At 40.5% G+C, this 230,686-nt stretch carries 227 protein-coding genes and 1 tRNA gene (2 of these 228 only partly in view); 128 read left to right on the forward strand and 100 right to left on the reverse strand.

Annotated elements, in window-relative coordinates:
- Positions 1-1,262, forward strand: the 3' portion of a protein-coding gene (locus tag ACPPVU_RS10525) for a flavin monoamine oxidase family protein (RefSeq protein ID WP_426671662.1). Its footprint begins 43 nt before the window's first position; the window shows 1,262 of its 1,305 coding nt (coding positions 44-1,305); its start codon lies off the left edge, out of view; the stop codon is at positions 1,260-1,262.
- Positions 1,263-1,275: 13 nt separating this feature from the next.
- On the opposite strand, the gene ACPPVU_RS10530 is transcribed toward ACPPVU_RS10525, so the two are convergent.
- From ACPPVU_RS10530 to ACPPVU_RS10540, 3 genes are all read right to left on the reverse strand, one after another.
- Entirely contained in the window at positions 1,276-2,493 is a 1,218-nt protein-coding gene (locus tag ACPPVU_RS10530) for a glycosyl hydrolase family 8 (protein WP_426671663.1), read from the reverse strand.
- Positions 2,494-2,507: 14 nt separating this feature from the next.
- Positions 2,508-3,605, reverse strand: a complete 1,098-nt coding sequence (locus tag ACPPVU_RS10535; protein ID WP_426671664.1) for a DUF4249 domain-containing protein — start codon at positions 3,603-3,605, stop codon at positions 2,508-2,510.
- Positions 3,606-3,706: 101 nt separating this feature from the next.
- Positions 3,707-4,747 carry a LysR family transcriptional regulator gene (locus ACPPVU_RS10540; RefSeq protein WP_426671665.1) on the reverse strand — a complete coding sequence of 347 codons (1,041 nt, stop codon included), beginning with the start codon at positions 4,745-4,747 and terminating at the stop codon, positions 3,707-3,709.
- A gap of 89 nt (positions 4,748-4,836) precedes the next feature.
- Between ACPPVU_RS10540 and ACPPVU_RS10545 the strand changes: the two genes are divergently transcribed.
- Genes ACPPVU_RS10545 through ACPPVU_RS10555 form a run of 3 tightly spaced genes read left to right on the forward strand, consistent with a single transcriptional unit; the run spans position 4,837 to position 10,624 of the window.
- Positions 4,837-6,234, forward strand: a complete 1,398-nt coding sequence (locus ACPPVU_RS10545; protein ID WP_426671666.1) for a TolC family protein — start codon at positions 4,837-4,839, stop codon at positions 6,232-6,234.
- Positions 6,235-6,255: 21 nt separating this feature from the next.
- Positions 6,256-9,507, forward strand: coding sequence for an efflux RND transporter permease subunit (locus ACPPVU_RS10550; RefSeq protein WP_426671667.1), 3,252 nt, complete (start codon positions 6,256-6,258; stop codon positions 9,505-9,507).
- On the forward strand, positions 9,488-10,624 hold the full coding sequence (locus ACPPVU_RS10555) for an efflux RND transporter periplasmic adaptor subunit (protein ID WP_426671668.1): 1,137 nt from the start codon (positions 9,488-9,490) through the stop codon (positions 10,622-10,624). The genes ACPPVU_RS10550 and ACPPVU_RS10555 overlap by 20 nt, the downstream gene beginning before the upstream one ends.
- 162 nt (positions 10,625-10,786) lie before the next feature.
- On the opposite strand, the gene ACPPVU_RS10560 is transcribed toward ACPPVU_RS10555, so the two are convergent.
- From ACPPVU_RS10560 to pyrR, 3 genes are all read right to left on the reverse strand, one after another.
- Positions 10,787-12,214 (reverse strand): serine hydrolase domain-containing protein, encoded by a 1,428-nt coding sequence (locus tag ACPPVU_RS10560; protein WP_426671669.1) that lies wholly within the window; start codon positions 12,212-12,214, stop codon positions 10,787-10,789.
- Between the two features lie 51 nt (positions 12,215-12,265).
- Positions 12,266-13,192, reverse strand: a complete 927-nt coding sequence (locus ACPPVU_RS10565) for an aspartate carbamoyltransferase catalytic subunit (protein ID WP_426671670.1) — start codon at positions 13,190-13,192, stop codon at positions 12,266-12,268.
- Positions 13,193-13,350: 158 nt separating this feature from the next.
- Positions 13,351-13,893 (reverse strand): bifunctional pyr operon transcriptional regulator/uracil phosphoribosyltransferase PyrR, encoded by a 543-nt coding sequence (pyrR, locus tag ACPPVU_RS10570; protein ID WP_426671671.1) that lies wholly within the window; start codon positions 13,891-13,893, stop codon positions 13,351-13,353.
- Positions 13,894-14,046: 153 nt separating this feature from the next.
- Here pyrR and ACPPVU_RS10575 point away from each other — a divergent pair, with 153 nt between their 5' ends.
- Positions 14,047-15,651, forward strand: a complete 1,605-nt coding sequence (locus ACPPVU_RS10575; RefSeq protein ID WP_426671672.1) for an aminopeptidase P N-terminal domain-containing protein — start codon at positions 14,047-14,049, stop codon at positions 15,649-15,651.
- A gap of 46 nt (positions 15,652-15,697) precedes the next feature.
- Here the strand turns inward: ACPPVU_RS10575 and ACPPVU_RS10580 are convergent, their stop codons facing one another.
- Both ACPPVU_RS10580 and ACPPVU_RS10585 read right to left on the reverse strand, forming a co-directional pair.
- Positions 15,698-16,324 carry a PH domain-containing protein gene (locus ACPPVU_RS10580; RefSeq protein ID WP_426671673.1) on the reverse strand — a complete coding sequence of 209 codons (627 nt, stop codon included), beginning with the start codon at positions 16,322-16,324 and terminating at the stop codon, positions 15,698-15,700.
- 50 nt (positions 16,325-16,374) lie between these two features.
- Positions 16,375-17,361: an acyl transferase gene (locus tag ACPPVU_RS10585; RefSeq protein ID WP_426672193.1), complete on the reverse strand. Its 987-nt coding sequence runs from the start codon at positions 17,359-17,361 to the stop codon at positions 16,375-16,377.
- Between the two features lie 258 nt (positions 17,362-17,619).
- On the opposite strand from ACPPVU_RS10585, the gene ACPPVU_RS10590 reads away from it, so the two are divergent.
- Positions 17,620-18,099, forward strand: a complete 480-nt coding sequence (locus ACPPVU_RS10590) for a DUF1203 domain-containing protein (protein ID WP_426671674.1) — start codon at positions 17,620-17,622, stop codon at positions 18,097-18,099.
- Between the two features lie 71 nt (positions 18,100-18,170).
- Positions 18,171-18,848, forward strand: coding sequence for a lipid-binding SYLF domain-containing protein (locus ACPPVU_RS10595; protein ID WP_426671675.1), 678 nt, complete (start codon positions 18,171-18,173; stop codon positions 18,846-18,848).
- Positions 18,849-18,914: 66 nt separating this feature from the next.
- Here ACPPVU_RS10595 and ACPPVU_RS10600 read toward each other — a convergent pair whose 3' ends face one another.
- Both ACPPVU_RS10600 and ACPPVU_RS10605 read right to left on the reverse strand, forming a co-directional pair.
- Positions 18,915-19,253 (reverse strand): hypothetical protein, encoded by a 339-nt coding sequence (locus ACPPVU_RS10600; RefSeq protein ID WP_426671676.1) that lies wholly within the window; start codon positions 19,251-19,253, stop codon positions 18,915-18,917.
- A gap of 6 nt (positions 19,254-19,259) precedes the next feature.
- Complete coding sequence (locus ACPPVU_RS10605; protein WP_426671677.1) at positions 19,260-21,701, reverse strand: penicillin acylase family protein; 2,442 nt, start codon at positions 21,699-21,701, stop codon at positions 19,260-19,262.
- A gap of 99 nt (positions 21,702-21,800) precedes the next feature.
- Between ACPPVU_RS10605 and ACPPVU_RS10610 the strand changes: the two genes are divergently transcribed.
- Positions 21,801-22,508: a DNA alkylation repair protein gene (locus tag ACPPVU_RS10610; protein WP_426671678.1), complete on the forward strand. Its 708-nt coding sequence runs from the start codon at positions 21,801-21,803 to the stop codon at positions 22,506-22,508.
- A gap of 218 nt (positions 22,509-22,726) precedes the next feature.
- On the opposite strand, the gene ACPPVU_RS10615 is transcribed toward ACPPVU_RS10610, so the two are convergent.
- On the reverse strand, positions 22,727-23,578 hold the full coding sequence (locus ACPPVU_RS10615) for a helix-turn-helix domain-containing protein (RefSeq protein WP_426671679.1): 852 nt from the start codon (positions 23,576-23,578) through the stop codon (positions 22,727-22,729).
- 135 nt (positions 23,579-23,713) lie between these two features.
- Between ACPPVU_RS10615 and ACPPVU_RS10620 the strand changes: the two genes are divergently transcribed.
- Positions 23,714-24,691, forward strand: a complete 978-nt coding sequence (locus ACPPVU_RS10620) for a phytanoyl-CoA dioxygenase family protein (RefSeq protein WP_426671680.1) — start codon at positions 23,714-23,716, stop codon at positions 24,689-24,691.
- A gap of 85 nt (positions 24,692-24,776) precedes the next feature.
- Here the strand turns inward: ACPPVU_RS10620 and ACPPVU_RS10625 are convergent, their stop codons facing one another.
- Complete coding sequence (locus ACPPVU_RS10625) at positions 24,777-25,133, reverse strand: VOC family protein (RefSeq protein ID WP_426671681.1); 357 nt, start codon at positions 25,131-25,133, stop codon at positions 24,777-24,779.
- 79 nt (positions 25,134-25,212) lie between these two features.
- On the opposite strand from ACPPVU_RS10625, the gene ACPPVU_RS10630 reads away from it, so the two are divergent.
- Positions 25,213-25,785 (forward strand): Crp/Fnr family transcriptional regulator, encoded by a 573-nt coding sequence (locus ACPPVU_RS10630; RefSeq protein ID WP_426671682.1) that lies wholly within the window; start codon positions 25,213-25,215, stop codon positions 25,783-25,785.
- Between the two features lie 136 nt (positions 25,786-25,921).
- A complete protein-coding gene (locus ACPPVU_RS10635; RefSeq protein ID WP_426671683.1) occupies positions 25,922-26,338 on the forward strand; it encodes a hypothetical protein in 417 nt (138 codons plus the stop codon).
- An 11-nt stretch (positions 26,339-26,349) separates the two neighbouring features.
- Here ACPPVU_RS10635 and ACPPVU_RS10640 read toward each other — a convergent pair whose 3' ends face one another.
- The 3 genes from ACPPVU_RS10640 to ACPPVU_RS10650 form a co-directional block, all read right to left on the reverse strand.
- Positions 26,350-26,661, reverse strand: a complete 312-nt coding sequence (locus tag ACPPVU_RS10640) for a 2Fe-2S iron-sulfur cluster-binding protein (protein ID WP_426671684.1) — start codon at positions 26,659-26,661, stop codon at positions 26,350-26,352.
- On the reverse strand, positions 26,658-27,665 hold the full coding sequence (locus ACPPVU_RS10645; protein ID WP_426671685.1) for an NAD(P)/FAD-dependent oxidoreductase: 1,008 nt from the start codon (positions 27,663-27,665) through the stop codon (positions 26,658-26,660). The genes ACPPVU_RS10640 and ACPPVU_RS10645 overlap by 4 nt, the downstream gene beginning before the upstream one ends.
- 111 nt (positions 27,666-27,776) lie before the next feature.
- On the reverse strand, positions 27,777-28,226 hold the full coding sequence (locus ACPPVU_RS10650; protein WP_426671686.1) for a MarR family winged helix-turn-helix transcriptional regulator: 450 nt from the start codon (positions 28,224-28,226) through the stop codon (positions 27,777-27,779).
- A 229-nt stretch (positions 28,227-28,455) separates the two neighbouring features.
- On the opposite strand from ACPPVU_RS10650, the gene ACPPVU_RS10655 reads away from it, so the two are divergent.
- From ACPPVU_RS10655 to ACPPVU_RS10700, 10 genes are all read left to right on the forward strand, one after another.
- Complete coding sequence (locus tag ACPPVU_RS10655; protein ID WP_426671687.1) at positions 28,456-30,318, forward strand: glycoside hydrolase family 13 protein; 1,863 nt, start codon at positions 28,456-28,458, stop codon at positions 30,316-30,318.
- 79 nt (positions 30,319-30,397) lie between these two features.
- Complete coding sequence (gene pgmB, locus ACPPVU_RS10660; protein WP_426671688.1) at positions 30,398-31,048, forward strand: beta-phosphoglucomutase; 651 nt, start codon at positions 30,398-30,400, stop codon at positions 31,046-31,048.
- Positions 31,049-31,172: 124 nt separating this feature from the next.
- Entirely contained in the window at positions 31,173-33,482 is a 2,310-nt protein-coding gene (locus tag ACPPVU_RS10665; protein WP_426671689.1) for a glycoside hydrolase family 65 protein, read from the forward strand.
- Entirely contained in the window at positions 33,482-35,203 is a 1,722-nt protein-coding gene (locus ACPPVU_RS10670) for an alpha-amylase family protein (protein ID WP_426671690.1), read from the forward strand. Before ACPPVU_RS10665 ends, ACPPVU_RS10670 begins: the two co-directional genes overlap by 1 nt.
- A gap of 16 nt (positions 35,204-35,219) precedes the next feature.
- A complete protein-coding gene (locus ACPPVU_RS10675) occupies positions 35,220-36,593 on the forward strand; it encodes an MFS transporter (protein WP_426671691.1) in 1,374 nt (457 codons plus the stop codon).
- A 144-nt stretch (positions 36,594-36,737) separates the two neighbouring features.
- Positions 36,738-39,200 (forward strand): glycoside hydrolase family 31 protein, encoded by a 2,463-nt coding sequence (locus ACPPVU_RS10680; RefSeq protein ID WP_426671692.1) that lies wholly within the window; start codon positions 36,738-36,740, stop codon positions 39,198-39,200.
- Between the two features lie 170 nt (positions 39,201-39,370).
- Positions 39,371-41,428: a 1,4-alpha-glucan branching protein GlgB gene (glgB, locus tag ACPPVU_RS10685; RefSeq protein WP_426671693.1), complete on the forward strand. Its 2,058-nt coding sequence runs from the start codon at positions 39,371-39,373 to the stop codon at positions 41,426-41,428.
- 38 nt (positions 41,429-41,466) lie between these two features.
- Positions 41,467-41,658 (forward strand): hypothetical protein, encoded by a 192-nt coding sequence (locus ACPPVU_RS10690; RefSeq protein ID WP_426671694.1) that lies wholly within the window; start codon positions 41,467-41,469, stop codon positions 41,656-41,658.
- 17 nt (positions 41,659-41,675) lie between these two features.
- A complete protein-coding gene (locus ACPPVU_RS10695) occupies positions 41,676-41,978 on the forward strand; it encodes a hypothetical protein (RefSeq protein ID WP_426671695.1) in 303 nt (100 codons plus the stop codon).
- A 46-nt stretch (positions 41,979-42,024) separates the two neighbouring features.
- Positions 42,025-43,044 carry a proline iminopeptidase-family hydrolase gene (locus ACPPVU_RS10700; protein WP_426671696.1) on the forward strand — a complete coding sequence of 340 codons (1,020 nt, stop codon included), beginning with the start codon at positions 42,025-42,027 and terminating at the stop codon, positions 43,042-43,044.
- A 16-nt stretch (positions 43,045-43,060) separates the two neighbouring features.
- On the opposite strand, the gene ACPPVU_RS10705 is transcribed toward ACPPVU_RS10700, so the two are convergent.
- Entirely contained in the window at positions 43,061-43,405 is a 345-nt protein-coding gene (locus tag ACPPVU_RS10705) for a nuclear transport factor 2 family protein (protein ID WP_426671697.1), read from the reverse strand.
- Positions 43,406-43,674: 269 nt separating this feature from the next.
- Between ACPPVU_RS10705 and ACPPVU_RS10710 the strand changes: the two genes are divergently transcribed.
- A complete protein-coding gene (locus tag ACPPVU_RS10710; protein WP_426671698.1) occupies positions 43,675-46,086 on the forward strand; it encodes an ABC transporter permease in 2,412 nt (803 codons plus the stop codon).
- 75 nt (positions 46,087-46,161) lie between these two features.
- On the opposite strand, the gene gap is transcribed toward ACPPVU_RS10710, so the two are convergent.
- The 3 genes from gap to pfkA are packed head-to-tail and all read right to left on the reverse strand — an operon-like array spanning position 46,162 to position 49,008.
- Positions 46,162-47,157, reverse strand: coding sequence for a type I glyceraldehyde-3-phosphate dehydrogenase (gap, locus tag ACPPVU_RS10715; protein WP_426671699.1), 996 nt, complete (start codon positions 47,155-47,157; stop codon positions 46,162-46,164).
- A 6-nt stretch (positions 47,158-47,163) separates the two neighbouring features.
- Positions 47,164-48,012 (reverse strand): hypothetical protein, encoded by an 849-nt coding sequence (locus ACPPVU_RS10720; protein WP_426671700.1) that lies wholly within the window; start codon positions 48,010-48,012, stop codon positions 47,164-47,166.
- Between the two features lie 9 nt (positions 48,013-48,021).
- Entirely contained in the window at positions 48,022-49,008 is a 987-nt protein-coding gene (gene pfkA, locus ACPPVU_RS10725; protein ID WP_426671701.1) for a 6-phosphofructokinase, read from the reverse strand.
- 132 nt (positions 49,009-49,140) lie between these two features.
- Between pfkA and ACPPVU_RS10730 the strand changes: the two genes are divergently transcribed.
- Positions 49,141-49,851, forward strand: a complete 711-nt coding sequence (locus ACPPVU_RS10730; RefSeq protein ID WP_426671702.1) for an NUDIX hydrolase — start codon at positions 49,141-49,143, stop codon at positions 49,849-49,851.
- A 68-nt stretch (positions 49,852-49,919) separates the two neighbouring features.
- Here the strand turns inward: ACPPVU_RS10730 and ACPPVU_RS10735 are convergent, their stop codons facing one another.
- Entirely contained in the window at positions 49,920-50,780 is an 861-nt protein-coding gene (locus ACPPVU_RS10735) for an N-acetylglucosamine kinase (RefSeq protein ID WP_426671703.1), read from the reverse strand.
- Between the two features lie 285 nt (positions 50,781-51,065).
- Positions 51,066-52,241 (reverse strand): acyltransferase family protein, encoded by a 1,176-nt coding sequence (locus ACPPVU_RS10740; RefSeq protein ID WP_426671704.1) that lies wholly within the window; start codon positions 52,239-52,241, stop codon positions 51,066-51,068.
- Between the two features lie 162 nt (positions 52,242-52,403).
- Between ACPPVU_RS10740 and ACPPVU_RS10745 the strand changes: the two genes are divergently transcribed.
- From ACPPVU_RS10745 to bla, 6 genes are all read left to right on the forward strand, one after another.
- Positions 52,404-52,477 (forward strand) — tRNA-Arg (locus tag ACPPVU_RS10745).
- Positions 52,478-52,732: 255 nt separating this feature from the next.
- Positions 52,733-53,368, forward strand: a complete 636-nt coding sequence (locus ACPPVU_RS10750; RefSeq protein ID WP_426671705.1) for a (2Fe-2S)-binding protein — start codon at positions 52,733-52,735, stop codon at positions 53,366-53,368.
- 14 nt (positions 53,369-53,382) lie between these two features.
- Positions 53,383-54,366, forward strand: coding sequence for an FAD binding domain-containing protein (locus ACPPVU_RS10755; RefSeq protein WP_426671706.1), 984 nt, complete (start codon positions 53,383-53,385; stop codon positions 54,364-54,366).
- On the forward strand, positions 54,363-56,678 hold the full coding sequence (locus ACPPVU_RS10760) for a xanthine dehydrogenase family protein molybdopterin-binding subunit (protein WP_426671707.1): 2,316 nt from the start codon (positions 54,363-54,365) through the stop codon (positions 56,676-56,678). The genes ACPPVU_RS10755 and ACPPVU_RS10760 overlap by 4 nt, the downstream gene beginning before the upstream one ends.
- A 271-nt stretch (positions 56,679-56,949) precedes the next feature.
- Positions 56,950-58,380, forward strand: a complete 1,431-nt coding sequence (locus ACPPVU_RS10765) for a glucoamylase family protein (RefSeq protein ID WP_426671708.1) — start codon at positions 56,950-56,952, stop codon at positions 58,378-58,380.
- A gap of 79 nt (positions 58,381-58,459) precedes the next feature.
- Positions 58,460-59,302 (forward strand): subclass B3 metallo-beta-lactamase, encoded by an 843-nt coding sequence (gene bla, locus ACPPVU_RS10770; protein WP_426672194.1) that lies wholly within the window; start codon positions 58,460-58,462, stop codon positions 59,300-59,302.
- 14 nt (positions 59,303-59,316) lie between these two features.
- Here bla and ACPPVU_RS10775 read toward each other — a convergent pair whose 3' ends face one another.
- Entirely contained in the window at positions 59,317-59,505 is a 189-nt protein-coding gene (locus ACPPVU_RS10775; RefSeq protein WP_426671709.1) for a S1/P1 nuclease, read from the reverse strand.
- A gap of 310 nt (positions 59,506-59,815) precedes the next feature.
- Here ACPPVU_RS10775 and ACPPVU_RS10780 point away from each other — a divergent pair, with 310 nt between their 5' ends.
- The 3 genes from ACPPVU_RS10780 to ACPPVU_RS10790 are packed head-to-tail and all read left to right on the forward strand — an operon-like array spanning position 59,816 to position 63,086.
- Complete coding sequence (locus tag ACPPVU_RS10780; protein ID WP_426671710.1) at positions 59,816-60,667, forward strand: fumarylacetoacetate hydrolase family protein; 852 nt, start codon at positions 59,816-59,818, stop codon at positions 60,665-60,667.
- A 13-nt stretch (positions 60,668-60,680) separates the two neighbouring features.
- A complete protein-coding gene (locus tag ACPPVU_RS10785) occupies positions 60,681-61,844 on the forward strand; it encodes a glycoside hydrolase family 172 protein (RefSeq protein ID WP_426671711.1) in 1,164 nt (387 codons plus the stop codon).
- A gap of 6 nt (positions 61,845-61,850) precedes the next feature.
- Positions 61,851-63,086, forward strand: a complete 1,236-nt coding sequence (locus tag ACPPVU_RS10790) for a DUF6786 family protein (RefSeq protein WP_426671712.1) — start codon at positions 61,851-61,853, stop codon at positions 63,084-63,086.
- 203 nt (positions 63,087-63,289) lie between these two features.
- On the opposite strand, the gene ACPPVU_RS10795 is transcribed toward ACPPVU_RS10790, so the two are convergent.
- Positions 63,290-63,688: a response regulator gene (locus ACPPVU_RS10795; RefSeq protein WP_426671713.1), complete on the reverse strand. Its 399-nt coding sequence runs from the start codon at positions 63,686-63,688 to the stop codon at positions 63,290-63,292.
- Between the two features lie 152 nt (positions 63,689-63,840).
- Between ACPPVU_RS10795 and ACPPVU_RS10800 the strand changes: the two genes are divergently transcribed.
- Entirely contained in the window at positions 63,841-64,161 is a 321-nt protein-coding gene (locus ACPPVU_RS10800; RefSeq protein WP_426671714.1) for a hypothetical protein, read from the forward strand.
- On the opposite strand, the gene ACPPVU_RS10805 is transcribed toward ACPPVU_RS10800, so the two are convergent.
- On the reverse strand, positions 64,162-64,461 hold the full coding sequence (locus ACPPVU_RS10805; RefSeq protein WP_426671715.1) for a hypothetical protein: 300 nt from the start codon (positions 64,459-64,461) through the stop codon (positions 64,162-64,164). It abuts the gene before it with no gap.
- 599 nt (positions 64,462-65,060) lie between these two features.
- Between ACPPVU_RS10805 and ACPPVU_RS10810 the strand changes: the two genes are divergently transcribed.
- The 9 genes from ACPPVU_RS10810 to prmA all read left to right on the forward strand — a co-directional run bounded on the left by ACPPVU_RS10810 (position 65,061) and on the right by prmA (position 72,575).
- Complete coding sequence (locus ACPPVU_RS10810; RefSeq protein WP_426671716.1) at positions 65,061-65,339, forward strand: hypothetical protein; 279 nt, start codon at positions 65,061-65,063, stop codon at positions 65,337-65,339.
- Between the two features lie 163 nt (positions 65,340-65,502).
- Positions 65,503-66,627, forward strand: coding sequence for an acyltransferase family protein (locus ACPPVU_RS10815; protein WP_426671717.1), 1,125 nt, complete (start codon positions 65,503-65,505; stop codon positions 66,625-66,627).
- Positions 66,628-66,803: 176 nt separating this feature from the next.
- A complete protein-coding gene (locus ACPPVU_RS10820; protein WP_426671718.1) occupies positions 66,804-67,859 on the forward strand; it encodes a type III polyketide synthase in 1,056 nt (351 codons plus the stop codon).
- A gap of 140 nt (positions 67,860-67,999) precedes the next feature.
- Positions 68,000-68,491: an isoprenylcysteine carboxyl methyltransferase family protein gene (locus ACPPVU_RS10825; RefSeq protein WP_426671719.1), complete on the forward strand. Its 492-nt coding sequence runs from the start codon at positions 68,000-68,002 to the stop codon at positions 68,489-68,491.
- 257 nt (positions 68,492-68,748) lie between these two features.
- Complete coding sequence (locus ACPPVU_RS10830) at positions 68,749-68,997, forward strand: type B 50S ribosomal protein L31 (protein ID WP_426671720.1); 249 nt, start codon at positions 68,749-68,751, stop codon at positions 68,995-68,997.
- Positions 68,998-69,065: 68 nt separating this feature from the next.
- On the forward strand, positions 69,066-70,250 hold the full coding sequence (locus tag ACPPVU_RS10835) for a putative sugar nucleotidyl transferase (RefSeq protein ID WP_426671721.1): 1,185 nt from the start codon (positions 69,066-69,068) through the stop codon (positions 70,248-70,250).
- A gap of 116 nt (positions 70,251-70,366) precedes the next feature.
- Positions 70,367-71,131, forward strand: a complete 765-nt coding sequence (gene tpiA, locus ACPPVU_RS10840; RefSeq protein WP_426671722.1) for a triose-phosphate isomerase — start codon at positions 70,367-70,369, stop codon at positions 71,129-71,131.
- Between the two features lie 111 nt (positions 71,132-71,242).
- Positions 71,243-71,698, forward strand: a complete 456-nt coding sequence (locus ACPPVU_RS10845; RefSeq protein WP_426671723.1) for a hypothetical protein — start codon at positions 71,243-71,245, stop codon at positions 71,696-71,698.
- Between the two features lie 40 nt (positions 71,699-71,738).
- Positions 71,739-72,575: a 50S ribosomal protein L11 methyltransferase gene (prmA, locus tag ACPPVU_RS10850; RefSeq protein ID WP_426671724.1), complete on the forward strand. Its 837-nt coding sequence runs from the start codon at positions 71,739-71,741 to the stop codon at positions 72,573-72,575.
- Positions 72,576-72,605: 30 nt separating this feature from the next.
- On the opposite strand, the gene ACPPVU_RS10855 is transcribed toward prmA, so the two are convergent.
- Both ACPPVU_RS10855 and ACPPVU_RS10860 read right to left on the reverse strand, forming a co-directional pair.
- Positions 72,606-73,250 (reverse strand): NAD(P)-dependent oxidoreductase, encoded by a 645-nt coding sequence (locus ACPPVU_RS10855; protein WP_426671725.1) that lies wholly within the window; start codon positions 73,248-73,250, stop codon positions 72,606-72,608.
- Between the two features lie 130 nt (positions 73,251-73,380).
- On the reverse strand, positions 73,381-73,788 hold the full coding sequence (locus ACPPVU_RS10860) for an RrF2 family transcriptional regulator (protein WP_426671726.1): 408 nt from the start codon (positions 73,786-73,788) through the stop codon (positions 73,381-73,383).
- Between the two features lie 257 nt (positions 73,789-74,045).
- On the opposite strand from ACPPVU_RS10860, the gene ACPPVU_RS10865 reads away from it, so the two are divergent.
- From ACPPVU_RS10865 to ACPPVU_RS10875, 3 genes are all read left to right on the forward strand, one after another.
- Positions 74,046-74,894, forward strand: coding sequence for a universal stress protein (locus ACPPVU_RS10865; protein ID WP_426671727.1), 849 nt, complete (start codon positions 74,046-74,048; stop codon positions 74,892-74,894).
- A 102-nt stretch (positions 74,895-74,996) separates the two neighbouring features.
- On the forward strand, positions 74,997-76,352 hold the full coding sequence (locus tag ACPPVU_RS10870) for a UDP-N-acetylmuramate--L-alanine ligase (RefSeq protein WP_426671728.1): 1,356 nt from the start codon (positions 74,997-74,999) through the stop codon (positions 76,350-76,352).
- An 83-nt stretch (positions 76,353-76,435) separates the two neighbouring features.
- Positions 76,436-76,774 carry a helix-turn-helix domain-containing protein gene (locus tag ACPPVU_RS10875; protein WP_426671729.1) on the forward strand — a complete coding sequence of 113 codons (339 nt, stop codon included), beginning with the start codon at positions 76,436-76,438 and terminating at the stop codon, positions 76,772-76,774.
- A gap of 26 nt (positions 76,775-76,800) precedes the next feature.
- Here the strand turns inward: ACPPVU_RS10875 and ACPPVU_RS10880 are convergent, their stop codons facing one another.
- The 6 genes from ACPPVU_RS10880 to ACPPVU_RS10905 form a co-directional block, all read right to left on the reverse strand.
- Positions 76,801-77,919, reverse strand: coding sequence for a GNAT family N-acetyltransferase (locus ACPPVU_RS10880; RefSeq protein ID WP_426671730.1), 1,119 nt, complete (start codon positions 77,917-77,919; stop codon positions 76,801-76,803).
- A 96-nt stretch (positions 77,920-78,015) separates the two neighbouring features.
- On the reverse strand, positions 78,016-78,216 hold the full coding sequence (locus ACPPVU_RS10885; RefSeq protein WP_426671731.1) for a hypothetical protein: 201 nt from the start codon (positions 78,214-78,216) through the stop codon (positions 78,016-78,018).
- Positions 78,217-78,351: 135 nt separating this feature from the next.
- On the reverse strand, positions 78,352-78,912 hold the full coding sequence (scpB, locus tag ACPPVU_RS10890; RefSeq protein WP_426671732.1) for an SMC-Scp complex subunit ScpB: 561 nt from the start codon (positions 78,910-78,912) through the stop codon (positions 78,352-78,354).
- Positions 78,913-79,362: 450 nt separating this feature from the next.
- A complete protein-coding gene (gene mqnC / locus ACPPVU_RS10895; RefSeq protein WP_426671733.1) occupies positions 79,363-80,487 on the reverse strand; it encodes a cyclic dehypoxanthinyl futalosine synthase in 1,125 nt (374 codons plus the stop codon).
- Positions 80,488-80,573: 86 nt separating this feature from the next.
- Positions 80,574-81,287 carry a hypothetical protein gene (locus tag ACPPVU_RS10900; RefSeq protein WP_426671734.1) on the reverse strand — a complete coding sequence of 238 codons (714 nt, stop codon included), beginning with the start codon at positions 81,285-81,287 and terminating at the stop codon, positions 80,574-80,576.
- Positions 81,288-81,291: 4 nt separating this feature from the next.
- Complete coding sequence (locus ACPPVU_RS10905; protein WP_426671735.1) at positions 81,292-82,794, reverse strand: ATP-binding cassette domain-containing protein; 1,503 nt, start codon at positions 82,792-82,794, stop codon at positions 81,292-81,294.
- A 378-nt stretch (positions 82,795-83,172) separates the two neighbouring features.
- Here ACPPVU_RS10905 and ACPPVU_RS10910 point away from each other — a divergent pair, with 378 nt between their 5' ends.
- Positions 83,173-83,337: a phosphatidate cytidylyltransferase gene (locus tag ACPPVU_RS10910; RefSeq protein WP_426671736.1), complete on the forward strand. Its 165-nt coding sequence runs from the start codon at positions 83,173-83,175 to the stop codon at positions 83,335-83,337.
- 57 nt (positions 83,338-83,394) lie between these two features.
- Here the strand turns inward: ACPPVU_RS10910 and ACPPVU_RS10915 are convergent, their stop codons facing one another.
- The 4 genes from ACPPVU_RS10915 to ACPPVU_RS10930 form a co-directional block, all read right to left on the reverse strand.
- Positions 83,395-83,619, reverse strand: a complete 225-nt coding sequence (locus ACPPVU_RS10915; RefSeq protein WP_426671737.1) for a hypothetical protein — start codon at positions 83,617-83,619, stop codon at positions 83,395-83,397.
- A gap of 156 nt (positions 83,620-83,775) precedes the next feature.
- Positions 83,776-83,979, reverse strand: a complete 204-nt coding sequence (locus ACPPVU_RS10920; protein ID WP_426671738.1) for a hypothetical protein — start codon at positions 83,977-83,979, stop codon at positions 83,776-83,778.
- Between the two features lie 153 nt (positions 83,980-84,132).
- On the reverse strand, positions 84,133-84,315 hold the full coding sequence (locus tag ACPPVU_RS10925; protein ID WP_426671739.1) for a hypothetical protein: 183 nt from the start codon (positions 84,313-84,315) through the stop codon (positions 84,133-84,135).
- A gap of 127 nt (positions 84,316-84,442) precedes the next feature.
- Positions 84,443-84,646: a hypothetical protein gene (locus ACPPVU_RS10930; RefSeq protein WP_426671740.1), complete on the reverse strand. Its 204-nt coding sequence runs from the start codon at positions 84,644-84,646 to the stop codon at positions 84,443-84,445.
- 137 nt (positions 84,647-84,783) lie between these two features.
- On the opposite strand from ACPPVU_RS10930, the gene ACPPVU_RS10935 reads away from it, so the two are divergent.
- The gene (locus tag ACPPVU_RS10935; RefSeq protein ID WP_426671741.1) at positions 84,784-85,353 is read left to right on the forward strand and encodes an RNA polymerase sigma factor; all 570 of its coding nucleotides are present in this window, start codon (positions 84,784-84,786) and stop codon (positions 85,351-85,353) included.
- A 12-nt stretch (positions 85,354-85,365) separates the two neighbouring features.
- Positions 85,366-86,448, forward strand: coding sequence for a S1C family serine protease (locus ACPPVU_RS10940; RefSeq protein ID WP_426671742.1), 1,083 nt, complete (start codon positions 85,366-85,368; stop codon positions 86,446-86,448).
- 285 nt (positions 86,449-86,733) lie between these two features.
- Here ACPPVU_RS10940 and ACPPVU_RS10945 read toward each other — a convergent pair whose 3' ends face one another.
- The 4 genes from ACPPVU_RS10945 to pdxH form a co-directional block, all read right to left on the reverse strand.
- Complete coding sequence (locus ACPPVU_RS10945) at positions 86,734-87,861, reverse strand: NADH-quinone oxidoreductase subunit D (protein WP_426672195.1); 1,128 nt, start codon at positions 87,859-87,861, stop codon at positions 86,734-86,736.
- 95 nt (positions 87,862-87,956) lie between these two features.
- Positions 87,957-88,319 carry a four helix bundle protein gene (locus ACPPVU_RS10950; protein WP_426671743.1) on the reverse strand — a complete coding sequence of 121 codons (363 nt, stop codon included), beginning with the start codon at positions 88,317-88,319 and terminating at the stop codon, positions 87,957-87,959.
- A 50-nt stretch (positions 88,320-88,369) separates the two neighbouring features.
- Positions 88,370-88,867 carry an NADH-quinone oxidoreductase subunit C gene (locus ACPPVU_RS10955; RefSeq protein WP_426671744.1) on the reverse strand — a complete coding sequence of 166 codons (498 nt, stop codon included), beginning with the start codon at positions 88,865-88,867 and terminating at the stop codon, positions 88,370-88,372.
- The gene (gene pdxH / locus ACPPVU_RS10960) at positions 88,864-89,511 is read right to left on the reverse strand and encodes a pyridoxamine 5'-phosphate oxidase (RefSeq protein WP_426671745.1); all 648 of its coding nucleotides are present in this window, start codon (positions 89,509-89,511) and stop codon (positions 88,864-88,866) included. Before pdxH ends, ACPPVU_RS10955 begins: the two co-directional genes overlap by 4 nt.
- 109 nt (positions 89,512-89,620) lie before the next feature.
- On the opposite strand from pdxH, the gene ACPPVU_RS10965 reads away from it, so the two are divergent.
- Complete coding sequence (locus ACPPVU_RS10965) at positions 89,621-90,184, forward strand: YqgE/AlgH family protein (RefSeq protein ID WP_426671746.1); 564 nt, start codon at positions 89,621-89,623, stop codon at positions 90,182-90,184.
- 140 nt (positions 90,185-90,324) lie between these two features.
- Here ACPPVU_RS10965 and purE read toward each other — a convergent pair whose 3' ends face one another.
- The 4 genes from purE to ACPPVU_RS10985 form a co-directional block, all read right to left on the reverse strand.
- Positions 90,325-90,816, reverse strand: a complete 492-nt coding sequence (purE, locus tag ACPPVU_RS10970) for a 5-(carboxyamino)imidazole ribonucleotide mutase (protein WP_426671747.1) — start codon at positions 90,814-90,816, stop codon at positions 90,325-90,327.
- A 45-nt stretch (positions 90,817-90,861) separates the two neighbouring features.
- Complete coding sequence (locus ACPPVU_RS10975; RefSeq protein WP_426671748.1) at positions 90,862-91,536, reverse strand: hypothetical protein; 675 nt, start codon at positions 91,534-91,536, stop codon at positions 90,862-90,864.
- A 91-nt stretch (positions 91,537-91,627) separates the two neighbouring features.
- Positions 91,628-92,767 carry a 5-(carboxyamino)imidazole ribonucleotide synthase gene (locus tag ACPPVU_RS10980; RefSeq protein ID WP_426671749.1) on the reverse strand — a complete coding sequence of 380 codons (1,140 nt, stop codon included), beginning with the start codon at positions 92,765-92,767 and terminating at the stop codon, positions 91,628-91,630.
- A gap of 37 nt (positions 92,768-92,804) precedes the next feature.
- Positions 92,805-93,188, reverse strand: a complete 384-nt coding sequence (locus ACPPVU_RS10985; protein WP_426671750.1) for a hypothetical protein — start codon at positions 93,186-93,188, stop codon at positions 92,805-92,807.
- Between the two features lie 154 nt (positions 93,189-93,342).
- Between ACPPVU_RS10985 and ACPPVU_RS10990 the strand changes: the two genes are divergently transcribed.
- Positions 93,343-94,806 (forward strand): NADP-dependent isocitrate dehydrogenase, encoded by a 1,464-nt coding sequence (locus ACPPVU_RS10990; protein WP_426671751.1) that lies wholly within the window; start codon positions 93,343-93,345, stop codon positions 94,804-94,806.
- A 197-nt stretch (positions 94,807-95,003) separates the two neighbouring features.
- Here the strand turns inward: ACPPVU_RS10990 and ACPPVU_RS10995 are convergent, their stop codons facing one another.
- The gene (locus ACPPVU_RS10995) at positions 95,004-95,474 is read right to left on the reverse strand and encodes a hypothetical protein (protein ID WP_426671752.1); all 471 of its coding nucleotides are present in this window, start codon (positions 95,472-95,474) and stop codon (positions 95,004-95,006) included.
- 208 nt (positions 95,475-95,682) lie between these two features.
- On the opposite strand from ACPPVU_RS10995, the gene ACPPVU_RS11000 reads away from it, so the two are divergent.
- From ACPPVU_RS11000 to ACPPVU_RS11010, 3 genes are all read left to right on the forward strand, one after another.
- Entirely contained in the window at positions 95,683-96,117 is a 435-nt protein-coding gene (locus tag ACPPVU_RS11000; RefSeq protein WP_426671753.1) for a hypothetical protein, read from the forward strand.
- Positions 96,118-96,354: 237 nt separating this feature from the next.
- Entirely contained in the window at positions 96,355-96,903 is a 549-nt protein-coding gene (locus ACPPVU_RS11005; protein WP_426671754.1) for a fasciclin domain-containing protein, read from the forward strand.
- A gap of 369 nt (positions 96,904-97,272) precedes the next feature.
- Positions 97,273-97,899 carry a hypothetical protein gene (locus tag ACPPVU_RS11010; RefSeq protein ID WP_426671755.1) on the forward strand — a complete coding sequence of 209 codons (627 nt, stop codon included), beginning with the start codon at positions 97,273-97,275 and terminating at the stop codon, positions 97,897-97,899.
- A gap of 8 nt (positions 97,900-97,907) precedes the next feature.
- Here the strand turns inward: ACPPVU_RS11010 and ACPPVU_RS11015 are convergent, their stop codons facing one another.
- The 3 genes from ACPPVU_RS11015 to ACPPVU_RS11025 form a co-directional block, all read right to left on the reverse strand.
- On the reverse strand, positions 97,908-98,813 hold the full coding sequence (locus tag ACPPVU_RS11015; protein ID WP_426671756.1) for an alpha/beta hydrolase fold domain-containing protein: 906 nt from the start codon (positions 98,811-98,813) through the stop codon (positions 97,908-97,910).
- 295 nt (positions 98,814-99,108) lie between these two features.
- Entirely contained in the window at positions 99,109-99,627 is a 519-nt protein-coding gene (locus tag ACPPVU_RS11020; RefSeq protein ID WP_426671757.1) for an NADH-quinone oxidoreductase subunit B, read from the reverse strand.
- Positions 99,617-100,261 (reverse strand): NADH-quinone oxidoreductase subunit A, encoded by a 645-nt coding sequence (locus ACPPVU_RS11025; RefSeq protein ID WP_426671758.1) that lies wholly within the window; start codon positions 100,259-100,261, stop codon positions 99,617-99,619. Before ACPPVU_RS11025 ends, ACPPVU_RS11020 begins: the two co-directional genes overlap by 11 nt.
- Between ACPPVU_RS11025 and ACPPVU_RS11030 the strand changes: the two genes are divergently transcribed.
- From ACPPVU_RS11030 to ACPPVU_RS11040, 3 genes are all read left to right on the forward strand, one after another.
- Entirely contained in the window at positions 100,260-101,474 is a 1,215-nt protein-coding gene (locus tag ACPPVU_RS11030; protein WP_426671759.1) for an NAD(P)/FAD-dependent oxidoreductase, read from the forward strand. The two genes, ACPPVU_RS11025 and ACPPVU_RS11030, sit on opposite strands and share 2 nt — an antisense overlap.
- 267 nt (positions 101,475-101,741) lie before the next feature.
- Positions 101,742-102,932, forward strand: a complete 1,191-nt coding sequence (locus tag ACPPVU_RS11035; protein WP_426671760.1) for a glycosyltransferase family 87 protein — start codon at positions 101,742-101,744, stop codon at positions 102,930-102,932.
- Between the two features lie 110 nt (positions 102,933-103,042).
- Positions 103,043-103,780 (forward strand): hypothetical protein, encoded by a 738-nt coding sequence (locus ACPPVU_RS11040; RefSeq protein ID WP_426671761.1) that lies wholly within the window; start codon positions 103,043-103,045, stop codon positions 103,778-103,780.
- Positions 103,781-103,954: 174 nt separating this feature from the next.
- Here the strand turns inward: ACPPVU_RS11040 and ACPPVU_RS11045 are convergent, their stop codons facing one another.
- Positions 103,955-104,632 carry a hypothetical protein gene (locus ACPPVU_RS11045; RefSeq protein ID WP_426671762.1) on the reverse strand — a complete coding sequence of 226 codons (678 nt, stop codon included), beginning with the start codon at positions 104,630-104,632 and terminating at the stop codon, positions 103,955-103,957.
- Positions 104,633-104,674: 42 nt separating this feature from the next.
- On the opposite strand from ACPPVU_RS11045, the gene ACPPVU_RS11050 reads away from it, so the two are divergent.
- Positions 104,675-105,685 carry a threonine aldolase family protein gene (locus tag ACPPVU_RS11050; protein WP_426671763.1) on the forward strand — a complete coding sequence of 337 codons (1,011 nt, stop codon included), beginning with the start codon at positions 104,675-104,677 and terminating at the stop codon, positions 105,683-105,685.
- Positions 105,686-105,747: 62 nt separating this feature from the next.
- Here ACPPVU_RS11050 and ACPPVU_RS11055 read toward each other — a convergent pair whose 3' ends face one another.
- The 3 genes from ACPPVU_RS11055 to ACPPVU_RS11065 all read right to left on the reverse strand — a co-directional run bounded on the left by ACPPVU_RS11055 (position 105,748) and on the right by ACPPVU_RS11065 (position 108,142).
- Positions 105,748-106,773 (reverse strand): aldo/keto reductase, encoded by a 1,026-nt coding sequence (locus tag ACPPVU_RS11055; RefSeq protein ID WP_426671764.1) that lies wholly within the window; start codon positions 106,771-106,773, stop codon positions 105,748-105,750.
- A gap of 101 nt (positions 106,774-106,874) precedes the next feature.
- Entirely contained in the window at positions 106,875-107,315 is a 441-nt protein-coding gene (locus ACPPVU_RS11060) for a GNAT family N-acetyltransferase (RefSeq protein WP_426671765.1), read from the reverse strand.
- A 50-nt stretch (positions 107,316-107,365) separates the two neighbouring features.
- Positions 107,366-108,142: an NUDIX hydrolase gene (locus tag ACPPVU_RS11065; protein WP_426671766.1), complete on the reverse strand. Its 777-nt coding sequence runs from the start codon at positions 108,140-108,142 to the stop codon at positions 107,366-107,368.
- A 114-nt stretch (positions 108,143-108,256) separates the two neighbouring features.
- Between ACPPVU_RS11065 and ACPPVU_RS11070 the strand changes: the two genes are divergently transcribed.
- From ACPPVU_RS11070 to ACPPVU_RS11085, 4 genes are all read left to right on the forward strand, one after another.
- The gene (locus ACPPVU_RS11070) at positions 108,257-109,249 is read left to right on the forward strand and encodes a sugar phosphate isomerase/epimerase family protein (protein ID WP_426671767.1); all 993 of its coding nucleotides are present in this window, start codon (positions 108,257-108,259) and stop codon (positions 109,247-109,249) included.
- Positions 109,250-109,275: 26 nt separating this feature from the next.
- Positions 109,276-111,024, forward strand: a complete 1,749-nt coding sequence (locus ACPPVU_RS11075) for a GMC family oxidoreductase (protein WP_426671768.1) — start codon at positions 109,276-109,278, stop codon at positions 111,022-111,024.
- 17 nt (positions 111,025-111,041) lie between these two features.
- On the forward strand, positions 111,042-111,668 hold the full coding sequence (locus tag ACPPVU_RS11080) for a gluconate 2-dehydrogenase subunit 3 family protein (RefSeq protein ID WP_426671769.1): 627 nt from the start codon (positions 111,042-111,044) through the stop codon (positions 111,666-111,668).
- 89 nt (positions 111,669-111,757) lie between these two features.
- Positions 111,758-112,846 carry a DNA topoisomerase IB gene (locus tag ACPPVU_RS11085; protein WP_426671770.1) on the forward strand — a complete coding sequence of 363 codons (1,089 nt, stop codon included), beginning with the start codon at positions 111,758-111,760 and terminating at the stop codon, positions 112,844-112,846.
- A gap of 18 nt (positions 112,847-112,864) precedes the next feature.
- On the opposite strand, the gene ACPPVU_RS11090 is transcribed toward ACPPVU_RS11085, so the two are convergent.
- The 4 genes from ACPPVU_RS11090 to ACPPVU_RS11105 all read right to left on the reverse strand — a co-directional run bounded on the left by ACPPVU_RS11090 (position 112,865) and on the right by ACPPVU_RS11105 (position 116,818).
- Complete coding sequence (locus tag ACPPVU_RS11090; RefSeq protein ID WP_426671771.1) at positions 112,865-113,581, reverse strand: hypothetical protein; 717 nt, start codon at positions 113,579-113,581, stop codon at positions 112,865-112,867.
- A gap of 124 nt (positions 113,582-113,705) precedes the next feature.
- Positions 113,706-114,371: an STING domain-containing protein gene (locus ACPPVU_RS11095; RefSeq protein WP_426671772.1), complete on the reverse strand. Its 666-nt coding sequence runs from the start codon at positions 114,369-114,371 to the stop codon at positions 113,706-113,708.
- Between the two features lie 213 nt (positions 114,372-114,584).
- Positions 114,585-116,450, reverse strand: a complete 1,866-nt coding sequence (locus ACPPVU_RS11100; protein ID WP_426671773.1) for a TonB-dependent receptor plug domain-containing protein — start codon at positions 116,448-116,450, stop codon at positions 114,585-114,587.
- 5 nt (positions 116,451-116,455) lie between these two features.
- Entirely contained in the window at positions 116,456-116,818 is a 363-nt protein-coding gene (locus ACPPVU_RS11105) for a BlaI/MecI/CopY family transcriptional regulator (RefSeq protein ID WP_426671774.1), read from the reverse strand.
- Positions 116,819-116,956: 138 nt separating this feature from the next.
- Here ACPPVU_RS11105 and ACPPVU_RS11110 point away from each other — a divergent pair, with 138 nt between their 5' ends.
- From ACPPVU_RS11110 to ACPPVU_RS11120, 3 genes are all read left to right on the forward strand, one after another.
- Positions 116,957-117,802 carry an SDR family oxidoreductase gene (locus ACPPVU_RS11110; RefSeq protein ID WP_426671775.1) on the forward strand — a complete coding sequence of 282 codons (846 nt, stop codon included), beginning with the start codon at positions 116,957-116,959 and terminating at the stop codon, positions 117,800-117,802.
- Between the two features lie 81 nt (positions 117,803-117,883).
- On the forward strand, positions 117,884-118,366 hold the full coding sequence (locus tag ACPPVU_RS11115; RefSeq protein WP_426671776.1) for a c-type cytochrome: 483 nt from the start codon (positions 117,884-117,886) through the stop codon (positions 118,364-118,366).
- A 109-nt stretch (positions 118,367-118,475) separates the two neighbouring features.
- A complete protein-coding gene (locus tag ACPPVU_RS11120) occupies positions 118,476-118,988 on the forward strand; it encodes an N-acetyltransferase family protein (RefSeq protein ID WP_426671777.1) in 513 nt (170 codons plus the stop codon).
- A gap of 232 nt (positions 118,989-119,220) precedes the next feature.
- On the opposite strand, the gene ACPPVU_RS11125 is transcribed toward ACPPVU_RS11120, so the two are convergent.
- On the reverse strand, positions 119,221-120,411 hold the full coding sequence (locus tag ACPPVU_RS11125) for a DUF5009 domain-containing protein (protein ID WP_426671778.1): 1,191 nt from the start codon (positions 120,409-120,411) through the stop codon (positions 119,221-119,223).
- Positions 120,412-120,507: 96 nt separating this feature from the next.
- Between ACPPVU_RS11125 and ACPPVU_RS11130 the strand changes: the two genes are divergently transcribed.
- Together ACPPVU_RS11130 and accC are read left to right on the forward strand one after the other, a co-directional pair.
- Entirely contained in the window at positions 120,508-121,257 is a 750-nt protein-coding gene (locus ACPPVU_RS11130; protein WP_426671779.1) for a YdcF family protein, read from the forward strand.
- Positions 121,258-121,297: 40 nt separating this feature from the next.
- Entirely contained in the window at positions 121,298-122,788 is a 1,491-nt protein-coding gene (accC, locus tag ACPPVU_RS11135) for an acetyl-CoA carboxylase biotin carboxylase subunit (protein WP_426671780.1), read from the forward strand.
- Here the strand turns inward: accC and ACPPVU_RS11140 are convergent.
- The gene (locus tag ACPPVU_RS11140) at positions 122,785-123,273 is read right to left on the reverse strand and encodes an NUDIX domain-containing protein (RefSeq protein ID WP_426671781.1); all 489 of its coding nucleotides are present in this window, start codon (positions 123,271-123,273) and stop codon (positions 122,785-122,787) included. The two genes, accC and ACPPVU_RS11140, sit on opposite strands and share 4 nt — an antisense overlap.
- Positions 123,274-123,361: 88 nt before the next feature.
- On the opposite strand from ACPPVU_RS11140, the gene ACPPVU_RS11145 reads away from it, so the two are divergent.
- Entirely contained in the window at positions 123,362-123,859 is a 498-nt protein-coding gene (locus ACPPVU_RS11145; protein WP_426671782.1) for an SRPBCC family protein, read from the forward strand.
- Between the two features lie 115 nt (positions 123,860-123,974).
- Positions 123,975-124,586, forward strand: a complete 612-nt coding sequence (locus tag ACPPVU_RS11150) for a riboflavin synthase (protein WP_426671783.1) — start codon at positions 123,975-123,977, stop codon at positions 124,584-124,586.
- Here ACPPVU_RS11150 and ACPPVU_RS11155 read toward each other — a convergent pair.
- Positions 124,555-125,703: a tetratricopeptide repeat protein gene (locus ACPPVU_RS11155; protein WP_426671784.1), complete on the reverse strand. Its 1,149-nt coding sequence runs from the start codon at positions 125,701-125,703 to the stop codon at positions 124,555-124,557. The genes ACPPVU_RS11150 and ACPPVU_RS11155 overlap by 32 nt on opposite strands.
- 92 nt (positions 125,704-125,795) lie before the next feature.
- On the opposite strand from ACPPVU_RS11155, the gene ACPPVU_RS11160 reads away from it, so the two are divergent.
- On the forward strand, positions 125,796-126,086 hold the full coding sequence (locus ACPPVU_RS11160; protein WP_426671785.1) for a hypothetical protein: 291 nt from the start codon (positions 125,796-125,798) through the stop codon (positions 126,084-126,086).
- Positions 126,087-126,126: 40 nt separating this feature from the next.
- On the opposite strand, the gene ACPPVU_RS11165 is transcribed toward ACPPVU_RS11160, so the two are convergent.
- The 4 genes from ACPPVU_RS11165 to hscA form a co-directional block, all read right to left on the reverse strand.
- On the reverse strand, positions 126,127-127,146 hold the full coding sequence (locus ACPPVU_RS11165) for an alpha/beta hydrolase family protein (protein WP_426671786.1): 1,020 nt from the start codon (positions 127,144-127,146) through the stop codon (positions 126,127-126,129).
- Between the two features lie 67 nt (positions 127,147-127,213).
- Positions 127,214-127,804 (reverse strand): Crp/Fnr family transcriptional regulator, encoded by a 591-nt coding sequence (locus ACPPVU_RS11170; RefSeq protein WP_426671787.1) that lies wholly within the window; start codon positions 127,802-127,804, stop codon positions 127,214-127,216.
- Positions 127,805-127,850: 46 nt separating this feature from the next.
- Complete coding sequence (locus ACPPVU_RS11175; RefSeq protein WP_426671788.1) at positions 127,851-128,495, reverse strand: hypothetical protein; 645 nt, start codon at positions 128,493-128,495, stop codon at positions 127,851-127,853.
- Positions 128,496-128,536: 41 nt separating this feature from the next.
- The gene (hscA, locus tag ACPPVU_RS11180; RefSeq protein ID WP_426671789.1) at positions 128,537-130,393 is read right to left on the reverse strand and encodes a Fe-S protein assembly chaperone HscA; all 1,857 of its coding nucleotides are present in this window, start codon (positions 130,391-130,393) and stop codon (positions 128,537-128,539) included.
- Positions 130,394-130,559: 166 nt separating this feature from the next.
- On the opposite strand from hscA, the gene ACPPVU_RS11185 reads away from it, so the two are divergent.
- Positions 130,560-133,400 (forward strand): TolB family protein, encoded by a 2,841-nt coding sequence (locus ACPPVU_RS11185; protein WP_426671790.1) that lies wholly within the window; start codon positions 130,560-130,562, stop codon positions 133,398-133,400.
- Here the strand turns inward: ACPPVU_RS11185 and ACPPVU_RS11190 are convergent.
- The 4 genes from ACPPVU_RS11190 to ACPPVU_RS11205 are packed head-to-tail and all read right to left on the reverse strand — an operon-like array spanning position 133,397 to position 135,888.
- On the reverse strand, positions 133,397-134,140 hold the full coding sequence (locus ACPPVU_RS11190; protein ID WP_426671791.1) for a copper homeostasis protein CutC: 744 nt from the start codon (positions 134,138-134,140) through the stop codon (positions 133,397-133,399). The genes ACPPVU_RS11185 and ACPPVU_RS11190 overlap by 4 nt on opposite strands.
- 9 nt (positions 134,141-134,149) lie before the next feature.
- Positions 134,150-135,151, reverse strand: coding sequence for a N(4)-(beta-N-acetylglucosaminyl)-L-asparaginase (locus ACPPVU_RS11195; protein ID WP_426671792.1), 1,002 nt, complete (start codon positions 135,149-135,151; stop codon positions 134,150-134,152).
- A 43-nt stretch (positions 135,152-135,194) separates the two neighbouring features.
- The gene (locus ACPPVU_RS11200) at positions 135,195-135,611 is read right to left on the reverse strand and encodes a YciI family protein (RefSeq protein WP_426671793.1); all 417 of its coding nucleotides are present in this window, start codon (positions 135,609-135,611) and stop codon (positions 135,195-135,197) included.
- 16 nt (positions 135,612-135,627) lie between these two features.
- Positions 135,628-135,888, reverse strand: a complete 261-nt coding sequence (locus tag ACPPVU_RS11205; protein ID WP_426671794.1) for a DUF2007 domain-containing protein — start codon at positions 135,886-135,888, stop codon at positions 135,628-135,630.
- Positions 135,889-135,971: 83 nt separating this feature from the next.
- On the opposite strand from ACPPVU_RS11205, the gene ACPPVU_RS11210 reads away from it, so the two are divergent.
- The 4 genes from ACPPVU_RS11210 (at position 135,972) to ACPPVU_RS11225 (ending at position 138,411) form a co-directional block, all read left to right on the forward strand.
- Positions 135,972-136,919, forward strand: a complete 948-nt coding sequence (locus tag ACPPVU_RS11210; protein WP_426671795.1) for a helix-turn-helix transcriptional regulator — start codon at positions 135,972-135,974, stop codon at positions 136,917-136,919.
- A 65-nt stretch (positions 136,920-136,984) separates the two neighbouring features.
- Complete coding sequence (locus ACPPVU_RS11215) at positions 136,985-137,431, forward strand: EVE domain-containing protein (protein WP_426671796.1); 447 nt, start codon at positions 136,985-136,987, stop codon at positions 137,429-137,431.
- A gap of 4 nt (positions 137,432-137,435) precedes the next feature.
- The gene (locus ACPPVU_RS11220) at positions 137,436-137,870 is read left to right on the forward strand and encodes an SRPBCC family protein (protein WP_426671797.1); all 435 of its coding nucleotides are present in this window, start codon (positions 137,436-137,438) and stop codon (positions 137,868-137,870) included.
- Positions 137,871-137,940: 70 nt separating this feature from the next.
- Positions 137,941-138,411, forward strand: coding sequence for a GyrI-like domain-containing protein (locus tag ACPPVU_RS11225; RefSeq protein ID WP_426671798.1), 471 nt, complete (start codon positions 137,941-137,943; stop codon positions 138,409-138,411).
- 33 nt (positions 138,412-138,444) lie between these two features.
- Here ACPPVU_RS11225 and ACPPVU_RS11230 read toward each other — a convergent pair whose 3' ends face one another.
- Both ACPPVU_RS11230 and ACPPVU_RS11235 read right to left on the reverse strand, forming a co-directional pair.
- Positions 138,445-139,782 (reverse strand): dihydroorotase, encoded by a 1,338-nt coding sequence (locus tag ACPPVU_RS11230; RefSeq protein ID WP_426671799.1) that lies wholly within the window; start codon positions 139,780-139,782, stop codon positions 138,445-138,447.
- A 142-nt stretch (positions 139,783-139,924) separates the two neighbouring features.
- Complete coding sequence (locus ACPPVU_RS11235; protein WP_426671800.1) at positions 139,925-140,569, reverse strand: hypothetical protein; 645 nt, start codon at positions 140,567-140,569, stop codon at positions 139,925-139,927.
- Between the two features lie 150 nt (positions 140,570-140,719).
- Between ACPPVU_RS11235 and ACPPVU_RS11240 the strand changes: the two genes are divergently transcribed.
- The 7 genes from ACPPVU_RS11240 (at position 140,720) to ACPPVU_RS11270 (ending at position 148,166) form a co-directional block, all read left to right on the forward strand.
- Positions 140,720-142,069 carry a DEAD/DEAH box helicase gene (locus tag ACPPVU_RS11240; RefSeq protein WP_426671801.1) on the forward strand — a complete coding sequence of 450 codons (1,350 nt, stop codon included), beginning with the start codon at positions 140,720-140,722 and terminating at the stop codon, positions 142,067-142,069.
- 42 nt (positions 142,070-142,111) lie between these two features.
- Positions 142,112-142,447, forward strand: a complete 336-nt coding sequence (locus ACPPVU_RS11245; RefSeq protein ID WP_426671802.1) for a hypothetical protein — start codon at positions 142,112-142,114, stop codon at positions 142,445-142,447.
- 5 nt (positions 142,448-142,452) lie between these two features.
- The gene (gene gldC / locus ACPPVU_RS11250; RefSeq protein ID WP_426671803.1) at positions 142,453-142,785 is read left to right on the forward strand and encodes a gliding motility protein GldC; all 333 of its coding nucleotides are present in this window, start codon (positions 142,453-142,455) and stop codon (positions 142,783-142,785) included.
- A 4-nt stretch (positions 142,786-142,789) separates the two neighbouring features.
- Positions 142,790-143,242: a hypothetical protein gene (locus ACPPVU_RS11255; protein WP_426671804.1), complete on the forward strand. Its 453-nt coding sequence runs from the start codon at positions 142,790-142,792 to the stop codon at positions 143,240-143,242.
- 66 nt (positions 143,243-143,308) lie between these two features.
- A complete protein-coding gene (locus ACPPVU_RS11260; RefSeq protein ID WP_426671805.1) occupies positions 143,309-146,752 on the forward strand; it encodes a response regulator in 3,444 nt (1,147 codons plus the stop codon).
- Positions 146,753-146,755: 3 nt separating this feature from the next.
- A complete protein-coding gene (locus tag ACPPVU_RS11265) occupies positions 146,756-147,586 on the forward strand; it encodes a CheR family methyltransferase (RefSeq protein ID WP_426671806.1) in 831 nt (276 codons plus the stop codon).
- Positions 147,576-148,166 (forward strand): chemotaxis protein CheB, encoded by a 591-nt coding sequence (locus ACPPVU_RS11270; RefSeq protein WP_426671807.1) that lies wholly within the window; start codon positions 147,576-147,578, stop codon positions 148,164-148,166. Before ACPPVU_RS11265 ends, ACPPVU_RS11270 begins: the two co-directional genes overlap by 11 nt.
- Here ACPPVU_RS11270 and ACPPVU_RS11275 read toward each other — a convergent pair.
- A complete protein-coding gene (locus ACPPVU_RS11275; protein WP_426672196.1) occupies positions 148,163-148,582 on the reverse strand; it encodes a methylated-DNA--[protein]-cysteine S-methyltransferase in 420 nt (139 codons plus the stop codon). The genes ACPPVU_RS11270 and ACPPVU_RS11275 overlap by 4 nt on opposite strands.
- A gap of 205 nt (positions 148,583-148,787) precedes the next feature.
- Between ACPPVU_RS11275 and ACPPVU_RS11280 the strand changes: the two genes are divergently transcribed.
- The 13 genes from ACPPVU_RS11280 to ACPPVU_RS11340 all read left to right on the forward strand — a co-directional run bounded on the left by ACPPVU_RS11280 (position 148,788) and on the right by ACPPVU_RS11340 (position 160,184).
- Positions 148,788-149,471, forward strand: coding sequence for a heme exporter protein CcmB (locus tag ACPPVU_RS11280; protein WP_426671808.1), 684 nt, complete (start codon positions 148,788-148,790; stop codon positions 149,469-149,471).
- A gap of 237 nt (positions 149,472-149,708) precedes the next feature.
- Positions 149,709-150,878 (forward strand): carboxypeptidase-like regulatory domain-containing protein, encoded by a 1,170-nt coding sequence (locus tag ACPPVU_RS11285; protein WP_426671809.1) that lies wholly within the window; start codon positions 149,709-149,711, stop codon positions 150,876-150,878.
- A gap of 241 nt (positions 150,879-151,119) precedes the next feature.
- Entirely contained in the window at positions 151,120-151,794 is a 675-nt protein-coding gene (locus tag ACPPVU_RS11290; RefSeq protein ID WP_426671810.1) for a cytochrome c biogenesis protein, read from the forward strand.
- 57 nt (positions 151,795-151,851) lie between these two features.
- A complete protein-coding gene (locus ACPPVU_RS11295) occupies positions 151,852-152,061 on the forward strand; it encodes a CcmD family protein (RefSeq protein ID WP_426671811.1) in 210 nt (69 codons plus the stop codon).
- Positions 152,062-152,214: 153 nt separating this feature from the next.
- The gene (locus ACPPVU_RS11300; RefSeq protein ID WP_426671812.1) at positions 152,215-153,651 is read left to right on the forward strand and encodes a Glu/Leu/Phe/Val family dehydrogenase; all 1,437 of its coding nucleotides are present in this window, start codon (positions 152,215-152,217) and stop codon (positions 153,649-153,651) included.
- A gap of 208 nt (positions 153,652-153,859) precedes the next feature.
- On the forward strand, positions 153,860-154,270 hold the full coding sequence (locus ACPPVU_RS11305) for a cytochrome c maturation protein CcmE (protein ID WP_426671813.1): 411 nt from the start codon (positions 153,860-153,862) through the stop codon (positions 154,268-154,270).
- Positions 154,271-154,278: 8 nt separating this feature from the next.
- Positions 154,279-156,735, forward strand: a complete 2,457-nt coding sequence (gene ccsA, locus ACPPVU_RS11310; RefSeq protein WP_426671814.1) for a cytochrome c biogenesis protein CcsA — start codon at positions 154,279-154,281, stop codon at positions 156,733-156,735.
- Between the two features lie 39 nt (positions 156,736-156,774).
- Positions 156,775-157,557 carry a Rossmann-like and DUF2520 domain-containing protein gene (locus ACPPVU_RS11315; protein ID WP_426671815.1) on the forward strand — a complete coding sequence of 261 codons (783 nt, stop codon included), beginning with the start codon at positions 156,775-156,777 and terminating at the stop codon, positions 157,555-157,557.
- Positions 157,558-157,588: 31 nt separating this feature from the next.
- Positions 157,589-157,921, forward strand: a complete 333-nt coding sequence (locus tag ACPPVU_RS11320; protein WP_426671816.1) for a 2Fe-2S iron-sulfur cluster-binding protein — start codon at positions 157,589-157,591, stop codon at positions 157,919-157,921.
- 89 nt (positions 157,922-158,010) lie between these two features.
- Positions 158,011-158,253, forward strand: a complete 243-nt coding sequence (iscX, locus tag ACPPVU_RS11325; RefSeq protein WP_426671817.1) for a Fe-S cluster assembly protein IscX — start codon at positions 158,011-158,013, stop codon at positions 158,251-158,253.
- An 84-nt stretch (positions 158,254-158,337) separates the two neighbouring features.
- The gene (locus ACPPVU_RS11330) at positions 158,338-158,859 is read left to right on the forward strand and encodes a KdsC family phosphatase (protein ID WP_426671818.1); all 522 of its coding nucleotides are present in this window, start codon (positions 158,338-158,340) and stop codon (positions 158,857-158,859) included.
- An 87-nt stretch (positions 158,860-158,946) separates the two neighbouring features.
- Entirely contained in the window at positions 158,947-159,516 is a 570-nt protein-coding gene (locus tag ACPPVU_RS11335; RefSeq protein WP_426671819.1) for a Maf family nucleotide pyrophosphatase, read from the forward strand.
- A 137-nt stretch (positions 159,517-159,653) separates the two neighbouring features.
- Positions 159,654-160,184: a DUF4337 domain-containing protein gene (locus ACPPVU_RS11340; protein ID WP_426671820.1), complete on the forward strand. Its 531-nt coding sequence runs from the start codon at positions 159,654-159,656 to the stop codon at positions 160,182-160,184.
- Positions 160,185-160,292: 108 nt separating this feature from the next.
- Here the strand turns inward: ACPPVU_RS11340 and ACPPVU_RS11345 are convergent, their stop codons facing one another.
- The gene (locus tag ACPPVU_RS11345; protein WP_426671821.1) at positions 160,293-162,290 is read right to left on the reverse strand and encodes a M1 family metallopeptidase; all 1,998 of its coding nucleotides are present in this window, start codon (positions 162,288-162,290) and stop codon (positions 160,293-160,295) included.
- A 159-nt stretch (positions 162,291-162,449) separates the two neighbouring features.
- Between ACPPVU_RS11345 and ACPPVU_RS11350 the strand changes: the two genes are divergently transcribed.
- Positions 162,450-163,145 (forward strand): carboxypeptidase-like regulatory domain-containing protein, encoded by a 696-nt coding sequence (locus ACPPVU_RS11350; RefSeq protein WP_426671822.1) that lies wholly within the window; start codon positions 162,450-162,452, stop codon positions 163,143-163,145.
- A 54-nt stretch (positions 163,146-163,199) separates the two neighbouring features.
- Here ACPPVU_RS11350 and ACPPVU_RS11355 read toward each other — a convergent pair whose 3' ends face one another.
- The 3 genes from ACPPVU_RS11355 to ACPPVU_RS11365 all read right to left on the reverse strand — a co-directional run bounded on the left by ACPPVU_RS11355 (position 163,200) and on the right by ACPPVU_RS11365 (position 166,443).
- Entirely contained in the window at positions 163,200-164,126 is a 927-nt protein-coding gene (locus ACPPVU_RS11355) for an exopolyphosphatase (protein WP_426671823.1), read from the reverse strand.
- Positions 164,127-164,199: 73 nt separating this feature from the next.
- On the reverse strand, positions 164,200-165,456 hold the full coding sequence (locus ACPPVU_RS11360; RefSeq protein WP_426671824.1) for an ABC transporter permease: 1,257 nt from the start codon (positions 165,454-165,456) through the stop codon (positions 164,200-164,202).
- 81 nt (positions 165,457-165,537) lie between these two features.
- Positions 165,538-166,443, reverse strand: a complete 906-nt coding sequence (locus tag ACPPVU_RS11365) for an ABC transporter ATP-binding protein (RefSeq protein ID WP_426671825.1) — start codon at positions 166,441-166,443, stop codon at positions 165,538-165,540.
- Between the two features lie 139 nt (positions 166,444-166,582).
- Between ACPPVU_RS11365 and ACPPVU_RS11370 the strand changes: the two genes are divergently transcribed.
- Entirely contained in the window at positions 166,583-167,590 is a 1,008-nt protein-coding gene (locus ACPPVU_RS11370; RefSeq protein ID WP_426671826.1) for a nucleoside hydrolase, read from the forward strand.
- A gap of 45 nt (positions 167,591-167,635) precedes the next feature.
- Here ACPPVU_RS11370 and dnaJ read toward each other — a convergent pair whose 3' ends face one another.
- The 5 genes from dnaJ to ACPPVU_RS11395 form a co-directional block, all read right to left on the reverse strand.
- Positions 167,636-168,805: a molecular chaperone DnaJ gene (gene dnaJ / locus ACPPVU_RS11375; protein WP_426671827.1), complete on the reverse strand. Its 1,170-nt coding sequence runs from the start codon at positions 168,803-168,805 to the stop codon at positions 167,636-167,638.
- Between the two features lie 78 nt (positions 168,806-168,883).
- Entirely contained in the window at positions 168,884-169,438 is a 555-nt protein-coding gene (locus ACPPVU_RS11380) for a nucleotide exchange factor GrpE (protein WP_426671828.1), read from the reverse strand.
- 194 nt (positions 169,439-169,632) lie between these two features.
- Positions 169,633-170,316, reverse strand: coding sequence for a cell division ATP-binding protein FtsE (locus ACPPVU_RS11385; RefSeq protein ID WP_426671829.1), 684 nt, complete (start codon positions 170,314-170,316; stop codon positions 169,633-169,635).
- 1 nt (position 170,317) lies between these two features.
- Positions 170,318-170,521, reverse strand: a complete 204-nt coding sequence (locus ACPPVU_RS11390) for a fructose-6-phosphate aldolase (protein ID WP_426671830.1) — start codon at positions 170,519-170,521, stop codon at positions 170,318-170,320.
- A gap of 103 nt (positions 170,522-170,624) precedes the next feature.
- The gene (locus ACPPVU_RS11395) at positions 170,625-171,650 is read right to left on the reverse strand and encodes an acyl-CoA reductase (protein WP_426671831.1); all 1,026 of its coding nucleotides are present in this window, start codon (positions 171,648-171,650) and stop codon (positions 170,625-170,627) included.
- Between the two features lie 102 nt (positions 171,651-171,752).
- Between ACPPVU_RS11395 and ACPPVU_RS11400 the strand changes: the two genes are divergently transcribed.
- Both ACPPVU_RS11400 and ACPPVU_RS11405 read left to right on the forward strand, forming a co-directional pair.
- Entirely contained in the window at positions 171,753-172,106 is a 354-nt protein-coding gene (locus ACPPVU_RS11400; RefSeq protein WP_426671832.1) for a 4Fe-4S dicluster domain-containing protein, read from the forward strand.
- 122 nt (positions 172,107-172,228) lie between these two features.
- Positions 172,229-172,990 (forward strand): NlpC/P60 family protein, encoded by a 762-nt coding sequence (locus ACPPVU_RS11405; RefSeq protein WP_426671833.1) that lies wholly within the window; start codon positions 172,229-172,231, stop codon positions 172,988-172,990.
- Here ACPPVU_RS11405 and ACPPVU_RS11410 read toward each other — a convergent pair whose 3' ends face one another.
- The 3 genes from ACPPVU_RS11410 to ACPPVU_RS11420 all read right to left on the reverse strand — a co-directional run bounded on the left by ACPPVU_RS11410 (position 172,991) and on the right by ACPPVU_RS11420 (position 174,293).
- Positions 172,991-173,389 (reverse strand): VOC family protein, encoded by a 399-nt coding sequence (locus ACPPVU_RS11410; protein WP_426671834.1) that lies wholly within the window; start codon positions 173,387-173,389, stop codon positions 172,991-172,993.
- A gap of 122 nt (positions 173,390-173,511) precedes the next feature.
- Positions 173,512-173,943: an SRPBCC family protein gene (locus tag ACPPVU_RS11415; protein ID WP_426671835.1), complete on the reverse strand. Its 432-nt coding sequence runs from the start codon at positions 173,941-173,943 to the stop codon at positions 173,512-173,514.
- A complete protein-coding gene (locus tag ACPPVU_RS11420) occupies positions 173,940-174,293 on the reverse strand; it encodes an ArsR/SmtB family transcription factor (RefSeq protein WP_426671836.1) in 354 nt (117 codons plus the stop codon). The genes ACPPVU_RS11415 and ACPPVU_RS11420 overlap by 4 nt, the downstream gene beginning before the upstream one ends.
- Positions 174,294-174,418: 125 nt before the next feature.
- On the opposite strand from ACPPVU_RS11420, the gene ACPPVU_RS11425 reads away from it, so the two are divergent.
- Genes ACPPVU_RS11425 through ACPPVU_RS11435 form a run of 3 tightly spaced genes read left to right on the forward strand, consistent with a single transcriptional unit; the run spans position 174,419 to position 176,996 of the window.
- A complete protein-coding gene (locus ACPPVU_RS11425; protein ID WP_426671837.1) occupies positions 174,419-174,643 on the forward strand; it encodes a VF530 family DNA-binding protein in 225 nt (74 codons plus the stop codon).
- 49 nt (positions 174,644-174,692) lie between these two features.
- Positions 174,693-176,411, forward strand: a complete 1,719-nt coding sequence (locus ACPPVU_RS11430; RefSeq protein WP_426671838.1) for a GMC oxidoreductase — start codon at positions 174,693-174,695, stop codon at positions 176,409-176,411.
- Positions 176,412-176,471: 60 nt separating this feature from the next.
- Positions 176,472-176,996: a hypothetical protein gene (locus ACPPVU_RS11435; RefSeq protein WP_426671839.1), complete on the forward strand. Its 525-nt coding sequence runs from the start codon at positions 176,472-176,474 to the stop codon at positions 176,994-176,996.
- A gap of 50 nt (positions 176,997-177,046) precedes the next feature.
- Here ACPPVU_RS11435 and ACPPVU_RS11440 read toward each other — a convergent pair whose 3' ends face one another.
- Together ACPPVU_RS11440 and ACPPVU_RS11445 are read right to left on the reverse strand one after the other, a co-directional pair.
- Positions 177,047-177,271 carry a CDGSH iron-sulfur domain-containing protein gene (locus ACPPVU_RS11440; protein ID WP_426671840.1) on the reverse strand — a complete coding sequence of 75 codons (225 nt, stop codon included), beginning with the start codon at positions 177,269-177,271 and terminating at the stop codon, positions 177,047-177,049.
- 112 nt (positions 177,272-177,383) lie between these two features.
- Positions 177,384-178,730 carry a Gfo/Idh/MocA family protein gene (locus tag ACPPVU_RS11445; RefSeq protein WP_426671841.1) on the reverse strand — a complete coding sequence of 449 codons (1,347 nt, stop codon included), beginning with the start codon at positions 178,728-178,730 and terminating at the stop codon, positions 177,384-177,386.
- A gap of 237 nt (positions 178,731-178,967) precedes the next feature.
- On the opposite strand from ACPPVU_RS11445, the gene ACPPVU_RS11450 reads away from it, so the two are divergent.
- The gene (locus ACPPVU_RS11450; RefSeq protein WP_426671842.1) at positions 178,968-179,639 is read left to right on the forward strand and encodes a carbohydrate-binding family 9-like protein; all 672 of its coding nucleotides are present in this window, start codon (positions 178,968-178,970) and stop codon (positions 179,637-179,639) included.
- 68 nt (positions 179,640-179,707) lie between these two features.
- Positions 179,708-180,820 (forward strand): acyltransferase family protein, encoded by a 1,113-nt coding sequence (locus tag ACPPVU_RS11455; RefSeq protein WP_426671843.1) that lies wholly within the window; start codon positions 179,708-179,710, stop codon positions 180,818-180,820.
- A 1-nt stretch (position 180,821) separates the two neighbouring features.
- On the opposite strand, the gene ACPPVU_RS11460 is transcribed toward ACPPVU_RS11455, so the two are convergent.
- The 3 genes from ACPPVU_RS11460 to ACPPVU_RS11470 form a co-directional block, all read right to left on the reverse strand.
- Positions 180,822-181,424: a GNAT family N-acetyltransferase gene (locus ACPPVU_RS11460; RefSeq protein ID WP_426671844.1), complete on the reverse strand. Its 603-nt coding sequence runs from the start codon at positions 181,422-181,424 to the stop codon at positions 180,822-180,824.
- Between the two features lie 121 nt (positions 181,425-181,545).
- Positions 181,546-182,070 (reverse strand): hypothetical protein, encoded by a 525-nt coding sequence (locus tag ACPPVU_RS11465; protein ID WP_426671845.1) that lies wholly within the window; start codon positions 182,068-182,070, stop codon positions 181,546-181,548.
- A gap of 243 nt (positions 182,071-182,313) precedes the next feature.
- Positions 182,314-182,865, reverse strand: coding sequence for a ferritin (locus ACPPVU_RS11470; protein WP_426671846.1), 552 nt, complete (start codon positions 182,863-182,865; stop codon positions 182,314-182,316).
- A gap of 122 nt (positions 182,866-182,987) precedes the next feature.
- On the opposite strand from ACPPVU_RS11470, the gene uxaC reads away from it, so the two are divergent.
- Positions 182,988-184,391, forward strand: coding sequence for a glucuronate isomerase (gene uxaC / locus ACPPVU_RS11475; protein WP_426671847.1), 1,404 nt, complete (start codon positions 182,988-182,990; stop codon positions 184,389-184,391).
- Between the two features lie 263 nt (positions 184,392-184,654).
- On the opposite strand, the gene ACPPVU_RS11480 is transcribed toward uxaC, so the two are convergent.
- Positions 184,655-185,257, reverse strand: a complete 603-nt coding sequence (locus tag ACPPVU_RS11480) for a YhcH/YjgK/YiaL family protein (RefSeq protein ID WP_426671848.1) — start codon at positions 185,255-185,257, stop codon at positions 184,655-184,657.
- Between the two features lie 138 nt (positions 185,258-185,395).
- Here ACPPVU_RS11480 and glgX point away from each other — a divergent pair, with 138 nt between their 5' ends.
- The gene (gene glgX / locus ACPPVU_RS11485) at positions 185,396-187,549 is read left to right on the forward strand and encodes a glycogen debranching protein GlgX (protein WP_426671849.1); all 2,154 of its coding nucleotides are present in this window, start codon (positions 185,396-185,398) and stop codon (positions 187,547-187,549) included.
- Between the two features lie 9 nt (positions 187,550-187,558).
- Here the strand turns inward: glgX and ACPPVU_RS11490 are convergent, their stop codons facing one another.
- Positions 187,559-188,101 (reverse strand): M15 family metallopeptidase, encoded by a 543-nt coding sequence (locus tag ACPPVU_RS11490; protein ID WP_426671850.1) that lies wholly within the window; start codon positions 188,099-188,101, stop codon positions 187,559-187,561.
- Between the two features lie 240 nt (positions 188,102-188,341).
- On the opposite strand from ACPPVU_RS11490, the gene ACPPVU_RS11495 reads away from it, so the two are divergent.
- Complete coding sequence (locus ACPPVU_RS11495; RefSeq protein WP_426671851.1) at positions 188,342-188,521, forward strand: hypothetical protein; 180 nt, start codon at positions 188,342-188,344, stop codon at positions 188,519-188,521.
- A gap of 178 nt (positions 188,522-188,699) precedes the next feature.
- Here ACPPVU_RS11495 and ACPPVU_RS11500 read toward each other — a convergent pair whose 3' ends face one another.
- Entirely contained in the window at positions 188,700-188,942 is a 243-nt protein-coding gene (locus tag ACPPVU_RS11500; RefSeq protein ID WP_426671852.1) for a hypothetical protein, read from the reverse strand.
- Between the two features lie 146 nt (positions 188,943-189,088).
- Here ACPPVU_RS11500 and ACPPVU_RS11505 point away from each other — a divergent pair, with 146 nt between their 5' ends.
- Positions 189,089-189,397 carry a hypothetical protein gene (locus ACPPVU_RS11505; protein WP_426671853.1) on the forward strand — a complete coding sequence of 103 codons (309 nt, stop codon included), beginning with the start codon at positions 189,089-189,091 and terminating at the stop codon, positions 189,395-189,397.
- 20 nt (positions 189,398-189,417) lie between these two features.
- On the opposite strand, the gene ACPPVU_RS11510 is transcribed toward ACPPVU_RS11505, so the two are convergent.
- Entirely contained in the window at positions 189,418-191,064 is a 1,647-nt protein-coding gene (locus tag ACPPVU_RS11510; RefSeq protein WP_426671854.1) for a L,D-transpeptidase family protein, read from the reverse strand.
- Positions 191,065-191,330: 266 nt separating this feature from the next.
- Here ACPPVU_RS11510 and ACPPVU_RS11515 point away from each other — a divergent pair, with 266 nt between their 5' ends.
- Entirely contained in the window at positions 191,331-192,113 is a 783-nt protein-coding gene (locus ACPPVU_RS11515) for an RMD1 family protein (protein ID WP_426671855.1), read from the forward strand.
- Between the two features lie 34 nt (positions 192,114-192,147).
- Here the strand turns inward: ACPPVU_RS11515 and ACPPVU_RS11520 are convergent, their stop codons facing one another.
- On the reverse strand, positions 192,148-194,790 hold the full coding sequence (locus tag ACPPVU_RS11520; RefSeq protein ID WP_426671856.1) for a glycoside hydrolase family 2 protein: 2,643 nt from the start codon (positions 194,788-194,790) through the stop codon (positions 192,148-192,150).
- Between the two features lie 209 nt (positions 194,791-194,999).
- Here ACPPVU_RS11520 and ACPPVU_RS11525 point away from each other — a divergent pair, with 209 nt between their 5' ends.
- A complete protein-coding gene (locus ACPPVU_RS11525; RefSeq protein ID WP_426671857.1) occupies positions 195,000-195,872 on the forward strand; it encodes an inositol oxygenase family protein in 873 nt (290 codons plus the stop codon).
- Between the two features lie 28 nt (positions 195,873-195,900).
- Here the strand turns inward: ACPPVU_RS11525 and ACPPVU_RS11530 are convergent, their stop codons facing one another.
- Positions 195,901-196,764: an ankyrin repeat domain-containing protein gene (locus ACPPVU_RS11530; RefSeq protein WP_426671858.1), complete on the reverse strand. Its 864-nt coding sequence runs from the start codon at positions 196,762-196,764 to the stop codon at positions 195,901-195,903.
- Between the two features lie 368 nt (positions 196,765-197,132).
- Here ACPPVU_RS11530 and ACPPVU_RS11535 point away from each other — a divergent pair, with 368 nt between their 5' ends.
- On the forward strand, positions 197,133-198,500 hold the full coding sequence (locus tag ACPPVU_RS11535; protein WP_426671859.1) for an ATP-binding protein: 1,368 nt from the start codon (positions 197,133-197,135) through the stop codon (positions 198,498-198,500).
- A 484-nt stretch (positions 198,501-198,984) separates the two neighbouring features.
- Here ACPPVU_RS11535 and ACPPVU_RS11540 read toward each other — a convergent pair whose 3' ends face one another.
- Genes ACPPVU_RS11540 through ACPPVU_RS11565 form a run of 6 tightly spaced genes read right to left on the reverse strand, consistent with a single transcriptional unit; the run spans position 198,985 to position 204,257 of the window.
- The gene (locus tag ACPPVU_RS11540; protein ID WP_426671860.1) at positions 198,985-199,743 is read right to left on the reverse strand and encodes a 6-phosphogluconolactonase; all 759 of its coding nucleotides are present in this window, start codon (positions 199,741-199,743) and stop codon (positions 198,985-198,987) included.
- 2 nt (positions 199,744-199,745) lie between these two features.
- A complete protein-coding gene (locus ACPPVU_RS11545; protein ID WP_426671861.1) occupies positions 199,746-200,012 on the reverse strand; it encodes an HPr family phosphocarrier protein in 267 nt (88 codons plus the stop codon).
- On the reverse strand, positions 200,009-201,721 hold the full coding sequence (gene ptsP, locus ACPPVU_RS11550; protein WP_426671862.1) for a phosphoenolpyruvate--protein phosphotransferase: 1,713 nt from the start codon (positions 201,719-201,721) through the stop codon (positions 200,009-200,011). Before ptsP ends, ACPPVU_RS11545 begins: the two co-directional genes overlap by 4 nt.
- Before the next feature lie 4 nt (positions 201,722-201,725).
- Positions 201,726-203,303 carry a PTS system mannose/fructose/sorbose family transporter subunit IID gene (locus ACPPVU_RS11555; RefSeq protein ID WP_426671863.1) on the reverse strand — a complete coding sequence of 526 codons (1,578 nt, stop codon included), beginning with the start codon at positions 203,301-203,303 and terminating at the stop codon, positions 201,726-201,728.
- A gap of 53 nt (positions 203,304-203,356) precedes the next feature.
- Positions 203,357-203,827 (reverse strand): PTS sugar transporter subunit IIB, encoded by a 471-nt coding sequence (locus ACPPVU_RS11560; RefSeq protein WP_426671864.1) that lies wholly within the window; start codon positions 203,825-203,827, stop codon positions 203,357-203,359.
- A complete protein-coding gene (locus ACPPVU_RS11565; RefSeq protein ID WP_426671865.1) occupies positions 203,820-204,257 on the reverse strand; it encodes a PTS sugar transporter subunit IIA in 438 nt (145 codons plus the stop codon). The genes ACPPVU_RS11560 and ACPPVU_RS11565 overlap by 8 nt, the downstream gene beginning before the upstream one ends.
- A gap of 401 nt (positions 204,258-204,658) precedes the next feature.
- Here ACPPVU_RS11565 and ACPPVU_RS11570 point away from each other — a divergent pair, with 401 nt between their 5' ends.
- From ACPPVU_RS11570 to ACPPVU_RS11645, 16 genes are all read left to right on the forward strand, one after another.
- The gene (locus tag ACPPVU_RS11570) at positions 204,659-205,813 is read left to right on the forward strand and encodes a redoxin domain-containing protein (RefSeq protein WP_426671866.1); all 1,155 of its coding nucleotides are present in this window, start codon (positions 204,659-204,661) and stop codon (positions 205,811-205,813) included.
- A 5-nt stretch (positions 205,814-205,818) separates the two neighbouring features.
- A complete protein-coding gene (locus ACPPVU_RS11575) occupies positions 205,819-206,589 on the forward strand; it encodes a ThuA domain-containing protein (protein WP_426671867.1) in 771 nt (256 codons plus the stop codon).
- A 24-nt stretch (positions 206,590-206,613) separates the two neighbouring features.
- A complete protein-coding gene (locus ACPPVU_RS11580; RefSeq protein ID WP_426671868.1) occupies positions 206,614-207,372 on the forward strand; it encodes a ThuA domain-containing protein in 759 nt (252 codons plus the stop codon).
- A gap of 373 nt (positions 207,373-207,745) precedes the next feature.
- Positions 207,746-208,633 (forward strand): helix-turn-helix domain-containing protein, encoded by an 888-nt coding sequence (locus ACPPVU_RS11585; protein WP_426671869.1) that lies wholly within the window; start codon positions 207,746-207,748, stop codon positions 208,631-208,633.
- A 335-nt stretch (positions 208,634-208,968) separates the two neighbouring features.
- On the forward strand, positions 208,969-210,765 hold the full coding sequence (locus tag ACPPVU_RS11590) for an acyl-CoA dehydrogenase family protein (RefSeq protein WP_426671870.1): 1,797 nt from the start codon (positions 208,969-208,971) through the stop codon (positions 210,763-210,765).
- Positions 210,766-210,781: 16 nt separating this feature from the next.
- Complete coding sequence (locus ACPPVU_RS11595) at positions 210,782-211,243, forward strand: thioesterase family protein (RefSeq protein WP_426671871.1); 462 nt, start codon at positions 210,782-210,784, stop codon at positions 211,241-211,243.
- Between the two features lie 101 nt (positions 211,244-211,344).
- A complete protein-coding gene (locus ACPPVU_RS11600; protein ID WP_426671872.1) occupies positions 211,345-213,726 on the forward strand; it encodes a 3-hydroxyacyl-CoA dehydrogenase/enoyl-CoA hydratase family protein in 2,382 nt (793 codons plus the stop codon).
- Between the two features lie 184 nt (positions 213,727-213,910).
- Complete coding sequence (locus ACPPVU_RS11605) at positions 213,911-215,089, forward strand: acetyl-CoA C-acyltransferase (protein ID WP_426671873.1); 1,179 nt, start codon at positions 213,911-213,913, stop codon at positions 215,087-215,089.
- Positions 215,090-215,170: 81 nt separating this feature from the next.
- Positions 215,171-216,985 (forward strand): AMP-dependent synthetase/ligase, encoded by a 1,815-nt coding sequence (locus ACPPVU_RS11610; RefSeq protein WP_426671874.1) that lies wholly within the window; start codon positions 215,171-215,173, stop codon positions 216,983-216,985.
- A gap of 8 nt (positions 216,986-216,993) precedes the next feature.
- Positions 216,994-217,770, forward strand: a complete 777-nt coding sequence (locus ACPPVU_RS11615) for an enoyl-CoA hydratase/isomerase family protein (RefSeq protein ID WP_426671875.1) — start codon at positions 216,994-216,996, stop codon at positions 217,768-217,770.
- A gap of 10 nt (positions 217,771-217,780) precedes the next feature.
- Positions 217,781-218,686, forward strand: coding sequence for an SDR family oxidoreductase (locus ACPPVU_RS11620; protein ID WP_426671876.1), 906 nt, complete (start codon positions 217,781-217,783; stop codon positions 218,684-218,686).
- Between the two features lie 421 nt (positions 218,687-219,107).
- The gene (locus ACPPVU_RS11625) at positions 219,108-220,919 is read left to right on the forward strand and encodes an ATP-binding protein (RefSeq protein ID WP_426671877.1); all 1,812 of its coding nucleotides are present in this window, start codon (positions 219,108-219,110) and stop codon (positions 220,917-220,919) included.
- Positions 220,909-221,349, forward strand: a complete 441-nt coding sequence (locus tag ACPPVU_RS11630; RefSeq protein ID WP_426671878.1) for a response regulator — start codon at positions 220,909-220,911, stop codon at positions 221,347-221,349. The genes ACPPVU_RS11625 and ACPPVU_RS11630 overlap by 11 nt, the downstream gene beginning before the upstream one ends.
- A gap of 29 nt (positions 221,350-221,378) precedes the next feature.
- A complete protein-coding gene (locus ACPPVU_RS11635; protein ID WP_426671879.1) occupies positions 221,379-223,676 on the forward strand; it encodes a PAS domain S-box protein in 2,298 nt (765 codons plus the stop codon).
- A 379-nt stretch (positions 223,677-224,055) separates the two neighbouring features.
- Positions 224,056-225,873, forward strand: coding sequence for a glycoside hydrolase domain-containing protein (locus ACPPVU_RS11640; protein WP_426671880.1), 1,818 nt, complete (start codon positions 224,056-224,058; stop codon positions 225,871-225,873).
- 4 nt (positions 225,874-225,877) lie between these two features.
- Complete coding sequence (locus ACPPVU_RS11645; protein ID WP_426671881.1) at positions 225,878-227,683, forward strand: DUF5107 domain-containing protein; 1,806 nt, start codon at positions 225,878-225,880, stop codon at positions 227,681-227,683.
- A 152-nt stretch (positions 227,684-227,835) separates the two neighbouring features.
- On the opposite strand, the gene ACPPVU_RS11650 is transcribed toward ACPPVU_RS11645, so the two are convergent.
- Positions 227,836-229,827 carry an HRDC domain-containing protein gene (locus ACPPVU_RS11650; RefSeq protein ID WP_426671882.1) on the reverse strand — a complete coding sequence of 664 codons (1,992 nt, stop codon included), beginning with the start codon at positions 229,825-229,827 and terminating at the stop codon, positions 227,836-227,838.
- A gap of 118 nt (positions 229,828-229,945) precedes the next feature.
- Between ACPPVU_RS11650 and ACPPVU_RS11655 the strand changes: the two genes are divergently transcribed.
- Together ACPPVU_RS11655 and ACPPVU_RS11660 are read left to right on the forward strand one after the other, a co-directional pair.
- A complete protein-coding gene (locus tag ACPPVU_RS11655; protein ID WP_426671883.1) occupies positions 229,946-230,215 on the forward strand; it encodes a hypothetical protein in 270 nt (89 codons plus the stop codon).
- On the forward strand, positions 230,212-230,686 hold the 5' portion of the coding sequence (locus ACPPVU_RS11660) for an alpha-ketoglutarate-dependent dioxygenase AlkB family protein (protein ID WP_426671884.1). It continues 140 nt past the right edge of the window; the window shows 475 of its 615 coding nt (coding positions 1-475); its start codon is at positions 230,212-230,214; its stop codon lies beyond the right edge, outside the window. Before ACPPVU_RS11655 ends, ACPPVU_RS11660 begins: the two co-directional genes overlap by 4 nt.

Here is a 230,686-nt window from a genome sequence, read left to right on the forward strand (position 1 = left end):
GTTTAATGGCAGCTTATGAATTAACCAAAGCTGGGAAACGAGTGATTGTTCTTGAAGCGCGAAACCGTACAGGGGGCAGAATACATACGTTGGATGATACTTCCTTTTTTAAATACGCCGAATTAGGGGCCGAATTTGTACACGGCGATCTGCCTGTAACTTTGAAATTATTGAAAGAAGCAGGTATTCAAATGATCCCTGCATCAGGTGAAATGTGGCATTATAGTGATGGCAAATTTTCAAAAGATTATCAGCAGATAGATCATTGGAACTTATTGATGCAAAAGCTAAGCAAGTTGGAACAAGACACCAGTATAGGCGATTTTTTACAACGGGAATTTAGTGAAAATAAATATGATGGGTTAAGAGATTGGGTGAGCAGGTTTGTTGCAGGATATGATGGGGCTGATCCGTTTAAGGCGAGTGTATTTGCCTTGAGAAAAGAATGGCAAAGTGAAGACGATAATGCGCAACACCGTGTAAAAAATGGTTATTGTAAAATGATCAGTTACCTGGCAACTGAAAGCAAAAGAAAAGGGGCACAGTTATTTTTAAATTCAGTTGTAAAGAGAATTCATTGGGAACATGGCCATGTGGAGGTTATTACTACTGATGAAGTGAGCTATAAAGCTGGAAAAGTGATCATAGCATTGCCTTTGGGTGTTTTGCAAGCTGCTGCTTCAGAAGAGGGGGCTATTAGCATTAGTCCCTCAATTCCACAATACCAGGAAGCCATACAACAAATGGGGTTTGGAGCTATCGTTAAAATATTACTGGAGTTTAAAAAAGCTTTTTGGGAGGATGAAGAAAAAGCTAAGCTTGCGGGTGATTCTTTAAAGGAAATGAGTTTCCTGCTGTCAAAAGAAGAAATACCTACCTGGTGGACACAATATCCCACACATTCAACAGTGCTTACAGGTTGGCTTGGCGGTCCGCCAGCCGAGAAGAAAAAGAATGCAACAAATGAAGAGTTGTTTCAGCAGAGCCTCCAATCGCTATCCAATATTTTTAAACTTAGTATCGAAGAATTAAAGGGAAACTTAATAGCCTGGAATATATCAAACTGGACTGCCGACCCATTTACCCGTGGTTCATATGCTTATGATACGGTAGAAGCACCTGAAGCAAGGGGAATATTAAGTACTCCAATTAATAAAACCATCTATTTTGCCGGTGAGTATTTGTATGATGGCCCGGCAATGGGTACTGTGGAGGCGGCATTGACAAGCGGGCAGAATACTGCTAACGATTTGATTAATTAAGAAAGAGATGGGCTTAACTTACTTTCCAATAATTTCCTGACAACACAATCATATTCAGTAATTTGATACTGTTGTCATAATAATCATAATCCAGCAATTTGAAATTTACCAGGTAATCCCAAACAGCATTCAGCCATTGCTGGTTCTTTGAATCGACCATAGCTGATACGGCAAACGGGCCTATAAAGCTAAGTGCTTCAAAATAATGCGCTTTTAGATCATTACCGGCTAAAGTATATCCCGCTGAGATGTTATCCGGATTACCTTTGGTGGTTTCCCTTATCCATCGGTTTATTTTATCGTTAATGCCTTTTGCTCTGACATCACCTGTAAGCAAGTAATCAGTGGCTACACGCCAGGGAACACGACAAGCATTATAATAGTAAGAGCCATCAAAGCGCGATTCAAGATAATGTGGTGGTGACGGAGCTGGATTTTTATTTACATGACAAATAAAATCAGGTATTAGTCCGGCATCCTCACTATAAGTTTGCGCTATGTAGCTAAAGAGTGTATAACCATTACTGATTACCTTTCCCCACCTTGCATCGTTTGTTGCATTTTGAAATGCTCTGAAGTTTGCCGGCATAAAATCTGAGGATCGCATATCGTTATAATCCTTGCTATCATATTCAACCCCATCGCTTAATAATATCGAATAGGTATGTAAATTGATCTCATGCTGCATAATTACAGCGATTATATTTTTTGCCTCTTTTAGATAATTGATCCGTCCATTGCTTCCCCATTGTTTGTTTGCCAGTAACAAGGAATAGGCAATGTCCATGTCCCCGTCTGTTGCCGAGCTTTTATCAATATCTGTACAGTTTTTGTTTTGGGCCCAGGCCATCAGGTATGGATGTACACCCGGATGTGCTTTGTAATATTTATACAGGCCATCATAAGTTGATTTGGCTGATGAATCTGCGCCAGCCATTAGTACAGAAATGATCATGCCGTAACCCTGCCCTTCAGATACACATTGTTTCCCTTTTAGTTCATACCAGACATAATATTCACCAGGATGGCAGCCCGGTTTGACATAGCGTGTCTTCCATTGATTGTAAAAATTCAGTGTTAGTTGATCTAAACGTGCCTGAGTGACTTGGTTAGGTTTTATGCTACCTTTAGAATACTGCACGTGTTGCGGAAAAGGCTTAGCCGTGACCTGGGCATATGCATACATATTTGCAAAGTATAAGAAGATGACCAGCCAGTTCCATTTGCGCATATTACATTATATTTCTATTTCCAAAAAACAGGTTTAACAAGTGTGCCTCTTAATGAACAATCCACACATATAGGGTAAGCAGCCGCGCTGGGTAATGTTGTAGGTAAATATAGCGGTGGGATCGTTCCATAAAAATACGGATAATGAGTTGAATCTTTTACAGTTATTGTATCTATTGCACAGCCATAAGTGTCATAAAATGTAGTCGCATGCCATGCGGGAAGATATCGGCTGTCGATAAAAATTCTCTTTTCTGCTATGGTACCTGCCGTTATATATCCAATAACCGGCTCAGAAGGATTACTTACACATTGAATATTGCCTTGTAATTGTGATGGTTGAGCATCGAAAATACTTCCTAATTCTTGTGTGTTTTTCTTTAGATTCTGGTAGTAATCAAACTCAACCGGTGTAAGCGCAAATTGTTTAACCAGTATACTATACCTGTCCTCTAATTTCTCTGATGTGGATGGTAAAAAGGTAATGGGCGTTTGATAGATTACATCCTGAGCTAATTTGGCAGATGAATTTAAAACTATCGTGCTTGATGTATCGCTTCTCCAGCACTGGTATACAGATTCATTTGCGCCCCTGAATTTAGGCTTGCCATCTACTATTTTATAATAGGAATCATAAAAAGCATGGAAGATGTAGGTTTCATTATAATCCCAACGATAATAACGCGAGTTTGCCGTGGGGTCATGTGTATTGAGATAAATTTGTATGCCATCTTTTTGGATAACAAATCCAATACTATCAATTGGAGGTGTAATTTTAGGCGTAATAAAATCTGAAAGATAGGTTTTGCCATTGGCCGTTTTTATTCGCAAGCGGCACTCCGCAGTGGCGGGTAAGTTTAAGCCAGGTGCAGCATACTTACCCTTCCCAATCTCATTAATGATATAGCTACGGTTTTGATTATCCTCAACAGTCACTATTGCATTTAACTCGGGGTTTAGAGTAGTTTTGGCTGAAAGATTTACGGTGCGGCTTAAATTTATTATTGTAGAGTCAGGCCCGGTATTAATCTGCCCTTCTACCACCAAATAATTGTTCTTACTTGTAATAGCAGGGGGATTGTATGGCTTTTTACAAGCCAGAATCAAAATCATCAGAAATAGAATATAAGGCGGTCTATTCATAAGCTTCTCACGGCTTAGGTATAATGCAATAAAGGGTAATTTACTACAAAATATTTAAATGACCTAAATTTTTAGTACTGATAATTTTTAAAATTTTGTGCAGAATTAAAAGGCTTATTGAACCTGGTAACCGGTGCTGCAGCTTGTGGTATCCCTGTTTGTTTTTGGACGATCTGATCTTGTACCGGTTGCTGATTTTCAGTTTCATCAATACTCATGTCTGCACCAGAAAAATACAATTTTAAACATTCCAGGAAATTTAAAATAGCCGGTGTTTGTTTGCAGGTGGCTGCAAACCAAGCTCTTCGGGCTACACTGTGGTGCAGGGGTTTTGTTATGATGTTTCTGTCTTTTAAATAAGGTTCAACTATCCAGTCGGCCATAACAGTGATACCCAAACCGGCATTCACCATTTCAATAGTTGCGTCAGTATAATGTATGCGATGCAAAGTCTTCGGTTTTACCTTTTGTGCTTCTATCAATGCCTCAATAACCGGGGTGTCCTGGTAGGAGGGGTCATATAGCGGCAATATTAATTCCTCTCCATGAAAATCGGTTATCTCAATAATATCTTTTTTAGCCAGAGGATGATCTTTGCTCATTACTGCTGTTAGCTGATCCTCAAAAATAGGCTCATAACGGATACGGGTATTTACCATTTGTGTGCGTATAATGCCGATGTCCAAATCACCGTTCATCAGGTATTCAAGCGGGCGGCGGGTAGCGTCTGATAGGATCTGGATATTAATATCAGGCCAGCGTTTTTTATAATATTTAATAATACCCGGTAGCCAATGATAAGCCGTATAACATTGCATACTGATACTTAGTTTACCCGTACGTCCCATTTTATAGTTGGTGATATCCTCTTCAAGTGATTTTAACTCAGCCAGTATTTTCTCCGAACTGCGCAAAAAACGATAGCCCTGGTCAGATAAATGCAATCTTTTCCCCTGACGTTTAAATATTTCCACGTCCATCTCACGCTCCAGCTCTTTTAACTGGTGGCTTAGGGCCGACTGTGTAAGATGTAAAGTATTAGCTGCTTTAGTTAATGTACCCTCTTTTGATATAGTATCCACTAACCGGAAATGATGTAATGCGATATTCATTATTAGATATTTTAATAATTGTAACAAATTTAATTCATTATTTTCATATATAAGTTTATCTCTACTTTTGCTGTGTTAATTTTACACTTATGGTAAACATATCATTAAAACATTCCATTTTGACCATTCTGAGTGTTTTATTTGTTCTTCAGGCACTTGGCCAAAAAGTACTTACTATAAAAGAAGCGGAACAAATTGCACTCAGCAATTACGCATCTATTAAAGCAAAGGCGAGCCAGCTAAATGCCTCAAAAGCTTTCTTAACAGAAACAAAAACAGAATACCTGCCGGATGTCAATCTATCTGCCCAACAGGATTACGGAACTGTCAACGGTCAAAACGGTCCTCTTTATGGCGCCGGATTAAGCGTGGCTTCATCTGGTCCGGCACTGCCTAATCAAAACTGGAACGCGGCTTTCGGCGCGTTGTACCTTGCAAACGTTAACTGGAATTTTTTCGCGTTCGGGCGGGCAAAAGAAAAAGTTAAGGTGCAGAAAACCATAGTTTCGCTTGATGAAAACGACCTCGCCCAGGAGCAGTTTGAGCACCAGATAAGGGTAGCAACCTCTTATCTGAATTTGTTGGCCGCGCAGCAATTAGACAAAGCCGCGCAGGACAACCTCGACCGAAGTATCGACCTTCAAACGGTGGTTGTAGCCAGAGTTAAAAACGGGCTTAATCCCGGTGTGGACTCGTCTTTGGCAAATGCAGAAGTTTCTAACGCCAGGATATCCTTAACCAATGCAGAGCAAACAGTACTGGATCAAAGCAACCAACTTGCCAATTTTCTCGGCATCCCGCCACAAAATTTTTTGCTGGATAGCGTATTTGTAAGCAAAACGCCTAAGAATACAGATCAGCAGCCGACTGTTAGTCCCGATGAACACCCCTTATTAAAATTTTATCGCAACCGGATAGGTGTAAGCGACGAGCAGGCTAAATATTTAAAAACATTTAGCTATCCTACTCTTAGCTTATTTGGTGTTTACCAGGGAAGGGGTTCGGGTTTTGGCTCAGCTTATACAACTGATCCGACCACCTATAACGGTAGTTATGGAAGCGGCGTAGACCCCACAAGATACAATTATCTGTTTGGCGTGGGCTTCACATGGAATATTACAAATCCGTTTAGGGTGCATTACCAGGTAAAATCACAGAAATTTATTTCTGAGCAATTTCAAAATGAATACAACCTGGTAGAAGATCAATTGCACGATCAGCAGATATTGGCAGAGACACGTATATATAACGCACTTAAAAACTATCGTGAGGTGCCCGTGGAGGTAAGTGCGTCCAACGATGCTTATATCCAAAAATATACCTTATATAAAAATGGCCTTGCCAATATTGTCGATTTTACACAAGCATTGTTCACTTTGAACCGTGCCGAAGTAGATCAGGCCATCACATATAATAATGTTTGGCAGGCATTATTGTTTAAAGCCGCAGCTACAGGCGATTTTGGGCTATTTATAAATAATTTTTAATCTAAAACAAAAAAAAAATAGATGGGAATGATTAAAGGAGCGCTACAGAGACCAATCACCATATTGGTTATCGTAGCGGGCTTATTCTTTTTCGGGATTAATGCCGTCCGCACCATTAAAATCGATATATTTCCGGATTTAAACTTACCGGTTATCTACGTGTCTCACCCTTATGGCGGTTTTACACCCGACCAGATGGAGGCTTATTTTGGTAAGCAATACGTCAACTTGCTGTTGTTTGTGTCCGGCGTTAAAACCATCGAGACAAAAAATATACAGGGATTAACCCTTATTAAAGTTACTTTTTACGAGGGCACTAATATGGCCCAGGCCGCAGCGGAGGTGACGGCCTATACCAACAGGGCGCAGGCTGGTTTCCCGCAAGGGTCGCAGCCACCGTTTATAATGCGGTTTGATGCCTCTACACTTCCGGTAGGGCAATTAGTACTAAGTAGCCCTACGCGAAGCAATAATGAGTTGCTCGACTTTGCGTTGGTCTATGTCCGGTCAGCATTTACGACTGTACCCGGACTTGTAGCTCCTGCACCTTTTGGTGGTAACCAGCGTACGGTAGTTATCAAGGTTGATCCTGCATTGCTGAGGGCACATAATTTAACTCCTGACCAAATTGTACTGGCACTGCGTGATAATAACCAAAATACGCCTGCAGGTAACGTGAGGGTAGGGGATTATAACTATCTGACGCCGGCTAATACCACCATTAAAAAAATTCCTGAATTTGCTGATATACCGTTGGTAAAGAACGGCGTTCAGACTGTTTTTATGCATGATGTTGCCACGGTTGAGGATGCAGCTGATATTACCACTGGTTATGCATTAATTAATGGTAAGCGGTCGGTTTACCTGCCGATCACTAAATCAGCGGACGCGTCAACATGGGAGGTAGTACAAAATCTGAAAAAAGCTATTCCACGTTTCCAGGCTTTGGTGCCACCCGATGTTAAGCTGTCGTTTGTTTTTGACCAATCAATTTATGTAATTAATGCAGTAAAAAGTTTGGCCGAAGAAGGGGCGATAGGTGCGATACTGACGGGGTTGATGGTGCTGCTATTTTTGGGTGACAGGCGTGGGGCATTGATCGTGATCCTTACCATCCCAACCTGTGTGATCTCGGCTATATTTTTCTTGTCGCTGTTTCATCAAACCATTAACATCATGACGCTGAGCGGCCTTTCGCTGGCAATTGGTATTTTGGTTGACGAATCGACAGTAACGATAGAGAACATACACCAGCATTTTGATATGGGTAAACCAAAGGCACTTGCCATATGGGATGCCTGTAAGGAGATCGCTTTTCCAAAATTGTTGATCCTGTTTTGTATCCTGGCGGTATTTGCACCGGCCATCACCATGACGGGTATACCGGGAGCATTGTTCCTGCCGCTTTCCCTGGCTATCGCATTCTCCATGATCACTTCCTATATGCTGGCGCAGACTTTTGTGCCAATTATGGCCAATTGGCTGATGAAGAACGAGCATGAGAAAAAAGACTATGCAATGGATGATGAAGGCGATCCGGCGGCCGCAAAAGAGAAATCTGTTAAAGCAGCGCTGGAGCATCATGCTGATGGTAAAGTGACTGGCTTTGAAAAATTCAGGGGGTGGTATTTGGGTATTATGGACCGTGTCCTGATGCCAAATAAGAAACTGATTGTTTTGTTTTACGTGGTTACCGCGTTCGGATTTGCGGCTATACTGTTTACTATTATCGGGCGTGATGTACTGCCCAAAGTAAATTCAGGCACATTCCAGATGCGTTTGCGCGGCCCGGATGGTACCAGGCTTGAGCGTACAGAAATTACAGCCATCCAAACGCTCCACATATTGGAGAAATTGGTAGGTAAAGAAAATATAGCCATAACATCAACTGTAGTAGGTACGCACCCATCTTCTTTTTCGACTAATCCGATTTATCAGTTTATGGCCGGTCCGCAGGAGTCTGTTATGCAGGTGCAGCTTGCTGAAAGTTATAAAGTAAATCTGGATGAGTTAAAAGAACGGATCAGGGATGCAATGAAAAAAGCTATGCCTGATATTAAACTTTCTTTTGAACCGATCGAGCTGACTGACAAAATCCTGAGCCAGGGGTCGCCTACGCCTATCGAAGTAGCAGTGACCGGAAAGAACAAAAAGCAGAACGTGGATTACGCTTATAAGGTGATCAACCAGTTAAAGTCTATTCCGTACCTGCGGGATGTACAAATAGCGCAATCATTCCGCTATCCGGCAATTAATATTAACATTGACCGTGTGCGGGCGGCTGAGTTAGGCGTAAGTATCAATGATATCTCCAGGACCCTGACGGCTTCCACGTCCTCTTCACGTTTAACAGAAAAAAATAACTGGATAGATGAAAGAGTTGGTTTGAGTTACCAGGTGCAGGTGGAAGTGCCAGAGTATAAAATGACCAGTTTAAACGAGATTAGGGAAATACCGGTAGTTGCCGGCCAACCAAGACCCGTTTTAGGTGATGTGGCCGAAGTTAAAATAGATACGACTAATGGCGAGAACGATGATATCGGCGCGGTGCCAACACTGTCTGTAACCGCAAATATTAACAAAAAGGATTTGGGGACTGCTACTAGTGACGTAAACAAAGCATTAGCCGGTTTAGGTAAACCGCCACGCGGCTTAACTGTGCAGTTGCGCGGTATGACTCAAACGCTGACAGACACGTTGGATAGCTTGCAATCAGGCCTGGTAGTTGCTATATTAGTAATATTCCTGATGCTTGCAGCCAATTTCCAATCGTTTAAGGTATCGTTAGTGGTACTTTGTACTGTGCCTGCAGTATTGGGAGGTGCCCTGTTCCTGGTAAAAATTACCGGAGCCACACTCAACCTGCAATCTTACATGGGTATGATCATGTCGGTGGGTGTATCCATATCCAACGCAGTGTTACTGGTAACCAATGCCGAAGAATTGCGCAAACAAAATGGTGACGCCCTGAAATCGGCACGTGAGGCGGTCACTTTACGTATACGGCCAATATTAATGACCAGTTTGGCCATGGTTGTGGGTATGCTCCCGATGGCGTCCGGTTTGGGCGAGGGCGGCGACCAGACATCGCCATTAGGCCGTGCAGTTATTGGTGGTTTGTTTGCCTCAACATTTGCTGCATTAATTGTATTACCATTGGTTTTTGCCTGGGTACAAGGCAATACCACAACTCAATCTGTTTCATTAGACCCTGAAGATAAAGAAAGTAAATTCTATGTCCCTTTGCATCATCATGAAGAACCCAAAAAATAAATTATTTTTAGCCTTAACCCTGGTAGCCGGCATGGGCCTGTTAAGTGCTTGCGGCCCAAGTAAAAAAGAAAAAGAAGAACAAGTACAAACTGTTGATCAGGAAAATACACTGGATACACCAACAGTCGCGTTGATAACTGTTGCAAAAGGCAAATTAACCTCTAACATTACCGTTCCGGGAGAATTACAGCCCTTTCTACAGGTGGATATTTTCGCGAAGATCAATAGTTATGTGAAAACCCTTTTGGTGGATATTGGCTCACAGGTGCACCAGGGGCAATTACTGGCCACGTTAGAGGCCCCGGAGATCAATTCGCAGTTAGCACAGGCGCAATCGGTAATACAGCAGAATAAAGCAGTGTATTTTGCTGATAAAGCTACTTATGACCGTTTGTACAGCACCAGTAAAACTCCCGGTACCGTATCACAAAATGATTTGGAGCAGGCAGAAGCCAAAATGAGATCAGATTCTGCCAATGTGGAAGCGGCAAAATCAGCTTATAAAGTGGTTGCCGCTAACCTGGATTATTTGCAGATCAGGGCGCCTTTTGATGGCGTGATCACTGTTCGTAATATTAACCTGGGGACTTATGTCGGCCCATCAGGTAGTAATGGTAATCAGCCCATGTTTGTTATCGAGGATCATAAACGTTTGCGTCTTGTTATATCCGTTCCTGAAAACTTTACCGGTGGATTAAGCAACAAGAGCGAGGTTACCTTTACTGTAAAGGCTTTACAGGGCGAGAAATTTACCGCGCAAGTAAAGCGCCTGGCCGGTGCATTGGATACGAAGTTAAGATCTGAGCGTCTGGAAATTGATATTTTAAATAAAGATAATAGACTGTTACCTAATATGTATGCTGATGTAAGCGTTCCGCTTCCGGCAAGGGATAGTGCTATTATTGTACCAAAATCGTCTGTGGTAACATCCACCGAGAAAGTTTTTGTAATAAAAATAGTGAACAACCATGCTCAATGGGTGAATGTACAAAAAGGTCTCGAAGCGGGTGATAATATTGCAATTTATGGTGATTTAAAACCCGGTGAACAACTGGTTAAGGCAGCTTCGGAAGAAATAAGAGATGGTTCTACTGTAAAAACAGGAGCAGCCCGGTAATAAAGCTTCGGAAAATAATGGCGAGGGAAAAGAAGTAAGTGGTCCGTCTGGTAATCAGGGAACAAAGAAAGATTCTTCCGCTAAAAAATAAGTGAGTTAGTGATTTGAAGTTCGGAAGTCAGTGAGTAGAAATAGTCGCTGACTTCTTTTTTTATAGCCGATTTATTGGAGTTTCTTTATCAGATCAACACCTAAATTATCTGTGCTTTTTGCTGAATTGGATAAGACAATGACAGCCAACTTCTTTTCCGGATTAAATGCCAGGAAACTGCTGCTACCAAAAGTACCACCATTGTGGAAATAATAATCAACGCTGTTAACTACGATAATATGCCAGCCCAGGCCTAATTTGGTATCCTTATCAAAAGTAACCTGGTGAGCCAGTTCAAATGCTTTGGAAAGCTTGCTGTCATCAGGCGTCATATTAGCCCCGGCATAGATCAGCATATCATTTACGGTTGATTTTAGTGAGCCACAAGCTGCAAGTATATTGAAGTCCCAAGTGGGTGTTGCTTTGCCACTTTCATTATATTCGGTTACCATACGTGGTTTAAGTGCAGGCGTGAGGTGCTGCACCGTGCTTTGCATGTTTAATGGTTGACAAATAATTTCCTTTACCATCTGCTCAAACGGCTTACCGCTTGCCTGTTCTAAAATACTTCCCAAAAGTCCAACTGCCAGGTTAGAATAAGCATAAGTTTCGCCGGGCGTACCGTTCGGTTTGCAATCTTTCAGATAAGAAAACAGGTGTTGTTTATTGTAATCTTTATAAGGATCATACGGATCGCTGGAATGGTTTTCAAAATTACCCGGTAATTGTGGTAAACCGGATGTGTGATTGCTCAACATAACCAGCGTAATATTTTGCAGATTAGTATTAGCAGCAACAGAATCGGGCAGGTATTTGGTTATGGGATCGGTCAATTTTACTTTGCCCTCGTTAACATAATAGGCAAGCAGGGCAGCAGTGAAAGTTTTGGTGATAGAGCCGATCTCGAAAAGATTATCGGCATCCGGCATTGTTTTGTTCCCATCAGCAGTTTCACCATAATTATAAATGTGGGTAACACCTTTTCTCAGAATACCAATACTAAGGCCGACTGTATTTCCCTTCTGGATATAATTTCTTGCTGCCGTATCCACCCTTTTATCAGTCAGGGTTCGCAATAAATTAGACGTGCGCACAGGCTTTAGTTTATCGGCTGCTTCTTCTTTGTCCGGTTTGAAAAGGAAATAGTCTAATTTATCGTCCTTATCCAATTTTACAAGCAATTGCAATGTTCCGGCATCAAAGCTTAGCTTGTAGGTGCTTAAATTGTTATTTACAAAGCTTATTAGTGACGATTGCCTGATGGGGCCGAGCGGGAAAAGTTCATGATCTGCTACGTATTTGAATGTTATCAGGCTGAGCTGTTTTTTGAATTGTTCGCCTGCCAGATCGTAAATGGACTCCGCTTGTCGCTCATTAAAATACTTCTCTATCAGGGTATATACAGAATCGTTTTTAAGTTGCTGACGACTTTGGGCTGATGCAGAAATGGAAAACAGGCAAAACACCGCAATGATGAGTTGTTTAAAGAGGTTTTTCATCAAGAATTTTCAATCATTAAATATAACAATTGAAACAGGTAATGCTGATAATTATTGCGTTTGCCCTGCCAGTAGATACAAAACTGCCATACGGATTGCCACACCATTCTCTACCTGATCAAGTATAATGGATTGCTTGCTATCTGCTACATCGCTGGTGATTTCTACTCCACGATTAATAGGTCCTGGATGCATAATGGTGATCTCTTTATCGAGTGAGTCTAGTATTTCCTTATTTAAGCCATAAAGCATGCTGTATTCGCGAAGGGAAGGGAAGTATTTAATATCCTGACGCTCCAACTGTATACGCAGCATGTTCGCTACATCACACCAGTTGAGTGCTTTGATCAGGTTGTGTTCTACCTTTACGCCCAACGCACCGATGTATTTAGGTATAAGGGTAGTAGGGCCGCAAACCATTACTTCTGCACCTAATTGTTTAAGGCATAATATGTTAGAGAGTGCCACGCGTGAATGAAGAATATCGCCTACAATAGCTACTTTTTTGCCCTCAACATTGCCGTATCGCTCTCGGATAGAGAAAGCATCCAATAATGCTTGCGTAGGGTGCTCATGTGCACCATCACCGGCGTTTACTATCTGAGCCTTTACGTGTTTTGAAAGAAATATACCGGCACCAGCGTAAGGATGACGCATCACCACCATATCCACTTTCATGGCCAGGATGTTGTTTACTGTATCTATCAGGGTTTCGCCTTTGCTTACTGAGGATGACGAGGCTGCAAAGTTAACCACATCGGCAGAAAGCCTTTTCTCAGCTAATTCAAAAGAAAGTCGTGTACGCGTAGAGTTTTCAAAGAAAATATTAGCAATAGTCACATCACGGAGGGAAGGCACTTTTTTAATGGGACGGTTTAAAACAGATTTAAATGTATCAGCCGTCTCAAATATCAGTTCAATATCTGCACGATTCAAATCTTTGATGCCTAATAAATGCCTTGTACTAAGTCCTGCCATGTTATATTTCGGATTTCGGAATTTCGATTTTGTCTTTTTATATTACTTAAGCCATGTCATTGCGAGGTACGAAGCAACCGCAAACTATACAGGGCGGATATGTACAGTATGCGATTGCCACGCTGCCGCTCGCAATGACAACGCGGTTATTGTTTTTTTTATTTTGCATCCGAAAGCAAAACCACCTTATCTTCTCCGTCGGTTTCTTTCCAGCTTACTACCACTTTCTGTGAGGCGATAGAATCTACTTCGATACCTACATAATCTGCCGATACTGGAATGTGTCTCGAATAGCGGCGATCAACCAGTGTCAGCAATTCTATTTTTTCTGGTCGACCAAAAGCGAGCATGGCATCCATGGCGGCGCGAATGGTACGGCCTGTCCACAATACATCATCCATCATGACCACCTTTTTGCCTTCTATTATAAAATCAATTTTGGTTTGATTAGGCATCAATTGTTCACGGCGGCGAAAATCATCGCGGTAAAAAGTAATATCAAGGTCGCCTTGTTGTATGGTTTTACCAGGTAGAATTTTTCGCAGTTCTTCGGCTACACGTTTGGCAAGATAAATGCCCCGTGGTTGTATACCAATCAATACTGAATTAGAAAAATCGTCGTGGTTTTCGATCAACTGACGACATAGACGTTGTATGGTTATCTGGAATTTCTGACCGTCGAGCAGAGTAGGGTTTTGCATCTTTGGTTGGATTTGGGCAAAGGTAGGAATTTTGGTGATTAGTTAAATAGTGATTAGAGATTAGTTTTTAAAATAGGACAAATTTACCTTTTGTAATTCTCATGATGATGTAATTTATATATTCATTAACTTGCTGCCACTAATCCGTTTATCGTGAAGATTTTCCATAAAACATTATTCGTAGCAGTAATTGCCTGCATGGTTTCTCTGCAAAACTTTGCTCAAACCGTATCAGAAAGTTTACCAACAGATTACCTGACAAAGGAATTCCATGCCGGCAGGCGTGAGGCGCTTAGAAAGCTGATGCCTGCAAATTCAGTCGCCGTCATATTTGCTTACCCGGAGCGTGTATTCTCGCAGGATGTAAATTATGTCTATCATCCTAACCCGGATATGTATTATTTCTCGGGTTATAAAGAAACCAGCGCTATGCTTTTAATATTTAAGGAAACCCAGCATGGTACTGATGGTGATTACAATGAACTTTTTTTTGTACAAAAGCGTGATCCGCAACAGGAACAATGGACAGGGAAACGATTGGGTGTTGATGGCGTAAAAAGTAAATTAGGTTTTAGTAAGGTTTTTAATAGTGATGAGTTTGCTAATTATTCCATCGATCTTAAGAAATTTAGTGCTTTGCTTTATAGTGGAATACCAGCTGATCAGGGTAATATGACGCAATTATATGACGCGTTTAAACAAAAGGCTTCTGTTCCGGATGTAGATGGCGATGTTCTCAGTACATTGGGTAGGATTGTCCGGCGCGGTACACCTAAGAATATTGATCGCATCATGACTTTATTTAAGTCGCAATTTGAAGAACCCGCTTATAAGAATAACCAATTAGTTCAGATACTGGTCAACAAACCGGATTCTTCAGGCTTAGCCGATTTAAAAGCCAAATACAACGCACAATTTGGGGGACTGGTTTACTATAGTGATGACATGGATTTGCTTCGCGGGGTAAAACAGCCTGAGGAGGTTGAGCTTGTAAAAAAGGCGGTTGAAATATCCAGTATAGCCCATGCCGAAGTAATGCGCGCCATAAAACCGGGAATGTCTGAAAGGGAACTGCAAGGTATATTTGAATATGTTCACAAAAAATATGGCGCCGAGGATGAAGGTTATCCACCGATAGTAGGAGCAGGGGCTAACGGTTGTATATTACATTATGAGGAAAATAATGTTACCGGGGTGAAGAATCAATTAGTACTAATGGATGTTGGTGCGGAATATCATGGTTATTCAGCAGATGTAACACGGACTGTGCCGGCCAATGGTAAGTTTACAGAAGAGCAAAAAGCTATCTACCAATTGGTTTATGATGCACAGGAAGAAGTATTTAAACTATGCAAAGAAGGTGTGCCTTATGATAAGTTGGAAGAAAAAACACAGGAAGTATTAGCCAATGGCCTTATTAAACTAGGTATCATTAAAAAGGCAGAAGAAGTGCGAACCTATTACCCTCATGGCGTTTCTCATCATATGGGGTTGGACGTGCATGATAAAGGCGGTTATGGTATCAACCTGAAAGAAAATATGATCATTACGGTTGAGCCAGGTATTTATATCCCGGAAGGAAGTGGATGCGATAAAAAATGGTGGAATATCGGGGTAAGAATAGAGGATGATGTGGTGATCGGCAAAGAAAAATGCACCTTATTATCCATCGATGCGCCACGTAAATGGCAGGATGTTGAAAAGATGGCTGCCGAAAAAAGCTTCTTTGATGCGGCTAAATTGCCTGAATTGAAATAAGAAACCCAAGTCCCAATCCCTTGACTACAAAGGATTGGGATATTATTTAAAGATCGCTAAGTAACTCCAGTTTCTTGGCGTTATATTCTTCCTGCGAGATAAGTCCGTTATCAAACAAAGTTTTTAACTTCTTTAGTTTTTCGGTTAACTCGTCTTTTTGGGGTTCTTGAACAGATAGTGTGCTTACTACATGCTGAGGCTCGGGAGCGGTTTGATTTGCGCGGGTGTCAAAATTAAATGAACCAGATTCGGCTCGTTTTTCTTCCAGATCACGCTGGCGACGGGCTTCGCGCTCTTCTTCCTTGCGCTCCTGCGCATATTGATATAATTTGCGTGCCTGTACTTTTGGCAGGTAATCTACGCCCATTTCACCTCCATTAGTGGTAGTTACACTAAAGATCGCACCGATGATCTCTTCCTTAATCACTACGTTAACAATATCTTTCCAAACAAAATCAATAAACTTTATAGAAAGACCAAGATTTGCCGGTGTGAAAAATAATACCCTTTTGTTGGTCAAAGCCACACAATCAGATAGGATGTTAACCAATGGTTTCTTCTGTGTAGCGATGTAGATGATCTCTTCTCCGGTAGTCAACAGGTCAACCAGGCGGGTATAAACTTTTTCTACAGCTTTGGGGTCCTGCTGGTCGCTCAAAAATTTGTCAATCATAGTATTTCGTGTTGATGAGGGCAAAAATAACAATTATATGCGGGCTAAGTTTATGCGATCAATAAATTACAGCCGCGTATGTCGGAGTTGTCAAAGCGGCCCAGTACTTCAAATGAACCATCGGCATATACTTTACCAAGATCCTGCGTAGCAATAAAAGAGCATGAGTTGATATTAGCCAGATCGATCACGTTAATGCCGCCGGTTTTGTCATTATCGAGATTGCTTATTGGATCATTTGTATCACGGGTGATCACTTTCATCCAGGGCGGACAATTAAATATGCTATCGCCTTTTGAGTAAGCTTGTGATAATAACTCAGTCATCCCATATTCTGAATGAATGGCATCTACACCAAAACCTTTGCATAAAGTTTGATGCAGTTCTTCGCGTATCATTTCTTTACGGCGGCCTTTCATACCCCCGGTTTCCATTACGATGAGCTCGGGAAAGTCAATGGGGTGGTGTTCTACAAAATCAAGCAAAGCAAAAGTTACACCTATCAGAAGTGTTGGTTTTTTACTCTGTTGCTGTTTTTGGAGTTGCTGATATAAATCAGCATGATTGTACAGATAAAATCCACTATCAGGATTTTCAGATCGCTTTACCAGATCTTCCGCCATGTAGATCAGGGAAGATCCTTCTCGTTCCATATAAGCAGGCAGAAGGGCCAGTATGGTATAGTTTTTAATGTCGCCATAGAAAAGATCAAAAGCCTTACGGAAACTTTCTTCATACCAGTTTACATCAGTAACCAGGTGGCGGCTATTGATCATACCGGTAGTACCTGAACTGGTAAAGGTGACTTCTACAGGTTCAGTACTGCTAAGAATCTCATGCGATTTAAAAAAGCTGATCGGTAAAAAAGGTATTTGATCAACTTGCTTAACGGAATCGATACCAATTTTCAGGTTAGTAATAAACTCCCGGTAAATGGTACAGTTTTGCGCCTGGAAACGGAATATTTCAAGCGCCGTTTCTGCGAATTCTTTTTCGTTATTAATAGAAAATACCTGTTGCTTGCCCGGTTTTATCATTGCTGCAAAGATAGGTGAATGTGCAGATATTTCTAATGTGCGGATATGTGGATGTGCAAATATGCAGATGTGCGGATGTGCAAATATGTGGATGTGCAAATATGTGGATGTGCAAATATGCAGATATGTGGATGTGCAAATATGCAGATGTGAAGATGTGCAGATAGGTGGATGTTTTTTTATCTGGAAGATGAGCAAGTTCCGGGTTTTAATAGCTGTTTGATAACCGGAAATTTGAGTATTAAAAAATTAAAGAACATGAATAATTTTAGAATCGTACCGCTTTCAAAAAGCTATGTACAGCAGATCCGCGAAACCCGGAAAGATGATTTTAACCATGAGGTGATTGAGCAAACAGCAACAGGTCTTGGGCCATGCAGGGTATCATTAAAGCCATTTGAAAAAGATGTAGATAAACGTTTATTATTTACACATAGCCCGTTTGAAATAGACAACGCTTATAATCAGCCGGGACCAGTGTTTATCAATGCAGATGATGTTGAAGAATACTCAGATATTTATCATTTTCCAGCGGAGATAAAGGCAAATAAACAGAGTTTTCCGCTTACACTTATTGGCTACAGTACTGAGCAAATGATGGTGCTTTCGAAAATGGTTGGTGACAGGGATGTGGATGAAATGATAACCGAGATATTTGAACAAAATTCCGCGGTAGCTTATCTTCATGCACGTAACTCGCAGGCTTGCTGTTTTATATGTAAAATTGAGCGGGTTTAGATTTAAAGTTGCACTTTGAAAACAACTACCGAATTTTGAGGTTTTGTAAATAACATTTAATCCAGAACCACATGAAAACGTTAAAATTTTTACTTCTGCCCGCTCTATTGAGCTTTACGCTAATATTTACCTCGGCCACCATTGGCGATGGAGAAAAGCAAACCGAAAGGATAAATAATTCCACCGACGTTTTAAAAGACTTTAGCAAAATAAAAGAAGGCATCCCGCATGAAATGATCGCCAAATATGAAGGTATAGTGATCATCCCGGACCTGATCAACGCCGGTATAGGTATTGGTGGTAAACACGGAAAAGGGGTAGCCATGGTTAAGCTGGCTGACGGCAAATGGAGCGATCCGGTATTTGTTAGTATGACAGGTGGCAGCTTTGGTGCACAGATAGGTGTACAATCTATTGATCTGATACTGGTGTTCCGTCATAAAACTACGCTAACCAAAATTAAAAACGGTGATTTTACTATCGGTGGCGATGCTTCAGCAGCGGCAGGCCCGGTTGGCAGAAGCGCTTCGGCTAATACGGATTATAAACTGGACGCCGAAATTTATTCTTACTCACGCAGCAAGGGATTATTTGCAGGCATTAGTATTAACGGAGCAAATTTGGCAATAGATAAAAGTTCTAACAAAGATTATTATGGCGATAGTGCCACATCAAAGGATATTTTTGCAACATCTAAAAGCAATAAAGCCGCTGTGAAAACATTAAAAGGAACTTTAGCAAGCATGTAAAGATTCTTTTAGAAAAAGAAAAAGCGCCCGGCATTTCCGGACGTTTTTTCTTATGGCATAAAAGTATTATTTAGTAAAGACTTTCTTCACTAATACGCCTGATAACGCTGACATGCCGCCCACCAATCCGCCGATTAGTGCGGTGATAAATAATAGTAATAGCCACGAATGTGGTAAAGGGAACAATTGAATAACCCGCGAAGCCAGCATATTATCATTGGGTATGCTTTTTAGTAAAGCCAGTACCACCCATACAATAAATACTCCGCCAAATCCTGACCAGAATGATCGGCCTGATGTTTTGCCAAGAAATAAGGCAGCCAAAAAAGCGATCAGGGCAACTATCCACCATGGTAAAAAATAGCTTGCTATAAAGGACAGGATCAATATGATTAAGAATAGCATTGGCTGTTATTTTGATTTGTTTAATATTAATGTTGATTTTATTTTGTCAGACTTTTCATTTTCGGAACCTAAAAACAGCAGTTCGTTCAACTTGCCGTCTTTCCAGGTGTTAAACATGTCTTCGTAATAATAACTGCCCGGATTGCCGGATTCGCCGCCGGGGAAAACACCATAGCCCTTAACCTGTGGCCCCATTTGCACTACCATGCGCCATGAAGGGCCGTTCCCGCCCCTTAAAGCATCGATTACTGCGCCTGTTCCTCCGGCAAAAAACTGACCTGCGCCAAAGCCAGGCAAATTTGCCAGGTGGTTGATATGGGTATCTTTCACGTTGCCCCATTGCCACTTATCACCTGGTTTGCCATATTTATGAAGGAGATCATCAACCGCTGCAATAAAGGAATGCATCACGATATTTGCGCAGGTTTCCTTTGCCGTGGTGTGGATGTTATCAAACCACTTGGAATCAGGTTCTGTTAAAAGTAGTTTTTCAGTACGGTCAAATGAGGGGTAGTTTAGCAATACTTTATCATCTTTAAATTCGTCATCCCATGTCATGGCATTGAACTTTAACCACCATGAATTAAAGACAGATGCGCCCATCGAATTTGCATCAAAATGTTTGTCCCATTTTTTTACTATTTGCAATGCTTCCAATTGATTCTTATCCAGTTTTGAAGGATCAATGTATTTGATCAATGTCGGTAAAACATCCTGCGCTCTCATACTGTAATTATCCATCTGCATTAGTCGCATGCTGTCGATAGTTGCATTTTGCATCACTTTTAAACGGTCGTTGATGCGTTTGCCGCGATCATAAAGTTCAAATCGCCAGTTGATATAATATGGATAGGTTTGATCGGTGGATGACTGATTAGCCGAACTGACAAATCCGCGCGCAGGATTTTTAACAGTCGGGTTTTGATCGTAAGGTATCCATCCATGCCAGTCGTTTGTGGTATCGCTGCCATCCATAATGAATTTCCCCTGGTCCTTAAATTTCAGCGGGATCTTACCATTGGGAGTGATGGCAATATCTTTATCATTTGAGGCAAAAATGAAGTTTTGTGCAGGAGCAGTATAGTACGTTAACGCCTTGCGATAATCATCGTAGTTTTTCCCCCGGTTGAGCAGGTAAAAGGTCATAAACTCATCAGATTCATCATGAGCTATCCAGCGCAATGCATCGCCAACGGGTATATTTTGATTGCGGTCCTTTGGCTTTTGCGCGGCATTATCATATACCACGGGGCCATGATGGGTGTAGATCACAGTATCGTAAAGCGGTTTCTGACCACGTATATTAATGGTCTCGACACGCTTGCTTGTCTTGTTCCAGCGATTGTTATACCAATATTCGTTTTTGCTGTTATCCTTAAAACGTACCTGGTACCAATCCAGCACATCGGCATCTACATTGGTAACACCCCAACTTATCTTTTGGTTATAGCCAATCACCACACAAGGAGCACCCGGCAATGAAACTCCATAAACATTTACTGTAGGCGATGACATTTGCAATTGATACCAGATGGACGGGAAGGTCAGATTCAAGTGTGGGTCATTTGCAAGGATAGGGTAGCCGCTGGCTGATTTGTTGCCTGCTATTACCCAGTTATTACTACCTATGCCCGGCACACGTTCTTTTGGTTTGATACCGTCAGTCGTCTGTGCAATAAAATCAGCCGATGGTTTTGGAATAGGGAGTGGTTTGAAATCCCATTTAGTACCTACAGGGATGATGGGATCTTCGTGGAATGGATAGTCAGGGAAAAGATCGTTCACATCTTTGGAACCAAAGCGTTTCAGGTTATTAGTCATGGCAAACTGATCAGAGCCACCTGCCAATGTTTCGGACATTAGTTTAAGCAGATAAGCACAGTTGATAGGTTTCCATTCTTCAGGTGCATAATCCAGCAATTTAAACTCGATAGGATAATCACGCTTTTTGAGATGATGGATATAACTGTTAACACCATCTGTATAAGCTTCGATCACCATTTTGGTTACCGGGTCTTTCATCATACCGTGCAAGGTATTTTCTGCGCCGTACGTCATTCCCATTCGGCGGTGATACCTGTCAATATCCAAAGCTTTTGGACCGGCAATTTCAGCGAGCCGACCGGCTGCGCTACGCGTTTGTATATCCATTTCCCACAGACGATCGCGCGCGGTAATGTACCCTTGGGCATAGTAGAGGTCGTGGTCGTTCTCCGCAAAAATGTGAGGGATTATGTGCTCATCATAGCGTATGGTTACTTTGCCTTGTAAGCCATCCAATTGGAGGCTTTCCTCGGATGCAATATTCTTGCTCTCGGCATTTTGCCAGAAACCGGATACCGGGTTTAAAAAATTGCCAATAGGAGGTACATCACCAAATTTGGTCTGAAGTGCCCATATTAATAACAAAGTAACAGCGACGGAGAATAAGGCTTTAAATACTTTCATCAGGTTGAATTAGCCATGACCAAGATAAGTAAAAAAGGATGAATTTGACAAAGCAACTAGATCAGCCTTTTATTAAATTTACATTAAAAACCATTAACCATGACCGTACAAGAAATAATGGATGACCTGCAATCGCATGGTAGCGAGAGTATTAAGAAAATATTACTAAAGCACGGAGTAAAAGAACCCTTTTTTGGCGTGAAAATAGAATATTTAAAGCCGATACAGAAAAAGATAAAAATGGATTATCAATTGGCGAAAGACTTATATGCTACAGGCAATGCTGATGCCATGTATCTTGCCGGTTTGATCGCAGATGATGAAAAAATGACTAAAGCTGATCTGCAAAACTGGATTGAACGGGCCGTTTCCAATAATATCAGTGAGTATACAGTGCCGTGGGTGGCTACAGGGAGTAACTACGGATTTGAATTGGCCTTAGAATGGATCGAATCGCCACAAGAATATATTGCCGCAGCCGGATGGTCTACCTTAAGTAATATAGTATCGCTTAAGCCGGATAGTGAGTTGGATATATCTGCGCTAAAAGCGCTTTTATCAAGAGTAGAAAAAAATATTCATTCGGCACCAAACCGTGTACGCAATACTATGAACGGTTTTCTTATCGCTGTTGGCACATATGTAGCTCCTTTGACTGATGACGCTATTGCTACCGCAAAAAACATTGGAACAGTAACAATAGATACAAACGGAACTGCATGCAAAGTACCCTATGTAGTTGATTATATTAAGAAAGCAAGTGATAAAGGATCGATTGGTAAAAAGAAAAAGATGGTGAAATGTTGACACGATTAAGTGATTAAAGGATTATCAGGATTTAGTGTTTATATAATCACAGGATGCCAGGTGTATTAAAGCTAAGGACGATAAAACAACTGTGTAAAAGGTTCTTTTCATTATGTATCAGTGAACAAGGTGCTTTTGGGATGTTTAATATTTCCCTATCAGACAGCTATTTATACCTGATATATAAGATAAGAGTTATGATTATTTATTAAAATATATTATTGCCTTATAATCCAGCTTTTCTTGAAATCAGAGGGGTTTTTACCTGTTATTTTATTGAAGAGTTTATTAAAATACGACAGGCTCTCAAAACCAACGGCATAGCAAGTTTCGGTAATATTCTTATCCTGCATCAACAGATTCTTCGCCATATCAATACGGTATTGATTCACGAAATCGGTAAAGGTCATATTGGTTTGCCGTTTAAAGTAACGACAAAAGGCGGGAGTGGTCAGATGTACTTTTTCGGCCACTATATTCACGTCCGGCTTGCGGTTGTAATTGGCATCTATGTATTCGTAAACTGCACCCATCCTGACCTTATCTTTTAGAAAGAATTGCATGCTAATCCCGTCATCATTAAGCAAATCATATTCATTTGAATTTGCCAGGAAATGGAATATGTCCATTAATTCTATTAATTGTTTAAACGAACTGAGATTGTGCAATTGTTTCAACCGTTCAGCTACAATGGTTTTAGTCTCACCATAAAATGCGACACCCGCCCCAGCCCTTTTAAATAACTGGTGGATGACGGAAAATTCGGGAGAAAGCCCGATGGCTGAGCCAAGGAAATCCTCACGTAATTGTATAACTACCTGGTGGTATTCGCTTCGGAGGCGGTAATCAAAATTAAGGTGGGGAATACTGCTGCCTATAAAAACAAGGTCGCTTTGTGTATAGCCGGATATGTGAGAACCAACGTGCCTGATACCGGCATCTGCTTCAACGTATACTAATTCAAATTCGGGATGATAATGCCAAAGGAAAGTATTACGCAGGCGCGGTGAAAAAAGCTTGAAAGATTTCCCCGGTTCAAAATCTACCTTCTCTAATTGTATCTCATTCATTTCCTATTGGCTTATTTCTTAATATAAATATACAATTTTGGTTAATACAGAGCAAATATTGGTTATTGCAAAGAATAAATGCCTTATACTTCTGATATAACTTTGAATTGTAAACCAATAATAATAATAAGAGACATGGAAAATAAGACAATGGCTACCATGACAACAACAATGGCGCCGGATAACGCGCATAAGGAAATACCGGGCAATCCCTCAACGGCAAAATCAAGTCAGATCAAACTAAATGACCGCAGAAATGAGAAATCTCTGCGTGTATTAAGCGAAGAGGATTGGAAATTTTGGATAGACAATGGCTATGTAGTCATCAAAAATGCGGTACCTAAAGAACAGGCAAAAAAGCTGGCAGATTATTTATGGAAATATGAAGGTAAAGACCCGAATGATATAGAAAGCTGGTACAAAAAACCTAATGCAGAAATGCAGATGAAGGAACTGAACAATACTGGCATGGTGGAGATATACAATCACCAGTACTTATGGGATAACCGGCAATATCCAAAAGTGCATGCAGCATTTGCAGATGTGTGGGGAACAGAGAAATTATGGACAACCATTGATCGTGCTAATCTGAATTTCCCTCTCAGACCAGGATTTGAATACAAAGGTTTTATTCATTGGGATTATGATCCTGAAACAAAACCTCAAAATGTACAAGGTGTACTGGCACTGGCCGATCAAACCGATGAAAATATGGGTGGCTTCCAATGCATACCCGAATTATACCGCACTTATGATACCTGGAAATTGACACAGCCTGATGATCGGGATCATTACAAACCCGATACCACAGGGTTTGAAATTGTAAAAGTAAAGCTTGAAGCGGGTGACTTGCTAATATTTAATAGTCTTGAACCACATGGTATCAGACCAAATACGAGCGGCAATAAAGTGAGGATAGCTCAATATATTGCTATGATGCCTGCACAGGAAGAGGATGAAGAGTTAAGGCAATGGCGCATCAATAGCTGGCAAAGTCGCGAAGCCATGCAGGGCTATGCCTTCCCAGGCGATCCGATGGAGCGTGAAAAGAAAAATGCTGTTGCCGAACTTTCTCCATTGGGCAGGAAGTTATTGGGATTGGATAAATGGTGACACGATCAAAGGATTTTAAAAGATTTGTGGGATTAATTTGATAAAAAAATCAAAAATAATCCCGCAAATCCTTTAATCGTGTATATTATTCTTCATGCAGGCTCCATGTATTGCCATCAGGATCTTTTACCGGAGCGAATTTACCCCATGGCGTTTCGTCGATCTTTCCAACCTCAATGCCTTTTGCATTCAACGCTTTGACCTCGGCGTCCATGCTATCTACTTTAATAACAAAACCGCGGATGCTTCCCGGTGTTAGTTCTGGGAACCAGGTAACAAGCGTAATGGACATAGCTTCCTGGCCTGGTAATGCCAGCTGAACCCAATTTTGACCTGGGTTAAATGGGGCTTCTACCAGTAAATTGAAACCTAAATTAAGGTAGAATTGTTTGGCTGCTTGCTGATCGGTTACCGGGATTGAGATGATGGTTATTGCTTTCATAATGATTTTTTATGCTGAATGGCGATACTAAATTATAAATGAAAAACAGATTTAACCAAATAATACATAGTTTTAACACATGTTTGATGCCTTTATAAATTTCCTCAGGTTGTTTAAAGATATTCCGCAAGCGGATGTTGCTATTATTGAAAGCGAATTGAGTTATAAAAAAGTAAGCGAGGGTGAAGTGCTTTTAAATGAAGGTCAACTATGTAAGGAAATGTTTTTCATCTGCAGTGGAGTACTGCGTATTGTATCGCAAAATGAAAAAGGAAATAAAGTAGCCTACTTTTTTCTGAAAGAGAATCAGTTTTGCAGCATCCTGAATAGTTTTAATAATAATGTTCCGGCTGTTGAGGGGATAGAGGCCGCCTGTGATGCGGATCTTATTGTACTAAAAAAACAAAAACTGTTAAGTTTGTACGAGAAATTGCCATATCTGAAAGAGCTGATAACCGGCATCACCACACAAGCTTTACTGGATAAAATACGGATGCGTAATTCATATTTAGGGGAAGATGCCAGTTTGAGATATCGCAATTTTTTAATGCGCCAGCCGGATATTGCACTACGAGTGTCTTTAAGCGATATTGCATCCTATCTTGGCATTACCCAGCAATCCTTAAGCCGGATAAGAAAAAATATGCGCTGATTGCTGGTGGTGGCGGGGTGTTGGTATAAGTTTGAAAATGAATATTTATAAGGCATAGTGATTTTCGCTATGCCTTTGGTTTGTTTTTTTGTACTTTCGAAAAACTTCATATAATACCTTAATCACTATTTGTAAATTGGCAAGAACTGAACCTATTAATCCGGAAAGGAAAGTAAGCTTATTACTCAAAATATGGCTTTATCCAAATGTCTCTGCTTTCAAAATAGCCAAAGCTATACCGGCCGCATCAAATTGGAGAAAGAATTACCATGACAGGGGCTTTGGGTTTTTTCTGTTGCTTTGCACAGAAATGCTCATCCTGTACTATGCATTTCCTAATATGGCCATTGAAAATTGGAGATTATTTTTTATCATATTTTCTTTATTACATGGTGTTCCCGAGTTATTCCTGAGTAGGCACATAAATGAAATGGCATTTGATTACTATGCTTATTACAAGAAAGCTTTGTTATATATATATCTTGTTTTTGTATTAGTTGGAATAGTACTTTTAGGAGTTAGCTTCTATAATGAAATTGGTCATGTTAAATAACTCACTTAATTCTATCCTACAATCTTAAAAACACACCCCTCCAACTGTTTATTAACAGCAAGCTGACATGCCAAGCGGCTTTTATCATCACTTGAAGGCATAGTGTCCAGCATATCCAGCTCATTATCTTTCGGGGATGGTAATTGATCAACACCTTCAAGCACCTGCACCATGCAGGTAGCACAAAGCGCCATCCCGCCGCAAGTAGCCAGTATATCATATTCGGAAGCTTTTAATACCTCCATTAAATTCAGGTTGATGCCTTCCGGGATGGATACGGGCATTTGCTGACCATCCCGGTCTTCTACTATAAAATTGATCATTGTTGCAATTCAGTAATGCCGTAGACGGTTGTATATTTAAATGTTAGCCTCTGATCGGGATATACATATTTAAAGGCGCTTTGTGCCATTAATGCCGCTTCATGAAAACCACAAAGTATCAACTTAAGCTTGCCCGGATAAGTGTTAATATCGCCTATGGCATATATCCCTTCAATATTGGTGCTGTAATCAGTAGTATTTACTTCGATAGCTGATTTGTCTATTGCTAATCCCCAGTTTTCTATTGGTCCTAGTTTGGGGCTTAATCCAAATAGCGGTACAAAGTGTTCGGCATTAATGATAGACTGACCTTCAGGTCCAGCAAGCGTTAATGCTTCCAGGTGACCTACGCCATCCAATGAGATAACCCTGGTTTTTAGCAACAGATCAATTTTGCCGATCTTTGCCAACTCAAAAACTTTTTCTGCCGCATCAGGCGAACCACGGAAAGTATCGCCGCGGTGTACCAGTGTCACTCTTTCAGCGATATCTGCCAGGAAAATGGTCCAGTCCAGTGCTGAGTCGCCGCCTCCGGCTAAAACTACGTGCCTTCCCCTGAATTGTTCCGGGTTTCGTACGGTATAAGTAACGCCTTTGCCTTCAAATTCTATTAGCCGGTCAACCTCAGGTTTACGAGGCTCAAAACACCCAAGTCCGCCTGCAATTGCAACAACTTTGCAATTAATTTTAGTCCCCTCGTTGGTGCTGATCAGCCAGGTGCCATCAGCTAACTTTTGTAATGTTTCTACCCGTTCGCCTAAAGTAAATCCAGGGTGAAATGGGGCTATTTGTTCCATCAGGTTATCTGCCAGTTCCTGTGCATTAACCCTTGGATAGCCGGGTATGTCATAAATTGGTTTTTGAGGATATACTTCAGACAATTGCCCGCCTATTTGTGGAAGAGAGTCAATCAAATGGCAATGCATTTTTAACAGTCCGGCTTCAAAAACGGCAAATAAGCCGGCCGGTCCGGCACCAATAATGCCTATATCAGTGGTTATCATATTGTTGTTATTTATTGTTGTTTATTGTTGTTTATTGTTGATTGGGTTAGATTAGGTTGATTAAGTTGGCTGACCATTGGATAGTTTGTAATCTATTCAACTCAATCCAACTTATTCAACCCAATCAACTAATTCAAGATTTTGATAAATCTTGTTTAATATTCTTTTTAAATCTTCATAGTCGGCTTCGCTCAGGCCTTCCCATGCTTGCATTCGTATGTCGTCAACTTTTGGCGAAAGCTCACTCAATAACTGCCCGCCGGACTTTGTCAGATGGACGGTAAAACTGCGTCTGTCCGTTTTGTGAATCAAGCGTTCGGTTAATCCTTTTTTGCAGAGCAGATCTACTATACGTGTTAGGGTAGGAGTATCTTTCCCGGTTAATTCTGCCAGTTCAGTTTGCTTCAGATAGCGGTCGTTGCCCAGGTTTTTTAGTATCAGCCATTGGTCAACAGTGATATTGAAATTTTCAGATGAAAACCTTTGTTGAGCATACTGTTTTACCCTTCGGGCCGTGCGATCAAGCAGGTATGAATAGCTATCGAATTTTTTAATTGTCATACTAATAATTAGTGTAGCAAATGTATAAACTGATTTTCTTATTTTAAAATAAACTTGATACTAATATTTTAATTAGAGCCTTAAACTTCGCCTATACTCCCGGCAATTAAAACCACCCTATTAATCATTTTCACTTTTTCATACAACAAACCATTTTTGTTTTAAATTTGGAATGTGGTTACTGATAAAATCTCGATGGCCATCCAATTATTTTCCTGAACAATCCGATATGAGAAAATCTTTACTTATTACCACTTGCTGCCTGCTTATGGCATTGGGTGCATCGGCACAAATTCCTTCACTGGAGCGCGTAGAACCCATGTTTTGGTGGGTAGGGATGAGCAATCCTAATCTGCAGTTGATTATCCATGGTAAGGATATTGCCTCCCGAAATGTACAATTTACCTACCCTGGCGTAAAGCTGGTAGCAGTACATAAAGTTGAAAATCCTAACTATTTATTCCTCGATTTGCGCATTTCTCAATCCGCATCTCCGGGAACGTTCCCGATAAAGTTTGTTAAGTCGGGCGAAAAAGCGCTGACTTATCAATACACCCTTAAAAAGCGTGACCACTCAAAAGGCCGTGCACAGGGTGTAACCAATCAGGACCTGATCTACCTGATCATGCCTGACCGGTTCTCAAACGGAGATACAAAAAATGACTCTATTGCCGGGTTAAGAGAAATGTCGGTAGACCGCAGCAAAATGTTCAGCAGGCATGGTGGCGATTTGCAGGGTATCATGAATCACCTGGATTATTTGAAGGATTTAGGTGTAACGGCTATCTGGCTGACACCCGCTGTAGAAAATGACGAACCAAGTGCATCGTATCACGGATATGCGGTTACCGATCATTACAAGATCGATCCACGCTATGGTAATAATGAGTTGTACAAACAATTTGTTGAAAAATGCCACAGCATGGGTATGAAGGTGGTAATGGACCTGGTGCACAATCATGCCGGTACTGAAGGTTATACGATACAGGACATGCCGATGAAAAGCTGGGTACATCAATGGCCCACATATACCAAATCAAATTTCCGTGATGCTGCCGTCATGGACCCTCACGTATCGCCATCAGATCGTAAACAGATGCTTGATGGCTGGTTTGATCATCGTATGGCAGATATGAACGAGAATAATCCTTATGTACAGAACTTCCTTACCCAAAATCATGTTTGGTGGGTGGAATATTCAGGGGTGGACGGATTTAGATTGGATACCTATCCTTATAATGATCCGCAATATATGGCTGACTGGGCAAAAGAAGTGCGGACTGAGTTCCCACACTTATCCATATTCGGTGAAACGTTGGTGTGGTCAGCCGCTAACCAGGCTTTTTTTACGGAAGGAAACACAGTAAATCGCGGATTAGATACTCATTTACCCGGCATAACGGATGGCGTTTGGAAAGAGGCCGTTTATGAAGCGTTGAATGGGCACAAAGGCTGGACTGACGGTGTAAATCGCTTATATGCGGTTATGGCGCAGGACTTTTTATATAAGGATGCTACAAAAAATACCATCTTTTTGGATAATCATGATATGAGCCGTTTTCTGTCGGTGGTAGGCGAAGATATTACTAAATACAAATCAGGTATGGCTATGCTGATGACCATGCGTGGTGTGCCCCAGATGTATTATGGAGATGAGATATTGATGAAGAATTTCTCTAACCCGGATGGTTTAGTGCGTGAGGATTTCCCGGGCGGATGGCCGGGTGATAAAGAAAATAAATTTACTGCAGCAGGTCGGAGTAAAAAGGAAAATGACGCCTTTAATTATGTGCGTACACTGGCCAATTATCGTAAAAACACCACAGCTTTGCAAACCGGAAAAATGATGCAGTATATACCGCAGGATGGTGTTTATTTGTATTTCAGGTATGATAATCTGAAGACAGTGATGGTGGTTTATAATAGCGAGGAGAAAGATCAGAGCATAACTACTCAACGCTATACCGAACGCATAAACGGCGCGCTGAAAGCAAGAAATGTGATAACTGATGAAACTATTGACGTATCAAAATTGACCATACCTGCAAAAGCTACTTTGATTTTAGAATTGTTGCCCGATAATACACATTAATAATATTAAATAATATATATTTAAACACCGGAAAATCAGTGAGTTTGTATTAAACTGAGCGGCTTATAATAATAACAGGATGAGTACTATAAAAGCATGCATTTTTGATTTGGATGGGGTGATTGTGGATACCGCGGTTTACCATTACAAAGCATGGAAAAGGTTAGCGAACGAATTAGGGTTCGATTTTACCGAAGAAGCTAACGAAAAACTAAAAGGCGTAAGTCGCACACGCTCGCTGGAGCTGATATTGCAATGGGGCGGTGTAACTAAAACTGATGCTGAAAAAGAAGAACTGGCTACGCGCAAAAATAACTGGTATGTGGAGATGATAAGTCACATGACACCAGAGGAAATATTGCCCGGAGCTAAAGAATTTTTACAAGCCTGCATTGATGCAGGGATAAAAACGGCATTGGGCTCGGCAAGTAAAAACTCCATGACTATACTGCAAAAAACAGGCATCGCGCATTTTTTTAATGCGGTGATAGACGGTAATAAAGTAAGTAAGCCAAAACCTGACCCCGAAGTATTTTTAAAAGGAGCGGAGCAACTAAATATCCCTCCGGCAAACTGTGTTGTGTTTGAAGATGCCATAGCCGGGGTAGAGGCTGCCATAGCAGGCGGGATGAAAGTAGTGGGCATTGGTTCGCCCGAAGTATTGAGAGAAGCAAACCTTGTGGTTAAAGGTTTGGATGAAATGAGTTTAGAGAAATTAAGAAGTTTATAAGCCCCACCCAACCCTCCCCAAAGGAGAGGGCTTTAAATTAAGAAACAATGAAAATAATCCCTCCAATCAAAAAGTCTCTCCGCCATCTGGCGGAGGAGATTTAGAGGGGCAAATAATACATCACATGAAGGACTATATCAAAGTTGATGAGTGGAAAATTATAGAAGAAGGCTTCGATCCAAAATATAATACCATATCCGAGAGTATTTTTAGTTTGGGTAACGGCCGTATGGGCCAGCGTGCCAATTTTGAAGAAGCATACAGCGGCGAAACATTGCAAGGGAATTATGTTGCCGGAGTTTATTATCCCGATAAAACCCGCGTGGGCTGGTGGAAAAACGGTTATCCTGAATATTTTGCCAAAGTACTTAATGCCGCTAATTGGATAGGCATAGATGTAGTTATTGATGGCGAACAACTGGACCTGGCTAAATGCGTGGTAAGTAATTTCGGGCGTGAGTTGAATATGCAAGAAGGGTATTTGAAAAGAACCTTCCACGCGAAAACTAGTAAAGGTAAGCAAGTTGCAGTACAGGCTATCCGTTTTTGCAGCATCGCGGATGATGAGACAGGCGCAATCAGCTATACCATTACGCCATTGAATTTTAATGGATCAATTATTATCACACCATTTATAGATGGTGATGTGGTAAACAAGGATTCCAACTATGACGAGAAGTTTTGGAATGAAGTAAAGAAAGCAACCTGGGAAGATGGCGCTTTTGTGCAAATGCGCACTAAGAAGACGGGCTTTGAAGTAGCTACAGGCATGAAAGTGATAATTGAGCAAAATGGTCAACCTGTCAAACTTAACGCTCAGCCGATTGAACAAGATAAATATGTCGGCTTAAAATCCGAATTGAAAGCTGTTCAAGGTCAGGCTGTCACTATTTATAAATATGCCGCTAACCTGTCATCACAAAATTATGACGCGGCTGCATTGGAAGATAATCTGAAAAGCGCCTTGCTGCGCATTAGCGGAAAAGGATTTGAAAAAATGCTGGCCGAACAAGCCGCAGCATGGGCGAAAAAGTGGCAGCACAATGATATCCTGATAGAAGGGGATGCCTCGGCACAACAGGGTATCCGTTTTAATATCTTCCAGCTTAACCAAACTTATACTGGCGAGGACGACCGCTTGAATATCGGTCCAAAAGGATTTACCGGCGAAAAGTATGGCGGTTCAACTTATTGGGATACTGAAGCTTATTGCGTGCCTTTCTACCTGGCTACGGCTGATCAGAAAGTAACCCGTAACCTGCTGTTATATCGCTATAAACAATTGGGTAAAGCTATAGATAATGCAAAGCTGCTCGGTTTTAAAGATGGCGCAGCTTTATACCCGATGGTTACGATGGATGGTACCGAATGCCATAACGAATGGGAGATCACTTTTGAAGAGATACACCGTAACGGCGCAATTGCCTATGCGGTATTTAATTATGTACGTTATACAGGGGATGAGCAATATTTAACTGATTACGGTTTGGAAGTGCTTATCGCGATAGCACGTTTCTGGTCGCAGCGGGTTACCTGGTCTGAGGATAAGCAGCAATATGTAATGCTTGGAGTAACCGGGCCAAATGAGTACGAGAACAACGTAAATAACAACTGGTACACCAGCAAAATAGCTACCTGGTGCATGCAATATACCGTCGAGGTAATTGAAAAGGTACAGGCTGCAAATCCTGAAAAATATAAAGCGCTGGTGAATAAAATACATTTTGATAAAGAAAAGGAGACTTCAAGGTTCCATCACATTATCGAAAAAATGTATTACGGTTATGACGAGAAACGCGGGGTGTTTTTACAGCAGGACGGATACCTGGATAAAGAGCAGATACTGGTGAAAGATCTGCCCGCAAGCGATCGCCCGCTTAACCAAAAATGGAGCTGGGATAGGATATTGCGCTCATGCTATATTAAACAGGCTGATGTATTGCAGGGACTTTACTTTTTCGAGGATCAATATGATATTGACACGCTGCGACGCAATTACGATTTTTATGAACCACGCACGGTGCATGAGTCGTCGTTATCGCCTTGTGTGCATGCCATTATCGCTGCAAAATTAGGTGATGAAGCCCGTGCTTATGAGTTTTACCTACGTACCTCACGCCTCGATCTTGACGATTATAATAACGATACTGAAGATGGTTGCCACATCACGTCAATGGCAGGTACATGGATGTCTGTTATAGAGGGTTTTGGCGGTATGCGTGTACGTGATGGAAAGCTTTCATTTCAGCCATTCTTGCCTGCGAAATGGGAGTCGTTCTCGTTCCATATAGGTTTTAGGGGGGCGCTGCTGAATATTAAAGTAAGCAAGAGCGGTGTGCAGATCAAAAATACATCGGGCAACGAAGTAACAGTATTAGTTTATGGCAAGGAGCAATTGGTAAAAGCCAATAACGAATTGCTGATAGAAGCATAATGGAACCATCCCCAAACGATAATAAGCTCATTATATACCAGTTGTTGCCCCGGTTATACGGGAATACTAAACAGGTAAATAAGTTTTATGGCTCTATCGAAGAGAATGGGGTTGGTAAGTTCAATGATATCAACGATAAGGTCCTCCAGGAAATAAAAAAGATGGGCTTTACCCATGTTTGGTATACTGGTGTGATAGAGCATGCCACTATGACGGATTACTCCCAATATGGTATTAAGCCAGATGATCCGGATGTGGTGAAGGGTAGGGCGGGCTCACCTTATGCGATAAAAGATTATTATGATATTGATCCCGACCTGGCTGTTGAAGTAAATAACAGGATGGGCGAATATGAAGCCTTGATCAGCCGGACCCACCAAAATGGGTTAAAAGTGCTGATGGATTTCGTTCCAAATCATGTGGCACGAACTTATGCCTCTGATGTAAAGCCTGACAACATCCGTGATTTTGGGCAGGACGATGATAAAACTAAATCCTTCGACCCTAAAAATGATTTTTACTATTCACCAAGCCAACCGTTTGTTGTTCCGCAGGGATACAATCCGGGTGGAGATGAATTTCAAAGCCCTCTAAAGGACGGTAATTTTGATGAATTTCCCGCAAAAGCTACGGGGAATGACGTATTTAGTCCATGGCCGTCTATCAATGACTGGTTCGAAACAGTAAAGCTCAATTACGGCCTTGACTATATGGGCGGTCATCATGCCTATTTTGATCCGGTACCGCCGTTGTGGAATAAAATGTATGATATTTTACATTTCTGGAGTGAAAAAGGGATAGATGGTTTCCGTTGTGATATGGTGGAAATGGTGCCTTTTGAGTTTTGGGGCTGGCTCATTCCGAAATTAAAAGTGGCATTCCCTCAACTCATTTTTATCGGCGAAGCTTACGACAACAATAAATACCAGGACTATATTTTTAAGGGGAAATTTGATTACTTGTATGATAAAGTAGGTTTATATGATGCTATAAAACGATTAACCCGGAACGAACCTAATGCAACAACCTGGGATATTAACAGGGTTTGGAACCAGGATTGCAAGGCTATTGACTTGCATATGCTTCGTTTTATGGAAAATCATGACGAGCTGCGCATTCCATCACCAGGCTTTGCCGGTGATCCGTGGTTAGCTGTGCCGGGAATGATCATTACAGCTACGCTTAATACTGGTCCGGTTATGATCTATTTTGGGCAGGAGGTAGGCGAGCCAGCGGCTGGAGAAGAAGGATTTAGCGGTAATGACGGCCGCACCAGCATATTTGATTACTGGGGTGTTCCCGAACATCAGAAATGGCTGAACGATGGTAAACTGGATGGTGGCAAACTATCAGATGATCAAAAGAAACTGAGGGATTTTTATAGCAGGTTGCTGAATTTAGCGAGGGATAATGAAGCGCTAAGAGTTGGTGCATTTTGGGAGTTGATGATAGCTAATGAACATCAGCAAGGTTTCGATCAGCGATTATACCTGTTTCTGCGATATACGGATAAACAACGTATATTAGTGATAACCAATTTTAACCGTAGCGAACGTAAATTACAAGTTAAACTGTCTGAGGATCTGTTAGCCAAGCTTAATTTAAGCGGGGCTAAAGAATTTACAGATCTGTTAACCGGAGCAAAATACAACACTAACAATATAAATAAAGGACTTGATATAACATTACCTGCGGTGAGTGGCATGTTATTGAATTTCTAAACCAATTTCATAAATTATGACAACAATAGCATCGGCAGTTAAAAAGAAACCCAGTTTAAGTTTTTGGCAGATATTTAACATGAGTTTCGGTTTCCTCGGCATCCAGTTTGGTTTCGCCCTGCAAACCGGAAATGCTAGTCGCATATTACAGACTTTTGGAGCCGATGTTGAACATTTATCGTGGTTTTGGCTGGCCGCACCTATTACGGGTATGATCATTCAGCCAATTATTGGTCATTACAGCGATCGTACATGGACAAAGTTAGGCCGGAGAAGGCCATACTTTTTAACCGGTGCTGTATTGTCAGGGTTGGCCTTGCTGTTCATGCCGAATTCTTCCATGCTTGCTGCCCTGATACCGCCAATAGTGGTGGGTGCAGGTATGCTGATGATCATGGATGCATCGTTCAATGTGGCGATGGAACCATTCAGAGCATTGGTTGCTGATAATTTACCTGATCATCAGCATAATGCTGGTTTTTCAATGCAGACATGCCTGATAGGCGTTGGTGCTGTAATCGGTTCGTGGCTGCCTTATGTTTTTGCCGAGTGGTTCAATATCCCTAAAACTGCTGCTCCCGGTATCGTGCCTGATAATTTGTTATACTCATTTTATATAGGTGCTGCTGTGTTGATAGGCTGTATTATATGGACAGTTGTCAGCACAAAAGAATATCCACCGGCTGAATTTGCTTCCTTTCACGAAGAAGACAAAGTAGTAGAAAAACACCAAAGCGGAATAGCCGAAATATTCTCCGACCTTGCTAATATGCCAAAAACGATGAAGCAATTGGGGTTGGTACAGTTCTTCTCGTGGTTTGCTTTATTTTCTATGTGGGTATTTACTACACCCGCTGTGGTTGACCATGTCTATCATATTAAAGCAGGCGATACCTCCTCAGTAGAATATAACAATGCAGCAAACTGGGTGAATGTTTGTTTCGGGGTATATAATCTTGTTTCGGCAATCTATGCCTTGTTATTGCCCCGGATTGTAAGAAAAACAAGCCGTAAAAAAACTCATGCTTTCTCACTGGTAATGGGCGGAATAGGGCTGATCTCTATTTATTTTATCCAGAATCATTATTTACTGCTCCTGTCAATGATCGGTATAGGTTTAGCCTGGGGAAGTATACTGGCCATGCCCTATGCCATACTTTCAAGCTCTATCCCTGTTAAAAAGATAGGTGTTTATATGGGTATCTTCAACTTCTTTATCACTTTCCCTCAAATAGTAAATGGCGTAATTGGTGGCCCTATTGTTAAATATTTTTATCATAATCACGCTATTTATTCGTTGATAATGGCTGGTGTGTTTATGTTCATGGGAGCAATATCCGTATTGTATGTACAGGATGGCAGGAAGATACAGATCATCGATAAAGTGTGATTTGATATGCTGTAAGCATATTCCTGTTGTCATTTCTACAATTAATAATTGAATATTAATGCTTTATTTGTGAACTCCAATTATTATATTGCGTAAAAGGTACACAACTAAGATATTTGCAGCAGAGACGAGAATAAATTTTGAATGGAAGATAAAAATACACTAAATCCTGAAATACTACCCGAAAAGCTGGTTGAAGAAGTTGAAGAAGAGTTTCACCACATAAATAACCCGGCTGCAGGAATTAAACCCATCGTAAAAAAATACCTTGGAATACCTATTGGCGCGGAACAAAAAGGCAATAAATTCTTTTTTACAGATGGTGATGCCAGGGTAGAAGTTACAGTTGTTACAGACGAGATAATACGAGTAAGACTTGCCCCTCATAGCGTTTTTTTAGATGAATTTTCATACGCCGTACCTAAACTGGAGAAAAAAGTATCCGTATTTGGTTTACGTGAGGATGAAAATGAGTACATAGTTTCGACTAATATTGTAAACTGCCACGTACGGAAAAAAGATTTCTTCATATCTTTTTCGGATAACCAGGGGCATGAAACCAGTAGCGATGCAGTGCCCATGCACTGGGAAGAGAATGTGAAGTTTGGCGGCTATTATGTTTACTGTACCAAAGAGTGCCATTCTGAGGAGAGCTTTTTTGGTATGGGAGATAAGCCTACCGAGTTTAATTTACGCGGAAAAAGACTACAAAACTGGAACACGGATGCTTACTCATTTGCCTGGAACCAGGATCCGCTATATCGCAGCATTCCTTTTTATATCAGTTTGAACGAAGGAATAGCTCACGGGATATTCTTTGACAATACTTTTAAGGCAGATTTTGATTTCGGGGCTGAAGATCCAACCAAAACAAGTTTTTGGGCTGATGGAGGCGAATTACAATATTATTATATCCACGGTCCACATATGATGGACGTGGTAAAACGGTACCACATTTTAACTGGAACGCACCCTATGCCACCGCTTTGGGCGTTAGGTTATCATCAATGCCGATGGAGCTATTATCCTGAAGCAAAAGTAAGGATGGTTACTAAAACATTCCGTGAGCAAAAAATACCTTGCGATGGTATCTACCTCGATATAGATTATATGGATGGTTACCGCTGCTTTACCTGGAACCGTAAATATTTTCCTGATCCCAAGAAAATGATCAAGGAACTTGCTGACCAGGGATTTAAAACGGTAGTAATTATTGATCCGGGAATACGTGTAGACGATAATTATTCGGTATTTAAAGAAGGAAAAGAGAACAGATATTTTTGCCGCAGGTGTGACGATTACTTTATGGAAGGGCATGTATGGCCCGGCCGTTGCCAGTTCCCTGATTTCACTAACCCCGAGGTTAGAGAATGGTGGGGCGGTTTGTTTGACGAACTGGTGCAATTAGGCGTGGCAGGTGTGTGGAACGATATGAACGAACCTGCTGTTTTTGGTTCGGGAACATTCCCGGATGATGTGCGTCATCAGTATGACGGTCATAGGGGCTCGCATCGTAAGGCACACAATATTTATGGCATGCAGATGGTACGTGCAACCTATGAAGGTTTGCGCAAGCTGATGAAAAATAAACGTCCTTTTACTATTACAAGGGCAGGTTACTCAGGTGTACAACGTTTTTCGTCTGTTTGGACGGGTGATAATGTGGCATCATGGGAGCATTTGAAGCTGGGTAATATCCAATGCCAGCGATTGTCCATATCAGGAATATCATTCTGTGGTACAGATATAGGCGGGTTTAGCGGTGAGCCGGATGGTGAACTGTTTACTCGCTGGATACAAATGGGAACGTTCTCGCCATTTATGAGGGCACACTCAGCAGGTGATACAAAAGAACGTGAACCATGGAGCTTTGGCGAGCCTTATACTGCTATCAACCGAAAATTTATTGAACTGCGCTATCGCCTGTTGCCTTATTTATATTCGGCTTTTTGGGAGCACCATCGTTACGGTTTTCCTATCCTGAGACCAGTTATTTTGCAGGAACAAGAGGCATTAACCAATCATTTCAGGCAGGATGAATTCACCTATGGTGATAAGATATTAATATGCCCGGTATTGGAGCCAGGGCAAAAAAGTCGCCGTGTTTATCTGCCTAAAGGGAAATGGTATAACTTCTGGACCTATGAGCTGGTAGACGGAGCAAAAGAAATTGTAGTGCCAACTCCGCTGGAGATCATACCAATATTTGTAAAAGCAGGTTCAGTGATCCCTGAATACCCGGTTATGCAATATGTGGGCGAGAAAGAGATAGACGAAGTTAAACTGAATGTCTACTATACTGAAACTGAAGTAAACTCATTCCTTTTTGAAGATTATGGAGAAACCTTTGCCTATGAGCAGGATATCTATCTTGAAAAGAAATTTGTGGTTAAAGGTAAAGATAGTAAGCTGACCATACAGCAGAGCATGGAAGGTTTGTATACCCCGAGATATGAAAATTACCATTTTAATATTATTGGCCTGCCGTTTAGACCATCCCGGATAATTGCCGATAATAAGGATATCACTGATTTTATTGTCAACAAGGATAAAACGGTAGAATTAAAATTTGCAAAGAATTTTAAGCAAATAGAAATACTGAAATAATACTTAAAGGCTCCGGAAACGGGGCCTTTTTTGTTGAACAAAGAAAAATATATTGCACAATTATTTTAGTCATACTAAGACGAAACAATATTGATATATTTGATTGTTATAAACCTATGTTCATTACTGTAAATGAACTGAATTAATTGCCTTAAAGGGCTATCCATATCATGGCGAAACAAACCTCCAAAACCGGATCTGCTGCATCGGCTTCCACGCCTGTTAAATCCAAAAAAGCAGAGACTACCAGGGAAACTAAGACTGAAAAAGTTGTAACAGCAAAAAAGACGAAGGTGGAGAAACAAGAGGGGAAAAACCTTAAGCCTGTTGAGGTTTACAGCCGCTTTACTGACTTTGATATTGGTTTGTTTAAATCAGGAAAGCATTATAAGCTATACGAAAAATTCGGTTCGCATGTGATCGAATTTAATGGTGTTATAGGTACTTATTTTGCCGTTTGGGCGCCCAATGCACAATATGTATCCGTTATAGGTAATTTTAATTATTGGGACCGCGGCTCACACCAGTTATACGTCCGCTGGGATGCATCGGGTATATGGGAAGGATTTATCCCTAATGTTGGTGATGGGGAAACCTATAAATTTTATATTAAGTCATCAACAGGTGAGGACCTGGAAAAGAGCGACCCATTTGCCTTACGCTGGGAAGAGCCGCCACGCACGGCGTCAATAGTAGCTGATACTTATTATGAGTGGAAAGATGCCAAATGGATGAAGGGTCGTTACGAACATAATTCACTGGATAAGCCTTATTCGGTTTACGAAGTGCATATCGGTTCATGGGCACGCAGCCCTGAAAGCCCTGATGCATTTTACAATTATGAGCAATTAATTGATAAGCTGGTGCCCTATGTAAAAGATATGGGGTTTACTCACATTGAGTTTATGCCGATAGCTGAGCATCCGTACTACCCAAGTTGGGGATACCAGGTAAGTGGTTATTATGCAGCGTCAAGCCGTTATGGTACACCCAAGCAGTTGATGAAACTGATAGAAGCATTTCACCACGCGGAAATTGGTGTAATACTGGACTGGGTTCCATCCCATTTTCCGGGTGACATCCATGCTTTATACAAATTTGACGGTACGCATCTATATGAGCATGCGGATCCGCGCAAAGGTTTTCATCCCGACTGGAAATCTTATATTTTTAACTACGGACGTAACGAAGTTCGTGCCTTCCTGATCAGCAATGCATTATTCTGGCTTGATCGTTATCATATAGATGGACTGAGAGTAGATGCGGTAGCGTCTATGCTTTACCTGGATTATTCGCGTAACCATGGCGAATGGGAAACTAATCAGTATGGGGGCAATGAAAATTTGGAAGCCATATCATTTTTGAAAGAATTTAATGAGGCTTGTTACAGCAATTTTCCTGATACGCAGACCATTGCCGAAGAATCTACATCGTTTACAGGCGTAAGTCGCCCGGTATATACAGGTGGTTTGGGTTTTGGTATGAAATGGATGATGGGCTGGATGCACGATACGATTAAATATTTCTCAACCGACCCATTATTCAGAAAGTATCATCATAACCAGATCACGTTTAGTTTGATCTATGCGTTTACGGAAAACTTCATGCTGCCTTTCTCACATGACGAGGTGGTGTACGGCAAAGGTTCCATGCTGCGCAAAATGCCGGGTGATGAGTGGCAGCAATTTGCCAACCTGCGATTGGTATACAGCTATATGTTTACCCATCCCGGCAGTAAGTTATTGTTTATGGGGGCTGAATTTGGCCAGGGTGGAGAATGGAATTTCAGTCAATCGTTAGAATGGTATGTGCTGGAATATCCCAATCATCGCGGGATACAATCAGTAGTGAAAAAACTTAACCATCTATATAAAACAGAACCCGCTTTATACGAAAAGAGCTTTGAAAGTAGTGGTTTTGAATGGATTGACGGCGGTGATGCCGAAAATTCCATACTTATTTACGGGCGCAAGGGGCATGATGCTAAAGACGATTTGGTAATTGTCCTGAATATGACCCCAACACCTCATAATGGCTCCCGTGTAGGAGTACCTGCTGCAGGTAACTGGAAGGAGATATTTAACTCGGATGATAAAGAATACTGGGGGAGTGGAATGGCTAATACAAAAGCCGTAAAATCTGAAAAGGAATATTGGCATGGCAGAGAAAATTCCATTTTGGTGGATTTACCGCCTTTAGCTGCAGTGGTGTTTAAAAGAACTAAATAAAATATATTGCTAAAGGTTAATGTTTTAACTATTACCTAATGAGCTATAAGTTTTTTTATTTGTACCTGATTGGCGGCATTGTCTTTCTGGTAATGCTTATTTACCAGTTGATCGCCTATTATCCATCATTAAATATTTTCGGTGTAATACTTGATTTCTCTATCGTGTTAGCGCTTTTTTATATGGCTTACAAGGTACGCCGCGAAAAGGAGGATAAGGATTTGATGTAAACCCATAATTTTCAACTATGCTTTGTTTCACACAAATAATTTTTATTAAGCCCGGGCAGGAAGATCAATTTAATTTATTCGAATCCCACGTACTGCCATTACTGAAAAAATATAATGGAACTTTAATTTACAGGGTAAGGCCCGGAGATAGCAGCGTGATTGAAACCACTATTGGTAACCCTTATGAATTACACCTGGTTACTTTTCCTACCAAAGAAGATTTTCAGGGATATAGTAGTGACAAGGAAAGACTTAAATACCTGCCCCTCAAAGAAGGATCAATTGAAAAAGTATTACTAATAGAGGGTAAATTGTTATAACTGATAGCTTGTATCGGTTTCACTTTTAATTATTTAAATTAGTGTTATGAAAAAGCTCCTTTACCTTATCCCATTAGCTATCACTTGCGTGTTTTCCTGTAAACAACAAAGCAGCAGTCCTACAGTTGCCTCTTATTTTGCCCCGGTTGATTCGGGTGTGCAAGTGGCCGGGATCAAATTGGTCAGCATACAAACGCCTGCAGGCAAGTTCAGGGTGTGGACTAAGCGTATTGGAAATAACCCACGCATCAAAGTTCTGCTTTTGCATGGCGGTCCGGCTATGACGCATGAGTATATGGAATGTTTTGAAAGCTTTTTTCCAAAGGAAGGCTTTGAGATGATCGAGTATGATCAATTAGGCTCTTATTACAGTGATCAGCCAAAAGATAGCAGCTTATGGACAACTCCGCGGTTTGTAGAGGAGGTAGAGCAGGTAAGGCAAGCATTGAATTTGGATAGTAGCAATTTTTATTTGCTGGGTAATTCATGGGGTGGAATACTGGCAATGCAATATGCCTTAAAATATCAGAAGAATTTGAAGGGTTTGATCATCTGCAATATGATGGCCAGTATGCCGGAATATGAAAAATATAACGGTGCTTTAAGAAGCCAGATGCGTAAATCACTAGTTGATTCATTGCAAAACTATGAGGCAAAGGGAATGTATAAGGATACGACCTACCAGAAATTGGTGTTTAAGGAATACTATAACAAGCATTTGTGCCGTTTGCCCGAATGGCCTGATCCAGTGCTGCGCAGTTTTAAACACGTAAACGACGAAATTTATGTGATGATGCAAGGCCCAAGCGAGTTTAAAACAGGTGGCAGATTGATTAAATGGGATGTGAGCAATCAGTTAAAAAATATTACCGTGCCGACATTGGTTGAAGGCGCCAAATATGATACAATGGACCCCAATTATATGAAATGGATGAGCACTCAATTCCCGAAAGGCAGCTACCTTTATTGCCCCAACGGCAGCCATTTATCCATGTGGGATGATCAGCAGGTGTTTATGAACGGCGTGATCAGCTTTATCAAGGATGTGGATGCAGGAAAGAAATAAATTGTCTGTTAAGGCATCACTTTTTAATGAGCAAAGGCCGTGGATCAAAAACTACTTTTATCGAAGTGATCTTATTGTGCTCTACACGGTACCAACCACAAGTAAATATGGTGATACCCGACATGTTGATATCATATAACAAGCATACATCTTCGCCATCTGCAAAGGTCTTTAATATATGGTATTTAAATTTCATTCGTTCCATATCCTGGAAGTATGCGTCGGCCCCGTCACGTGAGCCCATTACACCGTCAAACTTAAGCCCTTCGTCTGTAAATTTCCTAGCAGCAGTAAAATCCTCTTCATTCAAATATTTAATAAATGACATTACTGTATTCTTTGCGTTCCCCGTGGTAGTCATTGTCATCGGTTTAGTTTTGTAAATGTGCCTTCATACTATTAAAAAACCATTTTTTACAGATATGGTTTTCTATATAACTAAATTTTTTTTAATAATTTTATATTACCCTCGTATACAACTACATGCCTATTTTATGTTCAGTAACGAACAATAGTTGTATCATATCCGAACAGGTTAGGAGTTTTGATTTTTAATTAAATTACTGATATTCAATTAATTAAAATATAGGCACATTGTTGGTAGGATGATGGGCATTAAAATCGTTGATTATGATCAAAAATTACCTGCTGGTTGCTTTCAGAAACCTCACAAAAAACAAAGGATTTTCATTCATTAATATTTTTGGGTTGGCCATTGGCATGGCGGCCTGTCTGCTCATATTACAATATGTAACGTTTGAGCTCAGTTTTGATAAGTTTCATACTAAAGGAGACAGGATATACCGAATCAATCAGGACCGGTACGATAATGGCAAATTGAGTACCCGTTGGGCTGGCGGCGCCTTTGCTCCGGGCAGCGAATTTAAGGTACAACTTCCCGAGATTGAAGATTTTGTTAAAATGGTGCCTGCAGGCCAGGTTTTGGTTAATTATAAAGACCAAAAGATAATAGTAAAAGATCAGTATGATTATTTTGTAAGCGGATCATTCTTTAATATTTTCAGTTATCCACTCATTAGCGGCGACCCGAACACTGCCCTTAAAGAACCAAATACGGTTGTTATTTCTGAAACCATAGCACAGAAGCTTTTTCATAACTCTAATCCAATGGGCCAAACATTGGTAATGAACAATGACAAGCCAATGAAAGTAACAGGGGTAATGAAGGATATGCCTGTCAATACTCACATGAAGCTGGATTTCATGCAATCCTATAGTACTATAATCAAAAACTATGCACCAGATATTGATACAAAATGGTATAATGACGGCTGCACAACTTATCTTTTGCTTCGCAATGGTGTAGATCCAAAGAAATTAGAGACCAAATTTCTCCCTATTGTAAAAAAGGCTTATGAACAATATAAGAGTGCGGGTGCAAGCGCCATCTATACCTTACAGCCTGCACAAAGCATCCACCTATATTCCAATCGCATGTTAGAACTGCAACCCAATTCTGATGGTAATTCGGTTTACCTATTGTTAGGTATTGCTATTTTCGTGATTATTATCGCCTGGATCAATTATATTAACCTGTCCACGGCCCGGGGTATAAGCAGGGCTAAAGAAGTAGGTGTTCGCAAAACATTGGGATCGGATAAAAGGCAGCTGATCATGCAATTTATGTTCGAGGCGGGGTTGCTTAATGTATTATCATTAGTGCTGGCTTTTATACTGATCGTTATATTCCTGCCCATATTTGGCAGCGTATCCGGGGTGAACATCAGCTTTGATCTGTTTGGACACGCTACTTTCTGGCTAAGTGTAATAAGTATGTTATTGGTAGGTACTTTCTTTTCAGGATTTTATCCCGCCATTGTACTTTCCTCTTTCCGGCCGGTAGAGGTAATGAAAGGCAAACTATCAGCTTCTCCCCGCGGAATAATACTACGCAAAGGGATGGTTGTTTTTCAATTTGCAATATCTATTTTCCTGCTAATTGGGTCACTGACTGTTTTTCAGCAGATACAATACATGCAAAAACAAAACCTGGGTATCAGCATCGATCAAACATTGGTAATTAAGGCGCCTCTGGCAAAAGTAGACTCATTTTACCGGACAATGAAAGCGTTTAAAGAAGAAAGCCTTAAATTGTCGGATGTAAAAAGTGTTACAGCTTCAACTGTTGTTCCAGGAGAACCTATCCCATGGAATGCCGGCGGGATTAAATTACATGGTGCCAGTGAGTCTACAGAAAAACAATATCGTGTTGTTGGGGGTGATTTTGATTATCTGACGGCCTTTGATTTCAAAGTGCTGGCAGGCAGAAAAATTGCCAAAGAATTTCCTACCGATACCGGGTCAATAGTATTGAGTAAAAAGGCATCAGAACTAATGGGTTTCAACAAGCCTGAAAGTGCGCTTAATCAACGTGTTGATTTTTGGGGGAAAGTGTATACCGTTGTTGGCGTAGTGGATAACTATCACCAGCAATCATTGCGCGATGCTTATGATGCCATTATTTTTCGCTGCATACCGGATATAAGAGGTGATATATCGGTTAAAGTAAGTTCAGCTAATGTGCAGCATACAGTTGAACAGTTAAGAGCAAATTGGAAAGCATTTTTCCCGGGCGACCAGTTCGACTACTATTTCCTGGATAATCATTTTAATGAACAATATCATGCCGATAAGCAATTTGGACAGGTGTTTGCAGCATTTACTGGGATAGGCATTTTGGTAGCATGCCTTGGCTTATTTGGACTAGTATCTTATACCATAGTGCAACGCACAAAAGAGATCGGTATACGTAAAGTATTAGGCGCTTCAGTCAACAGTATCCTGCAATTACTTTATCGCGAATTTGCTTTATTAATAGTTATTGCATTTGCAATATCTATACCGTTGGGGTGGTATGCCGTCGACAAATGGCTGCAAACTTATGCTTTCAGGATAGACATCAGTGTGCTCTTTTTTATCATTCCATTCTTTATTGTATTGATTATCGCCTTTAGCACAGTATCTTATTTAAGTCTTAAAGCGGCATTGATGAACCCGGTTAAAAGTTTGAAAACGGAATAACCTATCTCAATAGTTAATAACAAAAAAGCCCGTCTGAAGATCAGCGGGCTTTTGATTTTAGTTAGAAATATCTGATTAGAGTTTACCAATTTCCTGAACAAGATCAATCAGTTTGTTTGAATAACCCCATTCGTTATCATACCATGATACCACTTTAACAAAGTTGTTGTTAAGTGCGATACCAGCTTTAGCATCAAAAATGGATGTACGGGCATCACCTTTAAAATCTTCTGATACAACTTCGTCTTCAGTATAACCTAAAATGCCTTTCATTGAACCTTCTGAAGCTTCTTTCATCGCTTTCTTGATGTCTTCATAAGTAGCAGCGGTTTTAAGGCGAACGGTTAAATCAACTACAGATACATCAGGAACCGGAACACGGAAAGACATACCGGTTAATTTACCTTTCAACGCAGGGATAACTAATGCAACCGCTTTAGCAGCACCTGTTGATGAAGGGATAATGTTTTGGTAAGCGCCACGGCCGCCTCTCCAATCTTTGTGAGATGGTCCGTCAACTGTTTTTTGTGTAGCAGTTACGGCGTGTATAGTGCTCATCAAACCTTCTTCGATACCAAACTTGTCGTTTAATACTTTAGCAATAGGCGCTAAACAATTGGTAGTACATGACGCATTTGAAACGATAGTTTGACTAGCTTTCAATTCTTTGTGATTTACACCCATTACAAAAGTAGGGGTATCATCTTTTGCAGGTGCGCTCATTACAACTTTTTTAGCACCGGCGTCAATATGTTTTTGTGCGGTTTCCTGGGTAAGGAATAAACCGGTTGATTCGATAATGATCTCTGCGCCAACTTCGTTCCATTTTAAGTTAGCAGGGTCTTTTTCGGCAGTTACGCGAATAGTTTTACCGTTTACAACCAAATGTCCGCCTTCAACAGCAATAGTGCCTTTGAAAGGGCCGTGAGTAGAATCGTATTTTAGCATGTAAGCCATGTAATCAGGCTCAACAAGGTCATTAATACCAACAATTTCTACGTCGGGTCTATCAACTGCGGCTCTAAAAGCCAGGCGTCCAATACGGCCAAAACCGTTTATTCCTATTTTCATGATTTTTTAATTTTTATTTGAATAGTACGTTAGTAAATTATTTATGGGTTCTTTAATAATATTTCCAATGGTAAGATTTGCAGCGGCGGTTGCTTCATAAAGGTAATCCTGAAAGCCTGCAGCGACCGAACCTGCAAAATGGATTTGCGTGTCCGGATGCTGCTTATATAAAGGTAACAAATAAGTATTTATCAGCTTATCAAAGCCATTTATTATGACGTTCTTAAGATAATTGTCTTCCCTGTTTTCAATATAAAAATCAGTAAATGAGCTTAAAAATACTGCCGGTTGTTTTTGGCGATAAATCTTTTCTAATAAGGTCTTCCGGTCAAAATCGTAACGGTGCTCAAACTTCTTTTTGATGTTTGGCGGCAGCGTTTCGTTCATAAATGCTTTGAGCAATTGCCGTCCCAGCCAGTTACCAGAACCCTCATCGGCTAAAATATAACCAAGGCCGTAGTTATTCGATTTCACTTTCCGGCCATCATACCAGGCTGCGTTTGACCCGCTTCCGCAAACGCAAATAATGCCCGGTTTGTTTTTACAGCAAGCTATTGCAGCTGCATCAATATCATGATCAACGGTTACTTTTCCAAACTTAAAAAACGTGGACAGTGCATTATGCACAATTGCTTTAAGGTCATTGGAGAAGGAGCCCGCGCCGAAAAAGTAAATACGTTTTATTTCTTCGGCGTGATGAATGAGGTTGATATTTTTGTTAAGCAGTTGAATGATCTGTTTTTCGTCGTTAAAATAGGGATTTATACCCGCGGTTTTAAAGGAAGCAATCGTTCTTCCCCTGTCTGCCAGGCGCCATTCGGCATAGTTAGATCCGCTATATACAACTGCAATCATTCAATTAGTTTAGATAGATAGTATGTCAGCCATCTCCATCAGATCTTCTTCCAGCTTAAATTCGTGTTGTGTAAGTGCTTCTTCCAGGCTGGTTATTTTGATATAATTTGCCTGCAAACCTACCATCTTTTGTGTTTCGCCTTTTAGCAAAGCTTTTACAGCAGCATATCCTAAACGACTACCCAAAACCCTGTCAAATGCCGAAGGGCTTCCACCACGTTGTAAGTGCCCCAATATGGTAACCTTGATATCGTAAAATTTGATCTCGTGCTGTACCTTTCTGGCAATATCATATACACCACCGTTTTTATCACCTTCGGCAACAATTACAATGCTGGATGATTTCTTTTTGTTTTGCCCGTCTTTCAGATTGGCGATCAGGTCGTCTATTGCTGTAGCTTTTTCGGGTAATAAAATAGCTTCAGCACCACAGCAAACTCCTGCACGCAAGGCAATGGCGCCGCTATCCCTGCCCATTACTTCAATAAAGAACAAGCGGTCATGCGCATCAGCAGTATCGCGTATTTTATCAATGGCTTCAACTACCGTATTTGTCGCTGTGTCAAAACCCAACGTATAGGTTGAACCATAAAGGTCATTATCTATAGTTCCGGGTACACCCATTACTTGTATGTCAGGGTATTTTTTTGAAAACCGTAGTGCACCGGTAAAGGTTCCATCACCACCGATAACTACAAGCGCATCGATTCCCTGTTTTTTTAAATTCTGGTACGCAGTCTCCATGCCTTCATCCGTGCGGAAGGGAAGACAACGCGCTGTTTTTAGAATAGTGCCGCCTAAATTTAATATATTGCTTACCGAACGCGGCGTCATGTCATACATGTCGTTTTCGATAAGTCCCTGGTATCCTTTGCGTATTCCTACTACGTTCAACCCGTTGTATATTCCGGTACGTACAACCGCTCTTATACATGGGTTCATACCCGGGGCATCGCCCCCGGAAGTCAAAACACCCAGTTTTGAAATTTTATGCATCTTTCTTGACTGTTTTTTTTCGGTACGAATATAGTGTGTGTAAATTACACCATTGGATTTTATTTTATTTTTTTTTACCTTAGAACAATTACATCATATCTTTAGATCGTAAACCTATTAATATAAAAACTTTTGGAAGTAAAGTTACCCACATTTAATTCAGTATTCTCCATCGACTGCGTAATTTTTGGCTTTGAGGCCGGAGAATTAAAAATATTATTGATAGAGCGGAACGAAGAGCCTTTTAAAGACTGGCTTGCTTTACCCGGTTATATTGTTGAACAAGACGAAAGCATTGATGATGCTGCCGAGCGTATATTGTATGAACTTACAGGTTTGCGCGATTTGCACATGCAGCAGTTCCATACTTTTGGCGAGGTAAACCGTCACCCCCAGGGGCGTGTGATCACTGTTGCTTATTATGCGCTTATCCGCATTAACGGGCAAAAAGAGTTGCGTCCGATCACTCAATATGCGCGTAAAGCGTTCTGGCATCCGGTAAACGAACTGCCTAAACTGGCGTTTGACCACAGCGAGATTTTCCAGACAGGCTTTAACAAGATAAAACGCAGACTTAATTATCAGCCGATAGCTTTTGAATTGCTGCCCGAAAAATTTACGCTTACGCAGTTGCAATTGCTTTATGAAGCTGTGCTAAATAAGAAACTGGACAAAAGAAATTTCAGAAAGAAAATGCTGAGCTATGGCTTTTTGAAAGAGCTTGATGAAAAACAAAAAGGAGTATCGTATCGCGCCGCAAAATTATACAAGTTTGATAGGCGGAAATATGCCAAGATATTCCAAAGCGAATTGAATCTGGAGAACAAAGGCAGAATTGCCTAATCCTTAAAATATAAAGCATAAAAAAATGCGTTCTGGTATTTAGAACGCATTTTTTATATAATCAAGGTTTATAGCTGACTTGGAGCAAGGTCCAAATGGTATTTTACCAGATTATCTATAGGTGAACGGATGATGTTACCTACAACCATGCCGTTTTCGGTCACGATTTCTTCCAGAACATTTCGGAAGTTATAACCAACGGAACCTATACAATTGAAAGTGTATTTCTGATAATTAGGATAATGCGTAACCAGGTTACGGAAAAAATCTTCGAAAGAGGTACGTACCAGGTTTCTTGAATACTCAATATGCACATTGTTATCATACACAAACTTGCTGAAGCTTGCGCAGAAACGGTTAGCACGTGGCTGTGTGTAAACCTGTTCGTTCACATCATCAGGAGTTAGTTTAAAGGTATCCCAAAAAAGCTTTCTTACAGGCTCGGGCATATAACCACGCAGGTAATCCACCAATAGTTTTTTGCCAATGTAACATCCGCTGCCTTCATCACCCAGGATGTATGCGCCCGAATCGATATTGCTGACAACTTCTTTACCATTATAAATACAAGTGTTGGTGCCTGTACCTAAGATGGCTGCAAAGCCTTCGTTATTGCCTAATAAAGCCCTTGCGGCAGCAAGCAAATCGTGGCCAATATACACTCTTGCCTTAGTGAATACAGCTTTCATAGCATCGGCTACAATCTTGCGCATGTCATCGGTTGAGCAGCCCGCACCATAATAATTCACCTCGGTTATCTCACTTTTCTCCAGGTCAGTCGGAAGGTTCTCCATTAACGACTGAACAATGTAGGCTGTACTTGAAAAATAAGGGTTGTAGCCTTCTGTATTAAAATACACTTTTTTACCTTCTTCGGTAACCAAACACCAATTGGTTTTAGTGGAGCCACCGTCAGCAATTATGATCATAAATTAAGTTTATCTAAAAAATTGGTTAAAAGTATGATTTACTAATTGTAAATAAAACACTTTGTATTTTTAAAATGTAAAAAATTGATGCAAAGCAATCTAATATACAGTTTTTATATATAAAAAGCGACTATTCAGTGATAAAATTTATTAAATATTTCGACGTAATTAAGAGCTTTTTTGGAATAACGAAGCGATATTTTTGAATGAGATATAAAATTTGAATATGATGTTTATATAATGTTTGTATATTATTTAAGTAAAACCAGATTGTGATTTAATTATTTACCCCGCCGGCACCAAAGCTGTCTTATTTTGAGAAGGGTATAACTTGTCTCTTATTTTCAGCATAGGATCTTCAAGTAATTTAGTAACTATATAACCAATAATTATGCTAAAAATCAAGTAACCGGCAATGTATATTAAAAAGCCTGCTTTTGAGGTATTGAGATAGTGGTTGGCATAGATATTAACAAACGGATGCCAGAGGTAAATGGCGTAGGAACTGCGACCTATAAATGAGAGTATCGAATTACAATAAAATCTTAGCTTGCTGTTTAGCGCTAAAATGATCCATGAACCGTAGGCGAGGGGATTCGTGGCTAATAAAACTACAGATATCCAGGAATTGTCGATCCGGTGAAATAGATAATTGGGGATCAGCAGAAGTGCTACAAGTGGTGCAATTATTTTTTTGTTTTTTGAAAAAAAACCTAAGAATTGTTCCTTTTGAAAATTATATAAGTAGGATAACAAAACACCGAAAAACAAAGCATCGAGGCGGAAGTGGGTATAAAAAAAATGATAATCAAAATTGTATTCGGGGTGTGTATAATTAGCTATTAAACGCCCTAAAATGCCAGCTACAAGAAGTAAAAGGTAAGTGTTTATTATCACTTTCAGATTAAGTTGCCTTGATTTTATAAGTATTACAAACATGGCGGTTAGTAAAAAATAGAAAGCTTCTTCCACATCCAATGACCAGGTATGCGTCCAGCGGCCTCCAAAATAATTATGTAAAAAGAAAAGATCTTTTATATAATCACTAATAGGGAACCTTACGCCAAGAAAATTTTGCCAAAACGTTTCTATTAAAAAGGTGGTTGTTATGAAAAAAATAAAGCCCGGATAAATTTTAAAACCGCGCCGGATCAAAAATCTGCCAGGCTTTATACTTTGTGATTTTTTATATTCATTAAACAACAGACCCGATACCAAAAAACCACTTAATACAAAGAACAGATCCACTCCTGACCATCCTCCGATTGTCAACAACGAAAAAAATAACCTGATGTATTTAAAAATAGAGTGCTGAACAGCTGTTTTATCCGGTAAATAAACATGGCTAAAAATGACCATTAATACGGCTATACCACGCAGTACATCTAGTGCTCTATTTCTTTTTGACGATGATTTGTTTACTGAATTTTGTACCAAATTTAATGTAACACCTGATCTCATAGGGAGGAATTCAAATGGTTTTAATTCTATAAGGAAGGGAGATACATGTGTTGATTTAACATCTAATACATCAACATGTTTTAAATATGCCGTTAATTGAGCGGAATGTATTTCAATTTTGAACAGATTTTTGCATATTTGCACCGCGAAAATAACGCAGATGGTCCCATAGCTCAGCTGGATAGAGCAACAGATTTCTAATCTGTAGGTCTTAGGTTCGAATCCTAATGGGATCACTTTTGAGGCGAAAGCTCAACGCCGAAAGGTGAAGGATTTCAAAAAGCAGGTCAGAAATGGCTTGCTTTTCTTGTTATGTGCAATTTGTAATGGTGCGGCGATAACAACGGCCGATTGTTATTTTTTGTTGCAATATTTTCTCCCCCTGCCAGAAACACAAAGCCACATTTCCTTTTTCAGAATGTTTTAAAAAATCGACTGATTTTTTAAACTTTTTATTTCAGTAAATGTTACCGAAATATATTTCAATCATTATGGAAAGTAATCCAGATACTTCAAATAGGGTTGATGATGAGCCACCCTCTAATGGTACAACCCGCCGGGCGTTTTTGGCCCAGATTACCTACGCCGGTGCCGGATTTACTTTAGTCCCTTTACTTGCAAGAACTAAAGATATTTTACCGGAAGCACCACCCGCAAGTCCTGAAACAACGACAATTACTCTGACTGTGAACGGGCAAAAGCATGCACTTGATATTGACGAACGTACCACATTGCTTGATGCATTACGTGAAAATCTACAGATGCCCGGAACGAAAAAGGGCTGCGATCATGGCCAATGCGGCGCGTGTACGGTTCTGATAAACGGAAGGCGAGTCAATTCCTGCCTCCGTTTTGCTGCAATGTGCCAGGGTAATGAAATAATTACCATTGAAGGACTGGCAAAAGGGGATAGCTTGCATCCCATGCAGGAGGCTTTTATAAAGCACGATGCCTTTCAATGCGGCTATTGCACCCCCGGGCAGATATGCTCTGCTGTTGGACTGGTAAATGAAGGCCATGCGCATACGGATGCCGAAATACATGAACTGATGAGCGGGAATATTTGCAGATGTGGCGCCTATCAGAATATCGTTGCAGCTATTAAAGAAGTACAAAACATCTCTTAAACGTAGCAAAATTTATGGAACCGTTTAAACTTATCCACCCGGTTGATCTGCATACAGCCATTGCATCTTCAGGCGGTGCAAATGTAAAGTTCATTGCCGGCGGCACTAACCTCGTCGACCTGATGAAATTGGATATTGAAAAGCCATCTCAATTAATAGACATCAATTCTTTGAAGCTGGAAACAGTTGAAACGCTGCCGAATGGCGGTGTCCGGATAGGCGCCCTGGTAAAAAACAGCGACTTGGCTTACCATCCCGTCATTATCAAAAAATACCCGGTTTTATCGGAAGCATTGTTATCGGGTGCTTCGCCGCAAATAAGAAATATGGCTACCGTAGGCGGCAATCTTTTACAGCGCACCCGTTGTCCCTACTTTTACGATACTTCATTTCCCTGCAATAAACGGGTTCCGGGTTCGGGATGTTCTGCAATAAATGGTTACAATCGTATGAATGCCATTTTAGGTACCAGTACACAATGCATTGCTACACATCCATCAGATATGTGCGTTGCTATGGCAGCACTGGATGCGATAATTCACGTGGAGGGATCAGGAGGGAAACGGGAAATTCCATTCCACGAATTTCACCGGCTTCCCGGTCAGACACCACAATATGAAACAACATTAAAAGCCGGTGAGCTGATTACGGCAGTAGAACTTCCACCGATCCCTTTTGCAGCAAAATCACACTATTTAAAAGTGCGTGATCGTCATTCCTACGAATTTGCCCTGGCTTCGGCGGCTGTCGCATTAAATATCTCAAATGGAAGGATAGAAGCGGCAAGGGTGGCTTTAGGAGGAGTAGGAACTAAGCCATGGCGTTCTCTCGAAGCGGAAAAAGCGTTGACCGGGGCATCCGCCGATGAACAGACCTACCGCAAAGCGGCCGAAGCAGCATTAAATGGTGCAAAGCCGGGAAACTACAACTCTTTTAAAATAGAACTGGCAAAACGTACCCTTGTACGCGCCTTAAAAACAGTAGGAGGTATGTCATGAACGATTTACTTGGAAAACCGATAGACAGAGTTGACGGTAAGCTAAAAGTAAGCGGCGGCGCTACCTACTCAGCCGAATATTTCCCTAAAAATATGGTTTATGGGGTTTTGGTGTTAAGCACTATTACTAAAGGAAGGATCAGAAATATAGATACCGGCCAGGCTGAACGAGTTAAAGGAGTTGTTGGCATAATGACTTATAAAAATGCGATGAGCCTGCATTTTCCGCAGGGTACAGATCCGGGATCCGGTAAGTATGCAGAAAAGGGCCTCCTGCCACTGCAAAATGACCGTATTTATTATGACGGCCAAGTTATTGCTGTTGTGCTTGCCGAGACCTTTGAAAAGGCGGAGTATGCCGCAAAATTGGTGAAAGTTGATTATGAAACCGAAACTCCGGTTTTTGATCTGAATGCAAATATTTCAAAAAGCTATATTCCAACTTCAGGTGGCTCCCAATTACAAGCTAAGCGCGGCGATGCGGATGCTGCATTGCAAAATGCCGAAGTTAAAATGGAGCAAACTTACACCACTCCCGTCTATCACCATAATGCAATGGAACCCCATGCTTCTGTTGCAGAATGGAATGAGGATAGTTTAATGGTTTACGACGCTACACAAGCGGTAGGAGGGGTCAGGAGCCTTTTATCTACTTTGTTTGACCTCTCGCCTGAAAAAGTAAAAGTAACATCATTATTTATTGGGGGCGGATTTGGGTCCAAGGGTTTTACATGGCCTAACCCCATAGTAACCGCTATGGCGGCAAAAATGGTTAAGCGCCCTGTAAAATTAGTGCTTAGCCGGCAGCAAATGTTTACGACCGCCGGACGCCGTTCCGAAACCATTCAAAAAATAGAGTTGGCTTCAGATCGTTCAGGCAAGCTTACAGCAATAAAACATGATACTATTTCGGAGAGTTCGTTTGTTGATGAATTTGTAGAAACTGCCGGTTTGGCAACAAGTATGCTTTACAGTTGTCCAAATGTTGAAATCAGCCATAGGCTGGTCCGGCTTAATAAAGTGACACCATGTCCTACCCGTGCACCCGGAGAAGCAACAGGTACTTACGCCATTGAAACCGCTATGGATGAACTGGCGTACCAGTTAAAAATGGACCCTATTCAGCTAAGATTACTTAATTATGCTGAAATGGATGAGCAGAGACAAAAGCAATTCTCTGCCAAAAATCTGAAAGAATGTTACCAACGCGGTGCAGCTGCGATAGGCTGGTCTCAACGAAACCCCGAACCAGGGTCAATGCGTGAAGGTAATTACATTGTAGGCTACGGAATGGCCACAGCTACTTATCTGGCTAACCGCGTTGCCTCAGCTGCAAAAGTAACCTTATATGCAGATGGCCATGCCGAAGTTTTAAGCGCTACCCAGGATATAGGTACAGGTACTTATACCGTAATGACGCAAATTGCAGCCGAAGCACTAGCCTTGCCGGTTGATCGGGTAACGGTGAAAATAGGTCGCAGTGATTATCCAACGGGAGCAAATTCTGGAGGGTCACAAGTTACTGCAAGTGTTGGGCCGCCCATCAGGGCTGCTGCTTTGGCGGTAATATCCAAATTAATTGGTTTGGCTGTTTCAGATACTGCTTCACCCCTACATGGTCGCAAGGAAGAAGATATTATTGCCGATAATGGTCGTATTTATGAAAAAGGCCATACAGACAAAGGCGAAAGTTATGCGGAACTATTGAAACGCAAAGGATTGCAGAAACTGGAAGCCCAGGCAAAAACCCGAGTTTCAACAAGGGATCCACAAGGAGCAAATCCGGCGCCAACGGGCGGGATGGACGCGGCTGTTGAGGAAGAAAGTAAAACAAATCCAGCCGTGCAGGAAGATCAGGATGTTGACAGGAAACCCTATTCGTTTCACTCCTTTGGAGCACAATTTGTTAAAGTGCTGGTTGATCCGGATTTAGGAATGGTGAAGGTTGACAAGGCTGTTGCAGTAATGGATATTGGGAAAGTACTCAACCTAAAAACTGCTAAAAGTCAGATTATGGGCGGGATGATATTTGCAATTGGAATGGCGTTACTGGAAGGGACAGCATACGATCCCAATAACGGGCGGGTGGTAACACGCGATTTAGCCCAATACCTGGTTCCGGTAAATGCGGATATGCCTCAGTTTGATATTCAGTTTATTGATAAACCTGATCCGTACATATCACCAATAGGAGCCAAAGGTATCGGTGAAATCGGTATCACCGGTATGACCGCCGCCGTTGTTAATGCAATATATCATGCCACCGGAAAAAGGGTTCGGCAATTGCCGGTAACTTTAGATAAGCTTATATGAGCTTGTAAAAGAAGGAATATTATATTGTCATCTGACTCTCCGAAGACCAATCCATAAAAACCGGATCCGTATTCTTCGCGCCCAATCCAGGTTCTTTACGCAGACTGCCGACAATCGCGGGCGTCCTTACTTAAGAAAAAAGTTTGTGTTCGGGATAAGTGAATAGTCCTGAAATATTTAATTATCCGGAGCGAAAAGAAATATATTACCTTAGTGTAATAAACCGGGCAGTACTCCTGCTGCTTCCTTCTTGAAATTCATGAAAATATTAATGAAACACGGATCAGTTTTTACATTTATCCTTTTGTTATTTACATTAACAGCATTCTCTCAAAAACATAGTGTTACATATAAAGCAACTGGCCCTGTTGATATCGCACCAGTAGGTATTATTAAGAATATCAGCGATTCGGTGTTGCTGGATATTGTGCAACGGCAGACGTTCAGGTATTTCTGGGATTTTGCTCACCCGGTAAGTGGTTTGGCGCGGGAGCGTGATAATACGGTTAAGGCAGAATATTACTGGGATTATATAAATGAGGCTGACGGGGAACCGAATTTGAGTAAATCAACCTTTGGTCCCGAAGCTTGTGCTATTGGCGGTACCGGTATGGGGATTTTGTCAACTATTGTGGCGGTGAACCGGGGATGGATCGGTCGGGATACTGCTTTAAATCGTTTGATAAAGATCGTTGATTTCCTGATCAAAGCAGATTGCTACCATGGCATTTACCCGCATTTTATGAATGGTAAAACAGGTAAAACAATTCCGTTTGGCAGGATTGATGATGGAGCGGATATAGTTGAGACATCCTACCTGATGATGGGTTTACTTACAGCCAAAGCCTATTTTAAAGGGAACAGCCTGCCCGAAAGATATTTTCAGAAACGTGTGCAACAAATGTGGGATGCTGCCGATTGGAACTGGCACAGCAAAGGTGACAATAAAGTATTATACTGGCACTGGAGTCCATATAACGATTTTGATATGAATTTCCCGGTTTTTGGTTATGACGAGGCTTTGATCACTTATATTATAGCGGCAGCGTCGCCGGGACATCCTATCTCAAAAGAATTGTATGAAAACAGTTGGGTAAAAGGTTCAGGTTGGAAAAACGGTAAATCTTATTACAATTATGTGCTTCCGTTAGGTAATTATGAGAAAGGCGGACCGCTGTTTTTTGAGCAATATACCTACATGGGTATCGATCCAAACGGATTGCAGGACGATCATGATATTGATTATGCCCTGCAAACAAAGAATCATACACTCATCAACCGGGCTTATTGTATGGAAAATCCCAAGCACTACAAAGGCTACGGCGAAAACTGCTGGGGGCTAACAGCAGGCGATAGTTACAAAGGATATGTGGCACATTGTCCTGAAGATGATAGGGGGGTGATACAACCTACAGCGGCGTTATCCTCTTTTCCCTATACCCCTCAATATTCTATGCAGGCATTGAAGCATTTCTATTATGATCTGGGTGATAAAATATGGGGACCGTATGGTTTTGCTGACGGCTTCAGCGAATCGCATAACTGGTATGCTAAGACACATTTGGCCATTGACCAGGGGCCGATCGTAGTAATGATAGAAAATTACCGTAGCGGACTAATCTGGAAATTGTTTATGAATGATCCTGACATCCAAAAAGGCTTAAAAAAATTAGGCTTCAAAAGCAAATGGGTGAAAGAGTAAAAATATCTTTGCGTAATATACCTTATTTAACATGCCAGCTTTAAAAAGAGTATTACAAATAATAGTGCTAACAACGGGTATGTTGTTCAGTAGCCTTTACTCAATTGCTCAAAAACCTAGCCCGTCTTCTGGCAGACCAGGAGATTGGTCTAAGCCTTATAAACCTTTTCGCATTGCCGGCAATCTGTACTACGTTGGGACGGATGAGCTGGCCTGTTTCCTGATCACCACGCCACAGGGGCATATATTAATTAATACCGGGGCGCCGGGATCTGCCCCTTTGATCTATTCAAGTATAGCAGCGTTAGGTTTCAAGTTTTCTGATATCAAAATCTTATTAACCACTCACGCACATCTCGATCATGTGGGAAGCATGGCAGAAATAAAGAAAATAACAGGTGCAAAAGTAATGATCGAGGCGAATGATGCACCTGTATTGGCTGATGGCGGTAACTCCGATTATGAATTCGGTGGTAAGGGCAATTTATTCGAACCAATTAAAGCTGATAGCTTATTACATGATCACGACACCATAAAGTTTGGCGGTATGCAAATCATTATGCTGCATCATCCTGGGCATACCAAAGGCGCTTGCAGTTTTTTATTTGATGTGAAGGATGGGCATCGCTCGTACCGGGTTTTGATAGCGAATATGCCCACTGTTCTGGATGAGGCGAAACTCCCAAGTATGCCCACTTATCCGGATGTTGGTAAGGACTATGCCTATACACTTAATGCAATGAAAGAAGTGCAATTCGATATCTGGGTAGCCGCTCATGCCAGTCAGTTTGGGCTTCATGAGAAACATAAGCCGGGCGACGCTTATAATCCCAAAGCATTCAGCGATCGGAAGGGTTATGATTTGATGATTGATGATCTGAAAAAAGACTATTTGAGAAGGCTTAATGGTAAGTCAAAATAGCCATCGGATTTGAATTATTGTGGTTGCCCTGTGTCAAGTAATCTATTTAATTCGCCCGCCAATCTTATCCCTGCCTTTTCAATCCGATTGTGAATGACGCCAATATGATCTGAATAGTATTGTTCATCAAGATCATTATTGGTTTCCACTTCTTTGTAGAGTATCGTGCTTATCTGGTAACTTTCCCAAAGCCAAATGATCACCGGGTCGCTTTTTCATTTCTAAATTTGCTCAGGGGTCACCGTATCATATTCACTTGCAATGCTTTATGGCCTTTATAATTCCATGATATTAAGGCAATACCTAAACTGCAGATAACAATTAGAGGGATAGTTTTTTTTATATAATAACTATCTCCAAAGATAGGGTACATCCCCAATTATCGGTTTTTATATTAAACATGTTACAAGTAATAGGGTTATATAAACTATTGACCGCATTATCTTAAAAAGTATTTACTTAGATTACAAAAGGTTACTATATTGTAATGTCAATTATAAACCGGTATTACTGATGAAATTATATAAGCTATCTGACGGTATTGTTTTGCAGCATAATAACGCAAATTATTTAATTCAATATGATTGGGATGCGCTGATCAACCGGGAAGGTTTATATGAATATTTATTCGGTATGATAGCTGGATTGCCCATAGTTTCAGAGGAACTTGCAAAAGCCCATATTGATAATAATTTGCTGCCGCCAATAGGCAATCAGGAGGTATGGGCTGCCGGTGTTACTTATTTGCGCAGCCGTGAAGCACGTATGGAAGAATCGGCTGATTCAGGTGCGGCTGACCTGTATGATAAGGTTTATGCTGCAGAACGACCGGAATTATTCTTTAAATCCCTGCCACACCGGGTTGCAGGTCATAATCAGGAAGTTTATATCCGTAGGGATTCGTCGTGGAACGTACCCGAACCTGAAATGACGTTGTTTATCAACTCAAAAGGTAATATTGAAGGATATACCATTGGCAATGATATGAGTTCGCGCAGTATAGAGGGTGAAAATGCGCTTTATCTGCCGCAGGCAAAAATTTATGAGCGCAGTGCCGCGCTCGGGCCTTGTTTGTATATTCCTGAGGAAGCGATTCCAGCAGATACAGCTATTAAGATGAGCATATCACGAAATAACGAAGAAGTTTACCACGATGAGACCAGCATCAACAGGATGAAACGGAAATTTGATGAGCTTGCCGGATACCTGTATCGTGAATGCGTATTTGCAAACGGATGCTTTTTAATGACCGGAACCTGCCTTGTACCACCTAATGATTTTACACTGCAACCGGATGACGTTGTTTCTATCAGCATTGATGGCATTGGCAACCTGGTAAATACAATAAGTTTTAAACCACAATAAAATATTGATCCTTATGAGAAAACAGTTCCTGGTTCTATTGATACTTGTCTGGGGTGCATCTGCCATAAAAGCGCAGCAAAAATTTAATGGTTTGGATGTTAACCTGGGCAATCTTTACCGCACTTCTGATGCGAAAACCCGTTCCATCAGTCCTGAAAATTTTAATGGCGAAAAAGGCAAAGGGGGTATGGCTACAACAGGTACAGGATTAGGGCCATCGCGTGATTTGGGACAGAAATGGAAGGTAAGCCCCAGTGTAGTGATCAAAAAGAAAACCACTTATACTGTGGCTGAGATAGACGGATCGGGTGCTGTTCAGCATATCTGGATGACACCGACTGGTAATTGGCGCTATTCAATAATTCGCTTTTATTGGGACGATGAAACAACACCATCTATTGAAGTACCAGTAGGAGATTTTTTTTGTATGGGATGGGGCAAATTTGCTCCGGTAACATCATTGGCTGTGGTGGTTAATCCGGGTAGTGGGTTAAATTGTTATTGGCCCATGCCTTTCCGCAAAAAGTGCCGCATAACTATGGAGAATATTGATAATGAGGATATGGTATTATATTACCAGGTAGATTATACATTGACTGAAGTGCCAAAAGACGCAGGTTATTTTCATGCCCAATTCCGCAGGGTTAATCCATTGCCTTTCAAAAAAGATTATGTGCTGGTAGATAGCATCAGGGGTAAAGGTCAGTATGTGGGTACTTATATGGCGTACGGTTCAAATAAAAATGGGTGGTGGGGAGAGGGGGAGATCAAATTTTTTATGGATGGCGATACAGAGTTCCCGACAATAAACGGTACCGGAACGGAGGACTATTTTTGCGGGGCATACGACTTTGATACCCATAAGGTGGACAAGAACGGTGTAGAATCGAGTAATTACACCGAATTCAGTGGCCCATATACCGGCTTACCACAAGTAATCAAAGGTGATGGGCATTATAACATTGCACAACGTTTTGGTTTATATCGATGGCATATAACAGACCCTATCCGTTTTGATAAAGATCTAAAGGTTACTATACAGGATTTGGGTTGGCACCAGGACGGCCGTTATATGCCTTTGCAGGATGATGTTGCATCGGTAGCTTTTTGGTACCAAACGGAGCCTCATGCGCCATTTCCTAAATTGCCAGCCAAAGATCAGTTAGAAGTAAATTAAACAGCCATGCAAAAATTTAAGTTAGGTTTTATTTTTATTGCTGCATTAGAGCTTTTATGCGCATGCAAATCAAAATCAAATAGAAATTATAACTACAACCAGGTTTACTATTTCAAAAAAGGTTCTTTTGGTTATGACCTTGACTTTCTGAAAAAGAAAGATAGTGTAGTACTTCTTAAGAGTAGCGATGGCTTATCCGAAGTGATCGTTTCACCAAAATACCAGGGTAAAGTATTTACTTCAACTGCTAATGGCGACGAAGGGAAAAGTTTTGGCTGGATAAATTACAAAGCATTTGGCAAAGCCGTTGATCCGCATATGAACGCTTATGGCGGTGAAGACAGGCTTTGGATAGGTCCCGAAGGCGGAAAATTTGCGCTGTTTTTTAAACAAGGCACCAAAATGGAGTTTGCCAACTGGTTTACACCCGCTCCGATGGACCATGAAAGCTGGACAGTTATTGGCAAAGAAGATAAACAAGTATCCTTAACTAAAAGTATGAGCCTTGTCAATTATCTGGGTACAAGGCTTGATATAGAAGTTAACCGGCAAATCGGTATTATGAGTGAAATGGAAATTGAGAAAGCACTGGGTATACAACTTGATACCACCGTTAAAACAGTAGGCATCAAGACCAATAATATTATTACAAATGCAAGCTCAAAAGCGTGGACAAAGCAAACCGGGGCACCATGCCTTTGGGACCTGGATATGTTTACCCCATCACCGCAGGTAACTATTGTTATACCTTACAAAGTAGATGCAAAAGGTAAAGTAGCCACTACTGATTATTTTGGACAGATACCCCCAACAAGAGTCAATTACAAAAATGGACATTTGTTTTTTAAGGCCGATGGGAAATCGAGAGGTAAACTGGGTATGCCTGCTGCACGTTCTACTTCTATAGCAGGCAGTTACGATGCTACAAATAACGTTCTTACCATTACCAAATTTGATGTGGATAGTAGAGCAACATATCTTAACCAGGAATGGAAAACAGACAAAGATCCGCTTGCAGGTGATGCTGTAAATGCTTACAACGATGGCCCTTTGGCTGACGGGACACAAATGGGGCCTTTTTATGAAATAGAAAGTGTTTCGCCAGGTGCATTTTTAAAACCCGGAGAAAAACTGATGCATAAGCATTGTATTTTCCATTTCACGGGCAATAAATCAAGTTTAAATCTTATCGCTATTAAAACGTTAGGCGTTTCATTAAGCGACATCCAATCAGCATTATAAAAACGATTGCTAAATAGCTAATTCCGTAAATTTGATAGTAAAGCGGGAACCTTAGCCTGATTTACTTTTATTAGTTATAGGTGATGATTTTTTAATCAACCAACATCAGAAGTAAATAAAAAACGCCGGGGTTATCAGGCCCGACGTTCAATTGATTAATCTGTGAACTAAAAAACTATGTGAAAAATTAAACTCTTTGTTTATTAATTAAGCTGCTGCTGTTGACAGATATTATTCAATATCTGTTTTGTTAATGGTTTGCTGATAAATGAATTAACACATCCATATTTACTTGATCGTTCTTTATCAGATTCTCTTACTGATGAAGTCATTACATATAATTCGATCTGCTTATCCAGGCTATCCTTTATTTTTTCAAACTTGTCTAAAAACTCCCACCCACTAAAATCAGGCATGGTAAGATCAAGAAAAATGACATCGGGTAACAGGTGTTTTGCAGCTCTGTTTTCCTCTATAAATTCAAGTACCATGCTGCCATCAAATGTATAGGTGGCTTGTTTACATGCCTCATTATTGTAAAGCATTGTACGCACGATATAATGATCAATAGGATTATCATCAATTAATACAAGTTTACACATGGTGATATTTTAATTAGGTTTTAGTTATAACATCAAAATGATTAGTTATATGATGTATTAACCATTGTGCAAATAGTATACCACTAAAATTGCGAACCTATTGGACGTGTTGCCGTATAAACAGGGGGCAAAACATTATTTGCTTTATCAATATGCATTCACAAATTACCGCTGTATTAAATAGAGTTAATCCATACATTCCGGAACTCAACGATATTGCCCGTGATAATGCCGAAAAGGTGCTTAATTATATTGAGGATATTAATCTTGACCGGGATGTATTGTTCAGGCCAACATCATGCGGTAGCCTCTCTATCGCCTGGAAAATAGGCGACTGGGAGTACCAAATGGAATGTGTAAAAAATGGTTATATAATTTACACTTTTACAAAAGGCGAATACGAAAAAGCAAGCGGGTGTGTATTGTTTGATGATTTTATTCCCCAATTTGAGAAATTTTTGCTAATGCTCTGATTACCCCGCTTTTAGCGAAGGTCTCGGATCTTGACTGCTGATATGCATTTCGGGATAGCCAATATACTGCGCATACCATAGCAGGGCCGAAGCTACGATCGGCCTCAGATAATCTTTAATATTTACTGTTTCAAAGGCAAGCAATGAGCCTGGGTATATGCTATAGAATTGTAACTCAGATGGATTAGGGCTGAATGAGACATTATTTAACTGGTGTATATTTATACGTAACATGGATTTTACATCCCGTATCATAGCACCATTGTCAGTTTGTATCAAATAAAAGTTAGTGGTCGGCATGTATGTGAATTGTTACTAACACTTGTCAAAAAATGTACCACTTTAATATGGATTTTATAAATAAGGTGTAATTTATACAGTGTATTTTTTGTATTTCATAAAGTTCTGTTATAAAGAGATTAAAGCTACTTTATTTAAAGTAAATGGATCCTCAGAATATTACTCTGTACTAAAAGTAAAAATGGGTCTGTTACAATTGATGATTGTATGATAAGCATTGGCAGAAAGCAGGTCTTATACTAGTTTTAATAATGAAGTTTCCGATTGGGAAGGCTGTTTTATAAAAGCGTATTTTCTTTTTGTAACCTATTGTGAAACTGATTGATAGAATATTTGCAAATGTTTAATTTAATTGTTAGGTTTAAATGTAAATTAACTTTTAGGCAAAGTGACGGTACCAGAACAGGTCGATTAGTCATTTTTGATGATGTTGGAAAGCTAATTTATAAACTCTCTATCCCTTCTTAATTTTTTAGTTTAACAACTTGATTTTTAGTTTTTTAACTATTTTCATTAAGCAGTATCATGTTGTTAAAAAACTTTGATTTTATGAAACAAAATATTTTTTTTTACGTCTAAAAATTAAAAAAGCCAACGTCATGGTTAACCCCGTAAATTATCATCTGGAATCAGCGAGTGGAGGTCGCCAGATTACCATCGAACCCATTTATGAAGAAATTGCTTTTGGCGATCTGTTCGCTACCGGTCGCTACGTTTTAAGCGAAGGAGATAATGGCATAGGTGAGATCAGGTTTGACGGCGAATTGTTTGAATGGGAGAGAAACGGCAATGCAAGCCTGGAAGATGAAAACATATACCGTATAGTGAATTTCATCAGGGAATATAATGAACCCGAACTTGCAGGCTACTTAGATTGAAACCAGTCTTTAGTCTTTGTCTATAGATGCTTATCTTTCTTATTACTTTTCTAAAAGGTACTTTTCAATTAAATTTAAAAAGTTTCTAAAACTATTTAACATTTGCTTTTACATTTAAATTGTAATTGCTACATTGGGCATTCCAATTCAATTAAACTAGTTTATGCCCGAAGCTTCACCAAGATTCTTATCCCTGGACGTATTCCGTGGAATGACCATTTGTTTTATGATCATTGTCAACAATCCCGGAAGTAATGTAGCCTTCTGGCCGCTTGACCACGCAAAGTGGAATGGCTTTACTCCAACCGATCTTGTATTCCCTTCATTTCTATTCGCTGTAGGTAATGCCATGAGCTTTACCATGAAGCGTTATCAGCAAATGGGTAATGGTGCGGTTTTATCTAAAATATTTAAACGTACTTTCCTTATCTTTTTGATAGGATACCTGATGTATTGGTTCCCATTCTTTCACGTAACTGATGGACACTGGTCACTATCGCCAATTGGTAATACGCGCATTATGGGCGTGTTACAACGTATAGCATTGTGCTACTGCTTTGCTTCATTAATGATCCATTACCTGTCAACCCGCACGGTTTATATTTTATCTGCTTTGTTTCTATTAGGTTATTGGGTACTATTACTCGTTTTTGGTGACCAGGGTGCCCAACTAACCATGACGGGTAATGCTGGGCTATATCTTGATAAATGGTTATTTGGTGATGCACACCTTTACCATGGCGAGCATATAGCGTTTGAGCCTGAAGGGGTATTAAGTACCATACCTGCTATCGTTAACGTAGTGATCGGTTATTATGCCGGTAAGTTTATACAGGAAAGCGGAAAGACTTATACAACGATATCAAAACTATTACTCACAGGCTGCCTTTTTATTTTTATCGCTATCTGCTGGGATTCAGTATTCCCGATGAATAAAAAATTGTGGACAAGCTCATTCGTATTTATCACTACAGGATTAGACCTGGTTATTATTTCGTTCCTGCTATATGCTTTGGAAATAAATAATTGGAATAAAGGTAACTGGGCACGTTTCTTTACTGTGGTTGGGAAAAACCCTTTGCCAATTTATGTGCTCTCCGAAATACTGTTAATTATCCTTGGATGGATAGTGATCAGCGGCAAAAGCTTACCGGCTTTTTGGACCTCGCTTTTCCAGGATATCGCCCCGGGAAGGGTGGGCTCGCTGCTTTTCGCCATCAGCTTTATGCTTGTTTGCTGGCTGGTGGGTTATGTGCTGGACAAAAAGAAAATATATATCAGAGTATAAATAAAGATCTTCTACCAAAAATCAACTAAATCTCTATCTCACGAAAAGGCCCGGTAAAACGGGTCTTTTTTTATGATGGCAACCAACCTGTATTAATGGCCGTATCTTACAATAAGATTTTATGCGAAAACTAAATCTCCTTTCGTTCATTATATATAACCATCTTAAAAACTAATATGCCCTTTATAGCATCCGTATCAAAAATAGACCTGCCGCACAAAATAGCCCAGCAGGAGGCAAAGGAACAGGCAAGAGCCATGTTTGCTGAGAACTTTCCACAGGTTGACAGGCTGATACATGCTTTCGACAATACAGAGATCGTAACGCGCAATTTTTGCGAACCGTTGAGTTATTATACCGTGTCCAATACCTTCGAACAGCGAAATGACGAGTACTTGCAGATGGCTTTAAACTGGTCTGTAAAAGCAATAGAGGATTGCATTGTACAAGCCAATATTGATAAGTTGGATATAACCGATATCTTATTTGTTTCCACCACTGGTCTCGCTACGCCAAGTGTGGATGCATTGATCATTAACGAAATGAGGCTTAACCCCCACATCAATCGTATGCCTATCTTCGGATTGGGATGTGGTGGTGGCGTTTCTGGTATGGCTAAAGCGAACGCTTTGGCAAAGGCTAATCCGGATGCTGTGGTGTTGTTGGTGGCGGTGGAGTTATGCTCTTTAACTTTACTCAGGAACGATTACAGCAAAAGTAATTTTATCGGCTCAAGCCTGTTCTCAGATGGGATAGCTGCCTGCATTGTTAAAGGCGACAATCATGCTGGCGAAAAAAAGGTAAAGTACCATGCATCGAGCAGTAAATTATATTATGATTCGCTTGAAGTAATGGGCTGGGATTTTAAGGATACCGGCTTTAAAGTGCTGTTCTCAAAAGACATCCCAACGTTTATAAATGAACATGTGAAAGAAGATATTGACAGGTTTTTAGAAGGGCAGGGGCTTGATATTAGCGATATCAAAAACTTCATTTTCCATCCCGGTGGCAAAAAGGTGCTGGATGCTTATACCGATGCTTTGGGTGTAGAAGGCGATTTTTTGCAAAAGACCCGTTCGGTGATGAACAATTATGGCAATATGTCAAGCGTTACAGTATTGTATGTGCTTGAAAAGTTTATGAACGAAGGATTTGAAGACGGCTACGGCCTAATGATGGCAATGGGGCCAGGTTTTTCGAGCGAAATGGTTTTGTTAAAGATGAAAAATTAAGTCGGGAAAGACGGGAAGTCCGAAAGACTAAAAGTCCACAGGATAGGAAATCCTAAGAACTTGTACGCATTTATTTAATAGCTTAGCTTACGGACTTTCGGTCTTTCCGACTTTCGGACTAATAAAATAAAACAACATTAATGTATTTTATCATCTTCATCCTGTTTCTTATCATCCAGCGACTTACTGAACTCTATATTTCAAAACGGAACGAAAAATGGCTGCTCTCGCAGGGCGCTATAGAATATGGCCGTGAGCATTATCCGTATATCGTGGCATTGCACACCTTGTTTATCGTGTCACTGATGGTTGAATATTATTTAACAGGTGGCCAGACAATCAGCTACATAGCACTGTCGCTTTTTATATTGTTGCTGGCTTTTAAATATTGGGTATTGAGTTCGCTGGGCACCTACTGGAACACAAGAATATACCGTGTGCCGGGCGCTATCGCGGTAAAAAAAGGCCCTTATAAATTATTTAAGCATCCCAATTATGTTGATGTGGTATGTGAGATAGCCATTATCCCGCTGGTGTTTCATTTGTATTATACCGCGATAATTTTTAGCGTGTTAAATGCGATAATGCTTTCGGTAAGAATCAGGGTTGAGAACAAGGTTTGGTCGAAATGAATAATAATAAAAATCCCCGGCCATTCACTACCAGGGATTTTAACCATTCTTCAAAACCAATTAAAAAATATTTAATCTCTTATTTATTAACCAAGTACTTGTACGTGGCCACTTAAAGAAAGGTTATACTTTTTTTTATTTTTTTTAATGCCATAAAATTGTGCTGTTTATCAATAAAAAAGCTTTTTTATTTTTTGCTTTTTAGTTTTGATTTTTAATGATATATTTGCGCCTCTTTTATTAGAAGGATTATAGTAATGAAAAAAGATCTGCATCCAAAAAATTATAGATTAGTTGTTTTTAAAGACATGTCAAATGACTACTCTTTTATGACAAAATCATGTATCGACAGCCGCGAAACTGTAAAGTGGGAAGATGGCAACGAATACCCATTAGTGAAACTTGAAATTTCGCACACCTCGCATCCATTCTACACCGGTAAAATGAAACTGGTTGATACTGCAGGCCGTATTGACAAATTCCGTACCCGTTACAACAAAAAGTAATTTTGGGTTATTGATAAAATATTTACAGGTCTCCCGGTACATCGGGGGACTTTTTTTATTTTTGCGCCATGGCAATTATCTTATTTGACGGTAACGCACATCAAACCTTACTGCCTTTAACGTATACCCGTCCCGTGGCTGATCTGCGCATCGGCATTTTAACTATTGCCGAAAAATGGGGTAAATACCTTGATCTCGACTTTTCTTATCATACACAGGCCTATTTAAGCACCAAGTTCCCTGTAAATATTGAGGACAGAAATTTGTTCATCAACGGCGCTGTTTGCCCGGATGAGCAGTTGCTTGAAGCGATCTATAAATTGCATGGCGGCGAAGCGTTAAAGTATGATAATGAGCTTATAGCAGTAAAACTTTCTGAAAGCGATGCCGGGGCATTTGATGCCAGTGCGAAGTTTGATCGTGAGATAGATTATGCAGGTAAACCAGTGATGCTCAAGTATCCTGAAGATATTTTCAGGAATAATGATACCGAACTCAAAAAAGATTATCAGTTATTAACCAAAGGCCGTACCAGCGCTGCCATTAGTCAGACCAATACAATCATCGGAAATGATTTTTTTGCCGAAGATAGTGCTGTCTCAGAATGCTCCACTTTTAACACCACTAATGGCCCAATTTACTTAGCTGCAAATACTGAGGTGTGGGAAGGTGCTCATATCCGTGGTGCGTTTGCTTTGTGTGAGGAATCACAAGTGAAGATGGGGGCAAAAATATATGGTGGCACAACCGTTGGGCCGTATTGCCGGGTAGGTGGCGAGCTCAATAATGCCGTAATCTGGGGGTATTCATCAAAAGGTCACGAAGGCTATTTGGGTAATTCCGTTTTGGGTGAATGGTGTAATATCGGTGCTGACAGCAATAATTCGAACCTGAAAAACAATTATGCTGATGTAAAGCTTTGGGATTATACCACGGAGCATTTTCGTCAAACAAATTTACAATTTTGCGGACTGATCATGGCCGATCATGCCAAATGTGCCATCAATACCATGTTTAATACGGGTACAGTAGTTGGAGTAAGTGCTAACGTTTTTGGTGCAGGTTTCCCGCGTAATTTTGTACCTGATTTTTCGTGGGGCGGTGTGCATGGTTATGAAATATATTCGCTGAAGAAAGTGTTCGAAACTACAGAAAAGGTTTTCGCACGCCGGGATCACAGGGATTTTAACGATGCAGAGAAAGATATATTAAAAACGGTTTTTGAGTTAACGGAAGAGTACAGGAAATATTAGAAGAAGTCCATAGTCGATGGTCGATAGTCCATAGACTGAATATATACTAACATTTATCAAATCATTTAAAACTACTATGGGCTATTGACCATTGTCCATAGACTAAACAAACAATCATGAGAAAAAAAATTGTCGCCGGGAACTGGAAAATGAATATGGACTACGAAGAGGGTTTGTCTTTATTTTCTGAAGTTATCAATATGGTTCACGATGAAGTGACCGGCAAACAGCATGTGGTAGTATGCAGTCCTTTTATTCACCTGCATAGCCTGGCACATCTGGCAAAAGGATATAACAAAGTTTCTATTGGTGCACAGAATGCCCATCAGGCAGAGTCAGGCGCTTATACCGGCGAGATATCAGCTAAAATGATCCACTCAACCGGTGCTGAGTATGTTATTTTAGGTCATTCGGAACGCCGCCAGTATTTTGGAGAGACCAATGAACTGTTAGCTAAGAAAATTGATACTGCACTTAAAAATTCTTTAAAACCAATTTTTTGTATTGGGGAAACTTTAAAAGAACGTGAGACTGAGAAGCATTTCGAAGTGATAAAAACTCAACTGGAAGAAGGTAGTTTCCATTTAGATGCGGAGCAGTTTGGTAAACTGGTAATAGCTTACGAACCTGTTTGGGCTATTGGTACTGGCATAACTGCTACTTCGGCACAGGCACAGGAAATACATATGTTTATTCGCAAGGAGATCGTCAAGAAATACGGACAGGAAGTTGCTGAGAATACCACAATTTTATATGGTGGTAGCTGCAATGCTAAAAATGCTTGTGATCTGTTCGGTCAGCCGGATATTGACGGTGGGTTGATAGGCGGAGCATCCCTAAAATCCCGCGACTTTTTAGATATAGTGAAAGAGTTTAATTAAGATCAGATATGAGATTTGAGATATGAGATTTGAGTTTTTTGCCGTTCATAAAACATGATGGTAAACTATTAAGTGTCTCAAATCTCATATCTCACGTCTCACATCTCAAACATGAGGAAGCTGCTAAAAGTCATATTACCGCCTTTGATCGGTTTTGCGGTATATTTTATAGCCATAAGGTATAGTTCTGTTTATTTTACACTGAGGATTGATGAGATGGGCGAGGGGACGATAACGGCTTTTATGGCTTACTATAGATACTTTTTACCGTTATTATTTACAGTAGCAGTACTCACGCAGTTACTCATTGTGGTTCCAATCTGGGATCGAGTCTTCTTAAAATCCACTACAGGTAAGTTTATCTCATCACTAATACTTTGTTTGATCTGCATACTGTTTGCAGCAGGTATAAGCTATACGATATGGGATAAACAGTCCGGTGTTGACCATGTAATTAAAGTAGGGCTTTTTATGACGGCTGTACAATTAGTTTACTGGGCAGTAAACTTGTTTGTGTTATATCTTTTAACTAAAAAGCCTGAACAGGCAGCTGAGGTTACTGAGTAATTTCTCAAATCTCATATCTCACGTCTCAAATCTAAAGAAAATGAATTACTACGAATTACGCTTTACCACCAAACCTATTGAGGACTATCAGCAAGATCTGTTGATCAATGAGCTGGCGGAGATTGGTTTTGATACTTTTGAGGAGGTAGAGCAGGGTTTTAAGGCTTATATTCCGTCTGATGATTTTAACCAGGCTTTGCTGGAGGAACATTTAGTGCCTTATCATGCTATGTTTGATTTTATCTATGAAGTTAATATCATTCCCCAAAAGAATTGGAACGAGGTATGGGAAAGCAATTTTGAGCCGATACAGATAAGGGATAAGATATACGTTAGGGCCACTTTCCATCCGCAAAAGCCTGAATTTCCTTATGAGATCGTGATCGACCCTAAAATGGCGTTTGGTACGGGGCATCATGAAACTACATCCATGATGATGGACCTGATGCTGGATGCTGATTTAAAAGATAAAAAGATGCTTGATATGGGCTGTGGAACCGGGATATTAGCCATATTGGCAAGTAAGTTGGGTGCAAAAGATATTACAGCAATAGATTACGATCCTGTTTGCTATGAAAGCACGATAGAGAATTCAACATTAAATGGCATCAATAGTATTAAGGCACTATGTGGCTCTAAAGAAGTAATTCCTGAGGAAAAATTTGATGTGATCCTTGCTAATATTAACCGCAATATTTTGATCGACCAGATGGAACGCTATGGCGAGGTGTTAAAATCTGGTGGGGAAATCTATTTCAGTGGTTTCTATGAAAATCCAGACCTGAATATCATTAAACAGGAAGCAGCCAAATATGGCATGAAGTATATCAGCCACCAAAAAACGAAAGAATGGGTTGCGGCAAGGTTTCAAAAATAGAGCCGTAATGCTTTACGGCCCTATCAGGATTTAATATCCTACTGTAAACCTTCTTTTTATAAACCGATTTTCTTCCAGTTCATCAATAATAGCTACGGCCAGGTCCTCCACTGATATGTCTGCCTGATTTTTATCATCAAATACTGGCTGATCAGTACCTAAACGAAATACACCTGTACGTTTGCCGGGGTGCAGTTGTATTGCAGGACTTAAAAATGTCCAATCCAGATCTTTTTCCTTTTTGATGGTGTTCAGGTAATCTCGTGCCGCAGTTGCACCACTTTTCCATTGCACTGGGAACTCAGGTGTATCAACCAACTGCACGCCGGGAGCAATCTCAAGACTGCCGGCACCACCAACTACCAGCAAACGTTTTACGCCCGATAATTTTGTTGCTTGCTGGATGGCTTCGCATCCTTTAATAAAATCATTATACAGGTTAGGATTGGTCCAGCCTGCGTTAAAAGTATTTACTACCGCATCATTCCCCGCAAGTATTTTAGCAAGGTTGCTGCTATCGTCTGCATCAGCAGATATTGCTTTAAGTTTCGCATTTTTAGTAGTGATCTTGTCGACATTGCGGGCAATGGCAGTTACTTCATGCCCCCGATGCAAAGCTTCATTTAAAACGGCTGAGCCCACAAATCCAGTGGCTCCGATTATTGCTATTTTCATATTATTTAATTTGTTTTTTTAATGGTTATGAAGCTATCATGAGCATGGTTATTTTTTTTTAACTCATGATGGTTTCATATGTTTAGTGTTTAATTGTAATTAGTAATGTTACAGTTTATGTTAAAAAAAATTAATCTAATCGGTTACTAAAGTCAGCTATATTGATACTACCGAGCTTTTTCAATATGGTTTTATCTACATCGGCATATAGCTCGTCAATATTTTTATTGATCTGCTTACCAATCGGGCAGGCAGGATTAGGGGTGTTTTTAGCTGTGCCTAATAAAGGTTGGGTTTTCACTAACAGGTAAACATTAGCCAGGCTGATCTGGTTTGCCGGTTTGCCCAGGCTATAGCCACCACTTTTGCCTTCTTTACTTGTTATCAAACCATGATTACGCAGGCTGCTGATCTCCTTACGAGCCAGGGCTGGATTGATATTGATACTGCCGGCAATGTAGTCGGACGACAACAGTTCTCCCCCCGCTTTGCTTAAAAGGGTGAGGATATGTACTGCTATTGGAAACCTTCCGTTCATCTGTAATAAAAATTATTACAGTAAAGGTAAGTTGTTTTTTATTGATTCAGAATAGTTTTTGGATTAAGGAATTGATTTGACTTTGGGCAGACATTTTGAAGAATTTTACGTATATTCATACTGAAACACATTCTTAAATTTGGTTTGTTGTAATATGTGTTGTAACTGACAATTATAAACCTCCGTCTTTGTAGATTTGATAAATTTTACTTTTAGACCAAAATGGTCAAATGTAAAATAACCTAAATTTCATTGTTATGAAAACTTATATTGTACCCATTGATTTCTCCGAAACCTCGACCCATGCAGCTGAATTTGCCGCAATGCTGAGTAATCAAACAGATGTAGCAGATATCTTTTTACTGCACTCATACCACGTATCGGTTTACGAAAGCGTTTTACCAACCCCGGATATGATCATTCCGACCGATGAGGAAATAGAAGAACAGTTACTTGAAAGAATAAAAAAATTAGAACACATCAGGACGCATATGCATAAGGATGTACGGCATGGAGTTACTATCCATGTACGTATCAGCCGCTCGCCATTGGTGAGGGCTATTATCGAATCTGTAGGCAAAGAGCATGGCGACCTGGTGATATTGGGCAGTAACGGAAGCAATAGCGCTAATATCAGCCATATAGGCAGCAATGTGATCAATATATCAAAACTGAGCCCTGTGCCGGTTATAGTTGTTCCGCCTGCCTGCTGTTACGAGTTGATCAAAAGGGTGGTAATGGCTTGTGATTTTAATAAGGTAAAAGATACTGTGCCGCTTGAACCACTTAAACGACTTTTGCAACGGCATGATCTGGAATTACAGGTTGTAAATATTGACAGAGAAGCGAAGCATAAAAATGCCGATCAGCAACAACTGGCTGAAGAAAGTGCTTTACATGGTATGCTTAAAGAGTACCACCCGCATTATTACTTTAATACGGACCGTGATATTATTAACGGGATATTGAATTTTGCCAATGGCCACCATGCCCAGATGGTGATCGCGTTGCCGCATAAGTATAGTTTTTTCCAATCACTGTTGCATAATAGTGTGTCACAACAACTCACAGTTCATTCGGCAGTGCCTGTATTGTTGTTGAAATAAAAGTATTTGCCCGTTAGCTAAAGTACTTTAATAAATATATTTTTAAGCAATGCAGATTATACGTTTATTTGTAAAACTTTTCTTCACAGTTCAATATTTTTAATGAGGATACATTTTATAGCCATAGGTGGCAGCGCCATGCATAATATGGCTATCGCATTGCACAAAAAGGGTTTTAAAGTTACAGGCTCTGATGATGTTCTTTTTGAACCATCGGTTTCACGGCTCTCAAAATATGGCCTTTTCCCCGACAAAGAAGGCTGGTATCCAGAAAATATTACACCTGATATCGACGCAATTATCCTGGGCATGCACGCCCGGGCAGACAACCCTGAGTTGTTGAAGGCACAGGAGCTGGGCTTAAAAATATATTCATACCCTGAATATATTTATGAACACTCAAAAAATAAGCTTCGGGTAGTAATAGGGGGCAGTCACGGTAAAACTACCATCACCTCGATGATCCTTCACGTACTAAAAAGTACCGGGAAGGATTTTGATTACCTGGTAGGTGCACAGCTGGAAGGCTTTGATACCATGGTGAAATTAACGGATGAGGCCCCGGTTATCGTGATAGAAGGCGATGAATATTTATCGTCGGCTATTGACAGGCGGCCTAAATTTCACTTATATAAAGCTGATATTGGTGTAATAAGTGGTATCGCCTGGGACCATATCAATGTTTTCCCAACGTTTGATAATTATGTGGAGCAGTTCAAACTGTTTATCGATACCATACAACCCGGTGGAAAGCTTATCTATTCAGAAACAGATGCGATTTTGAATGACCTGGTAAAATCTGATCATTCTGAAATTGAGAAATTTCCTTATAGTTTACCTGCTTATAATATTAAATATGGTATTACAAATATTATAGCAGGTCAAAAAGAATATCAACTACAGGTTTTTGGTGAGCACAACTTATTAAATATGGAAGCTGCTCGTATTATTTGTGAAAACCTTGGTATTAATACCGAAGACTTCTATACTCAGATGAGTAGTTTTAAAGGTGCCGCACGCCGGCTCGAGTTGGTAGGGAAAAATGAAAGTGCAGAGTTTTTTAAGGACTTTGCGCATTCGCCTTCTAAGCTAACTGCTACTATTCATGCTGTAAAAACTCAATTTCCGGATAGGAAGTTAATCGCCTGTATTGAACTTCATACTTTCAGCAGTTTGAATAAAGACTTTTTAAGTCAGTATGCACATACGATGGACGAGGCTGATATTGCCCTGGTTTTTATTGATAAAAAAACCTTTGAGCAAAAGAAAATGGCTCCCTATGCTGCTGAAACAGTGAAGGATGCATTTGCAAGGGAGGATCTTGTTTTTTATAATGACCCGGCAGAACTGCAAAAAAGACTCGAAAGTATAGTGATGAAGGACACTAATTTGTTAATGATGAGCTCCGGAAATTTCGGAGGAATCAATCTTCCAAACCTGGCAGAAAAAATATTATAAAAAAAAGAAATAATAAGTTTTGATATGAATATTTTATTGTAACTTTATTAACTACTGAGAAACCTTATCGAAATTAAATCAAAATGAAAGCACTTGGAAAAAAAATTAGATTGCTTCGCCACCAAAATGGCTGGAGTCAGGAAGATGTTGCAAAAAGACTAGACATCTCCATCCCCGCCTTTTCTAAAATCGAGACCGGTATAACCGATATCAATTTATCCCGGCTTGAACAAATCTCTACCTTGTTTGACATGACTGTAGTGCAGTTACTTACTTTTAATGACGAAGAAAACGATCAAAAATTTATTAACGAACTAGAAGTTGTTAATAAGAAACTGATGGATCGTGACGCAGAGGTTATTGACCTGCAAAAGAAGGTAATTGAACTGTTTGAGGAGTTAAGGCATTCAAAGACTGCATAATTACTACCTATCTGCCTAAAACCCGATCAGAAAATGTAACGCATTGTTAAGTGTTTTTTACCAAAAGTAGCCCCCATGCTGTGGTGGAGTGCTATCATTTTGTCGTTAAAATCACCTACCCAGGATAGTTCGAGTTCGTCGTATTGTTTTAAAGGTAAGACATATTCTTTCAATTTAATAAATAGGGCGGACTCTAATCCATGCTTCTGGAATTTCTGTTTAGTACCCATTACAACGGCTCGCATACGCGAAACGCCTTTCCATTTATAATATAGAAATTTGAGCTTACCGATCAAATCAAGCTTGCCGTTAAGCGTTTTGATCATTTGGTTGGCATCAGGTAATATCACTACAAAAGAGGCAGGTTCACCATTTACATAAGCAAACCAGATCAGTTTCTCATCCATCAGGGGTTTCATCTTTCTGAAACTTTCCAGTATGGTAGCTTTTGCAATCGGGACGAAATTTTCAAAGTCTTTCCAGGCATCATTGTAAATATCTATGAAATCGGCTGCGAATTGCTCTATTTCTCCTGCTTTAAGATGCTTAAACTCATAGCCGGGCTTTTGGGCAACCCATTGTGCAATTTTGGTAAATCGCTCTGGAAATGGCTTGTGAGCATCTACGTGGTTGGTTATTTGTTCATACTGGGTTTTAAAGCCATATTTCTCAAAGAAACCAACGTAGTAAGGCGGGTTATAATTCATCCCGTAAGATGGCGGCACAAAACCATCAGCCAGCAGTCCCCAAAAATTATCGTTCTCGCCAAAATTTATTGGTCCATCCATTGCCTGCATACCATTGGCTTTGAGCCAGTTCTTTGCAGTATCGAACAATAGAAAGGCTGTCTTTTCATCATCAATGCATTCAAAAAAGCCCATGCCGCCGGTGGGCTGCTCATAATTGTAAGCTTTTTCGTCGTTTATGAAAGCTGCCACACGGCCCAGTAGTTCTCCGTTACTGCCGGTCAGTATCCAACGGGTGCACTTGCCATGCCGAAAGAAATTGTTTTTGGCAGGATCAAAAATAGCTTCGATGTCGTTATCAAGCGGACATATCCAGTTTTTATCATTCTTATAAATCACGTGGGCCACATCTAAAAATGCTTTTTTTTCGGACTTACTTTTAACCTCGGTAATAGTCATTTATAATTGCTTAATGGATATATATAAAAAAGCATTCAGGGGCTTAGCCTGAATGCTTTAAATGGCAGTATGATCAATAACAGGATCTGTCAATTATTAAAAATCGTCTTCTTCGTCGTAGCCTTCAAAAGACTCGTATCTACCGATATCATCAAGAGGCATATCAAAATCCTCGTCGTCGTCATCATCAATAACTTTCTTTTTCGCAGGCATATCGGTTGACTGTTCATCATCTTTGTCTGCGGCCGTGTCTTTAGGAGCGGTCGTTTTTTTAACTGGTTTTTTTGGCGTTTCCATTGCGACGATCTATTTATGAAATATAAATCAATTTAAATTTAAATTAAGTCAAATGCAAATTATCTTTTTTCTGAAACGTTGCATTGTTATTCCAAAAATAATTAAAATCATTTTCAAAGAAAATACATTTGAAAATTATTCTGCTTGTTCACCAATCGAGACGGAATTGTCTGTAAACTCTTTTATCTGAGGTAATTCGCCAAGGTTATTTATACCGAAATAATCCATAAACTGCTGGCTTGCGCTGTATAAAATAGGCCTGCCAACCGTTTCCGACTTCCCAATAATGGTGATCAGCTCCTTTTCGAGCAATTTTTGTATCGAGTAATCACTGTTAACACCGCGTATTTGTTCGATCTCTAATTTGGTCACTGATTGTTTATAGGCTATAATGGCCAGTGTTTCCAAAGCAGCAGGGCTCAGTTTCTTTTTTGACCGCTGTAACTGCAGCAAGCTGATAACAGGATGATAGATTTTTTTAGTCAGAAATTGATAGCCATTGGAGATATTGACCAATTCAATAGCAAAGTTTTCATCCTGGTATTTTTTCTGAATATTATCAATACTGAGGGTGACATCCTCTTTAGTGAAATCCCGCTCAAATGCCGCCTGAAGACAAAATATTATTTCTTCGATACGGATACTTTGTTCAGAAGAAAAAATAAGGGCCTCGATATATAGTTCCGGGTTTTCCATTCAAATTTATTAGTGAGTTTTTATCTGAATCAAATATGCAAATTTATGCTTAATGGAGGCAGATAAAAGAATTTAGCTATAAGTGTAAGATATACACATTTGGGGAAATTTGTTGTGAGAAACAGTAATATGAGGAAAAAAATGCAAGACGGGGCGGAAAAAATTCCACACTGGATTAATATATGTACTAAAAGTTAACATTGTTTATAGTTAAAGCACCGGTTTTTGGAAGATGGCACAGGATTTGGATATTGATTACCTGACCCCCATAAAGGGCTGTTTTTCATAGGTAGATGTAAGGGCCGGAAGCTGCGAGAGTAACCGGCCTTTTCTTTTATAGAACCAAGATGCAAGAACCAAGAACCAGGATACAAGAATCAAGAGCCAGAATACCAAAAATCAAGGCTGTTTTTCCTGAATCTTGATTCTTAGCTCCTGATTCTTTTTAACTTAATAGTTAATTATTTGCTCTTCGATCTGCGATGGAATATCGCGCCACTCATATCTCTGATTACGTAATTGTGGTTCAAAACCGGCTTCAATAATTGAATCCTGGATACCTTTAGCTGTAAAGCGGTGTGGGGCTCCTGCTGCTGATACTACGTTTTCTTCGATCATGATAGAACCAAAGTCATTTGCGCCTGCGTGCAGGCATACCTGGGCCACCTGTTTGCCGACCGTTAGCCATGAGGCTTGTATATTTTTAATATTAGGCAGCATAATACGACTTAGTGCGATCATCCGGATATATTCGTCGCCCGAAACATTATTGGTAATACCACGCACTTTACGCAGCAATGTACCGTCGTCCTGGAAAGGCCATGGAATGAAGGCTACAAAACCATAGGCACCCTCAGGTTTTTCTGATTGCACCTCACGTATCCAAACCAAATGCTCAAAACGCTCTTCGATAGTTTCCACATGGCCAAACATCATTGTAGCCGAACTTGGTAAATTAAGTTGATGAGCGGCACGCATTACATCCAACCACTCCTTACCACCGCATTTGCCTTTTGAGATCAGTCTGCGTACGCGGTCGTTCAATATCTCGGCACCGGCGCCTGGCAATGAATCTAATCCGGCTGCTTTTAACTCACGTAAAACATCAATATGGCTCATGCCTTCCAGTTTAGCCACGTGAGCTATTTCTGGTGGACCTAATGAATGCAGTTTTAGGGTTGGATATAATTCTTTTAGTTGTTTAAACAGGTCAGCATAAAATTTTAGGCCGAGATCGGGATGATGGCCGCCTTGTAAAAGCAATTGGTCGCCACCGTAACGGAAAGTTTCCTCTATTTTTTGCTTGTAGGTCTCTATATCAGTAATATAACTATCCTCATGGCCCGGCCTGCGAAAGAAATTACAGAACTTGCAATTGGCAATGCAAACATTGGTGGTGTTTACGTTGCGGTCTATTTGCCAGGTAACTTTACCGTGCGGAACCTGCTTTTTGCGCAGCTCGTTGGCTACATACATTAAATCGGCAGTAGGAGCATTGTGATAAAGGTGCACACCTTCTTCCATGCTCAGGAAATCAAAATTTAATGCGCGTTGCAGCAAATCGGCTGTATTCATGGTAACAAAGATACGAAGTAAGAGGTGAAAGGTGAAAGCAGAAAGGGGAAAGCTAAAAGATAAGAGAATTTTGACGGTTTAATTATTTAAACCATACTATCATCAATGTAACGTCCATAATATTTATTGTCTTTGATGATCCAAATAATAGTATACGCACCTGCTCCATCGCTGTTTGACATACTTATAAAAATTGTGTTATCAGGACCATGACAAATACTTATATTTTTCAAGTGGGGTTCATAAAGATCATCGAAACCACTTTTTGGAATGTTTATCAGGTTTCCTTTTATTGTAACCTCTATCTGCGATATTACTTCTTTAGGTATTTCGCCATCCGTTCCCCAAAAAAATTTGCCATCTATTTTAGATAACTCACTTCTGATGTTGTTAGGATTTTCTTTAGAATAAAATAGTTGATGCTTTTTGGGTTCGAATATTGCCTGTTTAACAATTACACTTAAACTGTCTTTTTTACCAGGGGTTCTCCAATTATTCAATATTAACACCCTGCTTTTATGAATATACCCTTCTACCCAATTAGCCTTGCTATGATTATCGGGTTGAATATAAAGTACCTTCCACCAATTGGTCTTATTTGATTCACAGCTAAAAACTGAGTAATTATAAATTTTGCTAATTACAGGGGCATTTACTGAAGGTGTTTGCCTTATGTTAACATAGCCCTGCGGATCTTTTATAACTGCATATACAAGATCATCATCAAGTTGAAATTGTTGTTGAGCATTTACAGTACTACTAAACAAAAACAGGAAAAGAATGATAAGAATAGGTTTCATATGTCTAAGTTACAACTTTCCCCTTATCCAGCCTCAAAACCTTATCCACACTCTCCGGTATCTCGTGCTGATAATGGGTAACATAAATGAGGGTTACGTTGCTTAATTCGCAAATGGTATCTACGATCATTTTAAAATGCTGCTGCTGGTGTGCATCCATTCCCTGGCAGGGTTCGTCAAATATTAATAGTGACGGATTTTTGATCAATGCTCTTGCCAAAAGACCCAGACGCTGCGCACTGGCGGGGACGTTTTTGAGCAATACCCGTGCATATTTGTCTATCTCCAAAGCTTTCATCCAACGCAGCGCTGTTGCGGTTTTCTTTGGGTCGCATGGTCTGAACAATCCCATTGTATCATAAAAGCCAGATTCGATCACCTGCAGGCAGCTGTTATCGGTAGGAAAGTATTGATATAATTCAGGCGATACAAAGCCGATCTTGCTTTTAATATCCCAAATACTCTCGCCTGTACCACGTTTGCGGTCGAATAAAACAATATCATTGGCATAGGCTTGTGGGTTATCACCATTAATTAAACTCAATAAGGTTGATTTCCCGGCTCCGTTCGGGCCAAGCAATGCCCATCGCTCACCTTGCTTTATTTGCCAGTCTACATTTTTCAGTATCGTTTTATCACCATAAATGATATTTATATTATTCATCTTCACTATCCAGTCGTAAGCAGGAATGCCATTGGTATTGAGCAAAGCAGATAGTTCATTGGTATCAATAGTTTCTTTACCTGCCTTACTAAAAGCTGCCGGATCAAATTGACTGGCAGGCATTTGCTGGGCGATAGAACCATTTTTTAATATGGCTACATTGGTGATAGCACGAGGTATCTCGAAAGGGGAGGTAGCCATAATTACTGAAATACCAGATGCTATGATATCAGCTATGATGATATTAAATTCAGTCCTTGTTTGTACGTCCAATCCTGTAAGGGGACTATCCAGCATCAGTAAGACCGGGTTTTTTAGTAATGCGGCGGCTATCAATAACCGCTTGGTCTCACCGTTTGATAATTTGATAAGCTGTTTGCTTCTTAATCCTTCAAGATTAAGTCTTTGCAGCGTTTTGGTTAGGGTCCAGTAAGCAGGTTTATCTGAAAAGGGTTTTATAGAGGATAAATATTCATCAACAGTCAGTGCATCTTCTGAGTCAGAAGAATTATAACGTTGCTGATAATAGAAATCGCTGGTGTTTGACAGGTTACGGAAATGGTGACGTGATTCTACCAGTGCGATCAGCCTGTGAAAAGTTAAGTGTGCATCGTTTATCGGATGATCTAATAAAAATTCTTCGTGAAAATGATACCGGATACTTCCGGCTGATAAATGAAATTTGCCGGCAATAACTTGCAGCAATGCGCTTTTCCCTGAACCGCTTTCGCCTATCAATGCCCAGTGTTCACCTTTATTTATACGAAAGTTTAAATCAGTGAAAACAGGGGTATTGACCAATTTGAGTATGGCATTATCAATCGATAATAGAGAAGTATCCATGGGTATCAATATATCGTGCCGAATTTAGGAATTATGTTGATTAAGTTATTGGTTAATTAAGTTGGATTGAGTTGGACTAAGTTGATTGGGTTGGATTAAGTTGGACTAAGTTGATTGGGTTGGATTAAGTTAGATTGAGTTGGAATAGGTTGATTGGGTTGGAATGAGTTGATTGAGTTGGACTAAGTTGATTGGGTTGGATTAAGTTGGAATTAGTTGATTGGGTTAGACTAAGTTGATTGCGTTTTTTGATTTAATCGATGAATTAACGGCTATAAAACTTAAATACAGATTTTTTGTAGTAGGATAATCTAATCTGAGATACTAAAGTTCAGGTATAAAACATTATCCTAAAGTTCAGGTATAAAACATTATCCTATGAAAAAAATTAACTTATTATTATTCGCTTTAGTAATGATAACCTTGAGCGGCTGCTCGGTTATAACCGGGATTTTTAAAGCCGGGGCAGTGGTGGGGATAATCTCGGTCATTGTAGTGATCGTCATTATTATATGGATCGTATCCCTGTTCAGAAGTAAATAAACAAAAAACGCTCCTCGGAACAGACCGGGAGCGTTTTTGTAAAGACTTAAAAAGAAATTATTTCTTTTTAGTAGTGTCTTTTTTAGTAGTGTCAGCAGACATTTTCATTTTGCTGGTGTCTTTTTTAGCAGTATCAGTAGCCATTTTAGCTGAATCAGCCATTTTAGCTGAGTCAGCCATTTTAGCTGAATCAGCAGCACCTGAACCAGATTTACCTTTACAAGCAACAGCAGAAACAGCGATAGCTAAAGCTAAGAAACCAATTTTGAATGAATTTTTCATTTTAATTTTTTTTAATAAGTGATTAATAGTTTTGCTCATTAATACCATAAACTAAAAAAGGTAACCCATAATTTAAAAAAATTACAGATTACCTTTTAAAAAAGTGTAAAAAACTAAAAATCAACAGAAACTAAAATGATTAGTCCCGGTTAGAAATTATTTCTTAGTAGTATCTTTTTTAGTAGTGTCAGCAGCAGCTTTAGTAGTGTCAGCTTTCTTTGCAGTATCAACAACAGTAGTTTTAGTTGAATCTACAGTTTTAGTTGAATCAGTTGCAGTAGTAGTTGAGCTACCTTTGCAAGCAGCAGCAGAAACAGCGATAGCTAAAGCTAAGAAACCTAATTTGAATGAATTTTTCATGTTATGCGTTTTGTTTAATGTTTTGCATTAATACGGCAAACTAAAAAAGGTAACCCACCTATTTTTAAAAAAAATTATATTTTATCTATAAATGTAGTAGAATATCGATTTCAGCCCTCAGAAAGCAGTTTTGAGGGCTGAAATATAAGATTGCTATTTTTTGACGGTGTCAATTGAAGCTTTCTTCGCTGTGTCAATGCTTTTTTGTGAGGTGTCAATTTTTGTTTTGCCTGAATCCGGAGGTGTGCTATTTGAGTTTGCTTTTGGAGGGTCACAAGCCAAAGCAGAAACAGCGATACCGAGGATAAGGAACCCGATCTTGAATGAATTTTTCATAAAGTTTTTGTTTAAAGTTTTGCATTGATACAGCAAACTTTATAAAGGTAACCCGCTGAAAAAATATAAAAAAAGGCAGCCCAAAAGAGGGTTACCTTAATGAATTATTTGGAATTAATGGCTCAGATTACGGCTTTTTAGTCGTGTCTTTTTTAGTTGTATCAGTAGTCATTTTTGTGGCGGTATCCTTTTTGGTTGTATCAACTACTGTGGTCGTTGTTGAGTCGGTTACTTTGGTGGTATCAGTAGTGCTGGTTGAGCCGGTACCTTTGCACGCTGCAAACGACAATGCTATAAAAGTGGCCAGGGATAATTTGCTAATGTTTTTCATGATGATAAAAAATGATTTGATTAATTAATTGTTGTAAAATTGAAAGATAAATTCAAAGTAGGTAACCGGGCACTTTAAATTTTGTTTAATTTTTTTACAATGAGTGGGTTACAATTTCGCATTAATAGTATTAAGTAGTGAGTACAGACTTTAAAAGTTCAACGCCGACCGACAACGAAATTGTTTTCGGTATCCTAAATAATTCAGAAAGTGCGATAAAACGACTTTATGTAGCGTATTTTCCGATGGTATTACAGCTGATCATTAATAATAACGGAACAGCCGATGATGCTAAGGATATTTACCAGGAGGCGATAATTGTTCTTTATAATAAGATAAAAAAGGGGGATTTTGAGCTGAGCAGCAAACTGAAAACTTTTATTTATTCGGTTTGCAGGAGGCTTTGGCTTAAAAGATTGAGCCAGATGAACCGCTACGGAGGTGACGTCCACGATTTTCAGGAATATTTGCCTGTTGAAGAGGATGTGGAAGAGCAGAATGAGCGGGATATACAATTTACCAAAATGCAAAGTGCACTACAGTTATTAGGTGAGCCTTGCAAAACTATAATTGAGGATTTTTATATCAATAACAGATCGATGCAGGAGATCTGTGAAAGTTTTGGGTATACCAATGCGGATAATGCCAAAACCCAGAAATATAAATGCCTGCAAAGGCTGAAGAAACTGTTTTTTCAGCAAAAATAGAGGAGCAAAGACATGAGAGACGAGCAACTGTTAGAAGTAATTGAACGCTACCTTAACGGGGAAATGAATGCCGATGAACGCCGTGCATTTGAGCAGCTTCGTGTGGAGAATTCAGAAGTTGATAGTAAGGTGATCGAGCATCAGCAATTTACCAGCTTATTAAAGCAATACGGCGAACGTGTACAACTGGAGAACAGGCTGAACGCAATACATGAGGAAATAGATGTGCATGCAATTGCCGAAGAAGTGACCATCCATCCGTCGTGGATCATTCAGATGTGGAGACATCATCATTCAAAAATATCTGTAGCAGCTTCGATAGCTATTTTTGCTGTTTTGGGTACGTTGTTCTTCACCGGGTATTTGAATAATAATTCGTCATTTACTGAATTGAGCCGGGAAGTAGGGAAATTAAATCGTTCTACAACTGAGATAAAAAAATCAATCAACGATATAAAAAAGAGCCGTATAACTGCACCTGACAAATTTCGAGGTACCGGATTTGCCATAACCTCAAATGGATTGATCGCAACAAGCTATCATGTAATTAGTGGTGCTGATTCTATATACGTTCAGGATGTAACAGGAAAGGCATTTAAGGTAAAAGTAATTTATAACGACATACAAAGTGATGTATCGATTTTAAAAGTAGTAGATACTTCGTTCAGAAATTTAGGCCAGCTGCCTTATACATTTAAACATTCAGAAAGTGACCTGGCGGAGAGTGTATATACTTATGGCTATCCGCAAGATTCACCGGTTTATGGTGAAGGCAGGTTAACGTCAGCAAATGGGCTTGGCAACGATACTTTAGATTACGAAATATCTGTTCCTATTAATCCTGGAAACAGCGGAGGCCCGTTGCTGGATAGTAAAGGGAATATCATAGGGATAGTTAAAGCAAAAGAAACAAGGCTTGAGGGGGTTCACTTTGCGCTGAAATCAAGCTATTTGCTAAATGCTATAAAGAATATGCCAACTGATTCTTTAACCAAAACACCTGTCCTTAATACTCAAAATGAGTTAGCTAATTTAACCCGTCAACAACAGGTTAAAAAGTTGAAGAACTATGTGTTTATGGTGAAGGTTTATTAATTAATGTGCAGATGTGCGGATATGCAGATGTGCAAATGAATTGAATGTGCAGATGTGAGGATGTGCAGATGTGCGAATGAATTATTAGATGTGCAGATGTGAGGATATGCAGATGTGCAAATGAATTAGATGTGTGGATGTGCAAATATGCAGATGTGCAAATGAACAATATTGAAAGCGCTCCTATTTAGGGGCGCTTTTTTTGTCTGAACCGCAGATTTGACGGATTATGTGATTCCGCAGATTAAAACATCTGCACATCCTCACATCTGCATATTTGCACATCTATCTGTCTACTTCGCCTAATACAAAATCAATCGAGCCGATTATGGCGATGAGGTCGGCTATCATGACATTTTTGGCGATAGCTGGTAGTACTGAAAGATTACAAAAACTTGGTCCGCGCGATTTTACTCTGAATGGTATTTCTGATTTACTATCGTTAGCTATAAAGTAAAAGCCTAATTCGCCTTTGGCGCCTTCGCCACGGATGTAAAAATCCTGCACTTTTGGTGTGATCTTTCTTGGCATCTTAGCACGCGGATCAAAATCCGGGGTGCGTTTCAATTCTTTTTGCAGGCGATCAAGGCATTGTTCTACAATTTTGAGTGATTGCTCGATCTCATCTACACGCACTTTATAGCGGTCCCAGCAATCGCCTACAGCGCCCATTTCGCCTTTGCCTACCGGTACATCAAATTCCAGTTCAGGGTAAACGGAATAGTTATCAATTCGTCTTAAATCCCATTTAAGCCCTGAGCCACGCAGCATTGGTCCGGAGCAGCCATAATTAATTGCCACATCCATAGGCAATACGCCAACATTAGCGGTACGACTGATGAATATCTGGTTATCGGTAAGTAATTGGTTTAGCTCGACTAATTTGGGTTTAAAATAATCTACAAATTCGCGGCAACGTTCTTCAAATCCAACAGGGAGGTCATAAAATAATCCGCCTACCCAAATATAGTTATACAGCATGCGTGAGCCTGATGCCCATTCCAGCATACCCATTATATGTTCACGATCCCTAAAGCACCACAGGAATGGTGTAAAAGCACCTATATCGATCCCATAAGTACCGATAGCGATCAAATGTGAAGCAATACGGTTCAATTCGCAAACCAATACCCTGATGTATTCTATCCGCTTTGGAATATCCTTATCAATACCCATCATCCGTTCAACGCCCATTGACCAGATATGGCTGTTATTCATAGATGCGAGGTAATCCATACGGTCGGTAAACGGGATGGTTTGCTGATAGGTGAGAGATTCGGCATGTTTCTCAAAACAACGGTGGAGGTAACCCATGTGCGGGATCACTTCTTTTACAATCTCACCATCAGTTATTAACTCCAAACGCAAAACGCCATGGGTTGATGGATGCTGTGGCCCCATGTTCAGCACCATATCCTCGGTGCTAGCATCGGTGATTCTTTTATTGTACCGATTTAAAGCTTCTTCGTATTTCGAATTTCGAATGTTCAATTTCGAATTTATTTAATTTATTTTTTTCTTTGATTTTCTTTTGCTGTTTTGCCAATAGCCGTGAATATAGCTGTCAACTCAGTAGCCTCTTTCTTTAGATCAGTTAAAAGTCCGGCTTCAATTAATTCAGATTCTATCATTAAGTCAATCCAATAAATTGATTCATCAGTCTCTTCTTCACAGATAATTATCTTATTTATAAAATCAGCAGACGATTTCCCCTTACAAGCAGAACGGTAGTTGGCACCGATTGATGATGAACTTCTTAATAATTGATTAGACAAAACATTAATGGCTCGTCGATTGGGTAAAGTTTCGATGAACTTTATAATATTCACTGCAAATTTTTGCGTTCTTCTTTTTAATTCCGCTTTGTCCATTTATGCAATTTTTAAATTCGAAATTGAACATTCGAAATTCGAAATCCATTTTAATCTATCTTAATTCCTTTATAAAATTCTGCTGTTTTGTAATCTTTTCTTAGTGGGTAACCATCCCAGTCATCAGGCAATAAAATTCTTCGGAGGTCGGGATGCCCCTCAAAAAATATTCCTTCCATATCAAAGGCTTCGCGTTCATGCCAGTCGGCTGCGCGATAAACGGATGATATGGTAGGGAAGGATGGCAGATTCTCTAAATCTCTGCCGTTTTCTTTGCTGATCTTTAATGTTAGCTGTGTTTGGAAGGGAATGGATGCCAGGTGATAAACTACGCCGAAACGACCGGCCTCAACACCATAATCAACACCACTTAGGCAGGAAAGAAAATCAAAATAAGTTTGCGGATTATCCCTTAGCTCAAGACATACGTCAGCTATACGATCAGGATCGATCAGCAAGGCGGGTTGCAGACCTGTAGTTTCTTCACCGACAACCACACCCTCGCCAAACTTTTCAATAAGCAATGATTTGATCTCTGCAATACTCATGGCGCCAGGCGTACTTTTTTCCAGTGTTTGTTATCTATTTTTTTGTACAGGATACGGTCGTGCAATCTGCTCTGTCTGCCCTGCCAAAATTCAATCAGACGTGGTTTTAGAACGTATCCGCCCCAGAAAGAAGGTTTGATAACATCCTTGTCCAGGAATTCTGCTTCTGCTTCCTGCCATTTTTTATCCAGTATATTTCGATCTGGTATTTCCTGGCTTTGCGGTGATACTACTGCACCGAGTTGACTTGCCCTCGGCCTGGTTTGGAAATATCTGATAGACTCTTCTTTACTGATTTTTTCAATGGTTCCTTCTATGCGAACCTGTCTTTCGAGTGTTCCCCAAAAAAACATAAGTGCACCTAGTGGGTTTTTAGCTATTTCTTTGCCCTTACGACTAAGATAGTTGGTATAAAAAACAAAGCCATTGCTGTCAAATCCTTTCATTAAAACAATTCTTGCTGAAGGGCGGCCATCGTGGGTTGCAGTGGCCAACGTCATGGCAGTAGGCTCATGTAATTCGGCTTTTAGAGCTTCATTAAACCACTTATCAAATTGTTTTATAGGGTCGGCGTGCGCATCAGTTTCGGATAGCGAAGCCGCAAGGTATTCATTTCGTATATTTTGTATGTCTTCTTGCTTCATTATTGCAAACTTACAAATTAATTATACCGTAAATTAAGCAGGTATTTTTATAATTTAGTAATTGCACCTATTTTTACGTTTATGTTATCCAATTTATATCTTAACCCCTATGCTTAGTACCATTCCGCCTGAGTCAGGCCATTTGCTGATATCGGAACCTTTTATGATGGACCCGAATTTTAAACGTTCGGTTATTTTGCTAACCGAATACAGCGAGGTTGGTGCTATGGGTTTTGTATTGAATCATCAGAGTGAATATTTGCTGGGCGACTTGTTACCTGATCTGCCTTATTCTGAAATGCCGGTATATATCGGCGGACCGGTTGGAGAGGATACGCTGCATTTTATTCATCGTTGTCCTGAAAAGATAGAAGACGGGGTTGAAATAGCGGATGGCGTTTTTTGGGGAGGTAACTTTGAAACGGTAAAAAACCTGGTGACCAATTACCAGTTAACTGAAAACGAGATCAAGTTTTTTGCAGGATATTCGGGATGGACGCCCGGGCAGCTTGAAGACGAGATTGCCGAGGATACCTGGATAGTAAGTGATAAATGCAATCCTGAACTGGTATTCACCCATGACGAGCAAAATATGTGGAAGCAGGTGGTGATTGGCCTTGGGCAACGCTATGCACATATTGCTAATTTTCCTGAGAATCCTGAGATGAATTGATGGTAGTGATTAGTTGATCAGTGATTAGAGATTAGTTAGTCCGTAAGTCGGAAAGTCCGAAAGACCGGAAGTCGGAAAGAAATCAACGGTAACTAAAAAATTGATTCTTTCGGACTTATGCGGACTTCCCGACTTCCGGACTATCCTTCCATTTCCCTCGCAGATTCCTCTACTTTTTGCTTGAGTTGTTCTTTGTAGGCGATCAGATTTTTTACAATGTATTCATCTGCTGTAGATAAGATCTGTGCGGCGAGGATACCTGCATTTTTTGCAGCATTAAGCGCCACTGTTGCAACGGGGATGCCATTTGGCATTTGTAAGATGGATAATATAGAATCCCAGCCATCAATTGAATTGCTTGATTTTACCGGGACACCAATAACTGGCAAATGAGTTAGTGAAGCTACCATACCAGGTAAGTGAGCAGCGCCACCGGCACCGGCGATTATTACTTTTAAACCACGGTCGGCGGCTGATTTGGCATAGCTGAACATACGCTCAGGGGTACGATGGGCAGATACTACCGTAATTTCGTAAGGCACGCCTAATTCTTTTAAAACATCTGCTGCATCCTGCATCACACCCAGATCAGACTTGCTGCCCATGATGATGCCTATTTTTGGTTGGTTCATTTGTATTGTTATTTTAACTTTATTACGAAGAATGAACTTCGTAACTTAAACTGAAATGGATTTATCCTTATTTTTTCTATAGGCAATCTTTCTTATTATAAATATTGCACCGCCACCTATCAAAACAGGAATGCACAAAAATACCAAAATAGCTATAGTTTTTCCTGTTTTTATGCCAAGTTCACTGGCATGATCGTCGCTCAACTGTTCTGCACTTTTTACCTTAAACCCATCAAAAAACACTTTCAGATGCTGCTCATTTTTTGATAATGAATCTGATGACCATATTCCACACATTAATAATGTGTCATTTAAATCAACGGTGTGTTGATATCTATACGTTTGTTGTCCATTTATTTTTGCCTTGTAACCAAATTCAATTCCATCGTGACCATTGACCTTAATTTTGTCTTTGTAAAAAAGTGTACCATTGGTACTTCTCAATGTGCCTTTTATGTAACCCTCATAAACTGAATCAGTGCTATTTGCAGTAAAGATATCCCTTAGTCCCCCATGCACATCACCTGTTTGTGCAATAAATATTACGCCTTTATGGTTAATAATGTAGATATCGATACCATTTGCTTTTTGAACCTTAGGTGTATCCGGCAAAGCTATAGTCGCCAGGCTTCCCAGTTTTTGAATATACCTGTATTGACCAAAAGTGGTAATCGAAAGACACACTATAGAGCTTGTAATAATGATTAGTTTAAGGTTCATGGTCTATTCCTGGTCGGTCATTATTAGATATAAAAAGCGTCTCTGACAGCGTAGAGATTGCTTCGTTCCTCGCAATGACGGTTTATTAAAGTTAACTTATCACTTTCAAAGTTTTTTGCACAAACCTTGCCTTCTCGATCGCTTTTTCCCTATCAGCATCCACAATGGTTACGTGTCCCATTTTGCGGAAGGGTTTGGTTAATGCCTTGCCATATAAATGTACATATACTCCCGTGCATTTCAATACATCTTCTATACCCTGATATACTGCAGGACCTTCATGACCGGCTTCACCTAATACATTGATCATGATGGCATTATTAAGGCAAGCGGTATCGCCTAATGGCTGATTAAATATAGCCCGTAAGTGTTGCTCGAATTGAGATACTACGTTACCTTCAATGGTTTGGTGCCCGCTGTTGTGCGGACGGGGAGCCAGCTCATTTACTAATATTTTGCCGTTCTTATCTAAAAACATTTCAACTGCCAATAAGCCGACTATATTAAGGCAGTTTGCTATGCGCTTGGCAATACGCTCCGCTTCTTCATGAACCTCAAATGGTAGGGTAGAAGGTGCGATTAAAAACTCAACCAGGTTGGCTTCAGGATTAAATTCCATCTCCACCATCGGGAAGGCTTTGGTTTCGCCATTCTCGTTGCGGGCGACTATGACAGCTATTTCTTTTTCAAAATCAACCCAACGCTCTATTAAACTTGGTTCTGTAAAAGCTTTTGCGAGGTAGGTTTCATCAGCTACCTTATAAACGCCTTTTCCGTCATAGCCATCGCGTCTTAACTTCTGAATATATGGAAATGGGATGCGGCTATTTTTTAATTGTTCCGCTGAGGAAATAACCTGGAATTCGGCTGTTGGAATATCGTTTTCCTTGAAGAATTGCTTTTGCAAACCCTTATCCTGTATAAGGCGGATAATGCGTGCCTGCGGATAAACTTGTACGCCTTCTTTTTCAAGCTGTTCAAGGGCATCGACATTTACTTTTTCAATCTCGATGGTGAGAAGATCTACCTTTTTGCCAAACTTGTAAACGGTTTCGTAATCGCTTAGTGAGCCAATTGTAAATTCATCACATAATTTACGGCAGGGTGCCTCACGGTCTGGGTCGAGTACTTTAACCGTTACGTTGTAATTGATGGCCTGTTGTATGAGCATGCGTCCAAGTTGTCCGCCGCCTAAAATCCCGAGTCTGAGGTCTCCGTAGAATGCTTTCATTTAATGATGCAAGTTTAGCCTAAATTTTTTATATAGCCTATTTCCTTGTCAATCGGTAATAAAATATGCTGTTTACGATCAGAAAAACAGCACCCGTTAACAGGTCGGCTGTTTTGGTTATTGGATTAGTGCTTATGTAAAATATCGTAATGATGAAGAGAATCGGTCCTTCGAAATATAATAAGAGCCGTCCAAGCGAATGATTCCAGTAATTGGGATTATAAAGGAATAACATCGGTAAAGACATGACCGCGATTATAATACCCAGGGAAAATGTACGCTCCATAATTAACTGAACAGCATGGAAATAATCATGTTCGCCCGAATGCGTAATAACAACATAATAAATACAGTTTGCAGCGATGGATACAACTACAGATAGGATAAAAGTTTTAAAAAAGATAATGGGCAGACCTTTCATTAATGTGGATTATAGTGTGTGCAAAAATAAATCAATTGTGTGTTATCGGTCTTAACGTAATGTCACAAGTTACATGATATTACTGTTACACCTGCAAAAAATGCGCTGAAACATCTACATTTGCCCAATATTTTACCAAAAGGTTCTTTAAAGTATGAATACAAAAATAGCAGTTGCCAAAGGAGATGGAATTGGTCCAGAGATAATGCAAGCCGTTTTGCGGATATTTGAAGCCAATAATGTGCCGCTTGAATATGAGTATGTAGAAATGGGTAAATCCCTTTTCGATTCTGGTCACTCAACCGGGATGACTCCTGCAGCCAAAGCAACTATAGAGAATTTGGGTATCCTCTTTAAGGGCCCTATGGAAACCCCGAAAGGTAAAGGTGTAAAGAGTATTAATGTTACTGCGCGTAAAGTGTGGAATACCTACGCTAATCAGCGCGATTTCAGAACATTGAACGGTGTGGAAACTGTTTTTTCAAAAGCGGGTATCCCGATCAACCTGACGATTATCCGCGAAAATATTGAAGATACTTATGGAGGTATAGAGCATCTGCTTACTTATGATGTGGCAGTAGGTCGCCGTATTATTACCCGTCCGGGATCAGCACAGGTGATACGTTATGCTTTTGAAATGGCTCGGCGTAAAGGATATACTAAACTAGCTTGTGGTCATAAGGCTAATATTATGAAACTGACCGATGGCCTTTTTCTTGAAACTTTCCAGGAGATAGCTAAAGAATACCCTGATATCGAAACAAGCGATATTATTGTGGATGACTTGTGTATGAAGCTGGTTACACATCCTGAAAAATTTCAGGCTATTGTGTTGACTAACCTGCAGGGTGATATCGTATCCGATCTTTGTGCAGGTTTGGTTGGTGGTTTGGGCTTTGCGCCATCGGCCAATATAGGTGATAACATCTCTATTTTTGAAGCTGTGCATGGTACTGCACCGGACATAGCGGGCAAGGGTATTGCTAATCCAACTGCATTATTGCTGTCGGGTATATTGATGCTGCGTTATATGGGTTATACGGAGAATGCCGCAACAATTGAGAATGCTTTGCTTTATACGCTTGAAAACGGGGCTCATACCGGTGACTTTGGTGATAAATCTATCCCGGCTTCAAATACTAATAGCTTTACTGATGCTATTATTGCCAATTTAGGTAAAGTGCCTGCGGATGGTGGTGTGGTGGGAAAAGCTAATATGGAACAGAAAGCGAATGCTGGTCACCATAAATTGACCGAAAATAAGCTGACGGTTACTAAAGGCATCAAAGCAGAGATGGTAGGAGTGGATGTTTTTGTTGAAGCAAATGATCTGCAGCCTGCTGAGCTGGCCGAGCTTGCCAAGAAAAGACTGACTGATAATTTCGACCTGGTAATGATCTCAAACAGGGGTACACAGGTTTGGCCAACAGGTTCAATTTTTACTGAGCTGGTGAATGAATACCGTGTGCGCTTTGAGAAAAAAGAAGGTAAAACTGTGACCCAGAAAGAGCTATTACACATTGCTGCTGATTTTTCGCAGGATGCAAAAGTTTGTTCAGTAGAATTTCTGATGAAATTTGACGGCAAGATTGGTTATACCCTTGCACAGGGGCAGTAATTTTAGTTGTGAGTTTTTAAGAGGATTGAGAAGGAATTAAGGCTAGGTTAATATCGAACACTGAATGCCCAATATCGAATAATGAATGGAAAACTTCGGTGTTGGATATTCAAGATTCATTATTCGATATTACCAGGCAGTCTCATCAGTACTTAATATAAACCCCCAATTTAATACCCTTGCACTAACTATTCAAATTAATATTGTTTTTTGTAATAGTTATCAGCCATCAGTGCTATCGGTGTGCCTACGCAAATAATTAAAGCGACAATTCCTTTTATCAGGCTGAGGGGATTGATATGCCCATGGGCTTTAGGGATATTTGTAAATGGCAGTACTACATAGTTCATAACTACCCATATAAGCAGGCCATAAACTATGCCTGTAAAATACTTGTTTTTTAAGATATTGATCACTGCCGGATATAGCTGGAAGAATACCACACTGAAAATTGTAGCTATTAGGTAATGGAATATCAGCCCCCACAAAACCGTCCCAATTCCACCTGACATGGCTTGTTTGCCAAACCAGCCGCTTGCAATAAATTTAAAAATAACCACCGGTGGGATCTTATAACTGATCAGGAATGCTGCTATAGCATCTAAGGTGCCTGTTAACAAACAGGTTAATAGAATGGTAATGGATTTGCTTTTACGACGATTTGGCATGCTAAGAGATCAATTTTTTGATGAAGTTATGTAAAAAGTATCCAAAATAGATGATATAGGCATGTAATTAATCTGTTATATTAAAATTATTGATTTGATTGTCAATTATTTATCTCATAATTTGTATTTTAAATAGAACTATGTATTGCATAATACTATTTAAAACATTTATCTTTGATTTAATTGAACATGATAAACGAAAAAAAATATGAAATCACTCTTTATTGCTCTTTTCCTGACGGCAGCCGTCGGTACAGTGAGCTACGCACAATGCGACAAAAAAGTTAGTCTTACATCATCAAAAACAGAGCATTTTGATTCAAGTGGTGCATTAAAGCATGCAGAAGATGAAAAGACCGTAGTTGAGTTTGATAAATCAGATATTACGGTTTCTGTTACAAAGGGTGACGGAGATCGGAAAATGACAGGCAAAGTAAAATCAAATGTCTGTACCTGGAAGGTGCCGTTCAAAGAGGGGAAAACCATGCTCAACATAACGCTAACCAATGATGGTGGTGAGTCAAGAGATTTTACTGTAACGATTGAAGGTAAGGACGGGAAGGTGGCACTTTGGGCTGAAAACAAAGAGGAACCTGATGATAAAGTAAAACTTGATATAGATAAGTTTGAAGAGAAAAATTAGAATTGCGGTTTTGTTCTGATTAAATGCAGGTACTTGCCAATGTGCAGGTGCCTGTTTTTTTTATGTTGTGTACCTAATACTGTAATATATAATTTACATCGGTAAAAATTGTGTTTTGAACCAAAACTTTTTTATTTTTCCAAAACCATTTGGATGGACTAAAGTTATTTAACAAAGAATTTTTTGGAATGTAATCCGTTTATAAGAACTTGAATATTTAAATTAACAAAACAAAACATGAAAAAACCGATTTTAATTGTTGCCGTATTATTAGCCTTTAGTTTGTTTTCAAACACCTTATTCGCACAAGCTGCACCCGCACCTGCTGCACCAGCTGCAGCAACAGGTAATGTAATTGCTACCATGACCTCATCTGATGATTATACAGCACTATCCGTTGCACTAAGAGCAGCAGGTTTAGCTGAAACATTAGAAGGTGCCGGCCCATACACAATTTTTGCACCAACCAATATCGCAATAGGTAAATTGCCTTCAGATCAACTTGATGCATTGATGAAAGATCCTGCAAAATTGGCTACCGCTTTGAAATTTCACGTGGTAAGCGGACAATACACTAAAGCTGATCTTATTAAAGCTTTAGGTGCTACAAAAGACCGTAAGACTACTATGAAGACTTTAGATGGCGAAACCCTGACTCTGGCTGTAGTAAATGGAAAGCTTCAATTATCTGATGCACATGGTAATACAGCTTTTGTTAATCATTTTGATTTGACTGCTACCAATGGCGTTATACACGGATTGGACGCTGTGCTGGTTGGAAAATAAGAGATAGTCCGAAAAATTGAAAAGCCCGGGTACTATACAAAAGTATCCGGGCTTTTTGTTTTACGATTTTCGCAAAAAATAATAATAAATAGTGTCTTTTACAGTGATCAAAGACAAGTTTTGTCGTTATAATGTTTCTTTTATTGCTTTTTATCTGGTTTTCAAAAAAAAAATCCTTTTTTTGAAACTATTGCGGTTTTTTTGGCGTTTATACAAATACAATATACCCTTGATTGTAAGTTTCTTGTAGTTTATTTTATTGCCCTGAATTGGAAAAAGATATTCCATTACCCCCTACTTTTCCCGATTAAAAAAGAGTTGCTGAAATACTTGATTATTAGGATGTGTTTTGCTTAAATTTAATTGTAAATGACTCTCCGGTTAAATGTTATCGAAATACCTGCATTGATCCCCAAAAAGATCAACAGGAAGATCGTATTTGCCGATTCGGGGATAAGTATTGAGAAGCCGTTCAGCATTGATTCGAAAATTTTTATTCCGTGTGAAAACATTTCTGCATTCAGATTTGGGATCGAAGGCATGCACTTTCTAAAAATGACTTTTTGCAGACAATATTTTCTTGAAATAAAGGACGATCAGAATAAGATATTTCGCATAAAACTTAATAGTTATTATGGCCTGAAACGTGAAATGTTTTTTAAAATATGGGCCGATCTGCTTGATCAATTCTGGAATAACTATATGCTGAATCAGCTTAGTTTTTACACTGAATTATTTAATATCCAGCAAACTTTTGAATTGTCGGGCGTGACGTTTTATCCTGATGGCATAAGCTGGGATGATGATGTAATGCTAAAATGGAGTGAGATCGCTGTTAGCAGCTATCAAACTCATTTTGTGATCCATCACATTGACGACATCAGCCAAAGCAAATGCTGTGTGTTTTCTATTCACTGGAATGCGGTAGTACTCCAGTCTTTACTTAAAGAAATTATTAAGCAGCCAATCAAAGCCCGCAAATCTTCGTGGTTATAAAAGCTCGGTTATTTCAAAAACTCGCTTAAATATTCAAATATCTTTTTCCGTATATCCGGGGCATCGAACATTTCACCATAATGGGGTGCGTTTGGTACTATGATCAGATCGTTTTTTACTCCTGCGTCTTTTAAATGCTGGCTCAATGATATGGATTGATCCGGGTTAACCGATTCATCTTTTTCGCCCTGTACGATAAGGAATGGCGGATCATTTTTGTCGATATAAGTAACCGGGCTGGCTTTCTTTGCCTTAGCGGTATTATCGGCTACCATGCCGCCCAGTAATAGGGTGATGGGGTTGCGCGGGTCTTTTATGTCATTGCCTTTAAGTGTTAGAAGGTCTGACGGGCCATAAAAATCAAGCACCAATTTTATTTTAAAACCTGGTTTTTTACCATCGTGGTAAAAGTCTTTTACATTTTTGTTATTTGATAAGCCCAATAACGAAGCCAGGTGACCTCCGGCTGAAAAGCCGATCAAAGCAAAACGATCTTTATCTAATTTGTATTTAGCGGCATTTTGATATAAAAACTCAACCGCTTGGTTGCAATCCTGTATCTGCGCGGGGAATACAGCCATGGTGCTCCAACGGTAATCAATAGAAGCTACAGCATATCCGCTATCAATAAATCCTTTGAGCGTATTTTTCATATAACCCATATCCGCATATTTATCGTTCGACATCCAGGCGCCGCCATGTACCCATATTACAACGGGGTAATTGCTTTTACCAGTGGGAGGCAGGTAAATATCCAGCAGGTGTTTTTTTAATGTATCGTTGGCATAGGGGATGTTGTCATAAGGTATAGTTCCTGTTGGGAAAACATCTTTTATAGGACTAAAGGTTTGGGCGGAGGTGTGATTTAAAAGCAGGGTAAGTGCGCATCCGATCAGAAACAGGACTTTTTTCATAGGTATAGAATTTGGATATGAATATCAGGATATTTATTGTAGTTTGAAAACTACTTGGATAGTCGTCTTTATTAAGCTGAAAGCTTTTACTATGTCATACCACGAGTTACAAACTCGCGGGAGCGGGGCGGGGAGCGGGGTCGACCGGGTGAGTAAATATACGAGTGCTATTAACGCTAATGCATGGCGATGTAGACTCACCCCGACATTGCTTCGCTCGTCGTCCCCTCTCTTCGCTACGCGGAAAGAGGGGGAAAAGTATTTTGGTTAAAAAGTATGAGATAGCAGGAAATTATTAAACAGCTTCAGGACTTTCTGTCTTTTCTGATTTCCGGTGCCCGAATAAACTCTCTCCCTCAATTTTTTTCTGCAACTCCAATATAGCACCGATCAGCGCTTCAGGGCGTGGAGGGCAGCCTTGTACATAAACATCCACAGGTATCACACGGTCTACACCTTTTACTACATGATAACCATGCTGCCAGTAAGGGCCGCCGCAGTTGGAGCATGATCCCATAGAGATCACATATTTGGGCTCGGGCATTTGTTCGTAAAGGCGTTTGATGCGTTCGGCCATTTTAAAAGTAACTGTGCCGGCTATAATAATTACATCCGCTTGCCGGGCTGAGGGGCGCGGGAATACGCCAAAACGGTCCAGGTCATAAGTGGAAGCAAGGGCTCCCATCATTTCTATCGCGCAGCAGGCAATACCAAAACTTAATGGCCACAATGATGACAGACGCGCCCAGTTGAGCAAGTCGTTCATTTTTGTGATCACCACACCACCGCTTTCGTTCATGCTCTCAGGATTCATTTTCTGGCTTTTTAAATGTTGGTTTGAACATTGGTTTTCTTATCGGAGGGGGTGTTTCAGTGGCAGTAGTATTAGTAGTAGCAGTTGCAGTAGCAGTAGCAGTAGCAGGGGTGTTAGTAGTTACAATAGTTTCCATGCTGAATTCCTTTACTATATATACGCTTTGCCGCTTGTTCAGATTATCATATAATGATGCAGGTATGCGACTGTCAACCGTTGGTTTGATCACCGTTGGTTTTATCCAGTCGAGATCGCCTTTAACCCATACATATATCAAGCCTATAATCAATATACCCAAAAAGACAAACATTTCGGTCAGCGAAAGCCATCCCCAGCGTTTGTCAACATGGATGATGTCATGATTGCCAAATACCGTTGCCCAGGGTAGGATAAAGACCATTTCCACGTCAAACAGCAGGAAAATAAGGGCTATTACATAGAAACGGTTGTTAAACGGCAGCCATGCGCTGCCTGTGGGTTCTTCACCACACTCATAAGATGTTAGCTTTTCGGGATTAGGGTTATTGGGCGATAATATCCGCGTTACAAAAAACACAAAAACGACCATTAAAATTCCTGTAATTAAAAAGATGAGTATCTTTCCAAATTCTGATATTTGCGAAACCCCTTCCATGAGTACAAATTTAGCAAAACAAACAGACTTTGATGCAATAATAATCGGCGCAGGTGCCTGCGGACTGATGTGTGCCGTGCAAGCAGGCTTCCTGGGCAAGCGGGTACTGGTGCTGGAAAAGAATGACCGCCCGGGAGCCAAGATACTCATCAGCGGTGGAGGCAGGTGTAATTATACTAACCTGTATTCATCGGCTCAGCAGTTTATATCTCAGAATGAACATTTCAGCAAATCTGCTTTTGCGCAATGGACTGTAGAGGATACCATCAATTTTTTTGAGGCTTACGGTATTGTTGGGAAGGAAAAGACATTAGGTCAGCTGTTCCCGGTGAGTGATAAGGCTAAGGATGTGGTGAATGTATTTACCAGTCTTTGTGCCGATATGGGGCAGGAGCTATGGTGTGATGCGGAGGTTGTAAATGTTGAAAAGGTTGGAGATAATTTTTCGATCCACCTAACCAGGAACGGGAAAGAGCAAAAGCTATTGGCACCGAAAGTAGTAATGGCGGCCGGTGGTTTGCCTATTCCCAAAATGGGTGCTACTGATCTTGGGTTACGGGTCGCCCGTAAGCTGGGGATGCAGATCGCCGGAGCAGCCCCGGCGCTGGTGCCACTTACCATAACAGGAAAAGACCAGGGTTGGTATGAGCAGCTATCGGGCAATAGTTTGTTTTGCCGGGTTTGGAATGATAGGGCGAGTTTTGAAGAAAATATATTGTTTACCCACTGGGGGTTAAGTGGTCCGGCGATTTTACAGATATCATCTTATTGGCGGCCGGGCGAATGGATCTATATCGATCTGCTACCGCATCAGAATATTGTTGAATTGATACAACAGGAAAGGGAAGCGAACGGCAAGAAGATGCTGCTGGCTTATCTATCTAATTTATTTACCCGCAAATTTGCCGAGGCAATAAGTGACAGATTGCCTGCCGACAAAAATCTGGCATCATTAAGTAATGCTGACCTGGAAAACATAGATGCTTTGATCCATCAATTCAAAGTAAAACCGGCGGGCGATAAGGGGTATGACAAAGCCGAAGTGATGCGAGGGGGAGTGTCAACTGACGAATTATCGTCCAAAACACTGGAAGCTAAAAAAGTGTCCGGTTTGTTTTTCGGTGGTGAATGTGTGGATGTTACGGGCTGGCTGGGAGGATATAACTTTCAATGGGCCTGGGCTAGTGGGTTTGTGATAGCACAGAACCTTTAAGGGAGGTTATAAGGAGGTGAAAGGCGAAAGGATAAAGGTAAAAGGTTGATTTGGAGTTGGAAATTCAACAACCCATCATGCCGAATTTATTTCGGCATCCCACAGGACATTCAGGCTTGCTTGGTCTGCGATTTGTCAGTAGTAGACCTGTATATCTCATACCTTTCAGATGGGGTGCCGAAATAAATTCGGCATGACGTTGGGGGAATTTTTAACCTGCAATAGATATTTTATTACTTTTGGAAGTACCTTTACCAACTAAACTGAATGACTAAAAAATTCCTCGGGCTTAATGGATATCAATGGACGTGCATACTGTATGTGGCGGTAGCGATTTTTACCTGGCAGCTAAAATATTTCAGGCATATTGATAACAATTACCTCATTTTTCGCGACTCGTGGTATCATGCCAGGGCGCAGGTGAATTTATATGTGGCCTATCCAAAAGAGTACGGGGATATCTATTATTACGGGCCATTGTTTACGCTGTTTGTTGCCCCGTTTGCTATTCCACCTGAAGCTGCAGGGTTTTTTCTTTGGCAAGTAGCCAATGCGCTTGCTGTGATATTGGCTGTAAATATGTTGCCCCTTTATCAGAAGCGTAAAACAGCCATGCTTTTGCTGTGCGCTATTGAATTTGCCAATGCCATTTTCTACATGCAGTTTAATCCAATGATCGCCGCTGTGATCATCATCAGCTTTATGCTGGTTGAACAAGGGAAGGAGCGATGGGCTACGCTTTTGATTGTTGCGGGTACCCTGATCAAACTTTATCCGGTGGTAGGTTTAGCATTCTTTCTGTTTTCAAAAAATAAATCAAAGTTTATTATCTGGACACTCATCTGGACGCCGATTATGCTGGTATTGCCTATGCTGATCTCCAGTCCGTCGTTTGTTATTCAATCGTATCATCAGTGGCTTGCAGCGTTAAGCGATAAAAGCGCATTGAATACAGGGCTCAATACCTCGCAGGATATCTGTGTGATGGGAGTAGTTCGACGCTTAACCGGGAATATTAATATTCCAAATATGCCTTTTCTGATTGCAGCGGCAATTATTTTTGTTTTGCCTTTATTGCGGTTCAGTCAGTTTAAGTCTTATAAATTCAGGCTGCAGATATTGGCTACTTCCTTGATTATGGTGGTGATCTTCAGCACAGGGGCAGAGCACCCAACATTCATTATTGCAGTTGCTGGAGCGGTTTTGTGGATGATGATACAGGAAAAACCATTTACAGCAGGTAACATAATCCTACTGGTCTTATTGCTTGTAATTACAGGACTTGGGTTGACAGATGCGATGCCGAAACCTATCCGCCAGGATATCATCGCTAAATATTCTGTTAAAGCATGGCCTTGTATATTGATATGGCTGATTATTTCGTGGGAGTTGTTGTTTAAGAATTTTGTTTCGGAGAAGGGAATGGAGGAGGAGAGGGTGGTTTTGGTTAAATCTTAGGCGGATATTTTAAGCTGAAAGCTTAGGTAGGGGTGACCACGAGTTGAAAACTCGCGGGAGCGGGAAATGCCTAAAAACTAACTACGACCTTACCCAAGCTTTTAAAAAATATGAAAGAAAGAAAAATTTGGATTGCGCTAACAGATTACGCAGAAGATGGAATAGGTCGCTATGGTAATTTAATAGGTAATTTATATACCTATTTTCTTCCGGGTATAAACATTAACAAGATTCGAAAAATTCTAATTCGCTTTTCAGAAGAGCCCGATTATTTTGATCTATATCAGGCAGACGATCAGATTTGGGCTATAATAAAGACCTTTGATTACATTAGCTTTAATAAAAGTGATCATTTTAGGAAATGTGAGCTCCTAAGTGATTACGTTTTTGAGTGCCTAAGAGCGTTCTTTACTAAATTTAATATTGACTTAAAAGACCTGGGGACCGCCCATAAGCAAATAAAAGAAGTTGATTTTAAGTTGAAAATAGTGATTTGCGGAGCACCTAAACAAAATAGATCTAAGAATGTTGTAGCAATGGTAGGTGCAGAATATTTTCTGGATTACTCGTTAATCAGCATTAATTTTTATTTTAAGGAAAGTGATTCCAATAAAGTGATTACGCTATGTAAGTCTTACCCTACCTCCTTCATTTATTCAAGATTGTTTTCAAACGCAAAATGGATAGATAACAGCAATTTTTTGATATTGAACGAAACAAAGGAAATTAATATTAGCATAAATATTGATGGGAATGTCTCGGTTGAATACCACCCTATTAGCAGGGACATCGAAAGCCTCAAAAAGGAAATTAAATACCTGACTCAGGAACTTTCATTTCAACTTTAAGTTTGATAACATCCTACTGGTTTAAGTCTTCCTAAGTTTAGCTTAAAACCAGCAAAGAAAGCGGTGACACTATTTTGTGAGTAGTTGCTAAAATGTAAAAATTTGATAATCAGGTATTCAAATGATGTTCACGAGCGTTCATGCACAATGAACGTGAACACTATGTTACTGGTTTTAATGTGATGCCTTTACCTGTTTAAAGTAAGCGATAAGTTTATCCATATTGCCGAGGTTAAACTGGCCGGCCTGTATTTTCTCAACTACGTCGGGTTCATCACCCATTACATCGCTCATTACATCTTTAAAGTTTATGGGGGTGAGCTGTTCCATTTCGGCAGTAGTAGCACCGTAATAATAGGTAGTTATCACCTTGCCATGCCCGCCACTGCCACCCAAATTAACCGCAACACCGCCACCCGCACCGCTGTAACCACCTGTGCCTACGCCTGCACCGAACTCTGGGGAAACATTAACGGCATGTCCGCCGCCACTGCCTGTACCTACGTTGGCAACGTATAATTTAATTTGCTCGTCAAGCGCAACCTTCACAAAATCAAGTTCCTTTTTGCTCCAGTTAGAATTGCCGGGGGCATGCGCAACCACAAAGCTATCTTTGCCAATAGTAAATGATTGGATATCGCTGGCGCTGAGCTTATAAGGATTGGATTTCTCGCCGTCCTTAACCTCAATATAGCCTTCATCTTTAATCGGTCCTTTGGTGGACGGGTTTTCTCTGATCAGTCCGGTTACTTTATTGCCTTTGGTATCGGTAAAGGAACCCGGCTGCCATTTTTGCGATTTTGCTGATACATACATCAGCATAAAAAATAAAATGATTAAAATTGAGCGCATAATTATAATTGATACAAATAACGCAATTTTCAGATATATAATATGACCGTAGATTTAAGAAGTGACACTGTTACAAAGCCCACTCCCGGTATGCTCGAAGCTATGTGGAGCGCCAAAGTTGGAGATGACGTTTTTGGCGAAGATGAAACCGTAAATGCACTGGAAGAGAAGGCTGCCAAAATGTTTGGTATGGAAGCCGGGATATTTTGCCCATCGGGTACCATGACCAACCAGATAGCCATCAAATGTTTTACCCAGCCACTTGATGAATTAATAGCCGATCAAACTGCGCATGTGTATCGTTATGAGGGTGGGGGCATTGCTTTTAATTCTGCCGTATCTACCAGGTTATTAAATGGTGACAGGGGTAGGATCACTGTAGAAATGATTGAACCGGAGATCAATGCAGAAAATATACATTACCCGCACACCAGTTTGGTAGTGCTAGAAAATACAGTAAATAAGGGTGGTGGGAGTTGTTATACGTTGGAAGATATTAAACCAATAGCCGCACTCTGTAGGGATAAGAAACTGAAATTACACCTGGATGGTGCACGCATTTTCAATGCGCTGACCTTTACTGGTGATAAGGCTGTTGATTATGGTAAATATTTTGATGGTATTTCTGTGTGTTTGTCCAAAGGCCTGGGAGCACCGGTTGGCTCAGTTTTGCTTGCTGATAAAGAGACCATCAAATATGCACGCCGCCTCCGCAAAGTATTTGGTGGCGGAATGCGCCAGGCAGGATTTTTGGCAGCCGCAGGTATTTTTTCGCTCGACCATCATGTGGAAAGATTAAAGATCGACCATAACCATGCACAAATACTGGCAGAGGAACTAAGCAAATGCAATTGGGTAAGTAATGTATTGCCTGCCGATACCAATATTGTTTTGTTTGATACCACTGCTCCGGCAGATCAGATATTAAAAAAACTACTCGACAAGGGCATTAAAGCAAATAGTACTGATACCCACCGGATACGTTTTGTAACGCATTTGGATGTGCATCCTGACCAGGTGGAGTATGTTGTTAAAGTTTTGAAAGAAATTTAGTCAGTAAGTCGGGAAGTCCGAAAGATATTTAAGATTTACTTTCGGACTTCCGGTCTTTCCGACTACTTCAACTCCCTATCTGCCGACTGTCTTTCTACCATCCATCCAGGATATTCTTTTGGCAAAGCACTTACTTCATTTATCTTCTGAAGGTCGCTTTCTGATAAAATAAGCTCGGTCGATTTGATATTATCGTGTAGCTGATCGGGGTTTTTAGCGCCGATAATGGTGCTGGTTATTCCTTTTTGCAAACGTACCCAGGCCAAAGCGATCTGTGCCGCCGAAACATTATACTGTTTACCGACTTCGGCTATCACATCAATAATGTCATAGGCTTTTTCTTTGTTCACAGGAGGAAAATCGAAACTATCCCTGCGCGAATCGCCTGCTTTCTCATTATTACGGGTATATTTTCCGGATAAAAATCCACCAGCCAGCGGGCTCCATGGCATTACACCCAGATTTTGATCTGCAGCCACTGGTAATATCTCACGTTCAATATCACGACTGGACAATGAATAATAATATTGCATACCGATAAATTTATTCCAGCCATGTTTATCAGCTATGCCGAGGGCTTTCATCACCATCCATGCAGGCCAATTACACACGGCTATGTAACGCACTTTTCCGGTTAGTACAATATCATTCAGCGCTCTCATTGTTTCTTCAATCGGAGTTTTGGGATCGACGCCATGCACATAAAGGATATCTATATGATCCATCTTAAGGCGTTGTAAACTTTCATCAACCGACTGGAATATATGATAGCGGGAAAGACCTACATAGTTTTTCCCTTCGCCCATACGACTACGAACTTTGGTAGCGATCACCAGTTCGTTACGGTTAATGCCAAGATCGATGATGGATCGGCCCAATAGCTTTTCTGATTCGCCATAAGAGTAAACGTTGGCAGTATCGATAAAATTAATACCGGCATCCACAACATTTTTCATCAGTTCATTCACCCCGTCTTGTTGTATTTTGCCAATGTTTGCCCAAATGCCTCCGCTGCCCCCAAAGGTCATGGTACCAAAACACAGTTCAGATACCACCAGGCCGGTGTTTCCTAAAAAATTGTATTTCATAAGTATTTGATTGTTGTGTAATGTAAAATTGACTGTTTATGAATATATAACAGTCAGATAAAGGTAAAAGTTGGGTAATATTGGCGTGAGGGTAATAACGATTAATCTCTAACATACTCCCATTCCCACACTTCCCCTTCATCCTCATCCATTGCTGTGCCAATAAGTTCAAAATTGTTTTTTCGAAGTATTCGTACCGAATAATTTTCTTCTTTCAGGGTTTGTGCAGTTATTCTGACGGAGGGGTCGGTTTTTAAGGAAAGCTGTACCAATTTGTTAGCTATTTGTGTACCGATGCCCTTTTTCTGATGTTGAGGGAAAGTCCCGTAGGCTATTTCAACTTTGTTATTTACGGGTTTGCCTTTGAAGGCTCCAGCTGCAACTAATTGATTATCGATTTGTACATAATAACATATCCAGGGCGGATTAAAGCCTACCCTTTTGTAAAAATCAATACACACATAAAGACTATCCTGGCAATCAGGGTTGGCCGCGAATTCTTCGTTTTCGTGGAGGTGTTCTTTAATAGGTAATAGATCCATTGGTTGCTTTATGCTTATCAAATATAATTAATAATGCATCAGCATATCAATCAACTTAAAACCAGTCCTTCATGTAATGCTTTATTGTAGTTTTCTTTGTCAAACATATACAAATGCGGAGAACGGTGAGCCCCTATGCTTCGCTTTTCATCCAATTTTTTAAGCAGGCCCAACGCAATTAATTTTTTTGGAAAATTACTGATGTCGAGTTTTTTGCCAAGTAATGTTTCGTAAAGCGCATGGATCTCTGTCAGCGTAAATTTTTCGGGCAGCAAGTTGTAACCTATCGGGTAATGGTACAATTGCACCCTTAGGGTATGCAGTGCATCCTTAACCATTTCATCATGATCAAACTCCAGCTTTGGCAGGCTATCAATGTCAAACCAGGCGCAATTTTCTGCCATCATATTCGGACTGGGTATTGATTTTTCAAAATCGGTTATGGCATAAAAGCCAACGGAAATAGTTTGATCTATCAGCCAGCTATCTTTAGTTATCCGTACCCCTGTTGCCTGGAACCATTTCTCCTCATCAAACTCATTGATCTGTGCACGGTTGGGATCACCAAAGGTTTTAAATTGTTGCAGAAACAGGTTACTAATGCCTGTACGTTCTTCTACAATCCGGTTTGCTGCTTGCACCAGTGTCTCGGTTCGTTTAATATATCCTCCCGGCAGGCAAAAACCATTGATAAATTTATGTTTGATAAGTAATAGTTTTAACTGCTGTTCATGATAGCCGAATATGGCACAGTCGATTGACACATGCGGAACATAATGCAGGTGGCCATTTAATATAAAATCCTCTATTTCTTCAGTGGTATTCATGGATTAAAAATAATGATAATTTTATTTAGTGAATTTTACAAAATAACAAATTTTATTTTATACCTTCATTTTGTAAAATTCACTAAATAAGATTTTCACCAATTAAAACCTTGTATGAATACTAACAGAAGAGACTTTATTAAAAAGGCCGCGCTGGGTGCGGCCGGTTTGGGTTTGGCGGCAACCCTTCCCGAATACCTGTATGCCGGAACAAATAAAGATATATTTTTCAAACTGGCGATCTCCCAATTTTCTTTTGCGAGTCAGTTCTGGACTAAGCAGCTTGATCCGCTTGATTTTGCAGCTAAATCAAAGGAACTGGGTATCTCTGGTCTTGATTATTGTTCCATGTTTTTTGCCGATAAAGCCAAAGACCAGCAATTTTTGGGCGAGTTAAAAAAACGTGCAGCAGATAATGGCAGTTACAACCTGCGCATTATGATAGACGGTGAAGGAGTATTAGGTGATCTGAATGATACAACGCGTTTAAAAGCGGTTGAAAATCATTATAAATGGATGGATGCGGCAGCAACATTGGGTTGCCCAATGATCCGGGTAAACGTGGAAGGCGAAGGAGCCCCGGCTGATGTGGCTAAAGCCGCGGTTGACAGTTTAGGAAAATTAATTGAATATGGCCATAAACAGAATATAGATGTGATAGTAGAAAACCACGTGGGTATATCTTGCAATGCAGGTTGGCTTGCAGGTGTAATGAAGCAAGTGAACAGCAAGCATTGTGGTACGCTGGCTGATTTTGGCAATTTCTGCATCAATCGTACCAAGCCCGAAACCAATGATATTGCCGGTTATATGAAAACTAAATGCCTTGATGAGTATGACCGCTATAAAGGAATAGAAGAATTGATGCCGTACGCAAAAGGCGTACATGCTAAAACACATGTGTTTGATATCAATGGGGATGATACGGAAACTGATTTTTACCGAATGTTCAAGATCATCAAAAATTCAGGCTTTAATGGTTGGGTAAGTATAGAGTACGAAGGAGGCCTGCTCAAAATGTACACCAAAGACAGCAAATATCTCGATGATTATGCCGGAGTTACTGCCACAAAAAAATTAGTAGAAAAAGCAGGTTTTGCAGCCTGATCCTATCAACTTAAACCTAATATAAAATGCAGATAAAAAAATCATCAACCGTGTACGATGTTGTGATCATCGGCTCGGGCGCCGGCGGCGGTATGGCAGGATATGTACTGGCCACTGCGGGTGTTAAAGTATTAATGTTAGAGGCAGGTCCGTTTTTCGACCCTGCTAAAGACTCGCTTCAATTAAAATGGCCGTATGAATCGCCACGGCGAGGGGGCAATGCCACAAGACCTATGGGCGACTTTGATGCTGCTTACGGTGGCTGGGAGATAGAAGGCGAGCCTTATACCCAAAAAGACGGATCAGAATTTCAATGGTTCCGCTCAAGAATGCTGGGCGGCCGTACTAATCATTGGGCGCGCATCTCGTTGCGTATGGGGCCTAAAGATTTTAAAAGCCGAACCAGTTATGGAGTAGGCGATGATTGGCCAATTACTTATGATGAGATAAGGCCTTATTACGATAAGATTGACCGCCTGCTTGGAGTTTACGGCTCAATGGAAGGTATGGAGAATGACCCTGACGGAATATTCCTGCCTCCACCAAAACCAAGGCTGAACGAATTATTTGTAAAAAAAGCAGCTACAGGACTGGGCATAAAAGTGATCGCTGGTCGTGGTTCTGTTCTTACCGCACCGTTGCCAGGTAATAAGGATAGGCACGCTTGTTTTTATTGCGGCCAATGTAACCGTAGTTGTAAAATTTATGGCGATTTCTCCTCCTCCTCATGCCTGGTAATACCTGCCATGAAAACCGGAAATCTTGAGGTGGTGACCAACGCTATTGTGCGCGAAATATTAACCGATGATGCCGGGCTTGCAAAAGGCGTATCCTATATCAGCAAAAATGACATGCAGGAGTACCAGGTAAATGCCAAGACCGTGATCCTCGCTGCCAGCACTTGTGAGTCGGCGCGGATACTGCTTAATTCAAAATCATCAAAACATCCTAACGGATTAGCTAATAGCAGTAACGTGGTTGGGAAGTATCTGCACGATTCAACTCAAGGCGGTGGGGCTGTAATAATACCACAGCTATTAAATAGAAAACGTTTTAATGAGGATGGGGTAGGCAGTTTGCATTTGTATGCTCCCTGGTGGTTGGATAGCAAAAAGCAAGATTTTGCACGTGGCTATCATCTTGAAATATTTGGCGGAATGATAATGCCCGGTTATGGTGGCTATTTAGGGTTTGAGGGTACTATTGTCCCTTACCTGAACGGTTTCTTACCCGGAGCGGATGGTAAAATGAAGCCAGGCGGTGGCTTTGGCGCCTCATTAAAGGAGGACTATCGCCGCTTTTATGGTACTATGGCGGGTTTCGGATGTCACGGAGCCTCGACTGCAAGAGAAGATAATTATTGCGAGATAGACCCTACAGTAGTGGATAAATATGGCATTCCGGTACTACGTTTCAGGTATAAATGGAGCCAGGATGATATTAACCAGGCAAAACATATGCAGGAAACATCCAAAGATATTTTGCATGCGATGGGCGGCATTCCACTAATGCAACCAGCCGGTCCCGAAACAAATTATGGTTTGGATAAGCCGGGCAAAGGTATACATGAGGTTGGCACGGTTCGTATGGGGAATGATCCTAAACGAGCTCCGCTTAATAAATGGGGACAGGCACATGATTGCAAAAACCTGTTTGTGACAGATGGCTCGATATTCACACAGCAATCCGAAAAGAACCCTACCTGGACTATACTTGCGTTGTCGATGCGTACTGCGGAGTATATTTTGGATCAGCGCAAGAAACAGAATGTTTAATCTTATCGATTACCAATATGAACAGAAGAGATAGTTTAAAAGCATTAGGCATCGGCACTTTGTCCGCAAGTGCATTACTTGCAGGATGCAAACCGGGAACTGAAAACAAAAACGCGGCCGATGATATAAAAGTAGATGCAACAGGCAGACAGGAATTTGAAGTTGACAGGGATAAGAAATTACTGTCAGAAAAGAAATTTTTTGACGACCGCGAAATAGCAACCATCACCATACTGGCTGACCTGATCATTCCGAAGGATAGCCGGAGTGGCAGTGCTTCAGATGCTAAAGTGCCTGAGTTTATTGAATTTATTGTAAAGGATGAACCCCAGCATCAATTACCAATGAAAGGTGGTCTACGCTGGCTGGATGTTCAATGCCTTAACCGTTATAATAACGATTTTAAGGATTGCACGCTGAAACAGCAAGACGAAATATTACAGGAGATAGCCTATCCAATGAAATTTAAACCGGAAATGCAACCGGGAGTTACATTTTTCAACAAGATGCGCGAGCTGACAGCCATTGGATTTTTTACCAGCAAAATGGGTATTGAAGACTTGGGTTACAAGGGTAATTCACCCGGAAAATGGGAAGGTGTGCCTGATGATGTATTAAAGCAATATGGGTTAGAAGGGGTATAAGATTGGAAGAGTTAATCCTTTTCTCTTTCCGACTTGTACGGACTTTCCCGACTTTTTAAAACTTAAAATAAAATATTCTGTTCATGTTTATGATGGACAGGATATTGAAGAAGTTGGAAAAGATAGGCCGTGATCCCAAGATAACGGCCAAGGTTGCCGGTCTGCGCTATGTAGCTGATTCAACACCGGGTTATACCCGTAAAAAAAGTGGCAAAGGTTTTGGGTTTTATGATGCAGATAGCAAACCTATAAAGGATAAGGAATTGATACAGCGTTTTACTAAGCTGGTTATTCCACCGGCTTATACCAACATTTGGATATCTCCACACGAGAATGGGCATTTGCAGTTTACAGGTATTGATGCCGCCGGACGCAAACAGTACCGTTATCACCCAGCATGGAACAAACTCCGTAATCAATCCAAATATTATCATCTCCGGTTATTTGCCGACTATTTGCCCGCTATTCGCAAACAAGTTGATAAAGATCTTGCCCGGCAAAATCTGGATCATGATAAAGTAGTAGCCCTGGTGATCCGTATTATGGAATTGACCAGTATCAGGGTGGGGAACGAATCCTATAAAAAATTGTACGGTTCTTTCGGCCTGACCACGCTTATGGATAAGCATGTTAAGATCGAGGGTTCGCATATAAGCTTTGAGTTTAAGGGTAAAAAAGGTGTTTATCAAAAGATTGCCCTGCATAGTGTAAAATTGGCTCGGTTGATCAAACAATGCCGCGATATACCGGGCAAAGAACTTTTTCAATATTATGATGATGAAGGCCAGCGTTGTTCGATAGGCTCTGAAGATGTGAACCGTTATTTAAAAGATATTACTGGGGAAGATTTTACAGCAAAGGATTTCCGCACCTGGGCAGGAAGTGTAAGCGCACTATATGCCATTAAGGAAGCAGGGGAGTTCGATACAGTATCCGAGTGTAAGAAAAAAATTGTAAGTGTACTGGATGAAGTGGCCCTGAACCTGGGCAACACCCGAACTGTTTGCAAGAAGTATTATGTGCACCCAACCGTGATCAAAAGCTACGAAGAGGGAACGATATTTAAATATATTGAGAAGCTGGACGGAAATAAAGATATAAATGCTGCTGAACTGAATACAGCTGAAAAAGCGCTGATGGAGTTACTGGAAAATGAAAAATTGGCAGAGGCGAGTTGAGGTTTATTTAAGATTTAATTATTGAATACCGTTAATTTTATAAATCATTCTGATTAAAACTAAAGCTATAACTACCAATATCAACCAAATTTTTCGCCTAAGATTTTCATCTATATTTTTATTGTTACGGATTTCAATAAATCCCCACGCCATAATTCCAGTAAATGATAATCCGCTTATAGCTACGATAATCTTATTCGAAGAGGAATAAACAAATATCATTGAAGTTATTGTCACCAGTGCAATCAAAAGACTATAAATTTTCCTAAAAGACTTTGATGTTTGTGTAATGGGCTTAATTTGATTCAATGCTTCTTCAAGTTGATCATACTTATCAATCTGGGCCCTAATAACAATAATGTCATCAGGATATTTTCCCTTTATGACAAAGTTCCCATTCTTGTTTTTGTTGATTTCAATAATATCATTCAGGTAAATGGAGATTGTACGGGTGTTTAGCTGAGTCCGAGTGACCATATTAGCCTTAATGATAAGCGAATAGCTTTCGAAGAAGGCTTTTTGCTTTTGAATACTCCGGTATACACTTAATCCAAGCACCAAAGCAACTATAATAATTACAAAGGTTAATGTACTGGTATCAACTTTATCTGTTGAATCAAATAAACTGATAATAATAACAGCCGTCACTGCGATAAGAATGAACGGTACGATTTTGATAAGCAAAAGCTTTCTGATTTCCTTAAAGCCGGAAGGCGTTATATTATATTCCTGCATTAGTATGATAAGGTTGTGACGGTCGAATATACAAGCCAATTGATATCGACTGAAATGATTTTTAATCCGTAAGATTATTTTAACGAAAAACCACCGGGTCAGGTTTGGTTAAAGGAGTGATAAATTACACCTGCATAAATCTAATCCTGCCAAAAGGTATATCTCTGCTATTACGAATTTTTAGCTCTTCAATCTTTTTATCAAAATAGGCATATATCTTTTTTGAGTTCTTTTCAGTGCTGTCTTTGTCTGAAAATTCTTTTTCCAAATATCTCGACAAAGCAAAAAGTGTTCTGGGATATTCACAGATCGTTAATAGGCCCTTGTCATATTTTGCCCTTACCCAATAAGGCTCGCTTAAAGTGGCTTCACGAATATAAACTATGTCACATGAACGTTTAACCTCATCACTATATTTAATTAAGGAGTCATGAGAAATGGGAACACCTACTTCTACAGTTACATTTTCAGGATTAAGCTTAATTACTGAATTACCAGGAAACAGGAATTCAATATCGGCTTTCCCATTTAATAATTGAGCAAGGCGGCCTGTGAAATTCATAAAATACCCGGTTGCTAATATCTCGGCTAACGACTTTTTATAAGTCTTGATATTATCTAAATAAAATAGGACTCCCAGGAATATGGAAATCGCTAGCCCTGTACCTATGGCTACGTACAGATTATAAAAAACAGGAATTTTATTTAAATACCCCTCATAAGAAACTGCTGTCGGGATAATCGAAAATATTAGATCTTTAACCGGGAAGAATTTAAAACTAAACGCCATAATCTAAGGATTAAACTTATTTAAAAGCGGTTATAGTAAATTGTTATTCAGCGCAATAGGAATACTAATGTAATTAAAATTGATAATCAAACAAAAAACCCGCCGAAGCGGGTGGAAGAAAGAGTGACTATTAACTGATCTATTGATTGATATATTAAGCTGATTAAAACCATTTAACTCAATTAACTTAATCCAACCCAATCAACTAAAAAATTACTTTCCTTTTTTAGTTATGATTACAACTACGCCATTTTTACCCTTTTCTCCGTATTGTTTCTCGGCTGCTCCGTCTTTTAATACGCTAATAGATTTTATATCTGCGGGCGATACATTTTTGAGGCTCTTGGCTTCTTTTCCGTCTATGATAAATAATGGCTGGCCTTCGCCGTCAATAGTTAGCTGATCGTTATTGGTGTTAAATCCTCTAACAAATACTTTCCTGGGCTTGCCATCGGGCGGGGTAGCTTTATTAATATTAATCCCTTCTACAGTAATTACTTCAGGAGCAACATCCTGGGTTATTACCATGTCGCTGCCTGGTTTTCCGGTGATATGATAGTCCTTTTTTAGAATCAGGGTTTTACCCTTTACCTTAGGAGCCACATCTGTTACTATTACCGTACTCACATTTTTGTTGCCATTGGTTTCTTCTTCAACGTCTGAAAGCTTATTGTCAGAACTAATAGTATAAGCCATTGCAGCACTTGGCGGCGGTGGTGGCGCCATATCCGGAGAACCAGTTATTGATATATTCCTAGCGCCTGCAATCATCCCGTCGCCCATTGCTTTGTCTATTTTTTCTTTTAATTTTTTACCTGCGTCAGAATCATCTGTAGTTACAAACATTACTTGCCGGTCATTATCCAGTTCGGGATAAAATTGTTTAGCGTTCTTTGCGGTAAGTAATTCAATGCTGTTTATACGGGTCGGATCAATTGCCTTTACTTCGGCTTTAGTAGCTTTTACCCCGTTGATGACATAATTGACAGAATCACCACTGACGTTTGCCATCACCATGAAAGATTTTTTGCCATTTTTTGCTTTGCCGTTGTATATAGTGTCGACATTTTTAGTAGCCGCTTTTTCTACAACAGTTTTCTCGCTCAGTTTAAGATCCGTTACATGTGGTTTGCCATTATAAAGCAGATGGGCATGACTTACTACTGTTGCAATAGAATTAAAGGTATGCATCCCTTTTTTAGTCACCTCGGCTTTTGACAGGCTGAAAATCAGCAACAATGCCACAACTACAGGTACTAAAAATACATAGCGGGTAAGGTTGTAACCCGCTGATTTTTTTGTGTTCATCATAATAATGCGTTTTTTTATGGTTGACATGTTAAAGTGATTGACTATGTTATTGGATGTAGCGGCAAGGCCTACGCTTACCAGGCTATATTGATATTCTTTGCTATCCATTCCCTTTTGCAAAATTTTGCGGTCGGTAATGAACTCGATATTTTCCCGGACAGCCTTTTTCATCAGCCATACACCGGGATTGAACCAATAGAAAATAGTACTCAGTTCGGCTAACAGGATATCCAGTGTATGCCATTCGCTCACATGCACCTGCTCATGCTCAAGCACGCTTTTCAGTTCAGATGGCGAAAGTTTAGACGGGTTAATATAAATGCTGCGCCAGAATGAGAATGGACTGATATCATCCCTGATCAACCTAACTGATTGATTATGTACCTCGCCAGGTTTAGATTGACGATATAATTTATACAGAGAAAATAATTGCATAATCAATCTAACTGCAAAGAGGATAACACCTGCCCAGAAGATCACTTCGACCCATTGCCAATAGTTAGGCTGATATAAAGGCATTACAAAATTTTCTGCCGGTGTTTTCCAATTCATTATAATTGATTGTACAGGCTGCGTCAATTGCTGATGATGCTGCGCAAAATCAGAAAGATTAATGTTTGGATACAGCGATGAAAATAAGATAGCAGCCACCAGGTATATCCGGTTAAGGGTATAAAAGGTAAGGTGACGCAACACCAGGTAATAACCGAGGCAAAATAATACCAGGGCAATATTGACCTTAAACAAAAAGAGAAATAATGCTGGCATGATACTTATTTTTTAGGGTTTTCAATCAGGTTGATAATCTCTTTCAATTCGCTGGCGCTGATCTTTTTCTCGTTAGCGAAAAACGTTACCAGGTCCTTGTAGGAGTTCTCAAAATAATCGCTTACGAAACCATTCATAAAGCGCTTCTTATATTCTTCCTCTTTTATAGCCGGAATATAACGGTAGGTGTTGCCAATCTTTTCGCTGGTAAGAAATGCCTTGCGCTCCAGGTTTTTAATGGTAGAAGCGAGGGTGGTATATGGCGGTTTGGGCTCGGCCATCTGGTCAAGAAAATCCTTTACCGATCCTGAACCGCATTGCCATACAGCCTGCATTGCTTCTTCTTCCTGTTGTGTTAATTTCTCCATGTTGTTACGATTGTTTCGTAAATCTACGAACTTTTCGTAATTAACCAAATTATTTTACATTTTTTAACAAATTAATTTCAGATCACAGCAGGAGAGCATATAATCAGCTATATTGTCTCACATTTAAATCTGAGAAATATGCCTGTTATAACAACTGCCATTACCGGAGCAACTTCCGGGATAGGAAAAATTACCGCAATGGAATTAGCGAGAAAAGGCCATGCTATTTATATGCTGGTACGTAATACCAATAAAGGCGAGCAGGTGAAACAAGAGATCATTTCTCAGACGGGCAACAAAGATATTTATGTAATTGAATGTGATGTAGCTGATTTGCAAAGTGTGGCTCGCGCCGTTGACGAACTTAAGGGAAAACTTTTTGGTATTAACATCCTGATCAATAACGCCGGAAGTGCCTTTGTTAAAAAAGAGCTCAGTAAGGATGGTTTCGAAATGACTTTTGCATTAAATCACCTGGGACATTTCCTGCTGACCGAAAGCCTGATGCCTTTACTTAAAAAGGGCCAGGCAAGAATTATAAATGTAAGCTCAGAAGGGCACCGATCGGCTAAACCTAATTTTGACGATCTGAAATGGGAGCAAACACCTTACAAGGGAATCAAAGCTTACAATATCTCCAAATTATATAATATCTATTTTACCAAATCGCTTGCCGAAAAGTATGGACAAACGGGTATTACCTCGTATGCGTTGCATCCTGGCGTGGTGCTTACCAATATCTGGGATAAGGTGACGGGTTTTATGCGTATACTTTTCTGGTTGATTAAACCATTTATGATAACACCGGAGAAAGGTGCCGAAACAACCATTTACCTCGCCACAGAACCACGCCTGGAGCAAAAAAGCGGTTTATACTTCAAAAAATGCAAGGTTGCCAAAACGGCGCCTAACGCAGATAATGGTGCAGCCCGTAACCGTTTATGGGAAATAAGCGAAAAGCTAACCGGAGCTAAAACAAAATAAATGTTTAACCGTATTTTTTCTATTACATTGTCATAACTAAGTAATGTAATTATTACCTTAGTTTCCAAATTCAATCCCCTTATGATAATCAGCAAAAAACTAACAATTACAGCAAGCCTGCTCGGCGTAATGGCGCTGGGTATAGCTGCAACTATGCCACAACAGGCGCCTCCGCCAAAAGCACAAAACCTGAAAGTATTACCAAAAAATATTTCGCACAAGGATCTTGACCACATAATGGATAAATGGGCGGCATCATTAGGCGTGCATTGTAATTTCTGTCATGCACGCAATGAGCAGACCAATAAGATGGATTTTGCAAGCGATGCTAAACCTGAAAAAGAAACTGCCCGCTATATGCTTCGTATGGAGCAAAAGATCAATAAAAAGTTTTTTAAAGCAGGCAAAGATTCTCTGGGTATGGTGATGGAAGCCGGTATTAACTGTAATACCTGTCATCATGGAACAGCACATCCTGAGTTAAAGGTGCCTGAAAGACAACATGGTCCGGGTGGTCCCCCTCCGGGTGGAGCTGGCACACCTCCTCCGCCACCTTCTAACTAATTATATTGAATATAAAATCAATTCATATCAACGCCCTGCCTAAGCGGGGCGTTCTTGTTTTTATTACTTTTTACTTTGTATTTTTATAATAGAATTAATTGATCTGTTGATGTCTGAGGAAACTGTAAATATTCGCAGTGCTATATTAGGTGACCTGCCAGGCATCCTTGATATTTATAATCATGCAATATTGCACACCACCTCAGTTTATAGTGAGCATCCACATACTTACGAAATGAGGCTTACCTGGTATAATGACAGGATCAGCAGCGGCTTTCCGGTTTTTGTAGCCGAAACAGACGGGCAAATCATAGGCTTCAGTACTTTCGGACATTTCAGGGTATGGCCATGTTACCGCTACACAGTTGAACATTCAGTTTATGTTCATATTGATCATCGCGGAAAAGGTATCAGCAAATTACTGCTGCAGCCACTAATAGATCGTGCGCGTGAAATGAAGCTACACGCTATGATAGCAGGTATAGACGGAGGAAATAAAATAAGTTATCAATTGCACCAGTCTTTCGGCTTTGTGGAAGTAGCACACTTTAAAGAAGTTGGCTTTAAATTTGGGCGTTGGCTCGATCTGAAGTTTATGCAATTAATTTTACATTCAGTTTAAAATTATTTAAAACAGCTACACCTGTGTGTTATAGATATTTACAATCTTTAATTAAATGGAATTGCGTTTTTTATGTTGAAAACGCACTTTTTGTTAAGAAAAACCAACAACTTTTGTTTTAATGAGGGCGTATAACTTACGATCAGTTATAGGTAAGATTAATAACGGATATGTTCTTTACCCAATCACGAAATCCCTGGTTCTCGGTGTGTGGACAGGGATTTTTTTATTTTTATATCTTTAATTTCAGTCTGCGTTTCTCTAAAAAGCCTCCAATCAATACCACAATAAATGCTACTGCCCATGACCGAAAGAACCCACCCCAGCCATAGTTCAATACCTTTGGATAATGAATATGGAGCAATCTATAAAAACCAACCTGTAAATAAGGTATCAGGTAACAGGTAAGTGTAGCGGTGCCTGCGGGCCAGATTATTTTAAACCAATTCTTTTTGCCTTTAAAATCAACCAGGTAGATCATCAGTTCAAAAACCAGTACACCGATACCTATACAGATCAATATCCATGCCGGGGTAGAACGTATTTTTGAGATACCATCTGCATATGGGCGTATCAGCAAGCCTGATACTATTGAAGCGCATCCTGCTATAAAAAGCCATAGCCATAGCGTTAACGTGTATCCTTTTTGTACCATACGTGCATACCACAATGAAACCACAATACCTGCAATGATCAGGAATTCTGATGATCCTTCATGAATAACCCACAAATGCAGGCGCAATATTTTAGCGTGGTCAAGTATATTTAACGCAGCAAATAGGAGTAATCCAATGATCATGATCTGGAATTTGCCTTTCGCCAAAAGGTAAATAAAGGCAGAAACCAGGTATCCCCAACCTATTATGCCCAATATACCCCACCATGAAGGCTCAAGTCCGTGAGGCGCCTTTGCATCACCGCCGACATAAAGAAATGCCATTAACAATAATATCAACCAGCCGGCACCTTTAAGAAAATATTTTTTAACGTGTGAAATAGTTGGTGAATAATCCAGCCAGATTAAAAAGAAACTGAGCGTGATCAATATTTCCCATACAGCTTCGGGCAATATAGACGCCTTACTGTATTCTTCCAGATTGACATGGAAAAAGCCCATTACTATAAGCGCAAATGAACGCGCCAGGATAGAAAACGATATAGAACTAAAAGAATCGCCCTTCTGCATTTTACGATCAATCGCTAACGGGATCGATAAACCCACAATAAATAAAAAACAAGGGAAAATAGTATCGGCAAAGCCCATACTGTCTTCAAAACGTTTAGCGTGGTCCATCCATTCGGGTATGCCCTTAACTCCGCTTAAATCGTTAATAAATATCATGCATAGCATGGTTAATGCCCTTATTGCATCAACGGAATGCAGTCGTTTGGGGACATTCTTTAATAATGGGGCTTCGGTCATAATAGTAATATAAGTTAGGGTACCTTTAAAGATGAGAAAAAGGAATTATATTAATGGTAATATTTTAATTATACTTCTACATTTGTTCCATTAGCTATGTATTTCATATTTTCAAAAGTCCTGCTCTTCTTATTATTTCCGCTCAATTGGATCATCATTTTCCTGTTAATAGCATTATTCTCGAAACGACAAAAATTGAAGCGAAAGTGTTTTATAACAGGGGTAGTATTACTGATAATTTTCAGCAATCCTTTGTTGTTGTACCTGTTCGCGAAAAATTGGGATGTCAATTCGGCTCCTTTAAATAAAAATAAAGTATATAGTTCTGTAATTGTATTGGGCGGATTTTCTGGCGAGGATAAAAATGGCAACGGGGTATTTAATGAAAATGCTGATCGGTTTATACAAGGTGTTAAATTAAAAGAGGAAGGACGCGTATCACATATCCTGATAAGCAGCGGCAATGGTAACCTGGGGCAGAGTAAATTTAAAGAGGCGGTTTGGACGCAGAGTGTTTTAAAAGAATTTAACCTGCCGGATAGCGCAGTTTTGATCGAACCGGATTCAAGAAATACATTTGAGAACGCCACTTTTTCAAAACAGATATTACAAAAGGCGCATTTGCAACCACCTTATATATTAGTGACATCTGCTTACCATATGCGCAGATCACTTTATATTTTTAAAAAGGAGGGGATGGATGTAGTACCATACTCAAGTGGCCGTATAACCAGCAATGTGAAATTTTCGTTTTTAGATTATATGATGCCTGATGCGGGTGTGCTTGCTGGATGGTGCACTTATCTAAAAGAGTTGATCGGCTTAACAGTAGCCCACTTAAAATAGCCATTGCTTTAATAAGCACAAATCTTATACATTTGTTAAGATGAAGAAAATTCTGATCGCCAATCGCGGCGAAATCGCTTTGAGGGTAATGCGTTCGGCACGCGAAATGGGTATTGAAACGGTGGCTGTTTACTCTGCTGCCGACCGTAATGCATTACACGTTCGTTATGCTGATGAAGCTGTTTTTATTGGCGAGGCACCGTCTAATCAATCCTATCTTGTTGGCGAAAAGATCATTGAAGCCTGTCGAAAAACTGGTGCCGAGGGTATACACCCCGGATATGGTTTCTTATCGGAGAATGCAGCTTTTGCAAGGAAGGTGAGAGACGCCGGATTAACACTGATTGGCCCATCACCAGAGGCGATGGAGATAATGGGTAATAAATTATCAGCCAAAGCAGCAGCATTAAAATATAATATCCCAATGGTGCCTGGGACGGAAGAAGCAATATCGGACATAACAGAAGCCAAGAAGCGCGCGGTAGAAGTAGGCTTTCCCATCCTGATCAAAGCTGCTGCCGGCGGTGGTGGAAAGGGAATGCGCATAGTAGAAAGTGTTGCCGATTTTGAAGAGCAAATGCACCTGGCAGTGTCCGAAGCCACATCAGCATTTGGAGATGGTTCGGTATTTATTGAGCGGTATGTATCTTCGCCAAGGCATATCGAGATACAGGTATTGGGTGATACGCACGGCAATATCGTACATCTGTTTGAAAGGGATTGTTCGGTGCAACGACGTCACCAAAAGGTGATAGAGGAAGCGCCATCGTCCGTACTAACACCCGAAATCAGGGAGCAAATGGGACGTTGCGCGGTGGATGTGGCAAGGTCAGTTAATTATACCGGAGCGGGCACAGTTGAGTTCATCATGGATGATCAACTCAATTTTTATTTTCTCGAAATGAATACCCGTTTACAGGTAGAGCACCCGGTATCCGAATTGATCACGGGCGTCGACCTGGTAAAAGAACAGATACAGATAGCACGTGGCGAACCGATCAGCTTTAAACAGGAAGATCTTAAAATAAACGGGCATGCTATTGAACTGCGTGTTTATGCCGAAGACCCGGCCAATAATTTTTTACCTGATATTGGAACGCTGCAAACTTATATTACGCCAAAAGGTCCGGGTGTGCGTGTAGATGATGGCTTTGAGCACGGCATGGAAATACCGATCTACTATGACCCGATGATCGCCAAATTGATCACCTATGGTAAAGACCGTAAGGAAGCTATTGAACGGATGATACGTGCTATTGACGAGTACAATATTACTGGTATTACCACTACACTTGGCTTCGGCAAATTTGTAATGCAGCATGAAGCCTTTGCCTCGGGTAATTTTGATACCCATTTTGTAAAGAAATATTTTACACCAGAGGTATTGCAAAGTAGCAATGAAGATGAAGCGTTGATTGCTGCAATAGTGATGGAAAGATTACTTGGTGAGAAGAATATTGATATTCATCACGCCACATCTGAAAATGGGCAGATTTCTAATTGGATAAAGAACAGAAAGAAAATAACTTAAACGTCTTCTTTTGGAGAGAGCTTTGAGGAATTAATGATTCCAATCAGCTCATTAATAAATCCAAACTGTGCAGGATTGATCTTTGCTTTGGCTTCTTCAACATCAAACCATGCGGCTTTATCCACTTCAGGAAAAGTTTGTTTTTTGCCTGATCTGGGTGGCCATTCCATTTCAAACAGATTGCTAACAATAGTCTCATGGTCAATGTCGCCTTCAACTGCCCAGGCATAGACTTTTTTACCCGCTTTTTGAATAACAGGTTCAAGTTCGATGAAATTACCGTCGATCGGTTGACCTGTTTCTTCCATGAATTCGCGTTTGGCAGCATCAAGGGGAGACTCATCATTATTAAATTCGCCTTTAGGTATAGACCAACTGCCATTGTCCTTTTTGCTGAAGAATGGGCCGCCCGGATGGATAAGAAAAACCTGTAATTGATTATCCTTGAAGCTGTATAATAATATTCCCGCACTTTGCTTAGCCATATAGATAGATTTAAAAGCAAGTTAACAAAAGCCCAAAGTTTAATTGTTATTTTTGTTTCATAACCTATAAGATCAACCCCGAAAAACAATGGCTACAAATGACTGGACAAAATTTACCATTAAGGCAGATTTTAATACGGATGTAAGAAGCATATACCAGGCATGGACAACCCCCGAAGGTCTGGAAAGCTGGTTTTTAAGAAAAGCAAATTTTTATGCCATAGCAGGCAGATTGCGTGAGCCTCATGAATCAATACTGAAAGAAGATGTTTACGAATGGTACTGGCACGGGTTTGATGATAGTACAGTAGAAAAAGGCGAAGTGCTGGAAGTGAATAGTATTGATTCCGTAAAATTTACTTTTTCTGGCGGATCTATAGTGACTGTTAACGTAGACTGCAAAAACGACTTAACTATACTTGAACTTACCCAGGAAAATATCCCCGTGGAAAGTGACCCATCAAAAAATCTTTTTGTACAGTGCCAGATAGGGTGGACTTTTTACCTGGCTAATCTTAAATCCATCATCGAAGGCGGAATCGACCTTAGAAATAAGCGCCTTGAAGTAAGCAGTAATTTTAAATAAACTGCATCCTCCTCTAAATCTCCTCCGCCGGATGGCGGAGAGACTTTTATAAAACAAGAGATTATGTTATTTTTGCATTTCAAAAATCCCCCCTTTAGGGGGTTAGGGGGCTAAAATGTTTACAGGAATAATTGAAACTTTAGGAGAAGTAACTGATCTGCGGCATGAGCAGGGTAACCTGCATATCACGGTTGAATCAGCAATAGCAGCTGAATTGAAGATCGATCAATCAGTTGCACATAACGGCGTTTGCCTTACTGTTGTTGCTTTGGCTGATGGAAAGCATACCGTAACCGCGATTGAGGAAACTCTTCAAAAATCTAACATCGGTCACCTAAAAATAGGGGACTTTGTGAATCTGGAACGTTGTATGCAGATGAATGCACGTTTAGACGGGCATATTGTACAGGGCCATGTAGACCAGACCGCTGTTTGTACTGATTTCAGAGAAATGCACGGTAGTTGGGAATACACCTTTGAATACAATGCCTCAATTGGAAATGTTACTGTAGAAAAAGGTTCCATTTGTATAAATGGTATCAGTTTAACAGTTGTTAATTCAAAGAAAAATAGCTTTTCTGTAGCTATTATCCCTTATACTTTCGAACATACCAATTTACAACAGGTACGTGAAGGCTCAACAGTTAATCTTGAATTTGATATTATCGGCAAATATGTAGCGAGGTTGATGGGTGCTAATGCGACAACTCCGTCAAACGTTTTTTAGCATACTGCAGATAGCTTTTCTGTTTTTCAGGCGGATTGGTTTTAATGTATTTCTTGTAATACTTTATTGCACTGGTTTTATTCTTTAGCCCTGAATCATATAGATTAGCCAATACATAATAGGTGATCACAGACTTACTATCGTACAACAAGCTTTTTTGGTAGGCGAAAACAGCATTTTTTAATTGGTGAAGTTTATCATAAGAATCGCCCATTTCACTGTAGTACGAATCAACATTAATTGAAATAGCTTCTTTAATAGCCTTGTCAAAATAGAAAATAGCCTTTTCCTGATCTTTTAATGCCTTATAGCTCATGGCAGTGTAATAATAAGAAGTTTCAGTGGCAGTTTTATTCTTCTCCAAAATCTCTAATGTCGTTATACAATCCTGGTAGCTTTTTACCATGAAATAGGATACCCCCAACATATTGATCACATCATTAGCACCATCGCCGCCAGCTATTAATTTAGTGCATAATGCTATGGTTGGCGGAAACTTTTCGGTTCGATAATAGATAATCGCTTTTTCGCGCAACAGTAATAGATTGGCTGTATCTGCAGCTAATGCTTTAGTAACTACTGTATCAGCTCTCGGATATACTTTTAAATTGATATAAATAGTCGCGAGGTCGGATGCTACATCCGGGTCATCCGGATTTAGATGATTTGCTTTTTGAAGATAATTAATGTTCGATGCAAAATCTCCCATGTTATACGCCATGGTAGCCATCTGTTTGTAAACGTTGAAATTGGTGCTATCACGCAATAAAATCTTTTTATAATAGATCAGTGCCCTGGCACTGTTCCCCCTTCGTAGATTGATATTGCCAAGACTAAATAATAAAGCTACACTGGTTGAGTCTTTTTCATAGATACGTTGGTAATACGCCTCTGCATCAGCCAATTTCCCGGCCATCTGCGAGGTATAAGCCAGGCTCGAAATCGTTTTCAGATCAGTAATAGGTTCAGGATAAGTCCTTTTAAGATAATCCAATGCATCTGCAAAACGTTGGGTTTGATAATACTCAAGCAATAGCGCATCATCGACTTTTTGTTGCTGTGCAAAAGTGATCACAGTAAGACATGTAAATAATAAAAGTAGAAGGCAGGTTTTCATATAACTAAATTATTAGTTATATGTGAGAAATGCAAATTCTAAACAATTTATGTTAAAATCCGTTATACAAGTACAACAATTGATAAAACCATATGGATAAGATTAAGAAGTTTGAGTTGATGGAAAAAATTGTACATGAGCTCGAAGACCTGAAAAACAGCCAGCAGGCTATCATACAAAAAATAACAAAAATAGAGGTAGATAATATCGATCTTGGTAATAAACGCCTTGAAAAAGACCTGCCTGACATGCATCAACGGGTATCAGATAATTTAGATACAATAACAAGCATACTGGAGGATTTTGCAGTGCAAACGGATCAGTTCAGCAATCAGAATAACATATCTGCTCTGCGGGAACAGGAAGCACTTAATAAACATTAAAATCAGTAATAACAAAGAGGCACCCTAAAGTGCCTCTTTGTTATTTAAGGGTTGTTGCAAAAAAATCAACCGCGATTTTAGCAACCTGCTGATGCACTTCGTGGCGATTAACCGACGGATCATCATTAAGGAAGGGGCCTGCTCCATGCTTAGCAGCCTCAGTACCCTCATTTAAAAAAGTATAATGTGCTGCTTTGCCTGGGACAATATAGATTTTTGATCCTTTAATCAGATTTTGATAATGTATGGCATTGGTTTTTATGGGCGCAATACTGTCGCTTTGTGCACCAACAATATAAACAGGTGAGGTAATTCGCTTTAATTGATCCCGGTTTGTAAACCCTTGCCCAACAGCCGGGCACATGGCAAAAAATGCCTTAATACGGTTATCCTTTAAATCGGGGCAATTTTTAAATGATGCTTCGACATCTGCAGGATTAAAGGCTTTCTTCAATCCCGGAAATTCAGGAAGTGTAAACTCTTTTACTCCCTGCGGTGTCTGACTAAATTTGTTTAAGGCATCCATACTGATTTGACCGCCTGCCAAAGCGATCACCGTATAACCACCTATTGAAAAGCCAGCTGCACCAATACGATTTTTGTCAATGAGAGGGGCAAAGTCTTTATCATTTAGTAACTGCGTAAGCACAAAGCTAATATCTTGTGGACGTTCCCATGGCGTTACAAAATCAATCGCTATCTTATTGTCGTACGTATTGCCCCAATGATCCACGGCTGCTACAATAAAGCCTTTTTGAACTAATGCATCGGCTAACCATTCCAATGTCATTCGTCCGCCACCTGTTCCATGAGATATGAGGATCAGCTGATGTACACCTGATGGCAATGAAGCATTCCGGACTGTAGGTATATGAATAAAGGGATAACCCGGAATACTGTCAGGTTTTCTGGTGTCATTTGTCGGATACCAAACCTCTGTTTTTAATGGGCGATGGCGTGCAGTATCATTAAAAGCAAAAGTGCGTTCACCGATCTGGTCTTGCGCTAAAGCAAACAGCGGATAAATATATAATAGGATGAATATGAGTTTTTTAAACATGGCTCTGATATTGATAAGCGAAGTAAGGTATAATCTGGCCGTTGGAAGTTGACAAATGTCAATAATTTCACTTTTTAGATTTCAGACGGCTCAATGTCTCCTGTGATATGCCCAGGTAGTCAGCAATAATTTTTGAAGGAAGTCTTTGTATCATTTGCGGATCACTGGCCATTAGCAGGTTATAGCGCTCTTTAGCATCCATGGTGATAAGGCTTTCAATACGTTTGATAGAGGCGATGTAATCCTTCTCTAAATTGATACGATAAACAGTTTCCCAACCCGGAAAAGTGTCCATCAAACTGCGGAAATCAGTGAAATTGATATACAGAAGCTCAGACGCTTCAATGGTTTGTATGTAGGCCAGTGAGGGTTCCTGTAAAATAAAGCTGGGGAATGCAGTGCCAAAACGACCATCCATTACCAGGAAACGTGTAGCCTCCCGGCCGTCAGCATCCATCATGTAAATGCGAAGACAGCCACTATTTACAAAATACATGTAAGGATTAATCTCACCTGCGTGCAGCAATACCTCATTGCGTTTAGTACGTTTAACTTTGAATTTATTGCAAAACAAGTTGACCTGCTCTTCACTTGCTGTGAGATTGGAAGCGAAATATTTTTTTAGAGAAAGATAGATATCATCATGCTGCTTATGCATGATTTAAAATAACTGAATTTATGGCAGAATAAAAATTCCCAAGCAATTAATTCCTGGTCCCTTTTTCAGCATCCTTGTTATATCTTTTAATAGCTCTAAAATATTTTTTATCTGCAATTAGTTCAAGTGCTTTCACATTTTGCCCGACCATCTTTTTCAAGTTATCCGCATTAAATGGCAGGACGGGGCCATCATTTATTTGAATGCCAGTGATTGCTGGTTCATATAATTCATCTGAATACGAATAACCCTTGCTAGCAGGGCGGAGATAATTCATGTTTCTAGCATAAACAGTTAACTGACCTCCAATAACTGTAAACATCCAGCAACTATCATTTGGCACACCGTATATTTCTTTATCTGATTGAATATCTCTATTAGTTGAAATATAAATAGTTTGATCAGGATAAATTTTATGATTGCGATGCACAGTGTCTGATTTGGGGAAATTTTTATCTACAAAAAGCAAATAGTTTTTGTGTAGTATAGTATCAGTGTACATTAATGAAAATACTTCCTTTACTGAGCTATCTTTAAATGTAACATTGTAGGTAGTTCGTTGATTTGCACTCCAATTGGCTCCCATTAGGATTGGCTGAAATGTCATATACTGTGCAAAAGAAGTTTCAGCTAAAAGAATAAATACAACACTGAACGATAAAACGGATAGGATTTTAGAAATAAGCTTCATGACAAGGATTTTGGTTTGACAAATATAATCAAACCAAATATCTATTCAATACTCTTACCCTTCATTGCAGTACTAATCGCCTGGTCCATTAAACGTTCAGCAAACGGGCGGGTGTACTCATTCACTTCGTCCACTTTCTTTAATATCAGGTCTTTGTCGCCGCTTACCAATGCTTCTTTTAATGAGTTGATCAGTTTTTGGGTTTCACTGATCTCGGCTATGGATACGTAATCCGCATTCTTTTGTAAAAAGCGTTCAACGGTATATACCATTTGCTCACCTTCAGTACGGGCCTCAATCAGCATGCGTTGGGACACATCATCTTTAGCATGGGTGATGCTGTCCATTAACATTTGCTCAACCTGGTCATCTGTAATGCCGTAAGTAGGAGTAACTTCTACTTCTTGTTTTACACCAGAACGCAATTCCATCGCCTGTATCTTTAATATGCCATCAGCATTCAATAAAAAGTTGATGTCTACTTTAGGAAAGCCTGCCGGCATAGATGGTATGCCTTTCAAGTCAAATTCTGCCAGCTTGCGGTTTTCTTTAATCAGATCACGTTCGCCCTGGTAAACTGCAATTTTCATGTTTACCTGCCCGTCTATCGAAGTAGTGTATTGCCTGCCGGCTTTGGTAGGCACTTTTGAGTTACGGGGAATGATGATGTCCATCAAGCCACCCATAGTCTCAATTCCCAGTGAAAGGGGGGTGACATCCAGCAGTAAAATATCCTTGCGGTTTCCGGCTAAAATGTCCGCCTGTATAGCTGCACCCAGAGCTACTACCTCATCCGGGTTAAGTTCATTATGAATTGGTCTGGCAAAAAAATCAGATACCATCTTTTTAACCAGTGAAGTACGGGTTGAACCCCCTACCATCACTACTTCATTAATATCACCTATGTCTAATCCCGCATCTTTTAAAGCATTGTGGCAGCATTCAATGGTTTGCTGTACTTTGGGTAATATCAATTGTTCAAAAGTAGTGCGGTCAAGAGTGCACCATATATCACCAATCTTTTCATTAAACAAGCTTTGATGAGCAAAGGCTTTTTTAGCTTCTTCGGCTTTCAGGCGTAGTTCCTGAGCCAGCTCGCGATTTTTCAGGAGTTCGGTTTTGTTTAGTTGGTTCTTTACGATCCAGTAATCCACAATAGCCCTGTCAAAATCATCACCACCTAAAAAGGTGTTTCCGTTGGTAGAGAGTACTTCAAAAATACCGTTCTGTATCTGTAATATAGAAACATCAAATGTACCACCGCCCAGGTCATACACAGCAATAGTCTTGGTTTCTTCAGGGTTTAAGCCAATGCCATAAGCTAAACTTGCTGCAGTAGGCTCATTTACAATTCGTAATACATCCAGTCCGGCCAGTTTGCCTGCATCACGTGTAGCCTGACGCTGCGAATCATTAAAATAAGCAGGTACAGTAATTACAGCACGGTTTACCGGTGTTTTCAAAGCATGTTCAGCTCGGTCTTTGAGTTCTTTTAATATCAATCCGGAAAGCTCAATAGGAGTATAGAAACGATCACCAACTTTAATCTTTACAAGGCTTTCGCTATCATCGTCGATCACTTTATAAGAAAAGAAATCTTTATAATCTTCAATATCGTGGTAAGAACGGCCCAGTAATCTTTTTACTGAGAAAACAGTGTTCTGCGGATCAGTTATTAAATAGTTTTTAGCTTCGTTACCAACAGTTATTTCACCAGCGGGGCCAAAATGGACTACCGATGGCACCAAAACACCCTTGCCTGTATCATTGATCACTTTAGGATTTTTATCCGGGTCGATGAATGCCACTAATGAATTGGTAGTACCCAGGTCAATGCCTACAATAATGTCTTCCTTTTGTATAGAGCCTGTTGCCAGGTTGATAGAAACTTTAGCCATGATTATTCAATAACAATCGGCAAATGTAGGTAGTTTTAGCAGATCGAGTGTCTTTTGAATATCTAATTTTCAGTTTGACAGAAAACAAGAACTAATATTTTACGTTAATCTCAAGAATTCTTGATCTCTGTATTCAGGTTCAGCCAAATTTATTACTTTCACCCCGATGTTTGCCTCTACCCTGAATTATAGACTTTTAATTTTATTACTTCTTATAACAGCCACCGCCACTATCACCAGGGCGCAGGAGTTTGGTGGCAATCCGCCATCCATTCAATGGCAGCAAATCAATACCAAAGCAGCAAAAGTTATATTCCCAAAAGGACTTGATTCCGCAGCAATTGAGGTAGCCAATATTGTTCAGCGCATGAACAGCGTTATACAGCCAACTATTGGCTACAAGCAGAAACAAGTAAGTATCGTATTGCAAAACCAGACTACGATAGCCAATGCTTACGTAGGATTAGCGCCTTTCAGGAGTGAATTTTTCCTGACGCCCGAGCAGAATAGTTTCGATATAGGCAGTCTGCCATGGCCGGAACAATTGGCCATTCACGAATTCAGGCACGTGCAGCAGTATAATAACTTTAATGTAGGTGCATCAAAAGTAATGCATGTGCTTTTTGGTGAAGGCGGGCAGGCATTAGCCAACGACCTGGCTGTGCCTAACTGGTTTTTTGAAGGGGATGCTGTTTTTAATGAGACATTGGTGAGCGATCAGGGCAGGGGACGTTTACCGTACTTCTTTAACGGCTACCGTGCCATTTGGGCTGATGGCAAACAGTATAGTTGGATGAAACTGCGTAATGGTTCCTACCGTGATTTTATTCCCGACTGGTATCCAACCGGATACATGATGGTATCTTACGGAAGAGAAAAATATGGTGATGATTTCTGGAAACAAGTAACACACGATGCCGCCGCATACAAAGGAGGATTATATCCATTTGAAAGGGCGATTAAAAAGTATTCGGGCGAGAGTTTTGAACAGTTCAGGAATGACGGATTGGATTATTATAAAAAGCAATTTGCTGCAGATATTAAAGAACAGCCGGGTAGCAAATCAGTAATTACTTCAGCTCATTTTGTTGCAGATGAAGAATATCCCGCTTATGTAAATGATAGTACGCTGATCTATATGAAAAGCACCTATGATCATCTACCCGTTTTTGTGATTAAAATCAACGACAAGGAAAGAAATATTGGGGTGAGAGGCATTTCGCTGGACAATTATTTTGATTACCAAAATGGTAAGATCGTCTACGCAACTTACAGGCCCGATTTGCGCTGGACCTACCGTGATTACAGCGAACTGGCGGTATTGGATGTAGCAACTGGCCGGGAGAAACGTATATCCAAAAGCACAAAATATTTCTCGCCGTCGTTTAGTCCTGATGGAAAAACGATTGTAGCCGTACAAGTAAATCCTTCGGGGAAAAGCAATTTGCATCTGCTGAATGCTGCCAATGGTAAATTTGTAAAAGCCTTCGGAAATCCCGGCAAGCTGTTTTATACCTATCCCAAATTCTACGGGAGCAGAGAACTGATAGCGGCTGTACGTAATCAGAAAGGACAAATGTCATTGGCCGTGATCGATATTGAAACTGAAAAGATCAAGTATTTACTACCTTTTTCTTATCAGCCTATTGGATTTTTAAGAGTTGTAAATGATGCTGTTTATTTTAACGCGACATCGGGTATTAACGACCGCCTTTTTAGCCTTCATTTAAATGACGGTAAATTATATGAACTGAATAACTTTCAAAAACCCGGCTATATCGGCAATTACGAACCTGTAGTTTCGGATAATAAACTTGCCTGGGTTGGATTTACCTCCGTTGGTTACCAGGTAAACGAATTTAACAAGAAAGACCTGCAATGGACAGAAATTGAGCCCGCATTGCCCGGCAGCTTACCTGACATGGGTGTCACAGCTTTACATAAGAACCCGGCTTCTGATTTGTTACCTTCCATCCAACCTGAACCACTTACTATTACCAAATATCCTAAAACCTATCATTTATTCAACTTTCACAGCATTATACCCAATATCAGCGACCCGAATTACCAGATCGCTATTGTTGGCGAAAATGTACTCAATACTTTCCAATCGCAACTGGCATTCACTTATAACCGGGATGAGCAATATAAACAGATCGGGTTTGATGCAGTATATGGTGCTTTGTTTCCTTTTATAAAAGCAGGCGTTGATTACACGATTGATAGAAGAGGTTACTATAAGGGAGAAAACATTTACTGGAATGAGACTGATTTGCATGGTGGTCTTGAGATTCCACTAAATTTCAGCAGCGGAAAAAACATTACAGGACTTGATTTTGGCAGCGATCTGTATTTCAGCCAGACTAACTTCCAGGCGCCTTATAATACAACTTTTAAGTCGAGCAATTACACCTATGTAAGCAATTACATCAATTTCAGCAATCATATTCAGCAGGCTAAACAAAACATTTATCCGCGATTTGGGGAGAGTATCAGTCTGTCCTACAAAACCGCAATAGCCGGGTTAACAGCGACTCAGTTCCTCGCATCCGGCAATTTGTTTTTACCTGGAATAGATATCAATCACAACCTAATCATAAATGTAGCACATCAGCAAAAAGGTGATAATAACGGCATAGACTTTACAAATAACTTCCCTTTTTCGAGAGGATACGAAGCGGAGAACTTGCATAGTTTAAATAAGATCGGGGCTGATTACCATCTCCCAATTGCTTACCCGGATGCAGGCGTGGCAAATACCATATACTTGTTAAGACTGCGGGCTGATCTGTTTTATGATTATACACAAGGTTCGGATACTTTTACCGACGGAAGCCGCTTTAAAAACTTCAGATCGACAGGGGCTGCTATATTTTTTGATACCAAATGGTTTAACCAGGTGTCTATTTCATTCGGATTCCGGTATGATTACCTGATTGACCCGGATATTTTCGGTTATAGCGGGCGTAATCGCTTTGAGATTATTCTGCCGGTGACGTTTTTTTAATAATTAGCTACTCTGATAATGTCCTTCACCTTTTGCACATCAGTAATCATGATACTTAATTCATCAGTGCTATTATTGCTTAGGCTAAGATGATCATTGTGATACTGCATTTTACTTTTCACAACACTTCTTGCTGACGAATGGATCTCAGTAGCTTTTGTAATATGAACCAGGTCGGCAACAGTACTTTCACTTACCCCGCTGCCCGGCATAATGATGATACGCCCTGCTGCTTTCTTAATCAGTTGGGCTATTACATTAGCCCCTTCAGGTGCGGTGCTTTTACCACCGGATGTCAGGATACGTTCGCAGCCTAACTCAATAATATCTTCCAGTGCCTGGTCCATATCATTGCACATATCAAATGCCCGGTGAAAAGTAACGCCAAGACCACCTTTTTTTGCCATCTTCACGAGTTCCGTACACCGGGGTTTATCTATGCTTCCGTCGGCTTTTAAAATGCCTATTACTACACCGTCACAGCCCGCATCGATGCAATATTGCACATCGGCCTTTATGATTTCGAATTCAATATCGGAGTAAAGAAAATCACCCTCGCGTGGACGTATTAAAACATAAAGTTTAATGTTCAATAGCTTGCGTGCCATTTTAATCTGTCCGTATGACGGCGTAGCCCCACCTTCATTCAAATTATCACACAACTCAACCCGTATAGCACCACCTTCCTGCGCTGCTAGGGCAGATGTAAGTGAATTGGCGCAGACTTCAAGATTAATCATAACGGATAATTAATAAGCGCTTTTTCCTGGGATCAACAAATCTTGCTTATCAGCATTACATACGGCAAATGAGAAACCGCTTTGGATAGCATAAGCCCCATATTCACCTTTTTTATTGATAGCCAGGAAACCAACCTGTATATTTTTTGCAGTATCCGGTTTCTTTTTGATGATCCTTTTCACAGCTTCCTTGCAAGCATCTTCCGGTGATAAGCCCTGACGCATTAATTCAACCACTAAAAAGCTGCCCACATTGCGTATCACCTCTTCACCAACCCCGGTAGACGTAGCACCACCAACCTCGTTATCAACATACAATCCTGCGCCTATGATCGGGCTGTCACCAACACGACCATGTAGCTTAAAAGCCATGCCACTTGTAGTACATGCACCTGATATATTGCCTTTGGCATCAATGGCCAGCATGCCTATGGTATCGTGATTGTATTTACTTCCGGGCATTTTATTTTCAATGTTCATTACCGGGCTGTATTTGGCAGTCTTCAGCCATTCTTTCCAGGCTTTCTCAGATTCTGGTGTCAAAAGCTTTTCTCTTTTGAATCCTTGTTCTACCGCAAATTGAGTGGCCCCATCACCAACCAGCATTACGTGCGGGGTTTTTTCCATTACCAATCTCGCTACTGAAATAGGGTGAGCAATATCTTCCATTGCCGCTACAGAACCGCAATTACCAAACTCATCCATAATACAAGCATCTAATGTTACATGCCCGTCGCGGTCTGGATAACCTGCGCGACCTACAGTATGATTGTTCATGTCTGCTTCCGGTATCCTCACGCCGGCCTCAACAGCATCCAGCGCACGGCCACCTTTTTCGAGTATGGTCCAGGCCTCTTTATTGGCAGCAATGCCAAAATCCCAGGTAGAAATAACAATAGGCAGATTAGGGGCCGGGCTGAAAGACAAAGTCTTAGCCACGGCTGAACGTGATAAGGCCACAAGCGAAGCGCTCGCAGCCGATAACTGAAGAAATTTACGGCGATTGAACATGCCGCTAATATATAAAGTTTGAACGGTTTTAGCTGTAACGATGCTATTGCCCTGCAATATTCATCACAGGCCTTACCTCAACACTGCCGCCGAATTCAAAAACCGGGCATTTATCGGCAATAGCCTTTGCGGCATCCATATCCACAGCGTTAATAATCAGTATGGAGCTTACCAATTCGCCATCGGCAATATAAGGTATGGGTTTCAAGTCTTTTTTGTTGCCAGATATGGTCAATCCCTCACTAGCAGGACGATAGCCCGCCACCAAGCTGCCTGACTGCACCAGATTGCCCATATAATCCTGCCATTTTTTAATATTGGCCTTCACTACATCGTCAGAAGCGGGCTTAAAATCGGTTTTAAACCGGATGATCAATAGGTATTGAGATTTTACTTTATTCTGAGCAAATAAGATGCTGCCTGCAAATAACAGGGCGATCAAAAGGAAATATTTTTTCATAATAATAAGATTTAGTTTATTCTTCTGTTGTAACGTCTGTATCAGCTGATAAGTTTGGTTGGTCCGCCACTATTTCTCTTGCTTTTGCAAGATCACGCGCAAATACTTTTACTTTGATGCCGCCCCCTCCCTGGTTGTAAACCGGATATAAAACGCCCAGGCTTTCATCGGTTACAAGACAAGGTATCCCATTTGCTTCCAGTTTGGTACGAATGATCTCAGCCAGCATAGGGTTGTAATAGGTTTCAAGGGTTACTATTTCCTCTTCTTTTTGCATAAATCCCTGATGTTTAAAAATAGATGGATGTTTAAATAAAGTCTTGTCAAAAATGAGCATTTGTTTTGGTTAATTTGAATAATATGAATCGCATCGACCGGATATCAGCTATTTTAATTCACCTTCAATCCCGCAGGGTAGTCAAAGCAAGTGATATTGCTGAGCGCTTTAACATCAGTTTGCGTACAGTTTATCGTGATGTAAAGACGCTGGAGGAAGCAGGTATCCCGCTAATGGGCGAGGCCGGTGTTGGCTACTCTATTATGGATGGTTACCGTTTGCCACCTGTCATGTTTACCCGGGAGGAGGCAACCGCTTTCCTGACAGCCGAGAAGCTGATGGAGAAGTTGACCGATCCATCATCAGAAGATAATTATAAATCAGCTATGTACAAGATACGTTCGGTATTACGTATGACCGAAAAGGATTTCCTGGAGAATATTGACGGACATATTGAGGTGCTGAAGAGCCGTCGTTTATCAGGTGCCATACTTGATTTGAACCCATTACAGATCATTTTGAAGGGGATAGGCGAGCGACAGGTTTTATCTATCCATTATTTCGCTGCACATAACCAGCAAAAAAGTGAAAGGTGTATTGAACCGGTAGGTGTATTTTATCAGGATAACTATTGGCACCTGATTGCCTGGTGTCGCTTACGTTTAGATTATCGCGATTTTCGTCTTGATCGTATATCTGACATATCATTAACTGGTGAACGGTTCAGGACATTACACCCAAACCTAAACGAATATATTGCACAATCAGCAAGCGAAAAAAACTTAACTACAGTAACTATCAGAGTTGAAAAAAAGATACTCCCTTATCTCACTGAGCAAAAATATTATAACGGTTTTGTTTCTGAAAAAGAGATTGACGGTGTAATTGAAATGACCTTCCTAACTGAGTTTATAGAAGGGTTTGTCCGCTGGCTGATGATGTATGGCGATATGGCCGAAATCATTACGCCATGCAGTCTGAAAGAAAAAGTGAGAGAGCTATCCGGTATTATTCACCAAAAACATCAATAAGAATTTCCTGCTGACATAGGGTTGTCATTCGTGTGCCTTTACTTTGGTATATGAATGTGAATGGTATGGAAAGATATTGGATAACAGTGGTCTCAAAAGATCATATCAAACGGGGTGTTGAGGGTGGTTTTATGCAGGCCAATCATGGCAAGCCAGGTCCGCTAAAGAAACTGCACGTGAATGATTGGGTGATATTTTATTCACCAAAGGTTACTTACCAGGGAGATGAAAAACTACAGGCCTTTACCGCAATAGGACAAGTAACGGGTGAGGATATTTATCAGCATAAAATGGCAGATAATTTTATTCCGTATCGTCGGGGCGTACATTTTTATCCGGGTAAGGAAGTGTCATTCATTCCATTGATCCCGCAAATGGAATTCATCAAAAATAAAAGCGCCTGGGGCTATCACTTTCGTTTTGGTTTTTTTGAGATAGGGAAAACTGATTTCGAATTGATCCGTTCCAAAATGTTAGGAGAGCAACATAAAACACTAGAAATTAAATCATAAGATCATGGCAAACTTAAGTTTGAAAACATCAATAGAGATCAATGCCTCTGCTGCAAAAGTTTGGAAGGCTTTGACAGACGCTGCTATAGTAAAGCAGTATTTTTTCGGCACAAATGTTAAATCGGATTGGAAAAAAGGCAGCCCCATTATTTGGGAAGGAGAGTGGGAAGGGAAGACCTATCAGGATAAAGGAAAAATATTGGATGTCGATCCGGGCAAATTTGTGAAATATAATTATTGGAGCTCCATGTCGGGCACTGAAGATAAACCGGAAAACTATGCAGATATTAGTTACAGTCTATCCGAAAACAACGGCAAAACCGTATTGACCATCACGCAGGAAAATATAAAAAGTGAGGAATCTAAAAATCATTCTGAGCAAAACTGGCAATCAGTTTTTGGTAAGATGAAAGAGATGGTAGAGAGCGGAAAAGTGTAAAGTATTTAGTGATATAAATGCAGCAAAATTTTGATTGATAGATTTTTATAAATCGTTATAATAAAATGTTATGAGCCGGAACTTGCCATTTGAACTAATAAATCATCCTGGAATTTTCGTAGCCGGTATTGCAATACGCACCACCAATCACGATGGACGATCGCAAACTGATATCAGAAATCTGTGGACAAAGTTTATGAGTGAAAACATTGCCGGGCAGATAGAAGCGAAACAATCAGATGATATTTATTGCGTGTATACGGATTATGAAAATGACCATACAGGCTGGTATACTGCGGTACTGGGTTGCAAAATATCCGGGCCGAATGATGGTGATGGTATGTTCACCGCCTTGGTCCCAAAGGGAGAATATCGCGTTTACAAGCCTGAAGGAAGGTTTCCGGATTGTGTTTCTGATACCTGGCGTCAGATATGGCAGGATGGCAATTGCCGTAGTTATATTGCCGATTATGATTTGTACAGAGCGGGTGCTGAAAGCTTTGAGAAGACAAAAACCGAGGTTTATGTTGGCTTTATTTGATCCAGAAAATTCTTTAGTGGCAAAAATCCGTTTTTACATGCGGTTAAAAATCAAACGCTTGCCGGCTTTACCTTCAATCAAACTTCCTTTGCTATAGGCTACATTTCCGGATACCAGCGTATGAACAATTTTAGATTTAAAAGTGGAGCCTTCAAATGGGCTCCATTTGCATTTGTATAAAATGTTGCTTTTATCAATCGTCCATGAATTGTTTAAATCTACCAATACCATATCAGCCCAGTAACCTTCGCGAATAAAGCCCCGGTTTTCTAACTGGAAGCAGATGGCTACATTATGTGCCATTTTTTCGGCTATTTGTTCGAGACTGATTTTCCCCTGGTGATAAAATTCTAACATAGCCGGCAGAGCATGTTGCACCAATGGTCCACCGGATGGTGCCTGCAAATAAGGCTGTGATTTTTCTTCGATGGTATGAGGCGCGTGATCAGTCGCTATAACGTCAATGCGCCCATCAAGTACAGCTTTTAAAATTCCGTCGCGGTCAGCTGCGGTTTTTACTGCCGGATTCCATTTAATAAAGTTGCCTTTGGTTTCGTAATCCTGATCACTGAACCATAAATGATGAATGCAAGCTTCGGCAGTAATGAGTTTATCCTTTAAAGGAATTTCATTGCTGAAAAGACGTGTTTCCTTTTCAGTCGAGATATGAAGAATATGCAGACGAGTATTGTGTTTTTTAGCCAGCTCAACAGCCATGGAAGAAGACAGGTAACAAGCTTCCTCGCTCCGTATTTTTGGATGCAACCTTACCGGGACATTATCACCTAACAATTGCTTGAAATGGTTCAGGTTGCTTTTGATGGTAGCCTCATCCTCGCAATGAACAGCGACAAGCATTGGAGATTTTGAAAATATGTTTTCCAATGTCTGCGGGTTATCCACCAGCATATTGCCGGTTGATGATCCCATGAACACCTTTACACCGCAAACATTTTTAATATCCGTTTTTAAAACCTCATCAATGTTATCATTTGACGCACCCATGAAGAACGAATAGTTGGCCAGCGAGGTTCGTGACGCTATCTCATATTTTTGTTCAAGCAAATCCTGGGTTAAAGTATTTGGAACGGTATTGGGCATTTCCATAAACGAGGTAATACCACCGGCCACAGCCGCCCTTGATTCCGAATGGATGTCGGCTTTATAAGTTAAACCTGGTTCGCGAAAATGCACCTGATCATCAATACAACCGGGAAAAAGATGTAATCCTTTTGCGTTGATCGTTTGATCCACCTGTACATCAATTTGCCGGTCAATACGCTCTATCAAACCATCCTTTATCAATATATCACTTACATATTGGCGGTTTTCGTTTACTATAGTTGCTGATTTGATGAGAATGGAAGACATAGCAGTTGAATTAGTATTCAGCAGCAAAGGTAAACGTTTAAGACATTTTATTCACCGTGACATAAATTTAGACTTTTAAAAAAATCAAATGCTGGAAAGCTCGTATGCATAAATAAAAATTAAACCATTTGTTTTCTTCGTTCTATTTCTTGCCCCAATAATAGTTCAGGCCAAAAGAGATAGCATTGTTAAAGCCAACATTAACATAGCTGTTGTTGAAGTGATAATCTGTAGCATATTTAATGTTACCAAAACCCATATTTAGTCCCAGTTTCGGGGTGACAAAAAAGACAATGTTTGGAGAGGTCAGTACAGTGATCTCACCATTACTAAAGTTTTTCAAGTCGTTTTGACTACTGATACCAAATTGCGGAAAGATGCCAATCTTATCAGTAAGCATGCAGTAATACCTAACGTTTATAGTTAAACCTACAACATCAATATGATAGTTATCCGAACTGGTAAAATTAGAAGCAGGATCTGTATTAGATGTAAAAACACTGGTTTCAGTACCTGATGAACGTGAATAATTGGGCTGAATGCCTATCGACCAATTCTTGGATAAAAAGTAACCAAACTCCGGATTAAACTGGAAGGTGGTAAGATTGTTTACCGTATAATTGGTAGTCCCTGTTGGGTAATTATAAACGGTAGTAGTGCCCGGTCCACCGTCATAATTGTAATAGAGGCTACCGCCTACATAAAAGTTTCCTTTTTGTGTTTGTGCCGAAGCAGAGTCAATAAATGTCAATAATGAAATGAATAAGATAAGTAGGTTTAGTTTCATGTGGGTTTAAATTTGGTGCAAGATATATGATTGGAATGACAAGTAATCAATGTTTGGGTGGAAGCTTGATATGTATAGACTAATGCCATCTTACTTCACTTGATACTTTCCCAAATTCGGACTTCCCGACTTAAAGGCTATCTTTGCCGGATGGGTGTCAACTTCGAAGATTTTAAATTTAACCGGCAAGTTTTAAATGCTATTGCAGATGCGGGTTATACCGAAGCTACACCTGTGCAGCAAAAAGCCATTCCGCCTATACTGAACGGACAAGATGTGATGGGCATAGCCCAAACAGGAACGGGCAAAACTGCCGCCTATGTTTTGCCCATTATTATGCGATTAAAATATGCGCAAGATGAACATCCCCGCGCACTCATTGTGGCACCAACACGCGAACTGGCCATACAGATAGAAGAGAATGTAAAGATATATGCCGCTCATACCGATCTTAGGGTGGTAGCCTTATATGGTGGTCTGGGCCCAAAAACACAAATAGAAAATGTAAAAAAGGGTGTCGATATAATTGTGACGACTCCCGGCAGGTTTATGGATATTTACCTGGCCGGTCACCTGGTTACTAAAATGCTGCAAGTGCTGGTATTGGATGAAGCTGACAAGATGATGGATATGGGCTTTATGCCGCAGATCAACCGGATATTAGAGGTGGTGCCCCGCAAACGCCAGAATCTGCTTTTCTCAGCAACTATGTCTGATAAGGTGCATCAACTCGCAGGCAATTTCCTCGAACATCCAACAGTCATTGAAGTTACACCACAAGCCACGCCTGCCCAAACAGTTACTCAGCGATTATATCATGTTCCTAACATCAAAACAAAGATCAATCTTTTAAAAGTATTGCTCGCCGAGCCCGAGGATATTAAAAAGCTGATGATCTTTTGCAAAACACGTGTTACAGCCGAGGATGTATACAAGTTTTTACTACGTAAGTTCGGCGATAAGGAGGTGAAAGTATTGCATGCTAATAAGGGACAAAATACCAGAATCAATTCCATCAATGCGTTCAAGAATGATGAAGTGAAAATTCTTGTGGCTACTGATGTGGCTTCACGGGGTATCGATGTAAGCGATGTAAGCCACGTGATTAATTTTGATGTGCCTTTTGTGACCGAAGATTATGTACATCGCATAGGTCGTACGGGTAGAGCTCTGCAATCTGGTGAGGCAATTACTTTTTGCACGCCTTCTGAAGAATATTATATCGGTAAAATAGAAAAATTGATCAGGCAAACTATCCCGGTTACGCCTTTGCCTGCAGAAGTATTTATAGAAGAAACGCCTTACGAAGAAAGACAAGCGCAGGCAAAAGAGGTCGATCTTCAAAAGCGAAAAGAAGACCCGGAATTTAAGGGGGCTTTTCATGAAAAGAAGACCCTTAATCAGCGTAAGAAATTTGATGCTGCCAGGGCAAAAGCAAATCCAAATTCGAAGGCAGGCAATAAAGCACGCTCCAATAAAAATTTTAAGAAAAAGCGTTAGTTGAGCTAAAAGCAGAAAGACTAAAGCTGAAAGTAGAAGCAGATGAATGATAATAATAAAAGGGAAAAAATAAAAGTCTCTCCGCCATCCGGCGGAGGAGATTTAGAGGGGGCTAAATTCAGAATAACACCGTTAAACTTTGCAACAGCATTCTTTTTAATCCTGGCTGGTTACATTTTTATATATGGAGCCAAAATTACAGGCAGCAAATACGAACATTGGAGCGGAACCATCACCCTCATTTTTTTACTGTTTGCTTTTGTAGTGTCATTTCTTGACCTGATGCTCCGGAATTTTTTCCCAAAGACTAAAAGTTTATGGATTGTAGAGCTAAGCTTTATAACTTTGACGGCTATTATATTTTTACTGGTTAAATAACAAACATGAAGAAAGCTGAAATAAAACTGACTATAGACCTTGATGATAACAATGTACCCGAAAGCATAACCTGGGAGTCAACCGATGCGCAGAACAAAGAAGCATTACCGGTAAAATCCATGATGCTGGCGCTTTGGGATCATAACTATAAAAACACTCTGCGTATAGATCTTTGGACAAAAGATATGGGTGTTGATGAAATGAAACGCTTCTTCTATGAAACCCTGCAAACTATGGGTGATAGCTTTCTTCGCGCGACAGGTGAAACCAATATTGTAGAAGACCTTCGCGATTACTGCGCACACTTTGCAGATAAAATGGAGATCACGCAGAAATAGATAAATGAGACCGGCATCATTTGTATCGTTCGTAGGGTTTGTTATGCTGATTGCTGCAACCTATTGTCCGTTATTCCGTCCCTTCGGTGCCACTCACTGGGATATGTACGATGGCAACAAACCTTATGGCATTGTAGTATTGTTGGTTGCTGTTGTAGGAATAATAGGATTGGTGTTGATTCAAATGCAAATAGCCCGTTTGGCTGCCTGGACATCGGTGGTGTTGGTCATCTTATTTTACTTCCTGTCACTTTTAAAAATTCATACCTCTTTTAGTTTTATACCATTTCATCCCATTTCGAAATATTTGGGCCGCCAGATAAAATTCAAATGGGGATGGTGGTTTTTAGTTGCTGGTCCTGCTCTTGCCCTACTGGGCGTTTTAAACGAAAAATCTAAATATAAAATACAAATTCAGCCACAAGCTGTAAACAATAATAATATACAGGAGTTATAGCAATGTTTTGACCTGTTTATTAATTGTAAGTATTTGATATATTAGCGCCAAATCATCCCATTTAGAATGTTAAATCTGTCTTTTCGCCAACAGGTGTTTGCTGGCTTTGCTGTGTCGGTTATCCTTGTGTTTGTTGTAGGCCTGTTATCTTATCGGAGTATTAATCAATCAAGAAATGATGCCGCATTGGTTGATCATACACAAAAAGTAATTAAAGCTTCGGATGAATTATTGCAGTTGCTCGTTGATGCTGAAACGGGCGTGCGGGGCTATGCTGCTGCCGGTAAAAAGCCGTTGCTTGATCCTTATTATGCAGCCATAGTGCAAATCAATAACGATTTAGGAGAATTAAAAAATCTGGTTCCTGATAATCCTGTACAGGTAAAAAGGCTGGAAAAGCTAAATTCATTAGTTGGTATCCAATTGGGCATACTCAAAGGAAATATTGAGACCAGGGATAGTAAAGGGCTGGACTATATGGTAAAGAATGACATGTTCCTTTTAGGTAAGCAAAACATGGACCAGATACGTGCACTTCTTAGCAGCATTGATGAGACCGAAAACCGCTTGCTTACTTTGCGTAAGGAAAATTCTAATGAATCTTCAACCCAGGCAATGATTGTTATAATTACAGGATCTTTAGTATTTCTTCTCATCATTATCTTTCTGTTCTATCATATACAACGAACTTTTGACAGGCAGAAAAAGATTGAAGGAGAAATACTTACTACAAATCTGCAACTTGAAAGGGTGCTTATAGAAAATGAGGTTAAAAACTGGGTGCTCACAGGTATCAGGTTACTCAACGAGAAGATGCAGGGCGAACAAACGGAGAAAGATCTTGCTAAAAACATTATCGCCGAGGTTTGCAAATACACCGAAGCTTTTACTGGTACCTTCTATCTGTTCAATAAAAATGACGAACAACTGGAATATTATGCATCTTATGCATTCAGTAATCTGAACACAATAAGGAAAACCATCAAATTAACCGAAGGCTGGCTTGGTCAGGTTGCTGATAATCAAAAGCCATCATTAATTAAAGGTAAGATCAATGATAAACTGGAGCTTGAAACATCTCTTATCAAGGAAGCTTTAACTGAAACCTTTATTTTCCCTTTCTTTTTCGATAAGAAATTAAAAGGAGTGATCGAGATCGGGTTTAACCATGAACTGAAAAAAGAAATAGAAGATTATATTTTATCAATTTCCGACAGTATAGGGATTGCTGTTAATACAGCCCAATCTCGTACAATTATGCACGACCTGTTTGAAGAAACTCAGCAACAAGCAGAAGAACTAAGCGCCCAGCAGGAAGAAATGCGAGTGACGAATGAGGAGTTGATGAACAAAACCGAAAAGCTGCAGGCCTCTGAAGAAGAATTGATCGCACAACAGGAAGAGCTACGCAGCACCAATGCGGAGCTGGAAGAAAAAGCCAGTTTGCTTGAAGAAAAGAACCAGGCAATTGAAGAAGCCCGCCAGGCAATTAAGCTCCAGGTTGAGCAATTGGAAACTACCGGTAAATATAAATCGGAGTTTTTGGCCAATATGAGCCATGAGTTACGTACGCCGCTGAATAGTATATTGGTATTGGCCCGTATATTAAAGGATAATAAAACTACCAATCTTACAGACGATCAGATCAAATATGCAAGTGTGATCTTCAATGCAGGCAATGATCTGCTTACGCTCATTAATGATATCCTCGATCTTGCAAAAATCGAATCGGGTAAAATGGATCTGAATAATGAGGAAGTACGGGTTGCTGATATGGTTCATGATATGGAGTCGCTCTTTGCAGAATTAGCCAGGAATAAAAAGATCAAATACACCAGCAACATAGGCAATGCACCCCAGCATATCTTTACTGATAAAGTGCGTGCGCAACAGGTATTAAAGAATCTGCTTTCTAATTCATTTAAGTTTACACCCGAAAAAGGCGCTATATCTATCAATGTAGTGCCCGGCAAAATAAAAGACACCATAAGCTTTTGCATTAAGGACACCGGTATTGGCATACCAAAAGATAAGCAAAAGGCTATATTCGAGGCATTTCAACAAGCTGACGGATCTACCAGTCGCAAGTTTGGGGGCACTGGTTTGGGCCTTTCAATAAGCCGTGAACTGACTGCGTTATTAGGCGGCATTATCTCTATGCAAAGTGAACCAGGAGAAGGCAGTGAGTTTACATTGACCATACCGGTAAAGGCAGCAGAAAAAAAAATTATTGAATCGGATGCCATACCTGATGTTGAAGCTATAAACATTGAACCACAATTTTTGGATAGGGTCACTCAATCTGCCAGGGCAAATAACCGTGAACCGTTTGTAATTATTGTTGAGGATGACAAAAACTTTGCAGTTATACTACAGGATTATGCGCGTAGCCACGGATTTAAGCCATTAATATTGAATGATGGTACCGATGCTGTGGATATTATTAAACAGGAACTGCCTGATGCAGTAATTTTGGATATTAGACTTCCAGGAAAAGATGGATGGCAGATATTGAAGGAGCTTAAATTGTCTGAAAAAACTGCCCATATTCCAGTGCATATGATGTCGGCTGGCGATGTTGAGGCCAACAAACTAAAAAAAGAAGGCGCTATCAGCTTTCTCAAAAAGCCTGTTGATATCTATGCTTTAGATAAATTATTCGGAGACATAGTTAATCAAAACGGTGTCAACTTAAAACAGGTGTTGCTTGTTGAAGATCATGAAGTACAAAGTCATGCCCTGAGGGAGCTATTGCAAAATAAAGGTATTGCAGTTGATCAGGCATTTGATGGCGAGTCGACCTTAAGAATGCTGAACGAAAATAATTATCAATGTTTGATACTCGATCTGTCACTTCCTGATATTTCGGGTCTCGACCTACTGGATGAAATTAAACAGATCGATCGTTTTACATCGCTGCCAGTGATTATCAATACTGCAATGGAATTAGATAAAACATCAGTAAACAGACTAATGAAGTATGCTAATGCTATGGTGGTGAAAACTAATAAGTCCTCCAGCAGACTGATAGACGAAGTAAATCTATTTTTAAATAAGATCAGTTCAGACTCTTCGAAGCAACCTTCTGTAAGTATAACAGGTAAAAGTAAAATTATCACCCGTGGCAAAGATGCTCTGAAAGGCAAAAAGGTATTGGTAGTAGATGATGATATGCGTAATATATTCGCCTTGAGCAGCGCTTTGCAATCATATGACCTGGTGGTTGAAACTGCCAATGATGGGGAAGAAGCAATAACCAAACTGGAAAGCATGGATGATATTGACATCGTATTGATGGACATTATGATGCCCAAAATGGATGGTTACGAGGCGACAAGATATATACGTACCAAGTCCCAGTGGAGTAAATTGCCGGTTATTGCGCTTACTGCAAAAGCGATGAGCGATGACAGAGAAAAATGTATTGCAGCAGGAGCAAATGATTATATTACCAAGCCTGTAGATATGGACAGGCTGATTTCACTAATACAATTGTGGTTGGAAAACTAATTTATGGCGAATGCAATCGTTGGTGTTACAGAGCCACAGCTTTATGAACTTATTGATCTTGTAAAAAAAGTACAGGGCTTCGATTTTTCGTGTTATTCAAAGGCATCATTAAAGAGACGACTTGCCAGGATAATGATGCTTAAAAAGCTGGGGTTTTATGAGCTCAAACATATGCTTATTAATGATCCTCATTTTTTCCAATGGTTTTTGGAGGAGGTAACGGTAAATGTTACTGAAATGTTCCGCGACCCAACTTTTTACAAAGCATTAACTACGCAGGTTATACCATATCTATCCAGTTTTCAACACATAAGAGTTTGGAGCGCAGGTTGTTCATCCGGTGAGGAAGTTTATTCGCTTGCAATCATTTTAAATGAATCCGGATTGAATGCAAAATCGTTTATTTATGGGACAGACATTAATACCGAGATGCTGGACGAAGCAAGAAAAGGAATTTATAGCCTTCGTAAAATAAAAAGCTATACCGAAAATTACCAGCTATGTAATTTGCCCGGATCACTAACAGACCATTTCACCATTATGTATGATGCTGCAAGTATTCACAGCGAATTGAAACAAAATACCTTATTTTCTATTCATAACTTAGTGTCTGATAACGTTTTTAATGAGTTCCAAATGATAAGCTGCCGTAACGTGTTTATTTATTTTGAGGCCGAACTTCAGCAAAAATTATTAGACCTCTTTTATAAAAGTTTGTGTCCGCTAGGGTTTTTGTGCCTGGGCAGTAAAGAAACTATCAGGTTTCCGGATTTTAAGAGTAAATTTAAAGTGATTAACCAAAAGGAAAATATCTATCAGAAAGTTGGAAATTGATAAGGTAATTATCGAGCGATGGCGCAAGTCGGATATCGTGCTGCTGGGTGGATCAGCAGGGGCCTTCAGGCTTTTATTCACGGTAATACGAAGTTTTTCGCCTGATTGTGAAAAAACAGTGATTATTGTTATTCACCGGAAAAGAAATTATATAAGCGAGATAGAAAAGCTTTTTGCCGGAAATGCAAATATGAAATTGAAAGAGATCACTGATAAAGAACCGATCAGGAAGAACACGATTTATATTGCACCGGCAAATTATCATACATTGATTGAAAAAGATGGTCATTTCAGTTTGGATGTGTCTGATGATGTTTGGTATTCCAAACCATCGATAGATGTTACTTTTGAAAGCGCGGCCGATGCTTATAAAGATCGTTGTACAGCAATACTTTTTTCGGGTGCTAACAGGGATGGCGCATCAGGACTGCTTAAACTGCGTAATAGCGGATCATTGACCATTGTGCAACATCCTGACGACGCGGAAATGCCTGATATGCCAAAAGCCGCTATTAAAATAAATGCAGCTGAATATATAATGAGGACGGATGAAATATTCGAAATCCTGGGAACAAATTAAAATAAGCTGGTCTGCCCAACACCACTTACACGTGCCTCATGTTCCAATAACCACTTTTTTCGCCACACACCGCAAGCATAACCTGTAAGGCTTCCGTCCGAGCCAATTACTCTGTGGCAGGGGACTACTATCGCTAAATGATTTTTCCCGTTTGCAGATGCAATAGCACGAATAGCCAATGGACTTTTCATTAACTTCGATTGATGTGCGTAGCTGATCGTTTTTCCATAGCCGATAGTCAGCAAACATTGCCATACCTCCTGTTGAAAATCAGAGCCTTGCTGTTTGATCGGGAAATCAAAAACTAGCCTTTCACCTTCAAAGTATTCGTTAAGCTGTTGAACTGCCAGTTTCAACAACGGTGTATCAGCTGGTATAAGTTCAACTTCATCATCCAGAAAATGAACTGAAGTTATAAGCTGTCTTCTTCAGTTATCCGGACAATACCAATAGATGTTTGGTAATGGGCAATTGGCATATGTAAAGGTACTAAAAGAGGTGAAAGGTAAAAGGAGAAAGGCGAAGGGTCAGTAAGGTTTCCTTATTACTTTTATCCGCATGGAATACCTTTCTTCTTTTACCTTTCCCCTTTAACCTAAACAAAATCTATCTTTGCAAAAAATGGAACTGTTCAATCAAACCCGTAACCTGATCAAAAAAGAGATATTGCTCGAGTGGAGGTCAAAATATGCCTTTAATGGAGTTTTGCTTTATGTGGTTTCCACCGTGTTTGTATGTTACATTTCATTTAGCCTAACACCCGGTTTTACTGGTAGTACAGGGTATCCAGTAGTTTGGAATGTACTGTTTTGGATCATTATGCTTTTTGCGTCGGTTAATGCTATCGCCAAAAGCTTTATGCAGGAGAGTAAGGGACGTTTGTTATATTATTATACTATTGCAAGTCCACAAGCTATTATACTATCGAAAATTATTTACAATGTGTTATTAATGTCGCTGTTAAGCATACTGGCTTTGCTGGTTTACCTGCTTTTTTTTACCAATACAATCGGCGATCCTCTTTTCTATTTTTTATCAGTACTGTTAGGAAGCATTAGTTTCTCAACAGTTTTTACAATGATCTCTGCCATCGCCTCAAAGGCAGGCAATAACGGCACTTTAATGGCTATTTTGAGCTTCCCTGTTATTATTCCGGTTATTCTTGTGCTTGTCCGCCTTAGCAAAAACGCTATGGATGGATTAGAGCGCAGTACAAATTATGGTAATATTGGGGTTCTGTGTGCCATCAACGTTATTGTTATCGCTACCTCACTACTATTGTTCCCTTATTTGTGGCGTGATTAATACTTCAGACCTTTTCATTTTTCATCTATAAGTTTCACAAAGCTATTTCGCAAGTTTATTTAAAGCTGACAAGGATGCTATATTGAAGTTTTTAGGCTCACTTTAAGATTAGAAAGAGATTAAATTATAATCAAAATATATTGTTTTCATAAATAATTCATAATAATTACCTTAATTCGTGTCATAAACTCATTAAGGTAATTATTGCAAATGTGTCTTAGAAGGCTCCTGCTGTTATTGGTTTTTCTACCTTTTGCTGCTTATTCCCAAACCATCACTATCTCCGGAAAAGTCACTACATCGGTGTCCCACGAAGGTATCGGTAGGGTCAATGTATTTTTAAGTAACTCATCTTATGGAACAGAAACACAAGAAGATGGTTCGTTCAGCTTGGTTGGCGTAAAACCTGGTCAATATGATATTGTAGCATCTTCGCTTGGTTACCAGGATTACTCGCAAACTATACTGGTCGGTAAAGATCCGATCAATCTCACCATTGTACTTTTACCCAAGGTTAATCAGTTGCGGGGTGTGGTAATAGCAAGTAATGCTGACTGGAAGAAGAATTGGGAAGAATTCAAAAAAGCTTTTATCGGGACATCAGAAAATGCAAAAGACTGTGTGGTTGAAAACCCTCATGTGGTTAGCATAGTGAATAGCAACAGGCGACATACTTTGGAGGCCTGGTCTGATGATTTCCTGGTGATGGATAATAAAGCGCTGGGTTATCGGGTGAAATTTCTGATAGACACTTTCTCTAATAATGGTATTACAGGTATTATTTCCTGGCAGGGAAAAGCCGTTTTCCAGGACCTTCCCGGTAGTGCTGAGCAAAAGAAACTCTGGAAATTAAGAAGACAACAGACCTATTACGGTTCATCACGCCATTTTTATAAATCATTATATAGCGGAAAACTAACTGAGGAAGGTTTTCAAATAAAGAGATTGCACAGGGAACTTAATGTGGAGCGCCCGCAGGAAGGATTGATCCTTCAAAAAATAAAGCAATTCAGAGATCGTGAACATTATAACCACGACTCCCTGAATTTTTGGATAGGCAAGGAAAACCTTTCGAAATATTACCATGAATATCTTAGTAAGGAGCCTTTGCAGCCTTACCAAATATTTACCAACACCAGCAAACAGGGGCTGTTTGTTATCAGCTTTACCGAATGCCTTTATGTGATTTATACCAAAAGACATGAAGAAACTGATTTTAAAGATCTGTATCGTCCATTAGATATGGAAAATTTTGAAACAAGCGTGCTTACTTTAATGGGTCCCTATGCTGTATTTGATATGAATGGGGTCGTATTTGAAGGCGCGCCGCTGAATGAAGGTACCTGGTCAAAAGCAAAGCTTGCAGAACTGCTACCTTATGATTACTCTCCTGATCAGGATAAGTGATCATATTAAATTATAATTAGCATACAAAATAATCAGCTTTAGAGCCTTAGCTAAATAACTGCTTGTATTCGGCTAAAGCCATAAGAATAATTTAATTTCTCGCCTCCGCGCTAAAGCAACAGGGCAACGATTTGATACTTCATGATTCGATGTTCTGCATTCATTATTCGATATTAAAACCTTTCACCTTTATCCTTTTACCTTTCACCTCAACAACGTACCTTTGCCAGCACAAATCAATATGAAAATTATTTATCAAACGTGGTGGAAGGTATTGGCTGTTCTGCTGGTCTTTTCGACACTAACAACTGGGTTACTTTTTAAGGTGCCTACACTGCCTATCCTCCACGAAACTATACGAAATTTATACTTCCACGTACCTATGTGGATGGGAATGCTTTCAGTGTTCGTGATTTCCGTTTTTTATAGTGTTAAATATTTGAATACAGGGAAAGAGGAATACGACCTCGCCGCTGTTGAGTGTGTAAATACAGGTCTTCTCTTTTATTCCTTAGGTTTGATCACCGGCATGCTTTGGGCCAAATATACCTGGGGCGAATTTTGGAGCGGTGATCCTAAACAGAATAGTGCCGCTATCGCATTTTTATTGTATTGCGCTTACCTGGTACTGCGCAACTCTATTGATGAGGAACAGAAACGCGCTAAAATATCCGCCATCTACAATATTTTTGCTTTCCCGGTTATGGTTGTTTTGATATTTATCTTACCAAGAATGACAGACTCCTTACATCCTGGTAGTGGTGGTAATCCGGCATTTGGAAAATATGACCTTGATAATGGAATGAAAATAGCTTTTTACCCCGCAATGCTGGGATGGAGCTTGCTTGCAATTTGGATAGCAACCATTCGTTACCGCATACGTTTAATTGAATATAAAAGGAATAGCATAAATTGACGTTCTGGCCTGATCCATTTTCTCAAGGATTGGATGGCCTTTAAATAAAAATACCTGATGAAAAGACTTTTGATTTTATTCTGTTTAGCACTGATCAATGTAGCTGCTTTTGCTCAGCAACCGAACAATGTAGATATGGCTGATACGATGCGTAGTTCGGGGAAAATTTATGTTGTGATAGCAACTATCTCCATTATTTTCATTGGCCTGGCTATTTATTTATTCTCTATTGACAGGAGATTGAAAAAAATCGAAAAAGGAAATTAGTTCAAAAAATAGACCTATGTTGTTTAAACATGGATTTTGCTTTATCTTTTAAAGTGTAGCTAAAATACCAACAATTATATTTGCAATATTGATAAATTTTGCGTGAAATTTGTACACTTTTTTAAGGATATAATAATAATTCAATTCTAAAATATGGCAAATAATAATTCGATCGCTGATCAGGACACTCATTTCTTCGGCGACGTTTGTAAGAATTTTGATTACGCAGCACAATTTACAAGACATGATGCCGGGCTGCTCGACCAGATTAAATCATGTAACAGTGTTTATCGTTTTCGCTTCCCAATTCGTAAGGGAAATGGTTTTGAAGTGATAGACGCATGGAGGGTAGAGCACTCTCAGCACCAGTCGCCAACCAAAGGTGGTATCCGCTACAGCGAAATGGTTAATGAGGATGAAGTGATGGCGCTTTCAGCCCTTATGACCTACAAATGCGCTATTGTTAACGTACCATTTGGCGGTGCTAAAGGCGGTATCAAGATCAACCCAAAAAACTACACGGTACAGGAGTTAGAGAATATCACCCGCCGTTATACTGTGGAATTGATTAAGAAAAACTTTATCGGCCCAAGCATTGACGTACCTGCACCAGATTACGGTTCGGGAGAACGTGAGATGAGCTGGATAGCTGACACTTATGCTACAATGAACCCAGGCCAGTTAGATGCTATGGGTTGTGTTACCGGTAAACCTATCGCTTTGCATGGTATCGCTGGCCGTCGTGAAGCAACAGGCAGGGGCGTGGCTATTGCTGTGCGCGAATGTGTAAACGTGGCCGAGGATATGAAAAAAGTAGGCCTGCTACCGGGTATAGCTGGCAAAAGAGTTATCGTGCAGGGATTAGGTAATGTGGGTTACCATTCAGCCAAGTTCCTTGCCGAATTTGGTGCTGTTATCGTAGGCTTATGTGAATTTGAAGGCGCTATCTATAATGAAGATGGACTGGATGTGGAAGCTGTATTCCAGCACCGCAAAGCAACGGGATCGATATTTGGTTATGCCGGTGCTAAAAAAGAATTTAAAAACTCAATGGAAGGTTTAGAGCAGCCATGTGATATCCTGGTTCCGGCAGCTTTAGAAAACCAGATCACCGCAGCCAATGCTAAAAATATCAAAGCAAAAATTATTGCCGAGGGCGCTAACGGTCCAACATCACCGGAAGCAGAAGCTATCATTTACCAAAATGGTGGTATGATCATCCCGGACATGTATGCCAATGCGGGTGGTGTAACGGTATCCTATTTCGAGTGGTTGAAAAACCTGTCTCACGTAGCTTTTGGCCGTATGAACCGCCGTTTTGAAGAAACTGCAAATACCAACCTGGTAAACATGGTTGAAGGCCTTACCGGTGTTGCTTTAACACCCCTACAGCGTTCCATCATCGTAAAAGGAGCATCAGAGCTTGAATTGGTAAACTCAGGATTGGAAGATACTATGATCCGTTCATACCACGAGATAAGGGAGACATTTATAAACACTCCCAAAATTGATACCCTGCGTACAGCTGCCTTTGTTGGCGCTATCAATAAAATTGCAGTGTCTTATCAAAACTTAGGCGTTTGGCCATAAACCCCCCTGGCCCCCTAAAGGGGGATAAGTATTTTATAATGTCAATGCATTTTATTGAATGTATTGACATTTTTTTTGCTATAATGGCTCCCCTTTAGGGGTGAAGGGGCTTAAGAACGATTCTAAATAAGATTAATATCTTGTAATAATCATTATTAACTCAACGTTTTGTATTTTTGTAGTCCTGAAACAGAAGGAAAAATCGCTGATGAAGAAAAGTTCAATTTTGGGTTTAGTTACTATAGCAGTTGCTATTGCTGTAATAATCAGCCTGTATGCCAATACCAGTACGTACGGAACATTTAAAGATGCAAAAAGCACTAATGGCCAGCTGCATGTGATAGGTTTTCTTGATAAACAGAAGGAACTATACTACGACGCAGCTAAAGACGCCAACTATTTTTCATTTTTTATGAAGGATAAGAAGGGTGACGAATGCAAAGTTGTTTTCTCTGGTACTAAACCACAAGACTTTGAACGTTCAGAACAAATAGTGCTGGTAGGAGAGATGAGAGGGAATGAGTTCCATGCATCATACATCCAAATGAAATGCCCTTCTAAATACACACAGGACAAGGTTGAGGTTACTGAGGCCGGCGCTAAAAAAGCCACTATATAATAATTTTAATGGATACAGCTTATAAAGGCGAACACCTTTTACCCGGGCATTTAGGTCAAATTTTTGTTGTTCTCTCATTTGGTGCGGCGCTTCTGTCTGCCATAAGTTACTACTTCGCTACAACCAATACCAATAAGCTCGACAGGTCGTGGCTTAAGATGGCACGTATAGCTTTTTACGCCAATAGCCTATCTATTTTTGGGGTTGGTGTCTGCTTATTCTATGTTATTTACAACCATTATTTTGAATACCATTATGCCTGGTCTTACACTTCCAGGGATCTGCCGGTCTATTATATTGTATCGGGTTTCTGGAACGGACAGGAGGGGGGCTTTTTACTCTGGACATTTTGGCAGGCGGTATTAGGTAATATTCTTATTCGTCGTGCAAAATCATGGGAACAGCCGGTAATGACCGTTGTATCCCTATCCCAGGTTTTGCTGGCATCTATGATATTGGGTATCGAATTTTTTGGGATGAGATTGGGCAGCTCTCCGTTCTTATTATTAAGAAATGCAATAGAAGCCCCTATATTTTCAAACCCTGATTATTTAAGCTTTATAAAAGACGGACAGGGCATGAACCCCCTTCTACAAAATTACTGGATGGTAATACACCCGCCGACCTTATTTTTAGGGTTAGCATCAGTGGTAATTCCTTTTTCATATGCTATTGCAGGGCTTTGGCAAAAACGCTATAAAGAATGGGTTAATCCTGCTATTTCTTATGCACTGTTTGCAGTAATGATATTAGGCATTGGAGTTATCATGGGTTCACTTTGGGCTTATGAATCACTCAACTTTGGTGGTTTCTGGGCCTGGGACCCGGTAGAGAATGCCTCCATTTTCCCGTGGCTTACGTTGGTGGGCGGCTTACACGTATTGATCGTTTTTAAAAACACAGGTCATTCCTATGTTACAGCGACTATACTGGTATTGCTGAGCTTTATAATGGTGCTGTATTCGTCTTTTCTTGCCCGTAGTGGCGTGCTGGGAGATACATCTGTACACGCCTTTACTGATCTGGGCATGTTCTGGCAGTTAGTCATCTACATATTGATATTTCTGGCATTATCTATCTACTTTTTAGTCGTGCGATGGAAAGAATTACCGATCACCAAAAAAGAAGAAGAAACCTACTCACGTGAGTTCTGGATGTTTGTTGGAGCAATATTTTTAGGCTTATCCTGCTTTCACCTTGTACTGGTAACATCGATACCAGTATGGAATAAGATGTTTGGCACCAAGCTGGCACCTCCTACAGAATTGGTTACACATTACAACGTTATACAGGGATCTTTCGCTGTAATCATTGCTTTGCTGACAGGATTTACACAATTCTTAAAATATAAAAAAAGCGATATTACCCGGTTCTTTATTACCACTATACTTTACCTTATTTTTGCCACACTGATTGCGGCATTGATCATTTATGCATCAGGTTTATATAAACTGCGGTTTGTATTCCTTTTGGTGATGCTGGCATCTGTGTATTCTATTATAGTAAATGCCAAGGTATTGGCAGATGCTTTTAAAGGTAAGTTTAAATTGGCCGGCTCAGCAGTTGCACACATAGGTTTTGGGCTAATGCTTGTCGGGGCATTGATAGCTGCAGGTACCCGCAAGGTGGTTTCTACAAACGATAAAGGCATTGACATCGCTGATTTTAATAAAACGGCTAATGAACGTGAAAACGTGATGCTCTACAAAAATGAACCGCTTAAAATGGGTGATTATACCATTACTTATGTAGGCGATTCAGTAGCACTACCAAATCATTATTATAAGGTTAATTATAAACGTTATAATAATAGCGGTAAGTTAACCGAAGAGTTTACACTGAAACCAAATGCGCAGATCAATCCGCAAATGGGCATAACACCATCTCCCGATACTAAGCATTATCTATTTCATGATCTGTATACCAATGTAACGGTAATCCCGGTAGCTAAGGAGAGACCAAATGCGGACGGCGCAGATGCAGCCCATGGTGCTGAAGATGATGATAAGAATTATGATGCGCCTATTACGCATGAGGTATCTGTTGGAGATACCATACGTTTCAGAGAAGGTTACGTGATATTTAAAGGATTAAATAAGAATGCCAATTTACAGGATATACCAATTACCGGTAGTGATATAGCCATTGGTGCTAAATTGGAAGTTTCTTCGCATGGTAAAACCTACGAGTCAGAGCCCGTATTTATGATCAAGAAAAACAGCGTATTTGACTTTGCCCGCAAAGTTGATGATGTAGGCTTAAAGCTTCGTTTTTCAAAAATTATACCTGAGAAAAACAAAGTGGAGATCATGGTATATCAACAGCCCGAAAATAAAAAGCCGTGGATTGTGTTGAGTGCACTTGATTTTCCTTTTATTGGCTTCTTATGGTCAGGTACAGTGATTATGGTGATCGGATTTTTACTGTCCATATTCAGAAGGAATAAAGAGTTGAAGACGGTTTAGTCCGTTATAAACTTACGAAGTTTATAAAACTTCGTAAGTTTGACTTCATATATGCGCATCACCATTATAGGCTCAGGGAATGTAGCTACCCATCTGGCAGCGGCTTTTAAAAATGGCGGGCACAGCATTGTGCAGGTTTACAGTCGGGATATGCACAATGCCTCTTTGCTTGCCTATCATGTTAAGGCTGAAGCTATTGATAGCCTTGAGCAGATCAATCCCGAGACAGACTTATTCGTGATCGCTGTTAAGGATGACGCTATTGAAGCTATTGCATCCATCCTGGCTAAATATCAAAAGTTAATCGTCCATACTTCCGGGGCTACTGACTTGCAGGTTCTATTAAAGCGTACTCAAAATGCAGGCGTGTTTTATCCGCTGCAAACCTTCAGCAAAACAAAAGAAGTAAACTTTGACACAGTGCCGCTTTGTATTGAAGGGGCAAATGAACAGATCACTTCACAACTGAATGAACTGGCTTATGCTATTACCCAAAATGTTTATAGAATCAATTCTGCCGAACGTAAAACTTTGCATTTAGCAGCAGTATTTGCCTGTAATTTCACAAACTACCTTTACTATCTGTCGCAACAATTACTGGCGGATCAAAAACTGCCATTCGACCTGCTTAGGCCTTTGATCCTGGAAACCGCCGAAAAGGTTCAGGAGCATTTGCCTGCCAGCGTACAAACCGGTCCGGCCGTACGAAATGATGAGAAAACCATGAATGCGCACCTGCAATTGTTGCATGAAAATCCTGAGTTACAACAGCTATACAAGCTGTTAAGTCAGGGTATTATCAAAATGGATAAACAGGGGTAAGGCATAGCTAAATTTTGTTACTTTTGCCCTAATGAATATTTTTAAAGTAAAGATAAGCTTTGAGGAGAAAGGGCATGAACCTGTGGAACTGCCAATTGCCGAAGGCGAGTCGGTATTGGATGTTTGTCTTGAAAATGGCATCGAATTACAACACAATTGTGGTGGCGTATGTGGATGCAGTACCTGCCATATCTATGTAAACAAAGGAATGGATAATATCCAGGAAATATCTGATAAAGAGGAAGATTTTATTGACCGTGCAGTTAACCCGCGAATCAATTCAAGACTGGGTTGCCAATGCGTGATTATCGATGGCGATATTGAAGTTACCCTGCCCAATCAATCCGATTTTATGGGCCACTAATGACGTTCTACGTATGACGTAATACGTTATACATAAGCTTGTAAATTATATAACGTAATACGTATAACGTACCACGTAAAACAAAAAAAATGACCGACAATAAATTTACCCTTCCCATTAAATGGAACGATTATGAAGACATCGCCATTGAGCTTTACGAAAAGTTTGGTGATGATTTTGACGAATCAAAAATATACCGTATCCGTTTTACCGAACTGCTGGAGTGGGTGCTCAGCCTGCCAAATTTTATAGGCAAGCGCGAAGAATCAAACGAAGGACATCTTGAACAGATTCAGTCAGCCTGGGTTTACGAGTGGCGTGATAACCAATAATCAGTTAGCAGTTTTTAGTTGGCAGTTTGCATAAGTAAAAAATAAAGCAACTAATGACAATTGACTATTGACCAATGACAAACAATGGAATCATTTCTACATAAATTAAAAGATATTTCAACCTTCATTTTTGATGTTGATGGCGTACTTACCGATGGCTCCGTATACGTAATGGAAAATGGAGAGCAGGCGAGACAGTTCAATATTAAAGATGGTTATGCCATTCAGCTTGCTGTTAAATGCGGCTATAATGTATGTGCTATTTCCGGAAGCCGTTCAAAAATACCTATCCATCGCTTGAATAGCCTTGGGGTAAAAAGTGTTTATGTAGGTGCCCATACCAAGACTGAAAATTTTAGATTATACCTCGAAGAAAAGCATGTGCTGCCTGCAAGTGTTTTATTTATGGGTGATGATATCCCGGATCTGGAAGTAATGAAATTAGCCGGCCTGGCAGTTTGCCCTGCGGACGCTGCCGAAGAGGTAAAAGCCATCAGCGCTTATATTTCACCAAATAAAGGTGGAAAAGGCGCTGTTCGGGATGTAATCGAAAAAGTACTGAAAGTACAGGGGAAATGGATGAGTGAACAGGCGTATAGCTGGTAGAGTTTGGTTCATGGCAAATGGTTGATAGTTCATAGTAAAATGAAATCTACTAACCAACAATCAGCTATGAACAATGATCTATGAACCATGAACAATAGAATAAAAATTATTCTCGCTTCCAAATCACCGCGCAGACAGGAGCTTTTGCGTTTGATGGATGTTGATTTCCGCATTGTATTAAAAGATGTTGATGAATCTTATCCGGATAACCTAACTCCTGAGGAAATTGCTGTTTACATTGCTGAGAAAAAAGCTAAAGCCTTTGATGAATCTGTTGATGATGAGATCGTGCTCACTGCAGATACTATTGTAAGTGTAGACGGGCATATACTTGGTAAACCTGAAACAAAAGCCCATGCTGTTGAAATGCTGCAAATGCTATCGGGTAAAGTACATAAGGTAATAACAGGTGTATGTATTTTACATAAACACAAATACAACCTGTTCCATGATGTTTCGGAAGTATTTTTCCGCAAGCTGACTACCGAAGAGATCAATTTTTACGTTGATAAATATGAGCCTTTGGATAAAGCCGGAGCTTATGGTATACAGGAATGGATTGGTCTTACAGGTATTGAGCGTATCGATGGTTCCTATACCAATGTTGTAGGGCTACCTACCGAGAAATTATATCAGCAATTAATGCGGTTAGTATAGAACCATTACCAGCTAATCATCGTTAAAAAGGCGAATTCATTATTAAAATTTCATCGTTAGTGAAAAGCAAATTATAGAATGAATAATTCTAATTTGTCATTATTTTTATGCCCAATTGAAAAGCCTTATAAATAAAAATGGAAGATCCAGAAGTACCCACCGAACATTTACACGAACACATACACGAAGCTGCTCATGAAAGCCATGATAAATGGTCAATGCTGGTAGCTATTTCTACAGCGTTTATGGCCGCTTTTGCCGCCTTAAGCAGTTTAATGGCAGGGCATCAGTCCAATGAAGCACTGATCACTCAAATGAAAGCGTCAGACCAATGGGCTTATTATAATGCAAAAGGCATTAAGGCCGAAGTGGCGGATGCAGTTACAAAAATAAATTTTTCAAAGACAACAGCCGATACTTCCGCAGCAGCCAGAAAGGCCAAGCTAAAAGAAGATCAAAAAAAGATACAGGAAAAAGCTGAAGAGCTGGAAAAAGAATCAGCAGCACACCTGGGCAAAGATATGATCCTGGCACGTGCAGTTACCTTTTTCCAAATAGCTATATCCATTTCGGCGGTCTCCATTTTATCCAAGAAAAGACCGCTCTGGTATATCAGCCTGGTATTATTTGCCGTAGGTATATTTCAGTTTATTGTAGGGCTGATGTAAAGGGTCATTGTCTGAACTATGATCACAGGATTTTAGGATTTACTATGATGGTCTATTGAATCATAGTAATCTCTTAATCATATAAATCATGGTTCAGACGAATTCTATCTATCTAAATACAAATCCGTTATTTCCCCTGTTTATATCAGGTAAGGCCGCATCCGGGTCAATGGTTACTTTGGTAACTTCTTGAGTAGTTGGCACTGTGAAATTTATCAATTTGTTTTGCAACCATGCTTCAACCGGTATTTGCATCCGTTGTTTGCTGCCGTCTTTTAAAACAACTTCTACAGTAAAAGGCATAGCCATTGCCTCGAGGTTAATTACGCTTACCTGTAGGCCCTTTTTAGGATCGTTATCTACATATTCTGCTCCAACCAGCTCCAGGTCGAGTTTAAGGTTATTGTAGAACCAGCCTTTCCAGAACCACGAAAGGTCTTCGCCAGCTCCGTTATCCATCGAGCGGAAAAAATCATCAGGCTGCGGATGTTTGTAGGCCCATTTGCGGATATAATTTTTGAAGGCATAATCAAACCTGTCTTTACCTAAAATCTGTTCGCGCAGCAAAACCAAACCGAAAGCCGGTTTAAAATATTCTATAGGATGACGATATTTTTCAGGAACAGCATCTGCAGCAGTCATAATGGTGGGAGCATCGGGATCAATGATCGTAGCAACGATCTCATGTGCAGGATTACCGCCGCCTGGTGCATATTCCCCGTCACGTTTTGGACCGAATTCGCCATTATTAAAAGCATCCTGTGCATAAATATCAATAAAAGTATTGAAGCCTTCATCCATAAAAGCATACCGGCGCTCATTAGAGCCTACGATCATCGGGAACCAGTTGTGACCAATCTCATGAGCTGTAACTCCGTATAAGTCCTTTCCTTTATCGGTAATACCATCAAATACAATACCGGGATATTCCATGCCACCGGCTATACCGGCTTCGTTTACAGCAACAGGATAGGGGTATACAAACCATTGCTCGGAAAAATATTCCATGGATTTTTTTAGGTATTCTGTAGCCCTTCCCCATGCATCATTCCCGGCACTTTCTACCGGATAGACTGACATCGCCAATGACTTCTTACCGTCCGGTAAATTTACCCGTGCAGCATCCCATACATAAGCCTTTGATGCGCCGAAAGCAACATCACGTGTGTTACTCATTTTAAAATGCCAGGTAAGCACTCCTGAATGCGTCGGGCGTGAAGACGGGCTGTTAACCTCATCTATATTGCGTATCATCACCGTTTTATCACTGTTGCGAGCTGCTGCAAGCCTGCTGATCTGGGTTGGGGTTAAAACCTGGGTAGGATTTACTAATTCTCCAGAGCCTGCCACAATCATATCTGCCGGAACAGTAACTTCATAGTCGATATCACCATATTCAAGATAAAACTCGCCGCTTCCTAAAAATGGCAACGTGTCCCAACCTTCACTATCATCATAAACACACATCCGTGGGAACCACTGGGCTATTTCATAGATTTTTCCATTCTTGGTGTCAACGTAATCCGTCCGTCCACCAAAATTGCCCGGTATGGTATAGTTGTATTTAATGCTGAGTTTTATTCTACCACCATTACCCGTCAATGCTTTAGGTAAACGAATTTGCATGCGACTATCTGATATAATAAAATCAGCCTTGTGTTTTACTTTATCATCGGTAATAAACACCGATTCGATCTGGTAACCCTCGGTATGTAAGTTGGTTAAAGGTGCTGAGCCAGTCTCAAAATTCGACCGTGCATCTTTTTTATAGGTATTCTGATCTAATTGCAACCATAAATATTGCAGCGCATCCGGACTATTATTGATATACTCAATTTCTTCATTTGCAGCCAGAGTTTTTGTGACTGTATCCAGATTGGCTTTTAACTGATAATTTACCCGGTTTTGCCAATATTTTGGACCCGGTTCGCCATTGGCAGCATGCCTGTCATTTCCTCTTTCCGGATAGAACATTGGCGAGAATAGATCTGCGGGCTCATAATTGGAGATCAAGGTATCAACTGTGGCAGGTCTGCTTTTTCTTTGAGCATGTACAGAAAAAGCTAAAAGCAGGACAAAACATAGGGGTATAAACTTTATTTTCATAGTTCACAACAATAAAGCTGCAATATACAAATGATGCCTTTATTATTTAATTTACTTTAGGAATGATACAATCTGATGGCAATTGCAAGGTTAACAATGAATTTTTTTAATGCGCCTTATGGAAATGTATGTTGAAAAGCATCTTGTAATAAAAACATCATGACTACTATCAAAAATATTACTATCCCACAGGCCTGCCATCAATCATGGCAACAAATGAATGAAGTTAAGGAAGGAAGGCATTGTGAACATTGCTGCAAGACAGTAGTGGATTTTACAATAATGACTAATAACGAAATAATCAACCATCTATCGACAAAAAATAATGTTTGCGGCAGGTTTGATCAGGCGCAATTAAACAATGTTAACCATTGGCTTTATGTCAAAAATCTGTCTGCTACAAATTGGTGGAAACGCATAGTAGTAGTAATGGGCTTGTTTGGATCATTGCCATTATTTAAAGCAAATGGGGAAACTAAGCCGGTTATAGTTAGTACTACAGATACCACCAAGAGTAATAATAAACCGAAGGTAGACAAATTCATGCTTGGTAAAGTAGTAATGCCAGAGTCACTAAAATATCGGACAATCAAAGGCAGGGTGACCGGGAGTGATGATGGTTTGCCAATTGCTGGAGCAGTGATAAAATTAAAAGGTACAAATATTGGTACACAGACTGATGTGTTAGGTGATTTTATGATAAATGTTCCGAATTCAACTGATGCGCTTACAGTATCCTATGTTGGTTATGTTTTGCAGCAAATACGGTTAACTAACACGCAACTTCAGCAATATCGTATTGTTATGAAAGTGGCTCCAACAACTATGGGCGAAGTTGTTATAACATCGTATTAATCCGTTATAGACTATATAGCAGAAAATAGAAGGTTATATTCTAATCGCAGGTTACTAGTTCATCAATTCAGCTAAAACCCCTTCCTTTAACGAATAAGTACATAACGAGACGTTTTTAATATCCAGCTTTTGCATGATATAACGGGTGATGAGCGATGCTACTACGATCATATCCACTCTTACCGGAATAATATGTTTATTGCCTTCTCTTTCAGTATGGGATGAAAGAATGAGCTGATCCGTTACTGTGAGCAATTCTTCTTCGTCAAAATCATATGTTTTGATCCTTTTCAGATCGAAGGAATCACTTCTTTCTGTTTCGATCAATTCGGCGAAACTTTCAAACGCTCCTGATGATCCTATCAGATTATTGACAGGCGTTTCTTTAACGACTTTGAACAGCTCAGTGAGGGTGTTTTCAAGATAAAGATTCAAAGCTTCAATAGATGCCGGCTCAATAGGGTCGATATGATGAAACCTATCCATTAATCGTGCTGCGCCTATCTCAAAACTTTGTTTCCAGATCAATTGCTCCCTAATCCCAATAATAAACTCTACACTGCCGCCACCAATATCCATGATCAATGAATTTTGATTGGATAAAAGTCCGCTTGCCTTAACACCTGAATAAATAAATGCTGCCTCTCTGTCACCGTTAATAATTTCGATCTCGATACCAGTTTCTGTTTTTACGCGACTGATAAATTCCTGCCCATTTGAAGCATTGCGAAGTGCAGATGTGGCTATAGCCTTAACTTGCTGTATATTACAAGCTGCGATGTGCTGCTGAAAATCTTTCATGGTATTAACTCCGCGCTCAAATGCAACCGGTAATATAATGCCTTTATTTATACCACCTTCGCCTAACTTTACAGCAATGTGCTGATGCACAATTTCGCGAAAGTTATGAATACTACCCTCGGCTATCAGTAAATGGAAAGTATTGGTGCCGAGGTCCATCACGGCAAAGCGTTTATCCATGCCTCTAAAATAAATAATCCTTTAAATTGTTTAGAATTTAAAGGATTATTAAATGTTTTATGGGATGATCATTTTACTCTTTATAGAAAAACCATTTACTCAATTCTTTAAAACTTGCTTTTTTACCATACATTAAAATACCAACTCTATATATTCTGGCCGCTACGTAAGTTGTAAACAAAAAGCCGGCAACCATAAGTATCATTGATATTGTCAGTTGTAAAGGTGAAACGCCTCCAAATGGAATCCTGACCATCATGGCTACAGGCGCTGTAAAGGGAATCATGGAAAGCCAAACGGCTAAAGGACTATCCGGCGCCTGAAACAAAACAGAAACCGATAATATATAAGTAAATAGCAAAGGCATGGTTATGGGAAACATAAACTGTTGAGTTTCTGTCTCGCTATCAACTGCTGAGCCAACAGCTGCAAACAATGCACTATACAATAAATAGCCCGTTAAGAAATAAAATATGAAGACCCCCATTATATAGCCAAAAGGTATGGTTTTTAGGACTGCTAAAAAGCCCACAACAGCACCTTGCGGCGTAGAGAATGCTGCTCCGGCAAGTTTGGTTACCAAAATTGACAGAACAATCCATGCGGCAAACTGAGTTAGCCCAACCAAACCCACACCAATTATCTTACCCAGCATCAATTGAAATGGTTTTACCGATGATATGATCACCTCGATAATACGACTTGTTTTCTCTTCAATTACCCCTCGCATTACCTGTGCACCATAAATAAACAAAGAGATATAAATTAAAATAGCACCTGCGATCCCAACACCCATATTTGCACCAACATTAGCATTTTTTTCCCCCGTATCTGTTACTTGTATCGGGTTAAGCGAGATGTTAATCTTTCTTACGGAATTAATTAGAGCGGTATCAATATGATGCTTTAACATCCCGTCACTGATGGCAATATCATTCATCTGCTTTTCTATTTCACCGGTAAGCACAAAGGATGGTTTCTTTTTCGAGTATATCTGCACGGAATCCCTTTTACTGTAACTGGCGGGTATTCGTAAAATAGAGAGGTTCTCATCTTTTTTCACCTCTTCCTTAAGAGTCTTTAGCGACTCCGTCGTAATCTGGAATTTTATATTTTTCCCGTCATGAAATTTCTCTATGAATATTTTGCTGTCATCTAATACTTTAATAGTTTGTTGATCGCTTAATTCGCTACTGCTTTTCGCTACCAAAGCAATTGCTCCTAACATAATGAGGAGCAAAGCAGGCACCGCGAATATCATGATGATAAATGCCTTCTTTCTAACTCTTGTAACATACTCACGTTGTATGATTAGTAATACTTTGTTCATGGTCAGGCAGATTTTTGGTTTACTTTTTCAATAATATTTTTTGTTTTTTAAAGGCATTGAAGCTGTCAAAGCTGTGCTGTTTTATTGGTTGCTATTAACGGTTTCAATGAAAATTTCGTTCATGCTTGGGATCACTTCCTGTAGCATGTTGATATGTACTTTGGGTATAAGATATTTTAATACCTCATTGGCAGTACTGTCAGTTTTTAGGCTGATCTTGATGGTATGCCTATCATCATCTGTAGATTCACTCAATACCTCAAATGGTTGTGAACCATTAAGGCTAAGTTTATCGCCTGTGTATTCCACAAAATAGGTATTGTTGCGATAGGAGTTACGAATGGTTTTAACTTTACCATCCAGTATTTTGTGTGACAGATTGATCAAGGCGATCGAATCGCATAATTCTTCAACCGATTCCATACGGTGAGTTGAGAATAAAATAGTAGCTCCCTTTTTGTTTAGCTCTAATATCTCATCTTTTATCAATTCTGCATTTACCGGGTCGAAACCACTGAAGGGTTCATCCAATATAATCAGGTCGGGTTCATGCAATACAGTAGCAACAAATTGCGCCTTTTGCTGCATGCCTTTGGATAATTCTTCGATCTTCTTTTTCCACCAAGTTTCCATTCCCAATTTTTCGAACCAGAATTTTAAACGTTTTTGTGCTTCATCACGAGTCAGCCCCTTCAATCGCGCCAGGTAGATCATCTGTTCGCCGATCTCCATCTTTTTATATAGCCCGCGTTCTTCAGGCAGGTAACCAATGCGGTCAATGTGCGACTGGTTAAGCTTTTCTCCATTAAAATAGACTTCGCCTGAATCTGGTGCGGTAATTTGGTTGACGATGCGGATAAGTGAAGTTTTACCAGCCCCGTTAGGGCCGAGAAGCCCAAATATCTGGCCGCTTTCAATTTCTAAACTTACATCACTCAGGGCTTTGTGCCCTGCGTATTGCTTTTCGATGTGCCGTATGCTTAGCATATAGGGATCAGTTTTATTTATTAGATAGCGTTCACAATAGATTGTTACGAGGGGGCATCAATCCGGTAAATAAACAAGGCGATTTACTATAAAAGTAATAATTTAGCAACTACTCCCAAACGCCTGAATGTTAAGTTATATGAGATATAAATTATTGATGATCTTCCTTCTCCTGGTTGCAGTTAGTTACGGCCAGCAAAAATTTAAAAAGCCTGTTAATGTCATTTTTGATAGCGATATGGGACCTGACTATGACGATGTCGGAGCCATCGCCATCTTACATGCATTAGCTGACAAAGGTGAAACCAATATACTGGCAACTATGGCCAGTACAAAGTATGAAGGCGTTGCCGGAGTATTAAATGTGTTTAATATCTATTTTAATCGACCCAATATACCTATCGGTGTTCCAAAAGGTAAAGCGCTTGAACTGCGCGACTGGCAGCATTGGACCGATATGGTATTGGCTAAATATCCACATCGGATAAAAAACAATGATGAGGTACCTGATGCTGTACAGCTGTATCGCAAAATATTAGCATCACAGCCCGACAATAGCGTAACCATTGTAACCATCGGGTTTTTAACCAATCTTTCTAATCTTTTAAATTCTACTGCTGACGACTATTCATCTCTTGATGGTTTGCAACTCGTAAAGAAAAAGGTAAAATTATTGGTATGTATGGGCGGTAGGTTTCCTTCCGGTTATGAATTTAATGTGATGAAGGATGCTACTGCATCTCAAAACGTATATACGAATTGGAGCACACCGATCATCTTCAGCGGATTTGAGATAGGAGCGAAGGTCTTAGCAGGATTACCATTGATCCATAATGAAACAATTAAGAATGATCCGATTAAGGATGTATTCAGCATTTCTATTCCGCTTGCAAAGGAAGATTCATTAGGAAGAAAAAGCTGGGACGAAACTGCGGTTCTAGTAGCAATAAAAGGATACTCACCTTTTTATACTTTACATCCCGGCAGGATAAAAGTAGCCGATGATGGTAAAAATACCTGGGATGATAACGGCAAGGGACAAGCTTATTTAGTGGAGAAAGTGGATTACAAAGAAGTGGAGAAATTGATCAATGAGTTGATCATGCATCAGCCGGTTTTGAAAGAAAAAAGCCCAAAATCAAATTGATTCCGGGCTTTCAAATTTATTTTTCTGACTTTCCGTCTTTCCGACTTACTCAAAATATTCTTTCATCCGTTCGAAAAAGCTTTTTTCATTTTTTCCGGGACTTGGTTTAAAGTTTGGCGAGTCCTGCAGTTTTTCAAGCATTTCACGTTCTTCACGGCTTAAGGCTTTTGGTGTCCAGATGTTAATATGTATCAATTGGTCGCCACGATGGTAAGAGTTTACTTCCGGTACACCTTTGGCTTTAAGTCTCAATACTTTACCGCCTTGTGTTCCAGGTTCTATCTTGATCTTCACTTTGCCATCAATGGTCGGTACTTCAACGCTCGTGCCCAATGCTGCATCAACAAAGTTTACATGCAGGTCATAGATCACATTGTTGCCATCGCGTTTTAATGTTTCGTGCGGTATTTCTTCTATCAGGATGATCAGGTCGCCCGATACACCACCACGTGGGGCAGCATTACCTTTTCCGCTCATGCTTAATTGCATGCCTTCGCTTACACCTGCCGGTATATTGATGCTGATCGTTTCTTCGCCACGAACCACGCCATCACCATGACAAACTGTACATTTTGAGGTAATGGTAGTGCCTTCACCATTACAGGTAGGGCAGGTGCTGGTAGTTTGCATCTGGCCCAATATGGTATTGGTTACCCTGCGCACAGCGCCTTGTCCGCCACAGGTTTTACAGGTCTGTATAGACGAACGGTCTTTTGCTCCGGAACCCTCACAGGTTTTGCATACGACCTGTTTGTTTACTTTGATCTTCTTTTCGGCGCCATTAGCAATTTCTTCAAGTGTCAATCTTACTTTAATGCGTAAGTTGCTGCCACGCGCTACACGACGACCGCCGCCACCACTTTGTCTTCCACCACCAAAAAAACCATCGAACGGGCTGCCTCCACCAAATATATCGCCAAACTGGCTGAATATGTCTTCCATATTCATGCCACCGCCCCCATATCCACCTCCGCCACCGTTTGCTGATTGAGCATTGGCTGCATGGCCAAACTGATCGTAGCGTTTGCGTTTTTCGGCATTGCTCAGCACCTCGTAGGCCTCGGCAGCTTCCTTAAATTTTTCTTCCGCCTGCTTATCACCCTCGTTTTTATCGGGGTGATATTTGATGGCCATTTTACGATAGGCTTTCTTGATCTCGTCAGCATCAGCTCCGCGCGAAACACCTAAAATATCGTAATAATCTCTTTTTGACATATTTATGTAATGAGTGAATTAGTGATTTAGCGAATTAGTGATTTAAACTCACAACTCACTCATTCACTAATCCAGTAATTAATTCCCAACTATAACTTTCGCAAAACGTGCTACTTTGTCATTCAAATAATAACCTTTTTCCATTTCATCAACTACTTTACCTTTCAGGTCGTCCGAAGGAGCAGGTATGTTGGTGATAGCTTCATGTATCTCAGGATCAAATGCAGTACCTATAGATTGCATTTCTTTTAATCCCTTTTGCGAAAGAACATTCTTTAATTTATTCTGGATCAACACTACACCCTCTTTTACGGCTGTAATGTCAGTCGAGTTTTCCATTGAGCGTATAGCACGGTCAAAATCATCCAATACTGGCAGCAGGGCTACAATAACATCTTTGCCTTCTGATTTTCTTGCATCTTCACGCTCCTTGGCTGTACGGCGGCGGAAATTATCAAATTCAGCATATAAGCGCAGGTATCTGTCATTAGCAAGGCCAAGCTCCTGTTTTAAGAGCTCTTCTGGTGATATTTCGGATTCAAGAGGATTGCCCGCGTCTGTCACATCATTCAAATGCTCTTCGCTTTCTATATGTTCTTTTTTCTTTTTATTTAGCATATCATTAAAATTCATGATTCAACTCTGCAAATCAAGTATCCTGCCATTTGTATTTTTAGGACAGACTGTCAGAGCCAGAAAGTTTTTGAGGTAAATACTGTCACTTTATTTGCAGCAGCAGTAGCAGTGGCAGTTTTTAAAGTGACATAATTGAAAGAAAGGTCTTATATAATATTACTGCAACTGCCACTCTAAACTGCTACTTTAAACTAAGCAATCTGCACATCTTCCAATACTTTACCGTTTTCGCATTTGATAATGCGTGAGGGGAAAGTACGGATAATATGATAATCGTGAGTGGCAATCAGGACGGATGTACCTGACTGACCGATCTGTTTAAGTAAAAGCACTATTTCTTCGGAAGTATCCGGGTCAAGGTTGCCTGTAGGTTCATCAGCAAGTATGATCTCGGGATCATTGATCAACGCACGGGCTATTACTACACGTTGCTGTTCACCACCTGATAACTCATGTGGCATTTTCTTTAATTTGGAACGAAGACCAACTTTTTCAAGCACGTCCAGCGTGCGGTCGGCAATCAATTTTTTGTCTTTCCAGCCGGTAGCCTGCATTACAAAACGTAAGTTATCTTCAACGGAACGATCGGTTAGCAATTGAAAATCCTGGAAAACGATCCCCAGCTTCCTGCGCAGGAAGGGGATATCACGTGTGGGGATCTTTTTCAGATCGTATCCACATGCATGACCTTCGCCTGACGAAAGAACCAGATCACCATAGATCAATTTAAGCAAACTGCTTTTACCTGAACCTGTTTGCCCTATCAACCACACAAAATCGCCTTTATCCACATGAAGGTTTACGTTTGATAATACCAAGTGTTTTTGCTGAAAAATATCAACACCGTCAAGCTTAATAATTGAATTTCCGATCATTTTATAATTCTAATTTTAAGATCTGTCCAAACGGCAGGTCCTTTATAATATTCATGATATACTCAGTTTTAGCACCAAGCCCAACCTTATCCAGCGATTTGTCAGGTCTGTCAACCCTGAAATAAGCCAGCAGCGTAAACTGATCATCGCGCAATTGCACATAATCAGGTATTTTGGCTACGCCTTTAACTTTTATAATATACATTTTTTAAGGTTAAAGGCGAAAGGAGTAAAGGACAAAGACGGATTATAATAACCTTTCACCTTTTACCTTTCAGCTTTTGCCTCACTCCAAAGGTATCGTTTATTTAAAGCTTTGTCAAGAAATCCATCGTATCAATACCATCGGCGTAATCCCAAAGTGCTGGTTGCTGACTCATGCCAAACCCGACAACCTGGTTGCTTACTTTTAATGGCGCCGTGCTTACGATGCATTGTATGTTTTCGCTTTCGCGGGTAAGTAAAGCTTCTACAGCATCTATATTCTCATATTGCTCATAAAAAACCACTGCCAGCGGCGATACCATTCTGTCATCTTCCTTCACCAATAAAAATCCATTATCAAGATGTTTATCCCTGTTTACCAAATAGATCGACTTATTGTAATCGTAATTGTTATTGTATTTATGATGGTTGATGGTCGGTTGATATGACTCTATCGCTTCAAAAAATGGTACAAAATCATAATCTTTTGGCACTAATAGCTTGGATACGTTACGGCAGCCTAGTCCATAATAATCAAAAATATCATGACCAAGACAATGGAGCTGTTCTGTAGTTTCATTACCTGTTAGTACAGCCACACTATTGCGATTTTTTCGGATAATATTGGGCACTTTACTAAAGTAATAATCAAAATACCTCGAGCTATTATTACTGCCTGTTGCTATTATGGCATCAAAATTCTCCAGTCTTTCTACAAAAGTATATTGAGTTTTAAAGCTTTCTTCAATAGCTGTGAGCATGGTTAACACATATTTTATCAACCTTGCATCTTGCGTAGAAGCTTTTATCAAAGCATGATTACCGGTGATCAGTACACATAAAACATCATGGAAACCCACTAGAGGGATATTGCCTGCAAGGATCAATCCTACTTTGTTATTTTGCTTATTTTGATCCAGATCATATTTACTTAAGCAGGTTAAAAGGTTCTGTTTATTAAGCATTTTGCCTATTGCCTTTATGGCTTGTTCAACACTGGCGGGCGTAAACCAGGCATTATAATGATGTTCGTCTTTTATTATTGCAGTTAGTTCTTCATCAGGACAACTTAATTGATCGCCTAACGTAGAAAATACATCTGCTAAGTAGTTTAAATTAAATTTTGACATATAAATGGTAAGGGTGTAAACCCTTAAAGTGTTTTTTTGTTATATTTGCATACTTGTTTTGGCAAGGCAAAGGTAAGTTAGAATATAAGATAATAAGAAAGTATGGCGATTAAAATCACCGATGAATGTATAAACTGCGGGGCCTGTGAACCAGAATGCCCTAATAATGCAATTTATGATGCAGGTGCTGCCTGGCGTTTTTCAGACGGGACAGGCTTAAAAGGAGTAATTGATTTTGGTGACGGAAATACCCTGAGTGCTGAAGAAACACAGGCTGCGTTGTCTGACGATATTTATTATATAGTACCCGATAAGTGTACAGAGTGTGTAGGATTTCATGATGAGCCACAATGTGCTGCGGTTTGCCCGGTTGATTGCTGCGTTGATGATGAAGATGTACGCGAAACAAAAGAAGAGCTTTTGGCCAAGAAAGAATGGCTGCATATGGGCGAATAAATAATAAAAATATTTTTTCGATAGGGGAATGTGTGATTTTATACATTCCCCTATTTTTTTAATAAAAATTTTAACTATAGTTGCGTAAGATATTTTTTTGACTCTGAATCTAACCTCCACGTATGGAATATGGAATTTGTAATTTATCAGTAATACCGCTGCGAGCTGAAGCAAGCGATAAGAGCGAACAAGTTTCGCAAATATTGTTTGGTGAAACCTTTGAAATTTTGGAATGGACAGAAAGGTGGGTTAAGGTTATTACTACTAATGATAATTACGAAGGCTGGATAGGGAGACTACAATTTACCATGTTGGGTCATATCGCCTATATGACGCTTAAAGAAACGCCGCCGCCAATTACTTATCGCGCTGTAACACAAGCCTGGAAGAAGCCCGATAACAGTGTTTTATACCTGCCTGTTGGCAGTTCATTAGTTTTTTTAAAGGGAACTACCTGCCAGATTAATAATGAACAATTTGAGATAATTGGCGAGATCGGCGAGACTGAAAACCTGGAAATTACAGCAAAGTCATTCCTGAATACGGCTTATTTATGGGGTGGGCGAACCCATTACGGTATTGATTGCTCTGGGTTTACACAAGCGGTATTTAAGCTGCAAGGCGTTCATTTAAAGCGTGATGCATGGATGCAGGCAGAGCAAGGCAATGTTGTCGACTTTTTGGCTGAAGCTAAATTAGGTGATCTTGCCTTTTTCGATAATGCCGAAGGAAAGATCACCCATGTAGGTATTATGCTGAACAACGAGCAGATAATCCATGCATCAGGCAGGGTCAAAATCGATAAAATAGACAGCCAGGGTATCTATTCAGAAGAATTGAAACGCTATACCCATAAACTACGCATTATCAAGCGTATGGCCTGACTAGGAGTTTTTTAACACAGAAATAATATTTCCTGCCGGATCAGTAAACCACGCTATATCCGGGCCTTGCCCATTACCGTAAACAATACCTTTTTCATTGGTTTTGATATCCTCCATATCATAGTGCTCAAACTTAACGCCCTTTGCGGTTAGCTCATCTACTGTTTTCTCTAAATCATCAACCGGGAAATTCAAAACTGTAAACGTCGCAGGCGTATGATTTGGTTTTGGGTAGATCATTACTTTTGTTCCGCCGGTAACATCTAACTCCAATAAGCCATAGCCATCACCCATTTCAATTTGATTAACATTAATGCCCAGTCTGGTTTGGTAGAATTCCTTTGCTTTTTCCAGGTCGTTTACTGAGAAACTACTGAATGCTTTTGCGCTGTTTAACATAGGTAATTGATTTATAATGTAAAACTATCAACAATAAACCACAGCAAAGGGTTTCAAACACGACATAATAGCAGGCGTTATACGACATACTATGTGGTACCATCTGTACCGGCCTGCGGAATTTAAGCTTGTTTATCTAAATATTCAACAATTGATTTGCCAATAATATAGGTCCAACCGGCTTCGAAACTGCTTCTTGCAAAGTCTTTATTATCAGTCGGGAAGGTTTCTAATCCTTCATGTGTCAATTTAAGCATGGTCTTATCTCCCTCAGGAAATAATTCAAAGGTAACAAATGAATTACCGGGATATTCATCGTATCGCCAACTGTATTGCAGCAATTTGCCAGCTTCGACTTTTGTTACTTTGCACAAATGTACATAGGTCTTTTCTTCGCTTCCACCATTAAATGTAAATTCAAAACCTACTTCGGGCTTAAATTCCGCCAGATCAAAATACCATTGCTTCATTTGGTCTTTGTCGGTTATTGCTTTCCATACCCGTTCAGGTGTTGCATTCAATGTGCGTTCAATTACAAATGGTTCGTTTTTCATTTCTTTATTGATTTTTTAATGGATTTATTCTTGTTATCAGTAAGTACGTCCTGTTCCAGGAAATTTTCCAGTGCATCCAATTTCTTGTTCCAGAAAATGCGGTATTGTTCCACCCATTCAGAAACCTCATTTAACTTTTGGAGTTTTGCCTCACAATAGCGTTCGCGGCCCTGTTGGTTTATGGTGATCAACCCACATTGAGTCAATATTTTTATATGCTTGGAAATAGCTGGCCGGCTCACATCAAATTGCTCTGCAACCGTATTTAAATTCATCGGCTGGTTGGCTATCATGTTAATGATCGCCCTGCGTGTAGGATCAGCAATCGCCTGGAATACGTCTCTTCTCATCTTGTATGATCGTATTTGTAACCGATCGGTTACAAATATATCTGAAACCATTCGGTTACGCAAATTTATTTAAAACTAAATTCATGTCTTAAATCATACTAATTGAATAATTTTGACATTGCACTATGAGCGATCAGAAACAGAACAATAATCCACTTCACGGCAAAACTTTAGAAATGATACTAAATGCCCTGGTGGCTAAGTATGGTTGGCCTGAATTGGGTTATAGAATACGGATCAATTGTTTTTTGGATAATCCAAGTATTAATTCCAGTTTGAAATTTCTGCGTAAAACACCCTGGGCACGTAAAAAAGTTGAAGAATTGTATATAAGCAGTCAATTAGATTAGCATTATATTTCATAAACGCTTAAATTGTCCTCACCAATTGTAAGCAGATATGGCAAATATCAATTCAAATAAATCAGGAGATCATACTTTTGATGCAATCGTTATCGGTTCGGGAATTAGCGGTGGATGGGCTGCTAAAGAATTATGTGAGCATGGTTTAAAAACACTGGTTTTGGAGCGAGGCAGGAATGTAGTTCATCTAAAAGATTATCCAACCGCTACCAAAAACCCATGGGATTTTCCGCATCGCACCTATGAGCCTTTGTCTGTTAAAAAAGAAAACCCGGTAGTTGAAAGATGTTATGCTTTTAGCGAAGCAAGTGAACACTTTTTTGTAAAAGATAAGCAACACCCATATATACAGGATAAGCCCTTTGACTGGATACGCGGATACCAGGTTGGCGGTAAATCCTTGCTATGGGCAAGGCAAACGCAGCGATGGAGCAAGTATGATTTTGAAGGCCCTGCTCGGGATGGTTTTGCAGTTGACTGGCCTATTCGCTATGATGATATTGCTCCGTGGTATAGTTATGTTGAGAAGTTTGCAGGTATAAGTGGTAATCATGACGGTTTAGATACGCTGCCTGATGGTGAGTTTTTACCGCCATGGGAAATGAACGCCGTAGAAAAAGTGATGAGTGAACGGATAGTGGCTAATTATAAAGACAGGAACGTAATCATAGGTCGCTGTGCACATCTGACAAAGCCTCAACCTATTCATTTGCAGCAAGGGCGGGGACAATGCCAGGCTCGCAGCTTGTGCGAACGCGGCTGTCCTTTTGGGGGATATTTTAGCTCCAATTCATCTACAATACCCTGGGCTTTGAAAACAGGTAACCTGACATTAAGGCCTGACTCGGTAGTGCATTCTATTATTTATGATGAGAAGAAAGGCAAAGCAACTGGTGTGAGGGTAATTGATGCACATACTAATGAGGCAACAGAATACTTTGCGAAGATTATTTTTGTTAATGCAGCAGCGTTGAATACTAACCTGATATTATTGAATTCTACTTCGTCACGTTTTCCGAATGGTTTGGGTAATGATAATGGCTTATTGGGTAAATTCATCGCTTTTCATAATTACCGTGGAACATTAACTGCCACCATGGATGGCTATCTTGATTCATACTATTATGGGCGCAGACCATGTGCTGTAATGATGCCGAATTTCAGAAATGTACATAAGCAGGAAATGGACTTTATGCGTGGGTATATGACCTTTTATTCAGCATCAAGACCAGGTTGGGGACATGGTACAGATGGCCCGCAGATTGGAGGCGAATACAAAGATGCCATTGCAGAAGCTGGCCCGTGGAGTATTTATATGCTGATGCAGGGTGAAACGATACCGAAAGAAACTAATCATGTAAGTCTGAGTAAAGATGAAAAAGATGCCTGGGGAATACCTTTACTAAAGATATCTGTCGACTATGATGACAATGATGCAAAAAGCATGCACGACTTTTTGACCCAGGGTGCTGAAATGCTGAACAAAGCGGGATGCAAAAACATTGTACCACATGACAGTAAACAAGCACCCGGCCTGGATATCCATGAAGTAGGAGGGGTACGTATGGGAAAAGATCCAAAGACTTCCATGTTGAACCAATGGAATCAGCTGCACGAATGTCAGAATGTATTCATAACTGATGGCGCATGTATGACCTCAACCAGCACCCAAAATCCATCACTTACTTTTATGGCGATAACCGCGCGAGCTGCAAACCATGCTGCTGAGGAGTTAAAGAAGGGAAATTTAGGTTAGTTGACTAGAGATTAAAGATTATTTAATTGATGATAGTTAATAGTAATAATATAGATTGAAATGGATTTGATAATAAATTATCGAGGATTTGATAACGACATAAGAAATAGCTTTAAAGATTTGATTGTAGAATTTCATTTGGAGCTAATGGAATTGAGTGAGGGAAGTTATTTGCTAAAAGGGGAATCATGCAATCTCAGGTTTACATATGACCGGGGTGATATAGCTTGTGACCTTAAACAGCCTTTTGACATTGAGGATAGCCCTGGTTACAATATATGGCAGGTCTACAGATTTCTTTACCCTGATAAATCAAAGTTGGAACATAAAGAAAGACTATATGATAAGAAATTGCAATTATTAGAACACGCTGAAATTATTCAGGAAAACCTGAAAGATGTATTAAGTGGCAATTTTTCATGGTTAAATAAATTTATGGAAGATAAAAAGAAGGAAGATAAAATATTCAGTATCGCTTTTGATCTTGATTATGAGCATCCCATAAAAATCAAATTACGACAAGGTGATTTAACCTGGCGTGATGATATTGAAAAGTACCTTATAGCAAATAATATTGTGTTGTGATTAGCCATAAGGTACTGTTAACGAATCCCCGGTTAACTAGTCATTAACAACTAAACTTTCCTCGGTGGCAGATCAAACGCCTGAGCATCATGCTCAAAGTGGCCTTTGTGTGAGCCGTCGCAGAAAGGTTTGTTGGCTGATAAGCCACAACGACAGATAGAAACGATAGTTCTGCCCTGTAGGCCATAATTGTTGCCTTGCGCATCTACGATTTCAAAATCTCCGTCAATTTTTACTGATCCGTTGCTGTTTATTGTGAGTTTTGTTGTTGCCATAATTATTTATATGCCGCAAAAGTAGTATAAAAGCTGAAAGCAAAAAGCCCAAAGCGTAAAGCTTTTTATGAGAATTGTCCAAGCTTTTCGCTTTGGACCTTCAGCTCTCAGCTTAAAAACCGCTGTCATCTAAAGCAAAAACCGGTTTACGCTCTTGCCATTTGCCTTTGGTAAAATCTGGAAATTCTTGTGGTTGATTGCCCTTTGCTAATGATTTCTCCGAAAGTGGTGTAATTACACTCATCGTTACCGAATCATATACATCAATAGGAGCAGGGCCTTTTTTCTTTACAGCCTCAACAAATGCATTGAACACAAAATAATCCATACCACCATGACCGGCTCCTACAGCTTTATCGGCATATTTTTTCCACAGCGGATGATCATATTTCTCAAACCATTCTTTTGCGGGATCCCATTCATCTTCCTTTTTGGATTGATTTTCGATGTAAACCGACTGTGCCACATCCATCCAGATACCTTTTGTGCCCTGTACACGGAAACCTAATGAATAGGGTCGTGGTAAGTGGGTGTCATGACTGAGCAAAACCGTTTCACCATTTGCACAGTTGATCACCGTGGTAATCACGTCGCCATTTTTAAAATTAATTTTTCCGTTTGGATTGCCCGGTGCCATTCCTTCTACGTAGGCATGCAATCCCCGTGCTTTTGACGAAAAGGAAACCAGGCTGGTAAAGCGGTTACCGCTGTTGATGTTAGCATAATGCATCATTGGTCCCGCACCATGTGTAGGGTAGATGTCTGCATTTCTGTCTATATTAAATTGGGTACGCCATTGGGCCTCACTTAGGGCATTTGGGCCAAATTCTACGCCATGTCCGTAAAAGTGTTTGCCATCATTAAATAATACCTCCCTCAGGTTATGCTGGTAGCCACCCTCCAGGTGAACAATTTCGCCAAACAAACCCTGGCGAACCATGTTTAAAGCTGCCATTACATCGCGACGGTAGCAAACGTTCTCCAGTGTCATATAAGGAACGCCGGTATGTTCTGAAGTTTTAACAATATCCCAGTGATCTTCCACAGATAAACCAGCTATAACCTCGCATCCTACATATTTCCCTGCCTTCATGGCATCAATAGCCTGTGGATGATGGAACTGCCAGGGCGTTGCAATGATCACTGCATCCATGTCTTTTCTGTCAAGTAGCCCTTTATAAGCATCCAGCCCACCAGTATATTCAACTGGTAGCTTTTTACCGGCTTTTTTGAATTGTTCGCGGCAATATTGCAGGGAACTTTCCTGTGTATCACAAATAGCAACGATATCCACATCATCCCTCAACAATGCTTCACCTATGTGATTTCGCCCTCTTAAGCCAACGCCTATGAAACCTAAACGTGCCTTTGGTGTGTCTGCAAAAAGTGAGCCTGTTGGCAGTAGGGTTAAGCCTGCGGTTGCCAATGCACCCTGTTTAATAAAATCTCTGCGATCCATAATGTATTATGCTGGTTTATTTATGTTGAATGATTATTCTGCTGTATTTTCGCCTGATCAAGAATCGTATGCAGGCTGTGTGTTTCATATTCACAATTTAGCAGATGTTAAATTAATATTCATACTGTTGGCGGGATTTTTTCAGTAAGTTTATATGAACGCCTAAATTATCTATTTTGTGCATTGTGCACGCACACATTGCATTTTTCTAAATTATTTATTCGAAAAGCTAACCACATGGCCGATAAAACCTTGTCAATCTTACCTTTACAGGGCGTGACTAAAGCAACGCCTATTAGTAAAATTTCTTCATTACTTGATGGGCAAAAAAAACATTTGATTGATATTGAACCCTGGCCTGCATATCCTGAATATATTGATCTGCCCAAAGTAACATTCAGTATAGCACATAGTGGAGATCACATTTTTATTAAATATGATGTCACAGAACACGAGGTATTAGCAAGATATAAACAAATAAACGATCCGGTTTATAAAGATAGCTGTGTGGAGTTCTTCATTATTTTTGATAACGATAAATCTTACTATAACATTGAGTTTAACAGGTTAGGGACTTGTTTGGGCCGTTATGGAAGCGAAAGGCAAAACCGTACGTCATTGCCCGTCGAGTTATTAAAGAAAATAAGATATGACCGCACACTAAATCAAATGAAAGATGGTAATATCACAGCCATCAACTGGACGCTTACCGTTGCCATACCTATAGAGGTTTTCTGCTTTCATAAATTCAGTTCCATTCAGCATAAAAAATCCCGGATGAACTTTTTCAAATGCGGTGATGATCTTTCACAGCCTCATTATTTAGTGTGGAACAATATTATAGCTGACGAACCTGATTTTCACTTGCCGCAGTTTTTTGGCAAAGCAGAATTTATAAAAAACCCGTAGTAGGATAGTACCAAATAAAACTTTAACTTTATTAGACTAACCTAAAATGCTATCCAATTTTCTCTGTAATGGAAAGTACCCTCGTTCAAAAACCGGAAAGGCTTCTATCTCTCGATGTAATGCGTGGCCTCATCATGATATTGCTAGCTGCCGAAAGCTGTTCAGTCTATGAATCATTAAAGCAATTGCATCCCGAAGGTATTTTTAACAGTTTTTTAAACCAATTTTTTCATCACCCATGGCATGGTTTACATTTCTGGGACCTGGTTCAACCATCCTTTATGCTGATTGCGGGTACGGCAATGTATATTTCCTATCACTCCAAAAAACAAAAAGGTATAAGTTGGGAGATGAACTTCAGGCATATTGCTATCCGGTCGCTTAAACTGTTTTTGTTGGGCACGGGCTTACATTGCGTTTATGCCGGAAAATTGGTTTGGGAATTGTGGAATGTACTAACGCAGTTGTCGTTTACCACCATCATTGCATATCTTATCATTAACCAGTCTGTGAAATTTCAAATCATAGTTTCGGTATTGTTGTTGGTCATCACCGAAGTATTATACCGCACAATATTAGTTCCAGGTTTTAGCCAGCCTTTTGTTGAATATCACAACTTCGGGGCCTATTTGGATACCGTTCTGATGGGTAAGATCAATCATGATGGATGGGTAGCTATTAATATTATACCCACTGCTGCACATACTATATGGGGTGTTTTGGCTGGAAAACTGCTGATATCTGACAGACCTGCAAATCAAAAAATAAAGTACCTGTTACTTGCAGGTATAATAGGGTTGGTCTTAGGGTTTGGGTTAGATATTGCTAACATTACCCCAATTATCAAACGTATTGCAACAAGTGCCTTTACGCTTGCATCCGCAGGCTGGGTGTTCCTGATGATGGCTTTTTTGTATTGGCTGATCGATATTAAAAAATTCAGTAAATATGCCTGGATCACAGTTGTGGTTGGGATGAACGCTATTTTTATCTACCTGTTTTTTGAAACAGTGGGGTATCAATGGCTCAATGGTGCGGTAGCTATTTTTGTACGGGGCTTCTTAGGACTTGCTAGTATAAGCCCTAAAATAACGGCGGTAATTTCAGCCTTTACTACATTGATGATTGAATGGTATATCTGTTATTGGCTAAGCAGGAATAAAATATTTATTAAACTATAGGCTATTTGAGCCTGCTTTTAAGGTTCTCTTTTACACCGTTTTCCCATTCGCTTTTCAGAATGCTTAGTACGATGGAATCCCGCCTGCTGCCATCTTCCAGCCACATATGGCTTCGCAGGATACCTTCTGGTTTGCAGCCTATGCTTTTCATGGCGGCTATGCTGCGCTCGTTCCTTGCATCGGCCCTGAATTCTACCCTGTACATATCCAGTTCCTCAAAAGCAAACCGGAGCAGCAAAAACTTGCAGTGCTTGTTTAATCCCGTACCCCTGAACTTTTCGCCATACCAGGTATAGCCCAATTGCAGCATGTTATTGGCAGGTTGTATATCATAAAAGCGTGTGCTCCCGGCATAGCCACCAGTCTTTTTATCAAACACGATAAAAGGATATTCTTTTCCTTCGGCTTTGTTGGTTAGAGCCGTGCCGATGTAATTGCGCATCCCTTCTTCGCCCCTTGCACTTGTCTGCGAGTATTTCCATGTATCTGGTTCATTTAAGGCAAAAGGCAGCAAATATTCAATATCCGATTGTTTCAACGGTCTTAATAATACGCTGTCATCTTCTAAGATGTATTCGTTAAGTCGGTTGTAAGGGCTAATCATGTTATAATTTTTACGATTATACTCATAACGACGCTTTTTCTGAATATTTAATAAAAAATTGTTAGCATATCATTCCAATCCCACTATCGTCAAGTGAGTTCAGAATAAATATCCAATGTTGTTAATTAACCGCGCTGTTTAATTGCTGGCCACCCTTTTTACGACGCGACCATAGCTTCACCATCTGGTAGATCATACCCAAAAAATAAAGCACAACTAAAGCACCCATGCCTTTTTGTATGATAGGGTCATTAGGTCCGCTGGCAATTGGCCCGCTGATAGGTAGCCTTGTCAATGTTTCTACTATTGCCGGTATGCACGATAAGAAAATGGTAGTGGATAAAAAGAAGATCTGAACATAATCAGCCAGTTTACCGAATATGCGAAGCGATTTTACAAACACTCCAAGCGGTATCAATATCAAAATAGTTATTGCCACGTAGTGCCCGGCTGTAGGATGCCCGGTTTTCATGATAGGCAGACTTGTAAGACAGGTAATGATAGTAAGCCAGATGTACCATTTGCCGGGACTTGTTACCGGATCGATCCTGCCCGAACGGTATAAGGCATAAAATGCAGCGAGCAATGCGATAATACTAAAAGCGGTGTGAATAATTCCGAGGATTGAAAGATGATTGGGTTCCATGGTTTCTTAGTTTAAAGGTTAACAGAGTTTTATAGCCGTAGGGGTAGGCTATGATTGTTTTGTGATGGTACAATTTACATACAAAGAACAATAAAATGAAATTTTATGTGCGACATAAAAATCCTGCAAAAGTGTGGCTGATTCAATGTGTCAACTAAGGGTTCTATTGTATCAATCCATATAAAAAAACAAAGCCTGTACGCATAAACGAACAGGCCTTACGGTATATTGGTATAGAGTGATTTACGGATTAGCTGCGCTTACGTCTTGTGCCAGTGTGGCATCATCTGCAGTTTGCGCAAGGTCTTTATCCAGTATATAAAGGGCGTCATCGTTGGCACTGGCACCACCGGCAACTTTTATCTTGGATAACAGATCCAATGCAAGCGTTTCTTCTTCTGTTTGTTCTTTTACAAACCATTGCATAAAGTTCCAGGTTGCCCAGTCTTTCTCTGCCATGCTCATTTCCACGATACGATAGATAGCTGATGTATTTTCTACTTCAGACGTAAATACTTTCTCAAAGCAATCGTTCACACTTGCCGGGTCAGGGCCCGGAGATGGAATCTCGGTTACAACTACTTTTGCACCTCGTTTCAGGATGTATTCCAGTATTTTCATCATGTGGTTGCGCTCTTCGTTGGCATGCCTGAACAGGAAGTTGGCAATACCATCATAACCTTTTTCGCTTGCCCATGAGGCATAAGCCAGATATATTTGTGCATTAGCCGCTTCGTTGGTCATCTGTTTGTTCAGGGCCTGTGCAAGCGTTGGCGATAATCGGTTCGTTTCCATAAAATCCTAAACTAACATCGCAGCTAATAGTTTGCGTGGTGATAAATAATTTTTAATTGTATCATCAGAATTATAAAGTAGTACTAAATTTATAGCCCACACATCAGAAGTTGATCCGCATTATGAAAAACTTTTTAGACCAGAATTTTCTATTACAAAATAAGACTGCCGAACGCCTATACCACGATTTTGCAGCGGATATGCCCATCATCGATTACCATTGCCATCTCGACCCTGCGCAGATAGCAGGCAATATCAATTTTAAAAATCTGACCGATATATGGCTCAGTGGCGATCATTATAAATGGCGTGCCATGCGTGCCAACGGGATAAACGAGGCCTACATAACCGGTACAAAAACCGACTGGGAGAAATTTGAACAATGGGCGGCAACCGTGCCTTATACTCTGCGCAATCCACTTTACCACTGGACACACCTTGAATTGCAGCGTTACTTTAATATCCACGAAATATTATCGCCCAAAACAGCTAAAGCGATCTATGATGATTGTACTCAAAAACTGCAAAAGCCCGAATACAGCGTGCAAAGCCTCATCACCAAAATGAATGTGGAGGTGATATGCACTACCGATGACCCGCTGGATAGCCTGGAGCATCACCAGAAAATAAAGGCAGCTAACTTGAATGTTAAAGTTTTCCCTGCTTTCAGACCGGATAAAGCCATGAATGCCGATGATTTGATCAGCCTGAATCATTATATCAACAAGCTGGAAGCTATGAGTAATACTACTGTTTCCACCTATGCTGATTACCTGCAAGCCTTAAAAAAGCGTCACGATTATTTTGCAGAGAATGGCTGTACAGTATCAGATCACGGTCTGGAGCAATTATATGCCGGGGATTATACCGACAACGAGATCAGCGAAATATTTAGCAATATACGATCAGGCAAGACATTACAGCCTGGTGAGGTGTTGAAATTTAAATCGGCGATGTTGCATGAGTTTGCCCTTTGGGATCATGAGAAAGGCTGGGTGCAGCAATACCACATTGGTGCTTTGCGCAATAATAATACCCGTGCTTACCGTGAAGCAGGACCGGATACTGGCTATGACTCTATCGGTGATTTTAGGCAGGCAGAGGCTTTATCAAAATTCCTGAACAGGCTGGATAATACCAGCCAGTTAGCCAAAACCATTGTTTATAACCTAAACCCTGCCGATAACGAACTAATAGCAACCATGACCGGCAATTTTAATGACGGCACAGTTGCAGGAAAGATACAGTTTGGTTCGGCATGGTGGTTCCTTGATCAGAAGGATGGGATGACACGGCAGCTCAACACCCTGTCCAGCATGGGACTATTGAGCAAACTGGTAGGCATGCTTACCGATAGCCGCAGCTTTTTATCCTATCCACGGCATGAGTACTTCAGGCGCTTGCTTTGTAACCTGTTTGGCACTGATATCGAAAACGGCGAATTGCCCAATGATATCGAGTGGACAGGTAAAATTATCCGTGATATATGTTATTACAATGCTAAGGAGTATTTTGGGTTTAAGTGATCCCATCATTTAAAAAGAGCGTTGTCACCCTGAGCTTCGTCGAAGAGTCTGTGCGGTAAGGCCATGCCCGCCGTGCTTCGACTGGGCTCAGCATGACAACCAGCGCTCAACATATTATTTGCTCATCGAAATGACAGTCCTGGAAACTTATAACAAAATGTTTAATGAACAAAAACTAATCACTAATTAACTAATCACCGATCACTAACAAAGTGTCCGTCCGTCCGCACATATCCTTACCCCCGGCCACTATGGCCACCATCCTATTTCTGATACGGAACCTTGATCACCAGCTTCCTCAACGTATCATATCCATCCACTTTAATATCCGGCCGGTGTGCATCCTGCGGGAAAAACAGGAAGAACTCTTCGGGTGTGGCTTCATAATACTTTCCTTCAACGGTATAATTGGCTGCATCACGGGTTTCATCATAAGGAGCCGTTACCGTAGCTGATGACACTGCTGCAACGCCAAGCTTTACCTTGCCCGCTATCACATATTGCAGGTCGATAAACTTCCGGTGCGATTCCCATTTTACATCATCTATGTTTTTTGGTGGACCTGCTGCTATCATAGCATAAGCATCTGTTCCCTCGATAGGGTATTTGCCCGGTGCAAGGGTAGCCAGCTTGCTATCGCCTAAAAATTTAAGTACTTTATCCCATAATGCAGGGTTGGCTTCATACTGGCGTTTAAACTCAACGCTGTTTACGGATGGGTCTATCTTCAGCTTTAAATCCTTTGCCCATACACGGCTTTTAACCCATTTTTTTGCTGTCGCGATAGAATCATTATTCTGTGCGTATGCAAGCGTAACGGTCAGAATTAATACTAATAATAATGCTGATATTTTAATGTTTTTCATAATTGTTTAACAGGTAAAGTGTGGTATAAATTGGCATACCAATATACAGCTAAACCGAAAACTTTTTCAATTTCTTTCAAACATTCCCGGTGTAATTTTATTTGGTTAGGGAATACATTTGGCTAATTGATTGCTGTTATGAAAAATTTATACCTACCTGGCGAGGCTTTTCCGTTGGGTGCTACGTGGGATGGAAAAGGAGTAAATTTTGCTCTTTTCTCTGAAAATGCTACCGGGGTTGAATTACAACTTTTTAAACATCCTGCCGACGAACTTGAATCAGAAAAAATAGAAATAACAGAAAAAACCGGCTATATATGGCACGTTTATATTCCTGATATCGGTCCGGGGCAATTGTATGGCTATCGCGTATCTGGCCCTTATGAACCGGAGAATGGTCACCGCTTTAATCCCAATAAATTATTGCTTGATCCTTATGCCAAAGCTATATCGGGTACTATTGAATGGGACGATGCCTTGTTCGGTTACGAAATAGGAGATGAAAACGAAGACCTCAGCTTTAACCATACCGATAGCGGTGCTTTCATGACCAAAGCCGTAGTAGTAGATCCGCATTTTGATTGGGAAGACGATGAACCACCCCGTACACCTTACTACAACACCATCATTTACGAAGCCCATGTAAAAGGTTTTACCAAATTAAACCCGGATATCCCCGAAGAGATCCGCGGTACCTACTCGGCAATCGCACATCCCTTAAGTATCGGATACCTTAAAAATCTGGGTATCACTGCCATCGAACTAATGCCTGTGCATTATTTCCTGACTGACCGCAGCCTGAAAGATAAAGGCTTAACCAACTATTGGGGCTACAATACACTCGGCTTTTTTGCACCCGATGCCCGGTATTCAAACCAGTCGGCTTTGGATAATAACCAGGTGGTGGAGTTTAAAAATATGGTGAAGGAATTGCATAAAGCAGGCATTGAAGTGATCCTGGATGTGGTGTATAATCATACCGGCGAAGGCAACCAGATGGGGCCAACGCTTAGCTTTAAAGGGATAGATAACGCTTGCTATTATCGCCTTATTGATGACAACAGGCGCTACTACATGGATTATACAGGTACAGGCAACACCCTTAATGCCAACCTGCCCAACGTATTGCGGATGATGATGGACAGCCTGCGCTACTGGATACTGGAAATGCATGTGGATGGTTTCCGGTTTGATCTGGCATCTACTTTAGCGCGTGAGTTGCATGAGGTTAACCAGTTGAGTGCGTTTTTCGACATCATACATCAGGACCCGGTCATTTCGCAGGTAAAGCTGATTGCTGAGCCCTGGGATGTTGGCGAAGGTGGTTACCAGGTAGGCAAGTTCCCGCCGGGATGGGGTGAGTGGAACGGCAAATATCGCGATAGCGTACGCGACTACTGGAACGGAACCGAAGGCATGCTGGGCGAGTTTGCCAACCGAATTACCGGCAGTGCCGATCTGTACCAGGATTATCGTCGCCCTACGGCAAGTGTTAATTTTATAACTGCACATGATGGCTTTACGCTGAACGACCTGGTATCCTACAACGAAAAGCACAACGAAGCCAATGGCGAGGATAATACCGATGGCGAGAGCCACAACCGCTCATGCAATTATGGGGTGGAAGGGCCTACGGATGACCCGATAGTTAATGAGCTTAGAAATCGGCAGAAAAGGAATTTCTTAGCCACGCTTTTCTTGTCGCAGGGTGTGCCGATGCTGCTTGCGGGTGACGAGATCGGTCATACCCAGCAGGGGAATAATAACTCTTACTGCCAGGATAACGAGATATCATGGATAAACTGGGCAACGGCAGATAAGGATCTGCTTGATTTTACCAAAAAGCTCATCCACCTGCGCAGGGCACATGCCGCATTTTCAAGAAAAAGCTGGTTTAAGGGCGAACTTGTTAAAGATAACGGTATCGAAGATATAGCCTGGTTTTTGCCGGATGGTTCGCAGATGACTGATGATCACTGGGATCAGGGTTTTGCCAAATCAATAGCCGTTTTCCTGAACGGGCAAGGCCTGCATGCGGTAGACCCTGAAGGTGAAGATATTGTGGACGACAACTTCTATGTCATCTTTAACGCTGATGATGACCCGGTTGATTATCGCCTGCCATCATCAAAATACGCCAAAAACTGGGAGGTAATATTGGATACCGCCACTTATACACAGGAAACAGGTAAGCAGAAATACAATGCAGAAGATGTGGTCAAGATAGCCGGCAGATCGGTTATATTGCTCCAACACCAGATGATCCATAACGGGAACAAAAGCTACGGGTAAATACAGACATCACGGCCCGAACCTCAGTTTCATGATATCATTGATATCTTGCATGGTATGAATATTCCGCGGGCTGGATGCTGCAGGTAGTTGCACATGGGGCCAGTCTGCAAAACTATCCCAATGACCGCCGGCATTCAAACCAATTTCTGAGGCTATATCTGCATACACATGATAGCCGTTTTTGCCGTTTATCAGTGCAGTTTCCGACCAGTTTTCGCTGCCATCGTCCATTATCCACACACAGTCGAGTGCGTTGCCCCATTGATGCCACGACAGGCCGGGAATAGCATTGGTAACATGGTCGCCATTGGATGGGCCGGGACGTCTTATACATTCTGCCAGAAAGGTTTGCCCGTTGGCATTTAGCTGATCAATTTTTGCCTGCACTACTGCGCCTGCTCTTGATTGGCGCCATAACCGGCCCTGCTCAAACGGAGAGCGTATACCTTCGTTGGGTCGCATGGGATAGCCTGCATCTGCACAGGCGGTTAACAATTCCTGGACTTTGACCTGAAAATCCTGGTCAAGCTGGTTAAGATCTACTGCCACGACGTTTGGATTAAGTTTGTAATTAAAGGTAAGTAATTGATTAAAAGCAAACAAAGGGTGTTTTAACGGTATTTTAGCAGGTGAAAACAATGTTGCAACTTCAAAGTTACCAGCGTCCCGCACCTGGGTACTGTATTTTTTTATGTTTTGGAGATAGCAAGGATTAAGGGTAATTAAATCAAATCAACTAACAAAAGCACTTCCCCGGCTGTTAAACTAGTGTGAAATAGATATATCGCCATGAAAAAACATAACACCTTCCCCGGTGAGCAGCCGGAAATGCCTGTTCAGCCGGAACGACCCGAAATACAGCAACCCGATGATCCCAATCAGCCCGAGATCCCCAAAGAAAATAACGAAGATATCCCCGATGAACTGCCACCACCACCGCGTGAGGATGAGGGGAAGAAAGGGGAGTAGGGGACGCTCGCACATCGACTCACCCGGTCATTGCTTCGCTCGACCACCTTCTCTTCGCTGCGCGGAAAGAGGGTTTTACTTTTTCCTTTTTTGCCTTCTTTTTGGCTTGCCAAAGAGAGGGTCGACGAGCGTAGCAAAGTCGGGGTGAGTAGAATATCAAGACGGACAGCCTTACTACTCAGTCGTCATCCTCATCATAATCTTTAAATGTTTCCAGGTCTTCGCCTTTGTGCAGGTGGCGGTTATGGTGTTTAATGTTTACGTTATCGGCAGGTTCGCCGGTTTCATCGTCCATGTATTCGTCGGTTATCCTCGCATCAGTTTCAGGGTCAACTGAGTCGAAAGGGTCTACCCATCCTTCGTTTTCCTTTTTGTTGCCGGATGGTTTGCCTTTGCTAATTCTCTTTGCACTCTTTGCCATGATCTTTGTTTTTCTATTATCTATTATAAAAAACCAATCAGCAAAATGTTTTTTTATTGTCGTAAATCACCCTGCAAATTGTCGTGGTTGCACGTTTTATTGTTGTTTTCGGGCCGTTACCTTTATCGTACAACAAACCCGCAGACATGAAAATAGTAAGAGTACAATACACCACCACGGCAGCGTTTGCACCCATAAACCAGGCAAACATAGCCGCCATTGTAGAGGAGTTAAAGCAACTGAACCACCCCGGCATTAAATACGGCTGCTGGCTGCTGCCCGATGGTAAAACCTTTATGCACTTCGATCAGCTCGAAAGTGAAGAAGCCCACCAGGTACTGATGTCGTTAAACTCATTCAACAAATTCGCTGCCGAACTATTGGCAAGCGGTCAGGAGGCTGAAGCCAAGCTGGAACTGCTTACCTTAGTCGCTTCTACTGAAGATTTTTGGTAGGGTTAATTATTTGATTTTAATTAGTTTTTCATCAGCATATTTAACAGTCTGGCATCCCTGCTATAAATATCATTCCTGAAATTGAGCCTTCCGTTGGGGTCAACAAAGGCGGTAAAATAGCCTATGTAAACAGGTATCTTTTTGGTTAGAGTGATGGTTGTTTCAACTCCTGAATTCATCCCTGCATCTATTTTAGCAGGAGTCCATTGTGGCTTTTGTCTCAGTATACGGATAGCCAGATCTCTCGGCTTTTCTACACGGACACATCCATGACTAAAAGCCCTTGCATCCTCGCTAAATAATGATTTGGAAGGAGTATCGTGCAGGTAAATATTATTAGAATTTGGGAAGATAAACTTAACCAGGCCTAAAGAATTGTTAGGTCCGGGTTTTTGACGATAGCCACCGTTGTTGCTTTCCATGCGATGATTTGCCAGGTAATTTGGGTTCTTCCTGATACCGGGGATTATTTCCTTATTCACGATACTTTGCGGTACATTCCAATACGGGCTTAAAATTACATATTTCATATCACCGCTGAATATCTCTGTCTTGGTCATTGCCTTGCCCACTACCACATTGCAGCCCCATACAATTTTATCTTTCTCATAATAATGAAGCAGGTATGCAGGGATATTGATCAAAATAAATTCGTCACCATGATTTTCTGTAGGTATCCACCTCATGCGTTCAAGGTTCACTATGATCTGCTCGGTGCGTTTTTTTATGGGCACATTCAGCTCAGCTATAAATGTCCTGTCGATGATATCGTTTCGTGTTAAGCCATGAGTTTCTTTAAAATCAAATATTCCTTTTAGCAACACATCATCATATACCATACTATGATTATCGGCTTCCAGATTTCCTAACTGTACAAGCCTTTTTCTGAGTTTTGCGATAGCCTGCAAAGTACCACCCGATCTTATTTTTTTTAATGAATCTGACAAGATGATCTTTTCATCAGCTTCATTTTCTAATCTCCGGTATCTTAACAACGCTTGTTTTAAGGCATTATATTGAGGTACTACAGCCTTTTGTCCAACAGTGGTGTCTTTACCTGAAATGTTTTTTTCCAGCAGTTCTGAATAGGACAGCTTTTTACGTGGCAAATACCAGCCGATGGTACTTGCTTTTTCATTTTGTGAACCAGTCCACACGTTTTTTGCATAATTAAAATACTGACCGGTTAACATCAGCTCCAGATTTATGTCAGGTGATGGATGCGAAGTTGAATTAGTATACTTGCTGACAAGTGCATCATATTCTGCTTTATAAGGGATATTTTTTAAAATGCCATCGTTTTGCTGATATTCCAACTGCGCAAAAAGGTTATTGGCAGATTCTATCAGCCCTTTTTTATCGTACCATACAAAGTTGTATTTTCTTAACCGGTAAAACTTCCTGAAGTCCTTTTCAAATTCTTTAAACGCAGGTTTTGATTTCAAAAAACGATCAACAGCCGTACTATCGAAAACAATACCCGACGACGGATTGAAAGTCCCCTTCAGTACTGTGTCTTTGGCAATTGGGTTTGACGTAGTGACAAATGCTTTACTTGAATTGTTGCAGCCATAACAAAAGTTAATGCAATTTACCAGGCATATAAAAAGTATCAAATTGTGCAATTTCAAAAGGCTGTACAGCTTGCTTAGGTTGTTGATCTTCATTGTGTTGCTGATTAACGTTGTAGATTAACCTTTTTAACCGATAAGTGTTTTACTTATAGATAAGTTTACTTTGTTTTTCTGTCTATATCCGATCACCAATTACTACACAAAGAGACAGACGGACAGGCATTCACCCGTACGCGTTCCATATGTATATATGCAGCATCAAAAAATATTTTTTGTAACTTTATAATCAGACCATTATTGTATTCTTTCGGTCTACCGCCCGATGGTTAGGGGGTATTCCCCAATTTTAATATTCAAACATGTTACAGCAAGTTTTATCGTACCAGATAGCTGATAGTATCGATATAAAAACGTTCAAATCTGCTTTTAAGTCGGATTTGTATTATAGCGATTCAGATGAACTATTTTACAAGACGGGTAATGAGCAATTTATTTATGTTTTTAAATATGGAGTGGTATGCTTTTTAAATTACGACCCGATCAAAATCTCAGAATTTTTAAGACTCATATCCGCATATTGTAAAAATGTATTCGATCAAAGTCTGACGGAAGAATTTAAAATACAAACCAATGCCGGGAAAAACAAAATAGGGTTCAATTCAATTGAGATCACAGGGTCGGATATTGAGGTTTTACGATTGATTATGATGACTGTGTCACAGTCTGTTGCACTGGATTACTACGAAGAGCAAACAACTAAGCTGATAGAGGAAACTAACCAACATACACAGATATTAGAAGCAAAGGGGCGTCTTAACATATCCGGTACAAACCTTAAAAAATATATCGGGAAAACATTAGTATTAAAAAACCGGATTGCCGAAAACCTCTATATTTTTGATTCTCCTCCCGAGACCTGGGATGATGAAAAGCTGAATAAAATCCATACTGATCTTAAACGAACATTTGACATACAGGAGAGATTCAGAGACATACAGGAAGGACTAAATATTGTGAAAGACAATCTGGAACTTTTTAGGGACCTGCTGCAATATAGAAATAGCTATCGCTTAGAATTAGTAATTATTATACTCATCCTTGTTGAAGTCCTGAATATTTTCGCACAGAAAATGTTTAGGTAAATTTCTAATGAAAGACGCCTGAACTAATTTGATGTCAATTTTCAATATTGATATATCTTAAGGCTGTATTCCACCCATTGACCGATACAATTACTTTTTTGCCTTTAAACTGATCGCAATCAATGATGATCTTCTTTTGCTCGCCCGGTAAAACGGTTATATAGTTATCAGAGTAAAATACCGGCATTAGCCTGCTTTTGGTTTCGGCATTGGTTATAGATACCCTGTTAAAAAACGCAGGAACATTTTGTTTGTCATTAGTTAATGTAACCTCTACTTTGCCGGGTTGCAGGTATTTGGCGGTGGTGGTTAATTTAGACTGCTCCATTTTTTGCAAACCTGAATAGTTGTTTTTACTATCAGGTATCCAGTAAATGTTTTGGCTGATCGGCTTTTTATCCGCATCCAGTAGTTCAAGATCAAGGAATAAACCCTCTTTGGCAGCCAGTTTATCTACTTCTTCCTTTATCGAAAGGTATTTCTTGGCTAACGTTGGGCCTATATCTGCAAACACCTGGGTAAGCAAGGTTTCCTGTCCGGCCATGCTGTAAGCTTTTACTACCAGCATCATGCTTGCACGCTGTTTAAACGTATTGTTAACACCCATTACCACGCCATTTACCGGGTTATACATGATGTGCAAAGGCTCGCTTCCGTTATGCAGGCCATAGAGACAGGCGTTTGGGTCTAAATAGTAATCATACATTTGGCCACGCATGGCAGTCCACGGGTTTTGGGTTTTCCAGATGATGGTACCGGTATACCAATCCCACATATGTGAGCTGAAACCTTCCATCAAACCGCGGTACTGATCGTAATTGACCAACTGGGCCTTGAAGGCAAAATCCTCGGCACTTTTAGCTTCGCCGTATTTGTTGATGCTGGTATCATAGCCAATGTATTTATGATAGTTCCAAACCTCATCAGTTTTTGTTTTATGGGTCGATTCATCGTATTGCGGTGCATTCAGGTGGTCAGCAGGAATAAAGCGTTTTAAAGCTTCAATATCGCTCACACCAATCGACCCAACCTCTGAGTTAAAAGGGTAAGTGCGATGCTCCCAGAACATTGATAAAGGCTGAATACCGTAAGGACCGTCACCATTACCTAAAAGTGTATTGTACGACATTGCATCCGAATTGGAATAATCCACAAACCAGCGTGTATTGTCTAATTGCGGCATAATGGTATCCTTTAATGCGGTTAAAATATCCTCTGGCGGAGTGATCTCGTTACCACCGCACCAGATGGCAAGCGAGGCATGGTTTCTCACCATTTTTACCTGGTCTTTTACCGACTCGAGAAACAGATTATGATTATCAGGATATTTCCGTCGGGTCCATTGATCTTCCAGTTTTTGAGGGTCCTGCCAGCGGCCATTGCAATCGCCGGAGCCCCATAAGTCCTGGAAAACCAGCAGGCCGTACTTATCACAGGCATCGTAAAACTCAGGGCGTTCTATCATTGCACCACCCCAAACACGGATAAGATTCAAGTTCATATCTCTATGAAAACGCACCTCGGCATCGTAGCGCATGTCTGACAAGCGCAGCATAGCATCAGAAATGATCCAGTTGCCACCTTTGATAAATATCTTTTGCCCGTTTACGGATATTTGCCTGCTCATGGTATGGGCGTTCCATTCAGATTGGAGCTGCCTTACGCCAACTTTTAGGTTTTGCTGATCTGATACACTGCCATTCAGCACAAACTGAATATGCAGGTTATACAAATTCTGTGGACCGTAACCGTTAGGCCACCATAGTTTAGGATTAGACAGTGACAGGTCATTCAAATTGATAATCTGGTTACTGTTAGGACTCAGGACTACACTTTTGGATACTGTTTTGCCATCCATCTCATATTTTAAAATTCCGCTTACTGCTGTATTGGTTGGGTTTGATAGCTGGGCGGTTACTTTTATTGTAACGGGCTGCTGTGCTCCCTCGGGCAATCTTACTCCAGGAACTAATGTAATTACATGAGTATCCACTATTCGGATCTTTCCTGTTTTTTGTATCGTTACTTTATCCCAGATGCCGGTATTGCGGTCGCGGATGGGTTGTATCCAATCCCAGCCGGCAGTATATTGCAGACCCACACCTTTGGCTACGGTACCATCACCTCCCTGACCGCCATTTGGGTTACCCGGAAAATCTGGTGGGTAAACCAATATAGCCAGCCTGTTATTTCCGTTTTTATCCAGATCCGCAGTAATATTATAGCTGTATCTTAAAAACATGCCCTCTTGTATGGTTTTATTTAATTTTTTACCATTCAGGTAGATATCGCAGCTATAATTAACGCCTCTTAGATTAAGATAGACCTGTTCTGCTCCGGTTGCTTTTTCCTTGAAATCCTTTACAAACCAATAAGTATAGTAATCGCGACCTGTTTTGTAGATATCCGGGATCAGTTCATTATTCATCCCATAAAATGGGTCGGGGACTTTCTTGTTGTTCAGCAACGTAGTTAAAACAGTACCTGGTACAGTTGCCTGCATCCAGTTAGTTGTACTAAAACCACCAACTGATATTTTTGTACCGCTATCCTTTACACTATCAATGCGTGCGCATTTCCACCCGGTGTTTAGTTCGTAACTGTTTTGAGCGTTGACATTATGGAAACTAAAAAGAATAATTAAACAGCTTATCAGTAGTAGCGAAGGGTATTTCATAGCCATATCTGCGAAAAGGGTGCAAGATAATAATACAAGGCATTATGGGCAGAATGAATCGTGTATTTAAGTGCAAAATTGTTGTGATAAACGGATACCGATAGCATATTAGTTTGGAGGCATAATAAAAAGAGCGGCGAAAAACGGAATATGATAAATCTTTTTGCGAACTTTAATCAGCACACAGCCAATTGTATAAACCAGGAGCCATGAAAAACTTAAGCGACAGTGAAAACTCTCCGTTGACTAGTTTGGAGCAGTGGGAAGATGACGTTTTGCAACGTTATCCCGAACCGGCTAAACCGGCAAAAAGCAAGGAGGAATTCCGCAATTATGATAAGCCCGAAATTGACGGCGTACGCGAGTTTTACCGGCTGAACCACAAATATCAAACCTATGATAATGTGCTGGCCAAGAAACAAAATTTTCTGAAGTTCGATAAAAAGGAAATGCCCTGGTGGCAGGCTATGGAGTACCTGAATACCCTGGTGGATGATTCGGATCCTGATATTTCACTCGATCAGCTACAGCATTTACTGCAAACCGCCGAAGCTATCCGTGCCGACGGACATCCCGATTGGTTTGTGCTCACGGGCTTTATACACGACTTAGGGAAGGTACTGTGCCTGTTTGGCGAACCGCAATGGAACGTGGTGGGTGACACTTTCCCGGTAGGCTGCAAATTTTCTGACAAGATTGTTTACCACGAATTTTTTGCAGATAATCCGGATACTTACGATGAGCGTTTTAATACCAAATATGGCGTTTACTCTGATCATTGCGGCTTAGATAACGTGAATATGTCATGGGGACATGATGAATACCTTTACCAGATCACAAAAGATCATTTGCCGGAAGAGGCCCTGTATATGATTCGCTACCATTCGTTTTATCCGCAGCACCGCGAACATGCTTACGATCATTTACTAAATGCCCACGACCAGGAAATGTTTAAATGGGTAGATAAATTTAATCCGTACGACCTGTACTCAAAAAGCCCTAAAGTTCCGGTAGTATCAGAACTAAAACCGTATTATGAGGACCTGATCGCCAAATATTTGCCCGTTACAGTGAGGTTATAATTATTAATCTGCGATCGCAAACACGTTATTATTCCTTACCCTGTAAATACTCAGCTATGAGGGCGAAATTCCTTTTTGCCGGTTCATCGTAATAATCATCGGCTTGCATATGCCGGGCCCAGTCCAAAGCAGTTCCCTGGTATATCCTATCGGTTGCATCAAGCCTTGCACCGGCCTCAACCAATAACTTCACCGCATCCAGCGACCCGGATTGTACGGCCTGGTGCAATGGCGTGGCATGGCTGTGAAAACCGCTGTTGTTTTCCGGGTAGCCATTAGGATCAGCGCCCATCGTTAAAAGAAGCCTGATCATATCTGCCTTCCCATAAAATGCTGCTGCGGTTATTGCTGTTAGTTTTTCACTATGGTCTGCCACTGCGCCTAAACGCCCGATGTCGTCTGTGCGCTCGAGGCAAATCGCTGCCGCGAGGGTAAGATCACCTCCGAGGTCGATCAAATGTTGTGCAGCTTCAATATTGCCATGTACCAAAGCCCCTATCCCATCGCCGGGTATTGCTCCTGCATCTATCAGCGCGTCCATCATAGCTATCTGCACGCCACATTCCCGGGGGATGCGACCCGTGGCCACCAACCCCAGTGTATAGTCAATTTGCTGTCGATAAGTATCCGGCGCTTCGCGTTTTACGGCATCAACCAACAAGCGTGTCACCGCTACAATATTAGGCGGCAGTTTGTCATTACGGATAGGATTATCGGCAACGAACCAGATAAGGTAAGGGTCTTTAAAGTACCCTTCCTCTGCATTTTTCAGGCGCTCTTTCACCAGCGAGGGGTGTTTGGTGATCAAAGCTTCCAGCGCAGTTATATTCCCGGAATCTATCGCTTCTACGGCACGATGAAATAACGAATTTGTGATGCCGGGATTTTTCATTGCTTTAATTAATTGATACCACTGCGCTTATTACCAAATTTAGCTACAAATTACAGCAATTCCTGTAATGAAATGATCATAACATGGCGATTCTGAGGAGTAGGTTAACGCGCAAAGGCGACTCGTGACTTTCTAAACGATTTCCGGGTTATGAGTATACCACTTCTTTTGCGCTTGCGCTGCTTACTCACGCCAGATAGGGGGAGGATTTTTCATAAAACAATCTCATTCCCAATTTGTAATATGTACTATTGTGTTATTCCGGTTCTTTTAAGTTTAGCAACTCAAAATTAGCGCTCATTATTTTTGTATCTATCTGTTCGGACGGCTATGGTATACTCATTTAAAATGAATCATCAAGCCACATCATGGATATAAAGCATCTGTCCGATCAGTTGATCATCGCAAATCAGGAAAAAGCAAAGCTTGAAGCGGAATTGATCCTCGCTAACATTGAACTTGATTTTCAAAATGAAGAGAAATCGAAGCGCGCCAAAGAGCTAATAGCAGCAAACAAGGAGCTGGATTTTCAGAATGAAGAAAAAGCCAAGCGGGCTGCGGAGCTAATTATAGCCAATAAGGAGCTGGTCTTTCAAAATTCTGAAAAAGAAAAACGGGCGGCTGAACTGATCATTGCTTATACCCAACTGGAGCTGCAAAACCGGGAGCGGGAAAAACGGGCGGCTGAACTGATATTAGCCAGCACTGAACTTATCTTTCAAAATCAGGAGAAGGAAAAACGCGCAGCGGAATTAATTATTGCCAATAAAGAGTTGATTTTCCAAAACGAGGAGAAAGAAAAACGTGCAGCGGAATTGGTTATTGCCAACAAGGAACTGATTTTCCAGACCAAGGAAAAAGGGAAACGTGCAGCGGAATTGATCCTCGCTAATATAGAACTGGATTTCCAGGACGAAGAAAAAGAAAAGCGGGCTGCCGAGCTGATCATCGCGCTTAAAGAATTAGGGTTTCAGGATGAAGAAAAGGGGAAGCGAGCTGCAGAACTCATTATCGCCAACAGGGAATTACTGGTTCAGAAACTGGAAAAGGAAAGACGGGCTGCCGCAGAAGCCAAAAAAGATGAGTTTTTTAATATGGTCAGTCATGAGTTTAAGACTCCTCTTACTAATATTAAAGCCATCAACCAACTCCTGGAAAAAACGACCAGCAAAACTGATAAAAATTATCCTTTTATTTTAAATGCAAACCATAGCGTAAAGCGCCTGGAGAAATTAATAGAGGATCTGTTGGACGTGACCAAGATCAACTCGGGACAAATTGACCTGAATATTGCCTCATTTTATTTTCCGGATGCATTAACCAATAGTATTGCCAATATCCAGATGATCTCCAATAAACACGAGATACGGCTGGAAAATTTCGCTAATATTCTTTATATCGGTGACCAGTTCAGGATTGAACAGGTGTTGATCAACCTGCTCACTAACGCCATCAAGTATTCTCCGGATGCCAATCAGGTACTTGTAATCGCCGAATTGGAAGCGAAACATGTTGTTGTTAAAGTACAGGATTTTGGAGTAGGCATCGCAAAAAAGGACATCGATCAGTTATTCCAACGATTTTATCGCGTCAGTGAAACAGCCATGCTTTTCCAGGGCGTGGGACTTGGACTGTTCATTGCAGCAGAAATTGTCAAAAAGCATAAGGGCACTTTTAGTGTTGAAAGTGAACAAGGTAAAGGCAGTAGCTTTGGTTTTCGTTTACCCTTGTCTTAAAACTACAAAAGTTTTTAAGGTTGCAATTTGTGACCCTAGCTAGCGCACGCGCAATGTCATTAAGTTAAGGATTTGCAAGCATCTAAAATATCGAACATTGAATGGCTAATGCTGAATAATGAAGTAAAAACATCGGCGTTCGATATTCAGAATTCATTATTCGACATTATCAGCACTTCTGTTTTTCCTTAACTTAATGACATTGGCCTAATGCCTGCGCCATATAAGCGGAGCCCGGCCCGCTTATACCAGCGAGTACGCCCTTTTAAGTCCAAAGTCATGAGTTTTGAGTATTAAGTTATTTCATCTGACTTCCGACCTCAGACTTCCGATTTCCAACTCAACACTCCCCAACCGCTCCCCATACTTCCTTACGCATGGAAAGTGTATTATCCGGAACGATGACAGCGACCCATGGTGTGTCCTGCGAAGTGATGCGGCTGTGCCATTCAAAATTTATGGGGAAAAGTATTTCCTCCTGATGCTAAAAGTTATAATTTCTTTGCTTCGCGTATTTAGCTATCCTGGCGCCCGCATCGGCATCCAGCAATATCTCACAATTAGGGTGTAGTTGAACAACTGATGCCGGGATATCCGTACTTACAGGTCCCAGTATTGCTTTTTCAATGATCTCTGCCTTATGCGCCCCCTTTGCAATCAGGATCAGCTTACGGGTATGCATGATGTTTTTAACACCGCGTGTCAATCCACCCAATACAATTTCAGGCGGAACCTGTGTTTCGCGGCGTACCCGTGCTTCAAAATCAGGGTCCATAGGGGATACCCAGGTTTCGCTTTCAAACGGCGTGCCCGGCTGGTTAATGCCGATGTGTCCGTTGCTGCCAATACCCAGCATTTGCAGGTCGGCTCCGCCTCGTTCTGCCAACCGTTTTTCAAAGAGCAGGCTTTCGGCTTCAAAATCGTCAGACAGGGTAGGAGGCATGATAAAGTTTTCTTCAGGTATCCCCAAAGGACCGGCAATTTGGTTCAATATCATGGTATAACAGCTGCCAGCATATTCCCTGGGGAGGTTGGTTAATTCATCCACATTAAACAGCGTGATACCTGAAACATCAAAAGGATATTGCTTATGAATTTCTGATACAATGCGGTGCATGTCTATGGTAGTTTGCCCTGTAGAAAGGCCTATCACGGCATTGGGTTTTTCCAGCATTTGCGCAATAATGCGCCAGGCTGCTGTGATGTTAAATTCCTGTTCGTTCCTGGTAATCGTTATCTTCATTATTATAGATCTTTTAGCTGTTCCGTAAAAAATAAGCCTATGGCTTTTGCCGCTTCGGCCTCATCATCACCATCAACAATCACTGATATGATTTCCCCGCCTTTTATGGTCATGGAAAGAATATTAAGCATACTGTTCAAACGAATCGTTTTATCTCCTCTTTTCAGGCTGACCGTCGATTTGAAATTCTTTGTAAGCCTGATCAGTGTAGTTGCCGGGCGGGCGTGTATGCCCTGCGGTGCCATGATCACATATTCATTTGCTATCATTGCATCACCTCCTGTAAATACGCGGTGATCTTTTCTGAACTGTCCATCTCCATCACTGTTTTATAAATTTCTTTTGCTTTAGCCATATTGTTTTTGATGATAATACTTTTTATGCCCGGTATAGAAGCGGCGCTCATGGAAAAATCATCTAAACCCATCCCAAGCAATAGCAAAGTAGCCATCGGATCTGACGCCATTTCTCCACACATGCCTACGTGAACATTGTTTTTATGCCCCTGTTCAATCACGTTACTGATCAGCCTTAACACACCGGGATTAAAGGGATCATAAAGGTGTGATATCTTTTCGTTCATGCGGTCGACCGCCAAAGTATACTGGCACAGATCATTGGTGCCGATGCTGAAAAAATCTATCTCCTTAGCTAAAATATCCGCTGTTATTGCTGCTGATGGTATCTCGATCATAATACCTATTTTGATATCAGCATTAAAAGCAACTTGCTGCTTCAATAATTCTGCTTTGGCTTCCTCAAGAATATTTTTGGCCGACCTGATCTCCTGTACATTGGAGATCATCGGGAACATGATCTTAAGATCGCCGAATACCGAGGCCCTTAAAATCGCTTTAAGCTGGGTGATGAACAGGTCCTTCCTATCAAGACAAATCCTTATCGCCCTGTAACCTAAAAACGGGTTAAGCTCCACCGGTAAGTTAAAATAGGGTAGATGCTTATCACCTCCAATATCAATAGTCCGCACAATAACCGGTTTATTTCTAGAACGAAGTGCTACGACTTTATAAAATTCAAACTGTTCATTTTCTGTCGGAAAGGAATCGCGGTCCATGAATAGCAGCTCGGTACGCAAAAGGCCTACACCTTCGCCACCGTTCTCAAAAGCTTTCTCCATATCATCAGCATCGGAAATATTTGCCGATAAGGTTATTTTTTTGCCGTCGGTGGTAATGGCGGGTTTGTCTTTCAGTGATTTTAGCTCACCTTCTAACTGCTTATAAGCCGCTCTTTTTATCGTATAATCATCAATTATCTCCTGGGCGGGATTGATATAAATCAAACCATTTATCCCATCAACAATAACTGCATCATTATTTAAAATCTTCCCGAGTTCGGGCCCGCAACCCACAACTGCCGGTATTCCTTTTGATTTAGCAATAATGGCTGTATGTGATGTTTTACTGCCTGCTTGTGTAGCAAAACCGGTAACATGGCTGGTATCCATTGTGATGGTATCAGAGGGCGAAATATCCTGGGCTATGATAATAGTATGAGGTTCAAATTTAGGTATGGGCGATTTAGCTTGTCCTACCAGTTGTTTTAAAATAAGGTCACCTACGTCTTTGATATCAGCAGATCGTGCCTGCATATATTCATCATCCATATTCTCAAAGAGGTCGACAAAATTTGCGATCACTTCTATTAATGCGTCGTTTGCATTCTTCTTATCTGTTTCTATCTTTTCAATAACATCGCTCTTTACCTGCGGGTCGGTGATCAGTTCGATTTGTGTTTCCAGAACAGCCAGATCTTCATTGCTTAATGATAACTGCCTTTCAGTTTTAATTGCCTCGATCTCATCAACAGCCCGGTTAATGGCTCGATCAAATCGTTCTATTTCCAGTAATACTTCTGCCTTACTGCTCAACAGAATTCCGCTTGATACGGCCTCAGTCTTTTTAAGGATGAAAGCCTTACCTATTGCAATACCCGGTGAAACGCCAATTCCCTTCATATGGTCAGACAAATAAGTGTATCATGCTGCCAATAAAGCCTAAGGCAAGCAGACCCAGCAGTAAATATGTGGTTTTAACACTCTTCTTTACAAAATAATATACCAGGAAAGTAAGGCCCAATGGGATTACAGCCGGCACTATCTGGTCGAAAATATTTTGTACCGATACTCCGGATTTAGCTCCTATGGTAAGTGGTGTGGTGATAGAGATCAATGTTGCAGGCATAGCGCCAACCACCATTAATCCCAATATGGATGCACCTTTGGTCAGCCTGTCCATCACATTGTTTTTAGCCAGGTTTTGCAAAAATTTGGTACCGGCATTATACCCGATAAACGTTAAATTATACCTCAGTAGCAAGTGTGGTACATTAAATATCAAGATAAAAAGTAAAGGCCCCATTATATTCCCCTTAATGGCCAGTGAAGTGCCCACACCGGCAGCAATCACCTTAAATGTACCCCAGAAAAGCGAATCAAATATTCCAGCCAGCGGTCCCATTAAACCCAACTTTACTGAGTTGATCGACTCCTCATCAAAATCCTTATCCTGACTGTTTTGCTCTTCCATAGCAGCCGTTATCCCAAATATCAGCGTTGAGCCGTATGGACTGGTATTAAAAAACTGCAAATGTCTTTTTAATGCAGCCGCCATTGATTGTTTAGTAGTATATAATCTTTTTAACACAGGTATTATAGTGAATGCAAAACCCGTATTTTGCCATGTTTCAAAATTAAAATTAGCCTCAAGAGCCAGGGATCTTAAAAATAAATTCCGGATATCACGGTTGGTTAACTTATGAGGGGTTTTTGGTTCTTCAGTGGTTTCTTCCGGGATATCTTCCTCATCATCGGGCACTTCTTTGGGCGTAACCTGAGTTACAATTAGCGCAATGATTACCCCTAACCCGCCAATGGCAATCATCGGCAGTTTTAAGTAAGCGGCTAGCATAAAGCCGAGAAAAAAATAAGGCGCCACCTTTTTGTTGAACATCAAATTCATTAAAAGCGCAAAGCCAAGTGCAGGCAGCATATTACCCGCCACTTGTAAGCCCGACTGCACCCAGGCAGGGATCATATCCAAAAATGATTTCATGGCTCCTGCACCTAATTGTAAAGCCAGTAAAATGATAATGCCCATCAACAGCGGCCTCAACAAGCCCGAAACGATATGCAAACGCTGGATCTTTTTATAATCACCTTCGTCAGCATATTGGTTGAATTTTTTATTGAGAACGGCGCGTAGCACAAACAAGCCGCTGATCACCATTTCGGCTAATATAGACACCGGCACCGCAATTGCAAGCGCTATGGCAGGCCCTTTGCCGGATATGATAGCAAAGGCAGTACCTAATACCCCGCCTGTAACCACATCCGGAGGTATGGCAGCGCCTACCTTGATGTTTCCCATAAAGATTAACTCAAGGGTGGCACCAATTATAACGCCCTGGGTGAGGTCGCCAAGTACTAACCCAACCAACGGACCTAAAACTAAAGGACGGCTTAATAGTGTTGTTCCAAGAAAATCTTCTGAGTGACCAAACATCGCGATCAACGCAATGAGTATGAATGATATTGACACTATTTAAAGTTCTTTAATGTTGAAATTGATTCTGTTTTTTCAATGCTATTAGTCTAAATAAGGCTCTCCACCATTTGTTTATTATCTGTTGGTACCTGCCTTATTTCCAATTCTATTCCTTTGTTTAATAGGTCGCGCATTATCGTTATATCTTCATCATTTACCCCAACTGCTTTTGATATCAGCCTGGCACCGTCCTTTAAGCGTATCCCACCTATGTTTATTGATCTGATCTCCGCCACTTCAGCTGCCATAATCGCGGCATCCTTTATACTGTTGATGATCAGCAATACTTTCAGACCGATATTCTTTTCACTATTTAAAAATACTGCTGCTTCCTGTAAAGATTTAATGAGGAGCTTTGTTCCGGCAGGTTTTGCCAGTCCTAGGGTCATTTTCATAAACTCATCTTTGGCTACCTTATCATTGGCCACCACCAGGCAATCCACACCTAACGCCGGCGTCCACGTAAAGGCTACCTGTCCATGCACCAGCCTGTCGTCAATACGTGTTAGCTTAATCATTACCTGTTTCCTTGTTTTGTTCGGTTAATAGCTTGTTAACATATACCATTTGTTCTTTGGCGTTTTCAAGCGCGCTACTGATCACTTCTTCAATAGGAGAGGCATTATCTGCAAGCATAATGTCAATGATAAGCGGCAAATTAAATCCTGAAATGATATAGACGTTTGACTTTAGTGAATGTTGCACGATTTGATTAGTGATACTGCCGCCGAGTATATCAGTAAAAACAACCAGTTCATCCTGGGCGTCTATTTGTTCAAGTATCTGCTTTATTTCCGTTTCTACCGAAGTATTCTCATCAACATAAGCCTGTATTAAAAACAAGTGCTCTACCGCGCCTATAATGATATTTAATGATGATTTTATCCCTGCGGCTAAAGTGCCGTGGGTGGCAATAAGAAATTTTCGTGTTCCATTACTCTTGTCCATAAGGGGCATTTGTTTAATTATAATTGGTTGTAGCGGCAATGGCAAAAATCGGCGCATTACAGGCTCATACTATGGTTAAAACCGACCACACAATATATGAATTTTTCTATTCTGCAATTATCAATTAAACTTTGATTAAATACGATTTTACAACCACTACAATTACACTACTTTTATCCATTGTAAGTTTTTTGGCTATAAAGTAATTAGTAGAGATAAGGATATATTGTAACGCTACACCATATATAAATGCATGTTTTAATGTTGGTAGTGTTAATGTAGGGCCTTGAAAATCTTAATGGGAAAAGTATTATCTTAGTTTTGACTTCAGGATACCGGTTACTAGCCTTCATAAACCACCCGGGATCTTAATTGCAGACTTAATTTATAATCGCTTTATTATGGTATCATCAAAAATTATACGGTTAAGTTTTATTATTTCAGCTTTATTCCTGCTTTCCAGCATTGCGTTCGCGTTTGACGGGCATAAGACCCTTGCTATTGGCGACAACGCTCCGGACTTTAGTTTGCCTGGTATTGATGGTAAAACTTACACCCTGCAATCATTTAAAAATGCAAAGGTGCTGGCCATTGTATTTATGTGCAATCATTGCCCTACATCACAAGCCTATGAGGACAGGGTAATTAAGCTTACCAGCGATTATGCCGCGAGAGGAGTAAGCGTGGTTGCCATTAACCCCAATAACCCAAATTCGCTGCGGCTGGATGAATTAGGTTATAGTGATGTAGGTGATTCTTTTGAGGATATGAAAGTACGCGCTAAGGACAGGAAATTTAATTTTCCCTATTTGTACGATGGCGAAACAGAAGTGACTTCCAATAAATACGGTCCTACAGCTACCCCGCACATTTTCATATTCGATAAGGATAGAAAACTACGTTATAATGGCCGGATAGATGATATGGAAAATCCGGCAAAAACACCTCGTTCCTTAGATGCACGTAATGCTATTGAGGCTTTGTTAAATGATAAAGAAGTGCCGGTGCCGGTTACCAAAACATTTGGGTGCTCTATTAAGTGGCTTGAAAAAAACGATTGGGCAGAAAAGGCAGCCATCCAATGGGCAAAGGAACCTGTAAAACTGGATACCATTAATGTTGCCGGAATAGCTGAGTTAGTAAAAAATCATTCTGATAAGTTACGGTTGATCAACTTATGGGCTACCTGGTGCGCGCCGTGCGTTGCTGAGTTTTCAGACCTGGTTACCCTTAACCATACTTATCGTGACAGGGGGTTGGAATTTGTAAGTATAAGCGCTGACGATCCAGCCAATAAGGATAAAGCTTTAAAGTTTTTGCAGCGCAAACAGGCCTCAGGTACCAATTACATTTATTCCGGAGATGATAAATATAAAATGATAGAAGCTATTGACCCAAAATGGGACGGTGCCTTACCCTATACACTTTTGGTAGAACCCGATGGTAAAATTGTATATGCCCACCAGGGGGCAATTGATGCAGAAGAATTAAGAAAGATCATTTTTGATAACCCAATGATGGGGCGGATTTATAAAGAACCTGATACCAAGCAATGAGCATTATGAGCAAATTATCGTTTAAAAGAATTTCGGCATTGGCTTTAATTAGCCTTATGCTGATAGGATTTAAAGTTAACGGGCAAGCCGTTAATTTTAAAGTGCTGGTGGTTGCTTCCCAGGCAAAGGATCATTGGAAAAGTATATCTGTTGGGAAGGAATTTTTTGAAAAATTGGGTGCCGAAAATCATTTCAGCATAGATTTTACTGACGATACCAGCAAGATTAATGATGCCAACCTGGCTAAGTACCAGGTGTTTGTTATGTTTCATCTGGCGCCGTTTGATATGTCGGCCAGTCAACAGGCTGCTCTGCAGAAATTTGTAGAGCAAGGCAAGGGCTGGGTAGGCATTCATGCTGCCGGCCTTACTGGCGACCAATTTATTGGCCCCAATTCTAAAGCGCCGTACTGGAAATGGTTTGAAGGATTTATGGGTGGAGTCACTTATTTGCCGCATCCGGCATTTCAGGATGGATTAGTAGTAGTGGAAGATCATAATCATCCAGTGACAAAGAATCTCCCGGCAAAGTTCTGGTTATCCGACGAGTGGTATGAATACAATAAAAGCCCAAGGGGCAACGTACGCGTGTTGGCAACTGCAGATGAATCAACCTATAAACAAAACAAACCAATGGGAGATCATCCCATTATTTGGACTAATGAAAACTTTCACAGGATGATCTACATCTGTATAGGGCATTCGCCAACGGCATTAACTAACCCAAGCTATATGATATTAGTTCGCGATGCCATTTTGTGGGCAGCATCCAAATAGTTTTCAATTTTTAAATATCAACTTATGAAAAAAATGGTAATGAGTTTATTTTTTTGCCTGTTTAGCCTTTTTAATGTCTTTGGACAAAAGGCTCCTAAATTTAAAGTGATTGCACTTTATGAGAATGGAGGGCACCATATTGAATATTCGAAGGCTGCTAAAGTATGGCTGGATAAACTGGCTGCCGATAGCAATTTTTCAATCGATTATATTCAAAATACAGATAAAATTGATGATGCTTTTTTAGCCAATTATCAACTATTTATTCAACTGGATTACCCGCCATACGCCTGGAAAGAAAATGCAGTAACCGCTTTTCAAAACTATATTGAGCAGGGTAAAGGGGGCTGGATCGGTTTTCATCATGCTACGCTGTTGGGCGAGTTTGATGGCTACCCCATGTGGCAGTGGTTTAGTAAGTTTATGGGGAATACCCGGTATAAAAACTATATCGCAACTTTTGTAAAAGCCAGGGTAAATGTAGAAGATAAAACACACCCGGTAATGAAGGGCGTTTCTCCATCATTTATAGTTGAAAAGGAAGAGTTTTATACCTATGAGCATAGCCCGAGGCCAAATGTATATGTATTGGCTTCTGTTGATGAATCAACTTATGTGCCAGACTCAGATATAAAAATGGGCGATCACCCCGTGATTTGGACAAATCCAAACTACAAGGCACGCAATATTTACATATTTATGGGCCATTCGCCTATATTATTTCAAAGCATAGATTATACCACACTGTTTAAAAACGCCATTTTTTGGGCAGCCGGGAAATAAATAAAAACTTCAAAAAATGCAGATCATGGTAAAAAAACTGGTCATCATCTATTTGCTCACATTGCCTTGTATGGCTTTAGCTCAAAGCGTTAAGTACAATAATAGGTTAACTTTTCTGTGTAACCCAAGAGTTTGGTGGCGATGATAGTCCTGAAAAAGTTTGTGGAGGGATGTAAATCCGTAAACTTTGCTTTGTGAATTATAGGAGGCCGTCTCAAATATTGATTTCGGGACGGCCTTTTTTGTTTAAGATGATTCTTCGCGGGGGGCAGTAGACCTAAATTGATCAGGTACCGACTCGTTTTGGAATGGTCAGGGAAATGAGGAATCAGTAATTTTGATAGATTGAGCAATTAGATTATATTTCGAACAAATGAGTAAAAGAATTGCACAATTAAGCTTGTCAAAGTTTGCAGATTTATATGCGGATAAGCTGATTGGCCCGGATTTTTTTATAACTGACGAAAAACAACTATTGGAGCTGAGTGAATATCCCTATCGTTCAGATGGTTATATTATTGGCATTTGCACACGGGGAACGGCTGAAGTAGAGGTAAACCTGCAGGTTTACCAGGCCAGGCCAGATGCTATGTTGTTAGCAACGCCTTTTCATATTTTAAGGATTTATAACAGCAGTGAGCATTTTTTATGCCGATTTATTGTTTTTTCCAAGGCTTTTTTAACGGAGAATAATGTTAACAGCCATTTCCTGGAGTCATTTAGCTACTTCAAAAGTGAGTCCCTTCCCGTTATTTATCCGGATCATCCAGATGCGAAAATGTTGCTTGAGGTATATCTGTTAATACAGCAAAAATTAGAACGCGAAGAGCATCCCTACCGCCAGGAAATATCCAGGAGCATTTTAACTACGCTGCTTTATGAGGTAGAATTTATTTACCAGAAACAGCATGTGATTATAAAAGGTAAGCAGAATCGCAAACAGGAATTAAATTTACTTTTTCAGAACTTTGTTTTCCTTCACTATAAAGAACACCGGAATGTGCAATTTTACGCCGATGCACTTTTTGTATCTCCTAAACATTTAACAGAAACCATTAAGGAAGTAACCGGAAGAACATCGGGTGAATGGATAGAAGATGCTGTAATTCTGGAGGCGAAAGTATTATTAAGAAATCACGAGATCAGTATTGCCCAGGTAGCCGAAAATATTCATTTCCCTGATCAGTCTTCATTTGGGAAATATTTTAAAAAACATACAGGTTTGTCACCGTCTGATTACCGCATGGTATCTACTCATTAAAATTGTTTAGATAGATGTTGATTGAGTTGGAATAAGTTGATTAAGTTGGATAAAGTTATTACTTAAGATTTTCGAATTACGAATTACGATTGCTTAATTTTTAAAATAAACTGATCCGGTTAAACTCAATCAACTTAATCAACTCTTTCCGACTTTTTGACTAATATACCCGCATTGCAGACCTTTTATCTATCTTAAAAGGATTCTAATTTTACTTCAGACCAATTATAAAACAAAAAAGGCTATTACCAGAACTTTATAAAATAAAGACTGTTTGTTAAATGCCTCAAATGCTCGTTTATAGCAAAAAATCACAACGCTTAAATATTAATCCTATGAATGATACAGAAACCGTAAAAGCCATAAAGGGCGGTGAGTTCCTGATAAGGGAAACTCCGGCAGATAGCATTTTTATTCCCGAAGAATGGGATGAAGAACAGTTGATGATTGCCGAAACCTGTACCAATTTTCTTGATCAGAATGTAATACCGAATTTAAACCGCATTGACGAACAGGAAGAGGGTTTAATGCCTCATTTAATTGAACAGGCCGGGGCTCTTGGCTTATTAGGCATATCCGTACCGGAAGAGTACGGTGGCTTTGGAAAAGATTTTAAGACATCCATGCTTGTCACTGAAAAATTAGGCGCAGGCAATTCGTTTTCTGTCGCTTTTTCGGCGCATTCAGGAATAGGTACTTTGCCTATATTATATTATGGGAATGAGGCACAAAAACAAAAATATATTCCAAAACTGGCTACTGGAGAGTGGAAGGGTGCCTATTGTCTTACTGAGCCCGGTGCAGGCTCTGATGCGAACTCCGGGAAATCACGTGCCCGGCTTTCTGAAGATGGCAAATATTACCTGATCACAGGTCAGAAGATGTGGATTACCAATGCCGGATTTGCCGATGTATTCACCGTATTCGCCAAAATTGATAATGATGAAAACCTGAGCGCCTTTATCGTAGAAAAAAACTTTGAAGGCCTTACACTGAATTCTGAAGAGCACAAAATGGGCATTAAAGGAAGCTCGACCCGGCAGGTGTTTTTTAATGATTGTAAAGTTCCTGTAGAAAACCTGCTTTCTGAACGCCAGAATGGGTTCAAAATAGCGGTGAATATTTTAAATATTGGCCGTATAAAATTGGGTGGTGCAACCGTCGGTGCAGCCAAGCAAATTATTACAACTGCTGTACACTATGCTAATGAACGGGAACAATTTGGGCGACCTATTTCAAAGTATGGCGCTATACGTTATAAACTGGCACAACAGTCCATTCTGGCTTATGCTGCAGAATCGGCAATTTACCGTGCCAGCCAGAATATGGAAGAAGCTACAGAGATGCTTGTGGCATCCGGGCTTGATGAAACAAAGGCTAAGCTGAAGGGAACGGAACAGTTTGCGATAGAAGCGGCAATTATTAAAGTTCACGCTTCTGAAATGCTGGATTATGTGGCGGATGAAGGCGTTCAGATATATGGCGGCATGGGCTATAGTGCTGAAGCACCAATGGATAGGGCTTATCGGGATTCCAGGATCAACAGGATTTTTGAAGGCACCAATGAAATTAACCGCATGCTGACGGTTGATATGATGTTGAAACGTGCCCTAAAAGGAGAGCTTGACTTAATGGGGCCAGCCCAAAAAGTTGCCGGTGAGTTAACAAGTATCCCCGACTTTGGCACGGCAGAAGAAGAAAGTTTGTTTTCGAAAGAGAAAAAATATATTGCCAATTTCAAAAAAGCAACATTGATGGTGGCAGGGGCAGCTGTTCAAAAACTGATGACACAGTTGGGTAAAGAACAGGAAGTATTAATGTGCTTGGCTGATATGCTGATAGAACTTTATGTAAGCGAATCATTACAGTTGCGTGTAGAGAAACTGGTTAAATTAAAAGGCGAGGACACCTGTAAGGAACAGATAGACATGATGCGGGTTTATATCAATGACTCTGCTGAGAACATTGCCAAATCAGGAAGGGAAGCAATAAACTCATTTGCCGAAGGCGATGAAAGAAAAATGATGATGATGGGACTAAAGCGTTTCACTAAAACTGAAGATATCAATACTACCCAGGCGCGAAGGAACATTGCTGCAAAAATGATCGCTGAAAATAAATATTGTTTTTAAAGCCTTCTCTGTAATTATGAGCCAGACTGAAGTCGTTAATGTTTTTTATGAGGGGCAAGTATTATGGTCGCAAATAGACTCAAACCAGCATATGAGACATTCTGCTTATGCCGACTTTGCCGCGCAGGCAAGGTTAATTATGCTTGAGAGTGTCGGCTTGAAACTAGCTACTCTTTATGACTTTAAAATAGGTCCGGTACTATTCAGGGAAGAATTGATTTATCTGCGTGAAATAGGGATGAATGAACACATCAGGATAACATGTGAACTCACAAAATCACGTCCAGATGGCTCGCGCTGGTCTATCAGGCATGAACTCTACCGTAGTGATGGCGTTAAAGCTGCTATTATTACAGCAGATGGCTCATGGATTGATACGGCAAAACGCAAACTTGCTATTTTACCACAGGAATTAAGCCAATTATTCATGAAGGCACCCAGAAGCAGTGATTATGTTGAAGAACAAAGCAGTAAATGATTTATTACATTTTTAATACTATAAAATGATTAAATTACCTAACAATTATATCCTAAAGCAAATTTCAAACTCAAACCTTTCAATATAAATAAGTGTGTTCTATGGACGCTAAACGAATTATAAAAAAAATTGCAGTGTTGGGTTCGGGTGTGATGGGCAGCCGCATTGCCTGTCATTTTGCAAACATCGGCTTACAGGTTTTACTACTTGATATAGTGCCTGAGGGTGTGCTAGAGGGTGATCAGAAAGCCCGGAATAAAATAGTTAACGATGCATTAGACTTCGCACTGAAATCAAACCCTTCGCCTATTTATCTAAAGGCTTTTGCTAAGCGCATAACAACCGGGAATTTTGAAGATGATATGCCAAAAATTGCAGAATGCGATTGGGTGATAGAAGTAGTGGTTGAACGTTTGGATATCAAGCAAAAAGTATTTGAAAACGTAGAAAAATACAGGAAGCCGGGAACCCTGATCACATCCAATACTTCAGGCATTCCTATACACTTAATGACCGAAGGCCGAAGCGAAGATTTTAAGCAACACTTTTGCGGAACCCATTTCTTTAATCCGCCGAGGTACTTGAAATTATTAGAAATTATTCCTACCAAAGATACATTGCCAGGCGTGGTCAATTTTTTAATGGAATATGGTGAGAAGTACGTGGGAAAAACAACGGTACTGGCCAAAGATACACCTGCATTTATAGGCAATCGTATCGGCGTTTTCAGTATCATGAGTGTACTGCACTATGTTGACAAAACCGGTATGACAGTGGAAGAGATAGACAAACTTACCGGTCCGGTTATTGGTCATCCTAAATCGGCAACATTCCGCACCAGCGATGTGGTTGGATTAGATACTATGGTGCATGTCGCAAACGGATTAAGCAAAAATGTACCGGATGATGAAGCAAAAGAATTATTCCAGATACCCGATTTCGTGAATGGAATGGTTAAGAATAACTGGCTGGGAAGCAAAACCAACCAGGGCTTTTATAAAAAGGAAAAGGTTAATGGTGTTAATCAATTTTATGCTTTAGATCTTAAAACACTGGAATATAAATCCTCGCAAAAGGTAAAGTTTGCCTCGTTAGAAACTACAAAAGCGGTTGATAATTTAAGGGACAGGCTTAAAATCTTGTTTGCTGCAAAGGATAAAGCCGGAGAGTTTTACCGCGCTACCTTTTACCAGCTTTTTGCTTATTCAAGTAATCGTATTCCAGAGATATCAGACGAGTTTTATAAAATAGATGCTGCCATGAACGCCGGTTTTGGCTGGGAGATGGGCCCTTTTGAAAAATGGGATGCATTGGGTGTTGAAAACACATTAAAAGAAATGGAAGCTGCAGGCAATAAGCCTGCACAGTGGGTTTATGATATGCTTTCGTCAGGCGCAAAAAGTTTTTATAGGACAGAGAACGGCGCACGATTGTATTATGATATTCCGACGAAAAGCTATAAAGTAATTCCTGGTACAGAAGACTTCATATTGCTGGATAATATCCGCGAAGCGAATACCATCTGGAAAAACAGCGGCGCAACTATTACTGATATTGGTGACGGAATACTTAACCTGGAGTTTCATACCAAAATGAATACGATAGGGAGTGAAGTAATAGAAGGAATTAATAAAGCTATTACCCTGGCCGAAACAAGTTACAAAGGCTTGGTTATTTCAAATGAAGGGGCCAATTTTAGTGCAGGTGCCAATGTCGGCTTGATATTTATGATGGCTGTTGAACAGGAATTTGATGAGCTGAGCATGGTGGTGAAAACGTTTCAGAACACGATGATGCGCATACGTTATTCTTCTATTCCTGTAGTAGTTGCCCCGCACCAGATGGCTTTGGGTGGTGGTTGCGAAATGTGCCTCCATGCCGATAAAGTGGTAGCCCATGCCGAACTGTATATGGGGTTAGTAGAATTTGGTGTAGGACTGATCCCGGGCGGTGGGGGCACCAAAGAATTCGCTCTTCGTCTCTCGGATGAATTACAGGATGGAGATATAGAATTAAATAATTTCAGAAAAAGGTTTTTAACTATCGGCCAGGCAAAGGTTTCCACCTCTGCTTATGAGGCTGTCGAATTTGGTTACCTTAAAAAAGGGCGGGATGTAGTGGTAGTATCTCAAAACAGGTTATTAGCTGAAGCAAAGCAGCATTGCCTGATGATGGCGGAAGAAGGATATGTACAACCAATACCCCGCACTGATATCAGGGTATTGGGCAAGCAAGCTCTTGGTTTAGGCTATGTAGGTGCCAACACCATGTATAGCGGTAATTACATTAGCGAGCATGATGTAAAGATATCTCAAAAACTGGCCTATATTCTTTCAGGAGGTGACCTTTCCCAGCCATCACTGGTAAGTGAAGATTATTTATTGAGCCTGGAGCGCGAGGCTTTTGTATCGCTTTGTGCCGAAAGAAAAACGTTAGAGCGTATACAATCCATTTTAACAGGTGGAAAAGTATTAAGGAATTAGCAGAAGTCAAGATATAAGAATCAAGAGTCAGGAAGAAACATCAATTTAAAAAAGTATAGACGGATAATCTTTGACAATAAATAATATTAAGCGAACAGTGAGTTAAGAATCTCTTTACCTTGAGTCTTGCCTCTTGATTCCTGACTCTATAATAGCAACAATTAATAATTAAAACTCTCAATAAATGAATGCATATATAGTGGCGGCCAAACGCAGCGCAATTGGAAAAGCTAACCGGGGCGGATTTAGGTTTACCCGGCCGGATACGCTTGCTGCTGACGTTATTAAACAGCTTTTAGCATCGGTGCCCAATGTTGATAAGGAGCAAATAGATGATGTAATTGTAGGTAATGCGACGCCTGAAGCAGAACAGGGTTTAAATGTAGGCCGACTGATCTCGTTAATGGCATTGGATATAGATAAAGTGCCAGGTATGACTGTAAATCGTTATTGCGCTTCCGGATTGGAGACCATTGCTATTGCCTCGGCAAAAATACATAGTGGCATAACCGATTGCATTATTGCGGGTGGTGTTGAAAGTATGAGCCTGATACCCATGGGTGGCTGGCGTATCATACCCAATGCCGATGTTGCCATTGCTCATCCTGATTATTACTGGGGTATGGGCTTAACAGCCGAGGCTGTTGCAAAAGAATATAACATCAGCCGTGAGGAACAGGATCAGTTTTCTTATAACTCACATCAAAAAGCAATTAACGCCATCAAAGATGGTAAGTTCAAAGATGAAATAGCTTCCGTAAATATTGCAGAAACCTATATTGATGAGCAGGGTAAAAAGAAGAAAAGGGAATTTATGGTGGATACCGATGAAGGCCCGCGTGCTGATACATCATTAGACGCGTTGTCGAAACTCAAGCCTGTATTTGATGCCAAAGGAGTAGTTACTGCAGGAAACTCCTCACAAACAAGTGATGGAGCGGCTTTTGTAATGGTGGTGAGTGAACGTTTTTTAAAAGAAAATAAACTTGAACCAATAGCACGACTGGTTAATTATGCAGTAGTAGGGGTACCTCCCAGGATTATGGGGATTGGTCCGCTATTCGCCATCCCGAAGGTGCTAAAAATGGCAGGAATGAAGCAGCAGGATATAGACCTGATCGAATTAAACGAGGCTTTTGCTTCGCAATCGCTGGCTATTATTAAAGGTTTGGAACTTGACCCTGAAGTTGTTAATGTAAACGGTGGCGCCATAGCCCTGGGGCACCCGCTTGGTTGCACCGGTGCAAAACTTTCTGTTCAGCTTTTTAACGAACTGAAAAGAAGGGATAAAAAATATGGCATGGTTACAATGTGTGTAGGCACAGGACAGGGAGCAGCAGGGGTATTTGAATTATTACAATAATCGTCAGGCTACATTTTAGCCTGACTGAACCAAATGAAGAAGTAAAGATGATATACTAATAGTTATAAATACTGCCCACATATGGAAAAAGCGACAAGATTATTTGATTGCATGACAATCCAGGCCAAAGCCCCACTGGATAATCTGTTAAATGCAAAAGTGAATGGCGCCTGGAAATCATACAGCACACAGGAAGTGCATGATATGATAAATCAATTGTCCATAGCTCTTTTTAATATGGGCATTTCCCGGGGAGATGGTACAACCGAAGGCCGGGATAAAATAGGGCTCATAAGCGCCGGCCGGCCGGAATGGCTAATAACCGATCTTGCTGTGCAACAAATAGGCGCGGTGTTAGTGCCATTATATCCTAACACCAATTCTAAAGAACTTGAGCAGATACTAAACGAGGCAGAAGTAAAATATGTATTTGTCAGCAACAAGGAATTGTACGATAAGGTAAACGAGATACATTCAAGAATCCCATCATTAAAAGCAATTTTTTCATTTGATCATGTCGAGGGCTGTACTAACTGGACCGAATTACTTAAACCAATACAGGAGAAAGACCGCCAAAATTTAACGGAGATCAGCAATACTGTTAGTGAAAATGACGTAACAACCATCATTTATACCTCAGGTACAACTGGTCGGCCAAAAGGAGTGATGCTGACCCACAAAAATATTTTGAGTAATGTGATGGCTTCAGGGTTGGTGCTTAATCAAATACCAATAGCACAAAAAAAAGCTTTGAGTTTTTTACCAATGAACCATATTTTTGAAAAAATGGTGGCCTATATCTACCTCTTCTTTGGATTTTCGATCTACTATGCTGAAAATATGGATACTATCGGCCCTAATCTGAGAGAAGTAAAACCGTATCTTTTTTCTGCAGTGCCCAGGGTACTTGAAAAGGTATTTGAGAGAATAATAACTGAAGGCAAGAAATTAACGGGCATAAAAAGTAAGATTTTTCTATGGTCAATAAAAATAGCCGACCAATTTGAAATTGAAAACAAGAGTTTATGGTACAAGATAAAATTAGCTATAGCCGATAAGTTGGTTTATAGCAAATGGCGTAATGCAATAGGTGGAAATGTAAGCGCTATAGTGGTTGGAAGTTCTGCTTGTCCGGTTAGGCTTGAAAAAATTTTTACGGCTGCCGGTATTGTTATTTTAGAAGGTTATGGACTTACTGAAACTTCGCCGGTGATTTCGGTTAACCATTATGATAAAAGAAGCAGAAAGTTTGGAACGGTAGGCCCATTATTGAGTGATGTAGAGCTGATGATTGCCAGTGATGGAGAAATACTTTGTAAAGGACCGGGCGTCATGGTAGGGTATTACAAAAATCCGGAACTAACGGCAGAGGTAATGGAAGGCGGATGGTTCCATACCGGGGATATCGGTGTATTAGATCAGGGTTCGTTTTTAAAAATTACCGATCGTAAAAAGGAAATATTTAAAACATCCGGTGGAAAATATGTGGCTCCGACACCTATCGAAAATAAAATGAAGGAAAATTATTTTATCGGGCAGATGATCGTTGTCGGATCAGAAAAGAAATTTGTATCGGCCCTGATTGTACCTTCTTATGCCAATTTAAAACCGTGGTGCTTGCAAAATGGTATACCTTTTTCATCTCACGAACAAATTATTAAAGATAGCAGGGTGATTGCAATGTACCACTCCATAGTAGATACATACAATCTTGAATTTAACCATGTAGAGCAAGTGAAAAAAATAGCATTACTTGTTGATGAGTGGTCAACAGAAAGCGGAGAGCTTACACCAACAGGAAAAATGAAAAGGAAGGTGATCACTGAGAAATTTCATGACGAGATCGAAAAGATGTACCTGGACGAATTGACTGAAAGCTCCAAACTGGTAAGCTAATTAATCTTATGAACACACTTCAAATAACAGTCAACGACAAGTTGACGGTAATTGCCCTCGACAGAGGGCGTTCAAATCCCATTAATCACCAAATGGTTAAGGAGCTAAGCAGCTGCATAAAGACGTTTGAGAGTGATGACAGTATAGGCGGTGTGATCTTGACGGGTAAGGAAGGCTTTTTTTCTTCAGGTATCGACCTGATTGAAGCTTACGATTATAATGAGGAACAGAGCAAGGAATTTTGGATTGATTTTTTAGCTCTTCAGCATGATTTAGTGTCTTTTAAAAAACCATTGGTAGCAGCTATAAGTGGCCACAGCCCGGCAGGCGGTTGTGTATTAGCAATTTGTTGTGATTACCGGGTAATGGTGGAGGGTGATTTCATTATCGGCTTAAATGAAATTCCGGTAGGTATTATAGTTCCTGAAAGCATTTTTGATTTATATGCATTCTGGATTGGTAAGCATAAAGCTTATCAATATTTAATGGAAGGTAAACTTTTAAAGGTTAATAAGGCATTGGCTATTGGGTTGATAGACGAAGTAGGTTCACAGGAAAGCATAATGCATGTAGCCGAGAAAAAAATAAGAACTTATATGCAGTTAAACCCTGTTACCTGGAGCCAAAGTAAATTAAACTTACGTAAGGGACTTATCAGTAAATTAAATGCTGACCAAACGGCCACTTTAAATGTGATGTTGAAGCAATGGTGGGCACCGGAAACCAGGAAAGGCTTGCAAATGATCATTCAAAACTTAAAATCCAGAAATACTCCTGTAAAATAATTGATTGATAATGAGCGATCCTAAAATAATAAATGATTCTGCTGAATCAAAATCAAAAGCCGGAATGTTAAGAGACGATGCTTTGAAGGGTAAAACAGTTATTGTTACAGGCGGCGGTACAGGGCTTGGCAAAGCTATGGGTACGTACTTTTTAAAATTAGGGGCTAATTTGGTAATCACCAGCCGTAAGCTCGACGTACTAAAGCAAACGGCTGCCGAGATGGAAGCCGAAACCGGTGGGAAGGTTTTAGCAATTGCCTGCGATGTAAGAAAATACGATGAAGTTGAAAAAATGCTTCAGGAGGCTGTTGAAACTTTTGGCCGGGTTGATGTATTAGTAAACAATGCTGCCGGTAATTTTATTTCACCTACAGAACGCTTGTCTGCCAATGCATTCTCAACAATTATAGATATTGTATTAAAAGGCTCGGTTAATTGTTCCCTGGCATTGGGTAAATACTGGATTGGCGAAAAAATACATGGTAACATACTAAATATCGTAACAACTTATGCTTTTACCGGCTCAGCCTACGTGGTTCCGTCGGCATGTGCAAAAGGCGGAGTACTGGCCATGACCAGGTCCTTAGCAGTGGAGTGGGGTAGGCATAACATACGAACCAACGCCATTGCTCCCGGCCCTTTCCCAACTAAAGGTGCCTGGGAACGTTTACTCCCCGGTGAAATGGCTCAAAAGTTTGATTTTAAAAACCGGGTGCCGCTTAAACGTGTGGGAGAGCACCAGGAGCTGGCTAACCTGGCCGCTTTCCTAATATCGGATTTTTCAGGCTACATTAATGGAGAAGTAATTACAATTGATGGCGGTGAATGGTTGCAGGGCGCGGGTCAATTTAACGCGTTGGAAATGATATCAAACGAAATGTGGAATGCCATTGGGAAAACCAGAGCGGGCCTTTAAATAATGATAGGTTATTAAAATTAGCTTTACGTTTTCAGGATGGTCTCATGTGTCGCCTGGCAACTTTTGATAGCATAAAAAGTAAAAATTATTCATTTGTTATTACACTATTTTTTTAAGTGAATATTAATTTGTAATTTAACTATCATTAAAATGTTACATAAAATGGGTGAAAACAAGGTGTGTTTTAGACAAAATAAATATTAAGTTTGTTATCAGGCCTTAATTGCTTGACCTAATGATCAATATTTTAAATATTGCGAAACTTGCTATCCTTTGAAAATTAATTTTTAGATAATTAAAGATTAATTAATTTTTATCTACCCCCTCAGTATAGCATTCTTATTATTAGAGAAGTAAATGGCCTAATAAGATTGGAATTCGGCGCGTATTGTTACCTAACCTATATACAATTAAATTTATGCCAACCGGTAGTAAAGCTTCTTTATTTGGCCGCTTATCAATACAACAGCGTCTGCCACTTTTGATTTGTTCCTTTTTGCTTTCTGCTATTGTGATATACGGTTGCGCCAACTATTACAGTTTGAAGAAAGCTACCCTGATAATAGGCCAAAGTCGCGTCAACACACTGACGACTCAAATGAGTTCAATGTTTGGCCAATCGGCGATGGCCCTTGTAAAAACTGAACACGCGACCGCCAAACAAAATGCTGTGATACAATTTCTTAAATCAAATGGGCAGCAGTACCGGCAGGAAACTCTTAGTGAGCTTGACAAATTATACAGGGACAGCACGTGGGTTTCGATCGAATTACTGGATCAGAACCTGGTACCCGTTCTTCGGTCCGGCAAGTCGGCTGTTAGTATAAAAATTCCCGTGAAGGATGTATTGAAAGTCACCCCCGTAGGCCCGGACTCGTGTAAAATAGGAAGACTATATATCGAAAAAGACGCCATGTATTATCCTGCTATTGCTGCGGTTACGGATAATGAATGCACAATAGGATATGTTGTATGTTGGCAAAGGCTGCTGGCTAGTCCACAAGCGGTGGCACAGTTTTCACTGCTAATGGGCACCGGCTCGAAACTTTATATAGGAAATAAGGATGGAAGCATTTGGACAGATATGATCAGGCCTGCCGTTGGTCCGCCATTTAAAGTTAATCATATTTTGGAGCCTATCGAGTATACAGATCACGATAACGGGCTAAAATTCGCACAAGCACAGCCAATACCGCAGACAAGTTGGGTAGTTGCAATAGAATTTTCGGAACAAAGTATGCTAAGTGGAGTAAACAGTTTTATGAAGTGGATCTTCATTTTTGGTGCACTGCTAACCGCGATAGGCATTTTGGCCGCCTGGATAATGAGTCGTAATATTACCAGGCCACTAAACCAGCTTACCATAGCAGCGAAAGAAATTTCACAAGGGAACTATTCAACGGCCGTTTCCATCAATGTGTACAGTAATGATGAATTGGGGGAGTTAGCTACTGCATTTAATGTGATGTCAGCCGAGATATTCCATACGTGGCAGAACCTGGATAATAAAGTTAAAGAACGAACTACTCAACTTGAGCTCGTCAATAAAGAATTGGAAGCCTTTTCCTACTCGGTGTCACATGACCTCAGAACCCCATTGCGCGCCATAAATGGGTATTCAATTATGCTTAAAGAGGATTACGAAGAGAAACTGGATGCAGAGGGTAAGCGGATCATTGGAAATGTTATTACTAATGCGAGAATGATGGGGCAGTTAATTGATGATCTGCTTGCGTTTTCGCGTTTGGGCAAAAAAGAATTTGTGAGTACCGGGATCGATATGCAATCGCTTTCAACAAATGTTGTTAATGAGTTAATACAACATAATCTGGAAAAAGATTACCTGATCAATATTGGTTTACTGCCCCCCACAGAAGCAGACCAGGGTATGATCAAGCAGGTTTTAATAAACCTGCTTGGTAATGCTATAAAGTACTCATCAAAAAAAGACAGACCAGAGATCGAGATTGGATCAAAAGACGAAGAAACAAGAACAATTTACTATGTGAAGGATAACGGTGTCGGATTTGATATGACTTACGCTGGTAAATTGTTCGGTGTTTTTCAGCGCCTGCATTCACAGGAGGAATTTGAAGGTACTGGGGTTGGCCTTGCTTTAGTAAAACGGATAATCGATAAGCATAAAGGTGAAGTTTGGGCCGAAGGCCAGGAAAATATTGGCGCCACATTTTATTTTAGTTTACCTAAAAAATCATATAATGGACGATAACAGAGTCGAAATTTTATTAGTTGAAGATAACCCGCACGATGCGGAAATGACTATCAGGACCTTGAAAAAAATAAATCTGGCCAACAGGTTGATCCATTTAAAAGATGGTGCAGAAGCATTGGATTTTATTTTTGCAAAAGGGGCATATACGGGTCGGAGCATAAATGACAGGCCGAAAGTGATTCTGCTGGACATTAAAATGCCTAAAGTGGATGGCATTGAAGTCCTCAGACAGATCAAATCCAACCCCGATACAAAAACGATCCCAGTAGTTATCATGACCTCATCAAAGGAAGAACAAGATATTATTACCAGCTATAACCTTGGTGTAAATAGCTACGTAGTAAAACCGGTTGACTTTGATGGCTTTGCAAAAGCCGTATCTGAACTCGGCTTTTACTGGCTGATTACTAACCAGTATACCGATTGATTTTTTTGCTGACATAGAAATTTTATACTATGATTCAAAGTTTAAAAATCCTGCACATAGAGGATATCCCGAGTGACGCTGAACTTATAGAACGAACATTAAAAAAATCGGGCATTGAGTTTGAAAAGCTTCTTGTCGACACAAAAGAGGAATACATAAAAGCGCTGGACAACTTTAATCCTGATGTGATTCTATCCGACCACTCGCTTCCAGCCTTTAACTCGCTCGAAGCGTTAAAGATACTGAGGCAACGCGGAGCCAATACTCCCTTCATCCTGATAACCGCTACGGTGTCCGAAGAATTTGCGGTAAGCGTAATGAAAGAAGGCGCATCTGATTATGTGTTAAAAGACAGGCTCCAGCGTTTGCCCAACGCTATTATAAATGCGATTGGGAAGCATCAATCGGACAATGAACGCCAGGTGTATTTAGATAAAATATTTGCCAGCGAAACTTTATTTACAAAAGCTGAGCTGCTGGCTGAATTTGGCACCTGGCGGATTGATCTTGCTACAAATTCAACTAATTGGTCGCCAGGAACTTACAAGCTTCTAGGATATGAGCAGGGTGAAGTAGAACCCACTTATGAGAATTTTCTTAAAAATATCCATCCGGATGATGTCTCAACAGTAGATGAAACATTTAAACGCTCCGTCAGAAGTATTCAACCGTATAAGAGTGAATGCCGCATAATTAATAAAGATGGCAGTATCAGGTACCTGCGCAGACAATTTGAATTTGAATTAGATGGGGAAGGAAAACCAGCTGTTATCATTGGTTTTAACCAGGATATAACCCGGGAGAAGCTGGCTCAAATGCAAATAGAGCAACAGATTGAAGAATTGAGGGCTGCAGCCGACAGACAATCTGCAATATTGAATGCCCTGCCTCCTAATATCGTACTTCTTAATGAGGCTGGTAAAATTGTAGCGGTAAATGATTCCTGGAAAAAATTCACTATCGTAAATAATCTTGGAGTACCAAGGTACGGTATAGGGTTCAACTATCTTGCCATTTCAGAAAAGGCTACCGGTATGGATGCCTCATCCGTTAAAAAAATTTCTAAGGGAATTAAAGAGGTAATTGCAGATGAGAAAAACGAGTTTTCAATGGAATACTGCTATTATTCAGGGTCTCAAAAATTGTGGTTCCAGTTAATAGTAGCGCCGCTGACGGATAAAACCAGGAAAGGTGCTGTAGTATTACATATTGATATAACCGCCAGAAAGCAGGCCGAAGAACTATTGCTCCAATCCAGAGCTAATCTGCAAACTGTTTTTGAAAATACCGATATAGCCTACGTGCTATGTGATATTGAACACCGGGTAATTTCTTTTAATACCAAAGCTAATGAACTTTGCCTTGCGCATTTTAACAAGCGTTTGAAGGTAGGCAGTGATGCCCTTATCTATTTCCCCAAGAATAAAATACCTAACCTGAAAGATTTGTTCCGGAAGATCATGAATAATGAGCGGATTAACTATGAAACCACTTATGATCTTAAAGACGGCACTGTAAGATGGTACGAAGTACGATGGGTTGGCGTGGCCGACACCGAAAAAATAAACATTGGTTTTATTGTCGCATTTAAAGATATCACGGAAAGAAAAATATCGGAATTAGAAAACGCCCGTATTACTGCCGATCTTGTACAGCATAATAACGACCTCGAAAAATTCGCTTACATCGTTTCTCATAACCTGCGCGCGCCGGTAGCCAATATTATTGGTGCGTCAAATGTATTGAACAATATAGAATTAAGTAAAGCTGATAAAGAAAAACTCAGCAGGGGGATCAATATATCTGCAATGAGACTTGACGAGGTTATAAATGACCTGAACCAAATCTTACAGGTAAAAGGGGGAATTGATGAGATCAAAGAAAAAGTTCGTTTTTCTGAACTGGTTGATCATATAAAGGTCAGCATCATGGATCTGATCGATAAAAATAATATCGAAATTAAATATGATTTTTCTGAGATCAACGAGTTTTTTGTCTTAAAGCCTTACTTATACAGTGTCTTTTTTAACCTCATTTCGAACAGTATAAAATATCGCCGTCAGGAGGTTGACAGCATCATCGAGATTCGTAGTCGTCTGCAAAAAGACAGGGTAGAATTAATTTTTACCGACAATGGGATGGGCATTGATCTTAAAAAAAATGCCGGGCAGATTTTCGGCTTATACAAACGATTCCATTCAAACATAGAAGGAAAGGGGATGGGTTTGTTTATGGTAAAAACACAGGTGGAAACACTTGGAGGGGAAATAAGTGTCGAGAGCGAGGAAAATAGCGGGACTGAATTCAAAATTGAATTTAAGATATGAGCACAGACTTAAAATACATTATTGTGGATGATGAACCCAAAACTAAGCTCCAATAAAATTTAGAGCAAATCAAGTAATTGATAATCAAATTATTAATGACTTGACAAGTTTGTTTAGTGGAGGCAACGGGACTGAAATTGAACCTAAACTTTTGGATTTATTTAAAATTGAAGAGTTTGCATTACAATTAAATAGTTTATAGAAATACTGGCAGGAATGAACCTAAGGTAATTGGTGAGTGCCTTTCCCGTTCAATCAAACCTGGGCGACGGACTACGCTGTATCTGCATATTTTCCGGCTGGTAAATTTCCTGATTAATCAGGATTATTGCGTTTCTTTGGAAGCATGTTTGCGCACGTACATTCTTTAAACTTGATAATGAAGAAAATACTATTATTTTTATTATCAGTACTGCTACCGGTTGCCGCCTCATTGGCTCAGTCAATCAAAGGACAAGTGGATTCAGCCCTGATGCCGGTGCTTAATCCGCACTACCAGGACGAGTTTACTTTTGATAAACCGGTCAATCCGGCCTTATGGAATTTGCAGCATGGGTTCCATGTCAGTTTTGGTTCGGAAGATGCACTGTATTTTAGAGTAGAAGCGCCTCAATTAAAAGAAACATATTCATGGACAGGGTGCGGATGGCGTGGTGAGCGGCTGAATGCCCAAATAGTTGTATGGTCGGCAGATACGCTTGAGCAGGTCCGTTTCAAATTGGGGGACCTGAGTGATGGCCAAGGTCATAGGATTAGTAAAAGTAATATCAGCCTGAACATGGTGCGTTATGTGCTGGCCAATTATCCCTATGGCTCTGACAAAGTGGATTGTGGCGGTTCACCTTACAAGGATGGCTTTTTGATGCCGGACCGATTTGAGCAATTCGACCGGTTTGATGTCCCCGGAAAAACGGTAAGACCAATTTGGCTAACCATTAATGTCCCGGCCGGTATGCAGCCAGGTCGTTATAAAGGAAATGTCGAGGTGTTGGCCAAGGGATTCGAAAAATCATTACAGCTTGATCTCGAAGTGCAAAACCAATTGCTTCCGCCGCCGCACGAATGGAAATACAGGCTTGATCTGTGGCAAAATCCATGGGTGCTTGCATGGCATAACCATTTACAGCCGTGGTCGGAGGAACATAAATTACTATTAAAAAAGCATTTGAAGTTGTATGCTGATGCCGGTGGTAAATATATTACCACCTATGCGGTCAACTCCCCGTGGAGCGATAATTCATATACGATAGAAGGCGGTATGATCGGATCAATCAAACAAAAAAACGGCATTTGGAAATTCGATTACAGCATATTCGATGAATATGTAGAGCTGGCAATGAGTGTTGGTATAGATAAGGCCATAACGGTTTATACACCCATCCCGGGAAATTACAGGTTTCGTTATATAGATGGTGTTACCGGAAACTATATTACAGAGTCCTGGCCTCCAGGCTCGGATAAGTTCAAGGCATACTGGGAGCCATTTCTGAATGACCTGAGGGCGCATTTGCAAAAGAAGGGCTGGCTGGATAAGACCTATATCGGCATCAATGAAAATCCAATGAATGAGACATTGACTGCGATTAAGTTTGTTAAAGCTAATTGGCCGGGATGGAAAATCACTTACGCCGGGGACTGGCATCCGGAACTGAATGACCTGTTAAATGACTATTCATTTGTTAAAGGCAAGGAGTCCCCAATAGATATAATGGCGCTGCGCAAGGCCAAAGGGTTTACAACAACTTATTATGTGTGTTGCACGCCTCCTAAACCTAATACATTTCTATTTTCTCCGCCAATTGAAGGTCAGTGGATCAGCTGGTATGCGGCGGCGTATGGATATAACGGTTTTCTTCGCTGGGCCTATGACGCCTGGACACAGGATCCCAGCAGGGATGGGCGGCACGGAAGCTGGGCCGCCGGAGATTGTTACCTGGTTTATCCCGGCGCTAATAGCGGCATCAGGTTCGAAAAATTGAGAGAGGGTATATCTGACTACGAGAAGATCAGGATATTAAAGGAAAGTGTTGCTGTATCAAAAGATAAGAAATGTAAAGAATTGATGGCCAGGTTGAATGAACATATGAAAACGCTGGTCAATGAACATGAATTTAACGAAGATATCTTAAAGATGCAGGTAAGCGAAGGCCAAAAACTGATTCGTGAGTTAGGTGACCGTCTCGCGAAAAAAAAATAGCGATATGAGAACCCGGATTGTTTTATTTGTGATATTGAGCGGTGCAGTGCTGAATGTAGTGGGACAACAATCTGTTTTAAAAGTGACTTGTGCTGAATACGACGATTATAAATTGACACACAACCTGACGGCTTTCGGTCCCATTCCGACAGCTTTTGATCCAAATGGCGTGTATCCTTATGTTAGTTATTGCGAAACATCCAATCGGCCGGCCCCAAAGAACTATCATTATATCGTTATAGGAAATGCCAAAATGCAGGTTACTATATGCCCTGACCTTGGTGGTAAGGTTGTTTCGATGGTAATAAAAAGCTCTGGTAAAAACGTTTTGTATACACCTGATGTGGTGAGGCAGACGCGAATATTACCGCGCTTTTATTTTACTGCAGGGGGGATCGAAGTTAGCTTTCCCATATCTCATTCACCAAGTCAGAACGAAAAGGTAAGTTACAGGATCGACCGGACAGCCGGCAGAACCTATGTGACTTGCGGAGAGCGGGAATTACGTTTTGGTATGCAATGGTCCGTCGAATACTCGCTGGGTACTGATGACGATTTCTTAACAGAACGTGTTATTTTTAATAACCCAGGCACTGAGACATATCCATGGATGTCATGGTCAAACGCGGCTGTCCCTTCGGAACCTGATACCAGGTTTTATTTTCCCAGGGGCAGGGTGTTGTCCCATTCATCAAAACTGGATACGATCGACTGGGAAAAGTCCGGCCCAAAAAACCAGTCAGATATTAAGGAAATGACCGGCTATTTTTGGCAAACAAGCAATGTTAACGCTTTTGGTGTATATACGCCTTCACTGCGCACAGGTTTGTATCATGTTGCTAATGAGGCTATCGCGCCTGGTATCAAATTATGGAGTTATGGTGTTGCAGCCGATACCTCCTGGGCCATGTTAAGCACTGCAAAGCGGCAGCAATACATTGAATTGCAGGGAGGGCCCATAAGGGATCAGTCTATTAAACTCGAATTGAAGCCCGGCGAACACAGGTGGCATGCCGAGTACTGGATCCCTGCGGATAAGGAATTGGATATTTCACAGTTGAAAGTGCCTTCTGTGTCATTGCGGCCTGTAAAGAATATTCCTCTTTTCGGATGGGCACGACCTGAAAGTGTCGAGATTTGGGAGAATTTGCTGCGGGCTTATCAGCAAAAAGGCAAGGTACCCGCATTCCCGGCTATCGATCTGGATATATGGCCCCCATCGGGTATGGAAAACCTCAACGCCCCGTTCCAATGGGCTATTGGCAAAACCAGTGGTGCAACTGCCGACACCTGGCGGTTTTATTACGGAACCTGGCTGGCAGGACGCGGAAAGGCGGACGATGCAATAAAAATGCTATCGGTTTCCAAACTGGGACTGGCAAAGGCGCTACTGGCAAGACTGCTTGCGCAAAAAGGTGACCTGGCAGCTGCCCGAAATGCGTTTGGGGCTATATCTGAGCCCTGGTTACAGATACACCCGCAAGTGATCATCGAACGTGATAAAGTGTTGCAGAGCCTTGGAAAACATACGCTTGCCGAACGTGAAAAATGGCTGACAAAAGTCGCTGCGCTAAAGGATGAGTTTGTGCAGGAGAGGCAGGTGCAGCTATTGATTGATAAAGGCGAACCGCAGGCTGCGAAGGAGCTGCTTTTATCCATCCCTTTCCAAATGGTTCACCAAACCTATACACGTTCCGATTTATGGATGCAGATATGCTCTCAGTTGAATATTTCACCGCTCCCCATACCGCGGCAATTGGGTGAGGATGAATTGGCCAGGTTCGGCGCTTACCGTGAATATAAAAAATAGGTCCGTGGTACTATTGAGGTGCTGCCTATAAGATCAGTTTTATATACTCCGAATAAAGCAATCTAAAACAGAAAATAACACTTCCTGCCTGTTTATCAAAGAAAGTTACAAACGGATCAACGCAAAAGCGCATTTACAACTAACCCTAAAAACTAAAACAAGTTAACTTGTTCGGTTCTGGGTGTTTGTAGTTCCTGCTGGTAAGAGCGGATCAGGCCGATCAATTCCATACCATACCGGGCAGTTTTTTGCACGCCCACACCTTTGAGGGCGCTTAAAGCCTTTAAAGTGGCCGGCATTTTTTCGGCAATCGAGGCTGCTGTTTTTTCAGATAGCACCATTCCGGGCATCACGTTTTCTTTTGCCGCGGTTGTTTCCCGCCAGGTCATCAATTGTTCAAATAATTTTTCGTTCGGCAGGGCATTCAGGGCTTTTAAATAGGAGCGGTCATGGGTGGTCGGCTTGTGTTTTGTCAGGGATAAATAAGCAGTAGTTGTAAATGGGTTTTCGGCGAAATACTTCATTAATTGTATGCGGTTCATCAGCCAGATAATCAGATGGTCGGCCTTTTCAGCTTGTTCTTTTGATTGGCCGATGAAGTTTGGTAGTTGTCTGTGCAGATTTTCAACAGCAGCACTTAGTTTTTCCAGGAAATAGCCGGCCGCTTGACTGCTGCGTTCAATTTTTAATTGTTTTGTGAACTTATTGGCGACACCCAAAATATCTGCTTGCAATTCTGGCAGCAGGCTCTCAAAATTTTGTAATTTAGTTTTTAGTGGCTGAAAGCTGAACAATTCGCCCAATAAATATATTTGATATAATTCCCGGTCACGTATCAGGCTCTTTGCGTCCGGCTTGATTGCTTGCGCCTGCTCGTTAAAACGGACAACGGCTGGGTCTCCAATGATATTATGCGCAGCAACCGGGTTGCGTAGTACCATGCCGGATAAAGTTCGGCAACGGCTCAGCGCTACGTAGGCCTGGCCGTGGGTAAAGGCCTCGCTCACATCAATGATTGCTTTGTCAAAACTCAGTCCCTGGCTCTTATGGATCGTGATGGCCCAGGCCAATTTTAAAGGTATCTGGGCAAAACTGCCTGCGTTAGTTTCGCTAATGGAATCACCCTCCATCTGATACTTTACATTGGCCCATTCAAGTGCCTCCACTGCTATCTCCTTATCCTCGCGCCCGCATTGCACAAACACAGTGTTTCCAGCAATGTTAGCGACCGTCCCGATCTTTCCATTATAATACAACTTTTCCGCCGAGCTGTCATTTTTGACGAACATAACCTGTGCGCCAATCTTTAATTTTAGTTCAGTTTCAGTTGGGTAGGCATCTTTGGGAAAGTCGCCGCGAATCGTCGCTTTAAACTCGTGTTCATGGCCCGCCAGCGCTTCAATAAACTCGCTATTGATCTGCTGCGCGATGTTGTTATGGGTAGTTAAAGTAATATATGGATCATCGGCGGCCGGACGGAAGCCCGGTAAATAACGTGCGTTCAATAAATCAAGGCTTTCCGGGCTGATGTTTTGGTTACGAACCTCGTTTAATAGGTCCACAAAGGCCTGTTCTTTTTGCCGGAATACGTGGTCCAGCTCGATCCGGACATACGGCGCTTTTTGAAGTACCAGGCTGCTAAAGAAATAGGGTGTCCGATAATAGCGGCTCAAGATCGGCCATTCCTCCTCCCGGATGATGGGGCTGAGCTGGGAGAGATCACCGATCAATAGAAGTTGCAGGCCACCAAATGGCTGTACAGTGTCTTTGATATTACGCAATATCAGGTCGATTTGGTCCAGCACATCCGGCCGTACCATACTGATCTCATCAATAATTAGCAATTCCAGATTAGCCAGTAAGTCTTTCTTTTCTTCGCTGTAGTGCATCTCCGGGCGACCATTTCCCGAAGGGATGATCGGACCGAAAGGAAGCTGAAAAAAGGAATGAATGGTCATACCGCCGGCATTGATTGCGGCCACGCCGGTAGGGGCGACCACCGCCAGGTTCTTTTTACTTTCCTGCCGGACCTTTTGCAGAAACGTCGTTTTCCCGGTACCTGCTTTACCCGTTAAAAAAACAACGGTATTGGTACTTTCTAAATAATCATAGGCCAATGCCATCGCTGGGTTCATGGTCGTCATTTCCAGGTTTAGTTAAATTATCTAAAATTTTCGCTTCATGAATCGGCTGCTAATTTATACTAATATTTTTAGTAATTGTTATAAATAATTACTAAAAGTTTTTCACTTTTGTTTTATCATGTTTAACAACGTCTATTTATTCACAGAAGCAAAAGCTTGGGTCAAACGAAAGAATGGTCCGGATGAGGTGGTCAGGATCATACCCGCTATAAAAAATGAGGGCCGGGTAAAGAGCTATGAATTATTTGTTGCTTATGATTACCCGGAGTATTTGGGCAGAATATTATTTGATGAAAATGGCTTTTGGATTTACGAGGGAACGGTGTTTAGTGTGCCTGAACAGGAACAGCTGGCCGTATTCATTATTAATTATAAGGAAGCAGTATGATGGAACAGTTAAGTTTTTTCGCAGAGGCAGGGCAGAGCAGGAATTTGCCTTCGGAGATGCTGGAATATACGCCGGGTTTGATCGATAGCGGAACCAGTGACCGGTTAGTAGAGAAATTTATACGGGATACACCATGGAAGCAGACGGTACAAAAGATGTGGGATAAGGAGTATTTGACACCACGGCTGACGGCCTGGTACGGAGATGTTGGTACGGATTATTCGGTATCCGGAAAAATATCCAATCCTTTGCCATGGACGGATGAATTATTGATGATCAAAGCAATGATCGAACCATTTGCTGGTATAAGGTTCAATAGTGTCTTATTAAATTATTATCGTGATGGCAACGATTCGGTAGCCTGGCACTGCGACAAGGAAAGTATTTTAGGCAAACGGCCCGTTATCGCCTCGGTCAGCTTCGGGCAGGTCAGGAGTTTTGATATTCGCAACAAACAGGATCATAAAGAAC

The organism is Mucilaginibacter sp. McL0603, from assembly GCF_049992945.1.
Classification (GTDB): domain Bacteria; phylum Bacteroidota; class Bacteroidia; order Sphingobacteriales; family Sphingobacteriaceae; genus Mucilaginibacter.

What these genes read in the sequence shown, in the direction of transcription:
- ACPPVU_RS11105 (WP_426671774.1), bottom strand. Translation starts at nt 116,818, where the DNA reads ATGGAGAAATTAACACAACAGGAAGAAGAAGCAATGCAGGCTGTATGG.
- ACPPVU_RS11220 (WP_426671797.1), top strand. Translation starts at nt 137,436, where the DNA reads ATGGCAAACTTAAGTTTGAAAACATCAATAGAGATCAATGCCTCTGCT.
- ACPPVU_RS11095 (WP_426671772.1), bottom strand. Translation starts at nt 114,371, where the DNA reads ATGGCGTTTAGTTTTAAATTCTTCCCGGTTAAAGATCTAATATTTTCG.
- ACPPVU_RS10795 (WP_426671713.1), bottom strand. Translation starts at nt 63,688, where the DNA reads ATGTGTAAACTTGTATTAATTGATGATAATCCTATTGATCATTATATC.
- ACPPVU_RS10905 (WP_426671735.1), bottom strand. Translation starts at nt 82,794, where the DNA reads ATGGATACTTCTCTATTATCGATTGATAATGCCATACTCAAATTGGTC.
- ACPPVU_RS11215 (WP_426671796.1), top strand. Translation starts at nt 136,985, where the DNA reads ATGGAAAGATATTGGATAACAGTGGTCTCAAAAGATCATATCAAACGG.
- ACPPVU_RS11115 (WP_426671776.1), top strand. Translation starts at nt 117,884, where the DNA reads ATGATAATCAGCAAAAAACTAACAATTACAGCAAGCCTGCTCGGCGTA.
- ACPPVU_RS10945 (WP_426672195.1), bottom strand. Translation starts at nt 87,861, where the DNA reads ATGGTGCTGAACATGGGGCCACAGCATCCATCAACCCATGGCGTTTTG.
- ACPPVU_RS10755 (WP_426671706.1), top strand. Translation starts at nt 53,383, where the DNA reads ATGGAACCGTTTAAACTTATCCACCCGGTTGATCTGCATACAGCCATT.
- ACPPVU_RS10695 (WP_426671695.1), top strand. Translation starts at nt 41,676, where the DNA reads ATGCTTTGTTTCACACAAATAATTTTTATTAAGCCCGGGCAGGAAGAT.
- ACPPVU_RS11090 (WP_426671771.1), bottom strand. Translation starts at nt 113,581, where the DNA reads ATGCAGGAATATAATATAACGCCTTCCGGCTTTAAGGAAATCAGAAAG.
- ACPPVU_RS11625 (WP_426671877.1), top strand. Translation starts at nt 219,108, where the DNA reads ATGCCAACCGGTAGTAAAGCTTCTTTATTTGGCCGCTTATCAATACAA.
- ACPPVU_RS11460 (WP_426671844.1), bottom strand. Translation starts at nt 181,424, where the DNA reads ATGATTAGCCCTTACAACCGACTTAACGAATACATCTTAGAAGATGAC.
- ACPPVU_RS11415 (WP_426671835.1), bottom strand. Translation starts at nt 173,943, where the DNA reads ATGAAAAACGAACCATTTGTAATTGAACGCACATTGAATGCAACACCT.
- ACPPVU_RS10630 (WP_426671682.1), top strand. Translation starts at nt 25,213, where the DNA reads ATGTTTGATGCCTTTATAAATTTCCTCAGGTTGTTTAAAGATATTCCG.
- ACPPVU_RS10655 (WP_426671687.1), top strand. Translation starts at nt 28,456, where the DNA reads ATGAGAAAATCTTTACTTATTACCACTTGCTGCCTGCTTATGGCATTG.
- ACPPVU_RS11400 (WP_426671832.1), top strand. Translation starts at nt 171,753, where the DNA reads ATGGCGATTAAAATCACCGATGAATGTATAAACTGCGGGGCCTGTGAA.
- ACPPVU_RS11160 (WP_426671785.1), top strand. Translation starts at nt 125,796, where the DNA reads ATGGATAAGATTAAGAAGTTTGAGTTGATGGAAAAAATTGTACATGAG.
- ACPPVU_RS11240 (WP_426671801.1), top strand. Translation starts at nt 140,720, where the DNA reads ATGGGTGTCAACTTCGAAGATTTTAAATTTAACCGGCAAGTTTTAAAT.
- ACPPVU_RS11060 (WP_426671765.1), bottom strand. Translation starts at nt 107,315, where the DNA reads ATGGATCTATTACCTATTAAAGAACACCTCCACGAAAACGAAGAATTC.
- ACPPVU_RS11065 (WP_426671766.1), bottom strand. Translation starts at nt 108,142, where the DNA reads ATGAATACCACTGAAGAAATAGAGGATTTTATATTAAATGGCCACCTG.
- ACPPVU_RS11420 (WP_426671836.1), bottom strand. Translation starts at nt 174,293, where the DNA reads ATGAGAAGAGACGTATTCCAGGCGATTGCTGATCCTACACGCAGGGCG.
- ACPPVU_RS11245 (WP_426671802.1), top strand. Translation starts at nt 142,112, where the DNA reads ATGAATGATAATAATAAAAGGGAAAAAATAAAAGTCTCTCCGCCATCC.
- ACPPVU_RS10535 (WP_426671664.1), bottom strand. Translation starts at nt 3,605, where the DNA reads ATGATTTTGATTCTGGCTTGTAAAAAGCCATACAATCCCCCTGCTATT.
- ACPPVU_RS11335 (WP_426671819.1), top strand. Translation starts at nt 158,947, where the DNA reads ATGAACAATAGAATAAAAATTATTCTCGCTTCCAAATCACCGCGCAGA.
- ACPPVU_RS10980 (WP_426671749.1), bottom strand. Translation starts at nt 92,767, where the DNA reads ATGAAAGCATTCTACGGAGACCTCAGACTCGGGATTTTAGGCGGCGGA.
- pdxH (WP_426671745.1), bottom strand. Translation starts at nt 89,511, where the DNA reads ATGAAGCAAGAAGACATACAAAATATACGAAATGAATACCTTGCGGCT.
- ACPPVU_RS11150 (WP_426671783.1), top strand. Translation starts at nt 123,975, where the DNA reads ATGTTTACAGGAATAATTGAAACTTTAGGAGAAGTAACTGATCTGCGG.
- ACPPVU_RS11630 (WP_426671878.1), top strand. Translation starts at nt 220,909, where the DNA reads ATGGACGATAACAGAGTCGAAATTTTATTAGTTGAAGATAACCCGCAC.
- ACPPVU_RS11265 (WP_426671806.1), top strand. Translation starts at nt 146,756, where the DNA reads ATGGCGAATGCAATCGTTGGTGTTACAGAGCCACAGCTTTATGAACTT.
- ACPPVU_RS10620 (WP_426671680.1), top strand. Translation starts at nt 23,714, where the DNA reads ATGGAAAATAAGACAATGGCTACCATGACAACAACAATGGCGCCGGAT.
- ACPPVU_RS10820 (WP_426671718.1), top strand. Translation starts at nt 66,804, where the DNA reads ATGCCCTTTATAGCATCCGTATCAAAAATAGACCTGCCGCACAAAATA.
- ACPPVU_RS10920 (WP_426671738.1), bottom strand. Translation starts at nt 83,979, where the DNA reads ATGAAAAATTCATTCAAATTAGGTTTCTTAGCTTTAGCTATCGCTGTT.
- ACPPVU_RS10590 (WP_426671674.1), top strand. Translation starts at nt 17,620, where the DNA reads ATGAATAATTTTAGAATCGTACCGCTTTCAAAAAGCTATGTACAGCAG.
- ACPPVU_RS11570 (WP_426671866.1), top strand. Translation starts at nt 204,659, where the DNA reads ATGGTATCATCAAAAATTATACGGTTAAGTTTTATTATTTCAGCTTTA.
- ACPPVU_RS10645 (WP_426671685.1), bottom strand. Translation starts at nt 27,665, where the DNA reads ATGATAACCACTGATATAGGCATTATTGGTGCCGGACCGGCCGGCTTA.
- ACPPVU_RS11175 (WP_426671788.1), bottom strand. Translation starts at nt 128,495, where the DNA reads ATGAAGCTTATTTCTAAAATCCTATCCGTTTTATCGTTCAGTGTTGTA.
- ACPPVU_RS10560 (WP_426671669.1), bottom strand. Translation starts at nt 12,214, where the DNA reads ATGAAAAACCTCTTTAAACAACTCATCATTGCGGTGTTTTGCCTGTTT.
- ACPPVU_RS10675 (WP_426671691.1), top strand. Translation starts at nt 35,220, where the DNA reads ATGACAACAATAGCATCGGCAGTTAAAAAGAAACCCAGTTTAAGTTTT.
- ACPPVU_RS10650 (WP_426671686.1), bottom strand. Translation starts at nt 28,226, where the DNA reads ATGACAATTAAAAAATTCGATAGCTATTCATACCTGCTTGATCGCACG.
- ACPPVU_RS10990 (WP_426671751.1), top strand. Translation starts at nt 93,343, where the DNA reads ATGAATACAAAAATAGCAGTTGCCAAAGGAGATGGAATTGGTCCAGAG.
- ACPPVU_RS11385 (WP_426671829.1), bottom strand. Translation starts at nt 170,316, where the DNA reads ATGATCGGAAATTCAATTATTAAGCTTGACGGTGTTGATATTTTTCAG.
- ACPPVU_RS11545 (WP_426671861.1), bottom strand. Translation starts at nt 200,012, where the DNA reads ATGATAGCAAATGAATATGTGATCATGGCACCGCAGGGCATACACGCC.
- ACPPVU_RS10640 (WP_426671684.1), bottom strand. Translation starts at nt 26,661, where the DNA reads ATGATCAATTTTATAGTAGAAGACCGGGATGGTCAGCAAATGCCCGTA.
- ACPPVU_RS10565 (WP_426671670.1), bottom strand. Translation starts at nt 13,192, where the DNA reads ATGGCAGGACTTAGTACAAGGCATTTATTAGGCATCAAAGATTTGAAT.
- ACPPVU_RS11510 (WP_426671854.1), bottom strand. Translation starts at nt 191,064, where the DNA reads ATGAAGATCAACAACCTAAGCAAGCTGTACAGCCTTTTGAAATTGCAC.
- bla (WP_426672194.1), top strand. Translation starts at nt 58,460, where the DNA reads ATGTTGTTCAGTAGCCTTTACTCAATTGCTCAAAAACCTAGCCCGTCT.
- ACPPVU_RS10700 (WP_426671696.1), top strand. Translation starts at nt 42,025, where the DNA reads ATGAAAAAGCTCCTTTACCTTATCCCATTAGCTATCACTTGCGTGTTT.
- ACPPVU_RS10780 (WP_426671710.1), top strand. Translation starts at nt 59,816, where the DNA reads ATGAAATTATATAAGCTATCTGACGGTATTGTTTTGCAGCATAATAAC.
- ACPPVU_RS11575 (WP_426671867.1), top strand. Translation starts at nt 205,819, where the DNA reads ATGAGCAAATTATCGTTTAAAAGAATTTCGGCATTGGCTTTAATTAGC.
- ACPPVU_RS11165 (WP_426671786.1), bottom strand. Translation starts at nt 127,146, where the DNA reads ATGTTTAAAAAACTCATATTCATCCTATTATATATTTATCCGCTGTTT.
- pgmB (WP_426671688.1), top strand. Translation starts at nt 30,398, where the DNA reads ATGAGTACTATAAAAGCATGCATTTTTGATTTGGATGGGGTGATTGTG.
- ACPPVU_RS11645 (WP_426671881.1), top strand. Translation starts at nt 225,878, where the DNA reads ATGAGAACCCGGATTGTTTTATTTGTGATATTGAGCGGTGCAGTGCTG.
- pfkA (WP_426671701.1), bottom strand. Translation starts at nt 49,008, where the DNA reads ATGCATAAAATTTCAAAACTGGGTGTTTTGACTTCCGGGGGCGATGCC.
- ACPPVU_RS11340 (WP_426671820.1), top strand. Translation starts at nt 159,654, where the DNA reads ATGGAAGATCCAGAAGTACCCACCGAACATTTACACGAACACATACAC.
- ACPPVU_RS10550 (WP_426671667.1), top strand. Translation starts at nt 6,256, where the DNA reads ATGGGAATGATTAAAGGAGCGCTACAGAGACCAATCACCATATTGGTT.
- ACPPVU_RS10735 (WP_426671703.1), bottom strand. Translation starts at nt 50,780, where the DNA reads ATGATCATAATTGCTGACGGTGGCTCCACTAAAACCAATTGGTGTTTG.
- ACPPVU_RS10865 (WP_426671727.1), top strand. Translation starts at nt 74,046, where the DNA reads ATGAAAACTTATATTGTACCCATTGATTTCTCCGAAACCTCGACCCAT.
- ACPPVU_RS10540 (WP_426671665.1), bottom strand. Translation starts at nt 4,747, where the DNA reads ATGAATATCGCATTACATCATTTCCGGTTAGTGGATACTATATCAAAA.
- ACPPVU_RS11445 (WP_426671841.1), bottom strand. Translation starts at nt 178,730, where the DNA reads ATGGATCGCAGAGATTTTATTAAACAGGGTGCATTGGCAACCGCAGGC.
- ACPPVU_RS11535 (WP_426671859.1), top strand. Translation starts at nt 197,133, where the DNA reads ATGGATATAAAGCATCTGTCCGATCAGTTGATCATCGCAAATCAGGAA.
- ACPPVU_RS11605 (WP_426671873.1), top strand. Translation starts at nt 213,911, where the DNA reads ATGAATGCATATATAGTGGCGGCCAAACGCAGCGCAATTGGAAAAGCT.
- ACPPVU_RS10950 (WP_426671743.1), bottom strand. Translation starts at nt 88,319, where the DNA reads ATGGACAAAGCGGAATTAAAAAGAAGAACGCAAAAATTTGCAGTGAAT.
- ACPPVU_RS11430 (WP_426671838.1), top strand. Translation starts at nt 174,693, where the DNA reads ATGGCAAATATCAATTCAAATAAATCAGGAGATCATACTTTTGATGCA.
- ACPPVU_RS11130 (WP_426671779.1), top strand. Translation starts at nt 120,508, where the DNA reads ATGTATTTCATATTTTCAAAAGTCCTGCTCTTCTTATTATTTCCGCTC.
- ACPPVU_RS11405 (WP_426671833.1), top strand. Translation starts at nt 172,229, where the DNA reads ATGGAATATGGAATTTGTAATTTATCAGTAATACCGCTGCGAGCTGAA.
- ACPPVU_RS11050 (WP_426671763.1), top strand. Translation starts at nt 104,675, where the DNA reads ATGACCGTAGATTTAAGAAGTGACACTGTTACAAAGCCCACTCCCGGT.
- ccsA (WP_426671814.1), top strand. Translation starts at nt 154,279, where the DNA reads ATGGATACAGCTTATAAAGGCGAACACCTTTTACCCGGGCATTTAGGT.
- ACPPVU_RS10900 (WP_426671734.1), bottom strand. Translation starts at nt 81,287, where the DNA reads ATGAAACCTATTCTTATCATTCTTTTCCTGTTTTTGTTTAGTAGTACT.
- ACPPVU_RS11015 (WP_426671756.1), bottom strand. Translation starts at nt 98,813, where the DNA reads ATGAAAAAAGTCCTGTTTCTGATCGGATGCGCACTTACCCTGCTTTTA.
- ACPPVU_RS10610 (WP_426671678.1), top strand. Translation starts at nt 21,801, where the DNA reads ATGACCGTACAAGAAATAATGGATGACCTGCAATCGCATGGTAGCGAG.
- ACPPVU_RS10530 (WP_426671663.1), bottom strand. Translation starts at nt 2,493, where the DNA reads ATGCGCAAATGGAACTGGCTGGTCATCTTCTTATACTTTGCAAATATG.
- ACPPVU_RS10810 (WP_426671716.1), top strand. Translation starts at nt 65,061, where the DNA reads ATGGTTAACCCCGTAAATTATCATCTGGAATCAGCGAGTGGAGGTCGC.
- ACPPVU_RS11365 (WP_426671825.1), bottom strand. Translation starts at nt 166,443, where the DNA reads ATGCTAAGCATACGGCACATCGAAAAGCAATACGCAGGGCACAAAGCC.
- ACPPVU_RS11120 (WP_426671777.1), top strand. Translation starts at nt 118,476, where the DNA reads ATGTCTGAGGAAACTGTAAATATTCGCAGTGCTATATTAGGTGACCTG.
- ACPPVU_RS11205 (WP_426671794.1), bottom strand. Translation starts at nt 135,888, where the DNA reads ATGCAAAAAGAAGAGGAAATAGTAACCCTTGAAACCTATTACAACCCT.
- ACPPVU_RS11470 (WP_426671846.1), bottom strand. Translation starts at nt 182,865, where the DNA reads ATGGAAACGAACCGATTATCGCCAACGCTTGCACAGGCCCTGAACAAA.
- ACPPVU_RS11380 (WP_426671828.1), bottom strand. Translation starts at nt 169,438, where the DNA reads ATGAATTTTAATGATATGCTAAATAAAAAGAAAAAAGAACATATAGAA.
- ACPPVU_RS11005 (WP_426671754.1), top strand. Translation starts at nt 96,355, where the DNA reads ATGAAAAAACCGATTTTAATTGTTGCCGTATTATTAGCCTTTAGTTTG.
- dnaJ (WP_426671827.1), bottom strand. Translation starts at nt 168,805, where the DNA reads ATGTCAAAAAGAGATTATTACGATATTTTAGGTGTTTCGCGCGGAGCT.
- ACPPVU_RS11355 (WP_426671823.1), bottom strand. Translation starts at nt 164,126, where the DNA reads ATGGATAAACGCTTTGCCGTGATGGACCTCGGCACCAATACTTTCCAT.
- ACPPVU_RS11200 (WP_426671793.1), bottom strand. Translation starts at nt 135,611, where the DNA reads ATGAAAAAATATTTCCTTTTGATCGCCCTGTTATTTGCAGGCAGCATC.
- purE (WP_426671747.1), bottom strand. Translation starts at nt 90,816, where the DNA reads ATGAACCAACCAAAAATAGGCATCATCATGGGCAGCAAGTCTGATCTG.
- ACPPVU_RS11640 (WP_426671880.1), top strand. Translation starts at nt 224,056, where the DNA reads ATGAAGAAAATACTATTATTTTTATTATCAGTACTGCTACCGGTTGCC.
- ACPPVU_RS10885 (WP_426671731.1), bottom strand. Translation starts at nt 78,216, where the DNA reads ATGGAAACGCCAAAAAAACCAGTTAAAAAAACGACCGCTCCTAAAGAC.
- ACPPVU_RS11100 (WP_426671773.1), bottom strand. Translation starts at nt 116,450, where the DNA reads ATGCCAGCATTATTTCTCTTTTTGTTTAAGGTCAATATTGCCCTGGTA.
- hscA (WP_426671789.1), bottom strand. Translation starts at nt 130,393, where the DNA reads ATGGCTAAAGTTTCTATCAACCTGGCAACAGGCTCTATACAAAAGGAA.
- ACPPVU_RS11320 (WP_426671816.1), top strand. Translation starts at nt 157,589, where the DNA reads ATGAATATTTTTAAAGTAAAGATAAGCTTTGAGGAGAAAGGGCATGAA.
- ACPPVU_RS11610 (WP_426671874.1), top strand. Translation starts at nt 215,171, where the DNA reads ATGGAAAAAGCGACAAGATTATTTGATTGCATGACAATCCAGGCCAAA.
- ACPPVU_RS11450 (WP_426671842.1), top strand. Translation starts at nt 178,968, where the DNA reads ATGGCCGATAAAACCTTGTCAATCTTACCTTTACAGGGCGTGACTAAA.
- ACPPVU_RS10835 (WP_426671721.1), top strand. Translation starts at nt 69,066, where the DNA reads ATGGCAATTATCTTATTTGACGGTAACGCACATCAAACCTTACTGCCT.
- ACPPVU_RS11505 (WP_426671853.1), top strand. Translation starts at nt 189,089, where the DNA reads ATGAAAATAGTAAGAGTACAATACACCACCACGGCAGCGTTTGCACCC.
- ACPPVU_RS10585 (WP_426672193.1), bottom strand. Translation starts at nt 17,361, where the DNA reads ATGATAAAACCGGGCAAGCAACAGGTATTTTCTATTAATAACGAAAAA.
- ACPPVU_RS11145 (WP_426671782.1), top strand. Translation starts at nt 123,362, where the DNA reads ATGGCTACAAATGACTGGACAAAATTTACCATTAAGGCAGATTTTAAT.
- ACPPVU_RS10940 (WP_426671742.1), top strand. Translation starts at nt 85,366, where the DNA reads ATGAGAGACGAGCAACTGTTAGAAGTAATTGAACGCTACCTTAACGGG.
- ACPPVU_RS10855 (WP_426671725.1), bottom strand. Translation starts at nt 73,250, where the DNA reads ATGAAAATAGCAATAATCGGAGCCACTGGATTTGTGGGCTCAGCCGTT.
- ACPPVU_RS10710 (WP_426671698.1), top strand. Translation starts at nt 43,675, where the DNA reads ATGATCAAAAATTACCTGCTGGTTGCTTTCAGAAACCTCACAAAAAAC.
- ACPPVU_RS10985 (WP_426671750.1), bottom strand. Translation starts at nt 93,188, where the DNA reads ATGAAAGGTCTGCCCATTATCTTTTTTAAAACTTTTATCCTATCTGTA.
- ACPPVU_RS10665 (WP_426671689.1), top strand. Translation starts at nt 31,173, where the DNA reads ATGAAGGACTATATCAAAGTTGATGAGTGGAAAATTATAGAAGAAGGC.
- ACPPVU_RS11280 (WP_426671808.1), top strand. Translation starts at nt 148,788, where the DNA reads ATGGAACTGTTCAATCAAACCCGTAACCTGATCAAAAAAGAGATATTG.
- ACPPVU_RS11140 (WP_426671781.1), bottom strand. Translation starts at nt 123,273, where the DNA reads ATGGCTAAGCAAAGTGCGGGAATATTATTATACAGCTTCAAGGATAAT.
- ACPPVU_RS11000 (WP_426671753.1), top strand. Translation starts at nt 95,683, where the DNA reads ATGAAATCACTCTTTATTGCTCTTTTCCTGACGGCAGCCGTCGGTACA.
- ACPPVU_RS11595 (WP_426671871.1), top strand. Translation starts at nt 210,782, where the DNA reads ATGAGCCAGACTGAAGTCGTTAATGTTTTTTATGAGGGGCAAGTATTA.
- ACPPVU_RS11615 (WP_426671875.1), top strand. Translation starts at nt 216,994, where the DNA reads ATGAACACACTTCAAATAACAGTCAACGACAAGTTGACGGTAATTGCC.
- ACPPVU_RS10785 (WP_426671711.1), top strand. Translation starts at nt 60,681, where the DNA reads ATGAGAAAACAGTTCCTGGTTCTATTGATACTTGTCTGGGGTGCATCT.
- ACPPVU_RS11435 (WP_426671839.1), top strand. Translation starts at nt 176,472, where the DNA reads ATGGATTTGATAATAAATTATCGAGGATTTGATAACGACATAAGAAAT.
- ACPPVU_RS11590 (WP_426671870.1), top strand. Translation starts at nt 208,969, where the DNA reads ATGAATGATACAGAAACCGTAAAAGCCATAAAGGGCGGTGAGTTCCTG.
- ACPPVU_RS11230 (WP_426671799.1), bottom strand. Translation starts at nt 139,782, where the DNA reads ATGTCTTCCATTCTCATCAAATCAGCAACTATAGTAAACGAAAACCGC.
- ACPPVU_RS10925 (WP_426671739.1), bottom strand. Translation starts at nt 84,315, where the DNA reads ATGAAAAATTCATTCAAGATCGGGTTCCTTATCCTCGGTATCGCTGTT.
- ACPPVU_RS10915 (WP_426671737.1), bottom strand. Translation starts at nt 83,619, where the DNA reads ATGAAAAATTCATTCAAAATTGGTTTCTTAGCTTTAGCTATCGCTGTT.
- ACPPVU_RS10845 (WP_426671723.1), top strand. Translation starts at nt 71,243, where the DNA reads ATGAGGAAGCTGCTAAAAGTCATATTACCGCCTTTGATCGGTTTTGCG.
- ACPPVU_RS11440 (WP_426671840.1), bottom strand. Translation starts at nt 177,271, where the DNA reads ATGGCAACAACAAAACTCACAATAAACAGCAACGGATCAGTAAAAATT.
- ACPPVU_RS11655 (WP_426671883.1), top strand. Translation starts at nt 229,946, where the DNA reads ATGTTTAACAACGTCTATTTATTCACAGAAGCAAAAGCTTGGGTCAAA.
- ACPPVU_RS10880 (WP_426671730.1), bottom strand. Translation starts at nt 77,919, where the DNA reads ATGACTATTACCGAGGTTAAAAGTAAGTCCGAAAAAAAAGCATTTTTA.
- ACPPVU_RS11600 (WP_426671872.1), top strand. Translation starts at nt 211,345, where the DNA reads ATGGACGCTAAACGAATTATAAAAAAAATTGCAGTGTTGGGTTCGGGT.
- ACPPVU_RS10615 (WP_426671679.1), bottom strand. Translation starts at nt 23,578, where the DNA reads ATGAATGAGATACAATTAGAGAAGGTAGATTTTGAACCGGGGAAATCT.
- ACPPVU_RS11525 (WP_426671857.1), top strand. Translation starts at nt 195,000, where the DNA reads ATGAAAAACTTAAGCGACAGTGAAAACTCTCCGTTGACTAGTTTGGAG.
- ACPPVU_RS10825 (WP_426671719.1), top strand. Translation starts at nt 68,000, where the DNA reads ATGTATTTTATCATCTTCATCCTGTTTCTTATCATCCAGCGACTTACT.
- gap (WP_426671699.1), bottom strand. Translation starts at nt 47,157, where the DNA reads ATGAAAATAGGAATAAACGGTTTTGGCCGTATTGGACGCCTGGCTTTT.
- ACPPVU_RS10680 (WP_426671692.1), top strand. Translation starts at nt 36,738, where the DNA reads ATGGAAGATAAAAATACACTAAATCCTGAAATACTACCCGAAAAGCTG.
- ACPPVU_RS11210 (WP_426671795.1), top strand. Translation starts at nt 135,972, where the DNA reads ATGAATCGCATCGACCGGATATCAGCTATTTTAATTCACCTTCAATCC.
- scpB (WP_426671732.1), bottom strand. Translation starts at nt 78,912, where the DNA reads ATGGAAAACCCGGAACTATATATCGAGGCCCTTATTTTTTCTTCTGAA.
- ACPPVU_RS11125 (WP_426671778.1), bottom strand. Translation starts at nt 120,411, where the DNA reads ATGACCGAAGCCCCATTATTAAAGAATGTCCCCAAACGACTGCATTCC.
- ACPPVU_RS11040 (WP_426671761.1), top strand. Translation starts at nt 103,043, where the DNA reads ATGAAAGAAAGAAAAATTTGGATTGCGCTAACAGATTACGCAGAAGAT.
- ACPPVU_RS11425 (WP_426671837.1), top strand. Translation starts at nt 174,419, where the DNA reads ATGAGCGATCAGAAACAGAACAATAATCCACTTCACGGCAAAACTTTA.
- ACPPVU_RS10975 (WP_426671748.1), bottom strand. Translation starts at nt 91,536, where the DNA reads ATGAACCTTAAACTAATCATTATTACAAGCTCTATAGTGTGTCTTTCG.
- ACPPVU_RS10750 (WP_426671705.1), top strand. Translation starts at nt 52,733, where the DNA reads ATGGAAAGTAATCCAGATACTTCAAATAGGGTTGATGATGAGCCACCC.
- ACPPVU_RS10955 (WP_426671744.1), bottom strand. Translation starts at nt 88,867, where the DNA reads ATGAGTATTGCAGAGATCAAATCATTGCTTATTGAAAAGTTTGGCGAG.
- ACPPVU_RS10690 (WP_426671694.1), top strand. Translation starts at nt 41,467, where the DNA reads ATGAGCTATAAGTTTTTTTATTTGTACCTGATTGGCGGCATTGTCTTT.
- ACPPVU_RS11030 (WP_426671759.1), top strand. Translation starts at nt 100,260, where the DNA reads ATGAGTACAAATTTAGCAAAACAAACAGACTTTGATGCAATAATAATC.
- ACPPVU_RS10600 (WP_426671676.1), bottom strand. Translation starts at nt 19,253, where the DNA reads ATGCTATTCTTAATCATATTGATCCTGTCCTTTATAGCAAGCTATTTT.
- ACPPVU_RS11255 (WP_426671804.1), top strand. Translation starts at nt 142,790, where the DNA reads ATGAGACCGGCATCATTTGTATCGTTCGTAGGGTTTGTTATGCTGATT.
- ACPPVU_RS11305 (WP_426671813.1), top strand. Translation starts at nt 153,860, where the DNA reads ATGAAGAAAAGTTCAATTTTGGGTTTAGTTACTATAGCAGTTGCTATT.
- ACPPVU_RS10965 (WP_426671746.1), top strand. Translation starts at nt 89,621, where the DNA reads ATGCTTAGTACCATTCCGCCTGAGTCAGGCCATTTGCTGATATCGGAA.
- ACPPVU_RS11580 (WP_426671868.1), top strand. Translation starts at nt 206,614, where the DNA reads ATGAAAAAAATGGTAATGAGTTTATTTTTTTGCCTGTTTAGCCTTTTT.
- ACPPVU_RS11170 (WP_426671787.1), bottom strand. Translation starts at nt 127,804, where the DNA reads ATGCATAAGCAGCATGATGATATCTATCTTTCTCTAAAAAAATATTTC.
- ACPPVU_RS11045 (WP_426671762.1), bottom strand. Translation starts at nt 104,632, where the DNA reads ATGCGCTCAATTTTAATCATTTTATTTTTTATGCTGATGTATGTATCA.
- ACPPVU_RS11650 (WP_426671882.1), bottom strand. Translation starts at nt 229,827, where the DNA reads ATGACGACCATGAACCCAGCGATGGCATTGGCCTATGATTATTTAGAA.
- accC (WP_426671780.1), top strand. Translation starts at nt 121,298, where the DNA reads ATGAAGAAAATTCTGATCGCCAATCGCGGCGAAATCGCTTTGAGGGTA.
- ACPPVU_RS11190 (WP_426671791.1), bottom strand. Translation starts at nt 134,140, where the DNA reads ATGATTAATCTTGAAGTCTGCGCCAATTCACTTACATCTGCCCTAGCA.
- ACPPVU_RS10545 (WP_426671666.1), top strand. Translation starts at nt 4,837, where the DNA reads ATGGTAAACATATCATTAAAACATTCCATTTTGACCATTCTGAGTGTT.
- ACPPVU_RS10580 (WP_426671673.1), bottom strand. Translation starts at nt 16,324, where the DNA reads ATGATTGACAAATTTTTGAGCGACCAGCAGGACCCCAAAGCTGTAGAA.
- uxaC (WP_426671847.1), top strand. Translation starts at nt 182,988, where the DNA reads ATGAAAAACTTTTTAGACCAGAATTTTCTATTACAAAATAAGACTGCC.
- ACPPVU_RS10720 (WP_426671700.1), bottom strand. Translation starts at nt 48,012, where the DNA reads ATGATTGCAGTTGTATATAGCGGATCTAACTATGCCGAATGGCGCCTG.
- ACPPVU_RS10860 (WP_426671726.1), bottom strand. Translation starts at nt 73,788, where the DNA reads ATGAACGGAAGGTTTCCAATAGCAGTACATATCCTCACCCTTTTAAGC.
- ACPPVU_RS11055 (WP_426671764.1), bottom strand. Translation starts at nt 106,773, where the DNA reads ATGAAATACAATTTTTTAGGAAACACCGGCCTGGTGGTATCTGAACTG.
- ACPPVU_RS11370 (WP_426671826.1), top strand. Translation starts at nt 166,583, where the DNA reads ATGAGATATAAATTATTGATGATCTTCCTTCTCCTGGTTGCAGTTAGT.
- ACPPVU_RS11295 (WP_426671811.1), top strand. Translation starts at nt 151,852, where the DNA reads ATGAAAAGACTTTTGATTTTATTCTGTTTAGCACTGATCAATGTAGCT.
- ACPPVU_RS10830 (WP_426671720.1), top strand. Translation starts at nt 68,749, where the DNA reads ATGAAAAAAGATCTGCATCCAAAAAATTATAGATTAGTTGTTTTTAAA.
- ACPPVU_RS11560 (WP_426671864.1), bottom strand. Translation starts at nt 203,827, where the DNA reads ATGATTAAGCTAACACGTATTGACGACAGGCTGGTGCATGGACAGGTA.
- ACPPVU_RS11070 (WP_426671767.1), top strand. Translation starts at nt 108,257, where the DNA reads ATGAATACTAACAGAAGAGACTTTATTAAAAAGGCCGCGCTGGGTGCG.
- ACPPVU_RS11585 (WP_426671869.1), top strand. Translation starts at nt 207,746, where the DNA reads ATGAGTAAAAGAATTGCACAATTAAGCTTGTCAAAGTTTGCAGATTTA.
- ACPPVU_RS11410 (WP_426671834.1), bottom strand. Translation starts at nt 173,389, where the DNA reads ATGTTAAACAGCGCAAAAGCATTCAGTAGTTTCTCAGTAAACGACCTG.
- ACPPVU_RS10595 (WP_426671675.1), top strand. Translation starts at nt 18,171, where the DNA reads ATGAAAACGTTAAAATTTTTACTTCTGCCCGCTCTATTGAGCTTTACG.
- ACPPVU_RS10930 (WP_426671740.1), bottom strand. Translation starts at nt 84,646, where the DNA reads ATGAAAAACATTAGCAAATTATCCCTGGCCACTTTTATAGCATTGTCG.
- ACPPVU_RS11395 (WP_426671831.1), bottom strand. Translation starts at nt 171,650, where the DNA reads ATGTCAAAATTTAATTTAAACTACTTAGCAGATGTATTTTCTACGTTA.
- ACPPVU_RS11260 (WP_426671805.1), top strand. Translation starts at nt 143,309, where the DNA reads ATGTTAAATCTGTCTTTTCGCCAACAGGTGTTTGCTGGCTTTGCTGTG.
- ACPPVU_RS10875 (WP_426671729.1), top strand. Translation starts at nt 76,436, where the DNA reads ATGAAAGCACTTGGAAAAAAAATTAGATTGCTTCGCCACCAAAATGGC.
- ACPPVU_RS10910 (WP_426671736.1), top strand. Translation starts at nt 83,173, where the DNA reads ATGAAAAAAATTAACTTATTATTATTCGCTTTAGTAATGATAACCTTG.
- ACPPVU_RS11480 (WP_426671848.1), bottom strand. Translation starts at nt 185,257, where the DNA reads ATGAAAAACATTAAAATATCAGCATTATTATTAGTATTAATTCTGACC.
- ACPPVU_RS11195 (WP_426671792.1), bottom strand. Translation starts at nt 135,151, where the DNA reads ATGTTCAATCGCCGTAAATTTCTTCAGTTATCGGCTGCGAGCGCTTCG.
- ACPPVU_RS11565 (WP_426671865.1), bottom strand. Translation starts at nt 204,257, where the DNA reads ATGGACAAGAGTAATGGAACACGAAAATTTCTTATTGCCACCCACGGC.
- ACPPVU_RS11300 (WP_426671812.1), top strand. Translation starts at nt 152,215, where the DNA reads ATGGCAAATAATAATTCGATCGCTGATCAGGACACTCATTTCTTCGGC.
- ACPPVU_RS11465 (WP_426671845.1), bottom strand. Translation starts at nt 182,070, where the DNA reads ATGGAACCCAATCATCTTTCAATCCTCGGAATTATTCACACCGCTTTT.
- ACPPVU_RS11345 (WP_426671821.1), bottom strand. Translation starts at nt 162,290, where the DNA reads ATGAAAATAAAGTTTATACCCCTATGTTTTGTCCTGCTTTTAGCTTTT.
- glgX (WP_426671849.1), top strand. Translation starts at nt 185,396, where the DNA reads ATGAAAAATTTATACCTACCTGGCGAGGCTTTTCCGTTGGGTGCTACG.
- ptsP (WP_426671862.1), bottom strand. Translation starts at nt 201,721, where the DNA reads ATGAAGGGAATTGGCGTTTCACCGGGTATTGCAATAGGTAAGGCTTTC.
- ACPPVU_RS11390 (WP_426671830.1), bottom strand. Translation starts at nt 170,521, where the DNA reads ATGTATATTATAAAAGTTAAAGGCGTAGCCAAAATACCTGATTATGTG.
- ACPPVU_RS11540 (WP_426671860.1), bottom strand. Translation starts at nt 199,743, where the DNA reads ATGAAGATAACGATTACCAGGAACGAACAGGAATTTAACATCACAGCA.
- ACPPVU_RS11035 (WP_426671760.1), top strand. Translation starts at nt 101,742, where the DNA reads ATGACTAAAAAATTCCTCGGGCTTAATGGATATCAATGGACGTGCATA.
- ACPPVU_RS11085 (WP_426671770.1), top strand. Translation starts at nt 111,758, where the DNA reads ATGATGGACAGGATATTGAAGAAGTTGGAAAAGATAGGCCGTGATCCC.
- ACPPVU_RS11530 (WP_426671858.1), bottom strand. Translation starts at nt 196,764, where the DNA reads ATGAAAAATCCCGGCATCACAAATTCGTTATTTCATCGTGCCGTAGAA.
- ACPPVU_RS11020 (WP_426671757.1), bottom strand. Translation starts at nt 99,627, where the DNA reads ATGAATCCTGAGAGCATGAACGAAAGCGGTGGTGTGGTGATCACAAAA.
- ACPPVU_RS10765 (WP_426671708.1), top strand. Translation starts at nt 56,950, where the DNA reads ATGAAACACGGATCAGTTTTTACATTTATCCTTTTGTTATTTACATTA.
- ACPPVU_RS11010 (WP_426671755.1), top strand. Translation starts at nt 97,273, where the DNA reads ATGACTCTCCGGTTAAATGTTATCGAAATACCTGCATTGATCCCCAAA.
- ACPPVU_RS11290 (WP_426671810.1), top strand. Translation starts at nt 151,120, where the DNA reads ATGAAAATTATTTATCAAACGTGGTGGAAGGTATTGGCTGTTCTGCTG.
- ACPPVU_RS11620 (WP_426671876.1), top strand. Translation starts at nt 217,781, where the DNA reads ATGAGCGATCCTAAAATAATAAATGATTCTGCTGAATCAAAATCAAAA.
- ACPPVU_RS10625 (WP_426671681.1), bottom strand. Translation starts at nt 25,133, where the DNA reads ATGAAAGCAATAACCATCATCTCAATCCCGGTAACCGATCAGCAAGCA.
- ACPPVU_RS11080 (WP_426671769.1), top strand. Translation starts at nt 111,042, where the DNA reads ATGAACAGAAGAGATAGTTTAAAAGCATTAGGCATCGGCACTTTGTCC.
- ACPPVU_RS11360 (WP_426671824.1), bottom strand. Translation starts at nt 165,456, where the DNA reads ATGAACAAAGTATTACTAATCATACAACGTGAGTATGTTACAAGAGTT.
- ACPPVU_RS10670 (WP_426671690.1), top strand. Translation starts at nt 33,482, where the DNA reads ATGGAACCATCCCCAAACGATAATAAGCTCATTATATACCAGTTGTTG.
- ACPPVU_RS10800 (WP_426671714.1), top strand. Translation starts at nt 63,841, where the DNA reads ATGCATTCACAAATTACCGCTGTATTAAATAGAGTTAATCCATACATT.
- ACPPVU_RS10790 (WP_426671712.1), top strand. Translation starts at nt 61,851, where the DNA reads ATGCAAAAATTTAAGTTAGGTTTTATTTTTATTGCTGCATTAGAGCTT.
- ACPPVU_RS10555 (WP_426671668.1), top strand. Translation starts at nt 9,488, where the DNA reads ATGAAGAACCCAAAAAATAAATTATTTTTAGCCTTAACCCTGGTAGCC.
- ACPPVU_RS11635 (WP_426671879.1), top strand. Translation starts at nt 221,379, where the DNA reads ATGATTCAAAGTTTAAAAATCCTGCACATAGAGGATATCCCGAGTGAC.
- ACPPVU_RS10605 (WP_426671677.1), bottom strand. Translation starts at nt 21,701, where the DNA reads ATGAAAGTATTTAAAGCCTTATTCTCCGTCGCTGTTACTTTGTTATTA.
- ACPPVU_RS11330 (WP_426671818.1), top strand. Translation starts at nt 158,338, where the DNA reads ATGGAATCATTTCTACATAAATTAAAAGATATTTCAACCTTCATTTTT.
- ACPPVU_RS10805 (WP_426671715.1), bottom strand. Translation starts at nt 64,461, where the DNA reads ATGCCGACCACTAACTTTTATTTGATACAAACTGACAATGGTGCTATG.
- ACPPVU_RS10740 (WP_426671704.1), bottom strand. Translation starts at nt 52,241, where the DNA reads ATGAGATCAGGTGTTACATTAAATTTGGTACAAAATTCAGTAAACAAA.
- ACPPVU_RS11500 (WP_426671852.1), bottom strand. Translation starts at nt 188,942, where the DNA reads ATGGCAAAGAGTGCAAAGAGAATTAGCAAAGGCAAACCATCCGGCAAC.
- ACPPVU_RS11235 (WP_426671800.1), bottom strand. Translation starts at nt 140,569, where the DNA reads ATGAAACTAAACCTACTTATCTTATTCATTTCATTATTGACATTTATT.
- ACPPVU_RS11495 (WP_426671851.1), top strand. Translation starts at nt 188,342, where the DNA reads ATGAAAAAACATAACACCTTCCCCGGTGAGCAGCCGGAAATGCCTGTT.
- ACPPVU_RS11515 (WP_426671855.1), top strand. Translation starts at nt 191,331, where the DNA reads ATGTTACAGCAAGTTTTATCGTACCAGATAGCTGATAGTATCGATATA.
- ACPPVU_RS11225 (WP_426671798.1), top strand. Translation starts at nt 137,941, where the DNA reads ATGAGCCGGAACTTGCCATTTGAACTAATAAATCATCCTGGAATTTTC.
- ACPPVU_RS10870 (WP_426671728.1), top strand. Translation starts at nt 74,997, where the DNA reads ATGAGGATACATTTTATAGCCATAGGTGGCAGCGCCATGCATAATATG.
- glgB (WP_426671693.1), top strand. Translation starts at nt 39,371, where the DNA reads ATGGCGAAACAAACCTCCAAAACCGGATCTGCTGCATCGGCTTCCACG.
- ACPPVU_RS11185 (WP_426671790.1), top strand. Translation starts at nt 130,560, where the DNA reads ATGTTTGCCTCTACCCTGAATTATAGACTTTTAATTTTATTACTTCTT.
- ACPPVU_RS10815 (WP_426671717.1), top strand. Translation starts at nt 65,503, where the DNA reads ATGCCCGAAGCTTCACCAAGATTCTTATCCCTGGACGTATTCCGTGGA.
- ACPPVU_RS11025 (WP_426671758.1), bottom strand. Translation starts at nt 100,261, where the DNA reads ATGGAAGGGGTTTCGCAAATATCAGAATTTGGAAAGATACTCATCTTT.
- gldC (WP_426671803.1), top strand. Translation starts at nt 142,453, where the DNA reads ATGAAGAAAGCTGAAATAAAACTGACTATAGACCTTGATGATAACAAT.
- ACPPVU_RS11075 (WP_426671768.1), top strand. Translation starts at nt 109,276, where the DNA reads ATGCAGATAAAAAAATCATCAACCGTGTACGATGTTGTGATCATCGGC.
- ACPPVU_RS11350 (WP_426671822.1), top strand. Translation starts at nt 162,450, where the DNA reads ATGACTACTATCAAAAATATTACTATCCCACAGGCCTGCCATCAATCA.
- pyrR (WP_426671671.1), bottom strand. Translation starts at nt 13,893, where the DNA reads ATGCAAAACCCTACTCTGCTCGACGGTCAGAAATTCCAGATAACCATA.
- ACPPVU_RS10705 (WP_426671697.1), bottom strand. Translation starts at nt 43,405, where the DNA reads ATGACTACCACGGGGAACGCAAAGAATACAGTAATGTCATTTATTAAA.
- ACPPVU_RS11110 (WP_426671775.1), top strand. Translation starts at nt 116,957, where the DNA reads ATGCCTGTTATAACAACTGCCATTACCGGAGCAACTTCCGGGATAGGA.
- prmA (WP_426671724.1), top strand. Translation starts at nt 71,739, where the DNA reads ATGAATTACTACGAATTACGCTTTACCACCAAACCTATTGAGGACTAT.
- ACPPVU_RS10760 (WP_426671707.1), top strand. Translation starts at nt 54,363, where the DNA reads ATGAACGATTTACTTGGAAAACCGATAGACAGAGTTGACGGTAAGCTA.
- ACPPVU_RS10995 (WP_426671752.1), bottom strand. Translation starts at nt 95,474, where the DNA reads ATGCCAAATCGTCGTAAAAGCAAATCCATTACCATTCTATTAACCTGT.
- iscX (WP_426671817.1), top strand. Translation starts at nt 158,011, where the DNA reads ATGACCGACAATAAATTTACCCTTCCCATTAAATGGAACGATTATGAA.
- ACPPVU_RS11155 (WP_426671784.1), bottom strand. Translation starts at nt 125,703, where the DNA reads ATGAAAACCTGCCTTCTACTTTTATTATTTACATGTCTTACTGTGATC.
- ACPPVU_RS11520 (WP_426671856.1), bottom strand. Translation starts at nt 194,790, where the DNA reads ATGAAATACCCTTCGCTACTACTGATAAGCTGTTTAATTATTCTTTTT.
- mqnC (WP_426671733.1), bottom strand. Translation starts at nt 80,487, where the DNA reads ATGAATACAGCCGATTTGCTGCAACGCGCATTAAATTTTGATTTCCTG.
- tpiA (WP_426671722.1), top strand. Translation starts at nt 70,367, where the DNA reads ATGAGAAAAAAAATTGTCGCCGGGAACTGGAAAATGAATATGGACTAC.
- ACPPVU_RS11455 (WP_426671843.1), top strand. Translation starts at nt 179,708, where the DNA reads ATGGAAAGTACCCTCGTTCAAAAACCGGAAAGGCTTCTATCTCTCGAT.